The organism is Dactylosporangium sp. CA-139066, assembly GCF_050936175.1.
GTDB lineage: Bacteria > Actinomycetota > Actinomycetes > Mycobacteriales > Micromonosporaceae > Dactylosporangium.
Genome location: NZ_JBNJNH010000002.1, coordinates 2,497,999 through 2,713,505, shown reverse-complemented (window position 1 = coordinate 2,713,505; position 215,507 = coordinate 2,497,999). Strand labels below are relative to the sequence as shown.

257 protein-coding genes, 3 tRNA genes, 2 pseudogenes and 1 riboswitch (1 of these 263 running past the window's edge) are annotated in these 215,507 nt (G+C 71.3%); of the genes and pseudogenes, 116 read left to right on the top strand and 146 right to left on the bottom strand.

All coding sequences use genetic code 11. The features are described 5' to 3' along the window. Nucleotides 1–78: 78 nt before the first annotated feature. From ACQEVU_RS57550 to ACQEVU_RS57520, 7 genes are all read right to left on the bottom strand, one after another. Nucleotides 79–519 carry a hypothetical protein gene (locus ACQEVU_RS57550; protein WP_433339680.1) on the bottom strand — a complete coding sequence of 147 codons (441 nt, stop codon included), beginning with the start codon at nt 517–519 and terminating at the stop codon, nt 79–81. A gap of 12 nt (nt 520–531) precedes the next feature. Next, a complete protein-coding gene (locus tag ACQEVU_RS57545) occupies nt 532–849 on the bottom strand; it encodes a hypothetical protein (RefSeq protein WP_433339679.1) in 318 nt (105 codons plus the stop codon). A 122-nt stretch (nt 850–971) separates the two neighbouring features. Next, complete coding sequence (locus ACQEVU_RS57540) at nt 972–1,223, bottom strand: hypothetical protein (protein WP_433339678.1); 252 nt, start codon at nt 1,221–1,223, stop codon at nt 972–974. Next, on the bottom strand, nt 1,220–1,426 hold the full coding sequence (locus tag ACQEVU_RS57535) for a hypothetical protein (protein ID WP_433339677.1): 207 nt from the start codon (nt 1,424–1,426) through the stop codon (nt 1,220–1,222). The genes ACQEVU_RS57540 and ACQEVU_RS57535 overlap by 4 nt, the downstream gene beginning before the upstream one ends. Continuing rightward, nucleotides 1,423–2,754, bottom strand: a complete 1,332-nt coding sequence (locus tag ACQEVU_RS57530; protein ID WP_433339676.1) for a hypothetical protein — start codon at nt 2,752–2,754, stop codon at nt 1,423–1,425. The genes ACQEVU_RS57535 and ACQEVU_RS57530 overlap by 4 nt, the downstream gene beginning before the upstream one ends. 118 nt (nt 2,755–2,872) lie before the next feature. Continuing rightward, nucleotides 2,873–3,349 carry a hypothetical protein gene (locus ACQEVU_RS57525; protein WP_433339675.1) on the bottom strand — a complete coding sequence of 159 codons (477 nt, stop codon included), beginning with the start codon at nt 3,347–3,349 and terminating at the stop codon, nt 2,873–2,875. Beyond that, nucleotides 3,346–3,606 (bottom strand): hypothetical protein, encoded by a 261-nt coding sequence (locus tag ACQEVU_RS57520; protein WP_433339674.1) that lies wholly within the window; start codon nt 3,604–3,606, stop codon nt 3,346–3,348. Before ACQEVU_RS57520 ends, ACQEVU_RS57525 begins: the two co-directional genes overlap by 4 nt. A 178-nt stretch (nt 3,607–3,784) precedes the next feature. Here ACQEVU_RS57520 and ACQEVU_RS57515 point away from each other — a divergent pair, with 178 nt between their 5' ends. Genes ACQEVU_RS57515 through ACQEVU_RS57505 form a run of 3 tightly spaced genes read left to right on the top strand, consistent with a single transcriptional unit; the run spans nt 3,785 to nt 5,666 of the window. Beyond that, nucleotides 3,785–4,258, top strand: a complete 474-nt coding sequence (locus tag ACQEVU_RS57515) for a GntR family transcriptional regulator (RefSeq protein WP_433339673.1) — start codon at nt 3,785–3,787, stop codon at nt 4,256–4,258. Between the two features lie 23 nt (nt 4,259–4,281). Next, entirely contained in the window at nt 4,282–5,091 is an 810-nt protein-coding gene (locus ACQEVU_RS57510; RefSeq protein ID WP_433339672.1) for a DUF5919 domain-containing protein, read from the top strand. Beyond that, nucleotides 5,088–5,666, top strand: coding sequence for an NUDIX hydrolase (locus tag ACQEVU_RS57505; RefSeq protein WP_433339671.1), 579 nt, complete (start codon nt 5,088–5,090; stop codon nt 5,664–5,666). The genes ACQEVU_RS57510 and ACQEVU_RS57505 overlap by 4 nt, the downstream gene beginning before the upstream one ends. Nucleotides 5,667–5,736: 70 nt before the next feature. Here the strand turns inward: ACQEVU_RS57505 and ACQEVU_RS57500 are convergent, their stop codons facing one another. The 3 genes from ACQEVU_RS57500 to ACQEVU_RS57490 form a co-directional block, all read right to left on the bottom strand. Next, nucleotides 5,737–6,162: a hypothetical protein gene (locus tag ACQEVU_RS57500; RefSeq protein ID WP_433339670.1), complete on the bottom strand. Its 426-nt coding sequence runs from the start codon at nt 6,160–6,162 to the stop codon at nt 5,737–5,739. Between the two features lie 143 nt (nt 6,163–6,305). Next, on the bottom strand, nt 6,306–7,700 hold the full coding sequence (locus ACQEVU_RS57495; RefSeq protein ID WP_433339669.1) for a hypothetical protein: 1,395 nt from the start codon (nt 7,698–7,700) through the stop codon (nt 6,306–6,308). Between the two features lie 131 nt (nt 7,701–7,831). Continuing rightward, nucleotides 7,832–8,113: a hypothetical protein gene (locus tag ACQEVU_RS57490; protein ID WP_433339668.1), complete on the bottom strand. Its 282-nt coding sequence runs from the start codon at nt 8,111–8,113 to the stop codon at nt 7,832–7,834. A gap of 89 nt (nt 8,114–8,202) precedes the next feature. Here ACQEVU_RS57490 and ACQEVU_RS57485 point away from each other — a divergent pair, with 89 nt between their 5' ends. Further along, nucleotides 8,203–8,622: a helix-turn-helix domain-containing protein gene (locus tag ACQEVU_RS57485; protein ID WP_433339667.1), complete on the top strand. Its 420-nt coding sequence runs from the start codon at nt 8,203–8,205 to the stop codon at nt 8,620–8,622. Here the strand turns inward: ACQEVU_RS57485 and ACQEVU_RS57480 are convergent. Both ACQEVU_RS57480 and ACQEVU_RS57475 read right to left on the bottom strand, forming a co-directional pair. Next, nucleotides 8,619–8,897, bottom strand: a complete 279-nt coding sequence (locus tag ACQEVU_RS57480; protein ID WP_433339666.1) for a hypothetical protein — start codon at nt 8,895–8,897, stop codon at nt 8,619–8,621. The two genes, ACQEVU_RS57485 and ACQEVU_RS57480, sit on opposite strands and share 4 nt — an antisense overlap. 57 nt (nt 8,898–8,954) lie before the next feature. Further along, nucleotides 8,955–9,551: a hypothetical protein gene (locus tag ACQEVU_RS57475; protein ID WP_433339665.1), complete on the bottom strand. Its 597-nt coding sequence runs from the start codon at nt 9,549–9,551 to the stop codon at nt 8,955–8,957. A 205-nt stretch (nt 9,552–9,756) separates the two neighbouring features. Between ACQEVU_RS57475 and ACQEVU_RS57470 the strand changes: the two genes are divergently transcribed. The 3 genes from ACQEVU_RS57470 to ACQEVU_RS57460 are packed head-to-tail and all read left to right on the top strand — an operon-like array spanning nt 9,757 to nt 10,570. Continuing rightward, complete coding sequence (locus tag ACQEVU_RS57470; RefSeq protein WP_433339664.1) at nt 9,757–9,978, top strand: hypothetical protein; 222 nt, start codon at nt 9,757–9,759, stop codon at nt 9,976–9,978. Between the two features lie 32 nt (nt 9,979–10,010). Then, nucleotides 10,011–10,187: a hypothetical protein gene (locus tag ACQEVU_RS57465; RefSeq protein ID WP_433339663.1), complete on the top strand. Its 177-nt coding sequence runs from the start codon at nt 10,011–10,013 to the stop codon at nt 10,185–10,187. After that, a complete protein-coding gene (locus ACQEVU_RS57460) occupies nt 10,184–10,570 on the top strand; it encodes a hypothetical protein (protein WP_433339662.1) in 387 nt (128 codons plus the stop codon). The genes ACQEVU_RS57465 and ACQEVU_RS57460 overlap by 4 nt, the downstream gene beginning before the upstream one ends. Nucleotides 10,571–10,612: 42 nt before the next feature. Here the strand turns inward: ACQEVU_RS57460 and ACQEVU_RS57455 are convergent, their stop codons facing one another. The 31 genes from ACQEVU_RS57455 to ACQEVU_RS57305 all read right to left on the bottom strand — a co-directional run bounded on the left by ACQEVU_RS57455 (nt 10,613) and on the right by ACQEVU_RS57305 (nt 22,768). Further along, nucleotides 10,613–10,735, bottom strand: coding sequence for a hypothetical protein (locus tag ACQEVU_RS57455; RefSeq protein ID WP_433339661.1), 123 nt, complete (start codon nt 10,733–10,735; stop codon nt 10,613–10,615). Next, nucleotides 10,732–10,923 carry a hypothetical protein gene (locus ACQEVU_RS57450; protein WP_433339660.1) on the bottom strand — a complete coding sequence of 64 codons (192 nt, stop codon included), beginning with the start codon at nt 10,921–10,923 and terminating at the stop codon, nt 10,732–10,734. Before ACQEVU_RS57450 ends, ACQEVU_RS57455 begins: the two co-directional genes overlap by 4 nt. Then, nucleotides 10,920–11,111 carry a hypothetical protein gene (locus ACQEVU_RS57445; RefSeq protein ID WP_433339659.1) on the bottom strand — a complete coding sequence of 64 codons (192 nt, stop codon included), beginning with the start codon at nt 11,109–11,111 and terminating at the stop codon, nt 10,920–10,922. Before ACQEVU_RS57445 ends, ACQEVU_RS57450 begins: the two co-directional genes overlap by 4 nt. Nucleotides 11,112–11,128: 17 nt before the next feature. Continuing rightward, nucleotides 11,129–11,347, bottom strand: coding sequence for a hypothetical protein (locus ACQEVU_RS57440; RefSeq protein ID WP_433339658.1), 219 nt, complete (start codon nt 11,345–11,347; stop codon nt 11,129–11,131). Next, entirely contained in the window at nt 11,344–11,631 is a 288-nt protein-coding gene (locus ACQEVU_RS57435; RefSeq protein ID WP_433339657.1) for a hypothetical protein, read from the bottom strand. The genes ACQEVU_RS57440 and ACQEVU_RS57435 overlap by 4 nt, the downstream gene beginning before the upstream one ends. Next, nucleotides 11,628–12,041: a hypothetical protein gene (locus ACQEVU_RS57430; RefSeq protein WP_433339656.1), complete on the bottom strand. Its 414-nt coding sequence runs from the start codon at nt 12,039–12,041 to the stop codon at nt 11,628–11,630. Before ACQEVU_RS57430 ends, ACQEVU_RS57435 begins: the two co-directional genes overlap by 4 nt. After that, nucleotides 12,038–12,349 carry a hypothetical protein gene (locus tag ACQEVU_RS57425; RefSeq protein ID WP_433339655.1) on the bottom strand — a complete coding sequence of 104 codons (312 nt, stop codon included), beginning with the start codon at nt 12,347–12,349 and terminating at the stop codon, nt 12,038–12,040. Before ACQEVU_RS57425 ends, ACQEVU_RS57430 begins: the two co-directional genes overlap by 4 nt. Then, nucleotides 12,346–12,639, bottom strand: a complete 294-nt coding sequence (locus ACQEVU_RS57420) for a hypothetical protein (RefSeq protein WP_433339654.1) — start codon at nt 12,637–12,639, stop codon at nt 12,346–12,348. Before ACQEVU_RS57420 ends, ACQEVU_RS57425 begins: the two co-directional genes overlap by 4 nt. Continuing rightward, nucleotides 12,636–12,938: a hypothetical protein gene (locus ACQEVU_RS57415; protein WP_433339653.1), complete on the bottom strand. Its 303-nt coding sequence runs from the start codon at nt 12,936–12,938 to the stop codon at nt 12,636–12,638. The genes ACQEVU_RS57420 and ACQEVU_RS57415 overlap by 4 nt, the downstream gene beginning before the upstream one ends. Continuing rightward, the gene (locus tag ACQEVU_RS57410; RefSeq protein WP_433339652.1) at nt 12,935–13,390 is read right to left on the bottom strand and encodes a hypothetical protein; all 456 of its coding nucleotides are present in this window, start codon (nt 13,388–13,390) and stop codon (nt 12,935–12,937) included. The genes ACQEVU_RS57415 and ACQEVU_RS57410 overlap by 4 nt, the downstream gene beginning before the upstream one ends. Further along, nucleotides 13,387–13,668 (bottom strand): hypothetical protein, encoded by a 282-nt coding sequence (locus tag ACQEVU_RS57405; RefSeq protein ID WP_433339651.1) that lies wholly within the window; start codon nt 13,666–13,668, stop codon nt 13,387–13,389. The genes ACQEVU_RS57410 and ACQEVU_RS57405 overlap by 4 nt, the downstream gene beginning before the upstream one ends. After that, nucleotides 13,665–14,201: a hypothetical protein gene (locus tag ACQEVU_RS57400; protein ID WP_433339650.1), complete on the bottom strand. Its 537-nt coding sequence runs from the start codon at nt 14,199–14,201 to the stop codon at nt 13,665–13,667. Before ACQEVU_RS57400 ends, ACQEVU_RS57405 begins: the two co-directional genes overlap by 4 nt. Continuing rightward, a complete protein-coding gene (locus ACQEVU_RS57395) occupies nt 14,198–14,692 on the bottom strand; it encodes a hypothetical protein (RefSeq protein WP_433339649.1) in 495 nt (164 codons plus the stop codon). The genes ACQEVU_RS57400 and ACQEVU_RS57395 overlap by 4 nt, the downstream gene beginning before the upstream one ends. Continuing rightward, entirely contained in the window at nt 14,689–14,979 is a 291-nt protein-coding gene (locus ACQEVU_RS57390) for a hypothetical protein (protein ID WP_433339648.1), read from the bottom strand. Before ACQEVU_RS57390 ends, ACQEVU_RS57395 begins: the two co-directional genes overlap by 4 nt. Then, nucleotides 14,976–15,665: a hypothetical protein gene (locus ACQEVU_RS57385; protein WP_433339647.1), complete on the bottom strand. Its 690-nt coding sequence runs from the start codon at nt 15,663–15,665 to the stop codon at nt 14,976–14,978. The genes ACQEVU_RS57390 and ACQEVU_RS57385 overlap by 4 nt, the downstream gene beginning before the upstream one ends. Further along, entirely contained in the window at nt 15,662–16,003 is a 342-nt protein-coding gene (locus ACQEVU_RS57380) for a hypothetical protein (protein ID WP_433339646.1), read from the bottom strand. The genes ACQEVU_RS57385 and ACQEVU_RS57380 overlap by 4 nt, the downstream gene beginning before the upstream one ends. After that, entirely contained in the window at nt 16,000–16,290 is a 291-nt protein-coding gene (locus ACQEVU_RS57375) for a hypothetical protein (RefSeq protein WP_433339645.1), read from the bottom strand. The genes ACQEVU_RS57380 and ACQEVU_RS57375 overlap by 4 nt, the downstream gene beginning before the upstream one ends. Further along, nucleotides 16,287–16,469, bottom strand: a complete 183-nt coding sequence (locus ACQEVU_RS57370) for a hypothetical protein (protein ID WP_433339644.1) — start codon at nt 16,467–16,469, stop codon at nt 16,287–16,289. The genes ACQEVU_RS57375 and ACQEVU_RS57370 overlap by 4 nt, the downstream gene beginning before the upstream one ends. Further along, nucleotides 16,469–16,669: a hypothetical protein gene (locus ACQEVU_RS57365; protein ID WP_433339643.1), complete on the bottom strand. Its 201-nt coding sequence runs from the start codon at nt 16,667–16,669 to the stop codon at nt 16,469–16,471. The genes ACQEVU_RS57370 and ACQEVU_RS57365 overlap by 1 nt, the downstream gene beginning before the upstream one ends. After that, complete coding sequence (locus ACQEVU_RS57360; protein ID WP_433339642.1) at nt 16,669–17,184, bottom strand: hypothetical protein; 516 nt, start codon at nt 17,182–17,184, stop codon at nt 16,669–16,671. Before ACQEVU_RS57360 ends, ACQEVU_RS57365 begins: the two co-directional genes overlap by 1 nt. After that, nucleotides 17,181–17,525, bottom strand: coding sequence for a hypothetical protein (locus ACQEVU_RS57355; RefSeq protein WP_433339641.1), 345 nt, complete (start codon nt 17,523–17,525; stop codon nt 17,181–17,183). Before ACQEVU_RS57355 ends, ACQEVU_RS57360 begins: the two co-directional genes overlap by 4 nt. After that, nucleotides 17,522–17,818, bottom strand: coding sequence for a hypothetical protein (locus ACQEVU_RS57350; RefSeq protein ID WP_433339640.1), 297 nt, complete (start codon nt 17,816–17,818; stop codon nt 17,522–17,524). The genes ACQEVU_RS57355 and ACQEVU_RS57350 overlap by 4 nt, the downstream gene beginning before the upstream one ends. Continuing rightward, nucleotides 17,815–18,405 (bottom strand): hypothetical protein, encoded by a 591-nt coding sequence (locus ACQEVU_RS57345; protein ID WP_433339639.1) that lies wholly within the window; start codon nt 18,403–18,405, stop codon nt 17,815–17,817. The genes ACQEVU_RS57350 and ACQEVU_RS57345 overlap by 4 nt, the downstream gene beginning before the upstream one ends. Further along, nucleotides 18,402–19,037 carry a hypothetical protein gene (locus ACQEVU_RS57340; RefSeq protein WP_433339638.1) on the bottom strand — a complete coding sequence of 212 codons (636 nt, stop codon included), beginning with the start codon at nt 19,035–19,037 and terminating at the stop codon, nt 18,402–18,404. The genes ACQEVU_RS57345 and ACQEVU_RS57340 overlap by 4 nt, the downstream gene beginning before the upstream one ends. Next, on the bottom strand, nt 19,034–19,720 hold the full coding sequence (locus ACQEVU_RS57335; RefSeq protein WP_433339637.1) for a hypothetical protein: 687 nt from the start codon (nt 19,718–19,720) through the stop codon (nt 19,034–19,036). The genes ACQEVU_RS57340 and ACQEVU_RS57335 overlap by 4 nt, the downstream gene beginning before the upstream one ends. Continuing rightward, complete coding sequence (locus ACQEVU_RS57330; protein ID WP_433339636.1) at nt 19,717–20,079, bottom strand: hypothetical protein; 363 nt, start codon at nt 20,077–20,079, stop codon at nt 19,717–19,719. The genes ACQEVU_RS57335 and ACQEVU_RS57330 overlap by 4 nt, the downstream gene beginning before the upstream one ends. After that, entirely contained in the window at nt 20,076–20,330 is a 255-nt protein-coding gene (locus ACQEVU_RS57325) for a hypothetical protein (protein ID WP_433339635.1), read from the bottom strand. The genes ACQEVU_RS57330 and ACQEVU_RS57325 overlap by 4 nt, the downstream gene beginning before the upstream one ends. Next, complete coding sequence (locus ACQEVU_RS57320; protein ID WP_433339634.1) at nt 20,327–20,521, bottom strand: hypothetical protein; 195 nt, start codon at nt 20,519–20,521, stop codon at nt 20,327–20,329. The genes ACQEVU_RS57325 and ACQEVU_RS57320 overlap by 4 nt, the downstream gene beginning before the upstream one ends. A gap of 101 nt (nt 20,522–20,622) precedes the next feature. Beyond that, entirely contained in the window at nt 20,623–22,134 is a 1,512-nt protein-coding gene (locus tag ACQEVU_RS57315) for a hypothetical protein (RefSeq protein ID WP_433339633.1), read from the bottom strand. 73 nt (nt 22,135–22,207) lie between these two features. Next, on the bottom strand, nt 22,208–22,399 hold the full coding sequence (locus ACQEVU_RS57310; RefSeq protein WP_433339632.1) for a hypothetical protein: 192 nt from the start codon (nt 22,397–22,399) through the stop codon (nt 22,208–22,210). Nucleotides 22,400–22,471: 72 nt separating this feature from the next. Continuing rightward, complete coding sequence (locus ACQEVU_RS57305) at nt 22,472–22,768, bottom strand: hypothetical protein (protein WP_433339631.1); 297 nt, start codon at nt 22,766–22,768, stop codon at nt 22,472–22,474. A gap of 88 nt (nt 22,769–22,856) precedes the next feature. Between ACQEVU_RS57305 and ACQEVU_RS57300 the strand changes: the two genes are divergently transcribed. Continuing rightward, nucleotides 22,857–23,597, top strand: a complete 741-nt coding sequence (locus ACQEVU_RS57300) for a helix-turn-helix domain-containing protein (RefSeq protein WP_433339630.1) — start codon at nt 22,857–22,859, stop codon at nt 23,595–23,597. 314 nt (nt 23,598–23,911) lie between these two features. Then, complete coding sequence (locus ACQEVU_RS57295) at nt 23,912–25,549, top strand: TROVE domain-containing protein (protein ID WP_433339629.1); 1,638 nt, start codon at nt 23,912–23,914, stop codon at nt 25,547–25,549. Between the two features lie 228 nt (nt 25,550–25,777). On the opposite strand, the gene ACQEVU_RS57290 is transcribed toward ACQEVU_RS57295, so the two are convergent. Together ACQEVU_RS57290 and ACQEVU_RS57285 are read right to left on the bottom strand one after the other, a co-directional pair. Next, nucleotides 25,778–25,975 (bottom strand): hypothetical protein, encoded by a 198-nt coding sequence (locus tag ACQEVU_RS57290; protein ID WP_433339628.1) that lies wholly within the window; start codon nt 25,973–25,975, stop codon nt 25,778–25,780. 66 nt (nt 25,976–26,041) lie between these two features. Beyond that, nucleotides 26,042–26,227: a hypothetical protein gene (locus ACQEVU_RS57285; protein ID WP_433339627.1), complete on the bottom strand. Its 186-nt coding sequence runs from the start codon at nt 26,225–26,227 to the stop codon at nt 26,042–26,044. A 108-nt stretch (nt 26,228–26,335) separates the two neighbouring features. On the opposite strand from ACQEVU_RS57285, the gene ACQEVU_RS57280 reads away from it, so the two are divergent. The 24 genes from ACQEVU_RS57280 (at nt 26,336) to ACQEVU_RS57165 (ending at nt 33,560) form a co-directional block, all read left to right on the top strand. Next, nucleotides 26,336–26,572: a hypothetical protein gene (locus tag ACQEVU_RS57280; RefSeq protein WP_433339626.1), complete on the top strand. Its 237-nt coding sequence runs from the start codon at nt 26,336–26,338 to the stop codon at nt 26,570–26,572. After that, nucleotides 26,569–26,766 (top strand): hypothetical protein, encoded by a 198-nt coding sequence (locus ACQEVU_RS57275; protein WP_433339625.1) that lies wholly within the window; start codon nt 26,569–26,571, stop codon nt 26,764–26,766. The genes ACQEVU_RS57280 and ACQEVU_RS57275 overlap by 4 nt, the downstream gene beginning before the upstream one ends. Then, on the top strand, nt 26,763–26,978 hold the full coding sequence (locus ACQEVU_RS57270; protein WP_433339624.1) for a hypothetical protein: 216 nt from the start codon (nt 26,763–26,765) through the stop codon (nt 26,976–26,978). The genes ACQEVU_RS57275 and ACQEVU_RS57270 overlap by 4 nt, the downstream gene beginning before the upstream one ends. Then, entirely contained in the window at nt 26,975–27,331 is a 357-nt protein-coding gene (locus tag ACQEVU_RS57265; protein ID WP_433339623.1) for a hypothetical protein, read from the top strand. The genes ACQEVU_RS57270 and ACQEVU_RS57265 overlap by 4 nt, the downstream gene beginning before the upstream one ends. A gap of 2 nt (nt 27,332–27,333) precedes the next feature. Then, nucleotides 27,334–27,576: a hypothetical protein gene (locus tag ACQEVU_RS57260; protein WP_433339622.1), complete on the top strand. Its 243-nt coding sequence runs from the start codon at nt 27,334–27,336 to the stop codon at nt 27,574–27,576. 1 nt (nt 27,577) lies between these two features. Continuing rightward, a complete protein-coding gene (locus ACQEVU_RS57255) occupies nt 27,578–27,778 on the top strand; it encodes a hypothetical protein (RefSeq protein ID WP_433339621.1) in 201 nt (66 codons plus the stop codon). Next, nucleotides 27,778–28,077 carry a hypothetical protein gene (locus ACQEVU_RS57250; RefSeq protein WP_433339620.1) on the top strand — a complete coding sequence of 100 codons (300 nt, stop codon included), beginning with the start codon at nt 27,778–27,780 and terminating at the stop codon, nt 28,075–28,077. The genes ACQEVU_RS57255 and ACQEVU_RS57250 overlap by 1 nt, the downstream gene beginning before the upstream one ends. Beyond that, the gene (locus ACQEVU_RS57245; RefSeq protein WP_433339619.1) at nt 28,074–28,340 is read left to right on the top strand and encodes a hypothetical protein; all 267 of its coding nucleotides are present in this window, start codon (nt 28,074–28,076) and stop codon (nt 28,338–28,340) included. The genes ACQEVU_RS57250 and ACQEVU_RS57245 overlap by 4 nt, the downstream gene beginning before the upstream one ends. After that, a complete protein-coding gene (locus tag ACQEVU_RS57240) occupies nt 28,337–28,561 on the top strand; it encodes a hypothetical protein (protein ID WP_433339618.1) in 225 nt (74 codons plus the stop codon). The genes ACQEVU_RS57245 and ACQEVU_RS57240 overlap by 4 nt, the downstream gene beginning before the upstream one ends. Next, entirely contained in the window at nt 28,558–28,947 is a 390-nt protein-coding gene (locus tag ACQEVU_RS57235; RefSeq protein ID WP_433339617.1) for a hypothetical protein, read from the top strand. Before ACQEVU_RS57240 ends, ACQEVU_RS57235 begins: the two co-directional genes overlap by 4 nt. A gap of 64 nt (nt 28,948–29,011) precedes the next feature. Then, nucleotides 29,012–29,272 (top strand): hypothetical protein, encoded by a 261-nt coding sequence (locus ACQEVU_RS57230; RefSeq protein ID WP_433339616.1) that lies wholly within the window; start codon nt 29,012–29,014, stop codon nt 29,270–29,272. Continuing rightward, nucleotides 29,269–29,751: a hypothetical protein gene (locus tag ACQEVU_RS57225; protein ID WP_433339615.1), complete on the top strand. Its 483-nt coding sequence runs from the start codon at nt 29,269–29,271 to the stop codon at nt 29,749–29,751. Before ACQEVU_RS57230 ends, ACQEVU_RS57225 begins: the two co-directional genes overlap by 4 nt. Beyond that, on the top strand, nt 29,748–29,999 hold the full coding sequence (locus tag ACQEVU_RS57220) for a hypothetical protein (protein ID WP_433339614.1): 252 nt from the start codon (nt 29,748–29,750) through the stop codon (nt 29,997–29,999). The genes ACQEVU_RS57225 and ACQEVU_RS57220 overlap by 4 nt, the downstream gene beginning before the upstream one ends. Then, a complete protein-coding gene (locus tag ACQEVU_RS57215; RefSeq protein WP_433339613.1) occupies nt 29,996–30,211 on the top strand; it encodes a hypothetical protein in 216 nt (71 codons plus the stop codon). The genes ACQEVU_RS57220 and ACQEVU_RS57215 overlap by 4 nt, the downstream gene beginning before the upstream one ends. Before the next feature lie 47 nt (nt 30,212–30,258). Beyond that, nucleotides 30,259–30,408, top strand: coding sequence for a hypothetical protein (locus tag ACQEVU_RS57210; RefSeq protein ID WP_433339612.1), 150 nt, complete (start codon nt 30,259–30,261; stop codon nt 30,406–30,408). After that, nucleotides 30,405–30,995 (top strand): 3'-5' exonuclease, encoded by a 591-nt coding sequence (locus tag ACQEVU_RS57205; protein WP_433339611.1) that lies wholly within the window; start codon nt 30,405–30,407, stop codon nt 30,993–30,995. Before ACQEVU_RS57210 ends, ACQEVU_RS57205 begins: the two co-directional genes overlap by 4 nt. A gap of 220 nt (nt 30,996–31,215) precedes the next feature. Then, nucleotides 31,216–31,866, top strand: coding sequence for an HNH endonuclease signature motif containing protein (locus ACQEVU_RS57200; protein ID WP_433339789.1), 651 nt, complete (start codon nt 31,216–31,218; stop codon nt 31,864–31,866). Beyond that, the gene (locus ACQEVU_RS57195) at nt 31,856–31,990 is read left to right on the top strand and encodes a hypothetical protein (protein ID WP_433339610.1); all 135 of its coding nucleotides are present in this window, start codon (nt 31,856–31,858) and stop codon (nt 31,988–31,990) included. The genes ACQEVU_RS57200 and ACQEVU_RS57195 overlap by 11 nt, the downstream gene beginning before the upstream one ends. 53 nt (nt 31,991–32,043) lie before the next feature. Further along, nucleotides 32,044–32,247, top strand: a complete 204-nt coding sequence (locus ACQEVU_RS57190) for a hypothetical protein (RefSeq protein WP_433339609.1) — start codon at nt 32,044–32,046, stop codon at nt 32,245–32,247. Nucleotides 32,248–32,293: 46 nt separating this feature from the next. Then, on the top strand, nt 32,294–32,512 hold the full coding sequence (locus ACQEVU_RS57185; protein ID WP_433339608.1) for a hypothetical protein: 219 nt from the start codon (nt 32,294–32,296) through the stop codon (nt 32,510–32,512). After that, nucleotides 32,509–32,760 (top strand): hypothetical protein, encoded by a 252-nt coding sequence (locus tag ACQEVU_RS57180; RefSeq protein WP_433339607.1) that lies wholly within the window; start codon nt 32,509–32,511, stop codon nt 32,758–32,760. Before ACQEVU_RS57185 ends, ACQEVU_RS57180 begins: the two co-directional genes overlap by 4 nt. Then, nucleotides 32,753–32,950: a hypothetical protein gene (locus ACQEVU_RS57175; protein ID WP_433339606.1), complete on the top strand. Its 198-nt coding sequence runs from the start codon at nt 32,753–32,755 to the stop codon at nt 32,948–32,950. Before ACQEVU_RS57180 ends, ACQEVU_RS57175 begins: the two co-directional genes overlap by 8 nt. Further along, the gene (locus tag ACQEVU_RS57170; protein ID WP_433339605.1) at nt 32,947–33,378 is read left to right on the top strand and encodes a DUF6221 family protein; all 432 of its coding nucleotides are present in this window, start codon (nt 32,947–32,949) and stop codon (nt 33,376–33,378) included. Before ACQEVU_RS57175 ends, ACQEVU_RS57170 begins: the two co-directional genes overlap by 4 nt. Further along, on the top strand, nt 33,375–33,560 hold the full coding sequence (locus tag ACQEVU_RS57165) for a hypothetical protein (RefSeq protein ID WP_433339604.1): 186 nt from the start codon (nt 33,375–33,377) through the stop codon (nt 33,558–33,560). The genes ACQEVU_RS57170 and ACQEVU_RS57165 overlap by 4 nt, the downstream gene beginning before the upstream one ends. Here the strand turns inward: ACQEVU_RS57165 and ACQEVU_RS57160 are convergent. The 5 genes from ACQEVU_RS57160 to ACQEVU_RS57140 all read right to left on the bottom strand — a co-directional run bounded on the left by ACQEVU_RS57160 (nt 33,557) and on the right by ACQEVU_RS57140 (nt 35,274). Beyond that, nucleotides 33,557–33,865, bottom strand: a complete 309-nt coding sequence (locus ACQEVU_RS57160; protein ID WP_433339603.1) for a hypothetical protein — start codon at nt 33,863–33,865, stop codon at nt 33,557–33,559. The genes ACQEVU_RS57165 and ACQEVU_RS57160 overlap by 4 nt on opposite strands. Continuing rightward, the gene (locus ACQEVU_RS57155; RefSeq protein ID WP_433339602.1) at nt 33,862–34,212 is read right to left on the bottom strand and encodes a hypothetical protein; all 351 of its coding nucleotides are present in this window, start codon (nt 34,210–34,212) and stop codon (nt 33,862–33,864) included. The genes ACQEVU_RS57160 and ACQEVU_RS57155 overlap by 4 nt, the downstream gene beginning before the upstream one ends. Beyond that, nucleotides 34,209–34,526 (bottom strand): hypothetical protein, encoded by a 318-nt coding sequence (locus ACQEVU_RS57150; protein ID WP_433339601.1) that lies wholly within the window; start codon nt 34,524–34,526, stop codon nt 34,209–34,211. The genes ACQEVU_RS57155 and ACQEVU_RS57150 overlap by 4 nt, the downstream gene beginning before the upstream one ends. Then, nucleotides 34,526–34,897: a hypothetical protein gene (locus ACQEVU_RS57145; RefSeq protein ID WP_433339600.1), complete on the bottom strand. Its 372-nt coding sequence runs from the start codon at nt 34,895–34,897 to the stop codon at nt 34,526–34,528. Before ACQEVU_RS57145 ends, ACQEVU_RS57150 begins: the two co-directional genes overlap by 1 nt. Nucleotides 34,898–34,989: 92 nt before the next feature. After that, the gene (locus ACQEVU_RS57140) at nt 34,990–35,274 is read right to left on the bottom strand and encodes a hypothetical protein (protein ID WP_433339599.1); all 285 of its coding nucleotides are present in this window, start codon (nt 35,272–35,274) and stop codon (nt 34,990–34,992) included. Nucleotides 35,275–35,401: 127 nt separating this feature from the next. On the opposite strand from ACQEVU_RS57140, the gene ACQEVU_RS57135 reads away from it, so the two are divergent. The 8 genes from ACQEVU_RS57135 to ACQEVU_RS57100 all read left to right on the top strand — a co-directional run bounded on the left by ACQEVU_RS57135 (nt 35,402) and on the right by ACQEVU_RS57100 (nt 38,542). Then, a complete protein-coding gene (locus ACQEVU_RS57135) occupies nt 35,402–35,965 on the top strand; it encodes a hypothetical protein (protein ID WP_433339598.1) in 564 nt (187 codons plus the stop codon). 12 nt (nt 35,966–35,977) lie between these two features. Further along, entirely contained in the window at nt 35,978–36,445 is a 468-nt protein-coding gene (locus tag ACQEVU_RS57130) for a hypothetical protein (protein WP_433339597.1), read from the top strand. Nucleotides 36,446–36,456: 11 nt separating this feature from the next. Further along, entirely contained in the window at nt 36,457–36,642 is a 186-nt protein-coding gene (locus ACQEVU_RS57125) for a hypothetical protein (RefSeq protein ID WP_433339596.1), read from the top strand. Between the two features lie 10 nt (nt 36,643–36,652). Further along, nucleotides 36,653–37,030, top strand: a complete 378-nt coding sequence (locus tag ACQEVU_RS57120) for a hypothetical protein (RefSeq protein ID WP_433339595.1) — start codon at nt 36,653–36,655, stop codon at nt 37,028–37,030. Between the two features lie 11 nt (nt 37,031–37,041). After that, the gene (locus tag ACQEVU_RS57115; protein WP_433339594.1) at nt 37,042–37,221 is read left to right on the top strand and encodes a hypothetical protein; all 180 of its coding nucleotides are present in this window, start codon (nt 37,042–37,044) and stop codon (nt 37,219–37,221) included. A gap of 10 nt (nt 37,222–37,231) precedes the next feature. Continuing rightward, nucleotides 37,232–37,684 carry a hypothetical protein gene (locus ACQEVU_RS57110; protein ID WP_433339593.1) on the top strand — a complete coding sequence of 151 codons (453 nt, stop codon included), beginning with the start codon at nt 37,232–37,234 and terminating at the stop codon, nt 37,682–37,684. Nucleotides 37,685–37,760: 76 nt separating this feature from the next. Further along, nucleotides 37,761–37,961 (top strand): hypothetical protein, encoded by a 201-nt coding sequence (locus ACQEVU_RS57105; protein WP_433339592.1) that lies wholly within the window; start codon nt 37,761–37,763, stop codon nt 37,959–37,961. A 53-nt stretch (nt 37,962–38,014) separates the two neighbouring features. Next, a complete protein-coding gene (locus ACQEVU_RS57100; protein WP_433339591.1) occupies nt 38,015–38,542 on the top strand; it encodes a hypothetical protein in 528 nt (175 codons plus the stop codon). On the opposite strand, the gene ACQEVU_RS57095 is transcribed toward ACQEVU_RS57100, so the two are convergent. The 13 genes from ACQEVU_RS57095 to ACQEVU_RS57035 are packed head-to-tail and all read right to left on the bottom strand — an operon-like array spanning nt 38,532 to nt 41,852. Next, entirely contained in the window at nt 38,532–39,086 is a 555-nt protein-coding gene (locus ACQEVU_RS57095; RefSeq protein WP_433339590.1) for a hypothetical protein, read from the bottom strand. The two genes, ACQEVU_RS57100 and ACQEVU_RS57095, sit on opposite strands and share 11 nt — an antisense overlap. Continuing rightward, nucleotides 39,086–39,286 carry a hypothetical protein gene (locus ACQEVU_RS57090; protein ID WP_433339589.1) on the bottom strand — a complete coding sequence of 67 codons (201 nt, stop codon included), beginning with the start codon at nt 39,284–39,286 and terminating at the stop codon, nt 39,086–39,088. Before ACQEVU_RS57090 ends, ACQEVU_RS57095 begins: the two co-directional genes overlap by 1 nt. Then, nucleotides 39,283–39,447 carry a hypothetical protein gene (locus ACQEVU_RS57085; RefSeq protein WP_433339588.1) on the bottom strand — a complete coding sequence of 55 codons (165 nt, stop codon included), beginning with the start codon at nt 39,445–39,447 and terminating at the stop codon, nt 39,283–39,285. Before ACQEVU_RS57085 ends, ACQEVU_RS57090 begins: the two co-directional genes overlap by 4 nt. Continuing rightward, entirely contained in the window at nt 39,444–39,803 is a 360-nt protein-coding gene (locus ACQEVU_RS57080) for a hypothetical protein (RefSeq protein ID WP_433339587.1), read from the bottom strand. The genes ACQEVU_RS57085 and ACQEVU_RS57080 overlap by 4 nt, the downstream gene beginning before the upstream one ends. 10 nt (nt 39,804–39,813) lie before the next feature. Further along, nucleotides 39,814–40,020 (bottom strand): hypothetical protein, encoded by a 207-nt coding sequence (locus ACQEVU_RS57075; protein WP_433339586.1) that lies wholly within the window; start codon nt 40,018–40,020, stop codon nt 39,814–39,816. After that, on the bottom strand, nt 40,017–40,244 hold the full coding sequence (locus tag ACQEVU_RS57070) for a hypothetical protein (RefSeq protein WP_433339585.1): 228 nt from the start codon (nt 40,242–40,244) through the stop codon (nt 40,017–40,019). Before ACQEVU_RS57070 ends, ACQEVU_RS57075 begins: the two co-directional genes overlap by 4 nt. Further along, nucleotides 40,244–40,459: a hypothetical protein gene (locus ACQEVU_RS57065; RefSeq protein WP_433339584.1), complete on the bottom strand. Its 216-nt coding sequence runs from the start codon at nt 40,457–40,459 to the stop codon at nt 40,244–40,246. Before ACQEVU_RS57065 ends, ACQEVU_RS57070 begins: the two co-directional genes overlap by 1 nt. Further along, on the bottom strand, nt 40,456–40,626 hold the full coding sequence (locus ACQEVU_RS57060) for a hypothetical protein (RefSeq protein WP_433339583.1): 171 nt from the start codon (nt 40,624–40,626) through the stop codon (nt 40,456–40,458). The genes ACQEVU_RS57065 and ACQEVU_RS57060 overlap by 4 nt, the downstream gene beginning before the upstream one ends. Continuing rightward, entirely contained in the window at nt 40,626–40,826 is a 201-nt protein-coding gene (locus tag ACQEVU_RS57055; RefSeq protein ID WP_433339582.1) for a hypothetical protein, read from the bottom strand. The genes ACQEVU_RS57060 and ACQEVU_RS57055 overlap by 1 nt, the downstream gene beginning before the upstream one ends. Continuing rightward, entirely contained in the window at nt 40,823–41,176 is a 354-nt protein-coding gene (locus ACQEVU_RS57050; RefSeq protein WP_433339581.1) for a hypothetical protein, read from the bottom strand. Before ACQEVU_RS57050 ends, ACQEVU_RS57055 begins: the two co-directional genes overlap by 4 nt. 6 nt (nt 41,177–41,182) lie before the next feature. Further along, entirely contained in the window at nt 41,183–41,392 is a 210-nt protein-coding gene (locus ACQEVU_RS57045) for a hypothetical protein (protein WP_433339580.1), read from the bottom strand. After that, the gene (locus ACQEVU_RS57040) at nt 41,392–41,607 is read right to left on the bottom strand and encodes a hypothetical protein (RefSeq protein WP_433339579.1); all 216 of its coding nucleotides are present in this window, start codon (nt 41,605–41,607) and stop codon (nt 41,392–41,394) included. Before ACQEVU_RS57040 ends, ACQEVU_RS57045 begins: the two co-directional genes overlap by 1 nt. Next, the gene (locus ACQEVU_RS57035; protein WP_433339578.1) at nt 41,607–41,852 is read right to left on the bottom strand and encodes a hypothetical protein; all 246 of its coding nucleotides are present in this window, start codon (nt 41,850–41,852) and stop codon (nt 41,607–41,609) included. Before ACQEVU_RS57035 ends, ACQEVU_RS57040 begins: the two co-directional genes overlap by 1 nt. A 103-nt stretch (nt 41,853–41,955) precedes the next feature. Between ACQEVU_RS57035 and ACQEVU_RS57030 the strand changes: the two genes are divergently transcribed. After that, nucleotides 41,956–42,168: a hypothetical protein gene (locus ACQEVU_RS57030; protein ID WP_433339577.1), complete on the top strand. Its 213-nt coding sequence runs from the start codon at nt 41,956–41,958 to the stop codon at nt 42,166–42,168. 1 nt (nt 42,169) lies between these two features. Here ACQEVU_RS57030 and ACQEVU_RS57025 read toward each other — a convergent pair whose 3' ends face one another. Both ACQEVU_RS57025 and ACQEVU_RS57020 read right to left on the bottom strand, forming a co-directional pair. Beyond that, nucleotides 42,170–42,469 (bottom strand): hypothetical protein, encoded by a 300-nt coding sequence (locus tag ACQEVU_RS57025; protein ID WP_433339576.1) that lies wholly within the window; start codon nt 42,467–42,469, stop codon nt 42,170–42,172. After that, entirely contained in the window at nt 42,466–42,735 is a 270-nt protein-coding gene (locus tag ACQEVU_RS57020; protein ID WP_433339575.1) for a hypothetical protein, read from the bottom strand. The genes ACQEVU_RS57025 and ACQEVU_RS57020 overlap by 4 nt, the downstream gene beginning before the upstream one ends. Before the next feature lie 291 nt (nt 42,736–43,026). Here ACQEVU_RS57020 and ACQEVU_RS57015 point away from each other — a divergent pair, with 291 nt between their 5' ends. The 4 genes from ACQEVU_RS57015 (at nt 43,027) to ACQEVU_RS57000 (ending at nt 45,591) form a co-directional block, all read left to right on the top strand. Next, nucleotides 43,027–43,329, top strand: a complete 303-nt coding sequence (locus ACQEVU_RS57015) for a winged helix-turn-helix domain-containing protein (protein WP_433339574.1) — start codon at nt 43,027–43,029, stop codon at nt 43,327–43,329. A 315-nt stretch (nt 43,330–43,644) separates the two neighbouring features. Then, on the top strand, nt 43,645–44,475 hold the full coding sequence (locus tag ACQEVU_RS57010; protein WP_433339573.1) for a single-stranded DNA-binding protein: 831 nt from the start codon (nt 43,645–43,647) through the stop codon (nt 44,473–44,475). 411 nt (nt 44,476–44,886) lie between these two features. Continuing rightward, nucleotides 44,887–44,962, top strand: a tRNA-Arg gene (locus tag ACQEVU_RS57005). A 320-nt stretch (nt 44,963–45,282) separates the two neighbouring features. Then, nucleotides 45,283–45,591, top strand: a complete 309-nt coding sequence (locus ACQEVU_RS57000; RefSeq protein WP_433339572.1) for a hypothetical protein — start codon at nt 45,283–45,285, stop codon at nt 45,589–45,591. On the opposite strand, the gene ACQEVU_RS56995 is transcribed toward ACQEVU_RS57000, so the two are convergent. Beyond that, on the bottom strand, nt 45,572–46,387 hold the full coding sequence (locus tag ACQEVU_RS56995) for a DeoR/GlpR family DNA-binding transcription regulator (protein WP_433339571.1): 816 nt from the start codon (nt 46,385–46,387) through the stop codon (nt 45,572–45,574). The genes ACQEVU_RS57000 and ACQEVU_RS56995 overlap by 20 nt on opposite strands. Nucleotides 46,388–46,683: 296 nt before the next feature. Here ACQEVU_RS56995 and ACQEVU_RS56990 point away from each other — a divergent pair, with 296 nt between their 5' ends. The 6 genes from ACQEVU_RS56990 to ACQEVU_RS56965 are packed head-to-tail and all read left to right on the top strand — an operon-like array spanning nt 46,684 to nt 52,877. Further along, nucleotides 46,684–47,973 (top strand): ABC transporter substrate-binding protein, encoded by a 1,290-nt coding sequence (locus ACQEVU_RS56990; RefSeq protein WP_433339570.1) that lies wholly within the window; start codon nt 46,684–46,686, stop codon nt 47,971–47,973. A 55-nt stretch (nt 47,974–48,028) separates the two neighbouring features. Then, nucleotides 48,029–48,970, top strand: coding sequence for a carbohydrate ABC transporter permease (locus tag ACQEVU_RS56985; protein ID WP_433339569.1), 942 nt, complete (start codon nt 48,029–48,031; stop codon nt 48,968–48,970). Nucleotides 48,971–48,975: 5 nt separating this feature from the next. Beyond that, entirely contained in the window at nt 48,976–49,821 is an 846-nt protein-coding gene (locus ACQEVU_RS56980; RefSeq protein WP_433339568.1) for a carbohydrate ABC transporter permease, read from the top strand. A gap of 47 nt (nt 49,822–49,868) precedes the next feature. Then, nucleotides 49,869–50,732 (top strand): ketose-bisphosphate aldolase, encoded by an 864-nt coding sequence (locus tag ACQEVU_RS56975; RefSeq protein WP_433339567.1) that lies wholly within the window; start codon nt 49,869–49,871, stop codon nt 50,730–50,732. Between the two features lies 1 nt (nt 50,733). Beyond that, a complete protein-coding gene (locus ACQEVU_RS56970; protein WP_433339566.1) occupies nt 50,734–51,930 on the top strand; it encodes an ADP-dependent glucokinase/phosphofructokinase in 1,197 nt (398 codons plus the stop codon). Next, nucleotides 51,927–52,877 (top strand): class I mannose-6-phosphate isomerase, encoded by a 951-nt coding sequence (locus tag ACQEVU_RS56965; protein WP_433339565.1) that lies wholly within the window; start codon nt 51,927–51,929, stop codon nt 52,875–52,877. Before ACQEVU_RS56970 ends, ACQEVU_RS56965 begins: the two co-directional genes overlap by 4 nt. A 104-nt stretch (nt 52,878–52,981) precedes the next feature. On the opposite strand, the gene ACQEVU_RS56960 is transcribed toward ACQEVU_RS56965, so the two are convergent. Together ACQEVU_RS56960 and ACQEVU_RS56955 are read right to left on the bottom strand one after the other, a co-directional pair. Next, the gene (locus tag ACQEVU_RS56960) at nt 52,982–53,872 is read right to left on the bottom strand and encodes a hypothetical protein (RefSeq protein WP_433339564.1); all 891 of its coding nucleotides are present in this window, start codon (nt 53,870–53,872) and stop codon (nt 52,982–52,984) included. Further along, nucleotides 53,872–54,186, bottom strand: coding sequence for a PadR family transcriptional regulator (locus ACQEVU_RS56955; protein WP_433339563.1), 315 nt, complete (start codon nt 54,184–54,186; stop codon nt 53,872–53,874). Before ACQEVU_RS56955 ends, ACQEVU_RS56960 begins: the two co-directional genes overlap by 1 nt. A gap of 95 nt (nt 54,187–54,281) precedes the next feature. Between ACQEVU_RS56955 and ACQEVU_RS56950 the strand changes: the two genes are divergently transcribed. Beyond that, on the top strand, nt 54,282–55,133 hold the full coding sequence (locus ACQEVU_RS56950; protein ID WP_433339562.1) for an alpha/beta fold hydrolase: 852 nt from the start codon (nt 54,282–54,284) through the stop codon (nt 55,131–55,133). A gap of 10 nt (nt 55,134–55,143) precedes the next feature. Here the strand turns inward: ACQEVU_RS56950 and ACQEVU_RS56945 are convergent, their stop codons facing one another. Beyond that, on the bottom strand, nt 55,144–55,950 hold the full coding sequence (locus tag ACQEVU_RS56945; protein WP_433339561.1) for a hypothetical protein: 807 nt from the start codon (nt 55,948–55,950) through the stop codon (nt 55,144–55,146). A 123-nt stretch (nt 55,951–56,073) separates the two neighbouring features. On the opposite strand from ACQEVU_RS56945, the gene ACQEVU_RS56940 reads away from it, so the two are divergent. The 3 genes from ACQEVU_RS56940 (at nt 56,074) to ACQEVU_RS56930 (ending at nt 59,770) form a co-directional block, all read left to right on the top strand. After that, nucleotides 56,074–58,110 carry a cellulose binding domain-containing protein gene (locus ACQEVU_RS56940; RefSeq protein ID WP_433339560.1) on the top strand — a complete coding sequence of 679 codons (2,037 nt, stop codon included), beginning with the start codon at nt 56,074–56,076 and terminating at the stop codon, nt 58,108–58,110. A gap of 143 nt (nt 58,111–58,253) precedes the next feature. Next, a tRNA-Arg gene (locus tag ACQEVU_RS56935) sits at nt 58,254–58,326 on the top strand. 28 nt (nt 58,327–58,354) lie between these two features. Continuing rightward, on the top strand, nt 58,355–59,770 hold the full coding sequence (locus ACQEVU_RS56930) for a hypothetical protein (RefSeq protein WP_433339559.1): 1,416 nt from the start codon (nt 58,355–58,357) through the stop codon (nt 59,768–59,770). Between the two features lie 185 nt (nt 59,771–59,955). On the opposite strand, the gene ACQEVU_RS56925 is transcribed toward ACQEVU_RS56930, so the two are convergent. Both ACQEVU_RS56925 and ACQEVU_RS56920 read right to left on the bottom strand, forming a co-directional pair. After that, nucleotides 59,956–61,692, bottom strand: a complete 1,737-nt coding sequence (locus tag ACQEVU_RS56925; protein ID WP_433339558.1) for a UvrD-helicase domain-containing protein — start codon at nt 61,690–61,692, stop codon at nt 59,956–59,958. 6 nt (nt 61,693–61,698) lie between these two features. Continuing rightward, the gene (locus ACQEVU_RS56920; RefSeq protein ID WP_433339557.1) at nt 61,699–63,570 is read right to left on the bottom strand and encodes an ATP-dependent nuclease; all 1,872 of its coding nucleotides are present in this window, start codon (nt 63,568–63,570) and stop codon (nt 61,699–61,701) included. A gap of 890 nt (nt 63,571–64,460) precedes the next feature. On the opposite strand from ACQEVU_RS56920, the gene ACQEVU_RS56915 reads away from it, so the two are divergent. Together ACQEVU_RS56915 and ACQEVU_RS56910 are read left to right on the top strand one after the other, a co-directional pair. Continuing rightward, entirely contained in the window at nt 64,461–65,282 is an 822-nt protein-coding gene (locus tag ACQEVU_RS56915) for a helix-turn-helix domain-containing protein (protein ID WP_433339556.1), read from the top strand. A gap of 507 nt (nt 65,283–65,789) precedes the next feature. Next, nucleotides 65,790–65,862: transfer RNA gene (locus tag ACQEVU_RS56910), tRNA-Ala, on the top strand. A 150-nt stretch (nt 65,863–66,012) separates the two neighbouring features. Here the strand turns inward: ACQEVU_RS56910 and ACQEVU_RS56905 are convergent. Then, the gene (locus ACQEVU_RS56905) at nt 66,013–68,898 is read right to left on the bottom strand and encodes a GH92 family glycosyl hydrolase (RefSeq protein WP_433339555.1); all 2,886 of its coding nucleotides are present in this window, start codon (nt 68,896–68,898) and stop codon (nt 66,013–66,015) included. 20 nt (nt 68,899–68,918) lie between these two features. Here ACQEVU_RS56905 and ACQEVU_RS56900 point away from each other — a divergent pair, with 20 nt between their 5' ends. The 3 genes from ACQEVU_RS56900 to ACQEVU_RS56890 all read left to right on the top strand — a co-directional run bounded on the left by ACQEVU_RS56900 (nt 68,919) and on the right by ACQEVU_RS56890 (nt 75,204). After that, nucleotides 68,919–72,317 carry a ricin-type beta-trefoil lectin domain protein gene (locus ACQEVU_RS56900; RefSeq protein ID WP_433339554.1) on the top strand — a complete coding sequence of 1,133 codons (3,399 nt, stop codon included), beginning with the start codon at nt 68,919–68,921 and terminating at the stop codon, nt 72,315–72,317. A 158-nt stretch (nt 72,318–72,475) separates the two neighbouring features. After that, a complete protein-coding gene (locus tag ACQEVU_RS56895; protein WP_433339553.1) occupies nt 72,476–74,005 on the top strand; it encodes an alkaline phosphatase D family protein in 1,530 nt (509 codons plus the stop codon). An 8-nt stretch (nt 74,006–74,013) separates the two neighbouring features. Continuing rightward, nucleotides 74,014–75,204 carry a hypothetical protein gene (locus ACQEVU_RS56890; RefSeq protein WP_433339552.1) on the top strand — a complete coding sequence of 397 codons (1,191 nt, stop codon included), beginning with the start codon at nt 74,014–74,016 and terminating at the stop codon, nt 75,202–75,204. 1 nt (nt 75,205) lies between these two features. On the opposite strand, the gene ACQEVU_RS56885 is transcribed toward ACQEVU_RS56890, so the two are convergent. Beyond that, on the bottom strand, nt 75,206–76,603 hold the full coding sequence (locus tag ACQEVU_RS56885) for a DHA2 family efflux MFS transporter permease subunit (protein ID WP_433339551.1): 1,398 nt from the start codon (nt 76,601–76,603) through the stop codon (nt 75,206–75,208). An 89-nt stretch (nt 76,604–76,692) separates the two neighbouring features. Here ACQEVU_RS56885 and ACQEVU_RS56880 point away from each other — a divergent pair, with 89 nt between their 5' ends. From ACQEVU_RS56880 to ACQEVU_RS56870, 3 genes are all read left to right on the top strand, one after another. Beyond that, entirely contained in the window at nt 76,693–77,283 is a 591-nt protein-coding gene (locus ACQEVU_RS56880; RefSeq protein ID WP_433339550.1) for a TetR/AcrR family transcriptional regulator, read from the top strand. Between the two features lie 348 nt (nt 77,284–77,631). After that, on the top strand, nt 77,632–78,321 hold the full coding sequence (locus ACQEVU_RS56875) for a DsbA family oxidoreductase (RefSeq protein ID WP_433339549.1): 690 nt from the start codon (nt 77,632–77,634) through the stop codon (nt 78,319–78,321). A gap of 130 nt (nt 78,322–78,451) precedes the next feature. Then, on the top strand, nt 78,452–78,928 hold the full coding sequence (locus ACQEVU_RS56870; protein ID WP_433339548.1) for a GNAT family N-acetyltransferase: 477 nt from the start codon (nt 78,452–78,454) through the stop codon (nt 78,926–78,928). Nucleotides 78,929–79,045: 117 nt separating this feature from the next. On the opposite strand, the gene ACQEVU_RS56865 is transcribed toward ACQEVU_RS56870, so the two are convergent. Beyond that, nucleotides 79,046–79,582 carry a hypothetical protein gene (locus ACQEVU_RS56865; RefSeq protein ID WP_433339547.1) on the bottom strand — a complete coding sequence of 179 codons (537 nt, stop codon included), beginning with the start codon at nt 79,580–79,582 and terminating at the stop codon, nt 79,046–79,048. Nucleotides 79,583–79,754: 172 nt separating this feature from the next. Here ACQEVU_RS56865 and ACQEVU_RS56860 point away from each other — a divergent pair, with 172 nt between their 5' ends. The 3 genes from ACQEVU_RS56860 (at nt 79,755) to ACQEVU_RS56850 (ending at nt 83,627) form a co-directional block, all read left to right on the top strand. Next, nucleotides 79,755–81,134, top strand: coding sequence for a ferredoxin reductase family protein (locus ACQEVU_RS56860; RefSeq protein WP_433339546.1), 1,380 nt, complete (start codon nt 79,755–79,757; stop codon nt 81,132–81,134). 529 nt (nt 81,135–81,663) lie between these two features. Next, nucleotides 81,664–82,260 (top strand): FMN-binding protein, encoded by a 597-nt coding sequence (locus tag ACQEVU_RS56855; protein WP_433339545.1) that lies wholly within the window; start codon nt 81,664–81,666, stop codon nt 82,258–82,260. Between the two features lie 608 nt (nt 82,261–82,868). After that, nucleotides 82,869–83,627, top strand: coding sequence for an FAD:protein FMN transferase (locus tag ACQEVU_RS56850; RefSeq protein WP_433339544.1), 759 nt, complete (start codon nt 82,869–82,871; stop codon nt 83,625–83,627). A 135-nt stretch (nt 83,628–83,762) separates the two neighbouring features. Here the strand turns inward: ACQEVU_RS56850 and ACQEVU_RS56845 are convergent, their stop codons facing one another. The 3 genes from ACQEVU_RS56845 to ACQEVU_RS56835 form a co-directional block, all read right to left on the bottom strand. Further along, on the bottom strand, nt 83,763–84,122 hold the full coding sequence (locus ACQEVU_RS56845) for a DUF1801 domain-containing protein (RefSeq protein WP_433339543.1): 360 nt from the start codon (nt 84,120–84,122) through the stop codon (nt 83,763–83,765). 57 nt (nt 84,123–84,179) lie between these two features. Further along, nucleotides 84,180–85,754 carry a protein kinase domain-containing protein gene (locus tag ACQEVU_RS56840; RefSeq protein WP_433339542.1) on the bottom strand — a complete coding sequence of 525 codons (1,575 nt, stop codon included), beginning with the start codon at nt 85,752–85,754 and terminating at the stop codon, nt 84,180–84,182. A gap of 90 nt (nt 85,755–85,844) precedes the next feature. Next, on the bottom strand, nt 85,845–86,339 hold the full coding sequence (locus ACQEVU_RS56835) for an N-acetyltransferase family protein (protein ID WP_433339541.1): 495 nt from the start codon (nt 86,337–86,339) through the stop codon (nt 85,845–85,847). A gap of 12 nt (nt 86,340–86,351) precedes the next feature. Between ACQEVU_RS56835 and ACQEVU_RS56830 the strand changes: the two genes are divergently transcribed. Together ACQEVU_RS56830 and ACQEVU_RS56825 are read left to right on the top strand one after the other, a co-directional pair. Then, on the top strand, nt 86,352–87,086 hold the full coding sequence (locus ACQEVU_RS56830; RefSeq protein WP_433339540.1) for a M50 family metallopeptidase: 735 nt from the start codon (nt 86,352–86,354) through the stop codon (nt 87,084–87,086). A gap of 114 nt (nt 87,087–87,200) precedes the next feature. Next, complete coding sequence (locus ACQEVU_RS56825; RefSeq protein WP_433339539.1) at nt 87,201–87,836, top strand: hypothetical protein; 636 nt, start codon at nt 87,201–87,203, stop codon at nt 87,834–87,836. Between the two features lie 212 nt (nt 87,837–88,048). On the opposite strand, the gene ACQEVU_RS56820 is transcribed toward ACQEVU_RS56825, so the two are convergent. Beyond that, the gene (locus ACQEVU_RS56820; protein WP_433339538.1) at nt 88,049–90,733 is read right to left on the bottom strand and encodes an EAL domain-containing protein; all 2,685 of its coding nucleotides are present in this window, start codon (nt 90,731–90,733) and stop codon (nt 88,049–88,051) included. 479 nt (nt 90,734–91,212) lie between these two features. Here ACQEVU_RS56820 and ACQEVU_RS56815 point away from each other — a divergent pair, with 479 nt between their 5' ends. Beyond that, nucleotides 91,213–93,096: a hypothetical protein gene (locus ACQEVU_RS56815; protein WP_433339537.1), complete on the top strand. Its 1,884-nt coding sequence runs from the start codon at nt 91,213–91,215 to the stop codon at nt 93,094–93,096. A 108-nt stretch (nt 93,097–93,204) separates the two neighbouring features. Beyond that, nucleotides 93,205–94,032 carry a DUF5753 domain-containing protein gene (locus ACQEVU_RS56810; RefSeq protein ID WP_433339536.1) on the top strand — a complete coding sequence of 276 codons (828 nt, stop codon included), beginning with the start codon at nt 93,205–93,207 and terminating at the stop codon, nt 94,030–94,032. Between the two features lie 55 nt (nt 94,033–94,087). On the opposite strand, the gene ACQEVU_RS56805 is transcribed toward ACQEVU_RS56810, so the two are convergent. The 6 genes from ACQEVU_RS56805 to ACQEVU_RS56780 all read right to left on the bottom strand — a co-directional run bounded on the left by ACQEVU_RS56805 (nt 94,088) and on the right by ACQEVU_RS56780 (nt 100,060). Then, complete coding sequence (locus ACQEVU_RS56805; protein ID WP_433339535.1) at nt 94,088–95,386, bottom strand: ABC transporter substrate-binding protein; 1,299 nt, start codon at nt 95,384–95,386, stop codon at nt 94,088–94,090. An 11-nt stretch (nt 95,387–95,397) separates the two neighbouring features. Then, a complete protein-coding gene (locus ACQEVU_RS56800; protein ID WP_433339534.1) occupies nt 95,398–96,498 on the bottom strand; it encodes a branched-chain amino acid ABC transporter permease in 1,101 nt (366 codons plus the stop codon). Further along, nucleotides 96,495–97,382 carry a branched-chain amino acid ABC transporter permease gene (locus ACQEVU_RS56795; RefSeq protein ID WP_433339533.1) on the bottom strand — a complete coding sequence of 296 codons (888 nt, stop codon included), beginning with the start codon at nt 97,380–97,382 and terminating at the stop codon, nt 96,495–96,497. Before ACQEVU_RS56795 ends, ACQEVU_RS56800 begins: the two co-directional genes overlap by 4 nt. Then, nucleotides 97,379–98,464, bottom strand: coding sequence for an AMP-binding protein (locus ACQEVU_RS56790; RefSeq protein ID WP_433339532.1), 1,086 nt, complete (start codon nt 98,462–98,464; stop codon nt 97,379–97,381). Before ACQEVU_RS56790 ends, ACQEVU_RS56795 begins: the two co-directional genes overlap by 4 nt. Continuing rightward, nucleotides 98,461–99,249 carry an ABC transporter ATP-binding protein gene (locus ACQEVU_RS56785; RefSeq protein WP_433339531.1) on the bottom strand — a complete coding sequence of 263 codons (789 nt, stop codon included), beginning with the start codon at nt 99,247–99,249 and terminating at the stop codon, nt 98,461–98,463. Before ACQEVU_RS56785 ends, ACQEVU_RS56790 begins: the two co-directional genes overlap by 4 nt. A gap of 76 nt (nt 99,250–99,325) precedes the next feature. After that, a complete protein-coding gene (locus ACQEVU_RS56780) occupies nt 99,326–100,060 on the bottom strand; it encodes an ABC transporter ATP-binding protein (protein WP_433339788.1) in 735 nt (244 codons plus the stop codon). A 346-nt stretch (nt 100,061–100,406) separates the two neighbouring features. Beyond that, a riboswitch (cyclic di-AMP (ydaO/yuaA leader) is annotated at nt 100,407–100,546 on the top strand. Between the two features lie 10 nt (nt 100,547–100,556). Here ACQEVU_RS56780 and ACQEVU_RS56775 point away from each other — a divergent pair. Genes ACQEVU_RS56775 through ACQEVU_RS56765 form a run of 3 tightly spaced genes read left to right on the top strand, consistent with a single transcriptional unit; the run spans nt 100,557 to nt 102,844 of the window. Then, nucleotides 100,557–101,552, top strand: coding sequence for an NlpC/P60 family protein (locus tag ACQEVU_RS56775; RefSeq protein ID WP_433339530.1), 996 nt, complete (start codon nt 100,557–100,559; stop codon nt 101,550–101,552). Nucleotides 101,553–101,596: 44 nt separating this feature from the next. After that, a complete protein-coding gene (locus ACQEVU_RS56770; protein WP_433339529.1) occupies nt 101,597–102,379 on the top strand; it encodes a methyltransferase domain-containing protein in 783 nt (260 codons plus the stop codon). A 54-nt stretch (nt 102,380–102,433) separates the two neighbouring features. Next, nucleotides 102,434–102,844: an Rv0361 family membrane protein gene (locus ACQEVU_RS56765; RefSeq protein WP_433339528.1), complete on the top strand. Its 411-nt coding sequence runs from the start codon at nt 102,434–102,436 to the stop codon at nt 102,842–102,844. Nucleotides 102,845–102,922: 78 nt separating this feature from the next. On the opposite strand, the gene ACQEVU_RS56760 is transcribed toward ACQEVU_RS56765, so the two are convergent. The 3 genes from ACQEVU_RS56760 to ACQEVU_RS56750 form a co-directional block, all read right to left on the bottom strand. Further along, nucleotides 102,923–103,846 carry a sigma-70 family RNA polymerase sigma factor gene (locus ACQEVU_RS56760; protein WP_433339527.1) on the bottom strand — a complete coding sequence of 308 codons (924 nt, stop codon included), beginning with the start codon at nt 103,844–103,846 and terminating at the stop codon, nt 102,923–102,925. 344 nt (nt 103,847–104,190) lie between these two features. Further along, nucleotides 104,191–105,183, bottom strand: a complete 993-nt coding sequence (locus tag ACQEVU_RS56755; protein ID WP_433339526.1) for an NAD-dependent epimerase/dehydratase family protein — start codon at nt 105,181–105,183, stop codon at nt 104,191–104,193. A gap of 90 nt (nt 105,184–105,273) precedes the next feature. Then, the gene (locus ACQEVU_RS56750) at nt 105,274–106,194 is read right to left on the bottom strand and encodes a glycoside hydrolase family 16 protein (RefSeq protein ID WP_433339525.1); all 921 of its coding nucleotides are present in this window, start codon (nt 106,192–106,194) and stop codon (nt 105,274–105,276) included. Nucleotides 106,195–106,432: 238 nt separating this feature from the next. Between ACQEVU_RS56750 and ACQEVU_RS56745 the strand changes: the two genes are divergently transcribed. The 3 genes from ACQEVU_RS56745 to ACQEVU_RS56735 all read left to right on the top strand — a co-directional run bounded on the left by ACQEVU_RS56745 (nt 106,433) and on the right by ACQEVU_RS56735 (nt 111,319). Continuing rightward, on the top strand, nt 106,433–108,283 hold the full coding sequence (locus ACQEVU_RS56745) for a bifunctional metallophosphatase/5'-nucleotidase (RefSeq protein WP_433339524.1): 1,851 nt from the start codon (nt 106,433–106,435) through the stop codon (nt 108,281–108,283). Nucleotides 108,284–108,383: 100 nt separating this feature from the next. Continuing rightward, a complete protein-coding gene (locus ACQEVU_RS56740) occupies nt 108,384–109,193 on the top strand; it encodes an SAM-dependent methyltransferase (protein ID WP_433339523.1) in 810 nt (269 codons plus the stop codon). 11 nt (nt 109,194–109,204) lie between these two features. Further along, nucleotides 109,205–111,319 carry a putative bifunctional diguanylate cyclase/phosphodiesterase gene (locus tag ACQEVU_RS56735; RefSeq protein WP_433339522.1) on the top strand — a complete coding sequence of 705 codons (2,115 nt, stop codon included), beginning with the start codon at nt 109,205–109,207 and terminating at the stop codon, nt 111,317–111,319. Nucleotides 111,320–111,334: 15 nt separating this feature from the next. On the opposite strand, the gene ACQEVU_RS56730 is transcribed toward ACQEVU_RS56735, so the two are convergent. From ACQEVU_RS56730 to ACQEVU_RS56715, 4 genes are all read right to left on the bottom strand, one after another. Continuing rightward, nucleotides 111,335–111,706: a hypothetical protein gene (locus ACQEVU_RS56730; protein ID WP_433339521.1), complete on the bottom strand. Its 372-nt coding sequence runs from the start codon at nt 111,704–111,706 to the stop codon at nt 111,335–111,337. A gap of 120 nt (nt 111,707–111,826) precedes the next feature. Beyond that, nucleotides 111,827–112,903 (bottom strand): hypothetical protein, encoded by a 1,077-nt coding sequence (locus ACQEVU_RS56725; protein WP_433339520.1) that lies wholly within the window; start codon nt 112,901–112,903, stop codon nt 111,827–111,829. Between the two features lie 21 nt (nt 112,904–112,924). After that, nucleotides 112,925–113,140, bottom strand: coding sequence for a hypothetical protein (locus ACQEVU_RS56720; RefSeq protein ID WP_345132159.1), 216 nt, complete (start codon nt 113,138–113,140; stop codon nt 112,925–112,927). Between the two features lie 13 nt (nt 113,141–113,153). Beyond that, complete coding sequence (locus tag ACQEVU_RS56715) at nt 113,154–116,513, bottom strand: cyclic nucleotide-binding protein (protein ID WP_433339519.1); 3,360 nt, start codon at nt 116,511–116,513, stop codon at nt 113,154–113,156. A gap of 98 nt (nt 116,514–116,611) precedes the next feature. Here ACQEVU_RS56715 and glpK point away from each other — a divergent pair, with 98 nt between their 5' ends. Beyond that, nucleotides 116,612–118,096 carry a glycerol kinase GlpK gene (glpK, locus tag ACQEVU_RS56710; protein ID WP_433339518.1) on the top strand — a complete coding sequence of 495 codons (1,485 nt, stop codon included), beginning with the start codon at nt 116,612–116,614 and terminating at the stop codon, nt 118,094–118,096. A gap of 413 nt (nt 118,097–118,509) precedes the next feature. Here glpK and ACQEVU_RS56705 read toward each other — a convergent pair whose 3' ends face one another. From ACQEVU_RS56705 to ACQEVU_RS56685, 5 genes are all read right to left on the bottom strand, one after another. After that, complete coding sequence (locus ACQEVU_RS56705; RefSeq protein WP_433339517.1) at nt 118,510–118,689, bottom strand: DUF6104 family protein; 180 nt, start codon at nt 118,687–118,689, stop codon at nt 118,510–118,512. Nucleotides 118,690–118,766: 77 nt separating this feature from the next. Then, the gene (locus tag ACQEVU_RS56700; RefSeq protein ID WP_433339516.1) at nt 118,767–122,441 is read right to left on the bottom strand and encodes a multifunctional oxoglutarate decarboxylase/oxoglutarate dehydrogenase thiamine pyrophosphate-binding subunit/dihydrolipoyllysine-residue succinyltransferase subunit; all 3,675 of its coding nucleotides are present in this window, start codon (nt 122,439–122,441) and stop codon (nt 118,767–118,769) included. 214 nt (nt 122,442–122,655) lie between these two features. Beyond that, nucleotides 122,656–123,564, bottom strand: a complete 909-nt coding sequence (locus ACQEVU_RS56695; protein ID WP_433339515.1) for an ABC transporter permease — start codon at nt 123,562–123,564, stop codon at nt 122,656–122,658. Continuing rightward, nucleotides 123,561–124,490 carry an ABC transporter ATP-binding protein gene (locus tag ACQEVU_RS56690; protein WP_433339787.1) on the bottom strand — a complete coding sequence of 310 codons (930 nt, stop codon included), beginning with the start codon at nt 124,488–124,490 and terminating at the stop codon, nt 123,561–123,563. The genes ACQEVU_RS56695 and ACQEVU_RS56690 overlap by 4 nt, the downstream gene beginning before the upstream one ends. An 81-nt stretch (nt 124,491–124,571) precedes the next feature. After that, complete coding sequence (locus ACQEVU_RS56685; protein ID WP_433339514.1) at nt 124,572–124,982, bottom strand: DUF3052 domain-containing protein; 411 nt, start codon at nt 124,980–124,982, stop codon at nt 124,572–124,574. A gap of 92 nt (nt 124,983–125,074) precedes the next feature. Between ACQEVU_RS56685 and ACQEVU_RS56680 the strand changes: the two genes are divergently transcribed. From ACQEVU_RS56680 to ACQEVU_RS56640, 9 genes are all read left to right on the top strand, one after another. Next, the gene (locus tag ACQEVU_RS56680) at nt 125,075–125,836 is read left to right on the top strand and encodes a GNAT family N-acetyltransferase (protein WP_433339513.1); all 762 of its coding nucleotides are present in this window, start codon (nt 125,075–125,077) and stop codon (nt 125,834–125,836) included. A 5-nt stretch (nt 125,837–125,841) separates the two neighbouring features. Then, nucleotides 125,842–126,648, top strand: a complete 807-nt coding sequence (locus ACQEVU_RS56675) for a lysophospholipid acyltransferase family protein (RefSeq protein ID WP_433339512.1) — start codon at nt 125,842–125,844, stop codon at nt 126,646–126,648. Nucleotides 126,649–127,333: 685 nt separating this feature from the next. Continuing rightward, nucleotides 127,334–128,152, top strand: a complete 819-nt coding sequence (locus tag ACQEVU_RS56670; protein ID WP_433339511.1) for a DUF4097 family beta strand repeat-containing protein — start codon at nt 127,334–127,336, stop codon at nt 128,150–128,152. Next, on the top strand, nt 128,149–128,790 hold the full coding sequence (locus ACQEVU_RS56665; RefSeq protein WP_433339510.1) for a PadR family transcriptional regulator: 642 nt from the start codon (nt 128,149–128,151) through the stop codon (nt 128,788–128,790). Before ACQEVU_RS56670 ends, ACQEVU_RS56665 begins: the two co-directional genes overlap by 4 nt. A 138-nt stretch (nt 128,791–128,928) precedes the next feature. Next, nucleotides 128,929–129,618 (top strand): response regulator transcription factor, encoded by a 690-nt coding sequence (locus ACQEVU_RS56660; RefSeq protein ID WP_344613221.1) that lies wholly within the window; start codon nt 128,929–128,931, stop codon nt 129,616–129,618. A 12-nt stretch (nt 129,619–129,630) separates the two neighbouring features. Then, nucleotides 129,631–131,097, top strand: a complete 1,467-nt coding sequence (locus ACQEVU_RS56655; RefSeq protein ID WP_433339509.1) for an ATP-binding protein — start codon at nt 129,631–129,633, stop codon at nt 131,095–131,097. Next, nucleotides 131,094–132,032, top strand: a complete 939-nt coding sequence (locus tag ACQEVU_RS56650; protein ID WP_433339508.1) for a S1C family serine protease — start codon at nt 131,094–131,096, stop codon at nt 132,030–132,032. The genes ACQEVU_RS56655 and ACQEVU_RS56650 overlap by 4 nt, the downstream gene beginning before the upstream one ends. A gap of 485 nt (nt 132,033–132,517) precedes the next feature. After that, nucleotides 132,518–133,582, top strand: a complete 1,065-nt coding sequence (locus tag ACQEVU_RS56645; protein WP_433339507.1) for an alpha/beta hydrolase family protein — start codon at nt 132,518–132,520, stop codon at nt 133,580–133,582. Nucleotides 133,583–133,719: 137 nt separating this feature from the next. Next, nucleotides 133,720–135,252: an FAD-binding oxidoreductase gene (locus ACQEVU_RS56640; RefSeq protein ID WP_433339506.1), complete on the top strand. Its 1,533-nt coding sequence runs from the start codon at nt 133,720–133,722 to the stop codon at nt 135,250–135,252. On the opposite strand, the gene ACQEVU_RS56635 is transcribed toward ACQEVU_RS56640, so the two are convergent. Beyond that, nucleotides 135,211–135,840 (bottom strand): Pr6Pr family membrane protein, encoded by a 630-nt coding sequence (locus tag ACQEVU_RS56635; RefSeq protein ID WP_433339505.1) that lies wholly within the window; start codon nt 135,838–135,840, stop codon nt 135,211–135,213. The genes ACQEVU_RS56640 and ACQEVU_RS56635 overlap by 42 nt on opposite strands. Before the next feature lie 73 nt (nt 135,841–135,913). On the opposite strand from ACQEVU_RS56635, the gene ACQEVU_RS56630 reads away from it, so the two are divergent. Next, nucleotides 135,914–136,900, top strand: coding sequence for an alpha/beta hydrolase family protein (locus ACQEVU_RS56630; RefSeq protein ID WP_433339504.1), 987 nt, complete (start codon nt 135,914–135,916; stop codon nt 136,898–136,900). A 116-nt stretch (nt 136,901–137,016) separates the two neighbouring features. Here the strand turns inward: ACQEVU_RS56630 and ACQEVU_RS56625 are convergent, their stop codons facing one another. The 3 genes from ACQEVU_RS56625 to ACQEVU_RS56615 form a co-directional block, all read right to left on the bottom strand. Further along, nucleotides 137,017–137,961, bottom strand: a complete 945-nt coding sequence (locus ACQEVU_RS56625) for a zinc-binding dehydrogenase (protein WP_433339503.1) — start codon at nt 137,959–137,961, stop codon at nt 137,017–137,019. Between the two features lie 20 nt (nt 137,962–137,981). Then, nucleotides 137,982–139,094 (bottom strand): NAD(P)-dependent malic enzyme, encoded by a 1,113-nt coding sequence (locus tag ACQEVU_RS56620; protein WP_433339786.1) that lies wholly within the window; start codon nt 139,092–139,094, stop codon nt 137,982–137,984. Nucleotides 139,095–139,267: 173 nt separating this feature from the next. Then, on the bottom strand, nt 139,268–139,582 hold the full coding sequence (locus ACQEVU_RS56615) for a S24/S26 family peptidase (RefSeq protein WP_433339785.1): 315 nt from the start codon (nt 139,580–139,582) through the stop codon (nt 139,268–139,270). Nucleotides 139,583–139,651: 69 nt separating this feature from the next. Between ACQEVU_RS56615 and sodN the strand changes: the two genes are divergently transcribed. From sodN to ACQEVU_RS56600, 3 genes are all read left to right on the top strand, one after another. Continuing rightward, complete coding sequence (sodN, locus tag ACQEVU_RS56610) at nt 139,652–140,056, top strand: superoxide dismutase, Ni (RefSeq protein ID WP_433339502.1); 405 nt, start codon at nt 139,652–139,654, stop codon at nt 140,054–140,056. Nucleotides 140,057–140,134: 78 nt separating this feature from the next. Beyond that, nucleotides 140,135–140,623, top strand: a complete 489-nt coding sequence (locus tag ACQEVU_RS56605) for an N-acetyltransferase family protein (RefSeq protein WP_433339501.1) — start codon at nt 140,135–140,137, stop codon at nt 140,621–140,623. A 26-nt stretch (nt 140,624–140,649) separates the two neighbouring features. Then, a complete protein-coding gene (locus ACQEVU_RS56600; RefSeq protein WP_433339500.1) occupies nt 140,650–141,084 on the top strand; it encodes an ATP-binding protein in 435 nt (144 codons plus the stop codon). A gap of 184 nt (nt 141,085–141,268) precedes the next feature. On the opposite strand, the gene ACQEVU_RS56595 is transcribed toward ACQEVU_RS56600, so the two are convergent. After that, the gene (locus tag ACQEVU_RS56595; protein WP_433339499.1) at nt 141,269–141,946 is read right to left on the bottom strand and encodes a FadR/GntR family transcriptional regulator; all 678 of its coding nucleotides are present in this window, start codon (nt 141,944–141,946) and stop codon (nt 141,269–141,271) included. Between the two features lie 49 nt (nt 141,947–141,995). Continuing rightward, nucleotides 141,996–142,400: a hypothetical protein gene (locus tag ACQEVU_RS56590; RefSeq protein WP_433339498.1), complete on the bottom strand. Its 405-nt coding sequence runs from the start codon at nt 142,398–142,400 to the stop codon at nt 141,996–141,998. 58 nt (nt 142,401–142,458) lie between these two features. On the opposite strand from ACQEVU_RS56590, the gene ACQEVU_RS56585 reads away from it, so the two are divergent. Together ACQEVU_RS56585 and ACQEVU_RS56580 are read left to right on the top strand one after the other, a co-directional pair. Then, the gene (locus ACQEVU_RS56585; protein ID WP_433339497.1) at nt 142,459–143,397 is read left to right on the top strand and encodes a diacylglycerol/lipid kinase family protein; all 939 of its coding nucleotides are present in this window, start codon (nt 142,459–142,461) and stop codon (nt 143,395–143,397) included. A 381-nt stretch (nt 143,398–143,778) separates the two neighbouring features. Further along, nucleotides 143,779–144,036 (top strand): WhiB family transcriptional regulator, encoded by a 258-nt coding sequence (locus ACQEVU_RS56580; protein ID WP_190257048.1) that lies wholly within the window; start codon nt 143,779–143,781, stop codon nt 144,034–144,036. Between the two features lie 69 nt (nt 144,037–144,105). Here the strand turns inward: ACQEVU_RS56580 and ACQEVU_RS56575 are convergent, their stop codons facing one another. From ACQEVU_RS56575 to ACQEVU_RS56550, 6 genes are all read right to left on the bottom strand, one after another. Further along, nucleotides 144,106–144,399: a zf-TFIIB domain-containing protein gene (locus ACQEVU_RS56575; RefSeq protein WP_433339496.1), complete on the bottom strand. Its 294-nt coding sequence runs from the start codon at nt 144,397–144,399 to the stop codon at nt 144,106–144,108. 65 nt (nt 144,400–144,464) lie between these two features. Then, nucleotides 144,465–145,208 (bottom strand): sirohydrochlorin chelatase, encoded by a 744-nt coding sequence (locus ACQEVU_RS56570; RefSeq protein WP_433339495.1) that lies wholly within the window; start codon nt 145,206–145,208, stop codon nt 144,465–144,467. Further along, on the bottom strand, nt 145,205–145,921 hold the full coding sequence (locus ACQEVU_RS56565; RefSeq protein ID WP_433339494.1) for a phosphoadenylyl-sulfate reductase: 717 nt from the start codon (nt 145,919–145,921) through the stop codon (nt 145,205–145,207). The genes ACQEVU_RS56570 and ACQEVU_RS56565 overlap by 4 nt, the downstream gene beginning before the upstream one ends. Next, the gene (locus ACQEVU_RS56560) at nt 145,918–146,079 is read right to left on the bottom strand and encodes a hypothetical protein (RefSeq protein WP_433339493.1); all 162 of its coding nucleotides are present in this window, start codon (nt 146,077–146,079) and stop codon (nt 145,918–145,920) included. Before ACQEVU_RS56560 ends, ACQEVU_RS56565 begins: the two co-directional genes overlap by 4 nt. Next, nucleotides 146,076–147,764 carry a nitrite/sulfite reductase gene (locus tag ACQEVU_RS56555; RefSeq protein ID WP_433339492.1) on the bottom strand — a complete coding sequence of 563 codons (1,689 nt, stop codon included), beginning with the start codon at nt 147,762–147,764 and terminating at the stop codon, nt 146,076–146,078. The genes ACQEVU_RS56560 and ACQEVU_RS56555 overlap by 4 nt, the downstream gene beginning before the upstream one ends. Nucleotides 147,765–148,153: 389 nt before the next feature. Further along, entirely contained in the window at nt 148,154–149,650 is a 1,497-nt protein-coding gene (locus ACQEVU_RS56550; protein ID WP_433339491.1) for a sensor histidine kinase, read from the bottom strand. A 23-nt stretch (nt 149,651–149,673) separates the two neighbouring features. Here ACQEVU_RS56550 and ACQEVU_RS56545 point away from each other — a divergent pair, with 23 nt between their 5' ends. After that, nucleotides 149,674–150,147, top strand: coding sequence for a hypothetical protein (locus ACQEVU_RS56545; protein ID WP_433339490.1), 474 nt, complete (start codon nt 149,674–149,676; stop codon nt 150,145–150,147). A gap of 54 nt (nt 150,148–150,201) precedes the next feature. Here the strand turns inward: ACQEVU_RS56545 and ACQEVU_RS56540 are convergent, their stop codons facing one another. Next, complete coding sequence (locus ACQEVU_RS56540) at nt 150,202–151,230, bottom strand: SIS domain-containing protein (protein WP_433339784.1); 1,029 nt, start codon at nt 151,228–151,230, stop codon at nt 150,202–150,204. Nucleotides 151,231–151,382: 152 nt separating this feature from the next. Next, a complete protein-coding gene (locus ACQEVU_RS56535; protein WP_433339489.1) occupies nt 151,383–152,870 on the bottom strand; it encodes an MDR family MFS transporter in 1,488 nt (495 codons plus the stop codon). Nucleotides 152,871–153,213: 343 nt separating this feature from the next. Between ACQEVU_RS56535 and ACQEVU_RS56530 the strand changes: the two genes are divergently transcribed. Further along, a complete protein-coding gene (locus ACQEVU_RS56530; RefSeq protein ID WP_433339488.1) occupies nt 153,214–154,173 on the top strand; it encodes a TetR family transcriptional regulator in 960 nt (319 codons plus the stop codon). Here the strand turns inward: ACQEVU_RS56530 and ACQEVU_RS56525 are convergent. From ACQEVU_RS56525 to ACQEVU_RS56490, 8 genes and pseudogenes are all read right to left on the bottom strand, one after another. Then, nucleotides 154,111–154,623, bottom strand: coding sequence for a GNAT family N-acetyltransferase (locus ACQEVU_RS56525; RefSeq protein ID WP_433339487.1), 513 nt, complete (start codon nt 154,621–154,623; stop codon nt 154,111–154,113). The genes ACQEVU_RS56530 and ACQEVU_RS56525 overlap by 63 nt on opposite strands. After that, nucleotides 154,620–154,835 (bottom strand): biotin/lipoyl-binding carrier protein, encoded by a 216-nt coding sequence (locus tag ACQEVU_RS56520; RefSeq protein ID WP_433339486.1) that lies wholly within the window; start codon nt 154,833–154,835, stop codon nt 154,620–154,622. The genes ACQEVU_RS56525 and ACQEVU_RS56520 overlap by 4 nt, the downstream gene beginning before the upstream one ends. Before the next feature lie 268 nt (nt 154,836–155,103). Next, nucleotides 155,104–155,388: a mycothiol system anti-sigma-R factor gene (gene rsrA, locus ACQEVU_RS56515; RefSeq protein ID WP_433339485.1), complete on the bottom strand. Its 285-nt coding sequence runs from the start codon at nt 155,386–155,388 to the stop codon at nt 155,104–155,106. Between the two features lie 6 nt (nt 155,389–155,394). Continuing rightward, entirely contained in the window at nt 155,395–156,195 is an 801-nt protein-coding gene (locus ACQEVU_RS56510) for a sigma-70 family RNA polymerase sigma factor (RefSeq protein WP_433339484.1), read from the bottom strand. 365 nt (nt 156,196–156,560) lie between these two features. After that, entirely contained in the window at nt 156,561–157,178 is a 618-nt protein-coding gene (locus ACQEVU_RS56505) for an alpha/beta hydrolase family protein (protein ID WP_433339483.1), read from the bottom strand. A gap of 656 nt (nt 157,179–157,834) precedes the next feature. Then, complete coding sequence (locus tag ACQEVU_RS56500) at nt 157,835–158,008, bottom strand: hypothetical protein (protein ID WP_433339794.1); 174 nt, start codon at nt 158,006–158,008, stop codon at nt 157,835–157,837. Continuing rightward, nucleotides 157,987–158,296, bottom strand: a pseudogene (locus tag ACQEVU_RS56495) (WhiB family transcriptional regulator); the annotation flags it as partial. The pseudogene ACQEVU_RS56495 and the gene ACQEVU_RS56500, both read right to left, overlap by 22 nt. A gap of 168 nt (nt 158,297–158,464) precedes the next feature. Further along, nucleotides 158,465–159,184 carry an SOS response-associated peptidase gene (locus ACQEVU_RS56490; RefSeq protein ID WP_433339482.1) on the bottom strand — a complete coding sequence of 240 codons (720 nt, stop codon included), beginning with the start codon at nt 159,182–159,184 and terminating at the stop codon, nt 158,465–158,467. A 78-nt stretch (nt 159,185–159,262) separates the two neighbouring features. Here ACQEVU_RS56490 and aroA point away from each other — a divergent pair, with 78 nt between their 5' ends. Both aroA and rsgA read left to right on the top strand, forming a co-directional pair. Beyond that, nucleotides 159,263–160,597 carry a 3-phosphoshikimate 1-carboxyvinyltransferase gene (gene aroA, locus ACQEVU_RS56485; RefSeq protein WP_433339481.1) on the top strand — a complete coding sequence of 445 codons (1,335 nt, stop codon included), beginning with the start codon at nt 159,263–159,265 and terminating at the stop codon, nt 160,595–160,597. 7 nt (nt 160,598–160,604) lie between these two features. Next, nucleotides 160,605–161,588, top strand: a complete 984-nt coding sequence (gene rsgA, locus ACQEVU_RS56480) for a ribosome small subunit-dependent GTPase A (RefSeq protein ID WP_433339783.1) — start codon at nt 160,605–160,607, stop codon at nt 161,586–161,588. Here the strand turns inward: rsgA and ACQEVU_RS56475 are convergent. Beyond that, nucleotides 161,565–162,101, bottom strand: coding sequence for a DUF2087 domain-containing protein (locus tag ACQEVU_RS56475; RefSeq protein WP_433339480.1), 537 nt, complete (start codon nt 162,099–162,101; stop codon nt 161,565–161,567). The two genes, rsgA and ACQEVU_RS56475, sit on opposite strands and share 24 nt — an antisense overlap. Before the next feature lie 52 nt (nt 162,102–162,153). Here ACQEVU_RS56475 and hisN point away from each other — a divergent pair, with 52 nt between their 5' ends. The 6 genes from hisN to ACQEVU_RS56445 all read left to right on the top strand — a co-directional run bounded on the left by hisN (nt 162,154) and on the right by ACQEVU_RS56445 (nt 170,662). After that, nucleotides 162,154–162,972: a histidinol-phosphatase gene (gene hisN / locus ACQEVU_RS56470; RefSeq protein WP_433339479.1), complete on the top strand. Its 819-nt coding sequence runs from the start codon at nt 162,154–162,156 to the stop codon at nt 162,970–162,972. A gap of 82 nt (nt 162,973–163,054) precedes the next feature. After that, the gene (locus ACQEVU_RS56465; RefSeq protein ID WP_433339782.1) at nt 163,055–163,951 is read left to right on the top strand and encodes a hypothetical protein; all 897 of its coding nucleotides are present in this window, start codon (nt 163,055–163,057) and stop codon (nt 163,949–163,951) included. A gap of 742 nt (nt 163,952–164,693) precedes the next feature. Next, a complete protein-coding gene (locus ACQEVU_RS56460; protein WP_433339478.1) occupies nt 164,694–167,702 on the top strand; it encodes a putative bifunctional diguanylate cyclase/phosphodiesterase in 3,009 nt (1,002 codons plus the stop codon). A 40-nt stretch (nt 167,703–167,742) separates the two neighbouring features. Continuing rightward, nucleotides 167,743–169,002, top strand: coding sequence for an aminotransferase class I/II-fold pyridoxal phosphate-dependent enzyme (locus ACQEVU_RS56455; RefSeq protein ID WP_433339477.1), 1,260 nt, complete (start codon nt 167,743–167,745; stop codon nt 169,000–169,002). After that, nucleotides 168,999–170,279 carry an MFS transporter gene (locus tag ACQEVU_RS56450; protein ID WP_433339476.1) on the top strand — a complete coding sequence of 427 codons (1,281 nt, stop codon included), beginning with the start codon at nt 168,999–169,001 and terminating at the stop codon, nt 170,277–170,279. Before ACQEVU_RS56455 ends, ACQEVU_RS56450 begins: the two co-directional genes overlap by 4 nt. Beyond that, nucleotides 170,276–170,662, top strand: coding sequence for a YybH family protein (locus ACQEVU_RS56445; protein WP_433339475.1), 387 nt, complete (start codon nt 170,276–170,278; stop codon nt 170,660–170,662). Before ACQEVU_RS56450 ends, ACQEVU_RS56445 begins: the two co-directional genes overlap by 4 nt. Nucleotides 170,663–171,029: 367 nt before the next feature. Here ACQEVU_RS56445 and ACQEVU_RS56440 read toward each other — a convergent pair whose 3' ends face one another. Further along, nucleotides 171,030–171,866 (bottom strand): hypothetical protein, encoded by an 837-nt coding sequence (locus ACQEVU_RS56440; RefSeq protein ID WP_433339474.1) that lies wholly within the window; start codon nt 171,864–171,866, stop codon nt 171,030–171,032. Nucleotides 171,867–171,932: 66 nt separating this feature from the next. Here ACQEVU_RS56440 and ACQEVU_RS56435 point away from each other — a divergent pair, with 66 nt between their 5' ends. After that, nucleotides 171,933–173,093, top strand: a complete 1,161-nt coding sequence (locus ACQEVU_RS56435) for a thiolase family protein (protein ID WP_433339473.1) — start codon at nt 171,933–171,935, stop codon at nt 173,091–173,093. A gap of 5 nt (nt 173,094–173,098) precedes the next feature. Then, on the top strand, nt 173,099–173,797 hold the full coding sequence (locus ACQEVU_RS56430) for an SDR family oxidoreductase (RefSeq protein ID WP_433339472.1): 699 nt from the start codon (nt 173,099–173,101) through the stop codon (nt 173,795–173,797). A gap of 3 nt (nt 173,798–173,800) precedes the next feature. Here ACQEVU_RS56430 and ACQEVU_RS56425 read toward each other — a convergent pair whose 3' ends face one another. Together ACQEVU_RS56425 and ACQEVU_RS56420 are read right to left on the bottom strand one after the other, a co-directional pair. Beyond that, entirely contained in the window at nt 173,801–176,305 is a 2,505-nt protein-coding gene (locus tag ACQEVU_RS56425; RefSeq protein WP_433339471.1) for an Hsp70 family protein, read from the bottom strand. 22 nt (nt 176,306–176,327) lie between these two features. Then, complete coding sequence (locus ACQEVU_RS56420; protein WP_433339470.1) at nt 176,328–176,936, bottom strand: Dps family protein; 609 nt, start codon at nt 176,934–176,936, stop codon at nt 176,328–176,330. Nucleotides 176,937–177,114: 178 nt separating this feature from the next. Between ACQEVU_RS56420 and ACQEVU_RS56415 the strand changes: the two genes are divergently transcribed. Beyond that, a complete protein-coding gene (locus tag ACQEVU_RS56415; protein WP_433339469.1) occupies nt 177,115–178,332 on the top strand; it encodes a type VII secretion protein EccE in 1,218 nt (405 codons plus the stop codon). Then, on the top strand, nt 178,329–179,318 hold the full coding sequence (locus tag ACQEVU_RS56410; protein WP_433339468.1) for a hypothetical protein: 990 nt from the start codon (nt 178,329–178,331) through the stop codon (nt 179,316–179,318). The genes ACQEVU_RS56415 and ACQEVU_RS56410 overlap by 4 nt, the downstream gene beginning before the upstream one ends. Here the strand turns inward: ACQEVU_RS56410 and ACQEVU_RS56405 are convergent. After that, the gene (locus ACQEVU_RS56405) at nt 179,315–179,887 is read right to left on the bottom strand and encodes an HD domain-containing protein (protein ID WP_433339467.1); all 573 of its coding nucleotides are present in this window, start codon (nt 179,885–179,887) and stop codon (nt 179,315–179,317) included. The genes ACQEVU_RS56410 and ACQEVU_RS56405 overlap by 4 nt on opposite strands. Nucleotides 179,888–179,949: 62 nt before the next feature. On the opposite strand from ACQEVU_RS56405, the gene ACQEVU_RS56400 reads away from it, so the two are divergent. Both ACQEVU_RS56400 and ACQEVU_RS56395 read left to right on the top strand, forming a co-directional pair. Beyond that, complete coding sequence (locus ACQEVU_RS56400; RefSeq protein ID WP_433339466.1) at nt 179,950–181,164, top strand: S8 family serine peptidase; 1,215 nt, start codon at nt 179,950–179,952, stop codon at nt 181,162–181,164. A 171-nt stretch (nt 181,165–181,335) separates the two neighbouring features. After that, a complete protein-coding gene (locus ACQEVU_RS56395; protein WP_433339465.1) occupies nt 181,336–181,743 on the top strand; it encodes a hypothetical protein in 408 nt (135 codons plus the stop codon). Here ACQEVU_RS56395 and ACQEVU_RS56390 read toward each other — a convergent pair. Further along, entirely contained in the window at nt 181,740–182,552 is an 813-nt protein-coding gene (locus ACQEVU_RS56390; RefSeq protein WP_433339464.1) for a heavy metal-binding domain-containing protein, read from the bottom strand. The two genes, ACQEVU_RS56395 and ACQEVU_RS56390, sit on opposite strands and share 4 nt — an antisense overlap. Nucleotides 182,553–182,557: 5 nt before the next feature. Between ACQEVU_RS56390 and ACQEVU_RS56385 the strand changes: the two genes are divergently transcribed. Then, nucleotides 182,558–183,400, top strand: coding sequence for a TIGR02452 family protein (locus tag ACQEVU_RS56385; protein ID WP_433339463.1), 843 nt, complete (start codon nt 182,558–182,560; stop codon nt 183,398–183,400). A 1-nt stretch (nt 183,401) separates the two neighbouring features. On the opposite strand, the gene eccB is transcribed toward ACQEVU_RS56385, so the two are convergent. Both eccB and eccD read right to left on the bottom strand, forming a co-directional pair. Next, complete coding sequence (eccB, locus tag ACQEVU_RS56380; RefSeq protein ID WP_433339462.1) at nt 183,402–184,793, bottom strand: type VII secretion protein EccB; 1,392 nt, start codon at nt 184,791–184,793, stop codon at nt 183,402–183,404. Between the two features lie 52 nt (nt 184,794–184,845). Continuing rightward, nucleotides 184,846–186,231, bottom strand: coding sequence for a type VII secretion integral membrane protein EccD (eccD, locus tag ACQEVU_RS56375; protein ID WP_433339461.1), 1,386 nt, complete (start codon nt 186,229–186,231; stop codon nt 184,846–184,848). Nucleotides 186,232–186,299: 68 nt separating this feature from the next. On the opposite strand from eccD, the gene eccCb reads away from it, so the two are divergent. From eccCb to ACQEVU_RS56345, 6 genes are all read left to right on the top strand, one after another. Next, nucleotides 186,300–189,293, top strand: a complete 2,994-nt coding sequence (eccCb, locus tag ACQEVU_RS56370) for a type VII secretion protein EccCb (RefSeq protein ID WP_433339460.1) — start codon at nt 186,300–186,302, stop codon at nt 189,291–189,293. 19 nt (nt 189,294–189,312) lie between these two features. Beyond that, on the top strand, nt 189,313–189,507 hold the full coding sequence (locus ACQEVU_RS56365; protein WP_433339459.1) for a hypothetical protein: 195 nt from the start codon (nt 189,313–189,315) through the stop codon (nt 189,505–189,507). Between the two features lie 71 nt (nt 189,508–189,578). Then, nucleotides 189,579–190,307: an ABC transporter ATP-binding protein gene (locus ACQEVU_RS56360; RefSeq protein WP_433339458.1), complete on the top strand. Its 729-nt coding sequence runs from the start codon at nt 189,579–189,581 to the stop codon at nt 190,305–190,307. Next, entirely contained in the window at nt 190,304–192,730 is a 2,427-nt protein-coding gene (locus ACQEVU_RS56355; RefSeq protein ID WP_433339457.1) for an FtsX-like permease family protein, read from the top strand. Before ACQEVU_RS56360 ends, ACQEVU_RS56355 begins: the two co-directional genes overlap by 4 nt. After that, the gene (locus ACQEVU_RS56350; RefSeq protein WP_433339456.1) at nt 192,727–193,956 is read left to right on the top strand and encodes a sensor histidine kinase; all 1,230 of its coding nucleotides are present in this window, start codon (nt 192,727–192,729) and stop codon (nt 193,954–193,956) included. The genes ACQEVU_RS56355 and ACQEVU_RS56350 overlap by 4 nt, the downstream gene beginning before the upstream one ends. Beyond that, the gene (locus tag ACQEVU_RS56345; protein ID WP_433339455.1) at nt 193,944–194,597 is read left to right on the top strand and encodes a response regulator transcription factor; all 654 of its coding nucleotides are present in this window, start codon (nt 193,944–193,946) and stop codon (nt 194,595–194,597) included. Before ACQEVU_RS56350 ends, ACQEVU_RS56345 begins: the two co-directional genes overlap by 13 nt. 1 nt (nt 194,598) lies before the next feature. On the opposite strand, the gene ACQEVU_RS56340 is transcribed toward ACQEVU_RS56345, so the two are convergent. The 20 genes and pseudogenes from ACQEVU_RS56340 to ACQEVU_RS56245 form a co-directional block, all read right to left on the bottom strand. Then, nucleotides 194,599–194,916 (bottom strand): LPXTG cell wall anchor domain-containing protein, encoded by a 318-nt coding sequence (locus ACQEVU_RS56340; RefSeq protein WP_433339454.1) that lies wholly within the window; start codon nt 194,914–194,916, stop codon nt 194,599–194,601. A gap of 169 nt (nt 194,917–195,085) precedes the next feature. After that, nucleotides 195,086–195,577, bottom strand: a complete 492-nt coding sequence (locus ACQEVU_RS56335) for a hypothetical protein (protein WP_433339453.1) — start codon at nt 195,575–195,577, stop codon at nt 195,086–195,088. 426 nt (nt 195,578–196,003) lie between these two features. Further along, nucleotides 196,004–196,783, bottom strand: coding sequence for a hypothetical protein (locus ACQEVU_RS56330; RefSeq protein WP_433339452.1), 780 nt, complete (start codon nt 196,781–196,783; stop codon nt 196,004–196,006). Between the two features lie 35 nt (nt 196,784–196,818). Then, nucleotides 196,819–197,430, bottom strand: a complete 612-nt coding sequence (locus ACQEVU_RS56325) for a hypothetical protein (RefSeq protein WP_433339451.1) — start codon at nt 197,428–197,430, stop codon at nt 196,819–196,821. After that, on the bottom strand, nt 197,427–198,350 hold the full coding sequence (locus tag ACQEVU_RS56320) for a phosphate ABC transporter ATP-binding protein (protein WP_433339450.1): 924 nt from the start codon (nt 198,348–198,350) through the stop codon (nt 197,427–197,429). Before ACQEVU_RS56320 ends, ACQEVU_RS56325 begins: the two co-directional genes overlap by 4 nt. A 25-nt stretch (nt 198,351–198,375) precedes the next feature. Continuing rightward, a complete protein-coding gene (locus ACQEVU_RS56315; protein WP_433339449.1) occupies nt 198,376–199,335 on the bottom strand; it encodes a sortase domain-containing protein in 960 nt (319 codons plus the stop codon). A gap of 31 nt (nt 199,336–199,366) precedes the next feature. Beyond that, on the bottom strand, nt 199,367–200,548 hold the full coding sequence (locus ACQEVU_RS56310) for a WxL protein peptidoglycan domain-containing protein (RefSeq protein WP_433339448.1): 1,182 nt from the start codon (nt 200,546–200,548) through the stop codon (nt 199,367–199,369). A gap of 90 nt (nt 200,549–200,638) precedes the next feature. Further along, a complete protein-coding gene (locus ACQEVU_RS56305; RefSeq protein WP_433339447.1) occupies nt 200,639–201,937 on the bottom strand; it encodes an Ig-like domain repeat protein in 1,299 nt (432 codons plus the stop codon). A 189-nt stretch (nt 201,938–202,126) separates the two neighbouring features. Continuing rightward, complete coding sequence (locus ACQEVU_RS56300; RefSeq protein ID WP_433339446.1) at nt 202,127–203,356, bottom strand: hypothetical protein; 1,230 nt, start codon at nt 203,354–203,356, stop codon at nt 202,127–202,129. 231 nt (nt 203,357–203,587) lie between these two features. After that, complete coding sequence (locus tag ACQEVU_RS56295; protein WP_433339445.1) at nt 203,588–206,221, bottom strand: hypothetical protein; 2,634 nt, start codon at nt 206,219–206,221, stop codon at nt 203,588–203,590. Beyond that, on the bottom strand, nt 206,221–207,933 hold the full coding sequence (locus ACQEVU_RS56290) for a phosphate ABC transporter substrate-binding protein PstS (RefSeq protein WP_433339444.1): 1,713 nt from the start codon (nt 207,931–207,933) through the stop codon (nt 206,221–206,223). The genes ACQEVU_RS56295 and ACQEVU_RS56290 overlap by 1 nt, the downstream gene beginning before the upstream one ends. Then, a complete protein-coding gene (gene pstA / locus ACQEVU_RS56285; protein WP_433339443.1) occupies nt 207,930–209,231 on the bottom strand; it encodes a phosphate ABC transporter permease PstA in 1,302 nt (433 codons plus the stop codon). The genes ACQEVU_RS56290 and pstA overlap by 4 nt, the downstream gene beginning before the upstream one ends. Then, nucleotides 209,228–210,223: a phosphate ABC transporter permease subunit PstC gene (pstC, locus tag ACQEVU_RS56280; RefSeq protein WP_433339442.1), complete on the bottom strand. Its 996-nt coding sequence runs from the start codon at nt 210,221–210,223 to the stop codon at nt 209,228–209,230. Before pstC ends, pstA begins: the two co-directional genes overlap by 4 nt. Continuing rightward, entirely contained in the window at nt 210,220–210,723 is a 504-nt protein-coding gene (locus tag ACQEVU_RS56275; RefSeq protein ID WP_433339441.1) for a hypothetical protein, read from the bottom strand. The genes pstC and ACQEVU_RS56275 overlap by 4 nt, the downstream gene beginning before the upstream one ends. A gap of 593 nt (nt 210,724–211,316) precedes the next feature. Beyond that, complete coding sequence (locus ACQEVU_RS56270) at nt 211,317–211,457, bottom strand: hypothetical protein (protein ID WP_433339440.1); 141 nt, start codon at nt 211,455–211,457, stop codon at nt 211,317–211,319. A 61-nt stretch (nt 211,458–211,518) separates the two neighbouring features. Next, nucleotides 211,519–212,241, bottom strand: a complete 723-nt coding sequence (locus tag ACQEVU_RS56265; protein ID WP_433339439.1) for a DUF427 domain-containing protein — start codon at nt 212,239–212,241, stop codon at nt 211,519–211,521. A 10-nt stretch (nt 212,242–212,251) separates the two neighbouring features. Further along, nucleotides 212,252–213,115, bottom strand: coding sequence for an alpha/beta fold hydrolase (locus tag ACQEVU_RS56260; protein WP_433339438.1), 864 nt, complete (start codon nt 213,113–213,115; stop codon nt 212,252–212,254). A gap of 186 nt (nt 213,116–213,301) precedes the next feature. Then, nucleotides 213,302–214,360: an NADPH:quinone reductase gene (locus ACQEVU_RS56255; RefSeq protein WP_433339437.1), complete on the bottom strand. Its 1,059-nt coding sequence runs from the start codon at nt 214,358–214,360 to the stop codon at nt 213,302–213,304. Nucleotides 214,361–214,480: 120 nt separating this feature from the next. Then, nucleotides 214,481–214,597, bottom strand: a pseudogene (locus ACQEVU_RS56250) (SAM-dependent methyltransferase); the annotation flags it as partial. After that, on the bottom strand, nt 214,598–215,507 hold the 3' portion of the coding sequence (locus ACQEVU_RS56245) for a carbohydrate-binding protein (protein WP_433339436.1). The gene runs 41 nt beyond the window's last position; only the last 910 of its 951 coding nucleotides appear in the window; the start codon falls outside the window, past its right edge; its stop codon occupies nt 214,598–214,600.

Here is a 215,507-nt window from a genome sequence, read left to right as displayed (position 1 = left end):
TCGGTGCGGGCCGCCGCCCACAACTTCTGGATGATCAGCGCGTAGACGGCGGCGCCGATGAGCAGTTCCACCGCCGGCCTACCTGCCCTTGGTGACGACGCGGCGGGCCATCAGCAGCGACACGACCACGCACGTGATCGCCAGGCCGATCGCCGAGGAGGTGCCCAGCCACACGCCGAGCGCCCCGTTGACCGAGCCGAGCAGCTGCCGGGACAGGTCGGTGACGGTGTCGCCGAGCTTCCCCGGCACGGCCCGGGCCACGGACGGCAGCACCATGGCCGTGTAGAGGGCGACCTGGTTGGGGATGCCGTCGACGAACAGGTCGATGGCCATCGCGGTGAACGCGCCGGCGAGGATGACGATGCCGACCCAGTCGGGGAAGAAGCCGATCAGGCCGGACACCCAGTCGCCGAGGAACGTGCCGGCGACGGCGGCGCCGCCGGTCACGGCGAGGATGAACGAGATCCAGGCGAGGGCCTTGATGCCCTTGGCCTTGTTGAAACCGCCACCGGGTCCCATGGCGTGCCTCCTTTAGTTGGTTGCGATTGCGATGAGTGCGGTCGTGATGACCGCGGCGAGCAGGAGCCGGGCCGGGTGCCGGGCGATCCACAGCAGCGGGGTCAGGACACCGACGACGGCGAGGGCCGCGAGCGGCACCGCGAGGCCGACGGTGTGGTTGTAGGCGATCCAGCCGGCATACAGGGCGGTGTTGCCGCCGGGGACGCGGTCGCGGTCCGGCATCCGCTCCGCCCACGCGGTGCTGAAGGTGGGCAGAGCGGCGGGGGTCCACCACGCGTCGCGCAGGTCGGCCAGGGCCTGCCGGCCCCAGCCATCGAACGTGTTGACCATGACGGAGAGTGGCTGTACTCTCGCGCGCGGGCTCGGGCCCGCGCGCGCCTTCTCGACCGCCACGGCAGGGCTTCCGGATCGGCTTCCGGATCCGGTTTCCACCGCATACGCGTCACTGATAGTCACGGCCGCCTCCTGTTCTCCGCGACGTCGAACCGTTCGACAAGCTGCACGATGTGCAGGGCCAGCTCCCGCGCCGCCCCGTCGGTGAGCCCCTTCGACGCGGCTTTCGCCGCCTGCGTCGCGGCGATGACCTTCTCGTGGCCGGTCTGCGCGGCGATCCCCGCCTGGCGGTGGAACGCGATCTCGTTCGCGCGCCGCTGGTCGGCCTTCTGCTGACGCCGCTCCGCCGGGGTGCCCTTGAGCGCCATCACGCCCCCTGACCTGCGGCAATGCGCTGCTGACGGTCGTGGAGCGCGGCGTACCAGACGGCCGCGCCGAACGCGACGCCACCGAACGCGATGCCGGTGTAGCCCTGCACGGTGCAGCCGGCCCGGTCCGCGGCGAGCGCCACGACCGCGAACGAGCCGGCGACGATGCCGGCCACGTGGGCGGCGCGGCGGTAGTCGGGGGTCATGACGCGGCTCCGATCAGGGGGCGGTTGCCGTTGATCCGGGGTGCCGGAACACGGTCAGGGTCGTCGTCGCCGGTGCCGGCACCGTCCTGGGCGGGGGTGCCGCCGGGGGTGCCGGAACCGTCATCGGGGTCGGGGTTCTGGCGCAGCCCGAGGGTGTCGAGAAGCCGGATCGCCCGGGGGCGTCCGACACCCAGCACCCTGATCGCCCGCTTCGTCGGCACGGTGCCGTCGGGGTTCCGCGGCACCCTCGCCGGGTCCCGCAGCACCGCCAGCAGCTCGTCGTCGCCGGGGGTGCTGTCAGGGGTGCCGCCGCTGGTCACGGCGGGTGCCGGGGTGCCGGAACCGGTGCCGTTGGCCCGGGGTGCCGGGGTGCTCGCGGTAGGGGTGCCGGGGTGCAGGACGGGGGTTCCGGCACCCACCGACAGGGGTGCAGCACCCCCGGCGCTGGCACCGTTCAGGGGTGCCCCGGTAGGGGTGCTGCACCCCGGTGTCGGGGGTGCCGGAACCGGGCGTGCCGGCGCCTGCGCGGCAGGGGTGCCGGGGTGCTGCGGGTCGGCCGGAACCGGGGTGCCGGGGGTGCCGGAACCCTGGGGGTGCCGGTCCCGCTCCGCCGCGACGGCAGCCCACGGCGACGCCATCTTGATCTCCGCCAGGTCGGCGACGCTCCGCAGCACCGCCACCTGCTCGACGAGTCGGTCACGCTGCACCGGGTCGAGGGTGGCGCCCGACGCGCGGACGGCCTTCGCGAGACGCTGGGTGCGCCGCGGCACCCAGCCGGTCGCGGTCGCGAGCCGGGCTGCCTTGTCCCGGGCCCGGTCGCGGGTCCGCTCGGCGGCTTTCCGTTCGTCGTCGCCGAGGCCGAGCCGGGACAGGAACCGCTCCCGGAACTCGGCAACGATCCGCGCCCACGTGCCCGTCTTGACGCCGGAGTGGACCTTGACCTCGATGCCGAGCGCCAGGTGGAGAGTGATCAGGGCCAGGATCGGGCCGAAGAACGCCCGCAGCGCGCCGGCGACCGGGCCGTCCAGCGCGATCGCCATGAACGTCGCCGCCGAGCACATGGACAAGGCGACGAGCTGGGCCGCGCCGGGCTTGCCGTCGCGGCGGACGCTGTGCCGCATCGCGTAGCCGCAGGCGACCAGGGTCAGTTCGCCGACGCCGCAGATGGCGGCCAGTTCGGCGGAGATGCCGTGGATGGGCAGGCCGTTGATGCCCATGTGTCCGTGGAAGTAGCGGGCCGCGGTGTCCAGGGACAGGCCCGAGCACACGAGCGCGACGAGGTAGAACGGGCCGGTGCCCTTGGGGCGGTCAGTGCTTGGCGTGCTCATCGTGGTCACCTCCTCCACGGGTTAGGCCCGGCCGGGGGCGCGACGGGGGACGCTGCTCCCCGGCCGGACGTTGGAGCCCAGCCGCCGCCTTGTGACGGCGGCCGGGGGTCTGTGAGGGTCACGCCGTCGCTCCGGTGGAGGCCCGGCCGCCGCCCGACGGGGGACGGACGGCAGCCGGGGGCTTCTGGGCGAGGGTGATGGCAGCGCCGAGCCCGGCGAACAGGTCGCCGGCGGCGGCCGGGGTGAGCTGGGCGGCGACGTCGCCGACGAGGAGGGTGATTTCGACGTCGTAGACGCCGCTGTCGCGGTCCTCGTAGCCGGTGACGGTGACGGAGGCGGTGATGTCGCCGCCCTCGGCGTCCGTCCCGGTGACGTACTCGACGGTGCGGGTGTGGATGCGGTCGCTGATGATCTGGTGTCCGCCGGGCGCGATGTGGGTGTCGCCGCCGTGGCAGCCGGGCCCGCCGGGCTGCTCAGCGCACCACGGGAGCGGGCACGGGCCCCAGCCGGGCGTCGCGACGATGCGCGGCTCGGCCGGCTGGGGGACGGCGCGGCGGCGGGTGTGGAAGTCGACGGGGATCACGGCAGTGGTCATGCGGCGGCCTCCGTGGTCTGAGTGGTCTTCGGCTTGGGGCCGAGGAGCTTCGTCACGGCGGACGGCGATATGCCGAGCAGGCGAGCAATCCAGCTGCGCTGACGCCCTTCACTCCACCGGAGTGCGCGGACGGCGCTGCGGTACTTGCGCGACTCGTCAGGGCTCAGGGTCTGCCGCTGCTGGACTGCGGCGCGGAAGGCGAGGGCCACGTCAACGGGACTTGGCGTCTCGCCGGCGGTGTGGTCCAAAACCTCCACCACGCCTCCTTGATCTGGGTCTGGGTCGCCTGATCGACAACCGGTTCACTGCATACACTGTGACACAGTGCATGCAGTGCGGTCAACCACGACACGACGCCCGGACTTCTTCTGCGGCGCCAAACTGTGCTGAACTGTCACGACAGGGTGAACAGTGTTGGACAGGGTGGAGGGGTGGATGGCAGGGGAAAGCGTTGGCCCGGTCGGGTACCGGAGGATCTCCGACGACCTCAAGGACAAGATCGAACGCGAGGTCTACCCCGTCGGCGGAGCGCTCCCCTCCTACGACAGCCTCGCCGAAACCTACGGCGTGAAGGTCGGCGTCGCCCGCAACGCCGTGTACTCACTCCGCGACGAAGGCATCGTCAACGTCACCCCCGGCATCGGCACCGAAGTTCGCCGCAAGCCGAGCGACATCCCGCCCCCGCCGGACATCCCGGCCCGGCTCGACGAGGTCGCGGCCACCGTGCAGCGCATGTCCGACCAGATCGACGGGCAGATCACCCCCGACCTCGCCGACCTGCGCGAACAGCTCGGCGTCCTGCAAAGCCAGATCATGGACCTGTACGCCAAGCTCGGCCTCACCAACCCCCAGCAGCAGCCGGCCACCGCCCCCCGCCGGGCCGGAGGCAGAACCGCCCGATCGGCATGACCGCGCTCAGGACGGGACACCACATGCCCGACGCCACACCGAACAACGTCATCCAACTCCGCCGCCGCCACGACTTCGCCAGCTCGGCACGGAACACCATCACCGCCGTCCGGCGAGTGCTCGAGCAGACCGAAGGGCAGTTCGCCGCCACCCTCGCCGAACATCTCGGCTGGACCCCAACCTCGGCCGCGGTCCGCGGATGGGAAACCACCGGCGCGGTCCCGCCCGGCGACGTCCTGCTCGCGGCCCAACATCTCGCACGGGCCGCTGGCGCCGCCGAACTGCCGCAGGGACTCGGCGGCGACCCCGACGTGGTGTACGCGTGGGCCGCACGCCGCGACCTGGCCCGCCCGGAATGGCAAGACATGATCCGCGACTGCCAGGAGTACCTGTGGTTGTACGGGCTCTCCGAGCAGGGCTACGCCAATGACGCTGACGTGCCGCGCCTGCTCCGGGACGCCGCCGGCCGCGGCTGCGACATCCGCATCCTGCTTCTCAACCCCGACTACCCGGGCATCGCCGACATCGACGCCGCCGAGGGCAGCCCGCCGGGAACCCTCGCTGCGCGCATCCGAGGTGCCCTGCACCGCTTCCACCGCATGGCGGCACGCTGCGGCGGGCGGATGCACATCCGCACCTACGACGTGCCGCCGACCGCGTCGATCGTCCGCGGCGACAACCGGATGCTGACCACCCCGGCGTTGCGCTACCTCACCGGCGGCGACTCGCCGACATTCCTGCTCGAGTCCACACCTGCTGGGCAGATGTTCCGCACCTACGAGCAGCACTTCCACCAACTCTGGGACGACGCCAAGGAGCAGGCCGCAGCATGACGAACTGGACCGCGAAGATGCGCGACGCCGAGCTCATCGAGTCCGAGGTGATCCTCGAGACTCCGAAGCGGTGGGTGCGCGAGCAGCTGCGGATGCCCGACGGGGCGATCATCGATTGGTTCTACACGGACAATCCGTCGTCGGTCGTCGTCGTCCCGATCACTGCCGACGGCGGCGTGGTCCTGGTTCGGCAGTACCGGCACAACCTGAAGCGGGACACGCTCGAGCTGCCGGCCGGAATCGTGTCCAAGGGCGAGGATCTGGACAAGGCGGCGCTGCGCGAGCTTGTCGAGGAGACCGGCTACGATCTCGCCGACGCCGGCCACCTGCATCCGCTCGGCGCGTTCTACGCCCGCCCCTCAGAGACGGCCGGCTACTCGCACCTCTATCTGGCTTCACCGGTTTTCAAGTCTGGCGCCGCGCAGCTGGACACGGAGATTGAGCAGTACTTCGACATGTCGGTGGTGACGATGCCGCTGGGCGAGGCGATCGCGGAGATCGGGCGGTCGATCAATGGCCTGGAGACCCTCGGCGCGCTGCTGCTGGCCCAGCGGCAGCTGGCGACGTTACGCTGAGGCCCGCCAGGGCTTCGCCGCGAACCGCCCCGCGCTCTTCGGAGCCGGGGCGGTTTCGTCGTGACCTGCCTCAAGGGCGGCAGATCTCAGGGCTGGCCTGCGCTTCGGCGAGGCTGGCCAGCGCCTCCAGGGCAGTCTCCAGCGCGGTGCGCGCCTGCAGGTCCAGAGGTCCGCGGGGGTCGAGCAGGGCGGCGAGCCGGTCGAGGGCGTTGCCGGTGTTGACCCGTGGGCTAGGCGGCGGGCCGGACGGCGGTTCGGCGTCGCCAGCAACGATGCTGCGCGCGGTACCGAAGGGCCAGCGGAGCGCCTGCTCCAGGCGCGCGATCGTGGCTGGGTCGTAGTTGGAGCGCCTGGCCTTTTCGATCTCGGCCAGGACGCGCTCCGACATGAACGCCGCGGCGGCGAACGACTGCCGCGTCTTCATGCCCAGTTCGACGCGTCGCGCTACGACCGCCTGTCCGAGTCGCTGCCAGTCCTCGGTCTTCTCGAGAGTCATCGTTTCGTCCGTTCGTCAAGATGATCGGGGGCAATGTGGCGTGTATGTCGCGTGCCGGGAGGTTCGCGCGCGCTGATGCTCGCGGCTCCTCGGCGTCGTTACGGTCTGGCCCGGAGGTGGCCTGTGCGCTGCGGTCCGGGCCGTCATGCGGCTCTGCGTTCGCATCCTGGATGCGTTGTGGCGCCGAGGCGCGGGTCAAGGCTCTCGCCACAGATTGCGCACCCAACGTAGTCAAGTGGTCGCTCACTGCTGGCTGACGCCCTCGCGACGTGCCCAGAAATCCCCAACCTCGGGTTTTTGGGTTCAAGAAGAGACGGCTGCTGCGACGTCGCCAGTGCGTCAGATTGGGGATTTCTGGGCACGTCCGCCGGTGCACTTCTGGACCACACCCGCTCCAGCACCGGCACCTCGACCTCGCCGCTGATCACGTACCGCCACCCTTGACCGCCATCGGGGGCGTCGTCCTGGTGCAGCAGCCCGATCAGATGCAGCGCCTGAAGCTCCCGGTCGACCGTCGTCCGGGGCTTCTGGAGCCGCTTCGCGACCTGCGTGTAGGTGCTGCCCGGATGCTGGTAGACGTCCCAGAGCGCATCCAGCCGCAGCGGCGGCATTGAGTCGCCTGCGGCGTGCACAGCAATCGACACCGCGTACTCCTCGGTCATGCCCAGCGACAGCCCGCCCCGCACGATCTGCGCCAGCATCTTCGCGAAGCGGGTCGGCATCTCGGGCGCTTCGGCGCTGACGACGTCGCCTCGGTAGTCGCGCTGGACGGCGGTGCGGCCGAGCGTGATCAGGTTCGCGACCCGAAGCAGATCGTCCTGCACCTGTTCGCTGAGGACGGCGAGTTCGGGGTTGACGTGCTTGAGCACGTCGCCGACCGCCTCGGCAAGTTCTGCCCGCATCTGCAACTCGTCGCCGACGTTCAGCAGCGACTGGCGGCCGGCGGCGAGCCGGACCACCGTCGCCGAGGAGTTCATGCGGTACAGCACGAACCGGTCACCCATCGCTGCGATCACGCCGTGCGCCGAGTCGTACGCGGTGGTGCATGCGGCAACGACGACGATCCGGCCGTCCCAGGTGAGGATGACGCCGCCGTCGGCACCGACTTCGCGGTCCCAGTGTCCGTCGTAGACCTCGCGGAGTGCGCCGAGGACTTCGTTGCGGCGTTCACTGTTCATGCTGATGATGCTGGTGAAGTCCTTGAGGACGAGGATGCCGCGTTCGCCGATGCGCCGCAGCAGACCGCCGGTGGCTTTGGCGGAGCGTTCCTTCTTTGACGTACCGGACAGCAGGGCGGCTTCGCCGGTGACTTTCGAGCTCGTGAGTGCCCCTGCTCCGGTGAGTGCCATGACGGTTTCAGTCTTGGCATTGCCGGAGCCGGAGATGAGGATGAGCCAGCACGGGTCGCCGTCGAGTTGCTCCACTGCCGCTGTCGCGCAGGTGGCGTCGATGGCACCGAGGTCGTAGCTGTCGCCGAGCCAGCGGCGGAACCGCGTGTGGAGCGTTTGCAGGTGTTCGGGCTCCTCGGCGTTGCTCACGGGCACCGCCGCGGTGTCGCGGTCTTGGTTGTGTTCGTCGTATGCTCGGGGGCGAGCATGATGGTTGGACCTCCCTAGTCCAATCCGGGCCCGGCAATGCGGTGGTCAGACCGCGCCGGGCCTTCTGCTTGTCAGGACTCGGGACGGGCCGGCAGGCGGATCTCGAAGAGGTCCTCGAACTTGGGCGCCTTCGCGCGGCGTCGCCGGGCGATCGCAGCAGTGCCAGCCATGATCTCGACGATGGTGCGGTCGCCGACGCGGTTGTCGTGCTTGGCGCGGTGAAGGTTGAGCGGGCGCATCTCAAGCTGCCGCGCCTGCCCCTCGACGGACAGGAGGCTCAGCTCGCCCATGAATTCCTGGAGGCGGTCCCACCGGAGGTGGATTCCACTCTCGACGGTTGATCCTGCTTTCATGGAAGCGATCTTAGCATCATTCTGCGGAAGTCACTTCGCGCGGCGAGGGCTGCGCCATCTTCTGTGTGGGCGCGCGGCATACTGGCGGCATGGCGGACGGCGAGCGTGGACCCACGCAATTCGGGTTCTACCTGCTCAAGCGGATGACCGAGAAGGGCATGCATCGGCAGCTCGACCTGGTCAAGGCCACCGGCATCAGTGCCGCTACGGTCAGCCGTCTCACCTACAGCGACGAGTACACGCCGGACGTGCGCACGCTACAGCGACTCGGCGACGCCCTCGACGTGCCCGTCACCGATCTTGTGGCGCGCTGGACTGGCGGCGTGCGCCACGGCGGACGGGGGGCTATCCCCCCGACGTTGGTCGAGCTGGCCAGCCTGATCGAGGACGACTCACTGCTGACCGCCGAGGAGCGCGACCGCCTGGAGACGATCCTGCAGGCGCTCACGGACACCTACCGTGGCATCGTGGCGCCGCGCTGGGCGCAACGGGCGGCCGAGGCCGGTTAGCGGTCCCGTTCGTCTACCTCGGATACGTGCGCCACGAACGTCAGCTCGACGTGGCCGCTGCCGGCTTTCCGGAGCTGCAGGTCGTACTCGTGCAGGTTGCTGATCTTCCCGCCGCTACGTTTCACAGCGTCGGCGAGGAGTTTGACGAGGAGACTTTCGACGGTGGACAGCTGCGCGGGGTCGTCGAGGTCGACGGTGCGGCTGAACGGGTCAAGGCGCTCTTTGTGCTGGTTTCGGCGGAGCTGCATCTCGTAGCGCTGCAGAGTCACGGTCACCGTCCGGGTTGCGAGGGGCGCGCAAGGTGACCCTGAGGATAGCGGCTGGCCGGCGCGTCAGGCCGGTAGCCAGTCGCCGCAGCCCCGGGTCACCAGGGTCTCGTCGCCTTTCTGGACGGTAACCCGCGCCGACCTTGCCCCGGTGATGAAGTTGTTCGCCAGGATCTTCCCGCCCGCATTGCGCTCCCAATAACAATCTTGGACGCCGCCGAGTGTCTGATACGTGCCCGGTTGGACGTCCTCGGGAACGAGGTGGGTGCCGTCGGCGAATCCACGCTGCGCTTTTCGCCACGTCGGCAGATACTGCGGGCAGTCCTGCAGGTCGGCCTCCTCGACCTCACCCTTGTTCTCGATGAACACCTCGAGCAGCGCATCTCCGTGACTTTTCGAGGCTTGGCAGGCGTCAACAGCGAATGAGGTTTCGCAGGCGTCGCTGTTGGGTTGGAGGATCTGACTCTTCTGGGGGTCGCAGTTCCGCCAGGTGACCACCAGCTTCGATGGCGACACGGATGGGGTGTAGCTGGGTACAACGACGCCGGGTCCGGGGCTGTACACGCCGGGTGTGGGCGCTGCTGTAGCGGATGCCTCCGGGTTGCTGCTGTTGCCGCATGCGGTGAGCAGGGCTAGGGCGGCGAGTGGCAGCAGGCGGCGCACGGTGAACCTCCTCGGTTGCGGATCCCCGATCCTTCCGAGGCGGCGGACACCTGGCAACTGGACGGTTGGCCGCCTGAACGGTCCGAGGGGTGCGCGGCGGCTGGCCAGTCCGCTGACCGCTTCCGCGTCGGCGCTCCAGTGAATTCCAGCCTTGTAGTTCGCCTGGCACCCTTGACCTGCCAAAACGTCGAGCGATCATGGGCTGATGGTGGAGGCGGTGCTGCACGCGGACGGGTGGCGGGTCGAGGCGGTGTGGTGCGACCTCGACGACTCCGGCGACCGCATGTGGCATCGCGCCGTCGACCCGTGGGGTGCCAAGCACTGGTGTACGACCAGCCAGCTGCAGGAGTTGCTGCACCGGCACGGGCTCGACGTCGGCGACCTGACGCCGGTGGCAACCCGCCGCCGCGCCCACATGACCACGTGACCGGGTCGGGCCGACCCGGTATGGTCGAACGTATGGCCGACCAGCAGCCCGACACCCGAGGCGACTACTTGGACGAACGCGGCGTCCTGATCACCGCCGCCGGCCGGGCCCGGATGCGGGCCAAGCTCGACGAGCTCGCCACCCGGTGGACGCCGGAGCAGCGCGAAGAGCGCCGCCGGGCACTGCTGGCCCGCATCACCTCCCGGTGATCAACGCCCAGCTCACCCTCGACACCTCCACCGTGCTCGCCTACGTGGCGGGGTCCACGGGCCTCGGTGAACTCCTCGGCGAGGTCGCGGAGGAGAAAGCGGCTGTCGCCGTCCCCGCGATCTGCCTCATCGAAGCGGGCGTCCAGCTGGACGAGGCGGCATGGCCGATGCTGGACGTTCTCACCGGCCACCCGTCGGTTGTCGTTGTCGGGCTGGATGCGGATGAGTGGAAGGCGCACGCTTCGGCGGCGGCCCTGTTCGGCGGCCCCGGGTCGGGTGCGGCGGCACTTCTCGTCGCACGCGGCCAGGCGTGGTATGTGGCGACCCGAACCCCGGACGCGTACAGCGACGGTGTCGACACGGTGGTCATCGAGGATTTCTGAACTGCCAGTCTGGCGCCAGTTGCGTCCAGACTGGCAGCAGCGTCAGGCCGGCCCGTCGAGGCCGAGCCGGCCGGCCAGGCCCGGGTCGACGAGCAGGCCGGGATTGTCCTCGGCGAGGCGCAGCACGGCGGCCGAGGGCGCGCCGGCCGGCAGCGGCGTGCTCACCGCTTCTCCTTGATCTTCGGCCACAGCACGGCCGGGGTCTGATCCTGGTCGCCGTGCTCCCACCGGATGTGGCTGAGCAGGTCGCCGAACGCCGCGTCCGGGTCGGAGTCCTCGTCGACGTCCGGGTCGGTGAACGCGGTCGTGTGCGGGCAGAACGGGCACGCCAGGTGGCGCAGGGCGGCGGTCACCGAACGACCTCGATGCCGGCCAGGTCCTGCACATGGAACTGGCGCACGGTGTCGTCGACGGTCACGGTGAACACGCCCTGCTGGCCGGCGAGGAAGGCCTCGACGACGCTGCCGATCGTGCCGGACGCGCCAGCGTTGGAGACGGTGCAGGTGCGGCCGTCGGTGAGGTGGAGCTTCAGGTCAGCCATGAGCTTCTCCTTCAGGGTCAGGCGCCGGGCTCGTGTTGCATCCGCCGCGGCGCGGGCTCGTCCAGGTGCTGCATCACTTCGCCGAGCGTGACCAGCCGGGCGACCGCCGAGGCGTAGTTCACGGCCACGAAGCCTCGGCCCTCCTGCCGCCGAGAGTTCGCGGCCAACCGGGCGAGGCGGACGTCCTCCTGCGCCTTCGCGAACTCGGCCTCAAGCCAGCGGCGGAGGTCGCTCACCGGGTCGCCTCCCGGAATCGGGTCGTGCGCCGGCACCGCGGGCAGTTGACGTGCGACAGGTCCATCACCTGCCCGGCGAATCGGCTCCCGGCGCCGGCCTCGCCCCAGCCGCGCTCGCCGCACAGCGACGTCAGCTCCGGGTAGTGGTGGTCCCAGCCGCCGAAACTGTCGTGGTGGGCGATCGTGTCCTCGGCGGCGTGGACGGTCGTCGACCCACGCTCGCACGCGGCCCGGGACGGTAGCAGCGCGGCGAGGTCGCCGGTGCGTTCGTAGACCGCGGTCACCGCCCCACCCCCTCGCGCAGCACCTCGCGGGCCAGCCGGACGATCTCCATGAGGTCGGCGAGGTGCGCCAGGTGCGCCTCTGTCATCCGCATCTGGCGGTCTGTGTCGTCGAGGCTGTCCATCGCGGCGGCGGCCCTGTCGAATAGCGCGGCGAGGCCCTCGGGGACCGGCGGGTGCATGAGTTCGATCAGCCGGGCGTCGGCGTGCCGGGTCCGCGGGTCGCCGGCCAGGACGGCGATCGCCTGCCCGGTGCCGCGTTTCGCGACCGCGCCGACGAGGGCGATGCTGTTCTTGCGGTTCGTCTCGCCGACGGACATCCACGGGCCGGGGGTCACGTCGACCAGGTGCCCGCGAACGTGCCCGGCGGCCCGGCGTAGCAGGTCGGCGTGCTCCCTGAGCTTCGCGTTCACCACGCACCTCGCTGCCGCCGGACCGCGTCGGCCTCTGGCGTGTCGATCGGCTCGATCGCCACCCAGCTCGTGCCGGCGGGCGCCCCGGTCCACGCCTGTATGTACCAGGAGCCGTCACCTCGGACCTTCCAGCCCAGCCCGGCGAGCTCGGCGACGGCGCGGTCCCGCGGCGACTGGTCCTCGGCGAGATGCCGGCTGGTGAACAGCATGCGGTGGACCATCTGCCCGGTGCGGGCGTACAAGCTCCAGCCGTTCCGGCCGAGGTTGTCGAGGACCGCGTATCCGTACGTCGAGGGGACGGCGCTCACCGGGCCACCCCTTCGGCGTCGAGGAGCGCTTTCGCCTCAGCGTGCGGACATTGCTCGCCCGGCTCCAGCGACAGGTAGCCGTGGGCCTGGCAGCCGCCGTGATGGTCGAACCAGCAGTCGTCGGAGTCGAGCAGGTCCCGGATGAGCCGGAGCAGTCTGCTCCGGTCCTCGCGGATCGCATCGCAGGCCACCTCCCAGCGGTCCTGCGCGGACCGCGTCTGCTCGGTGTGCAGGGCAACGGAGGCGTCCTCGAAACGGGACAGGAGGCGGTTGAACTCCTCGGCGTTCACGCGGACACCTCCTCGTGCTCGTCGCGTTCGACGCAGCAACGCATGCAGCGGTCGTCGACGCCGTAGGGCCGGTCGACCGGCACGAACTCGTGCGGCTTCAGCCGGCACGGGCCGCACAGGTCTTGGCCGCCGACGGACACCGGGTCGCGGCCCGGGTCGTCGTCCCACTGCTCGTTGATCTCCTCGCGGGCCTCCTCGACCGAGTCGAAGTGCCTGATACCGCCGTCCATGTCGACGTCGATGTTCTTGCCGCAGCCGTCACAGACCAGCAGGTAGCACGTGATCGTCTTCGCGCTCATCGAACCTCCTCCATCGCGAACGCCGCCCCTACAGCGGCGCCGATCGTCTTCACCGGCCCGCACGGCCACGGCTGGCCGCAGCCGCCGCAGAACGGCGTCTCACACCCGCACTCGCCGCCGAACACGGGCCCGTTCTCGCCGAAGCCGTGGAACACCTCGCCGGTGCCGCCGCACGCCCCGCACGAACCGGTCGGTGACGGGACCGGGCCGGGCGCCTCATGCCGCCAGTGCTCGACCAGCAGCGCCTCGAACGCGGCGATCGAACGGCTCAGCCGGTCGTGGTGACCGGTCCAGGCCCGCGCCGGCGCCAACTCCTTGCGCCAACGATCGAGCCGCCGCGCGACCTCCCGGACCTCACCGCCGTGCGCCGGGCAGCCCTCGACGAACGTCGGCGGGTCCGCGGCGAACGGGTCGTCGCAGGTGCAGGAGTCTTCCCAGTTCAGGCCGGTCACCGGGCGACCTCCGGCGCCAGCTGGAATACGTGGGCGAACCCGTCGGCGTCCCACACGAACCAGCCGCCGGGCTGCTTCACAACCCAGTCGCCATGCACAGCACCGTCGAGGCCGAGATCCAGCACCGAGTAGATGCCGGTCTCCGGCGAGCCGTCCACGCGGATGTCGGCGCCGCACCAGTCGGCGACCGCACCCCAGTCGGTGTCGGTCTCGTGCAGCCGGACCGCCTCGACGACATACGACGGGTCGGCCTTCATGACATAGCGGGTGTAGCTCATCGCGTTACCTCCGTCTGATCGATAGCGGCGTAGCGGGCCAGCACCGGCCGCAGCTCGGCGTCGACGCCGGGCAGCAGCAGATCCGCGTCGGCAAGCAACGCCAGGACCGCCCGTGCCTGCCCGACACTCCTGGATACGACAAGGTCATCGACGATCCGCGCGGCCTCGGCGAGGAGCGGCGACCGGGCTTCCATCCGGCGCTGCCACGAGACGAGCAGATCCCGGTGTTCGCGGCCGATGTCGGCCTGGTCGTGGCCGGCGACCGGGCTGGCGTCGACCTCATCGGCGAGCGCGATCAGACCGTCGACGACCGGCGCGCACGGGAAGGTGCCCCAGTTGTCGCGGTGGTCGCCGCACTCGCGGATCGACTCGGCGATCGCCCGCAGGTGCGCGGTGGGAATCCAGTCGGCGTACTCGTATAGGCCGGTCAGCCGGTACGGCGAGGACAGGGTCCGGGTGCCGCCCTTGTCGGACATGACGGCACGGACGCGGCGGCCCGGCACAAGCCGGGTGATCGGGCTTGCGGCGGTCATCGGCCCACCTCCTCAACCCGTTCAGGCGGGGCGCACGACCGCGCGTGTCCACCCCGCTCGCCACACCGGTCACACGTCGGCGGCCCGACCTCGGTCGGCACGGGTACCAGCAGCCACAAGTCGTAGCGGTCCGGCCAGCCCTCGGCGAGGGCCCGCGCGCGACGCTCAGCGACCCGCTTGGATGCTGCGCCCTCGTCCGTGTAGATGATGTTGCCGAGGGTCCGCTCGACACCCTCGGCGTCGGTGTGAACGACCACGAACCGGGCGTTCACCGCCCCAGCTCCTCGTCCAGCCGCCTCGGGCGCGTCCCCGCCGATGGCCTCGATGTCGAACGACCGGACCGTGTCGAGCGGGATGTAGGTGCGGGGGAACTTCCCGACGACGAGGCACCGCGACGCGTTGTCGATCTTCCAGCCGCAGTCCGGGCCGACCGGGAAGTACATGTGCTGGTGGTCGTGGTACAGGACGACCAGCTGGGTGCGGGCGGTCATCGTGGACCCTCCTGATCGACGCTGATCGGCATGAACCGCAGCGAGAACACGGCGAACACCTCGGCCTTGCGCTTCGCAGCCAGCGCGTCCGCCTCGGCGCGGGTGTCGCAGTAGCTGTACCAGCGGTCGCCAGGGTCGTCGGGGTCGCCGCCGCGAACCTCCCAGCGGGACTCCAGGTCGCCGAGCGCGAGGACGGCGTCGGCCAGTGCGCCCGTTGCGGCGTTCGGCCCGCAGGACCGCAGCGCCTGGACCAAGCGGCGACGGAGGAGCTCCTCGGGGGCGGTCATCGGGCCACCTCTACGAGCTCGCCGAGCGGCTCAGCCTTCGCCGCGTCGTACCGTCCGACGCCCCACCGGATCGCGTGGCACGCCCACAGGTACGACCAGTGCCACTCGGCAAGGTCCCACTCCCACGCGTCCACGAAACGGAACTCCTGCTCAACGCCAGCCCGGTCGGCGTAGCGGTACCTGAACCGCTGGAGGAACTCCTGCGCGCCGTCGGCGTCCTCGTGGTTGAACTCGTCGGTCAACGCCGCCTCGACCGCGGCGGCCAGGCCCGGCTGGTCATCGTCGACCGGCGCCAGGTCCACGTCGGCCTCGACGGCGTCGGTGACGTGCTCGTCGACGAGCAACCGGAACAGGTCCATCGAGTACGTCTCCAGCGCCCGGCGGTCGCCGACGAGCTTCTCCGCCCAGTAGCCGGGGTTGATGTCGCCGGCGCCGCGGAAGAACGCGAACATGTCGTCGGCGCGGCGGAACGTCAGCGCCGACTCGACGTCACCGGTGATCGTCAGATGCCCCGGCCAGGTGATCAGGTCGAAGCGGTGGATGGCGCGGCCGGGGGTCGCGCAGCGGATGTGCCGGTACAGGCCGTCGTCGTGGAGGATCGTCAGCTCGTGGCTGGCGGTCTCGCGGGCGAAACGCTCCTTCGACTCGGCGAGGAGCAGGGCGTGGCGGGCGTAGGACGTGGTCATCGGGTCACCGCACCGAGCCGGGTCAGCACCTCGGACAGCCGTTCCGCGTCCAGCGCGTGGAAGCGCCGCAGGTCCTCGGCCTCGTCGAAGCCATGGCGCGCGCAGCTGTCGGCGCCGCACGGGCAGCCGGTCGGGCCGGGCAGGAGCACCACGTGCCCCTCGGCGCACGCCACCCGCCAGCCGGCACCGTCCGGGTGGGCCGGGTCCGGCATCCACGAGTCGTCGGCGACGGTCAGCAGGCCGCGGGACAGCCCGATCGACGCCGTCCAGTCCAGAAACAGGTCGGCGTCACAGTCGGGCATCGGGCACTTGATCGGGTCGTACTCGTCGCGGCTCATCGGGCTACCTCCTTGTCGATCCGGATCTCCTCGACCGCACCGCCGTTGATCTGCACGACCTTGGTCCGGTAGTGCGCCTTCTCGGCCTCGGTCAGTTCGCGGGTGGTGGCCTTCGGGAAGCGGACGTTGACGAGGCCGAACCCGGCGGCCCACTGCCCGATCCAGTCGGTGTCGGTTTCGCCGTAGATGACCGCGAGAGCGGGCTTGTCGCGGGAGATATCGCCAAGCTTGTGGTGGGCGACTGTCGCCATCATGTAGCGGTCCGTGGGGAACGGGTCGTTGCTCATTTCGTCTCCTCGGGGGTCTCGGCCCGGAACCTCGCCCGGGCCTCTTTCGTCATCTCGCGCAGTTCGTCGCGGTTGTCGTCGTGCAGGCCCCACGCGGCGATCCGCAGCAGCGTCTGGAACGCCCACTCGGACGGGCCCAGCTCGTCGAGCTCGGCGCGCAAGCCAAGGTTGTCGGCCATCAGGCACCCTCCCGGAGCTTCACGCCGACCTGGATGAGGTCGAGCAGTTCCTGCGCCCGGTGCGGGTCCTTCGTCGCCAGCAGCCGCAGCGCGTACACCACGCCGCGCATGTCGTGCCCGCCCAGCGCCTTGTGGAAGATCGCCTCGACGTCGGCGGCGGACAGGCGGGCCGCCCACTCCTGCGCGGTCTCGGTGGCCATCAGGCGCCACCCGCCGGCGTCGCAGCGGCACCGCGGGTCCGCCACACCTCGTCCGGGTCGTAGTCGAGCGCGTCGAGGTACGCGGGCCGGCTGAACCCAGCCCGGTTGAACGCCGCGTCGCACCGATCCCGCAGCAGCAGGAACCAGCACCACTTGCAGTCGTTGCAGCACGGGTCCGCACCGCACTCTGATTCGAAGCTGAGCGTCAGCCCGTCGAGAATGTTGCGGACCTCGGACAGGAACTGCGCATCGACGGCGCCGCCCGGTGTCAGGCTCGCCCGGAGCCGCTGCACCGAGTCGACCTCGCGGACGTACAGCCAGTCGTGGATGCCTTCGACGTGGTCGCGGTCGTAGTCCAGGCTCAGGTCCCGGTGGTAGTCGCGGAGCTCGTCGCCGAGCGGGCGCACCACCTCCGGCGCTGCGGCCGTGTCCATGTCGAGGACCCAGTCGATGTCGTCGAGCAGGGTCGGGTCGATCTGGACAGCGCCGCGGTGGTGGCGGGTCACGGGGCTCATCGGGTCACCTCGGCCGCGATCTCGCCGATCCGCTGCGGGTTGAACACGAGCCGGTCCCGGTCGACGCCGAGCCGCTCGCACAGCAGCAGGAACGCCAGGTTCGCGTTCGTCATGTGGGAGCCGTTGCGCAGCGCGTTGTCGATCGAGCCGAGCATGTCGAGCACGTCCTGGTCGGCGAGGCGCTCCAGCTCGCACAGCAGCGCCTGCACGTCGTGGCCGACGAGGTGCCGCAGGTCGGCCTCGGCCGCCTCGTGGTCAGCGTCCGGCTCGAGGTTGCCGGCCAGGAGTGCCTCGGCGTTGCACTGCCGGCGGGAGATCAGGTCCGGGTCCAGGTCCGTCATCGGGCGCTCGTCTCGGTCAGCCCGATCTGCTCGGCGATCTCGCCCAGGTCGTGCCCGAAGTGCGGGGTGCCGTCGACGTCGGGGCCGAAGTCGTCCATGCCCGAGCCGAACGCGACGATCCGGCCGTCGGTGACGGTGGCGATGTTGAGGTCGTCGTGGTCGAACTGGGCGCTGGCCCAGCGGAGCGCCGTCTCGCGGCGGGCGAACTCACTGCTGACGCAGCGGTACTCGACGCCGTGGCCGGACTCGTTCAGCCACGCGTGCTGGGTGACGATCAGGAAGTAGGTTCTCATCGGGTCGCCTCCAAGGCGGCGTCGGGGTCAGGCGTGTACCAGTCGGGCGGCCCATCGAGGCGCGTGTAGGCGTGGGCGAACTCGCGCCCACCCGCCTTGCCCCAGGCGCGGCTGCCGTCGCGGCGGTGCAGGACGAAGGTGACGATCTGGTCGCCGGGGCCGTCGAGGTAGTCGCCATCGACGTAGGCGGCGCCGTCCGGGGCCTCCCACCACGAGCCGACCGGGGCAGGGCGCTCCACCCAGCCGGAAGGACGGGGGCGCCAAGCCGGGTCGTCGGGCTCGAACACGCCCACACAGTCACCGAGGACGCGGAGGATGTCGGCACCGTGTCGCTGGACGAGTTCGACACCGACGAGGGCGCCGTCGGTGCTGTCGTGCTCGTCCGCACGGTACGAGATACAGCCGACGAGCGGGCCGCGAATCTTCCGCGGCACGTCGATCGTGCACTCGCCGCGCGTCCACGAGTGCACGTAGCAGCCGTCGTCGAACGGGGCGCCGTCCGCATCGCGGGGCGACTCCTCGTGCGTGATCCGGTACGACCAGCCGGCGGCGTGCAGGGCGCGGATGAGGGCGGGAATCGTGGTCATCGGGCATCCACCGCCGCTGCGACGTCGCTGGTCAGCGGACCGAGCGCGCCCGTGGGCTGATTGACCGTAGCGTCGAATGCCTCGTCGAGGGCGCGGTGCCGCTTCCGCTTCCGTCCGTACCGGATGCCGTCGATTTGAACGGCCTGTTCATACGTCAGCTCACCTCGGTCAATCCTTTCATTCAGTCCGTTGTCGAGCACGGTCTGCAGCAGGACGTCGCCAGTCTCGGCGTCCCGGGGCGCCCCGAGGTCGATGAAGCCGCCGACGTACTCCATAGCCTCGACGTGCGTGATGCCAAGCGCCTTGGCTATGAACCCGACAGTCCGTTCGGCCATCCGGCCCTGCTTTGCCCTAGCCTTCTCGGCCAGGGCTACCGCCTCGTCGCGCTGAGCGCGCATTCGCTCTATCTGGTCTCGCAATTGCTGAACGACAGGTGTCACCGCCTCGCTGGCCGCAGTGCGGAGCGCCGCGATCTCGCTCTCCATCGCCGCCTGCCGGCGAGCCCAGGCATCGCGGTCCGCGGTCAGTTGCGCCTGGAGCTTCATCGCGCGGTCCATCGCGCCGTCGCGGTCCCGCTCCAGGTCTAACCATTGCTGGCGGGTCTCGGCCGCGCGGCCATGCTTGCCCTTCACGCCGCAACTCCGGCGGCGGCACGGGCGACGTCGAGAGTCAGCGGTCCGAGATGGCGTGGGCCAGTCTCGCTGGAGCTGTCCGAGCGGGCGGCGGCAATGAACTGCCGTGCAAACTCTCGGTACTCATCCCTGACCCCGTCCTCACGCCAGCGAAGGTTCTTTTCGCCGTTACCCATCCCGACGCCGAGGCCGAGGCGGTAGGTCGGACCACTGCTGCGGACCCCTGCGTCGAAGTCGGAGATTGGCGACGTGAGACCGTCATCGAAGTTGACTGGGCCTAGCCGGTCGAGTTGCCGAGCCCGACACACGCCCGCGATAAACCCAAGTGCGGTAATCGAGGAGAGTCCATACTCGGCCATCAGTGCCCGCGCGATGTTGATTTCAAGCTGCGCCGTCTCAAGCTGGGAGGATCTGATCGCATCCTCCAATGCCTCGGCGTACCGCCGCGCGCGCTCCAGCTTGAGCCGAAGGTCTTCCGTCTCGGGCGAGGTCGCCTCCGTCGCAGCCTCGCGCAACATGCGAAGCTCACGACTCGCGGTCTCCGATTCCCTTTGCGCTCTTTCGCGCTGCTCCGCAAGCGCCGTCTCGGCTCGGACGGCCCGCGCCAAGGCACTGTCGCGCTCCGACTCGATCGCCGAAACGTCGCGACGAACCGCCGCCGCCTGTGAGTGCTTGCCTTTCACACTTGCCTCCCTGGCGCCGGAATGGGACGGAAACTACGGGTACCGCGGTGCTGGGCGCTGGCTGGCGCCGACTTCATCAGGGCCTCGATTCGCTGGAGTTCTTCGCGGCGAAGCTCGACGAGTTCGGCAGCGACGCGAGCCTCGTGCTCGCGCGCCGCTGCCTCCTTCTTCTTGGCAGCCCTTGCGGCGGTCTTGGCCTCGGCCCGTTCAAGCCGCTCCTCGGCCGAGCGAAGGCGGCGCTGGGCCCGCTCATAGTCGAGCATCAGCTTGTTCGTGGAACGGTCGACCTCCGCCTGGTACTCCGGCGTGATCGGATCGCTTCGGAACGCTCGTGCCGGCACGTTGTGCTTGAGCTTCATGCTGTAACACCCGCACGTCGAGCCTCGCTGAGCGCCGAGACGGCACGGTCTCGCTGCCCCTGAACGCGTCGCAGTTCGCGGCGCAGGGCTTCAACTCGGGGTGAGGTGCCTTCAGCGAGCTGGGCGCGCAGGATCTGCACCTCGTTGCCCCAGTTGGCAAGGGCTTGGTCGCGCTCATCGCGCGCCTCGTTCCGGTCTTTGGTGAGCTGGACGATCTGGCGGCGGTATGCCTGTTCAAGGTCTTCGTTCACAGGAAGTTCCGTTCGTTGTGGCGATCAGGGGTTGCGCTTGAGGCGGCGAGGAGTAGATGGCCGTTGTGGCTCCGGAAGGTGCCGTCAGCCGATGTGGAGAATGTGGAGATCTCCACATTCGGCGGGTCGCGGTGATCGAAAATCACGCAGATCGACGTACCGCGATCGATGGCACTGAGCTGTGAAAACACGTGTCCTTGTCGTAAACGGGGCGACTCGCGTAGCGCGCGCGGACATCCGGGAGATGTGGAGATCTCCACATCTCCACATTTCTCCACTCCGCGGACGGCGCTCATACCGGCCGCGCCGAACCCGGACGCAACGCCCTGTTGTCCAAGCTCACCCACTGCTGCGCAAGCGCATGCTCCAAGCCCACGTCGAAGAACGGGCGGTCCTCGGCGGACATGGCCCGCTTCGTCGCACCGTGCGTTGCCTCGCCCCGCTCGTGGATGCGCCGCCCAATCCAGCGGGCAATCCGCTCGGCGCGAGCATCAACGGTTCGGCGGGCAACGTGCGCCTTCTCCTCGCGGTCGACATGCGCCGCTGTTTGCTGCGCGGCAAGCATCTGCGCCTGCCGCCGGCCGAACTCGACCATCCGGTCGCGGGTCTCGCACGACGTCGTCCACAGCACCTCGGACAGCTGCCAGTCCTCGTCGCTGACCTCCATGCGCCCGTCGATGACGGCCAGCAGGGCGGCGAGCTTGCACCGCATCAGGTCAACGTGCGAGTCGAGCTCTTCAACGACCTGTTTCCCGCGCACGACGTCGACCCGGCGTGCCCAGAGCTGGTCGGCGATCCACTTCGGTCCGCCGATCGTCCCGGTGATCGCCTGGCCGCTGTCATCGTGCAGTGGCAGCCAGAACGGGCGCTGTGCGTCAGGGCGAGTTGACGGCAGCGACGGGTCGATCGCCGATGCCCACAGGAAACGCTGTGGTGTACCGGGCCCGCCGTCGCCGAGGAGATCCTGGACCGTCTTCGGCTGGTAGCCGATGACCATCCCGCACGAGTAACTGCGGCGAGGGATGAGCCGGGTCGTTTCGTCACGTGCGTTCTGCTGGCCGAGCGGGCCGCCGACCCATGCGGTGCGGAGCGCCTGGCCGATCGTTGCACCCTGCCGTTCCTTCATCATCTTCGTGAGGGTTTCGCCCTCGTCGAGGTAGTAGAAGACGTTGTGCCGGACCTGCGCGCGGACCTTCTCTGTCTTCGGGTCGCCCTTGTTCGCGTTGGCGCTGTTGCGGGTGTGAAGCTCGCCGGTCTCACGTTCGGCGGTGCCCATGTAGGCCTCTGCGAGTCCTTCGCCGGTGCCAAGGGGGATGCCGTCCTTGAACTTGTCGGGGTCGATGTTGCCGTCGGCGTCGACGAGGTAGGCCGGCGCGATGACGATCTCCTGGCCGACCTCGACGGCCTGGCTCTTGCCGCCGCCGGACGGGCCGACGGCACCGCCGAACAGGTTGAGGCTGCCCGGGCCGCGGCCGAGGTCGAAGATCAGCTTGGGGCTGACCATCGCCGAGGTGCGGCACATGACGGTGAGCATGGCTACGTCTCCACTGCATCCGTTGCGCCAAGCCGCTTGGCGGATGGCGCGGAATCTTTCGCGGGCTTCCCAGAACTCTTCGGGGAGGTTGGCGACGGCGTGCATCAGCTCGCGCTGCTCGGCCTCGCTCAGCGGCGTTTCGGGGGGAGCTGGTTCATCCGCCCGGTCGTCCGGTGGCTCCATGTCGACGCCCGCTTCGTAGGCGTCCCAGAGGTCGGGGTCCCATGGTGAGGCGCCATCGGGCTGGTTGACTTCGGGTGGTGCGGTCATGAAGTCCCCCGTGTGCCGCCCGCCCGCGGGCACGGGGTATCGCGGGCGGGCGGCACCTTGTGGTTGTGCACGGTCAGACCGCCGCCGGGCGCTTCACGCCGAGGAGCGCGCGGGCGTCGCGCAGCTGCTGGCGGAGATCGCGCAGATCGGAGCGGTTGAGCTGGTTGCGGCGGATGCGCCTGGCGCGGCGCCGGTCGCTGGCCGACTCGGCAGTGTCGGCGCTGGCGAGGTTTGTGCCGCGGTTGGTACCGTGATGGACAGACACGACGGAGGCTCCTTCCGTTGGGCCCGGCGCACAGGTGGTTGCACACCTGCCGGGCCAATGTCGTTTCTGGGGTCAGGCCGCGATCGCGGCTTCGATCTCCTCGTCCGCGTCGTCGATCTCGCGGATCTCCAGCACCTCGTCGAGGCTCAGCGGCTTGCACCTGTAGCGCTTCGCGAAGAGTTCGATGCCGGCCATGAGTTCGGTGATGGTTCGCACGCCGACGCGCCGCCCGCCGCTGGTCGCGTTCCAGAAGCTCTGGTACGGCACGTGCAGCAGTTCGCTCTGCTGGCGCCGGTTGAGCTTCTTCACGCCGACCGCCGCGGTCAGACGATCGATCGCTTCGGGGCGGAGGTAGATGCCTCGCGTCATGTGCTCAATCTAGCATTTCCGGATGTGGAAATTCCAGAGATGGGCGGGCCGGATTTCCAGATCTGCCCGAACGAGGGAAGATGGCCGCGTGGGGGACAAAAACGAGCCGAAGACGCCAGCCGGGCACTACCTGGAAGCCCGCATGAAGCAGGTCGGCCTACAGCGGAAACTCGACCTCGCTCTGGCTGCTGACGTGTCGCCGTCGACGATCACCCGGCTGTTCTCCGTCGCTACCTACCGGCCCGACGTCGGCAACGTGCGGAAGCTCGCGGCAGCCCTGCAGGTGAGCCCAGACGAGCTGATGGCAGGCATGGCTGGCGAGGCAGCCGCCGCACCGGAGCCGCCGGCCCTGCCCCCACTCGCCGCCGAGCTCGGCCGGATGCTCGCCGACGACTCGCCCCTGTCGGAGCGTTCACGGCAGGCGCTCGCCGCGCTCGTCGACCGCGTCATGGACGGCAGCCGGCGGGAGATGCGCGGCGGCCCCGAGGCGGACATCGCCGTGGTCCTCACCGAGGGCGAGACGGAGCGGCACATGCTCGTCCAGGTCAAGGACTCCCCGCAGCCCCCTGTGGCGCCGCCGTTCGCATCCCTCGCCTGGCTGGCCTCGGACGGCTCGCCGATGGAGGACGATGCCCGTCAGGCGCTGCGGCAGCTGCTGGCGTCGGCGTTGCGTCTCGGCCAGCAGGCGATGCTGTTGCACGACGAGCTGTACGGGCCGCTCGACGACGGGGACCTGCGGCGGGGCGGGCTGGCGGGGCGGGCACAGGTGCCGGCGCCGAAGCGGGACGCGACAGACGTGGTGAGCGGCCGACACGCCACCTCCGGTTGAATCGATGAGACAACATCGCGGCCTGCTGCTACCGTGACCTCTGCTGTTCCTATGTGAAGCCACACGGTTACTTCTCTGGCTGAAAACACCGTGCGGCGTCTTGTTCTCGGGACGGCCCACAACTTCACGAGCGGGGCCTGTGCGCAGATGAGGAGTTCTTCGCCTCTTAAGCGGGTTGTCGCGGGTTCGAGTCCCGCTGGTCAGGCGAAATCCTGGCTGTAGCTCAGTTGGCAGAGCACCTACGATCGCCTCACCGATTGGTTCTCGGCCCCGCTCAGAAGTGCGTGTGCCTCCCCATGCGAAGGGTTGAGGCAGTGTCGAAGTTCAACGTCAGGGACACCCGCGCGGCATCCGGGACCGGTCCGATCGTCTCTGAGCAGCGCCCGACGGGCGTGACCCACGAGGGCGGCGCCGGCTACGCCCGCGACGTCAGGTCGGGGCTGTTCCTGCTCGCCGTGGCCAACATGGTCGGCGAGGCCACGTTCTACGAGTCCGCCGGCGGACGCGACTCCCGGTACGTCCAGCTCGTCCACGAGGCCGCGGTAACCGACCCGGCATGGACGGCACAGTTCCTCGGCTGGCTCCGCGGCGCCGGCAACATGCGCACCGCGTCGATCGTCGGTGCCGCCGAGTACGTCCGCAGCCGCCTCACGCTCGGCGGCGGCGACCAGGCCCTGCCGGCCGAGGCCCGGAACCGTGCGGTCGTCGCGTCGGTGCTGCAGCGCGCCGACGAGCCCGGCGAGCTGCTCGCCTACTGGACGTCGCGGTACGGCCGGAAGATCCCGATGCCGGTCAAGAACGGTATCGGCGACGCGGTGCAGCGGCTGTACACGGAGCGGTCGCTGCTCAAGTACGACACGGCGTCGAGGGGCTGGCGGTTCGGTGACGTCATCGACATGACCCACCCGAAGCCGTCCGCGCCGTGGCAGGGCGACCTGTTCAAGGTGGCGCTCGACTGGCGGCACGGCCGCGACGACGTGAAGCTGCCCGGCAGCCTGTCGACGCTGGTCGCGAACCTGCAGCTGCGTCTCGACGCCGCCGCGGACCCGGTGGTGCTGCTCGACGCCGGACGGCTCGCCGAGGCGGGCTGGACGTGGGAGAACGCCCTGTCCCTCGCCGGGTCGAAGCTGGACAAGGCGAAGCTGTGGGAGGCGTTGATCCCGGCCATGGGGTACATGGCGCTGCTGCGGAACCTGCGCAACTTCGACGAGGCCGGCGTCTCCGACACGGTCGCCGACCAGGTCGCGGCACGACTCTCCGATCCGGAGCAGGTGGCGAAGTCGCGGCAGCTGCCGATGCGGTTCCTGTCCGCGTACCGGGCGGCGCCGTCGCTGCGCTGGTCGTACCCGCTCGAGCAGGCCCTCGGCCACTGCCTCGGGAACATTCCGCGGCTCGGCGGCCGGACTCTGGTCCTTGTCGACACGTCCAGCTCGATGAACGAGGCGTTCTCCAAGGACGGCACGCTGATGCGCTGGGACGCCGCGGTCGTGTTCGCGGTCGCCCTGGCCCAGCGGTGCGCGGCGGCGGATGTGGTGTCGTTCTCGTCGATGCAGCAGTACTGGGGCGATCCGGCAGGCGCGAAGACGAAGCCGTTCGACATGCGCGGCGGCGAGTCGCTGCTGCGGGCGATCGACCGGTGGAGGTCGGGCGGCTGGTTCCTCGGCGGCGGCACCGACACGGCGGGGGCGCTGCGGAAGCACTACGCCGGCCACGACCGTGTTGTGATCGTCACCGATGAGCAGGCGGGTGTGGACGGGTCGGAGGTGTCGCAGTCAATGCCGCAGGACCGGCCGCTGTACACGTGGAACCTCGCCGGGTATGAGCGCGGGCATGCCCCGTCGGGCCGGAACCGGTGGACGTTCGGCGGGCTCACGGATGCCGGCTTCTCGATGATCCCGCTGATCGAGAGCGGGCGCGAAGGCGCCTGGCCGTGGCAGGCGGCGGTGAGCTGACTCGCGATGCACGACGCCCCGGACCGCTCGTTACGCGGCCCGGGGCGAAGGCGGGCGGCTCCGGGGCGCCTCAACCGAACGGTGTCGGAAGGGTCCGACAGCGGACCTGGCGTGATCCCCGCGAGCTGCGGCGGGACGTCGGCCGGCTGTACCGCCGCGGCGGGTGACGCGGTTGCCCGCGCCAGACGGCCGTCCGTCCCGAGGCCAGACTACGCGTAGCCGGGCCGGTCAGCCGCCGGCAAGGCTATTCGGATCACGGAACTCGCTGCACTGCCGGTTCCGGCACTTCTCGTTCGGCCGCCACTGGTCGGTGTTGACGCTGTTGCTGACGTCGACCCAGCCGAGCTCGCGGCGGCTACCGCACTCAGGGCAGGGCGTCGGGCGGTACCGGTGTCGGTCGGCGGCCGTGTAGATGGGTTCGTCCATGGCGGCGACGCTACTCACGATTGAATGACGTGCGGACGGCCGAGTAGGGCTCCACCGCTCCGGTCGTTACGGCACCTGTTCAGGTGGCCGTTTCGGCATCTTGGCGCCGGGCTTGCGCAGCCACCAGTCGAGGAATTCGCGGACGAGTTCACCGACCGAGGTGCCTTCAGCCTTGGCGCGCCGGATTGCCGCGTACCAGGTGTCGTCAGGTACGCGCACCGAACGGTGCTGAGTTTTGGGCTGGTCAGGCACATCGCCGACTCTATCGGGTGTACGTACAGATCCACAACGAACAACTCTTTGGTGTACGTACCCGGAGAGGTATGGTGTACGTACACCTGCGAGCTTGGAGCTGCGAATATGACCAACCTGTCCCGCCACCTCGTCAGCCGCGACCGCGCCGGCCGCCACCTCTACCGCTTCCCGAACGGCCAGGAGGTGTCGGTCATCCCCGACCCGGGCACCCCGCTGCGCTGGGAGCTGCTCGCCTACGGCGGCAGCGGCAACCCCGAGGTGAACCTGACCTCCGAGCAGGCCGAGAAGCGGCTGGCCGAGATCGCGGCGGAGCCGATGCCCGAGTGGGACGGCAAGTCGTGACCGAGCTTCCCGAGACCGTCACGATCTCCACCGACGAGTACCTGGAGCTGGTCGAGTCCAGCCTGATGCTCGACGGCCTGCTCACCGCCGGCGTCGACAACTGGACCGGCTACGACCACATCGACCGGGCCGCGATCCGCACGGGCGTGGCCAACGCCGAGGCGGCCCTGATCGCGAAGGGGAACGACCGGTGACGATCGCCAACATCGAGGCTGAGATCGGCGTGCACCTCGCCGCCATCGCCGACCTGCGCGGACGGGGGGCCCGTGCGCTCGCCGACTACGGCGCGTCCGGCCGCGAGATCATGACGTGGCTGCGGGTCCGTGGGCTGTCCGACGCGGAGGCGAGCACGCTCTGCGTCGACATCATCCGGGAGCGCCGGGCCGCTGCGGGGCTGACCTCGTGACCTCCACGATTGACATCCCGGTCGCCGCCTGCGAGGTCCGCCCCGGTGACCGCCTGGTCCCCGCCCGCGGTAACGTCCGCCTCGTTCGCGAGGTCGAGCACCGCGACCGTTCCCTCATCACCTGGCCGGGCTTTGAGCGGATGGTCGTCGACGACCTCGACCCGCACGAGCCGGTCACCCTGCGCTGCCCCACCGAGCCGACCGACGGGTGGGACTACTACGCCGGACGGCAGCCGGGCACCGTCCTGCCCTGCTCCTGCATCTACCGCCGCGGCGCCGAACCCGGCAACTGGGTGCGGGCGATCACCGTGCCGGGCTGCGCCTGGTGCGACCCCAGCGACGAGGAGGACTGACCGTGGCCGAGTGGACGGTCGACGTGCCGGTGACCGGGTCGATGACCGTCACCGTCCATGCCGACACCGAGGACGAGGCACGCAACCTTCTCGCCAACGGCGAGTACACGCCGGACGGCACCCTGTGCATCCAGTGCTCCGGCTACACCACCGAGGCGAACAAGTTCCCCGTCCGGTTCAGCCTCGACCTCGACCCGATCGAGCCGCCCGACGAACTCGACCTGTACACCCGCGAGGAGGACTGACGTGGACGAGACGGTGAAGCTCGACATCCGCATCGAGATCAGCCAGCACGACCCGGAGTACGACACGGAACTGACCGTCGACCAGTGGAATGCGCTCACCGACGCCGAGCGCAGCGCGATCTACCAAAACGCTTGGAGTGCACTCGCGGAGCGCGACAACGGCGGTGTCCGTGTCGTCACCGAAGGCGCCGAGGGCCTCTGATGGGCACGCTCGCCGACATCCGCAAGGCCGCCGACGCCGACGTACACGTTGGGCCGTCGGACTGCCCTCCGGGGCACTTCATCGTCACGGCGAAGGTCCTGGGCGTCATCACCGACTACCTGTGCGCCGGCGGGCCCGGCGACGACACCGCGGCGATCGTTGGCCGGATCGAATACCCGCCGCCGGGCGGCGAGCGCCGGGCCGTCGCCTACCGGGGCGACGGCATCAAGGGCGGCCAGTGGCTGACCCGGCCGTGGGAGTACGCATCCGAAGCGTTCAAGGAGATGACCGCACCGTGACCTACGACATCTACGGCATGCGCCACCCCGACGTGGACCGTCTCGTCGCCGAGCAGATCCGCGACATGATGTTCCCGGTCCGCTGCACCTGCGGGCAGGTCTACGACCTCGGCAAGGTCGAGGTGACGGCCCGGTACACGGACTGCTCGATGTGGAAGGCGCCGTGCTGCGGCCGTCAGGCCGACGACCGGGGCGAGACCGGGTGGAAGTCGACACAGGACTACTACCGGCTTGACCGCGACGGGCGCGTGGTGCGGCGATGAAGGCCTGGTGGAACGGGCTCGACAACGACGTCAAGCAGATCATGTTCGTGGTCGGCACATTCCTGGCCAGCCTGTACCTGGCGACGATCGGGCTGTGGGTGGCGACCGGCTACCCGTGGGCGTTCGTGACCGTCGCGTGCGTGTCCGGTGCCCTGTTCAGTCTGTTCGGCCTGGTGAAGCTCGCGGAGGCAGTGTTCCCGACGAAGGAGACCAAGCGATGACCGACCAGTCCCCGCTCGCCAAGGCTGAAGAGGCGAAGCGCCGCCGCGACATCGGCGGTGAGATCGGCGCCCTCATGGCCGGCGCTGATGCGCTCGCCCGCCAGCCGTGGGCGCCGCTGCGCCCCGGCGACGTCGTGCTGCTGTACTCGCCCGCGGCCAACGGTGCGCCAGCGCTCGGACAGACGTACCTGGGCGTCGACGAGACCGACGTCGACGGGCACGCGATGATGCGCGAGGTGTCCCGCACCGTCGAGGAGTTCGCGGAGGATGGCCTGGCGTCGTTCTGCGAGCTTTGGTTCGAGGCCGGGCCGGGTGCGCTGACCGTCATCCGCGCCGGTGCCGTCGTGTACGGCACCCCGGCCCGCGACGTGAGGGCGGGGCGATGACCGACTACCTGTACGACCCGCCGGAGTTCGAGGCGGCGCTGCTGCGGTATGCGGAGGTGCGGTCGTGATCGACCCGGCCGCCCTCGTCGCCGCCCTGACCGCCGCCGGCTTCACGACCGTCGGCGGCCGGTCCGGCGCCTACACGCGCATGGGCTGGCCGCCGCACCTCGGCGAACGCGGCACCCTCGTCGTGTCGATTGACCCGACGGCACCCGAGCACGAGTCGATGACGGCATCGCTGCTGCTGCAGCTGCGGCGCTCCGCCGAGGCCGGCGCTGCGGCCGGGGCTGTGCTGGCGGCGCTCGGCGAGGAGGTGGCGGCGTGAGCGAGTCCGCGACCTACACCACCACCTGGTACGACCTGTATCACCACCTCGCGGCGACCGGCGGCACCATGACCGTCCGGGGCGTCCCGGAGCAGCTCGACTGCGAGCCGATCGAGTGGGTGGCGTCGGCACGAGGCCTGAACCGCTACGACGGTGACGGCGAGTCGACGGCCACCTGGTACCCGGACGCCGGCGATGTGCTGCTGGCTCCCGAGTCGATCCCGGTGCAGCCCCGGAAGCCGCGATGCGCGGACGGTGTCGCCGAGGCGGCTCGTCTGCTCCGTCAGGCCGCCGAGGGGCGCCTCGAATACCTGGCGTCGTGCCCCGACCAGCGTGCCCGTGACGTGCTGGAGACCGAGGCGAGCACGCTCCGGCACGCGGCCGACGTCGTCGAGGGTGACCTGACGCCGTTGTACGGCTGGCTGCCGTCGTGGCGGTGGACGGACGAGATGACCGCCGCGGCGCGGGAGCAGTCGTGACGACCCGGGACATGGACGCGCTCACCCCCTCGCAGCGGGACGTGCTCGGCGCAATCGCGATCGGCCTTGACAGCGGCCATCCGTACGAGGTGCTGGTGGCGCTCGCGGAGAAGGGGCTGATCGTCGGTCACCACGAGCGCGCGGCCGGCTGGCCGCCGGTGGTCGTGACCCGCTGGGAAGTGCCGCTCGACGTACACATCCGGTGGGCGGCGTGGTGTTCGGCGCAGCCCGACGAGGTCAACGAGTGATCGTCGACGGTGACGAGCCGATGACGGAGTACGCGGTCACCGTCGCCTACCCGCCCGGCCACGGTTCGCAGTGGGCTGGCGAGACGGTGCTGATGTCGACCGGCGGCGACCTGTCGATGGCGCTGCGCCGAGCGAACGTCCACGAGGAGAACGGCGCCGAAGTCCATGTGCTGAGGCGGTCGTGGCGCCCGGGGAAGTGGGAAGGGATCTGATGGCCGCGCCTCTCCTTGACCGCTGGGTCGCACGTCGCGCTGGGTTCGTGCTCGTGTGGCTCGGCCGGCGCGCCCACGCCCGCGGCGACCTGCACGAGTTCAACCACATGCGGGCCGCGATCGAGGCGGGCAACTCGGCGCCGTGCGACCGCGACGGGCGCTGCCATCTGCAACGCAACCTTGAGGAGAAAGAGTGAAGCTGATCTTTGCAGACTGCGAGACCACCGGCGTTCAGCCCGACCGGCACGGCCTGTGGGAGCTGGCGCTGATCGTCCGCGAGGACGGCAAGCCCGACGCCGAGTACGCGTGGCAGGTGCGGCCCGACCTGACGACCGCCGACCCGATGGCGCTGAAGATCGGGCGCTACTACGAGCGGGCATACCGCGTCAGTGATCTCCCGGTGGGAGGCGCCTTCGAACTCGCCCATCCCACCGGCGAGAGCCCGGTGCGCGTGCTCGTCGAGGACATCGCTCTGGACATCGCGGCGATGCTCGACGGCGCCACGCTCGCCGCCGCGAACGTGGCGTTCGACCGGGACTTCATCGCCGCGTTCCTCCGCGCCAACGGCCAGGCCCTCGCCTGCGACTACCACCTCCTCGAGATGGAGTCGTACGCTGCCGGCGCGTTCGGCTGGAAACCGCCGTGGAAGCTCGACCGACTGCTGGGCGCGTTCGGGGTAGTGCTGCCCGAAGCGGATCGCCACACTGCCCTGGGGGATGCCCGCGCGGTCCGGGACCTCTTCGACGCCGTGCTGGCGCTGCGCGGCCCGGCGGTGGCCGCATGATCCGCACCGTCGCCGACGCCCGCGAGCTCGCCTACGCCGCGCACGATGGCCAGGTCGACAAGGCCGGACGGCCGTACTTCGAGCACGTCGCCGAGGCGTCGTCGTGATGCCGCAGGCCACCAGACGCCTCGCAAGGAGGCGTGGCCTCGCTATCACACGGGATATCCGAACAGGCCTCTATTCCGTTTCCGCTCGGGTCGCTGCGGAGGCTGACTCGTTGGTGTTCTTCCAGGCCCAGATCCGCGATACGCGCTGGCATGGTCGAGAACTGCGAGAACTCACGATGGCTGACATCGTTGAGCTATTGAACGTTCCAACCGTCACGGTTGACGGAGTCAAGGACGAACGGCTTCCGGTCCCAACCACAGTCGGCCGACCCGCAACCCCGATTGCTGACAGGTTCTGGGCGCGTCTGGACGCAGACCTTGACCCCGTCCAGTGCTGGCACTGGACGGGCACGCTCAGTTACTACCGATACGGGACAATCACGACTCGCAAGAAGGTGCGGCAAGCGCACGTCGTGGCGTACGAGTCGGTTCACGGGCCCGTCCCGGACGGCTACCAGGTTGACCACACTTGTCACAATGCGGACCCAGACTGCCCCGGCAACCGCGACTGCCTCCATCGTCGGTGCGTCAATCCGGCGCATCTCGAGGCGGTGACGCCCGCCGAGAACAAGCGGCGCGCTCACGATCGAATTCGAAAGCCGGTATGTCCGCAGGGGCATCCGATGGACGGCGACAACCTCTACGTCAATCCGGTCTCCGGCCAGCGAGCCTGCAAGACCTGCAAGCGCGCAAAGGTTCGACGCTGGTACGAGAGCAACAAGGATGCGTACAACGCGAGTAGGAGGCGGACCCGTGCGGCCTGAGACCAACAGCGACGAGGAGCGGCTGGCGCTGCTCGACGACGCGACCGCCGCCCGGCTGCGGCAGAAGTACGCCCGCGCCCGTCAGGTGCTGCTGACGCCGGCAGGAGGCTGCGTGGACGAGTGACACTACATCGGTGCGTCGCCGACCGGGCCGTGCCCGACGTGCGGTGATGCGCCGTGAGGCTGCATGAGCGCACGATGCTCGTCCAGCAGGCCCGCGCCGAGTTCGGGATGCTGTGCGTCGAGTTCCTCCGCGGACACGACCTGACGTGGGGCGAGTGGACGTCCATCCTCGGCGGCGAGCTGGCGTCGCAGGCGAAGTACCAGATCCGTGACGAGCGGCACCCGGACGATGCCGACAAGGGAGGCGATGAGGCGTGAACGACGAGCGCTACGAGGACCGCTGGGCTGACGACGAGGAGTACCGGTGAGCGACGTGGCGAAGGTGAAGGTCGTCGAGGACACGGCACTGACGACGTACGTGACCGAGGTGACGGGCGCGGCCGAGGCGTATTGGGAGGTGCCGCGCGGGCTCCTGGAGGCGTACGAGACCCACGAGGCCGCCGCGCACGAGGCCCTGCAGGAGCTTCTGGAGTATCTGCGGACGGCGCCGGTTGTCAACCCGATGGACGAGTACGGGCGATGACCGACGACCAGCGGATCGTCGCCGCGCTGCTGCACTTCGAGGAGCGCGGCGCTTTCCGGCCTCTCCTCGTGGACCTGGTCGCGTTCGCCGACAACGAGCACGAGTACCGCGACGGCGGCTGTCACCCGCAGCCCGGCGTCGACTGCTACGACTGGTGCGAGGCGTGCAAGCTGCTTGCCCGGGTGCCGGCGGACGTGCTCGGCGAGGCGCGGCAGCAGTTGCGGGAACGGGGGTTGGACCGTGACTGAGCGTCTGTCGTGGGCCGAGCAGGAGGTGACCGGCGAGCTGGCCGGCGCCGCGACCGGGCTCGTCGGCCTGTGCCGCGTCCGCCCGGAGCGGGCCGACGTACTACGGCGCGCGGCGGTCGCGAAACTCGACGGGGACGAGCGGGCGCTGATCGTGGCGCTCGCCGCGCAGATCTCAGAGGAGACGACGTGATCAAGGAGATCGTGGCGTTCATCAAAGCGCGGCTCGCCGAGGACGAGGCGGTTGCGCGGACCGCCGCTCGACACGCCAACCTGCGAGGCGGCAGCCATCACAAGACCGCGCGCTGGACCACGTACCTCGAGGGCGGCGACGACGGCTACGCAATCGAGAGCGAGGACGCGCAGACGACGTTCATCGTCGGCCGCCAAGACGTTGCCGAGCACATCGCCCGCCACGACCCGGCCCGCGTGCTGCGCGACGTCGAGGCGAAGCAGCGAATTCTGGCGCGCTACCAGGACGCCATCGCGCGACAGAACGACCCGGCCTACTCGCGGCCAGCGGCCAGCATCCAGGTCGCCGAGTACGAGGACTGGGTGCTGCCGCTGCTGGCGCTCGCGTGGGACGCGCACCCGGCTTTCGATGAGGCGTGGCGCCCGTGAAGCCGTGGCCCGTGCACTGGTCGCTGTCCGGCCCCGGCCGTGCCCGTGACGCCCGCGAGTTGATGCGGTGGGTGGACGCCGCCGGCCGGCACATGGGCACCTTCCGGCGGCTATTCAGCTTCGGGCCGTGGGCGGTGTACGTGGGGCGGTATCGCCCCGGCCAGGTTGACGAAGAGCGCTAAGCCCTTGCCTGTCGCGAGATCAGGTGCGGCACGTGCGCGACGGTCAGGATGGCGAAGTGCCCGCCGTCAAAGTCGGGCTCCAGGACCATCTCGTACGTCTGCGAGCAGGCCCGGCACACCGCGACCGCGCTGACCGTGTCGCGGGTGGCGGTGACGTGCTGGCGTTCGTGGCAGGGCATCGGCACCCGGATGGCGGTCGGGGTGGTGTCGGTCCAGCGTTCGATGACCCGACCCGGCTTGAGGTCGGCCTTGGTGACCAGCTCGCCCGCCCCGATGGCACGCGGGGCGGGCGTTTCGTTGGTCATGTCGCGGCTCGCAACGCTGCCTCGATGATGTCGAGCCGCCGGCGCATGGTGTCGACGATGACCGGGCTGACGCTGCTCGGCAGCCGGTTGAACTGGAGGCGCAGCCGCTCGACTTCCTCGTGGGCCGGGTAAAGGTCGGCCGCGTCGATGAGGGCGTCGCCGTGAAGCCGGTCGAGGAAGTCGGCCCACGGGACGCCCGCAGCCTCGGCGCCAGCCGGCGTGACGTGGTAGCCGTCGAGGTACCCCGCCGCCTCCATCCGGTCGATGACGTCGGAGCGCTTCAGCCACAGTGACCCCTCGCCTGAGGCGTAGGCGTCGAGGATGACTTCGAGCTGGTGGGGCGTCATCGCGCGGCCCCCAATGCCGCCTCGATGCGGTCGAGGAGCGGACCCACCTCGTCGTTGTACGGCATGCGCGCGTCGAGTGCGGCGCGCAGCTTGGTCAGGTCTTCGAGCGCCCACGCGAAGACGACCGGCTCAACGGACGGAGTGCGCCGCGCCTCGTCGGCGTGCTGCCGGCCGATCTCGTCGAGCAGGTCCTGAGCCGTGTTGGCGTAGCTGAGGACCACGGCCTCGCTGGCGCCGGAGTGGAGGGCGCCGCCCTGGTCGTACTTTGCCTGACCGTAGGACTTGATCAGGTCGATGAGGCTACGCTCGGTCATCAGGCGTCCTCGTCCGTCTCATTGAGGATGAGCGTGAAGGTGCAGTGCTCGCCGTCGGGGTCGGCCTGGTGGACCTCGGGGTAGCCGTCGTCCTTCAGGTCGAAGCCGCAGACGGGGCAGGTGTCGACGATGGTCCGCGGGCGGGCCTCGTAGCTGCCGGTCGACGGGTTGCGCTCGAAGCCGGCGAGGACGCGCCGGTAGTTGGCGTCGGCGTCCTGCTGGATGGAGGCGTACCCGGCGTCGCGGCCGTCGCGGTAGATCTTCCAGGACTGGAACTTGGTGCGGCCCTTGCCGGAGTCGAAGCGGCGCAGTTCGACGTAGGCGCCGTCGGGGGCGGTTTCGGCCTTGATGGTCTTCCAGTTGCTCGCCATTGTGGCTCCTCAGTGGCTCAACTCGTGACACCACTGACAATAGGTCCCCCTATTGCTCAAGTCAAGCGCCCAAGGCAACAGGGGGACCTAGTTCACTCCTTCGGTTCTGCGCCCGCCTTGCGAGCCATCGTTACCAGCCGGTTGACCGTCGCCTCACTCACGCCGAGGGTCGCCGCGACCGTCGCCCACGACGCGCCCGGCGCCTTGGTCATCTCCTGAACGGCGCGGGCGCGGACAAGGCCGATCAGCTTGACGGATTGCGGCTCTACCAGCACTCTTGCCACTCGCTCGCGCTGAACTGCGGGCATAGCGTCGAGCCATGCGATGACGTCATCAATGGACGCGGGCGGGGGTAGTCGCGTTCTACTCGGTGTCATGCGACCACAGTAGTACCCCCTGTTGCTCCGTGTGAATGAGTAGCGAGGTAGCCGAACGGATGAACAATAGAGGGATCTAGTGCCTGAGCCTTGCGCTCAAACAACAGGGCCCCCTATTGTTTAGGGCATGACGCAGACGAGCACCGCCGCCCCGATCGCCACCATCCCGGCCGCCGGCCTGGTCCAGGTCGCGGGCGACGTCGAGATCCGCGCCTTCTACGTCAACGGCGCCGGCTACAAGGTCCAGGCCCGCCGCAACGGCCAGCTCATCGCCTCGCAGTTGCACACCTTCGAGACCCACGCGATCGCCGCGATCGAGGCCCTCATCGCCGAGCACACCGCGCCCGAGCCCACCCCGGCCGCACCCGCCATCCCGACCCAGCGCCTCGCCCCCGCCGCCAAGGGCACCCAGACGTTCATGAGCCCCGCCGAGGTCATCGTCATCGGCGAGGCGCTCGAGACCACCGGCCACATCCGCCGCGGCCGTGGCCACGCCGCCGCCGACCTGCGCTCCCTGCAGGCGATGGCCCGTCGCGGCTTCGTCACCCTCACCGGCCACCCGTTCCGGCCCGACGGCGCCGAGGTCAACGACTGGGGCCGGCGCGCGTACAAGGAGGCCGTCGCCGCCCAGCAGGAGCAGCACGACCGGGCCGAGCGCCTCGCCGCCATCGTCGCCATCACCGCAGCCTGAAGGAGCCAAGCCATGCGCCGCACCGTCACCAACACCGCCGACCGGCTCCGCACGTGCGACCTGCTCCAGCTCGACGACACCCTCCGCAACCACACCCGAGTCCAGCTGCCGGACGTCGTCCTCGTCGAGGACATCGCCGCCTGCATCACCCACGGCGGCTGCATCGCCGTCGCCGTTGCCAACCCCCACGGCGCGCTCGGCGAACCCGACGCGGTCCTGCACATCCTCGCCGGGCACATCCTCACCTGGACCGGCGACTACACCCACGTCAGCTGCACCGGCTTCCGGCCCGGCGGCGTCGACTTCACCCGGCCCGCGGCCCGCACCGAGCACGCGCCCGAAGTCGCGGTCGGCGCGACCGTCGCCCACCCGCGGACCGGCCGCCCGATCGCCGTGCACCGCGTCGACCGCACCCTGACCACGATCGGCGTCCGCTACGCCGACGACACCTACGCCATCTACCCGCGCACCTCCGCCTGAAGGAGAACGCCATGCGCCGCACCATCCTCGACCAGCCCCGCACCCGCGTCTTCCTGCCGACTACGTGGGGCTGGGGCTGGGCCTGGCGGTGCGACACCTGCCTGGAAGGCGTCGACCGCTACTCGCCCGCCCGCGCGTTCGGCCCCACCCGGGAGCTGGCCCAACAGGTGGCCGACATGCACCGCTGCGACCGCTGAGGAGAACGCCATGCAGCCGACCACCGCGCTCTGCGGCCACGACACCTGCGACCCGTACGTGCGCCGCAACTCGGTGCTCGACGAGCCCGGAGACGTCGTGCTCTACCACGCCTGCGACGGCGTCCGACACGTCTTCCGCGACGGCCACGACGACGGCCTCATCCTCACCGCGACCGCCGGCGGCTGGGCGCTGACCCGCGAACGGCACGTCGAGGTCGAGCCCGGCCGGTGGGCGCTGATCCCCGACGCAGAGCCGGTCTGCACCGGGCGCCCTGACGGCGACCACTGGATCGCCGTCCACCACACCGGCCGGACCATCGCCCGCACCGACACCCTCTACGGCTGCGTCGCCCGCGCCGCCCGCTTCTACCTCCGCACCAGCGGCTGAAGGAGGCCCAAGTGAACCTGCCCGAGCTCGACGAGATGACCGCCGACGAACGCGCCCGCGTGCTCGCCGCCGCCGAACAGGGCCGCCCCGTCCAGCTGGTCAGCCCCGCCGGCCGGACCGTCACCGTCTACGGCTGGCAGGTCGCCGAGCGCCTTGACGCCGGCTACACCATCGCCACCCCCGACGCCTGAGGAGACCCCCGTGCGCCCTACCGATAGCCGCATCCAGCCCGGCGCAGCCCTCTACTACGCGGCCGGCGACCCGTGGCGGGTCGTTCCGCCGAAGCGGGCGACCGTCATCGACGCCGGCCCGTACCGGATCGTCCGCCGCCGGCAGGGCGCCTTCTACGTCGTCTCGTGGCACCGCGACGACGCCGGCACCGCGGTCCTCGTCCACGTCGGCGGCGAGCCCGGGCCGCGGGCGGTACCGGCCCGGGACCTGCGCGGCCTGTGGCTGGAGACGCTCGCCGCCACTGGGCGCACCATCGCCGGCGTCAAGGCACACGAGGCGGCCGTGTCGGAACTTGCCACGTCCGGCCGCCCGATCACCGGCGACGGCCTGCTGCAGCTGGCGGCCCGGGACGATGGGCTCGGCGACGACACGTTCGCGATTCTCGCCCAGGCGGTGGAAGACCGGCTCGACGCCTGTGGATAACCCGTGTGGATAACTACACCGCTGTGATTCGCCCGTCGGCCTTACCGCAGGTCGGCGGGCGCTCTAGCGTCGGATCATGAGCGCGTGGGCGGGGTCGATGCAGACCAGCGACGGGACGTGGCGTGTCGACGTCGGTGGCGTCGGAGCGACGAAGTGGTACCGGCTCGTCGGGCCGGACTCCTGCCGGAACCTACCCAGCCTCACAGCGCTCACCGTCGCGGCGGACGCAGCCGGTGTCGACCTGGGCGACCTGCGCGAGGTCCCTGCGGCCGGCTGAACCGTCCGATCGGCTCAACCCATTCCGGAAGCCACCCGCAGTAACGTGCCCCGATGGACGACCAGCCGATCTACCTGAACCAGTTCGGCGGTGGTAAGCCCCGCCGAAACCGGACGCCCCTCGTCGCGGCGATCACCGTTGCGGTGCTGCTCGTCGCAGGCGCGGTCGGCATCGGCTTCGCGCTCCGCTCGGGCAACGGACCGGCGCAAGCCGGTCAGGCGGCGCCGTCTGCGGCCACCGCACCGGCTGCGGCTTCACCCGCGCCCACGTCACCGTCACCTTCGCCGAGCCCGTCGCTCGCTGGCGACGACATCACCCGCGAGGCGTGCGCGGAGGCTCAGGCGCTGTACAACCGGGCGGCCGAGTTCACCGAACAGGATGCGGTTCGGGCGATCGGGGTGAAGGCGCAGAAGTCGAGCATCCCCGAGGCGCAGGCCTTCGGCACGCAGATGGTCACGAAGGCCGACAACGCCATCAAGAACAAGGGTAAGGAGGCCGAGCTCACCACCACCCTTGAGGCGTCGACAGTGCTCACGCAGTTCGTCACCTGGTGCTTGAAGGGCGGCTACGTCAAGCCGTAGACCGCAGCCCCTCAATGCACGAGCAGCCCGGCCCGTGCACGACCTGGCGGGCCGGGTCCAGATGCACGACCGGCAGGCCACGCCTCGCCGCCTTCTTCACCGCCGAGAACGTGCCCCCGGACCGCTTGGCCGCGTTCCAGCAGGCCAGCAGCCCGTCCGCCTTGAGCAGCCCGTCGTTGCGGGCACGCAGCAGCGCGACAGCCTCACGCTTGAAGGCGGGATTGCGGCCGTACAGGTGCACCGACGCGGCCAGCGTGACCAGCCGGCTCCACTCCGCCTGATCCTCCGCCTCCCAGCGGTCCGGCTGCGACTGGTACGGCACGTGCGCCCGCAACGTCAGCCCCAGGTCGACAGCCGCCGCGGCGAGGATCAGGTCCCAGCCGAGCGCCATCCCCGACCACACCTCTTCGGTGCCGTGCTCGGCGGCCAGCCACTCCAGCCCGGCGCGGGCCTTCGCCTGCACCCACGGCAGCTGCGCCGGCGTCAGCCCGTCCGGGTCACGGCTGGTCGCCGGGCGGTGGCCGGTACCGGAGACGGTGTGCATCACGGCCACCACGCCACCGCGTCGTTCAGCGCTTCCTTCGCCGCAGCGATGTGCTGCCGGGCCCGGGCCAGCGCCTCGGCGCGGTGACCGGTCGGGTGGTCGCGGACGTCGCCGGCGCCGAAGCGCAGCACGTCCTGGGCATCGCCGAGCAGCTTGTACGCCTCGCTGCGGACCGTCTCGAACGGTGGCAGGTCGCTCACGGCGTCTCCTTCGGCCAGTCGCCGACACCATCGCAGTTGAGCCAGGTCTCGGCGCTGCGGTGGGCTCGGACCTTCCCGTCCTTGCGCAGGTTGAACTCCCGCCCGCAGACCCGGCAGGTGCCGCGACCCCACGGGCTCGTCGTCATGTCCTCGGGCTTCACGCCGACCATCCCAACCGCTCGATCTGCTCGTCGTGCAGACGCTTCCAGTCGGCAGGCTCCGGGAAGACCTCGGAACGGTCGTCGTAGTACAGGTTGTGGTCCTGGAACTCGATGCCGAGCCGTGCCGCGTCGGCGAGGAGCACGTCGATGGCGGCGGTGAGGGCGTCCGTCCGCTGGCCGTCCTTGACGCCGTAGCGGGTGTGCAGCCTCCCCTCGGTCGAGATTCGGCCCGAGTCGGTGTCGTCGTCGGCGAACCCGTCGTCGAGGAAGTCGAGTCCGGCGCCCCAGGTCTTGCGGTACGCGTCGTAGGTGACGCTGATTCCGGTCGCCCAGTAGCTTCCACTTTTACCGATCATGCTCGTCTCCTCAGGCCGCGACGCGGCGGTAGTCGTGGTGGTCGAGCACGGTGCAGCAGGTGCCGTCCGTGCAGTGGGCGTGCCGCATCCCATCACCGACGGTCCGCAGGTAGCGGTCCAGCCGGGCGATCGTGTGCTCCCCGGTCACAGCCAGAACGATCCGGTCGCCCTCGTGGAGGTCGGCGCCGGCAACGGTCTCGAGCGTCGGGGCGGTCACGACGGCACCTCGCCGTACAGGACGGTCGGCAGCCCGTGCTCGACGAAGAAGTCGTCGACGAGCTGCACGACGTCGTTGCTCGACGCGTCCTCGCGGATCGCCTCGGCGACCTGGCGGTGCAGGTCGAGCAGCTGCGCCGACGGCGGATCGGCCTCGGCCGGCTGCGGCGCGGGCCGGAACGGGGCCTCGAGGTACGGCGGGCGCTGGCCGGGTATCTTCGCCATCACAACTCCCCGGCGGCGACGAGCGCGTCGTGGCAGGCCTCAACCTGGCCGGCGGCGTGCGCGGCCAGCACGGCGTGGGAGGCGACGTTCGCCCACGCGGTCGGGTGCCGCTCGGCCTCTTCCATGGTGCGGCGGGCAGTGTCGGCGGCGGAACGAAACTCCCGGTCCGCGTTGGCGAGACTGGACCGGAGCAGGCGGATCGCGGCGTCATTCACGGCTGCTCCTCGCGGATGTTGACGACAATGCGGCGCCCGTCACGGGACCGCAGGGTCAGGTCGACGTCGAGGCCGCGGGTGTCGACGCGGGTCACCTGCACGTTGGCGTCCTCAGCGACAAGCGCCGCCAGGATCACCGTCACGACCGGGTGCGGGTGGCGGGCCATCAGTTGCCGTCCCCGACGCGCAGGATGGTGATGCCGCCCTGCCGCAGCATGTCGTCGATGTCCTGGTCGCTGTACTTGTCGACCCGGGTGATGTCGACGGTCCCGAACCACGGCTGGTCGCCGAACGGGTCGGAGCGCTTCAGGAAGACGCAGTCGATGCCGGCCGCTACGGAGCCGATCGGCAGGTCGGCGGCGTTCACGATCCGCCCCCGACGCGCAGGATGGTTGCCCGGTCGGTGCGGAGCAGGTCGTCGATCTCGGCGTCGGAGTGGTACTGCTCGGTGTGGGTCGACACCCACGGATTGTGGGACTGACCCGGCCGCGCCTCCTTGAACCAGGCGGCGTGCGCCGAGCCGACGATCGAATGCGCCGGCAGCGTCGCGGCAGGCGGCCGGTCGAGCGCCCAGTTGACGGCGTCGATGGCGTCGCGCAGCGGGCAGCCGGTCCGGTCGCGGACGATCTTCGTCGCACGGATGACTCGGCCCTGCCCCTCGTACTCGGCGGGCACCTCGGCAACGGCGGACAGGGCGGCGGTACGGATCTCGTCCATCAGGCGTCACCCGTGCCCGAGCGTCTTCAGGATGCAGACGAGCGCGTCGTCCCAGCCCTTCTCGTACAGGCCAGATTCCTGGTGGCCGCTGCGGTACTGGGCGATGTGCTCGCGGACTGCGGCGACCGCGACCTCGGCGAGCTGGCCGGCGCCCATGGTGTTGTTGCCGTCGGCGGCACGGATCGCGTTGGCGATGATGTCGATCGGGTTGGGCATCAGGACTCCTCGATGATCGGGGCGACGGCGTACAGCCGCCGCTTCGCGCTGTTGGCGTGGGTGCCGCAGGCGCGGCCGTTGACGTTGAACGGGCACGAGGCGTCGACGGTGAACTTCGGCGGCTTCCCGCACACCGACGGGCCCGACCCGGCGGTGCCGGTCATGTGGCCGCAGTCGGGCGAATTGCGCCAGCGGGCGTACTCGTCGTAGGGCATCAGCCGATCCCGTGCTCGCGGCACCACGCCCAGCCGGCGGCGGTGAGCTCGACCACGCTGACCCGTTCCTTTGTCGCGCGCTGCAGGCGGCCGTCGGCGAGCCAGCGGTCCCAGATCTGCCGTTCGCCCGTGAACAGCATCTGGGGCTTGTCGGTGCGCCAGCCGCCCAGGTCGACGAGGTGGCGGATGAAGTCGTCCTCGATGCGGGCGAGCTCGTCGGCGGTGTAGATCTCGGTGTCATTCATGGCACTCCTCATCGCTGCTCCTCGAGTTCAAGCGTTAACGGATACATGTAAACATTAATGCGCAGCCATTGAGTGTGTCAATGGGAACAGTTATGGTGGGATCATGGCGCGGCCCGCATTCACCCCGGACGACGACCAGCGCAAGACGCTGGCCGTCCTCGCGCGCATCGCTGCCGCCCGCGCCAAGCTCGACGTCGAAGCCGACGGCGCCATCAAGCGCGCCAAGGAGCAGGACATCCCGATCGCACACATCGCCGAAACCCTCGGCGTCGAACGCAAGACCGTCTACCGGCACCTCGGCCGTCCGATGAAGTAGCTCAGCCCGTCTGCTGCTCCGCCTTCGCCATCTCGGCCGCCCGCCGCAGCGCCTCCCCGAGGCGCTCGGCCACGTGCGGAGCCCACGACTGCGCCCGTGAAAACGCGGCCACCATCAGCCGGCCAGACGCCGCCTGCTGCAACACCACCGACGCCACCCGGCGCCCGTCATCGTCATGCACGGCGATCTCCCGGGACTGATGCCGGCCACCCACCGCCATCAGCTCGAGGGGGCAGTTCGCGGCGTCACACCAGCTGGGGTGCTCCAGCTCGGCCCGGCCCACCTCCCGCGGCGCCGTCACAGCCCAACCCCGGCCGCACGAAATAGGTCATCCGCCCCCGGCGACAGTGACTGCGCCTCGCCGATCGGCAGCACCAGCACCACATCGCCGCGGCGGACCTCCACCGACGGCACCCGCTCGTTTGGCGCCTGCCGCAGCCGAAGCTCCGTCAGGCCGACCCGCTGCGCGCTCGAGCGGTGCGCGCCGATCGGGTGGCCGTTGAACGTGGGGCGGTCCGCGGTGCAGGCGACATCGACACACCACAGCGGATGGTCCAGCTCGGCCACACGCGCCTCCGAAGAGTGAGGTGTGGCGGCGCCCAGCAGTCCGGGCCTGGGTGGAGGTGCTGGACGACCGCCACACGGTTCGGGCGGCAAGGCGCCGAAGCGCCCCGCCGCTGCCGCCCGCCGACCTGGTGTTGAGGCAGGGAGTGGCGGGTGCGCCCATCACCGTACCCGACCTGCTTCATCAGGTGCAGTACCTGCAGGTCATCAACCTGCCGCCGAAACGCACGACCTTCTTTGCGGACCGCCGCCGGGCATGGTCGGATGTGCCTGTTGAGGCAGGGAGTTCCATATATGCAAAGGAGTGCAGACGCGCCGTTCTGGCGCGTCTTCAACGGCGTGCTCAGCGACATCCGGACCGGCGTCTACCCTCCGGGCGGCAGGGTTCCGTCGGAGTCCGCGCTGGCCGAAATGTATGAGGTGTCACGGTCGACGGTGACGAGAGCCATGGAGCGGCTGCGCTGGATCGGGCTCGTATCCGGCCCGGCCGGCGGGATTGGGCGGGTTGCGCCGGAGCCGCGCCGGTCGCGGGCGTTGGAGCTGGTTTCGGAGGCCGACCGGTTGCGCGCCGAGGCGGACGGCGACAGTGGACGCTGACGGGCAGGTGCCGGAATCTGCCGACTTGTGGCGGACCGCTACCTGTCCGATCATCGTGGTGTATATCGATAGATCGGACAGAACTCGCCAAAGCGGCGCGCGGGCACCGTTGACCTGTTGAAGCAGGTACGGCTGAGGTCCACAATCGCGGACACGCCCCTGTGTGATTCATGTGCCGTCGAGCATCCGCGGGGGTGTGCGGCTCGGGTCCTTCCTCCGGGATCGATCTGAGGGGCGCCCCGCCGCAACACCTGGCTGACCCCCGGGGAGCGCGGTGGGGCGTTTCGCATTCTCGCCACGCTGACCTGCGGAAATATGCCGATGTCACGATGCGCTATTTGGTGTTTGCATCGCCGGACGATCGTCGGAAACGTGCTCAACGCGCCGGACTGCCGGCGAATCGTGGACAGCCAGGCGCTCGTGACGCACTTCAAGGTCGCCTCGACGTCGCGCCGCTTCGACCGGACGGGCGAGCGGTGGATCGACGGCGACAGCCTGCGGGTGCGGGTGAACTGCTGGCGCCAGCTCGCCGAGAACGTCGCCCGCAGCGTGCAGGTGGGCGACCCGGTGATCGTGACCGGCCGGCTGTACAGCCGCGACTGGGAGACCGAGGACCACGTGCGGCGGGTGAGCTACGAGCTCGACGCCCACTCGGTCGGCCACGACCTGTCGCGCGGCCGGGCCAAGTTCGCGCGCATCCGCCCGCACACCGCGACGAGCGCCATCGACGACGAGCTGGCCGAGGCCCGCATCGGCGAGGCCCCGACAACCCCCGCCGACGAGATCAACGGCCTGCCCCGCCGCCGGGCGTACGACGAGGACCTCGGCGGCTACGTCACGGTCATCGAGGACGACGACCCGTTCGCCGCCGAGGTGCTCGCGTCGCTGGACTCCGACGCCGAGACCGCCGACGACCCGTTCGAACGCCCCGAGGCGGACCTGGCCGCGGAGCTGTCGGCGCTGACCTCGCCGGACCCGCAGCCCGAGCCGGCATCGGACTCGGAGCCCGAGCCGGAGGAGGACGAGGACGAGGTCGAGCCGGAGGACCCCTCGGACGCCGCGGACGAGGCAGGCACCCGGACCGAGCCCGATGCGCCCCAGCGCGGACGCAGAAGACCGCGCGGACGCGTGCCCGCGGCCGTCTGAGCACCGGCGGCGGGCAGCGCGCAAGCATGCCCGCCGCCGTCTCAGCAACACCGTCGACCGGCGCAAACGCACACCCGCCGCCCGTCGAGAAACAGCGGCGGGCGGGGCGGGCGCGTTCCGCGGCCGTCCGGGAACGGCACCCGCCGCCGTCACAGCAACGGCGTTGAGCGGCGCGAAGGCGTGCCCGCCCGCCGCGCTGAGAACACGGCGGCGGGCGGGGCGGACGCGTTCCCGAGGCCCATCCGGGAACGGCGGCGAGCGGTGTGCGCACGGACTGTTCTCCGTTCGGCGCGCCGCCCGCCGCCAACCCGGTTGCCCGCCCCGCCCGCGGCGTGCTGTTCTTGAGAAGACGGCAATCCGGCTACCCTCAACCAATCCGAACCCGGATGACGGTAGCCTGTGCCACGACATGCGCTCGTAGCTCAGTGGATAGAGCAGGGGACTTCTAATCCCAAGGTCGTAGGTTCGAGTCCTACCGGGCGCACCACCAGCTAGCAGCGGAAACGTACCGCCCGTCATGGTCCGCAAGGCCGCAGCGGGCGGCTTGACAGCAACCGGGTCACTGCCGGTCGTCCTCGCCCGGGCCACCGAGCGCGTTCTCCATCCTTCCGGCCGCCTCCTGCTGCATGGCGGGAAGAACGTGCCCGTATGTGTTCGTCGTGATGGCGATTTGCGAGTGTCCGAGAATCCCCATCACTACGCGAGCGGCAAACCGCGGAACCGAAGCAGCGTCGCGCACGTGCGTCTGGGGTCGTGGAACCCAATGGACCAGACGTCGGTCCGCCCGTGCACCCCGTTGGGACACCGATGCCGCGGCTCGTCGGCTCCTGTTGCGAAGCCGGCAATTACACCACCGCCCGCAGCTCCTTCCAGACACGCGACGACGCGAACAGCACCAGCCTCGGACCCGAACACACGCATACGGTGAACGCCCGCGCCGACACGGTCGCAGGTTCGAGTCTTACCGATGGCACCGGCCGAAACCTGGCCCTGCGTCGGCTGTTCCCGTTGCTGGCGCGCGGCCCGGCCGAAGGGTCGTCGTGCCGCGGCGCCGAGCCGATCGACGATCGGATCGTCGCCGCAGGGGCGCTCGCGCCTACCTCGGAGTCGGGGTGAGCACCTCCACGCCGCTCGCCTTGAGGGCGTCGCGTAGGTCGGGGGGCGGCGCGGTGTCGGTGATCAGGTAGTCGGCGGCGGCGAGCTCCGACACCTGGGCGAACAGGCGGCGGCCGAACTTGGAGGAGTCGGCGAGGATCGCCACGCGGGCCGCGCGCGAGATCATCTCCTGCATCATCGCGGCCTCGGCGAGGTTGCTCGTCGTGTAGCCGGCGTCGGCGGCGACCGCGCCGACGCCGATCAGCGCCAGATCGCAGCTGATGTCCAGCTCGACGCCGGCGGTGGCGCGGAAGCTGACCGGGCCGATCGTGGCGAGGGTGAGCGCGCGCACCGCGCCGCCGAAGACGTAGATGTCGCGGATCGCCGTGGAGGGGAGCGCGCCCGGGACCAGCAGGTTGTTCGTCGCCACCGTCAGGTCGCGGTGCTGGACGAGGTTGCGGGCGAGGGCGAGCGTGGTCGTCCCGCCGTTGATCATGATGGTCGAGCCGTCCTGGACCAGCGCCGCGGCCAGGGCCGCGATCTTCTCCTTCTCCTGCTCCTGCACGGTGAGCCGCTGGTCGACGGTGCGGTCGGTGCGGGAGACCGTGGACAGGCTGACGGCGCCGCCGTACGTGCGCACGAGGATGCCCTCGGCGGCCAGCTGATCGAGGTCGCGCCGGACGGTGTCGATGGAGACACCGAAGCGCTCGGCCAGTTCGCCCACCGTGACCTGACCCGAGTCGGCCACGTACGCGGCCAGCTGAGCCTTGCGCCCCGCAGGTAGATGACGCTGCCGCTCGTCCCTGCCAACGCTCACTGTTCCCCCCTCGTCAGTGCGGCAGTATGCCACATCTGCGGGTCTTCTGAGGACATCCAAGCATGGAGCTGCGAAGACCGGCAAGGACGGGCATAGTCGGCCAAAACCCAGTGCTGGCTGGGCAAACTGCAGCTTGAAGCGGGGTTGCGGCGCGCCGGGTTCTGCCTCATGTCGCAACAGTTTGCCATAGTCCGCAGCTTTCTGCTGTTCTTCTCTTGTCCTGATCTGTAACACGCTGCTAACGTGACGCCAACGCGGCAGAGAACAGAAGGAACTCGATATAGGAGGAGCGTGCCATGGCGATACGCACATCCCGGCTGAAGCGAGCGTTAGGTGCGGTGACAGCGGCCGCGCTGGTGGCGTTCGTGGGGGCGTGCGGCTCGAGCAACTCGAGCGACACCGCCTCGGGCGGCGACGTGACGCTGGAGTTCGCCCAGTGGTGGGGGGCCGAGCTGCCGTCCGGGGAGTTCGACAAGATCATCAATGATTTCACCGCGCAGAACCCGAACATCCACATCAAGCTGCTGAGCGCGCCGTACGCCTCGACGAAGCAGCAGCTGATCACCGGCGCCGCGTCGAAGACGCTGCCCGACGTCGTGGGCCTCGACGGCGCCTGGGTCAACGACTTCGCCAAGCAGGGCGCGATCACCGACATGTCGAAGCTGATGTCGGACTCGAACTACGACGCCAGCCAGCTCGCCAGCCAGGTGCAGGTCAAGGGCAAGACCTACATGATCCCCGTGGTCAACTTCGTCTACCCGCTCTTCGTCAACAAGGACCTGCTGGCCAAGGCCGGCGTCGCCAACGTGCCCGCCACGCGCACCGAGTTCCTCGACGCCGCCAAGAAGATCAGCGCGACCGGCAGTGACGTGAAGGGTTGGGCGCTTCCGCTCGACACCGCCGTGCCCAACGGCATCCAGAACGACGTCATGTCCTGGCTCTGGGCCTCCGGCGGCAGCATGCTGAAGGACGGCAAGCCCGACCTGACCAGCGCGCAGGTCAAGAGCACGGTCAACTACGTGAAGAGCCTGAACGACGCGGGCGTCATCGCCCCGGGCTCGCTCACCATGAAAGAGCAGGACAAGGTCGAGAAGTTCACCAACGGCCAGGTCGGCATGATGATCGACTCGCTCGCGCACATCAACCTGATCAAGAAGAACAAGCCGGACCTGAAGTTCGAGGTGGCGGCCCTGCCGGCCGAGGACGGCTACACCGGCAAGCGCGGCATCCCGTACGCGTCGTGGGGCATCGGCATCTCCAACTCCACCAAGCACAAGGCCGAGGCGTTCAAGTTCGTCTCGTACCTGATGAGCCAGGAGACCAACGCGAAGCTCAGCACGATCGCGAACGGCTTCCCCGGCAACAAGAACGCCAAGCCCGACTTCAGCAACAGCGACCCGCTGTTCAAGACGGCCTTCGACATCTACCAGCAGGGCTACCCGGCCAACGAGTTCGTCGGCCTGCCCAAGTCCGAAGACCTGATGCGCAGCTTCGACGAGCAGCTCCAGCTCGTGCTGACCGGCAAGTCGACCGTCGACGAGGCTCTGACCAAGTCGCAGCAGTCCTGGTCCTCAGTGATCGAGTAGCCCGCCCGGGCGCCGCGCCGGTCCGCCGGCGCGGCGCCCGATCTAGGAGACAGCGATGACATCCATGACGGCACCGACAACTGCGGCGCCCAGCAAGGAGCAGGTCCCGCCCGGCCGGAAGCGCTCCAAGGTGGCCCGGGGCCTGATCCCGTACGGCTATCTGACCCCCACGGTGCTGCTGGTCGTGGTCCTGATGGTGGTCCCCATCGTCATGGTGATCAGCTACTCGTTCCGGGACAACGTGATCATCCAGGACAACTCGGTGTTCGCCGGGTTCGCCAACTACACCAAGGTGCTCACCGACCCGGACTTCCTGGCCGGGCTGAAGAACACCGCAATCTTCATCACCGTCAGCACCGCGGCCCACCTGGTCCTCGGCCTGGGCTTCGCGATGATGCTCAACACCCAGCTGCTGGGCGGCGTCGCCAAGGCCATCTTCCGGATCGTCTACATCCTGCCCTGGCTGTTCACGATCGCCGTCATCGCCGTCATCTGGCGGCTGCTGCTCGACCCGTCCGGCGTCGTCAACTACGTACTGCACACGCTGGGCGTCGTCCAGCACGGCGTCGACTGGCTCGGCGACCCGGGCAAGGCGCTCTGGGCGGTCACCTTCGTCAACGTCTGGTCCGGCTACCCGTTCTTCATGATCAGCCTGCTCGCCGGGCTGCAGGGTATCCCCGGCGACCTGTACGAGGCGGCCGCCGTCGACGGGACGAACTGGTGGCAGCGGTTCGTGCACGTGACGCTGCCCCAGCTGCGCCCGGTGATCATCAGCATGGCGGTGCTCGACCTGATCTGGACGTCCCAGCAGTTCGCCCTCATCTGGATGATGACCGGCGGCGGGCCGCTGAACTCGACCGAGATGCTCAGCACCTACACCTACAAGCAGGCCTTCAGCGAGTACGAGTTCGCGACCGCGTCCGCCGCCGCCGTGATCGTGCTGCTGCTGACGATGATCCTGGCCTTCTTCTACGTACGCCAGCAAAGGGAGCGGTGAGACGCATGGCCATGAACGTCAAGACCCGCCGCACCCTCGCCAAGGCCGGCGTCATCACCGGGCTCGTCCTCGGCGGCCTGTTCGCCGGCCTGCCCGTGCTGTGGATGCTGTCGACGTCGTTCAAGAGCAACGGGGACGTCTTCCACAACCCGCCGCAGCTGATCACCAAGAGCTTCTCGCTCGACGCCTACCGGGAGATCTTCGGTAACGGCGCGCAGCTGCGGTTCTTCCTCAACAGCTACATCGTCGCCTTCGCGGTGACCATCCTGACGCTGCTGGTGGCCGTCCTGGCCGGGTTCGCGTTCAGCCGCTACTCGTTCCCGCTCCAGAAGACCATCAACGCCGTGATCGTCAGCGTCCAGGCCGTGCCGCCGATCACGCTCGTCATTCCGTACTTCGGGCTCGTCGTCGGGCTCGGCCTGTACAACACCTATCCCGGCCTGATCCTCACGCACATGGTGTTCACGCTTCCCTACGCGATCATCATGGTCACCGCGTACTTCAACACCATGCCCCGGGCGCTGGACGAATCCGTCAAGGTCGACGGCGGCACCAGCTGGACCGCACTGTGGCGGATCCTGGTGCCCATCTCGGTGCCCGGCCTGATCGCGGTCGGGGTCTACACGTTCATGATCTCGTGGAACGAGTACCTGTTCGCGCTCACGCTGACCCGCACCGACGACATGCGCACGGTGCCGATCGGCATCCAGCTGCTCATGGGCCAGCACTCGTACGAGTGGAACCAGATGATGGCGATGAGCATCCTCGGGTCGATCCCGGTCCTCGTCCTCTTCCTGCTGTTCCAGCGGCGGTTCATCGGCGGGCTCACCGCCGGCGCCGTGAAGGCCTGACCCGCCATCGACATCACAAGGCAGTAACGCAAAAGGAGAAAGACAGCATGCTGACGACTGGCAAGGCGATTCTGGACGTCGCCAACGAGCACAGCTTCGCCGTGCCCGCCTTCAACATCAGCGACTGGGCGATGTTCAGGGGCATCGTGGAGATCAGCGAGGAGACCAACGCCCCCCTCATCGTCGGGATCCACCCGGACGAGGTCCGGCACATCGGCCGCGAGATGATCGCCGGCATCATCGAGCGGGCGCACAACTCGAGCGTCCCGATCGCGATCCACTGGGACCACGGCGCCACCTACGAGCAGATCCTCCAGGCGGTCCAGTACGGCTTCACCTCCGTGATGATCGACGGCTCGCTGAAGCCGTTCGAGGAGAACATCGCGATCACCAAGAAGGTCACCGACTCCGCGCACGTGCTCGGGGTGTCCGTGGAGGGCGAGCTCGGCACGATCGGCGGGAACGACACCTACGCCGAGGGCGGCGCCGCCGAGATCATCTACACCGTCCCCGACGACGCGGTCACCTTCGTCGAGCAGACCGGCGTGGACAGCCTCGCCGTGGCGATCGGCACGTTCCACGGCCTCTACCCGGCCCACCTCAAGCCGGAGCTGAAGCTCGACCTGCTCAAGGAGATCAAGAGCAAGGTCCAGATCCCCCTGGTACTGCACGGCGGCTCCGGCAACCCGGACGACGAGATCCGCGAGGCCGCGCGCATCGGCATCAACAAGATCAACATCTCCACCGACATCAAGGTCGCCTACCACGACAAGATGCGCGAGGTGCTCGGCAGCGACAAGAAGGTGCGCGAGCCGAACTCCATCCAGCCCGCCTGCATCGACGCCATGAAGGTCGTCGCCGCGCAGAAGATCGAGCTCTTCGGCGCCGCCGGCAAGGCCTCGCTCTACTGACATGGCCGACGCGTCCCGTGTAGTCCTGGGCCTCGGCGGTTGCGTCGACTACGAGTTGAAGCTGACCGCCGGCGTCCTGGAGCAGCTAGTCGCCGAGCACGGCCTCGTCGCCGCGGAGCTGACGTCGCCGGCCGCCGTGACCAGTGAGCGGGACCTCCTGGTATCCATCCTCGGATACGTGGCCCGGGGCGCGGGCGGCGAGCACTTCGTCGCCTCTGCCCCGGCGCTGTCGGCCTTCGTGAACCGGTTCCCCCACCGGGAGACCCTGGGCGGCACCTCGGTGCGGGCCGGGATCCTGATGAGCCGGCTCGGCGTGCCGTCGACGCTGCACCTGGTCACCGTCAACGACACCTTCCGCCGGCTGCTGCCGGCGGACAGCGAATACACCAACAGCGGCACCGGGGACACCTTCTACCCGCACCTGATCGTGCAGTACGCCAAGGGCCTGCGCGTCCGGGCGAACGACATCGACATCGTCGCGCCGTTCCCCAACCGCCTGATCTACGTCAACGACCCGGCGAACAGCACCATGCTGCTCACCGGCGACCTCGGCGACCGGCTGGGCCGGGCGGAGGTCTTCCTGATCTCCGGGTTCAACGCCATGCGCGACGAGGCGGAGCTCGACGAGCGGCTCGCCGCGCTGAAGGAGCACATGCGGCGGCTGCCGCCCGGCGCGGTCACCTACTTCGAGGACGCGGCGTACCACGAGCCCGCCTTCAGCCGCCGGGTCCGGGAGGCGCTGCTGCCCGAGATCGACGTGTACGGCATGAACGAGGACGAGCTGCAGTCGTACCTCGGGCGCCCGGTCGACCTGCTCGCCGCCGACGACGTCGCGGATGCGCTCACCGCCGTGCACCGGCTCATCCCGGTGCCTACGCTGGTACTGCACACGAAGTACTGGGCCCTGGCGCTCGGCCCCGGCGACTACGCCGGCGCCCTCGACAGCGGCACCGTCATGGCCGCCACCCGCTACTGCCACGGCGACGACTTCACCGACGAGGACGTCGAGCGCCTGCGCCGGTTGCCGCGGCGGCCCGAGTCCATCGCCTTCGCGGAGGCGCTGCGCGCACGCCTGGGCGAGGCCGTCGACTGCGTTCCCGGCTTCGAGCTCGACGTCCAGAACCCGACCACCGTCGGGCTCGGCGACACGTTCGTCGGCGGCTTCCTCGCCGAGCTGGCTCTGAAGGGACACCGATGACCGTCGAGACACTGTTCGCCAACCAGCCCGAGACGTTCTACCGCGGCGCCGGCCGCATCGCCGAGTTCCGCAACGTACCGGCGCTGCCCGACCGCCCCGAGGACTGGGTGGGCTCGGTGACCAGCCGGTTCGGGCTCGCCCCGTCCGGGCTCTCCACCCTCGCCGACGGCCGCGTCCTGGCCGAGGCGATCGCCGCGGACCCGCGCTGGTGGCTCGGCCCGCAGCGCGCCGACACCGGCGTGCTGGTGAAGCTGCTCGACGCCGGCCAGCGGCTGCCGCTGCACGTGCACCCCGACCGCCGCTTCGCCAACGCGCACCTCGCCACGCCCTACGGCAAGACCGAGGCCTGGGTGATCGTCTCCGCGCGCCCGGACGCCTACGTCCACCTGGGCTTCGCCCGCGACGTGGAGGCCGCCGAGCTGGCCGGCTGGGTGCAGGGGCAGCGGACCCAGGAGATGCTCGCCGCCACCAACAGGGTCCCCGTCGCGACCGGCGACGCGATCCTCTGCCCGGCCGGCCTGCCGCACGCGATCGGCGAAGGCATCCTGCTGGTCGAGGTCCAGGAGCCGACCGACTTCTCGGTGCTGCTGGAGTACGAGGGCTTCGGCATCGCCGACGGCCACCTCGGCCTCGGCTACGACCTGGCCCTGCAGTGCGTGGACCGCGGCGCCTGGACGCCCTCGCGCCTCGACGGCCTGCGCGGCACCGCGGCGCGGCTGCTGCCCGAGGCCGCGGACGAGTTCTTCGCCGCCCGCCGCCTGCGCGGCGGCGACCGCGTGGAGCAGGGCTTCAGCGTGCTGGTCGTGGTGGCCGGAGAGGGCAGGCTGACCGGCGAGCAGGACGACCTGGCGGTGCGGCGGGGCGACACGCTGCTGGTGCCGTACGCGGCCGGCCCGCTCCGGCTGGAGGGCCGGGTCGAGGCCGTCCGCCTCTCGGCGTCCGCCTGACTAGCGGCTGCTCAGCTGGAGGCCGGCGGCGAGCGCCGTCAGGACTGCGACGGCGAGGATCAGCAGGGTGAGGCGTACGGCTCGGCGGCGTGGCGCCATGGGTTTCACACCTCCTGCACCGGTGCGGGTGGGCGGCGTACCAGGTAGCCGGCGAGCGCGGCGGCGGCCCAGCCGACCATCGCGATGAGCAGCGGGCCGACCGCGAGGTCGACGATGTTGTTGCCGAGGCGGTCGATGACCGTGCCGCGGACGGTGAAGCCGCCGTCCTGGTCGGGTGGTCCGCCGCCGCCGAGGACGGCGACCGCGGTGGTGGCGTAGAGCAGTTGCAGCAGCCCGGCGCTGAGGGCGGCCAGCCGCGCGACACGGCGACCCGTGGCCGGGTCGCGCCGCCACAGGGTGCCGGCGGCGCCGATGGCGGCGGGCACCGCGATCACCTGCACCCACTGCTGCCAGGGGCGCGGAATGAAGGTGACCTGGTCGACCGCGGTGAACCCGGCCAGGACGAGCCCCACCGCGGTCGCGAACACGCCGCCCAGCAGGCCGGGCAGCGCGACTCCCGGGCGGCGCAGCAGCGCGCTGGCGCCGAGCACGTACGCGGCGCAGAGCAGGCCGACGACCGCGAGGGCGATCCAGCCGCCGGTGCCGAGCCGGTAGCCGACGGTCAGGCCGGCGTAGATGGCCGGGCTGGCCGCGGCGACTCCGATCGTCGCCCAGAGGCCGGCGGCGGCGCGGCCCCAGGGCGGCATGACCAGCGCGGCGCCGGTGCAGCCGAGCGCGAAGCGCACCCGCCGCCACCGGCCGTCGAGGTGGGCGAGCTCGCCGAGCATGGCCTGGCCCCACTCGGCCCGCTGCGGGGACAGCAGGCCGATCGCCCAGCGCAGCAGCCGCAGCGGCGCGTCCTCGGCCGGGCCGTCGAGGAACCGGCGCGGGTTGCGGCGGTACAGCGCGATCGCCACGCCGATCGGCGTCAGCAGGAACACCAGGAAGAACGGCATCACGCCTCACTCAAGCGGCGGCGGGGGTGCGCGGCGGCGCGGTCGCGGCCCGCGGCGGTCAGGGCGGCCACGAACTCGCGGCCGTCGCCGGTCAGGCGGTAGAGGTGCCGGGGCGGCCGGCTGCCGACGCCCGGCTCCCACGACGTCTCCAGCAGGCCGCGGTCGGCCAGCCGGACGAGGATCGGGTAGAGCGAGCCCGACTTGAGGTGCACCTCGGTGGCCAGGTCGTAGCCGTACCGCCACCGGGCCGGGTCGGCGGCCAGCGCCCGCAGGACGTTGACCGTCTGCGGCGACGGGGGGCGGTTACGCTGCACGGATGTTAACTCTACTCATGTAGTGGTTACCGTCAAGCGGCGGCGCGTCCGGTGTACTAGCGTCCTCGGAACGGGCGGCGAAACGGGGTGCGCAGATGATCGAGCTGGACGTGACGGCGGGCGACGGGCGCACGCTGCACGTGTACGACACCGCGCCCGACGGCGACGGGCGGCTGCCCGTGGTGTGGCATCACGGCACGCCCAACCTCGGGGCGCCGCCGGAGCCGCTGTTCGCCGCGGCCGAGCGGCTCGGGCTGCGGTGGGTGTCGTTCGACCGGCCCGGGTACGGCGGCTCGACCGTCGCGCCGGGGCGGACCGTCGCCTCGGTCGCCGGGGACGTGGCGGCGATCGCGGACGCGCTGGGGCTCGGGCGGTTCGCCGTCGTGGGGTACTCGGGCGGCGGGACCTACGCGCTGGGCACCGCCGCGGCGCTCGGCGACCGGGTCGCCGGGGTGGTGACGCTGGCGGCCATCGCGCCGTACGGCGCGGAGGGGCTCGACTGGTTCGCCGGGATGGTGCCGTCGGGGGTGGCCGCGCTCGGGACCGCGGCGGCGGGCCGGCCGGTGCGGGCGGCGCTGGAGGCTTCCGGGTTCGCGTACGACTCCCAGTTCACCGCGGCCGACCTGACCGTCTTCGAGGGGCCGTGGGGTTGGCTGGGCAAGGTCGCCGGGCCGGCGCTCGACGCCGGGCCCTTCGGGCAGATCGACGACGACGTCTCCTACACGCTGCCGTGGGGCTGCGACCCGGCGGCCATCGCCGCGCCGGTCCTGCTGCTGCACGGCACCGAGGACCGGATCATTCCGGCGAGCCATGGTTCCTGGCTGGCCGCCAACTGCCCGAATGCCGAGCTGCGCCGGTGTGCGGGCGACAGCCACTTCACGATCGTGACCCACGCCGAGCCGGGGTTGGAGTGGCTGCGGGAAACCGCGACCATGCGCGGACGGTGAGGCCCGGGAGTCACGGGCCGCAACCACGGCGGACGTCGCGGTAGCTCGGAAATTCGTCCTTCTCGGCCTCGAACAGCGCGGCCAGGCCGCCCGGGAAGCCGAGGCGGGCCAGGGCGGCGTCGAGCCAGGCGGGCTCGTCGCGGCACAGCCGGCACACCATCGCGAAGCCGGCCGGCTGCGCGCCCGGGCGATGCACGACGACGGACTCGCGCACGACGCCGCCCGGCAGCGTCCGCACGAAGCGCGCGCCGCGCCCGGACGGCTCGGTCGCCGTCGCCGCGGGGGCGGCGAGTGACCTGGTCAGTACGACGCCGAGCAGGTGCGGCCAGGCGTTGAAGACGCGCTCCAGGGGCTCGGCGGCGAAGTCGGCGCCGAGCGCGCCGCCGTCCTCGATCCACACCCACACCGCCGGGGCGGTGCGGGTCTGCTTGGCCTTGAGCTCGACCGCCCGCACGAACCGCCGCAGCGCGTCGGGGCCGCCCGGGTTGAGGCCACGCAGCTCCAGCAGCAGCGAGCCGATCAGCACGTCGCCGACCGGGGGCTCGAGGACCGGGCGCTCGCCGGCCAGCAGGCCCTGCGCGGCCAGGCGGGCCTGCAGGATGCCGTGGCGGAACTCGTCGGGCGACGGGTTGCGCGCGAGGTTGCCGCGCAGCTTCGCGATGCCCTGCACGTTGGCCTCCACGAGCAGCCGCAGCCGCGCCCAGAGCGCCACGAGCTCGAGGAAGGGCGCGGGGGCCGCCCACCCGGGGCCGAAGAACGCACCCAGGTCGGCGGCGGCCCGCGCGGCGACGGCGCGGCCCTCGGCGGTCAGCTGCACGCATCCATGAAACGTTCGCACCAACCATATCGACAAACTCCGACAAGCCGGGCGGGACCTTGCACCAAGACGGGCGTCGATCGAGCGTCGAAGCGATTCCCCACCCCGAGAGAGGTTTGCCCCATGCGGAAGGGTTCAGTGCGCGCCCTCGCACTGCTCGTCGCGATCGGCGGCGTCCCGCTGACCATGAGCAGCGCGTACGCCGATCCCGCCCCGACCAACGTCACCGTCAACGCCAACGCCGGCCGGGCCACCGTGGCCGACACCGCGCTCGGCGTCAACGACGCCATCTGGGACTCCCAGCTCGGCACGACCGCCGTGTCCGACCTGCTCGGGGCCGCCGGCGCCGGCATGCTGCGCTACCCCGGCGGCTCGTACGCCGACATCTACCACTGGAAGACCCACACCGCGCCCGGCGGGTACGTCGCCCCGGGCACCGACTTCGACACGTTCATGGCCTCGGCCCAGCGCATCGGCGCCCAGCCGATGATCATCGCGAACTACGGCACCGGCACGGCCGAGGAGGCCGCCGACTGGGTGCGCTACGCCAACGTCACCAAGGGCTACCACGCCAACTACTGGACCATCGGCAACGAGAACTACGGCAACGGCCACTACGGCACCGCGTGGGAGGCCGACGACCACGCCGACAAGAGCCCGGCCGCGTACGCGCAGGGCGTCGTCGACTTCGCCCGGGCGATGAAGGCCGTCGACCCGAACATCAAGGTCGGCGCCGTGCTCACCACCCCGGCCAACTGGCCCGACGGCCTGGTCGGGGCGGGCGACGCCGGCACCTGGAACCAGGTCGTGCTGTCGACCGCCGGCCCGTACATCGACTTCGTCGACCTGCACTGGTATCCGGGCGGCGGCTCCGAGGCCGACGCGCTTTCCAAGCCGGGGCAGATCGACGACATGATGTACATGGCGCGCGACCAGATCGCCCGCTACGCCGGCCCGAACGCGGCCCGCATCGGCATCAGCCTCACCGAGACCAACGTCGGCGTCGGCCAGAACACCCAGCCCGGCGCGCTGTTCCTCGCCCAGACGTACAGCGGCATGCTCGAGAACGGCGTGTTCACCGTCGACTGGTGGGACGTGCACAACGGCATCGGCACCGTCTCCACGGTCGGCGGCCAGACCGACTACGGCGACTTGGGCATGCTCTCCAGCGGCGGCTGCGACGCGAACAACGTCTGCGAGCCGCCGATGAACACCCCGTTCGCGCCGTACCACGCGCTGAAGCTCATGCACTCCTTCGCCCGCCCCGGCGACCAGCTCGTCCGGGCCGGCACCGACAACGCGCTGGTCGCCGCGCACGCCGCCCGCCGGCCCAACGGCGACCTCACGGTCCTGCTCGTGAACATGGACCCGGCCGCCGCCCACCCGGTGAAGATCAGCTACAGCGGCTACACGCCGTCCGCGGCCGCCCCGACCGTCGAGTCGTACCTCAACGGCGCCACGGGCATCACCTCCGCGCAGAGCGGCACGGCGGCGACGCAGAACCTGCCGCCGTACTCGCTGACCGTCCTCACCCTGCACCCGTCGTCACCGGCGGCCAACCTTCCGCAGGCCCCCGCCCGCCCGTCGCTGGCCTCGGTCACCGACCGCACCGCCACGCTCACCTGGCCGGCGACCCAGCCCGGCGTGAAGTACGAGGTGTACCGGCAGTACGGCGCCCGCAGCGAGCAGCTGGGCGAGACGACGTCGACGACGTTCACCGCCGCCAACCTGACGCCCGGCACGCGGTACACGGTGAACGTCCTGGCCCGCGACGGCGCCGGCCGCGTGAGCTGGTCCTCGCCGCCGCTGACGTTCCTGACCGGCACCCCGGCGACGAGCACCTGCAAGGTCCGCATCACCGACGGCAACGACTGGGGCAACGGCTTCGTCGGCACCATCGACATCACCAACACCGGCACGGCCGCGATCAACAACTGGACGCTGACGTTCACCTGGCCCACCAACTGGCAGAGCGTGAGCAGCGGCTGGAACGGCACCTGGACCCAGACCGGCACCACGGTCCGCGTCACCCCGGCCGACTTCAACACCAACCTGGCCCCGGGCGCCGCGACGAGCATCGGCTTCGTCGGCGCCTACAGTGGTCCGAACCTTTTGCCGTCGGCGTTCACGCTGAACGGCAACGTCTGTTCCGCCGGGTAACCGTTCTCGCGGACGTCGCGGTGGCTTTCAGAGCAGAGCTACCGCGACGTCCGTCGTGGTCGCGGCCCGTGACTCCCGGGCCAGGCCACGTCCGCGCCCAGTCGCGCTTCCATCACCGAGCCGTCGGTAGGGTGGTGCGCGACGGCGCCGTGGCGAAGAAGGAAATCGCACCAGCCTTCTAAGCTGGAGACGTCGGTTCGAGTCCGGCCGGCGCTGTCCTTCATCACCGAGGGGGAGCGCGCGAGTGCACGAGTGGCTGCCGCCGTCGATCTCGGCGTACATGGTCGCGGCGGCCACCCGCCTGCGCCTGGCCGGCGACTGGCGCGGCGCCTGCGCGGCCGCCAACGTCGTCGTCCACCCGAGCGCGGAGCCGGTCGAGGACCTGCGCCACCTGGCCCCCGACCTCCTGTGGTGGTACGCGTCGGACGGCGCCTACGCGCTGCTGCGCCACGACGGCACCACGGCCGTCGTGGCATCGGCAACGTCGTACGGCGGCCCGCGCCGGATCGAGCTGACCCTCCGGCCCGGCGGACGCCCCGGTCGCTCCCTGCTGCCGTACCAGTGGGACGCCCGCCACACCGCGGACCTCCGTGCCCGCTGCGGCGGCGCCGAGCGCATCCCCTTCTTCGACACCGCGGGCCGCCGCCTGCCCCCGGAGGAGCTCGGCGCGCCCGACCCGGCCGGCACCACCGAGCGCGCCCTCGCCCTGCACGAGTCGGGCCGCGCCGCCGCCGCGTGGGCCACGGCCGGCTTCGACCTGCAGTACGTGCAGCTCGAGCCGGAGCGGGTCACCGTCACCCCGGTCACCGACGACCTCGCCTGGATCGACAAGGTCCTGTCGGGCCTGCGCCGGCCGATCCACGCCGTCCTGGCGCCGCCGCGCCCCACCCCGATCAGACTGGAATGGCCCGGCTGGTGCCAGATCATCGACTGGCCCGCCGGCGCCCGCCCCCGCGCCCGCCTGCTGCGCACCCACGCGCGCACCCCGTCGCACCTGGAGCGGGAGGCCTTCGGCGCCCCGCGCACGTCGTTCCCCCTCATCGACGCGTCCGACTTCCGCTGCCCACCCGAGGTGGCCCGCCTCTTCTCCGGCAAGCTGACCCGCGCCGAGCTGCACCCGCTGCTGCAGGCCGCCCTCTTCCCCGCCGCCGCCCCGGTCCCGTTGCCGCCCCCGAAGCCACTGCGCGACCGCGTCCGCGTCCACTGCGCCGGCGCCATCCACGAGATCGTGATGCACGACGGCCGCCTGCGAATCCCTCACACGGACGCCGAGGTCCTCCGCGAACAGGCCCTGGCCACGCTGGGCGGCCGCCTGCAGGGCTGCTTCGCCGCCGCCGCCGGCTGGCCCGACCCGAAGATCCGCATGCCCCGGCAGATGCGCACCCTGCGCTCCGCCGCGCTGTCCCTGGTCCACCACGGCGACCCGGACGCCATGGCCGCGGCGTTGGACCGCGGCCTGGACCCGACCCTGCGCGACGATCAGGGCCGCACGCTGCTGCACCTGCTCCCGTACTTCCCCGGCACCGCACTGCTCCCTCGCCTGCTGGCCGCCGGCCTGGACCCGACGGCGAAGGACGGCCTGCTGCGCACCCCGCTGCAGCGCGCCGAGGCCGCCGGGCGCGAAGACCTGGCCCAGGCCTTCCGGGCACAACGTTTGTAAGCCCGGACGGGCGGGGCCGTAGCGCAGAGGTCGTCGCGCTGTCCTGCAACGATGGAAGACTCCGGCCGGCCCCGCCCCCACGGCAGTTCCCACGATCGCGCGAGGGCCTGCGTGGGAAGGCGTCGACGCCGCATCGACGCGTGCGTGGGGTGGAGCCGGGCGCCCCGCTGGACGCCCGGCTCTTTTCAGTTGGTCTCGAAGACCTCGAACGGCACGCCGTCACGCTGGAGGCAGGAGACGACGCGTTGCGTCTGGAAGGACTCCGTCACCAGGATCAGCAGACGTTCGGCGCGGGAGGCGCCAACATACAGCACGCGGCGGTGTTCGCCGGCATCCCCGGAGTTCCAGAGCCCAACGCCGTCCGTTGGGCTCGGCCATTTGGACGCTGGGATGGCTACCGCGGCGACCGGCGACTGTAGTCCCTTAAAGCCGTGGATGGTGGACCAGTCGAGCGCGTCGGGCTCATCGGTGAGGAGCACGGGCCACTGGCCACCAGGCGGGATACGCAAGCTACTGGTCTTGATCCAGCTGTTCCAGCCCAAGGCCTTGATCCCCTCACACATCTCGCCGCGGAAGGCGCTGGGGGTGCCGTCGAAGGGTGACGTCCTGCTGGCAAGCCGCAAGCAGCCGTCCCGAAAGGTGCGGGGCGTGAGCCCCACCGAGCCCAGGAACTCGGCGTCGGCAATGGCATGGTGCTCTTCGTCAGCGAGCTCTCGGAGGATGCCCTCGATCATCTGCATTGCCTGGGTGCGAGCGCGAGCGCTTGCGCGGAGGTCCTGGAGAGTCGCTGCCGCCTGGGCGAGCTGAACAAACTTGCCCCCCTTCTTGTCCCCCGGAGGCGACGCACCAGCACATGCCCGAGCGTTCTTCTCGGCGTAGGCCAAGACCTTGATCTCGCCGGCCGAGAAGCCCATAGACTCCGCGACCTTGATGATCCCCAGGCGGGCGTCCGTCAAGCCACCTACTGGCAGGACCATCACGGCGTGCGGTTCGTGCTGCCACTTCCCCAGCGGCTTATCGGTGCTAGTGCCCGCCCGCAGACTGTCGACAACCGAGCAGATCGCCGGGGCGCTCCTGTAGTTGCCGTCGAAGCGCATGCCCCCGGGGACCCGGGAGACCAACTTCTCCACCGCCTCGATGGAGGAGCCGCGAAAGTTGTAGATCGACTGGTCGAGGTCGCCCACCATGACGACCTCGATGCCGAAGTCGAGCAGGAAGTTGATGAGGAAGATGTCGCTGTCGCTACAGTCCTGCACCTCGTCGACGATGACTAGGCCGAAGCGGGCGGCCATCAACTCGCCGAGGCGGGCTCGGTTGGTCTCGTCGGAGAGATAGTGCTGCATCAGCACCCGAGTCGCCGCGCAGTCCATGACCCCGTTGTCGGTGAACCGGCGGACCCGCCGCGACGCGTATTCCGCGGCCGCCTTTCGCTGCTGCTCCGACATGCCTGCAACCATCCTGGACTGCATGTACGTCATCTGGTGTTCGATGAACGTTGCGTTGCTGCCGTCGTGGTCAAAGGCGAACCAGCTGAGCTGAAACTCGATCGTCGGCATGCCGGGCACCTTGAAGGCGGTGCCCTGAACGGTGCTCCACGAGTCCTTGAACGTAGGGGTCGTGCCCGTCAAGGCGACGTAGAGCGGGGTGACGATGTACCTGTTGATGAAGCTGTCGATGGTGCCGACGAAGTTCGGCGACGCGAGGAGGTCTAGCCGCCCCGCGCACCGATGGCGCGCCTCGTTGATCGCGGCGTTGGTGAACGACAGCAGCGCGACGCCCTGCCGGGGGCTGACTCCGGGCCGTTGGATGAAGCGCTCGACGATGCTTTGAGTCTTGCCGGCGCCCGGACAGGCCGGGATGAAGACGCTGCCCGAGTTCTCGATCAGGGCGCGCTGAGCGTCGGAAAAGTTGATCTCCTCCATGGCCGCCTACCGCATCGCCGACTGGATGGCCTGCTTCAGGTAGTCCGGACACTCGAACGTCCCACCGCCCTCGACCAAGTCCGCGATGTCGTGCGCGAACTCGCCCTTGCCGATGTACCGCTTCGTCTTCCGAAGCTTGCGGTAGAAGACCTCGGCCGGGCTGGTGCTCTCGACGAGGGTCTTCCAGAACTTGCTCGACCTCGGCTTCTGGCGCTTGAATGCCTTCTCCAGCAGCGGGCCATTCACCGAGAACGGCTCCATGAGGTCCGCCTCGAGCGTGTACTCGGCGGCGAACACGGTAAGCACCTGCTCGGCGCCCAACTGGATGGCGATGGCGTCGAGACGATCCTTTCGGCTGAGCGTGGCGGCCGGCTCCTCCGCCGGTGACTCCTCAGCCTCGTCGTCGAGATCGTCTTCCTCGGCTTCGTCCTCGACCTCCGGGTCTCCATCGGTAATAACCACCAAGCGGTCGACGAGGCGAACGCCGCCGACCTCCTGCACGAGCAGCTTGATGTAGGGCGCGAAGTCAACGCTGCCGATGTTGATAATCGACACGGCGCGGAACTCTCGGCACTTGACCTTGTAGTCGTCCTTCGAGTCGTCAAAGACGCACTTCCGCGCGAGCGGGGGCAGGATGACCGCCTCGGAGACGCCCTCCACGAGGATCGCGCGCCGAGTGAACAGCAACTCGGCGCGGCTTACGTCAAGGTACTGGTCGATCTTCCGGCGCTCCTCGTCAGTCAGGTCAATATCGCAGAGGGCGACGGCAGCAGTGCCCCGCTGGATGCCTGCCGCAGCCGCCTTGGTCTCCGCCAAGGGGTCGGTCGTCTCCTCGGAGACCGCTGACTCCTGAGTACGCAGCACCACGACGTTGCGGATGCCCACGGCGCTGGCCAGGTTAGGCGAGTGAGTCGTGGCGATCACCTGGATGCGGCCTGCCGGCCCATCGGTGTCGTCGCGGAGCGACTCGGCGGCCTGCTCTTGAAGGTAGTCGAGCAAGACGGCCTGGAGCTGCGGATGGAGATGGGCTTCCGGCTCCTCTACCAGGAAGAGCGTGAGCTCGGCGTCCTTGGCGTTGCGTAGCTCTATGATGACGGACGCCATGTAGAGCAAGTTGGCGTAGCCGAGGCCGGAGTCCTCGATGTCGGCGAGGTCGACGCCGTGCTCGGCCATCTTTAGGCGCAGGCCGCGGGCGAGCCTGTGGAGCTGGACATCCCGGAAGCTGAGCCCGATCACCTGCCCCCGGACAGGGTTGGTGAGGTCACTAACGTGCCCTTGCAGCCGCCCCTGGGTGTCGATAATGACGGCGTGCGCCTCAAGTTTGCGCATCCCGTCGTTCGCCTGCTCGAGGAAGTCCGTGCGGTCCGCCTCGCTCGTCAGATACCTGATAATGAGCGCCATGCGATTGCCAGTGGCGGAGTCTAACTCGCGCTTGGCATCGCGCAGCGGTGCCAAGTAAACGTGCCGGATCTGGTCACGCTTCTCGGGTTCGGCGTCAGGCCCAGCGGCCCGGCCGACCAAGTTCTCCACCTTGGAACGGCGGGGGACATCCTCGTCGGGACGGAACCGGGTCATGTAGTAGGCCTTGTTCGTCCCTACATCGAGCGCTCCGATGTACTGCCCCCGCTGGAACCGCGTCAAGCCGTCGAACTCGCCGACGATCTCAATCGCGCCAGTCTCGCCGAAGGAGACGTCGTCGGTTTCCATGTAGCGCTGCCGTCGACCACTGAGCGGCGTGGTCAGCAGACGCACCCCGTCGATCACGTTGGACTTGCCGGAGTTGTTGTCTCCGACGAGCAGCGTCAGACCCGGCTGGAGCTTGATCGTGAGGTCGCGGCACGAGCGGAAGCCGGTGAACTTGAGGCTGGCCAGATACATGCCGGACCCCGAAGTCGATGCACTAAGTGTCGATGTTGCCATGGACATGCTGGTGGGAACTCCCCGCCTGAAAATATGACACTGTTCTCATAAGTGCCATATCAAAAAAATTTGTTGAAAACATCAACAAATCGCCACTTCCTCGCGGTCGGGCCACTCCGCTGCGGGTGAGCGGAGCGAGCACGGATTCGCGAGACGGGCGCGCAGTTGGTATCCCCCGGTTGGAGGTACGTCGATCTGCGTGCCGTGCAACGTCGCGGGGACGGGGAAGGGCCCGACCCGCAGACGGTATTCAGACGCATGAAGCGCTCACGCCAGGGCCCGTATGCGCGCTCGGTGGGGGCACATGGGGCGGCCTACGACGCCGATGAGTCATCGCTGGCCAGCGGAGTGCGTCATGGTACTGACGGAAACCTCGCACGACGATGGCGCGAATGCGCCACTTCACCTAAGCTACGAGGAGCCCCGTCGGCCCGAGGTGTCGGAAGCATCTCGGTACTGCGGGGCTTTTCTCGTCAGAGGTGGCAGCGTCGCATCGCAGCCCCACGTCATTTGTTGACGAGCGGACGGGCGCCGGGCCCGCGCGGTTGCTACGTGGCGATCTCCATGGCAATCCCCCCAGTTTCTCCGGCTGACCCAGCCGGTGGGGCCGGTTGCCGCGCGAGCGCCGTCGTGACGCCCTGTGATCGAGGTTAAGCCTCGCCCCGGACGGACCGCAAGTCAAACCGCTGCGCGGCGAATTGGTCGAGACTGTGTCTCGCGACACTGTCACTGCATCACAGAGGCGTTGACAGCGCACAAGTGTGTGGCTACGACACACCGCCCTCCGTGACGACGCTCCAAGATCCCCGTTATGGTGGTCGTGTGCGGATCTGTGCAGCGCTGATGCGATGAGTGACACGGACAATCAGCCGAATGCCGCCGGGGAGACGTTGCCCCCGGAGGAGGAACAGAGCTGGCCAAAGAGTGTCACGAGGGTCGTCGCTACCCAGGTCAAGTTCTGGCGCGACCGACGCGAGCTCAGCGCCAATGAGTTGTCACGACGCACCGCGCAACTGGGGTCTGAGGTGCCGAGGTCAGTGATCGCCAACCTGGAGACCGGGCGACGTGAGTCGGTCAGCGTCGACGAGTTGCTGATACTCGGCGCGGCGCTCGATGTACCGCCATTACTCCTCCTAACCCCAGTCGGCCAGGTCAAGAACCTTCGCATCCTGCCGGAGGTCGAGTCGTCTCCATGGTTCAGCCGTGGTTGGATCATCGGGGCTCGACTCGTCGAGTACGCCGGGTCGAATGTCCAGAAGTGGCGTGACGGCCGGCGGGCCGTCGCCCTGTACGACGTCCATCGGACGCTCGTTCAGCAGTACGCTGAAATCCAATCACGTATCAGACGCGTAGCGGACCAGACGCAGCTAGCCTCTGCCACTGGCGTTGACCGGACTGGACAACAGCGCTTTTTGCAGGCACTAGTCAACGAACTCGCCCGTAGCCTCCACGCCCTGCGCACACATCGCCAGCTAATCGAGCGAGAAGGATTTCTCGTTCCCGAGGTCCCGCCGGGTTTGACGACTCTCTTAAGCGAGGTCGAGGTGCCAGACGAAGAGGACCCCGGCCGGGACGACTGGGGCACTTCGCTGGCCGACCAGTCTGCGGCCGAAGAACTACTTCTCTTGATGAGACAGGCACAGTCGGGCCGACCGACCGATGACTCGTGACCAGTGACTAAAGTGCTGTCGCTCGGAAGAGACAGCATCCAGCCTTAATCCGCTTCTAGATGCGAATCTCTGCCACCGCGCCTATGGACGCCAAGGCGGAGTGCTCGGAGCGAACCCATTGGGTGCGGTAGGACCGGTCGGCAGGTTCGGTGGATAGTTGTTCTGCTGGCCCTGGAAGTTGATCCAGGCTCTTTGCGCGCTTGCCGAATGCTCATCTGGGGCGGCGGCCGCATCGTCTGGACGATTGGCTCCAGGGTGTCGGACAGAACCCGGCGAGCCGCCTCCATCCCCCGGATCTGTTGAGTGACCTGGCCTGTGGGTAGACCCCTCGCGGAACCGTCAGGGCACCACAAAGCCCAGCGCCTGTCCCAGTTCCATGGGCAGGTCCGGAAGCGCCGATCTCCGGGGTGGGGCGTTGGCCGGCGACGGCTCGACCGTCTACTTAGGACCGCTACGTACGCTTCGAGATGTTGCGTGGGGCGCGGTGTTTGTAGACTCCGCACCGGCGGGGCCGTAGCGCAGGGGTCGTCGCGCCGTCTTCGCAGGACGAAGGACGCCGGTTCGACTCCGGCCGGTCCTGCCGCCGAATCGGGTGCGCGCCGCCAGGTGCGGGGTGACTGGGCGCGGGCCTGGCGTGGCCCGGGAGTCACGGGCCGCAACCACGGCGGACGTCGCGGTAGCTCGGAAACCGGCGCTCCCGACCCGCGGGGCGGAAGCGCCGGTCAGAACCTCAGCTGTACGCCTCGAACTCGTAGATCCGGGCGGCTCCGCCCGTTCCGGACTGTTCGGCGGCGATGACGTTCAGGCGCAGGTAGCGCGCCGTCGTCGTCACCGCGGTCGTGGTCACGGCCGTGGTGTTGCCGCGGACCTGCGCGATCGTCGTCCAGGTGGTGCCGTCGGGCGACGACTGGAGGTCGAAGTCGCGGGTGTTCCAGGACGCGGACTCGCCGCCGGCGGCGGCGTGGCGGATGGTGATGGTGCGGACCTGCTGCGACGAGCCGAGGTCGACCCGCCACCACTTGCTGGTGCCGGTCGAGCACCACTTGTCGCTCGTGCCGCCCGAGACGCTGCCGTTGACCGCCTTGGCGGGGACCTCGTTCGCGTTGCAGGAGGAGTCTGCGGTGGCCGGGTGGTTCAGCGCGAGGTTGGTCGCCGCGGGGGGCGAGTCGAAGGATGGCGGGGCGTCGGCGGCGGCGCTGCCCCACGAGGTGTTGGCCGTGGCGCCCAGGGTCAGGTTCAGGGTGCCGCCGGCCGACAGCAGCGACTCCGGCAGCCACGGGCGCGTGTAGGTGGCGCCGTTGAGCGTGGCGCTCTGGATGTACGGGCCGCTGCCCGTGCCGTTCAGCGTGATCGTGGGGCCCGTGGAGCGGTGGATCGCGACCTGCGAGAACAGCGGGCTGGCCAGCAGGAGCTCGCCGCGGCCGGGAGTGAGGGGGTAGATGCCCATCGCGGCGAAGACGTACCACGCGGACATCGCGCCGAGGTCGTCCTGGCCGGGGATGCCGCCCGGGGCGTTGGACCACAGCGTGTTGACCACCTGGCGGACCGTCTGCTGCGTCTTGTACGGCTGGCCCGCGAAATCGTAGAGCCACGGGGTGCCGATCGACGGCTCGTTCGCCAGGTCCGAGTGGGTGCCGCCGGCCTTCGACAACGCCCAGCTGCCGTCCGTGTTGTGGAAGAACGAGTCGAGCCGGGACGCGGCCGTGGCCGAGCCGCCCATCTTGGCGAACAGGCCGTTGACGTTGAAGGGGACCATCCAGGTGTACTGCGCCGCCGAGCCCTCCGCGAATCCGTCGGAGCTCGCCGGGTCGAAGGACTGCCAGGCGCCGGCGGAGTTGCGCTGCTGGATGTAGCCGGTGGCCGGGTTGAAGACGTTCTTCCAGTTCTGGGCGCGGGATGTGAACTGGGTGGCCGTCGCCGTGTCGCCCAGGCGGGCGGCCAGCTGGGCGATGCCGAAGTCGGCGGCCACGTCCTCCAGCGTCTCGCCGGCGCCGCCCCAGGCGTTGCCGTCCGACGGGACGTAGCCGAGCTGCAGGTACTTGTCCAGCGACGGGCGCTCGCCCACCACCATGACGTTCCAGCCCGTGCGGCTCAGGTCGGCGGCCGTCACCGTCGTCGCGGCGTGGACCATGGAGGTCAGCGCCGACTGGGCGTCGAAGGTCGTGCCGCCGAAGGCGTAGATGCTCGCCACGGCGGCGTGGCCGGGGTCGCCGGTCATCACGTGGGTGCCGCCCTGGTTGTGCGTCCAGCGGTCCCACACGCCGCCGTTCTGGGCGGCCTGGTTGAGCAGGGACTGGGCGATGTCGGCGCCGACGTCCGGGCGCAGCAGGGTGACGAGCTGGACCTGGTCGCGGTACACGTCCCAGCCCGAGAAGTTGGCGTACTGCGCGTGCTGCGCGCCCGAGACCGTGTGGGTCTGCTGGTCCATGCCCTTGTACTGCCCGTTGACGTCGCTGAAGACGTTCGGGTGCAGCAGGGAGTGGTACAGCGCCGTGTAGAACGTGGACTGCTGGGCGGCCGTGCCGCCGGTGATCGCCACCCGGCCGAGCTCGGTGTTCCAGGCGTCGTGGGCGCGCTGGCGCACCGTGTCGAAGCTCGTGCCGGCCGGGTTCTCAGCGTCGAGGTTGGCCTTGGCGTTGGCGGCGCTGACGTACGAGATGCCGACCCGGACGCCGACGGACTGGCCGCCGAACGTGACGTAGGCGCCGGAGCCCTTGCCGGCCGCCGGCCAGCCCGCGGTGCCGTAGGTCGTGCCGCCGCTCGACGACGTGCCGCCGGCCGACAGCGTGCCGTCCTGCCACGTGCCGGTCGAGGTGAACGGCTGGTCGAAGGCGGCGTAGAAGTACAGCGTGTAGTAGCTGCGCCGGTCCTCGGTGTTGATGTAGCCGCAGAAGTTGCCGCTCGTGACCGAGCCGGAGATGGCCCGGTTCGCGGTGTCGACCGTGGTCTGGGCGGCGCTGCTGCCGACCTCCGAGTTCGATGTGCGCACGAGCAGCGACGCGGTCCTGCCGGTCGGGTAGGTCAGGCGGGCGGCGCCGGTGCGGGTCGTCGCCGACAGCTCGACGTTGACGCCCGAGTCCAGGCCGACCCGGTAGTAGCCGGCCGTGCCGGCCTCGTTGGCGTGCGAGAACGTGCTGGCGTAGGTGGCGTCGGTGCTGTCCGACGACGGCGACGAGGTGACGTTGCCGGGGTACGGCAGGAACGGCACGTCGCCGGAGCCGCCCGCGCAGCCGGTGCCCGACATGTGGGTGAGGCTGAAGCCGCGGATCTTGGTGACGTTGTAGTCGTAGCCGCCGGGCTGCGGGGTGCGGGTCTGGTCGCCGCGGGTGTTCTCCGGGCTCCACTGGACCATGCCGAACGGCGTGTCGGCGCCCGGGAAGGTCTCACCGGAGTTGGCGGATCCGATGAGCGTGTCCACGGTGGCGGCGGGGTCGGCGACGGCGGCCGACGCGCCGGGCACATTGACGAGCTGAGCTGCGACGAGAGCGGCGAAAGCGCTCAGAACAACAACAGGGCGCACGGAGTCCTCCCGATGACATGGATCGGGCTCAATGGGAAGTTTTGTTAAAAGTTGCCAGTCATCGATGGTTCTGTCAACCCTTGACTGAAATGGCATCGAAGGCTTTCCATGAGAGCGTGTTCCGCCTCCTGCCTCACGCGTCCGCGGCCGCGCTCGTCGCCGGCTCCGTGATCGCGCTCGCGGCCCCCGCCAGTGCCGCGACCAATGTCGTCATCGACGGCAACGCACGCTTCGAGGTCCTGACCCCGACGCTGATCCGCCTGGAGTACGCGGGCGACGGCGCCTTCCAGGACGCGACCACGTTCAACGCGGTCAACCGCAACTTCCCGGTGCCCTCGTACACCACGGCCGCCACCGCCGACGGCTACCGCGAGATCCGCACGAGCGCGCTGACCCTGCGCTACAAGCAGAACAGCGGGGCGTTCACCGCGGCCAACGTCTCCGTCGCCCTGTCGACCGGCGTCACGGCGGCGCCGGCCTTCCCGTCGTACTGCGCCTTCGGCACCGCCTGCGAGGCCGAGAACGCGCTGCTGACCGGCAACGCCTCGCCCGCCTACGACCACACCGGCTACACCGGCTCGGCGTTCGTGGCCGGCTACGAGAAGACCGGCTCCTCGCTCGCCGTGGACGTCGGCGGCGTGCCGGCGGCCGGCAGCTACCGCCTCCAGGTGCGCTACGGCAACGCCCAGGGCGCCACCGGCTCGCTCTCCACCCGGGTCAACGGCGCCGCCGGCCCGGCGCTGAGCCTCCCGCAGACCGCCAACTGGGACACGTGGGGCACCACCTCGACCACGGTCAGCCTGCCGGCCGGCACCAGCACGATCACGCTGCTGCAGACCGCGTCCGACACGGGACGCGTCAACATCGACAGCATCGCGCTGACCCCGGCCTCGACGACCGCCTACCCGGCCGCCTCGACCGCGCTGCGGATGACCGGCTACGGCGCCGGGCCGGCGGACACGCTCGGCGGCTGGTCGCGCTCGCTGGACAACCCGCGGGGCCTGCCGGTGCCGGAGCACCCCGGCATCCTGGACCGCTCCGGGTGGTACCTGCTCGACGACAGCCGCACCGCGCTGCTGTCCGCCGCGCACGCGGTGACCGACCGCCCGTCGCACGGCACGCAGCCGTACCAGGACGGCTACTTCTTCGGCTACGGGCAGAACTACAAGCAGGGCCTGGCCGACCTCAACGCGCTCACCGGCGGCACGGCGCTGCTGCCCCAGTCGGCGTACGGCGTCTGGTACTCCCGCTACTACGCCTACAGCACCGCCGACTACCAGAACACGCTGCTGCCCACGTTCCGCAGCACGTTCACGCCGATCGACTGGCTCGTCATCGACACCGACTGGAAGTCGCCGAGCCAGTGGAACGGCTGGAACTGGAACGCGTCGCTGTTCCCCGACCCCGCCGGGTTCATGAACTGGACGAAGCAGCAGGGGCTCAACGTCTCGCTGAACATCCACACGAGCATCGCCGGCAACGACCCGCAGTTCGCGACCGCCAACAGCACCGCCGGCGGGCTCGCCTCCGACGGCGGCAACTACGTCTTCGACTGGTCGAAGTCGTCGAACATGACCGCGTACATGAACCTGCACAAGCCGTTCGAGCAGCAGGGCGTGCGCACGTGGTGGCTGGACTACTGCTCCGGCTGCGGCGCCTCGACCGCCTCCGACCCGCACGTCTCGCCCGACACGCTCATCAACCAGGCCTACGCCGACGCCGCGGCCGCGCGGGGCCTGCGCCCGTTCTCGTTCGGCCGCATCGGCGGCTCGGAGATGGGCGGCGACGACTCGAACTACGCGATCGGCCCGTGGCCCGAGCGGCGCGACACGATGCAGTTCACCGGCGACACCCCGGCGACCTGGGACATGCTGAACTTCGAGGCGCGCTTCGCCGGTGACGAGGCGGCGGCCGGGCTGTCCAACGTCAGCCACGACATCGGCAGCTTCCACGGCGGGCACCTGGCCGACGACCTGTACGTGCGGTGGGTGCAGCTGGGCACGTTCCAGCCGATCGACCGGCTGCACTCCGACCACGGCGACCGGCTGCCGTGGAACTACACGGGCGCGGCGGCGTCGAGCGCCGACGCGTTCCTGCGGCTGCGCGAGGCGCTGGTGCCCTACACATACACGCTCGCCGCGCAGGCCCGGGCGACCGGCGTGCCGATCGTGCGGCCGCTGTACCTCAACTACCCGGGCAACGCCGAGGCGTACACGAACCCGACCGAGTACCTTTACGGCGACAACGTCCTCGTCGCCCCCATCACCACCTCGAGCGGCTCCCGCACCCTGTGGGTCCCGCCCGGCACCTGGACGGACTACTTCACCGGCCAGGCGTACACCGGCCCGTCCGCGGCCACGATCAGCGACCCGCTGTCGCAGATGCCGGTGCTCATCAAGGCCGGCGGCATCATGCCCGAGCGCACCGACTACGTCGACTACGCCGCGCAGCGCCCGCTCACCCAGCTGACGCTCGACGTGACGGCCGGCGCGGACGGCTCGTTCGCGCTGTACTCCGACGCGGGCGAGGGCACGTCGACGGCGTCCACGACCGCCCCGTTCTCGTGGAGCGACGCGGCGCGCACGCTGACCATCGGCGCGCAGCCGACCACCCGCGCCTACACCCTGCGCCTGTCGAACTCCAGCGCGCCCACCGCGGTGAGCGTCGACGGCGTCCAGGTGCCCGAGACGGCGTGGTCGTGGAACGCCAACCGGCGCACCGTGACGGTCACGACGGCCGCGCTGGCGGGCAACGCCGCGCACACGGTCTCGCTGTCCGGCTCGGCCATGGCGAACCCCACGGCCGGCGAGGTCATCGGCGCCGGCGGGCTGTGCCTGGACGTCCGCGACGGCACCAACGTGCGCATCTACGGCTGCGACCACACCGCGGCGCAGACGGTGTCGTACAACTCCGACAACACCGTGCGCATCCAGAACAAGTGCCTGACCGCGGGCGCCGCCGTCACGATCGGCACCTGCTCGGGGGCCGCGACCCAGCAGTGGTCGCACCGCACCAACGGCGCCCTCGTCAACGCCGGCCAGTGCCTGGACGTCCCGAACGGCAACACCACGCCGGGGGCGGTGCAGCTGCAGATGTACGCCTGCAACGCCACCGCCGCGCAGACGTGGAAGCTGCCGCCGGGCGCGGTGACCGGGCCCGGCGGCCTGTGCGTGGACGTCGTGAACGCCTCGCCCGCCCCGGGCACCGGCGTGCAGCTGTGGGGCTGCAACGGCTCCGACGCCCAGCGCTGGTCGGCGCCCGGCGACCAGACCGCGCGCACGTTCGGCAAGTGCCTGGACGTCGTCAACGGCGGGACCGCCAACGGCACCGCGGTACAGCTGTGGGACTGCGACGGCACGGGCGCGCAGACGTGGGTGTCGCGCGACGACGGCACGCTCTACAACCCGCCGTCGGGCCGCTGCCTGGACGACCCGAACAACAACCAGAAGGCCGGCGACCAGCTGCGCATCTGGGACTGCAACACCACTACGGCACAGAAGTTCCGGCTGGGCTGAGCAGTCTTTCCGCCTCGGCCGTCATGTCGGCGATGACATCGGCGCACGCCCAACGCGCTGCGATTGCCGCAGAGCGGAAATTCATCCGGATACATCTGTAGGTATCTATACACGGCTCGGCCACACTGTGTTCATGAGCGAACCCGAGGGTATGCGCCATGAATAGGCTCAGCCGCCGCACGTTCGTCCTCGGTGGTCTCGCCACCGCCGGGGCCGTGGTCGCGCCTCTGCAGAGCGCCCAAGCCGCCGTTCCCTACCCGTTCCAGCTCGGCGTCGCCTCCGGCGAGCCGGACGACAACAGCGTCGTGCTGTGGACCCGCCTCGCCCCGTCGCCGCTGAACGCCGACGGACAGGGCGGGATGGCCAACGCCGACGTCGCCGTCGACTGGCAGGTCTCCACCACGAGTTCGTTCGCCACCCTCGTCGCCTCCGGCACGGTGACCGCCCACTACGCCCAGGCCCACTCCGTGCACGTCATCGCGGGCGGGCTGCAGCCGGACGCCGAGTACTACTACCGTTTCCGGGCGCAGGGCCACATCTCGCCGGTCGGGCGCACCCGCACCGCCCCGGCGATCGGCACCCTCGGGCGCGACTTCACGATGGCCTTCGCCTCGTGTGCGCACTACGAGTCGGGGTACTACAACGCGTACCGCGGCATGGCCGACGACCGGCCCGACCTCATCCTGCACCTCGGCGACTACATCTACGAGGGCGGCGCCACCGCCGGCGCGCTGCGCCAGCACGCCGGCGCGAGCGAGATCGTGTCGCTGGCCGACTACCGGCGCCGGTACGCGCAGTACAAGTCCGACCCGGACCTGCAGGCCGCGCACCAGATCGCGCCATGGCTCGTGGTCCCGGACGACCACGAGGTCGAGAACAACTACGCCAACATGACGCGGGCCGACAGCAGCCCGGCGCTGACCACCGCGCAGTGGACGGCCCGGCGCACGGCGGCCTACCAGGCGTACTACGAGAACATGCCGCTGCACCCGGCCAACGCCAACAACGGCAACAGCATCCCGCTGTACCGCCGGGTCCGCTGGGGCCAGCTCGCCACGTTCCACATGCTCGACACCCGCCAGTTCCGCAACGACCAGGCGTGCGGCGACGGCTGGAAGGTCTGCGCGGACGCCGACCTGGCCGGCCGCAGCCTGCCCGGCACGGCCCAGGAGGCGTGGCTGCTCGACGGTCTCGGCCAGCACCTCGGCACCTGGGACATCATCGGCCAGCAGGTGTTCTTCGCCCGCCAGTTCGACGCCAGCGGCGCCGGCAACATGGACGCCTGGGACGGCTACCGCGCCTCCCGGGCCCGCATCCAGCAGGGCTGGGTCGACCGCGGCGTGCGCAACCCGCTGGTGCTCACCGGCGACGTGCACGCCTCGTGGGGCAACAACCTCAAGGCCGACTACGCCGACACGAGCTCGGCGGTCATCGGCAGTGAGCTGGTCTGCACCTCGATCACGTCGGGCGGCAACGGTACGGCGGCCACCGCGATCCCCAACGGCGCCACCAACCCGCACATCAAGTTCTACTCGAACCGGCGCGGCTACGTGCGCACCCGGATCACCCCGAGCCAGGTGACCGCCGACTTCCGCGGCGTGACCTCGGTGACCGAGCACGGCGTCGCCGCCACCACCATCAAGTCGTTCGCCATCCTCGACGGCCGGCCCGGCCTTCAGGCCCTCTAGGAGACCGAGTGCAGCTCTTTGCCGCCGCGGCCCTCGCCGCGGCCTCGATGACGTGGACGACCGCCAACAGCGTGGCGACCGGGGACCAGGACACCCCGGCGATCGCCGCCAACCGCAACGGCCAGGTCGCCGTCGTGTGGGAGGACGACCGGGACACCACCGACCCCGCCGACAACAACCACTCCGACGTGTGGGTGCGCCTGTTCACCAACGGGACCGCGACCTACGAGCTGAAGCTGTCGGCGGGCGGCACCAGCGGTACCAACTGGAAGCACATCAGCCCGGACGTCGCGCTCGACGACAAGGGCAACGCGGTCGTGGTCTGGGCCGAGGACGCCGACGGCAACGGGGTCTTCAACATCTCCTACCGGGTGATCTCGCCGTCGGGCTCGGTCACCGCGTCCGGCCGCGCCAACGCCGACACCGCGGGCGACCAGATCGCGCCGAAGGTCGCCGTCGACCCCGACGGCGCCCCGAACGGCGGCGCGGTCGCGTTCACCGTCGTTTGGGAGGACGTGCAGGGCAGCACGTACACCGTGAAGGCGGCCGGGTACACCGGCCCGTCCACGAAGGCCTACGAGGTCTTCGCGTCGCAGCAGACGGGCCAGCACCACCGCCCGGACGTGGCGGTCTCCGCGTCCGGCGACGCGCTGGTCGTGTGGGACGAGGATGCCGACGCCAACGGCTACTACAACATCGGGCTGGTCGGGCTGGCCAAGGCCAACGGCGCGGTCAACCTGTCCCGGCGTACGGCGAACAGCCTCGGCGGCGGCCAGCAGCGCCACGCCGCGATCGCCGAGGACTTCAACGGCGACTTCGCGGTCGCGTGGGAGTCCGACCACACCGGCACCGCCGGCGTGTGGACGCGCTCCTTCGGCCCGGGCGCGGTCGCGCGCGGCACCGAGGTGCTCGTCGCCGACGGCGGCGCCAACCCGGTCATCGGCATCGACGGCCAGACCAACACGGTGGTCGGCTGGTCCGCCACCGAGCTCTACGCCCGCGGGTTCAACGCGGACGGCACGACGACCGGCCGCCTGCCCGCACAGGTGCTCACCCAGACCACGACCGGGCGGCAGGAGCAGATCGCCGTCGCGGTGTCCAACTGGGGCGAGTTCTCGGTGGCGTACACCGACGACAACGACGGCAACAACTTCGACCAGGTGATCCTCGGAACCGGCGGGGCCAACTCCGACTGGTGACTCAGGAACGGGCGGCGCCCACCGTGCTTCGCGCGCTCATGCGGAGCCGGCGGTGGGCCCCGTCCGGGAGGGCGACGGCGGGAATCACCGCGGCGGCGGCGATGCCGCTCGCCCACCAGAAGGCGCCCTGGAAGGCGCCGGCGGCGCCGTGGCCGAGGAGCGACTGCAGGGTGACGGCGACGATCGCGGTACCGAACGAGGCCCCCACCTGCTGGGCAATGCGGGTGTTCATGGTGGCGTGCGGGATACCCTCGGGCTGCACGTCCTGGTAGGCCACGGACATCGGCGGGATCAGCACCGCCCCGATTCCCAGGCCGCGGACCAGCAGCACCGCCCCCAGCCACCACTGGCTGGTGCCCGGCCCGGCCAGCGCGAACGGGACCGTCGCGACGGCGGTGAGCAGGAAGCTCCCGATCGTCACGGCGCGCGCCCCGAGCCGGTCGACCAGCCCGCCGACCACGAAGCGCGCGGCCAGCGCGCCCACGCCCTGCGGGATCAGCAGCAGCCCGGCGGCCAGCACGCTGTCGCCGCGCAGCTGCTGGTAGTACAGCGGCAGCAGGAACATGGCGGCGTACATCGCCGCGCCGGCGGCGAACAGGACCGCGGAGGCGCTGCCGAGCGAGCGCACCCGCAGCAGCCGGACGTCGACGATCGGCTCTCGCTCGCCGGGCCGCGCCGCCCAGGCGATGAAGGCCGTCAGCAGGACAACCCCGGCCAGCAGCGGCACCAGCACCGCGGCGCGGCCGATCCCGCCGTGCTCGGACAGCTGCGAGAGGCCGAGCAGGATCCCCGCCAGCGCCGGCGCGAGCAGCCCCAGGCCGATCCAGTCCAGTCGCCCGGCCGGGGCCTCCCGCCGATCGTCCGGCAGGAACCGCCACGCGAGCACCAGCCCAACGGCGATTACCGGCACGTTGATCAGGAACAGCCAGCGCCAGCTCAGCCAGTTGAGGATCACCCCCCCGATCACCGGCCCGAGGATCGGCCCGAGCGCGATCGGCAGGCTGACGGCCGCCATCAGCCGGCTGCTGACCCGCCCGCCCGCGGCCCTGACCGCGAGCGTCTGCATCAGCGGGAAGATCAGCCCCGCACCGAAGCCCTGCAGCACCCGGAAGGCGATCAGGCTGGCGTCGTTCCACGCCGCCCCGCACAGCACCGAGGCGAGCAGGAACAGCACGAGCGCCGCCATCCAGAGCCTCTTGCCACCGAGGCGCCGCTCCGCCCACCCGGTGACCGGGATCGCGACCGCCATCGCCAGCAGGAACCCGGTGGTCACCCACTGGATCGCGCCGGTGTTCGAGTCCAGCTTCACCACCAGCGTGCGAATCGCCAGCGTCACCATCGTCGAGTCGAGGATCGCCGCGATCCCGCCCACGATCAGCGCCAGCAGCGCCTTCTTCATCGCCCACCTCTTCGTTAAGAGTGCAATCCCTCTCTTATGAAGGTAGGGCTCTCCTCTAGGGAACGCAAACCTCTCTTATGCTTGTTCTCGTGACGACCCGCCAACGCCGCCGCGGCCCTTCGCTGGAGGCCGCATTGCTGGACGCCGCCTGGGAAGAGCTGGTCGAGCTCGGCTACGCGAAACTGACCATGGAGTCCGTCGCCGCCCGCGCCTCCACCGGCATCGCCGTGCTGTACCGCCGCTGGTCCAACAAGGACGAGCTCGTGCTCGCCGCGCTCGAGCACTACCGGAGCAGCCACCCGGTCGAAGTCCCCGACACCGGCACGCTGCGGGGCGACCTGCTCGCCGCGCTGACCGGCATGGGCGAGGCCCGCGCCGCCTTCTTCGCCGTCGCCGCGGCCGCCGCCTTCTCGGGCCTGCTGGCCGGCACCGGCCTCACCCCCGCCCAGGCCCGCGACCGCATCATTGGCGACCAGCGCCTGTCCCGCGTCCAGACCATGTACCAGCGCGCCCACGACCGCGGCGAGATCGACTTGGAGCGCACCCCCGCCGCGGTCCTCGCCATGCCGTTCGACCTGGTCCGCCACGACCTGTTCATGGACCTCAAACCACTGACCCCGGCCCGCATCGAGTCAATCGTCGACGACCTCTTCCTCCCCCTGACCCAAACCCCCGCGTGACCACCCACACCCCCAGCCACCGCGCGAAGCGCGACAAGAAACCGCCCGTGGACGCCAGGGGCGCGAAGCGCAACAAAAGTGGCCGCGCAGCGGCCATGGGGGGCGCGGGGTGGGAACCCCCCGCCCGCGCCCGAGCGAAGCGAGCGCCAGGCTAGTTTTCGGACAGCAAGGTAGCGCGCGAAGCGCAACAAAAAACCCCAACCACCGCGCGAAGCGCAACAGCAACCTCAACAACCGCGCGAGGCCACCACCCACGAACCACGCTATTGTTGAAGCGTCAACAGGCTGCCCAGCAGACCCTATGCCCCACAGAACAACCCATCCGATCATCACCACAAGGAGCGCCACATGATCCAGATCGAGGTCCGGTCCGACATCGTCTGCCCGTGGTGCTACATCGGCAAGCGGCGCCTCGAGCGGGCGCTCAAGACGTTCGACGGCGAGGTCTCCGTCGAATGGCGCAGCTTCCAGCTCGACCCCAGCACCCCGATCGGCGACCCCCGCCCGGTGGGCGAGTCCCTGGCCGCCCGCAAGGGCCTGTCGCCGTCCCAGATCCGCGGCATGTTCGCCCACGTGACGGCGATCGCCGCGGAGGAGGGCCTCAAGTACGACTTCGACCGCGCCCGCACCGCCAACACCCTCGACGCCCACCGCCTCCTGCACTTCGCGAAGGCCAACGGCCGCCAGGGCGAGCTGAAGGAACGCCTCATGCAGGCGTACTTCACCGAAGGCGCCGACGTGGCCGACCACGCCGTGCTGGCCGAGCTCGCGACCGAGGTGGGCCTGGACGCGGTGGCGGCGAAGCAGGCGCTGACGGACGGGGCCTATGCCGACGAGGTCGAGGAGGATATTGCGCAGGCGCGGGCGTACGGCATCAATGGGGTCCCGTTCTTCGTCTTTGACCAGCGCCTGGGCGTGTCCGGCGCGCAGCCGCTGGAGGTGTTCGAGCAGGCGCTGCGCCAGTCCTCGCTGACGATCCTCAAGGCCCCCGCGCTGGACTCGTCCGGCGAGTGCACGGACGACTCCTGCGCCGTGTAGCGCACGTGCATCTGCGGCGCGCAATCTTAGGCCGTGCAGGCGCACAGTCAAGCGCAGACGTCAGCGGCATGAACATGAGTGACTACTTTCCGGCAGGCACCGAAACCGCCGGCGGTTTTACTCTGCACTCATGACCGCTGATGTACTGCACAGCTACCGCATGCAGGTGGCCCGAGGCGTGCGCCGGCTGGCTCCGGACGACACCGAGCAGGTCGCCCGGCTGCTGGAGCGCGACGGTCATCCCCAGGCCGAGACCAACATCGCCGAGCGCCTTCAGCGCTGGTGCGAGCACCCCGACGGCGCCGCGTTCGTCTGGGACGAGCGCGGCCATCTGCTCGGCGTCATCGCCGCGCACGTCATCCCCTCGTTCGAGACCGACGGCGCGTGGCTGCGCATCGTCGCCCTGGCCGTCGCCGAGGCCGCCCGCGGTCGCGGCATCGGCACGAGCCTGGTCGCGGCGGCCGAGACGTTCGGCCTGATGCGCGGCTGCTCCAGCGTCGAGGCCACCAGCCTGCGCACGCGCGAGGGCGCCCACGCCTTCTACCGGGCGCTCGGCTACCAGGACCGCACGGACGCGGCGGGCCGGTTCCTGCGCCAGCTGCCCTGACCCAAACCCGCCGATTTCCGCACCCCTAAATGCCGATTTATCGGTACTTAGGGGTGCCGCCACATTCGCCAAAAGCCCCCTGTCCGATTTGTCAGTTAGCGCGGCTGGAGCGAATACTCACGCCGCCAAGCGGGCTCCCAGCGCCGTCGCGACCTTCACCAGACCGTCCTCGGCCGACCCCGGCAGGTCTCCCCCGCTCACGTTCACGACCGACAGCACCACGATCAGGTTGCTCACCCGCATGCTGATCACCTGCGGCGCCCCGATCGCCTGCGTACGCTGCCGCATCGCCTGATCGCCAACGCCCTTCAACGTCTCCGAGCCCGACCCGCCGGTCGCGTCCAGATAGCGCGACGCCAGTTCCGGGCCGCCGACGGTGCCGTGCTTGGCGACCACGGTGTACCCCACATTGATCTGCACCTTCCCGTCCGTGGCGGTGCAGTTGTCCTCGTCGGCCTCGACCTGGGGCACGGACCCGGCGTCCGCGAAGACCGGCGCGATCGTCGAGGCGTCGAGCACCGCGCACCCGGGCGCCGCCTTGAACCGGCCCGCCTCGGCGAACGCGCCCAGCGAGTAAGCGGTGCCCAGCGCGGTCGCCGCCGCCGCCGCGACCACGGCCGCCGAGATCAGGACAATCCGCCAGAGCCGCTGCATCGCTGCAGTCTAGGCGTCACCGAAAGTGTCGTACCCCCGTGCGAGCATGTCCCCGCACAGCCGCCCAGCTTGAGGGCAACCTGAAGTCCCGATTAAGCCCGTGGCCGTCGGCCTCGGGTCCCTGATATCACCGACGACAGTGGAACCACATGCACCGTATGCAGAGACGACGATGACTGTCCCGAGACAGCGCCCGGCGAGCCGGCTCGCGGCCCCCGCGGCGCGCCCCGTCGAGCACAACACCGCCGGACGGTTCCTCCTTCGCACCCTCTTCTGGGGCGGCCTGGCGCTTGCGCTGCTGCCCTGGTGGCTCGGCACGAAGACGGGCTCGATCGACACGAAGGCGCAGCTGTTCCAGTCCGCCGGCCGGGTGACCGGCCTGATCGCGGGCTATCTGCTGCTGGTGCAGGTCATCCTCATGAGCCGCCTGGGCCGCCTGGAGCGCTGGATCGGCGCCCGCCACCTGGGCCTGTGGCACCGCGAGCTCGGCGGCTCGGTGCTCATCACGATCCTCACGCACGCCGCCCTGATCACCGTCGGCTACGCCTACGCCGACCGCGTCGGCTTCACGTCCGAGGTCGGCACGCTGCTGACCGAATACGAGGACATGGTCACGGCGTTCATCGCCACCGGCATGCTCGTCATCATCGGCCTGCTGAGCATCCGCGCCCTGCGCCGCGCAATGCCCTACGAGGCCTGGTATTTCCTCCATCTGACGTCCTACCTGGCCCTGCTGCTCGGCTTCGCCCACCAGTTCTCCAACGGCCAGGAGCTGTTCCGCCCCGGCCTCGGCCGCACGGTCTGGATCGCTTTCTACGTCGCCACGATCGCCGCCGTCGCGCTGGGCCGGATCATCGGCCCGCTCACGCTGAACCTCCGCCACCGCCTGCGCGTGGCCGAGGTCGTCACCGAGTCCCCCGGCATGGTGTCGATCTACATCACCGGCGCCCGCCTGGACGCCCTGGACGCCCAGGCCGGCCAGTTCTTCCGCTGGCGCTTCCTGGCCGCCGGCCTGTGGTGGCAGGCCCACCCGTTCTCGCTCTCCGCCGCCCCCAACGGCCGCTGGCTCCGCCTGACGGTCAAGACGGTCGGCGACCACACGAAGCGCCTCCCCTCGATGCGCCCCGGCACCCGCATCTTCGTCGAGGGCCCGTGGGGCGACTTCACCGCCAGCCGCCGCGTCAAGCAGCGCGCCCTGCTCATCGCCGCCGGCAGCGGCATCGCCCCGATCCGCGCCCTCCTGGAGGAGCTCCCCCCGGGCGCCATCGTCATCTATCGCGCGAGCGCCATCCACGACCTCCACCTCCGCCACGAGTTGGAGGAACTTGCGGAGATGCGCCACGCCCAGCTGTGGTTCGTCGTCGGCGACCGCCGCGACCCCGGCCCGAGGCGCCTCTTCACCCCGGGCGGCATGCGAGACCTGGTCCCCGACATCACCGACCGCGACGTCTACCTGTGCGGCCCCGACGGCCTGGTCGAACAGTCCCTCCAGGTCCTGCGCCGCCTGCACGTCCCCCGCCGCCAAGTCCACCTGGACCCTTTCGAGTTCTGATGCCCACCACAACGCCGCCCACCCGCCCCACGGCCACCCCCGCCGCGGTTTCGCCCCACACCCGCAACGCCGCCGCGGCCGCTCGGCACTCTCCGGCCGCGACGCCGCCCCGCATCGGCAGCACCGCCGTGGCCGCACCACACACTCCGGGCGGACCGCACTCTCCGACCGTGCCGCCACTCCACATCTGTAGCGCCGCCGCGGCCCCACCGCATACTCCGGCCGCGGCCCCACCGCACACTCGCAGCACCGCCGCGGCCGCACCGCACACTGCGGTCGTGGCCCCACTCGACACCCCGACTGCGGCTGCACCCCACACCCGCACCGCGGTCACGCCCCAAACGCCCACCACGGCCGCGCCTCGAACGCCCTCCGCGGCCGCGCTCACCGTGCCCGTCCGCCCGATGCGAGCCACAGAGGCGCCTCGCCCGCCCACCGTGACCGTCCGGTCGGCGGCGGATTCGCGCTTCTGGAGCAGGGCGCCGCGAAGTGCGGGGCGCGCAAACGACGACAAAGGAGTTGGTACGGCGTGCGACGCGCTCTGATGGCCCTCATGGGCACGGCGGCGGGCACGGTCCTGCTCGTCGGCGCCAAGGCGGGATTCAGCAGCCCGTCGACCGACCAGGCGATGCAGCCCCAGGCCGGTCAAAGCCCCTTGCCCGGCTCCTCTCCGGCGCCGGCCGATGCCGTGCCGCCCGGCGGGGGCGCGGGGGCCAGTCCGCCGCCCGGGGCGACGACGACGGCCGCGGGCAACCCGAAGCCCACGGCGACGCAGCCCGGTTCGACGAAGACGACCGCGCCGGCGGCCAAGCCGACGACGACGGCGCCGCGGCGTACGACGATGAAGGACGGGACCTTCAACGGGAACCCGATCTACGTCGAGTACGGGAACGTGGAGCTCTCCATCGTCGTGTCCGGCGGCAAGATCACCGACGTCAAGGTCCTCGACTCGCCGAGCGATCACTCGCGGTCGGTGCAGATCAACAACAGTGCGCTGCCGAAGCTGCGGGCCGAGGCGCTCGCGGCGCAGAGCGCGAACATCGACACGGTGTCCGGGGCTACGTACACGAGTAACGGATACAGGCAGTCCCTCCAGTCCGCCATCGACCGCGCCTTCCAGGGCTGAGTTCCGCTCGCGATGAGTGCCGCACCGCCGCTCGCGTGTGAGGAGGGCGCGGCACCACGACCCGGGCGCTTTGACCACGAGGAAGCAACACCACGACGCGACCGCGCCCGCGGGCCTCGGCGACGCCGCACGACGACGCCCGTGCGCGCCCCCGCGCCAGGGCGACGCCGCACGACGACGCCCGTGCGCGCCCCCGGGTCAGGGCGACGCCGCACGACGACGCCCGTGCGCGCCCGCGGGTCAGGGCGACGCCACACGACGACGCCCGTGCGCGCCCCCGGGTCAGGGCGACGCCGCACGACGACGCCCGTGCGCGCCCGCGGGTCAGGGCGACGCCGCATGACGACGCCTTTGCGCGCCCGCGGGTTAGAGCAACGCCACGCGACAACGGCCGCGGGCCAGGGCGGCGCCGCACCACGGCGCGGATGCGAGCCTGCGGGCGAGAGCCAACGCCACGACGGCGCGAATGCGGGCGCGCGGGCCAGGACAACGCGGCGCGGCGGTGTGGGCGTTGTAGTGACGTGCAGGGGGCGGCGATCGCGGGCAGCGGAAGAGTTAGTGACCGGGCGACTCCCCAACGTGAAGGTTCCGGATGAGGGGGTGAAGGGGTGCACAGCCTCGTACGGGTCGAGCATGTGATGGGAATGGCGGTCAGCCTCGACCTCGATGACCAGCTGCCGATCGACGAGCTCGAGCGGCTCGCCGACGAGGTGTTCGACTGGCTGCGGGTCGTCGACGCGATCTTCTCCACCTACAAGGCGGACAGCGAGATCAGCCGGCTCGGGCGGGGGGAACTGCGACGGGAAGAGTGCTCCGGGCTCGTCGGCGAAGTGCTCGACCGCTGTGCGGAGCTCTGGGACGAGACCGGCGGCTACTTCGACATCAACGCCGGCGGGGTGCTCGACCCGTCCGGGTACGTCAAAGGGTGGGCCGTCCAGCGCGCCTGCGACCAGCTCCTCGAGCGCGGGTCGGCCAATCACTGCCTCAACGCCGGCGGGGACGTGTTTGTGCGGGGGGCGCCGCGCGGGCGGGAGCGGTGGCGGGTCGGGATCCGGCATCCGTGGGAGGCCATGGCCGTGGCCTGGGTGCTCGAGGTGTCCGATGCGGCCGTGGCGACCTCCGGGACGTACGAGCGCGGGCTCCACGTCGTCGACCCCTACCGCGGGGTGCCCGCGACCGATCTGCGCTCGGTGACCGTCGTCGGGCCCGATCTGGGGACGGCCGATGCGTATGCGACGGCGGCCCTCGCCATGGGGAACGCCGGCATCGACTGGCTGGCGACGCTGCCAGGGCACGAGTGCGCGGTGGTGACGTCGGACGGGCGCGCTCTGCGATCGGACGGGCTGCCGGTCGCGGCCGAGAGCTAGGCCACCACCAAGTCCAACGGGCGCGCACTGCGATCCGACGAGCCGCCGGTCGCGGCCCAGAGCGAGACGATCGGACAAACTGCCGGTCGCGGCCCAGAGCGAGACGATCGGACAAGCTGCCGGTTGCCGCCAGAGCTAGGCCATCGCCAGGTCCAGGTATTCGACCAGGTGCTCGTGCGTGGGTGCGCTCTCGTCGGGCTTGAACCGCAGGTAGCGCAGGCGTTTGCCGGTGCCCTCAAGAAGACCGTGCGGGTCGGGAAGGTCGGCGCCGTGCTCGAAGCCGACCGATACGCAGTCGGTGCCGGGAAAGACGGCGGCCACGTAACCCCGGGACGGGTGGTGGAAGCCGAGGCCGTGCCATCCGCGGTACACCCGCTCGGTCAGCTCCGGCCGGGCGCTCAGGATGACCTCGCGCAGATGGCGGGTCAGCGCGCTGATGTCGGCGCAGTGCTCTTCGAGTAGCTCGTCGAAGCCCGGTGGGGCATCACCCATCATGCGCACAGCTCACCACACAGGTACGACATTTTTCGGACCCATTTCCTGCCTGCTGGACTACCAGTCGAACTCCTGGCCGCGGACCTCGCCGCCCGGCAGGAGAGCCCGGCTGGTGTACACCCACTTCTCCACCACGACGTACCGGTGCCCGCGGGTCAGGTGAGCCTCGAACGGGCCGCAGTCGTGCTCCGGGGCGAAGTCGGTGAACATGAGGCCGTTGCAGGGATGCGGGCCGTCGGCGAGGTTGCCGGTGCCGACGTCGAGTACCGACATGGTGACGTCGGCCTGCACGCCGGGGATGCTCTGCATGTGGCCGACCAGGCGGATCCGGTCGGCCGCCAGCGCGTGGCACGGCTGCGCGAGCACGGGGTGACCAAGATCCCAGGTGTACTGGTCCCCGCACAACCAAGGGCCGAAGACGACGGAGGCCTCGACGTGGGGCTGCGTCGACGACGAGGTGCCGTCGGCGCGCGGGGAGCCGGGGCCGCGGCTCGCCGCGTTGTGCGGGGCCGCCGACGCGCCGGCGCCGGACGGCGGGGCGGCCGGCATCGGGGTGCTGCCGGGGCCGGAGACGGCGTCGGCGCTGTGCTCCCGGCTGGCGTAACGCCAGGCGGGTACGGCCAGCAGGGCCAGCACCAGCAGTACCATCGCGAAAACGACGCCCCGGGAACGTGCCGGCGACGTGCGGGGCTGCGGGACCGGCGGCTGCAGGGTGGTCAGGCGTTCGTGGACCGGCTGCGGAGGCAGGGCCGGGTCGTCCCGCGTGCGGCGGGCCACGGCGCGCAGGGTGATGGCCAGCTCGCGGGCCGACGGGCGGCGGCCGGGGCGCTTGTCCATGCACTGCTCGACGACCTGCCAGACGGCGTCCGGCATCCCCTCGACGCGGCGCGGGGACTCATCGACGTGGCGGCGCAGGATGGCCCAGGCGGGGCCGCCGGCGTACGTCGGGCGGCCCGTCGTCAGCTCGAAGAGCACGACGCCGAGGGCGTAGATGTCGGCGGGGGGCGCTGGGCGGCCGCCGTAGACGGCCTCGGGGGCCACGTAGTTCGCCGTACCGACGAGGGCGCCCGGCGTCGTCATGCTCGGGGTGTCGAGGACGCGGGCGATGCCGAAGTCCGTCAGCCTGCAGTGCAGGCGGCCGTCGACGCGGTCGAGGAGGATGTTGTCGGGTTTCAGGTCCCGGTGTACGACACCGCGGCGGTGCGCCGCCGAGAGGGCCTCGGCGACCTGTGCGAGCAGGGTCGCGGCCTCGGCGGGCGCCAGCGTGCCCTGTTCGACGAGGTAGTCGCGCAGGCTGCCGCCCTCGACGAGGTCCATGACCAGGCCGAGCGACGTGCCGACGGTGACCAGGTCGCGCACGCGCACGATGTGCGGGTGGCGCAGCATCAGCAGGATCGCGCGCTCCTGCACGAACCGGTTGACGGCCTTCGGCTCGGACATCAGGTCTTCGCGCAGCAGCTTGACCGCGACGTACCCGTCGGGGCTGTTGAGCGCGCGGGCGCGCCAGACGGTGCCGGTACCACCGCCGCCGATGGGCTCGACAAGCTCGTACGCGTCGCCGATGCGATAGCCGGTCAGGTCACCGCTCTGGTGACCATCCGTGTCGTAGCGCGCTTCGGGCGGAGTACGCATCGGGGTATTGGTACAGAATGCAAGATGAAGGTCACAAGCCGTACCAGGAAGTACGCCCCTTGAGGGGGAAACGCCGTGCGTTCAACACCTTCACAGGTACCGATGCATGATATGGAAGTCGACCATCCCGTGCTTCGTGCTGACGAAGCCGTCGGGGATGGTGCCGACGATGATGAAGCCGAGTGAGCGCCACAGCCGCACGGCCACCGTGTTGGTCGACACGACGGCGTTGAATTGCATCGCGCGGTAGCCCAGCTCGCGCGCCCGGTCGAGGCAGTGCTCGCCGAGGATGCGGCCGAGGCCCCTCCCCCGGGCCCGGGACGACACCATGAAGCTGGCGTTCGACACGTGGGCGCCGAGCTGGCCGCGGTTCGGACCGACCTTGTAAATCCCGAGCACCTCGCCCCCCTCGACGGCGACCCACTGCTCCCACGGCGCCGGGAGCAGCCAGTGCTCACGCGCGTCGGCCTCTGTCGAGTCCGGCGCGTTGTCGTAACTCTCGCCGGCCGCGACGACCTCGTGCCACACGTCCCACACGCCCGGCCAGTCCGTGTCCGCAAAGCGCCTGATCTCCACGCTGTTCATTCAACACGCAAGATGGCAGGCTCTGCATTCGTGTTCGACGTGTTGTATGACGCCCTCGGCCGCCAACCGTCCCCCGACCGCGCGGTCGTCATCGCGACCGCGGTCGCCGCACTGCTCGCGGTGCTGCTGCGCCCGGCGTGGAAGGTCATGCGCAACTTCGTGACGATCGCGCACGAGGGCGGGCACGCGCTCGCCGCGGTGCTCAGCGGGCGGCGCCTGTCGGGCATCCGCCTGCACTCGGACACCTCCGGGCTGACCCTGTCGAAGGGCCGCCCCCGGGGGCCGGGCATGGTGATCACGGGCCTGGCCGGCTACATCACGCCGTCGCTGCTCGGCCTGGCCGCCGCGGCGATCCTGGGCATCGGGCGGATCACGATCCTGCTCTGGGTGCTCCTGCTGATGCTCGTCCTGATGCTCATCATGATCCGCAACTTCTACGGCGTGATCTCGGTCGTCGCCGCCGGCGCGATCATCCTCGCCGTGTCGTGGTTCGCCGACCCGCAGGTCCAGGGCGCGTTCGCCTACGCCTTCGCGTGGTTCATGCTGCTGGGTGGCGTGCGGGCGGTGTTCGAGCTGCAGCAGTCCCGCTTCCGCCGGCAGGCGCCCAACTCCGACGCCGACCAGATCGGGCGCCTGACCAGGGTGCCGGCGATGGTGTACGTCGGGTTCTTCGTCATCGTCGTCCTGGCCTGCCTGGCCTTCGGGGTACGCCTGATGCTCGGCCCCGTCGGCGACCTCATCGGGTAGCTCACAGCACGTCGTCTCCTCCCTCACACACGGCAAGATCCGGGTGGGCAACCTTGCGCCCATCGATTAGAATGTGTGTACGAAAGACGCTCTTGACCTGGGAGGAGAGCGCCAGTGACCGCGCCCGTAACCACCACAGGATCCGTCCCCTACGCGACCCTGCTCAGCTTCACCCGCTATGTCGGCCGCACCGGCCCGCGCAAGGCGAGCTTCGTCGGCGGGCTGCGCCGCCAGCGCGAGTCGGGGCACGGGTTCAACCCCCACGGCCAGCTGGTGAAGGCCCTGAAGGCGGACATCCAGTTCCGCACCGGCGGCACCTACCTCAACGCCGTCGTGGACCAGGTCAACGCGCGGTGGAAGCCGCTCTACGAGTCGGTGGTGCCGGGCGCGCTGCGGTATTTGGAGACGCTGGAGACGCCGGTCGAGGTGACGCCCACGCGGGATGCGCTGTGCATGATCGGGACCTTGCCGGTGAAGATCAATCCGCACTTCGGGCTGCGGTATGCCGATGGGCGCGGGGAGGCCGTGCGGCTGCACTTCGACGAGGATCCGCCGTTGGATGAGGCGGCGGTGGCGACGCTGCATCTGATGGGTCGCCACATGGATCTGGTGCTGCCCAATGCGTCACCGGTGCTGGTGGATCTCCGGCGGGGGGAGGTGCTGCGGCCGGATGCCTCGGTCAAGGGGGACGAGGTTGAGCGGTGGCTGGCTGGGGAGGCGGCGGCGTTTGCTGCCATGTGGGCGGCGTAAGACCTAAAAGCTTTCTCTCCGGGGGCCCGGGGGGACGGCCGCGTCTCTTAACAACGGCGTCCGGGGAGTGGCTGAGCGGGGTGCCGAGGTTGCGGTTGGCGTTCGGCTAAGTAGTGGTTGAGCAGCTTGCCGATGCTGCGGTTAATTCCTAAAAGCTTTACTCATCCCCCCAAACGCGGAAGCGGGCGTGGCCATGCCAGCCCCCCGGTCGGTCACGTCCGCTTCCGCGGAGATGCCAACGCACGTGGCGCCCTGGTGCACATCGCCTCGATTTCTGCGGGGGGCTGTGGGCGGGAGAAGTGGAAGCCCTGGGCCAGGTGGTATCCGAGTTCCAGGAGGCGTTGTGCCTGCTGCTGGGTTTCCACGCCCTCGGCCACTGCTTCGAGGCGCAGCGCCTGGGCTATCTCGCTGATTGATGTCGCGATCGCTTCCTGTTCCACCGTGCCTGTTACGCCGTCTACGAACGACTTGTCCACCTTCAGGACGTCCACCGGGCAGGTGCGGAGCAGGCCGAGTGATGAATGGCCCGTGCCGAAGTCGTCGAGCGCGATTTTGACGCCCAGGGCGTGGAGTGCCCGCACGGTGTCCAGGGCGCGGCCGCCGCCGAAGACTGCGGTTTCCGTGATTTCGATCGTCAGGCGCGCGGGCGGGAGGTCCGACTCGGACAGGAGCGCGGCCACCGTGTCCACGAACGACGGTTCCAGGAGTTGGCGGGCCGACGCGTTCACGCTCATCTTCCAGGGGGCCGACTCGCCCAAGGTGGCCGTCCAGGCGGCGGCCTGGCGGCAGGACTCGCGCAGGACCCAGGCGCCGATCGGGACGATCAGGCCCGTGCGTTCCGCGACCGGGATGAAGACCGCCGGGGAGATCTGGCCCCGCGTGGGGTGGTGCCAGCGGACCAGGGCCTCCACGCCGCGGATTCCGCCGTCCGGGAGGGCCACGATCGGCTGGTAGACGACGCGCAGCTCGCCCCGTTCCAGGGCCTGGCTCAGCTCCGCGGCCAGCTGGGCGTGTTCGACGGCGTGGGCGTCCAGCTCCGGGCCGTACTCGACCCAGCGGCTCTTGCCGGACTCCTTGGCGGCGTACATCGCCATGTCGGCCCGGCGCAGCAGGTCGCTGGCGTCGCAGTCGGGGGTGTGCCGGGCCACGCCGATGCTGGCCTGGACCAGCAGCTCATAGCCGGCCGCCCGCACGGGCGCGGCCAGGGCGTCGATGAAGGCCTCGGCGAGGCTCGTGCTCTCGTCCCGCGTCGCCGACGGGAGCAGGACGGCGAACTCGTCGCCGCCCAGGCGGGCCACCGCGTCGCCGGGGCGGACGGTGGCGCGCAGGCGCTCCGCGACCTCGATCAGCAGGGCGTCGCCGACCGCGTGGCCCAGGCGGTCGTTGATCGCCTTGAAGTCGTCGAGGTCGATCAGGGCCAGCGCCAGGCCGCCGCCGAGCACGGCGCGGGTGCTGGCGACCGCTTCGGCGGTGCGCTCGGCGAACAGGGCGCGGTTGGCCAGGCCGGTCAGGCCGTCGTGCGAGGCCTGGTACGCGAGCTGGTCCTGGTAGCGGCGGGTCTCCGTGATGTCGCGGGCGTTGGCGACCACGCCGCGCACGCTCGGGTCGTGCAGCAGGTTGGTCGTGACGACCTCGAACCAGCGCCACGTGGCGTCCGGGTGGCGCAGGCGCAGCTGCAGCGTGGTGCTGGCGCCGGGCGTGGCGATCGTGGCGAAGGCCTGGCGGAGGCGGTCGGCGTCGCCGGGGTGGGTCAGGTCCCACAGCGACGTGCCGACGACCGACGAGAGCCCGGTGAGGCGCACGAGGCTGGGGCTGCCGTAGGTGAGGACGAAGCGCTCGTCGGAGATGGCCAGGATGTCCGCGGAGTGCTGGACCAGGGAGCGGAAGCGGCGCTCGTGGCGGCGCAGCTCTAGCATGCTCGCGTCGACCCGGGCCAGCAGGTGGGAGTTCTCGTAGAGGGAGATCAGCTGGCGGGCGGTGACCAGCAGGGTCAGGAGCACCGAGCCGCCGACCAGGATGCGGGTGTCGCGGGGGCTGTCGCCGACGCCGGCCAGGACGATCGCGTCCGCGGCGACGATGGCCACGTACGGCAGCAGGCTGAACGGGCGGGCCGGCTTGCGGGCCGTCGCCACGACCGCCTCGGCGAACGCCCGGCGCTGGCGCAGTGCGGCCAGCGCCACGCCCACGCAGCAGGGCGGGATCGAGATGTGGCAGTCGTTGAGGTACGGGCGGGACTCGAGCAGCGGCGCGGCCGAGCCGGCCACGGCGCCGACCAGCAGGGTGGCGCCCATCATCCACAGGGCGCGGCGGTCCAGGGCGCCCAGGCCGGCCAGGGCCACCTTCGCCAGGGCCAGCAGCCCGGCGAAGATCATGAGCAGGATGCCGAGCACGGTCCACTGCGAGCCGATCACCGCGGTCACCGGGACCGAGGCGCGGGCCGCGGCGAAGTAGGCGACCAGGCTCACGGCGGCCAGGACGATCGCGATGTCGAGGCCGAACGTGATCAGGTCGTTGCCGCTGCGCCGGCCCATCGGCAGGCGCAGCAGGGCGTACACCAGGACGACCACCGCCCCGACGTACAGCACCATCGTCAGCCCGCTCGAGCGCTGCGTGGGGGCGCCGGGGCCGAACAGGGAGTCGCGGGCGCTGCTCACGACGGCGCCGAGCAGCATGGTCAGGATGACCGCCAGGTGGTTCCAGAAGCGGCCGGCCCGCCGGTCGGGGGCGGCCCGCGCGGTGCGCACGCACACGACGATCGTGAGGATCGCGCACGCCGGCGTGGGCAGCCAGCCCAGCAGCGGGTGGATGATCGCGTGCGGCCACTGCGCCACCAACCAGGCGACGCTCAGGCCGGCGAGCCCGGCAATCCAGCGCACCAGGCGCGTGTCCAACGCCATCGTGCGCCGGCCCCTTCCTTGACCTATGTCGGTTCGACCGGGAGGGCGCACATCTGAGGGGTTGGAATGCGTGATTTGCCACAGTCTCCAGATGCTGCACGGCGAAGCATGATCACTACGTAGCCGGGCGGTCACCCATCGATGCTCTCCGGTGTTAGGTTGACCGCATCGCGCTTCCTCGAAGAGGTGATCCAGGAAAGGGCAGGGATGCCATGACGGAGGGCCGGCATCATCGGCGTCACGACGACGACCACACGGCCGACGGGATCTACGTCCCGCCCCCGCGTGAGGCACCGCGACCCCGATCGGAGCCGGCCGACCGGCCGCCACCCGCCCCACCCGACGCCGCTCCCTCCCCGTGGGCCCCGTCGGCGCCAGGCGGTCCCCCTCCGGCGCCACCGGAGCCAGGCGGGCGTCCCGTGCCGGGCCCCAGACCGCCCGCGAGATCGTCGCGCTGGTCGGAGCGCCCCTCCCCCTGGGTGCCCGACGAGCACGACGACGAGGAAGACCCGTACGCGCCGGTGGACGACGACCCCCCGGATCCGCCGGCGCGTACGGGCGCGGAGCAACCCGAGGGCTGGCTGCCCCCGCTGTATCCGCACGAGTGGCCGCCCGAGCCAACCCGCCGGGAGTGGACCGCGGCGCCGATCGAGGCGCCCGCCGTACCGCCGCCGGAAGATCCGCGGGAGCGCTCCTCGGCGACCGCGTGGTGGATCGCGGTCGGGGTGATCATCGTCGCGCTGGCCGTGGCCGCGGGCGTGCTCGTCGGGCTCAGCCTGGCCGCGCGCCACGGGGCGTCGCCGGCGGGCGGCGCGGCCGGCACGACGTGCGGCGGGCGGGAGGTGCTGCGCACCACCGTGGCGCCCGAGATCGCGCCGGCCGTCGAGCAGGCCGCCGCGGACATCGGGGCCAACTCGGCCGGCGGCTGCAAGCTCGTCGCGGTGACCGCCCAGCCCGGCTACGCCGGCGGCGAGGCGTGGATCCCGGCCACCGAGGCGTTCGCGACCATCGCGAAGTTCCAGCACGCGCCGGACCCCGTCTCCCTGGCCCGCACGCCGGTCGTCGTCGCCGCGCCGCGACCGTTCGCCGAGTCGCTGGGCTGGCCGGGCAGGCAGCCGACCTGGGCGGCGCTGGCCGCCGGGCTCAACGCCGGGCAGGTGCCGAAGCTCAGCATGGGCAACCCGCTCTCCGACCCCGCCGGGCTGCTCGGCGCCCTCGAGGTGCAGAGCGCGATGGCCGGGACCACGAACGACCCGGGCATCGCCCAGATGCGCGCCCTATCGGTGCGGGCGCGCCTGGCGGACGCGGAGGCGGTGCCGGCCCGGCTGCTGGAGCGCATGGGGCAGCAGGGCGACCCCGCGCGGGCGCTGCGCGACGTCGGGCTGTTCCCGGTCACCGAGCAGGACCTCTGGGGGTACGCCCGGACCCGCCACCCGGTCGCGCTGGCCGCCATCTACCCGGCCGACGCGCTGTTCGAGGCCGACTTCCCGCTGCTGCTCACGCCGGCGGCGGCCCGCGACGGCGAGCTGAAGTCGCTGGCCACCCGGCTGGCCGACCGGATGCGGGGCGAGCAGTTCGCGGCCGTGCTCACCGCGCGCGGGCTGCGACCGGCCACCGGCGGTGCGGCGCCGGCGGCCGACGGGCTGTCGGCGAAGTACCAGGCGCCGCGGGACCTGCCGCCCTCGACCGCCGAGTGGGCGGCGACGTGGGCGAAGTACAAGCGGCTGGCGTATCACACCCTGCTGCTCGTGGACGCCTCGGCGTCGATGAACGACCAGGTGCTCGACCGCACGGGCGCGGCCACGACGAAGGCCGGCCTGCTGCGCGCGGCCGGGGAGCAGGCCACCCAGCTCTTCGGGGAGGACACCAGCCTCGGCGTGTGGATGTTCGCCTCGCCGTCGGCGCAGGCGCCGCCGTTCACGGTCGCCCTGCCGTTCGGGCCGATGGACGGCAGCGTCGGCAACGTGCCGCGCCGAGAGGCGATGCGTCAGGTTGCGGCGGGCTATGCGGCGTATCCGAAGGCGGGCACCCCGCTGTTCGAGACCGTGCTGCGCGGCGTGGGCGACATGAAGGACCGGTTCGCGGCCGACGCGCTCAACCTGGTCGTGGTGCTCACCGACGGCCGCGACCAGGACTCCCGCTTCTCCATGCCGAAGGACCAGTTCATCGCCCGGCTGACGCAACTGCGCGACCCGGGCCGGCCCGTGCTGGTCTTCGCGATCGGCTACGGCGGCGACGCCGACATGGCGGTGCTGCGGGAGATGGCCCAACTGACCGGCGGCCAGGCGGTTGCCTCCAACGATCCGGGGGACCTGGCCAGCGCCATGGCAAGAATCTTTCTGGCGGCGCACGCCCCGCGCTGACTCGTCCAGGAAATCCGATCGCGCTAGGTGCATCTGCCGCAATTCGGGTAGAAACGCGGAGCCCTCGACCGGGGCGATGCCATGTGTACGCGATTGGGGTGATGGTCCATGAGCGGGCCTATCGTGGGCAAGCGCCGCCTCCGTGCCGAGCTGCGGCGGCTGCGGCGCGAGCGGGAGCTGACCCAGGACCTGGTGGCCGCCGAGATGGAGTGGTCGCTGTCCAAACTCATCCGCATCGAGAACGGCACCGTCGCCATCTCGGTGAGCGACCTGCGCAGCCTGCTGGCCTACTACCGGGTCCACGACCCGCGAACCGTCGACGAGCTGCTCGAGCTGGCGCGCGCCGCGAAGCGGCGGATGTGGTGGGACGAGTACCGCCCGCTGCTGGCCGCGCAGCTGATCACCTACGTCGGGTTCGAGGCCGAGGCGACCCGCATCGGCGAGTTCTCGCCGATCATGTTCCCGACACTGCTGCAGACGCGGCGGTACGCGCACGCCACCACCGACGCCGAGACGCCGGCGGCCGAGCGGCGCGTCGAGTACCACATGCGCCGGCAGGAGGAACTGTTCAACCGCGAGGAGCCGCCGCACGTGCAGGTGTTCCTGGACGAGTCGGTGCTGCGCCGCGCCCCGGTGCCGGGCGACGACGCGCTCCTGGTCGACCAGCTCGAGCACACGATCGAGTTTGCCCAGCGGCCGTACGCCGACGTGCGGGTCGTCCCGCTCAACTCGGGCTACCACCCCGGCTGGGAGGGCGACTTCACGCTGCTCGAGTTCGGCGCCGACGACGGCGTGCTCTACCGGCAGCAGCTGCTGTGGGAGGAGCCGGAGCTCATCGCGCAGTACCGCGGCAACCTCGAGAAGCTCGCGAGCCGCGCCCTGTCGCAGGAAGCCACCCTGGACCTCATGCGACAGGTGGCCGGCGAGCTCAAGTGAGCGGGGTGGGGGCGCGCGCCGCTGCGCGCCCCCGCGCCCATTCACCAGCCGGCACTCACAACTTCTCGTAGCAGGGCTTGTCGAGCTTGTAGTCCTTCGCCGTCGGCCCGACGAAGTAGTCCTTGACCAGCGGGACGTCGGTGGTGCCGTTGCCGGCCGCCGGGTTGTACACCAGCGACTCGCGCAACTGCGCGTCCGGACCGCCGGCGAAGTTGCCGGCCCCGTCCGGCAGCATGCCCTCATAGTCGACCTTGGTGAGCGACTTGGCCGCCTTCATCAGGCCGGCCCGGGTCAGGTCCTTGTTGGCCTCGGCCGCCTTGAGCGCGGCCAGCAGCGGATAGGACCAGACCCAGCCGGAGGTGTACCCGTCGTTGGGCGTGATCGACGAGCCGAGCGCCTCGCGCATGGCCTTGTGACCGGGCGAGTCGGTGCTGAACGTCTTCCACGGCGCCGTCTGCAGGTACAGGGCCTTCAGGGCCGGTGCGGCCGGGCTCTGCAGCAGGCCCGGGTTCCACGACGGGCTGGTGCCGATGAACTTGCCGGTGAAGCCGCGCTGGGCGGCGCCGCCGACGACCGCCGCCGTGTCGGCCGGGCCGGTGGTGATGATGACGAGGTCGGGCTTCTGGGTGACGATGGCGGTGACCGCGCCGGCCTGCTTGTCGGTGCCGGAGTCGGTCTTGACGTCGATGAACTTCAGGCCGAGCTTCTCGGCGGCGATCTTCGTGCCGGCCGCGGCGTCGTCGCCGTAGTCGCCGGCCAGGTGGACCGCCATGACGGTCTTGGGCTTGAAGGTGTCGTTGGCGTAGTCGACGGCGTTCATCGACTCGAAGCAGTAGTTGGCGCCCGACTCGAGGATGTTGTCCTCGAAGGCGTAGCCGGACGTCCAGGCGGCGGGGGCGGCCAGGATGTTGTTGGTCTTCATGTCCGGCAGGATCGCGGCCGTGGTCGGCGAGCCCAGCGACTGCGCGAGCGCCAGGACCTTGCCCTTGATCTCCTGGTACACCTCGTTGTGCGTCTGCGGGTTGTACTTGTTGTCGCGCACGTACGTCTCGGCGTCCACGTCGTAGCCGCCGATGCCGCCCTGCGCGTTGACCCGCCGCCAGAACGCCTTCTGCGCCTCGGTGATCGGCACGGCGAGGGCGTGGAACGGCCCGACGGTCAGGTCGGAGATGATGCCGAGGTAGATGCAGCCCCGGTCCTTGTGGTCGGACTTGGGGCAGGGTTCCTTGGTGATGCCGACGTCGGTCTTCATGCCGGTGGCGGACTGCTGATCGCTGTTGTCTTCGCCGCGGCAGGCCGAGAGCCCGGCCACGACGAGCACCGCGGCCAGGGTGAGGGCGCCCAACCTCTTCATTGAGGAGCTCCTTAGTACGAGAACGGCCAGGCCTTCCAGTAGTTGCGCAGCCGGATCCACACGCCGAACAGCCCGCGCGGCTCGAAGATCAGGAACACGATGATCAACACGCCGTAGAGGACGGTCTCGAGCTGGTAGGCGTTGGGCGACTCCGCCGGGGAGGTGCTGATGAACGGCAGGAACGACGGGACCTCCCGGGTCAGCCGCGGCAGCAGCGTGATCAGGAAGGCGCCGAGAACCGCGCCGCTGACGGTGCCGGCGCCGCCGATGAGGACCATGGCGATGTACTGCACCGACAGCAGCAGGTCGAACGACGTCGGGTCGAAGTAGCCCGCCCCGACGTAGAGCAGCGCACCGGCGCAGCCGGCGTAGAACGACGAGACCCCGAAGGCGACCGTCTTGTACCTGGCCAGGTTCACCCCGATGACGCCGGCCGCGATGTCGCGGTCGCGGATCGCGGTGAGGGCCCGGCCCACTCGCGAGCGCGCCAGGTTGCGCGCCGCGAGAGCCGCGAGGAGCAGCAGGACCAGCATCAGGAGGTACAACTTCTGGTCCCTGGTGAGGAAGGAGTCCGACGTGTTGAGGTCGTAGCCCAGCAGCGACGGCGCCGGGGGCTGGCGCCCGACGCCGGGCCCGCCGGTGAGCGCGGACCACTCGTTGATCACGTGGCCGCCGATGAAGACGAGCCCGAGCGTCACCACCGCCAGGTAGAGCCCGCGCAGCCGGGTGGCCAGGGGCGCGACGAGGACGCCGGCCAGCGCCGCGACGATGCCGGCCGCGGGCAGCCAGACGAGCACCTCGGTGACGCCGAAGCCGATCGTGCGCGCGTGCGGGTCGCCGGCGATCGCCGCGGCCGTGTAGGCGCCGATGGCCAGGAAGAACGCGTGGCCGAGCGACACCTGCCCGGCCAGGCCGGTGACGATGTTGAGCCCGAGCGCGCCGATCGCGGTGACGCAGGCCATCCCGAGCAGCTGCAGGACGTCGTCCTGGATGATCCAGGGCATGGCAAGCGCCAGTAAAAGCCCAAAAACCACGAAAAATCGCTGCGTTGTACTCCCGAACAGCGCGACGTCCTGGGAGTACGACGTGTGCAGCAGCGGACGGTTCCTCATACGCGCGTGACCTCCCGGGTCCCGAACAGGCCATAGGGGCGGACGAGCAGGACCAGCAGCATCACCACGTAGGGCGTGACGACCGAGACGTTGCCGCCGAGGAAGGCCAGGTGCCCCTGGTAGGTGGCGGTCACCTCCTGCACCACGCCGACGACCAGCCCGCCGATGACGGCGCCGGGCAACGAGTCGAGGCCGCCGAGGATGATCACCGGCAGCGCGGTCAGCGCGACCAGCCACAGCGACTCGCTCACGCTGCCGCCCACCGCGGCGAACGTGCCGGCCACCGCGGCCAGGGCCCCGGCCAGGGCCCACGACATCGCGAAGACCGCGCCGACGCTGACGCCCTGGGCCAGCGCGGCCTCCTGGTCGTAGGCGGCGGCGCGCATCGCGAGGCCGGTGCGGGTGTACCGGAAGAAGGCGAACAGCGCGGCGATGAGCACCGCGGTGGTCAGCGCCATCGCGACGTGCCGCTGCTCGACGACGATCCCGCCGGGCAGCGTGAACACCTTGAGCCCCCACGGGTCGCCGACGTGGCGCACGTCGAGGCCGATGAAGGCGTTGTCGACGACCCGCACCGCGATGTCGATGCCGAGCGTGATGATGGCGACCGTGAACACCGGCCGGCCGACCATCGGGCGCACCGCGAGCCGCTCGACGCCAAGGGCCAGCCCGCCGGTGAGCGCGGCCGCGGCGACGAGCGCCGGGAAGAAGCCGATCGGGCCGACCAGGTAGGTCACGATGACGGCGCCGGCCAGCATGAACGACGGCTGGGCGAAGGAGATCACCCGGGTCGCCTTGTAGATGATGACGAAGCCGAGGCCCAGCAGCGCGTAGACGCTGCCGGTGCCGAGGCCGCGCAGCACGCTCTCGAGCAGATCCTTCACGCGGCGCTCCGGTGCATCTCGTCGATGGCGGTGTCCTCGGTCGTGCCGGGCACCTGGTGCACCGGCACCCCGATGCCCGTGAAGAAGCGCAGCACCTCGGGCGCGACCGGCGCCGTGGGGCAGGCCGCGTAGCGCACCCGGCGCAGGCCGATGCGCTCCCGCAGCGCGCGGTAGCACAGCAGCCAGCCGGCCGCGTAGCGCAGCCGGCCGGCGGCGGTGTGCCGCCCGCCGCCGGCCGCGAGCGTGGCGCCGATGCCGTCGGCGACCCGCAGCCACAGCCGCGCGTTGGCCCGCTTGAGCCGCGAGGCGCCGGCCACCCGCGCGGTGACGCCGGCGAGCATCTCTTCCCACATCCGCGGGTCGCCGAGGATGATCGTCGGCTGTACCTCCCGCAGCTCCGGCGGCACGGTCGCGATCGCCTCGCCGAAGTGCACGACCACTCCGGCGGCGGCGTTGAGCCCGGTGGTGAAGGCGCGCTCGGTGGCGTGACTCAATGGCCGGCTGGACAGCAGCAGGTCGCGCGGGCCGGGCGGCGGATCGGCGAGCACGCCCTCGCCGAGCAGCGCGGCGAGGTCCTCGGGCGCGGCGTCCAGCTCCGGCTCCGGGCCCGGCCCGCCCTGCAGCAGGTCGTCCCAGGAGGTCAGGACCTGGTGGCGGTACCGGTGCCGGATGCCCCTCGGGTCGAGGTACACGATGCGCCGCAGGTCCGGGCAGTCGTCCAGCACCGCGAGGGCCTTGTCGACCTGCTCCTGGTCCTCGGCGATGAGCACCTTCGCGCCGCAGCCGGCCAGCCGGTGGCCGATGGCGCCGGCCGGGTCGGCCGGGTGGAGCCCGACGGCCGCGGCCCGCAGCGCGACCGTGGCGACGTCGGCGAAGAGCCACTCGGGCCGGCTCTCGGACAGGATCGCGACCCGGTCGCCGGGGCCGACGCCCAGGCCGCGCAGGGCGTTCGCGGCGGCGCGGGCGGTGTCCCAGTACTGCCGCCAGGTGATCTCCCGCCAGATGCCGCGGTGCTTCTGGCGCATCGCGACCGCGTCCGGGGCGTTGCGCGCCCGGTCGCGCACGAGCGTGGCGACGCTCATCGCGCCTCCCCCAGGTTTGGCCGGGCCTCGCCGAGATATGCACGGATGACGTCGGGGTTCTGCTGGACCTCCGCGGGGGCGCCGCACGCGACCGGCACGCCGAAGTCGAGCACCAGCACCCGGTCGGCCAGGTCCATGACCAGGCCCATGTCGTGCTCGACGAGGATCATCGGGATGCTCAGCTCGTCGCGGATGTCGAGGATGTAGCGGGCCATGTCCTCGGTCTCCTCCAGGTTCATCCCGGCGACCGGCTCGTCGAGCAGGAGCAGCCTCGGCTCCATCGCCAGGGCCCGGCCGAGCTCGACCCGCTTCTGCACGCCGTAGGGCAGCAGCCCGACCGGCAGCCGGCGCCACTGGGCGAGCTCGAGGAAGTCGACGATCTCCTCGACGCGGGCCCGGTTGGCCAGCTCCTCGCGCCGGGCCCGGCCGGCCCACGCGATGGCCGCGAGGGTGCCGTAGCGGATGTGGTGGTGCCGCCCGAGCATGAGGTTCTCCACGACCGTGAGCTGCCGGAACAGCTCCACGTTCTGGAAGGTGCGGGCGACGCCGAGGCGGGCCACCCGGTCGGGCCGCGCGCCGGTGATGTCGACGTCGCCGAGCAGCACGCGGCCGTGCTGCGGGCGGTACACCCCGGAGATCACGTTGAAGATGGACGTCTTGCCGGCGCCGTTGGGGCCGATGATGGCGAACAGCTCATCGGCCCCGACCTCGAAGTCGACCCCGTCGATCGCCCTCACCCCGGCGAAGCTCAACCGGACGTCGCGGAACTGCAGCACGTCGCTCACGCCGTCGCCTCCGCTTCGCTCCGGCGCCGCCGCGAGCACAGAGCTGTGCAGGCCCCTCCGCTCCGCTCCGGACCGCTCATGCCATCCACCGCTTCCGGCGCTTGTAGTGCTTCACGTCGCGGAAGGAGTGCGCCGCGTGCGAGCCCAGGTAGAACTCGCGGATGTCGTCGTCGGCGAGCAGTTCGGCGGCCGGCTTGTCCAGCACGACCTTGCCGTTCTCCAGCACGTAGCCGTGCTCGGCCACCGACAGCGCCATGGTCGCGTTCTGCTCGACGAGCAGCACGGCCGTGCCGGCCCGGTTGATCTCGGCGATGAGGTCGCGGACCTGCTCGACCATGCGCGGGGCGAGGCCCAGGCTGGGCTCGTCCAGCAGCAGGTACTTCGGGTCGGACATCAGCGCCCGCCCCATCGCGAGCATCTGCTGCTCGCCGCCGGAGAGGTAGCCGGCGACCGCGCCGCGGCGCTGCTTGAGCACGGGGAACAGCCCGTACATACGCTCCATGGCCTCGGCCGCGCCCCGGCGGCGTGTGTGCGCGCCGAGGCGCAGGTTCTCCTCCACGGTGAGCTCGGCGAACGTGCGCCGGCCCTCCATGACCTGGCTGATGCCGCGGCGGACGATCGCGGCCGGGCGCAGGCGGTGGATCGGGCGGTCGTCGAGGGTCACGGCGCCGCGGGCGACGGCCCCGTCGTGCACGTCGAGCAGGCCGGAGACGGCCCGGAGCAGGGTGGTCTTGCCGGCGCCGTTCGCGCCGAGCAGGGCGACGATCTTGCCGTCGGGGACCGCGACGCTCACGCCCCGCAGCACCAGCATCACATCGTCGTAGACGACCTCGAGGTTCTGGACCCGTAGCACTGTCGGACCCCCGAACTATTTGCATCCTCGGTGTATGAAGTTACACGTATTTAACCCGCTCTCTGGAAAGAAGCAAGCCTCAAATATGTAACCGCGACATGATCGCAAGCGTCGATGTCACGGTCCGATGACGACAGCCAACCGGCAGTAATTCGGACTTTTCCCCGCGTTATATGTCGAGCAGGACAGGCGTCTTTCGCCCGGCGGATGATCACGTTAAGTTAGGCTCTGGCCTGCTCGGAAGTCCGTCATCCACCCCGGATGGCGCCGGGCAAGCGCCGCCGAATCGAACTCCTCGCGCCGCCCGATCCCCTCGTCGCGGCGCGCATCGAACCGGGGACCCAGCGTTGTTTCGTGGGGTGAATCCGCAGAGCTGCGGTAGGGCGCCTTCCTCTTCCCGCCCGAACCCGTCAGCTAACCCGGTAGGCGGTAACCAGGTGAAGAAGGGTCAGCCTTGTCCACTGGACACCGCGCCAGGCGCTCGGTGCTGCGAACCCTGCTGATCGGGTTCGTGTCACTGACCGTGCTGGCGCCGGCCACGGTCGCACACGCCGATCCCTCGCTCTCCGAGATCGAGGCCCAGCTCGAGAAGTCCAGTCAGGCGCTCGAGGCGACCGTCGAATCGTGGAACCACGTGAACGACGAGCTCACGGCGACCCAGGCCAAGGTCGCCGAGCTGCAGAGCAAGCTCAAGCCCCTCGAGGACGGGGTGGCGACGACCGGCGCCAACGTCGAGCAGTTCGCGATCGCGCAGTTCAAGACGGCCGGCAACATGCGCGGCCTGTCGATGATGCTCAACGCCTCGTCGTCGGGCGACCTGGTCGACCAGCTGTCGATGCTCCAGCAGATCACGCACAGCCAGAACGCCGAGATCGCCGGCTACAAGGCCGCCAGGAGCAAGTACGACGACGAGAAGAAGTCGCTCGACGAGGCCCTGGCCGCCGTGACCTCCCAGAAGACGCAGCTCGAGGCGCAGCGTCAGAAGATCGAGGGCGACATCAAGAAGCTGCAGGACCTCAAGAACCGGGCGACCGCCGCCGGCTCGACGAAGGTCAACGGCTCCGGCGTCACCAACGCCAAGGCGCCCGTCATCGACGACGCGACCCGGCAGAAGGTGGTCAGCTTCGCCTACGCCCAGCTGGGTAAGAAGTACGTCTGGGGTGCGGCCGGCCCGAACTCCTACGACTGCTCCGGCCTCACGATGACGGCCTGGAAACAGGTGGGCGTGAACCTTCCGCACAACGCCGCCGACCAGTACCGGACGATGGTCCACATCAGCGCCTCCCAGCTGATGCCCGGCGACCTGATCTTCTTCTACTCGCCCATCTCACACGTCGGGATGTACACCAAGCCCGGCAAGATGGTCGACGCGCCGACCACCGGCAAATTCGTGGAAGAAGTGTCGTACGCCGGCCGCCAGATCACCGGTTACGCCCGGCCCAAGTATTAGCCCCCACAGCGATCTCCTGACGCCATGCCCCGCAGAATGGGGGCATGGCGTCTTGGGATCCAGGGCAGTACAACCGGTTCGCCGAGGAGCGGGCGCGGCCGTTCCGGGAGCTCGTCGGGCGCATCCCGACCGGTGACGCGGTCGCCGTGGTCGACCTCGGGTGCGGGCCCGGGACGATGACCGCCACGCTCGCCGAGCGGTGGCCCGACGCGGCGATCCTCGGCATCGACTCCTCGCCCGACATGATCGCGGCCGCCGAGCCGCTGCAGACGCCGCAACTGCGCTTCCAGCTCGGCGACGCCGGTGCGTGGCGGCCGCCGCGGGCATCGGTCGACGTGATCGTCGCGAACGCCTCGCTGCAGTGGGTCGACGACCACGAGACGCTGCTGCCGGCCTGGGCCGCCGGGCTCGACGACGGCGGCACGCTGGCCTTCCAGGTGCCGGTCGCGGCGTACGATCCCGGGTTCGGGCGCGTCGCCGCCCGGCCGCAGTGGGCGCCGCTGCTCGGTGGCGCGCTCACCGCCACCGGGCCGCGCTCGGCGACGCCGGTGCTCGACGCCGAGGAGTACGTGCGGCTGCTCAGCGCCGCCGGGCTCACCGTCGACGCCTGGCAGACGACGTACTACCACGTGCTCCCGGGCGACGACCCGGTCTTCGAGTGGTTCAAGGGCACCGGCCTGCGGCCCTACCTCGACGCGCTCGAGCCCGAGGACGCCGAGGCGTTCGCCGCGGAGGTCCGGGCCGAGCTGCGCATCCTGTACCCGCGCGAGCCGTTCGGCACGATCCTGCCCTTCCCGCGCCTCTTCGTGGTCGCGCATCGGGCTTGATCGGCGTCGGCTGGTTTACATCACGGGTCGCCCCCGGTCTCTAGCGTGGCCAGGGTGAGTAAAACTGCCAAGGTCATTATCTTCAGCCTGATCGGCGCCTTCGTGCTGTGCTGCGGCGGCGGCGGGGCCGGGCTGTTCTTCTTTGTCGACTCGAAAACCAAGGCGGCCAAGACCGCGACCGGCGACTTCCTCGCCGCGCTCGAGGCCGGCGACAACCAGGCCGCCTACGAGCTGCTGTGCGCCCCGACGCAGGTGCTGTACGGCCCGGAGGCCTTCGACGCGTACGTCAAGAAGAACCCGCCGACCTCGCACGACATGGGCTGGGGCGGCTCCTACAGCAACGACAACGGTCACGAGACCGCGACGATCACCGCCACCGTCACCTTCAAGTCGGGCTCGGAGTCGCACGAGTTCGAGCTGATGAAGCAGGAGGGCACCTGGAAGGTCTGCGGCAACCCGTACTGAAAACCGTCCGTCAGGAACACAGCGAAAAGCCCCGGGTCCCTCGCCCCGGGGCTCTTCGCTCTGCTGCGTTGTTGCCGGCTACGCCGCCTGCAGGCCTTCCGCGCGGGCCAGCTCGCGCAGCCGGCCGAGCGCCTGGATCTCCAGCTGGCGGATCCGCTCGCGGGACAGCGAGAACCGCGTCGCCACCTCGGTCAGCGAGTGCTCGCGGCCGTCCTCGAGGCCGTAGCGGGCCCGCATGATGCCGGCCGAACGGTCGTCGAGGTGGTTGAGCAGGCCCTCGATCCGCTGCCGCTCCAGTGCGGCCAGGACGACGTCCTCCGGCGACGGGGCGTCGGAGTCGGCGACCAGGTCACCCAGGTTGGTGTCGCCGTCGTCACCCACGGGGGTGTCGAGCGACACGGTGTCCTGCGACCAGCGCATGAGCTCGTGCACCCGCTCGACCGGCACGCCGAGCGCGGTGGCCAGCTGCTCCGGCTCCGGCTCGTTGCCCAGCTCGCGGGTGAGTTGACGCGCGACGTTGCGCATCCGGTTGACGTCCTCGACGAGGTGCACCGGGAGCCGGACCGTGCGCTCCTGCTGCGCGATCGCCCGGCTGATCGCCTGGCGGATCCACCACGTCGCATATGTCGAGAACTTGTATCCGCGCACGTAGTCGAACTTTTCGACGGCGCGCACCAGGCCGGTGTTGCCCTCCTGGATGAGGTCGAGCATCGGCATGCCGGACCGCACGTAACGGCGCGCGATCGACACGACGAGGCGCAGGTTGGCCCGGATGAACCGGTCCTTCGCCCGCTCGCCCTCGGCCACCAGGCGGTGCAGCTCGGCGGCGGTCACGCCGTCCGGGATCTCCTCCGAGTCGAGCAGGTGCTCCGCGTAGAGCCCGGCCTCGACCGCCTTGGACAGCTCGACCTCAGAAGCGGCGTCGAGCAGCGGCGTGCGGGAGATCTCATGCAAGTACACGCCGACCAGGTCGCGCTCCTCGGCACCTGTGTCGGTTCGCATCTCCACTTTCACGTTCTCCACTTCGGGCCCCTCCCCGCTCCATCCTTCGCCTTCCCCGTTTCACCCTGCTAAAACGGGTGCCCCCCGGGTATGCCCCCTACACAACAGTCAAAGCGCCTTCCGAATTCCGCCCGCAGGGGCGATTCGGTGACGACCCCTGAGAGTTGCACCACTTACCTAGACGCTCTGGAGGCTGCTCCGGTTCGCTTCGGTTGCAACAAGTGATACGTGGTGTTCCTGCCCGTCAGACGCCTGAATTCGCTGTGAGTTCCCTGGGAACGCCGCCGTGGGACCCTCTTACGTCGGCAGCTGTCGGCGGTATGACAGCTTTTTGGCTGAACGAACTACCCCGCGTGCCATTCCCGCAACAGCTCGATCTCCTCGTCGATACCCAGTCCGTGTTTCGCATCGATGTGTGTTGCGTCACGAAATGCCGCGAAGGTGTCCCGGACCGTGTCGGCGAGGGGGCGTATGCGCAGGCCGGCCTCGATCGAAGGGGTGACGTCGCGGCTCATGAACCCGGCGTACTGCGGCAGGGGCAGCCAGAACGGCAGCGACCGCGGGGCGGCCCACGGCGCGACCTCGTGTGCGGTGAGGAACTCCTGGTCGACCCAGGTGAGGGACTGGGTGACGCCGACGCCCGCGCCGAGGCCGTCGTGGAACTCCTGGCGGGTCATCGGCGCCCCGATGCCGTCGAACGGGCCGGCCAGCCCGTCCGCGGCCGCCCGGATGATCCAGTCGGCGAGGTCGCGCACGTCGACGAGCTGCACCGCCTCCCCCGGGCCGCCCGGGGCGAGCACCTCACCGCCGCGGGCCGAGCGGCGCACCCAGTAGTCGAAGCGGCCGGTCGGGTCCTCGGGGCCGACGATCATGCCGGCGCGCAGCAGGAACGTCCGGCCGGCGCCGAAGCCCTCGGCGGCGAGCCGCTCGCAGGCGACCTTGGCGCGGCCGTACGACTCGGCATCGGCCCGGGGGTCGTCGTCGTAGCCGGGCGGCAGCAGCGGGGCGCCGGCGGCGCGCTGGCCGGGGGTGGCGACGTCGGCGTACGCCGATCCGCTGGACACGAGCGTGTAGTGCCCGGCCCGGCCGGCCAGCGCGGCGACGGCGTGCCGGACGTGGTGCGGGTGCCGGGCGACGTCGACGACCGCGTCGAAGGCGCCGTCGAGGGCCGCCAGGCCGCCCGGATCGTCGCGGTCGACGCGGATGAACCGGGCGCCGTCCACCGGCTCGCCGGACTCGCCGCGGGCGGCGCAGACGACGTCATGGCCGGCGGCGAGGGCCTGCCGGGCGACGGCACGGCCGAGGAACACGGTGCCACCAAGAACGAGGATCTTCATCGACCGAGCATTGCCGTACCGAAGCGGAAACATCGGCGCCGTTCGCGCCCGGCGGATCCGCTGTGAACGAACAGCCGCTTTCGACGAAGATCACGCCCGATGCGAGGACGGCGGGCGGTGCGGGCGCGTTTTGTGGATCACGAAGGCGAACAGCGCCAGGGCCGAGGCGATTACGGCGATCGCGGCCAGCCACAGCGACCAATGGCGCGAAACCGGCGGTTCGGCGCCCGGCGCGGCTTCCACTGTGGATGGTCCGGCGGGAGCCGCCGACGCGTTCGGCTCGAACGCCCAGATCCTCAGGTAGTCGATCTGGAACTCGGCCGGCAGGGTCGTCGAGGAGCCCGGCGTGCCGGCCCGGTCGCCGGTCGTGACGGCGAAGCCGAACCAGCGCGGCTCGGTGGACACGGCCGGGTCGAGCCAGCGGCGCTTCGAGTCGACGTAGACGCAGAAGCCCGACGGCGCCCACTCGATCACGTAGGTGTGCCAGTCGCTGAACGGGCCGGGCAGGACCTTCGTGGTGGTCGCGCTGCCGTCGCCGTTGCTGACCACGGCCTGCTCGGCGCCCGGCTTCGCCATGATCTCCAGCTGCGAGCCGTGCCGGGCGGCGATCCCGGCGTCGGCCACGGAGACCGGACGCAGCAGCGCCACCGACTCGATCCCGGCGCCGACCGGCACCCGGGCCCGGAACTCGTAGCGGCCGTACTGCTGGGCCGCGCCCGCGCAGCGCAGCTCGCCAGTGACGAACGGCCTGCCGCCGTAGGTGCGCCGGTGCAGCGCCAGGCGCAGGTGCCCGTCGGAGACCGTGACCGCCTCGGGCCGGAAATAGCTGGCCTGGGCGCCCTCGGGCGCGCCGTCGTAGGCCGAGCAGCCCGGCGGCAGCGCGCCGGGATCGTCGAAGGAGTTGGAGAACACCGGCCGCCAGCCGACGGTATCGCCCGCATTCACCCGATCGGGAAAGGTCAACACGGTCGACGCGACGACGACCAGCACGGCCGTGACTCGCCTGAACATGGTGACCGCCTCCGCACACGCGGTGTACCTTCCCGGGCAACGTACCCGATACCTACGGGTAGCGCATCGTCGCAGAGCGTTCATATCCGTTCGTGCGGCGGATTCCGATACCTGGATGAGCAACCCTCTCCTTTACCCGCAGGACACCAATCCGACGACCAGTCGTGCTCGCGCCCGATCGACGTCTTCGGAAGGATGCAGGTCGACGCATGTGTGTCCAACCACCAGGGAGAGAAATATGGCCCAGCCCCGCGCCCGCGGCTGGCGGATCGCGCAGCACCTCGCGGTGCCCGCGCTCGCCGTCGCGGTGGTCGCCTTGCTGCCATTAGCCAAGAGCGGCTCCGCTCCGGACGCCGGCCGGTGGACGCCGCTGACTCCGGCCAAGGTCGCCTTCACGCAGAAGGCGGGCCCGACGGTCACCGCGCAGCTGCTCGGCTTCAACGACTTCCACGGCAACATCGACCCGCCGACCGGCAGCGGCGGGCTCATCAACGGCGTTCCCGCCGGCGGCTCGGAGTACCTCAGCACGTACCTCACCAAGCTGCGCGACGCCGCCAAGAAGGACGGCGTCAAGAACAGCGACACGGTCGTGGCGGGCGACAACATCGGCGCCTCGCCGCTGGTCAGCGCCGCGTTCCACGACGAGCCGGCGATCGAGGTCCTCAACGCCATGGGCGTCGACCTCGCCTCGGTCGGCAACCACGAGTTCGACGAGGGCGTCACGGAGCTCTACCGGATGCAGTTCGGCGGCTGCCACCCGACCGACGGCTGCCAGGACGGCGACGGGTTCGCGGGCGCGAAGTTCCCGTACCTCGCCGCCAACGTGACGAACAAGTCCAACGGCCTGCCGATCCTGCTGCCGTTCACGATCCGGCTCTACGAAGGCGTCCCGGTCGCCTACGTCGGCATGACGCTCGAGGCCACCCCGGGCATCGTCAACCCGGCCGGTATCAAGAACGTCGACTTCCACGACGAGGTCGAGACGGCCAACAAGTACGCGACGATCCTCGGCTGGCTCGGCATCAAGTCCATGGTGCTCGTGGTCCACGAGGGCGGCATGCAGAGCAGCCCGCCCGCGCCGCTGGACCCGTCGGGCTGCGCCAACTTCGCCGGCCCGATCACCGACATCACCAAGGGCCTCAACCCGGCGTACGGCGTGGTCGTCTCCGGCCACACCCACCGCTTCTACACCTGCGAGCTGCCCAACTCCTCGGGCGCCAACTCGCTGGTCACGAGCGCGGGCACGGCCGGCACGCTGGTCAGCGACATCCGGATCACGCTGGACAAGAAGACCCGCAAGTTCGTCGACGCGTCGGCCACCAACGTGATCGTCGACAACGGCGTGAAGAACCCCGACGGGACCTACCAGAAGGACGCGACCGGCACCCCGGTGCGCAACACCGCCCTGGTCGACCCGAAGATCAAGACGATCGCCGACAAGTACCGCGTCGCGGTGGCCCCGCTGGCCAACAAGGTCATCGGCAGCATCACCGCCGACATCACCACCACACAGGCGGCCTCGGGCGAGACTCCGCTCGGTGACGTGATCGCCGACGCCCAGCTCGCCTACACCAAGGCCTCCGCGGGCGCCCAGATCGCGTTCATGAACCCGGGCGGCATCCGGGCGTCGCTGATCTACGGCAACAGCCCCGGCGGCGAGGCCCCCGGCCAGGTGACCTACGGCGAGGCCTTCACGGTCCAGCCGTTCAACAACCTGGTCGTGACGCAGTCGTTCACCGGTGCGCAGATCAAGGACGTCCTCGAGCAGCAGTTCGTGGGCTTCCAGGGCCAGACGGTCCAGCGCATGCTGCAGGTGTCGGACGGCTTCACCTACACGATCACGCGCTCGGCCCCGGCCGGGTCGAAGATCAGCAACATCCAGCTCAACGGCGTCGCCCTCGACCCGGCGGCCACCTACAAGGTGACCACGAACGACTTCCTGGCCAACGGCGGCGACGGCTTCCTGAACCTCGCGAAGGGCACCGGCCGGGTCACCGCGCCGGGCTTCGACGTCGACGCCCTCACCTCCTACCTGGCCACCGGCCCCATCGCGCCGGGCCCGGCCAACCGGTACACGCTGGTCGCCTGACATTTCAGGCGTCCCGGGCGGGCGGCTGGGTTTCCCCGCCGCCCGCCCGCACGTATGCTCGCAGGCGCCGCCAGCCGACAAGGTCGAGGAGTGTTGATCTGTGGACCGTCCCAGCTGGGCTCCTGCGGACGTCGACCTCGACCGGCCGAGCGTGGCCCGGGTCTATGACTACTACCTCGGCGGATCGCACAACTTCGCCGCCGACCGCGCCTTCGGCGAGCAGGTCCTGCGCGTGATGCCGGCCGTGGCCGGGCTCGCCCGCAGCAACCGGGCGTTCCTGCGCCGGGCCGTGCACGGACTGGCCGCAACGGGCATCCGGCAGTACCTCGACCTCGGCTCGGGCATCCCGACCGTCGGCAACGTCCACGACGTCATCGCCGACGCCGGTGTCACCGACGCCCGCGTCGTCTACGTCGACCACGACCCGGTGGCGGTCGCGCACAGCCGGGCCATCCTCGCCGACGTGCCCGGCACGGCCGTCGTCGCCGGCGACCTGCGCAACCCCGCCGAGGTGCTCGCCCAGCCGGAGGTGCGGGGCCTGCTCGACTTCAGCGAGCCGATCGCGTTCCTGCTCGTCGCGGTGCTGCACTTCGTCCTCGACGAGGAGGACCCGGCCGGCATCGTCGCCCGCTACGCCGAGGCCGGGGTGCGCGGCAGCCACGTCGTCCTCTCGCACATCGGCTACGACCGGGCCCTCAACCCGGCCGAGGAGGACGCCTACCGGATGTACCGCAACTCGCCGACCCCGCTGATCCTGCGCTCGAAGGACGAGATCGCCAAGCTGCTCGGCGGCCTGTCGCTGCTCGAGCCCGGCGTCGTGGCCACCCAGCAGTGGCGCCCGGACGGCGAGGAAGCGGCGCTGAATGTGGGCGGCGCGATCAACTGCGCCGCCGTCGCCCGCAAGGACTAGCCCGATCGATCATGACCGCCATCAGCCCTACGCCTACGTCGTGGGACCGCCCGCATCGCGCCGCCGAACGGATGGCGCGCGCCTGGTCGCTGGCCATCGCCGGCACCAGCTACGTGTCGATGAACGGCCTGGAGGTCCAGGACTTCCTGACCAGCCTGGCCACCCGGATCATCCACGCGCTGACCACCGAGGTCTTCGACCCGGCCGACGTGCGCGAGGTCGGCTCGACGCTGGTCGCCGCGCACTTCACCGAGCCGACCACGCTCGAGCGCACCCTGGCCGTGCTCGCCGAGCAGTTCGGCAACGCGCCGGTGAAACGGGTCGCGCAGGTGCAGGGGGCGCTCGCCTCCGGCTACGCGCTCGCGCTGCGTGACCGGGTCCTCGACGAGCAGGAGGAGATCCGCACCGCCGCGCTGTGGGCCCGCGCCCGGGCCGAGGAGGGCCGGCGGGTCAGCGAGGCCCGCTTCCAGGCGATCTTCGCCGGCGCCGCGATCGGCATGAGCGTGAGCACGGTCGACGGGCAGGTGATCGAGGTCAACCAGGCGCTGTGCGACATGCTCGGGTACAGCGCCGACGAGCTGCGCGCGATGTCCTTCGAGGACTTCGTGCTGCCCGAGGACCCGCCCACGGCCGGCGCGATGTTCGAGGAGATGCTCTCCGGCGGCAGCGACCAGTTCCGCATCGAGAAGCCCTACGTGCACCGGGACGGCCACCGGGTCTGGACCGACCTGGTCGCCTCGGTCATCCGCGACGAGGACGGCCGCCCGCGCTGGCTGGTCGCCATGTTCGAGGACATCACCGAGCGGCACCTGCTGCAGGTGCGCCTGCGCCACCAGGCCCTGCACGACCCGCTGACCCAGCTGCCCAACCGCACGCTGTTCTTCGAGCGGCTCACGACCCTGCTCGAGGACGCCGCGGACGACGATGCCCGGGTCGGCGTCTGCTACCTCGACGTCGACGGCTTCAAGGTCATCAACGACACGCTCGGCCACGACATCGGCGACCAGCTGCTGCAGACCGTGGCCCGGCGCCTGTCCCGCTCCATCAGCGGCGACCGGCAGCTGGTCGCGCGGATGGGCGGCGACGAGTTCGTGGTGCTCGTCGAGGGCTGCCGGGGCATCGCCGACGTGGTCGCGGTCGCCCAGAAGGCCCTGGACACGGTGCGCGCCCCGGTCCACGTCGGCGGCCACGAGATCAGCATCTCGGCCAGCATCGGCGTGGTCGAGCAGCCGCTGCGCGGGATGAGCACCGGCGAGCTGATGAAGGCCGCCGACACCACGCTGTACTGGGCCAAGGCCGACGGGCGCAACCGCTTCGCGCTCTTCGACGCCGAGCGGCACGCGAAGGAGGTGACCCGCTACGAGCTGTCGGCGAGCATGCCGGCGGCGCTCGAGCGGCGGGAGTTCTTCGTGGAGTACCAGCCGCTGGTCCGCCTCAGCGACGGCGTCACGATCGGCGTGGAGGCGCTGGTGCGGTGGCGGCACCCGCGCTTCGGGGTGCTCGGCCCCGACGCGTTCATCGGCATGGCCGAGGAGACCGGGCTCATCGTGCCGCTGGGCCGCTGGGTGCTGCACGAGGCCTGCCGGCAGGCGGCGGAGTGGCGCCGGGCGGTCGGCGATCGGGCGCCCGTCATGAGCGTCAACCTCGCCGTGCGCCAGATGCGCGACCGCACGATCGTTCGCGACGTGCGGGCCATCCTCGACCAGACCGGCCTGCCGCCCGAGGGCCTGCAGCTGGAGCTCACCGAGAGCGCGGTCATGAGCACCGGCGGCGACCCGATCGAGGCGCTCAACGCCCTGGCCGCCCTCGGGCCGCGGATCGCGATCGACGACTTCGGGACGGGGTACTCGAACTTCGCGTACCTGCGCAACCTGCCCGTCCACAGCCTCAAGCTGGCCGGCTCGTTCGTCGCCGGCCTGCGCCCGCCGGAGCGCCCGGACCCGGTCGACCAGGAGATCGTCGCGGCCGTCATCGGCCTGGCCCACACGCTCAAGCTGAGCGTGACCGCCGAGGGCGTGGAGACCGCCGAGCAGGCGGCGCGGCTGCAGGAGCTGGGCTGCGACACCGCGCAGGGCTGGTACTACGCCGCGGCCGGCCCCGCGTCCGCCATCAACCTGGCGAACTGAGGCCGGCCGCTCCTGCTAGTTGGCCGCGTACGGATTGACCTCTTCGTGCATGTCCGTCATGAACTGCGACCACATGTCGTGCTCGTGCGGGTCGGCCCCGACCAGGTCGTAGTGGCCGTCCAGGAAATCGGTGTCAAGCTGCCACTGCGGGAGGTCGAGGTCCGGCTCGTCGAGCCCGAGCGGCTCGTCGTGCTGGTGCTCGCCGGTCTCCCCCAGGTCGGTGTCGTGCAGGTCATCGTGGTGGATATCGTGCGAATCGGCATCTTCAAGCTGGAGGTCGTGCTGGTGGTCGTACCCGTGGTCTCCCGCCAGGACATGGTCGACTCCGCCGTCATGGTCGACGTGGAGATCGTGCTCCATGCCCCAGTCGAGGTCAAAGTCGCTCATAACCTGCTCCCGGTCTTTTCAGTCCCTCTGGTGAGGTACCTCTAGAACGGTAGGTTCCGATCTCCCGCGCCTGCTCCCGGAAACGTGCCACGCTGTGCCCCGGCCCGCCGGGCCGGTGCTCTAGCGGGTGCGGCGGTCCAGCCAGCCGTCGCCGTTGGTGTCCTCGTAGCGGGCGTCCATGACCCCGTCGTGGTTGGTGTCGATCTCGGAGGAGTCGATCAGCCCGTCGCGGTTGGTGTCGTGGCCGATGAACTCCGCGCGGCCGTCGCCGTCCGTGTCGACGACGATGTCCACGCCGCCGTCGGCGCGGTTGACGTAGGTGTGCTGGTCCCAGCGGCCGTCGCCGTCCCAGTCCACGCGCGTGTGGTAGCCGTCGGTCGGGGCCTGGCCGGGCACCTGGCCGTGGCCGACGTGCTGCGCAAGGCCCTCCAGGCCGCCGCCGATGCCGCCACCGTGGTGCTGGCCGGCGTGCTGGGCCAGATCGCCCAGGCCGGCGCCGATGCCGCCGCCGGACGTCCCCACCCCGCTGTAGCCGGCCAGGCCGCTCGCCACGCCCTGCGCGCCGCCCCCGGGCAGCGCGGCCCCGACGTCCTGGCCACCGCCGCCCGACAGCGCGCTCCCGACACTCTCGGCGCCGGTCGGGGCCTCGTGCGGGACGCCGCCGCCGGTGTACCCGCTCGAGCGGTACACGGTGCCGGACTCGCGGTGGGACTCGTGGTGGTACTCCGTGTGCGACGACTCGGTGTGCACCTCTTCGATGCCGGCGTGCCGGCCGCCCTGGGGGATGTCGTCCATGTGGCCGCCGAAGAGGCCGCCGTGCCCGCCGGCGCCGGTGGGCTCGGGGGCGGTGTGCCGTCCGCCGTACTGCTCGACGACGTCGTGCATCCCCCGCCCGGCCTCGGCGCCGCCGGAGCTGACGCCGTGGCCGACGGCGAACCCGTGGCCGTGACCACCGCCGTGCAGCACGTCGTCGAGGCCGGAGCCGATCGCCGAGAACACCCCGAACATGCTGGCCTTGCTGGTGCGCTGCTCGACGTGGGCCTGCCCGCCGGCCTCGCCGATCTGGGACTGCAGGATGTCCAGCTCGTCGGGGGTCAGCTGATACCCGGCCAGCGCGCCCTGCGGGTCGGCCGCCAGCCGCGCCTTGAAGGCCGGGTCGCCGAGCAGGCGCTCGAGCACCTCGTCGAAGTCGGACATGACTATCCCCCAGTTATGCGATCAGTCGAGTTCGGGCATGGGAATCGGCTGCGGCCGCGGACGGCAGGTCCCGCACTGCACCGCGTCCTCCACGACGAGGCCCTCGGCCCGGCCGCGGCGCTGCGAGCGGTGCACCTCCAGCAGGTAGGGGCCGAACTTGGCATGGTCCTCGCACAGCCCACGCCCGCAGAACCGGCACGACCCCCGCGCCGCCTTGGCACAGAACCAACAAAGCACGTGCGCTCCCTTTTCAGCCGATGATGACGCAGGAGTAGATGGTCACGGTAGCGCTCGCAGCCTTGGACACGTTGCCCGCGGCATCGGCGATCACCGCGGTGATCGTGATGGTGTCGTCCGATCCCTGGCCCGGGAACGGCCCGAGCGTGGCCGACCACTTCCCGCTGCCGCCGGAGTACTTCAACGACTGCGTCTTGCCCTCGAACGTGTAGGTCAGCGTGCGGATTGTGAGCCCCGCCGCGCCGTTGTTGTCCGAACCGGCGACGGTCACCGACGACGTCGTCGGCGTCGACGGCGGCTGCGCGCCGTTCCAGCAGGGATTGCCGCCGTAGGTGTGGTAGATGCCGCTCGGCGCGGCCCGGACGACGACCGTGGGCGGCGTGGTGTCCGCTGGGGGCGCGGTCGTCGTGGTGGGCGGGGCGCCGGTCGTCGGGCCGGCCGTGGTGCGGGTCGGGGTGGGCGTGCGGCTGCGGGTCGGCGTCGCGGACGGCGACGTCGAGGCCGACGGCGACTCCGACGGGGAGTCGCTCGGCGACGGCAGGTCCGACGGGCTGTCGGTCGGCGACGGGTACACCGTCGGGGTGCCGCCGGGCTTCGGCAGCGCCACGCCGTCGCCGCAGGTCAGGTCGGCCTGGTTGTAGGGCTCGACGACCTCGCCGTTGAGCTTCACGATGCCGCGGCCGACCTCCGGGTCGTTGCCGGCCGAGAGCGCGAAGCGGGCCGCGCCCTCGTTCTTGACGTCGCCGACGGTGAGGTTCAGCGGCTTGAACGCGGTCGTGGTGCTCGTGGTGTCGACCAGCAGGCGGCCGCCGGTCAGGGTCAGGGCGGCGCTCGGCTCGATCGGCGTCTGCTGGCCGCTGACCAGGTCGCCGATGCCGACGTCGACGCCGGCGCACAGGACCGTGGCGCTGCCGCCGCGGAACGTCAGGGTCGCCGTGGACTTGGCGTTGACGCGCACGGAGTCGCCGTGCTGGACGTACAGCTTGCCGTTGCGGCTCAGCGGGCGGTCCTCGCCGTTGACGCGGACGGTGGCGCCGCCCCGCGTGACGGTGACGAGGGCGCTGTCGGTCGGCATCTCGGCCCACACCGGGCCGGTGAACAGGTTGGCGCCGGTCAGGAACAGCGCGAAGAGCAGCAGCAGGATGAGCAGCCACCACAGTTTGCGCTCGAAGCGGCGGTCGACGGTGTCGTCGGCGGGGGCCGGCGGGCCGGGCGGAGCGGCGAGCGGCGGGTAGATCGACGGCGGGTGCGCGCCGGCCACGGGGCGGCGGCCGCCGGCCGGGATCGTGTCCGCCTGACGGCCGAGCAGCAGCGGCAGGCCGGCGACCGCGGGCAGCAGCCACGCGCGGGCCGGCGTGCGGGCGGTGGCGACCTGGCCGGGCGAGCCGTCGCCGTACGGGCCGATCATGGAACCGCGGTGCAGCTCCGCGCCCTCGGGCAGCTGCAGCGAGCCGGACTCGACCACGAGCGCGTCGTTGCCGGTGCGCAGCACGACCGGCTCGCCGGGGCCGAGGTGCATCGGGCGGGCCCGGGTGAGCAGGCCCAGGCGGTCCTCGGGGCCGAGGTTCTGCAGCGCCGGCGTCTCGCCGACCAGCGTCTCCAGCTCGGCCCACTCGACCGGCGGCGGGCCGGGCAGCGGGCCGACGGCCGAGGCGACCGCCGTGGACGGGATCGAGAGCAGCGTGGTGCCCGCGGTCGTCCAGCCGAGCGCGGCCGGGGCGCCGGTCAGCGCGTTGGCCAGGCCCACGACGCCGCCGCGGCCGACCCGCTCGCGCACGGTCCCGGTCGGGTCGCCGGGGCGGCGGGCCTCCAGGGCGCCGTCGACCACCACGTACACCATGGACTGCGCGGCGCCGGCGAACACGAGCTGCTCGCCGGTGCGCGGGTGCACCCAGCGGGCGTGCTCGGAGAGCTTCGCCAGGGCCTCCGGCGGCAGGCTCGACAGCGCGGAGCCGCTCAGCGCCGCGAAGCGCCGCGGCTCGTCGCGCACCAGTTTGCGCTCCCCCAGCCGGTCGCGCAGTCGCCGTCCGCGGCGGCGCAGCCAGCCCATGAAGAGGTACACCAGGGGCGACAACAGTCCGGCGCAGACCACGACCAGCAGGGCACGCCCGAGCCAGCCCGCGTTCCACAGGCCCGTCACGACGCCGGCGACGCGGTCGGTGTACACCCGATAGATGAGGTTGACCGCGATCGCGATCCAGATGACGGCGAGCATGCCGTACAGCGCGACGAGGCGCCCCTCGCGGTCGAGCTCGGAGAAGCGCGGCGGGCGCCGGCGCAGCCGCGCGATCACCCAGGCCAGGCCGCGGGCCCGCAGGTTGGGCACCTCCAGCCAGTCCATGAGCAGGTAGTACCCGTCGAGCGCCATGAACGGGTTCAGGTTGAACAGCGCGTTGAGGTACCACGCGAAGGCCAGCTTGAACGTCCACGGCTCCAGCTCGGGGAAGAACACGCCCACGATCTGGCAGGTGCCGGCGAGGATCAGGCCGGTCGCCGGGCCGGCCACGGTGGTCACGATGCGGGCCCGCCGGCCGGCCATCCACACGTCCGTGGTGTCCACGAAGACGGAGGGGATCCCGAAGTACACCAGGAAGCCCGCCACCGGCACGCGCCGCCCGGCATGCTTGGCGCCCAGCGCGTGCCCGAGCTCGTGGCAGGCCAGCGCCAGCACGTTGAGGCCGAGCAGGACGAGGGCGCCGGCGAAGTACGAGTCGTTGGTGAGGAACACGGACTGGTCGGCGCGGAACCAGTTCCACACGAACACGCCCAGCCCCGCCACGGCCACGAGCCCGGCCAGCACCGCGAAGACGCGGGTGAAGAACAGCCGCCCGCCGGCCTTGTACAGCAGCGTCACGAACGGGTCGACCTTGGCCAGCACGACCCGGCGCCCCTGCGCGGTGGCCAGCAGCGCCTTGCCGAGCCGGATGGGCCACGGCCGGCGGTGCACCTTCTGCATCCCGTGGAAGGCGTCGACCGGCAGCTCGGCGAGCATGCGGTTGCCGGCGAGATCGGCGACGACCCGGGTCACCTGGTCCGGGGCGAGCCGGCCGGAGATGCGCGCGAACTCGGCCACGAGCCGGGCCACGGTCCGGCTGCCGTCCATGAGCTGCGCGAGCTTGAACTCGTCCGGCGCGAGCCGCAGGTAGCTCGACTCGCCGCTGTCCGGCGAGCGGAGCATCACGTACTCGACGCCGCGGGCCGACGTCAGCGTGACCGCCTCGACGCCGTCGCGCAGCAGCGGGCGGGCGCGGGCGGGGTTGAGCCGGTCGGACACCGCGTGCCACAGTCCGACGTCGGAAGGGCCGGACGGTACACCGGGGGCACGCCCCGCGAGGGCCTCCCAGACACTGATGCGCGTCTCGATGACGGCCACTGTCGCTCCTGTTCAGGCACGGTTCCGGCCACGGACTCTAGGCGGGTTTCCGCCGCGCCGGAAGGTTGCGTCCCGAACGTGACAATGCTTCGGCGAAGATGACAGGCGTGTACATCCTCGCCATCGACCAGGGCACGACCTCCACCCGTGCGATCGTGTTCGACGCCGACGGCGCCATCGTGGCGCTTGACCAGCGCGAACACCACCAGAGCTTCCCCCGCCCCGGCTGGGTAGAACACGACCCGGTCGAGATCTGGCACAACGTCCAGGCGGTGTCGACCCGCGCGCTGGACCAGGCCGGCCTCTCCCGCGCGGACGTCGCCGCGATCGGCATCACCAACCAGCGTGAAACGACCATCCTGTGGGACGCCCGCACCGGCGAGCCGGTGCACCCCGCCATCGTCTGGCAGGACACGCGCACCGACGCCGTCATCCGCTCCCTGGCCGGCGACGCCGGCCCCGACCGCTTCCGCGACCGCTGCGGCCTGCCCCTCGCGACCTACTTCGCCGCCCCGAAGGCGGTCTGGCTGCTGGACAACGTCCCCGGCCTGCGCGAGCGCGCCGAGGCCGGCGAGATCCACTTCGGCACCGTGGACACCTGGCTCATCGAGAAGCTCACCGGCCGGCACGTCACCGACGTGACCAACGCCAGCCGCACCATGCTCATGAACCTCACCACGCTGGACTGGGACGACGAGCTGCTCGCGGCCTTCGGCATCCCCCGCGTCATGCTGCCGGAGATCGGCTCCTCGTCCTTCGTCTACGGCGAGGCGCGGACCATGCTGCATGGCGTGCCCGTCGCCTCCGCGCTCGGCGACCAGCAGGCCGCTCTCTTCGGCCAGACGTGCTTCGCGCCGGGCGAGGCCAAGTGCACGTACGGCACCGGCTCGTTCCTCCTGCTCAACACCGGCACCCGCCCCGTGGCCAGCGAGCGCGGCCTGCTCACCACGGTCGGCTACCGCATCGGCTCGGCCGATCCCGTGTACGCCCTCGAGGGCTCCATCGCGATCACCGGCTCGCTCGTGCAGTGGCTGCGCGACAACCTCGGCATGATCTCCTCGGCCCCGCAGATCAACGACCTCGCCGCGACGGTCTCCGACAACGGCGGCTGCTACATCGTCCCGGCGTTCGCCGGCCTCTTCGCCCCGCACTGGCGCCCGGACGCCCGCGGCGTCATCACCGGCCTCACGGGTTACGTCACCAAGGGCCATCTCGCCCGCGCTGCCCTCGAGGCGACGGCCTGGCAGGTGAAGGACGTGGTCGACGCGATGATGGCCGAGTCCGCGGTACCCCTGGAGACCCTCAAGGTCGACGGCGGCATGACCGCGAGCGACCTCCTGATGGGTTTCCAGGCCGACGTGCTGGACGTGCCGGTGGTGCGCCCGACGGTGGCGGAGACAACCGCGCTGGGCGCCGCCTACGCCGCCGGCCTGGCCGTCGGCTTCTGGCCGTCGACGGACGCCCTTCGCGAGAAGTGGCACGTGGACCGCCGCTGGGAACCGTCGATGTCCGCGGAGGCCCGCGACCGCGGCCACGCTTTGTGGCTGCGGGCAGTGGAGCGCTCCTTCGGCTGGGCCGACTGACCGGCTCACTACGGCTCGGGCCCCTGGAGCGCTGCGCAATTTCTCTCCACGATCATGCGATTTCGCCATGATCGTGGAGAGTCAATGCACTCAGGACGACGTTTTCTCTCCACGATCATGGCTGCGTTTGATTTGTCCGCGCGCTTTTTCGTGATCGTGGAGCGGAAATGCGTCTTTGCCCCCTTGGGGTGCGGGAATCGCGCCGCTCGGGTGCGCGCCGCCTTTGGGGTGCGACACCGCTGAGGCCGGCGAACGACACGCACCAGCAGCGTCCGCGAACGACATGTCGGGCGCTCCGCGCCGCGACCTGTCGGATTTATGCCCCGACAGGCGAAAAATGCGATAAGTCGTGGCGCGCCAGCGCCCGACTTATCGGGAAACGCGGCTCGAGCAGGTAAAACGCGGAACGGGGATCAGTCCTCGTCCTCGTCGTCGAGGCGGGCCAGGTAGACCGCCAGGCGCTCGATCGGGGTTTCGAACTCCGGGTTGAGGTCGACGAAGTCGCGCAGGCGCTCGGCCAGCCACTCGAGGGTGACCTCGTCCTCGCCGCGGCGCTGGGCCAGCTCCTCGATGCCGCGATCCGTGAAGTACATGAGGCGAACGGGCCTTTCGGGAAAAGGGGCGGGGCACGGCGGCCGGCGCCGTGCCCCGGGTGGTACCGGATGAATCGTCAGCGCTTCGGCAGCGCGGCCTCGATCAGGGCCTGCTGCTCAGCGTCGTGCAGCTTGGTCGAGCCGACCGCCGGGGCGGCGGCCGCGGGGCGCGAGATGCGGCGCAGGCCCACGCCCTGCAGCTGCTCGAGCAGGTTCAGCGCGATGAACGACCAGGCGCCCTGGTTGGCCGGCTCCTCCTGGACCCAGGCGAAGTCCTCGGCGTTCGGGTACTGCTCCAGCGCCGCCCGCAGCTCCTCGATCGGCATCGGGTAGAGCTGCTCGACGCGGATGATCGCCGTGTCGGTGATGTCGCGGTCGGTGCGGGCCTGCAGCAGGTCGTAGAAGACCTTGCCGGAGCAGAGCAGCACGCGCTTCACGGCGGCCGGGTCCAGCGCCGTGCCCTTGATGCCGGGGTCGGCCAGGACGGTCTGGAACGTGCCGGTGGTGAAGTCCTCCACGCCCGAGACGCACAGGCGGTGGCGCAGCAGGGACTTCGGGGTGAAGACGACCAGCGGCTTCTTCTTCGGCGACAGCGCCTGGCGGCGCAGCAGGTGGAAGTGGTTGGCCGGGGTGGTCGGCACCGCGACGCGCATGTTGTCCTCGGCGCACAGCTGGAGGTACCGCTCCAGGCGCCCCGACGTGTGGTCCGGGCCCTGGCCCTCGTGCGAGTGCGGCAGCAGCAGCGTGACGGAGGCCAGCTGGCCCCACTTGACCTCGCCCGACGAGATGAACTCGTCGACGATCGACTGGGCGCCGTTGACGAAGTCGCCGAACTGGGCCTCCCACATGACCAGGGCGTCCGGGTTCTCCACGGAGTACCCGTACTCGAAGCCCATCGCCGCGAACTCCGACAGCAGCGAGTCGTAGATGAAGAGCTTCGCGTTGTCCTTGATCAGCGTGGACATCGGCAGGAAGTCGGCGCCGGTCTCGGCGTCCACGATCGACGCGTGGCGCTGCACGAACGTGCCGCGGCGCGAGTCCTGGCCGGAGAGGCGGACGGTGACGCCGTCGTTGACCAGCGAGCCGAACGCGATGATCTCGCCGAAGCCCCAGTCGATGTCGCCCTCGGCGGCCATCTTGGCCCGCCGGTCCAGCAGCTGCTGGACGCGCTTGTGCGGGGTGAAGCCGTCGGGGAGCTTGACGTGGGCCTCGCCGATCGCCCGCAGTACCGACTCATCGATCTTGGTCTCGACCACCGGCTCGGGCTCCGGCTCCCGCAGGCGGGTCAGGCGCGCGGCCGGCGACGACGAGGCGTCGCGGGTGGCCTTGAAGACCGTCTCGAGCTGCTCGTGGTAGTCCTTGAGCAGGGCCTCGGCCTCGGTGATCGGGATGTCGCCGCGGCCGATGAGCTCCTCGGTGTAGATCTTGCGGACCGATCGCTTCTGGTCGATGATCGCGTACATCAGCGGGTTGGTCATCGACGGGTCGTCGCCCTCGTTGTGGCCGCGCCGGCGGTAGCAGACGAGGTCGATGACGACGTCCTTGTTGAACGCCTGGCGGTACTCGAACGCCAGGCGCGCCACCCGGACGACGGCCTCGGGGTCGTCGCCGTTGACGTGGAAGATCGGCGCCTGGATCATCCGGGCCACGTCGGTCGAGTACAGCGACGAGCGCGAGTACTCCGGCGCGGTGGTGAAGCCGACCTGGTTGTTGACCACGACGTGGACCGTGCCGCCGGTGCGGTACCCGCGCAGCTGCGACAGGTTGAGCGTCTCGGCGACCACGCCCTGCCCGGCGAACGCGGCGTCGCCGTGGATGAGCAGCGGCAGCACCGTGTAGCCCTCGAGCTTGAGGTCGATCTTGTCCTGCTTGGCCCGCACGATGCCCTCGAGGACCGGGTTGACGGCCTCCAGGTGCGACGGGTTGGCCACGACCGAGACGGTGGTGGCGTGCTCGCCGTCGGGGTGCGTGAACTTGCCGGTCATGCCCAGGTGGTACTTCACGTCGCCGGACCCGTGCGCGGACTTCAGGTCCAGGTGGCCCTCGAACTCGGAGAAGATCTTCTCGTAGGGCTTGCCGACGATGTTGGCCAGCACGTTGAGCCGGCCGCGGTGGGCCATGCCGATGACGACCTCGTCGAGGCCGCCCTCGGCCGAGTTCTGCAGGATCTCGTCGAGCAGCGGAATCAGCGACTCGCCGCCCTCCAGCGAGAAGCGGCGCTGGCCGACGTACTTCGTCTGCAGGAACGTCTCGAACGCCTCGGCCGCATTGAGCCGGTTCAGGATGTGCTTCTGCTCTTCGGTGGTGGGCTTCTCGTAGGGCTTCTCGACCCGGTCGGCGATCCAGCGCCGCTCCTCCGGGTCCATGATGTGCATGTACTCCACGCCGACCCGCCGGCAGTAGGAGTCGCGCAGCACACCGAGGACGGCCCGCAGCTTCATCTTCTGCTTGCCGGCGAACCCGCCGACCGGGAAGACGCGGTCAAGGTCCCACAGCGTCAGGCCGTGCTCGAGCACGTCGAGGTCCGGGTGGCGGCGGATGCGGAACTCGAGCGGGTCGGTGTCGGCCATGAGGTGGCCGCGCACCCGGTAGGCGTGGATGAGCTCCACGACCCGGGCCGCCTTGTCGATCTGCCCCTCGGACGTGCGGGCGACGTCGCGCACCCAGCGGACCGGCTCGTACGGGATGCGCAGCGCGGTGAAGATCTGGTCGTAGAACCCGTGCTCGCCGAGCAGCAGCTCGTGCATGACCTTCAGGAACTCGCCGGACTGCGCGCCCTGGATGATGCGGTGGTCGTACGTGCTGGTCAGCGTGATGATCCGGCTGATGCCGAGGTCGGCGAGGGTCTCGTCGGACATGCCGGCGTAGGGCGCCGGGTACTCCATCGCGCCGACGCCGATGATCGTGCCCTGACCGGCCATGAGGCGCGGCATCGAGTGCACGGTGCCGATGCCGCCCGGGTTGGTCAGCGAGAGCGTGGTGCCGGCGTAGTCGTCCATGGTCAGCTCGTTGCGCCGGGCCCGGCGGACGATGTCCTCGTACGTCGACCAGAACTGGCGGAAGTCCATCGTCTCGGCGGCCTTGATGCTCGGCACGACCAGCGTGCGCGAGCCGTCCGGCTTGGCCAGGTCGATCGCGATGCCGAGGTTGACGTGCTCGGGCTGCACGAGGACCGGCTTGCCGTCGACCTCGGCGAAGCTGTTGTTCATCTCCGGGTGCGCGGCCAGCGCCCGGACCAGCGCAAATCCGATCAGGTGCGTGAAGCTCACCTTCCCGCCGCGTCCGCGGGCGAGGTGGTTGTTGATCACGATCCGGTTGTCGGACAGCAGCTTGGCCGGCACGGCGCGCACGCTCGTGGCGGTCGGCACCTCCAGGGAGGCGTCCATGTTCTGCACGATGCGGGCGGCCACGCCGCGCAGCGGGATCTGCTTCGCGCCGCCGGCCGGCGCGGGCGCCACCTTCTTCGGCGCGGGCTTCTCGGCCACGGCGGGGGCGGCCTTCTTCGCGACCTTCGGTTCCGGCCGGGCGGCGGGCGCCTCAACGGGCTTGGTGACCGTCGGCGCGGGCGCAGGGGCGGCCTCGGCGGCGACCGCGTCCGGGCTGGGCTTGTAGTCGGCGAAGAAGTCGTGCCACGCGGAGTCCACGCTGGCCGGGTCGGCGAGGTACCGCTGGTACATGTCCTCGACGATCCACTCGTTCGGGCCAAATCCCGCCAGCGGGTTCTCCTGCGAGTTGGTCGCTTGGGTCGACACGGCTCTTGATCGCCTCTTCCAAACGCGAGTACTAGGGGTTCAGATGTCCGGGTCCAGGCTACGCGCTGCCTAACGTTCGTTCGTCGCCGACAGGGCCGGGAGTGACCATCTTGACGACCTCATGTCGTCCCCTCTTACAACTGTGGCCGCCATATGGCGGCCACAACTGTCCTAGATCTTGCACCGGCATCTTGCCGAACTCTTGAGTCGAGTGTTACGCGATGTCCCGCTTGCGCGTAATGAGCGTGCCGATGCCGCCCAGGACGATGGCGTACGCCACCAGGACCACCACGCCGACCCAGCGCGCGGGCAGATCGACCCCGCCCAGTTGGCCGGAGAGCCCGCCGACCACGTGCTCGGAGGCCAGCGGCGGCACGTACACCGCGGCCTGCATCACCCAGTCCTTCTTGATGAGGAACTCGTGGATGAGCGCCAGGGCGGCCAGGGACGCATAGGTGCCCACGGTGTACAGCACGGCGGCGGTGATCGTGGCGCCGAGCTGGCTGCGCAGAAGCACGCCGATGCCGATGCCGAAGATCGCCCACAGCGCGTACACCAGCAGGTTCAACAGCATCGCCTGCTGAGCCGTCCAGTTGCCGAGGCTGTTGCTCACGTCCTCGCTCGCGAAGAAGACCGAGCCGGCGATCACGTCGATCACGGTGGCGACCAGCCAGAAGGCCAGCGCCATCGCGGCGCCGGTGATCAGCTTGGCCACGATGACCTTGGTCCGCTTCGGCGTCGCCAGGAACGTCGCCGTCGCGGTCTGGTGGTAGAACTCGTTGGTGATCAGCAGGATCGCCAGCAGCATCACCATCATCAGGCCGAAGAACTGACCCGACGTGTAGATGCTGGCCGCGTGCTGGGCCAGCCCGGCTGCGGTGCGCGCCTGCGCCACCCGGTCCCGCTCGGCCTGCTGGTCCTGCAGGAACTGGGCCCGCTGTTCGTCGTTCATGCCCGGGCCCGGCGGTTCGGTGGCCCAGCTCTGCACGTGCAGCTCCTGGTGCGCCTGCGCGATGTTGACCAGCAGCGCGAGGCCGATGAAGACCAGCGAGCACAGCATGAAGATCCACCACATGTTCGTGGTACGCAGCTTGATCAGCTCGCTGCGGATGAGCCGGATCATCGGATGCCCGCCCCTTCTTTCGTCAGCTCCAGGAAGACGTGCTCGAGGTCGGGGCGCTCGGCGACGAGCTCGTGCAGCTCGACCCCGGCCTGCAGCGAGATCCGCCCGACGGCCGGCGCGTCCAGCCCGGTGATCAGGTGCGCGCCGTTGCCGTTGGGGTTGATCACCCCGCCGGCGGCGCGGACCGCGGTCACCAGCTGCTCGATGTTGGGGGTGCGCACGCGCACCGAGGCCTGGACGGTGTTCTGCCCGACGATCTGGTCGACCGGGCCCTGCGTGACGAGCTTGCCCGCGGCGATGATCACGACGTCGTCGGCGAGGATCTCCATCTCCGACAGCAGGTGGCTGGAGACCAGCACGGTGCGCCCCTGCTGGGCCAGGCCCTGCAGCAGGCCGCGCATCCAGCGGATGCCCTCGGGGTCCAGGCCGTTGGCCGGCTCGTCGAGGATCAGCACCTGCGGGTCGCCCAGCAGCGCCTGCGCGATGCCGAGACGCTGCTTCATGCCCAGCGAGTAGCCCTTGAACTTGCGCTTGGCGGCCGGGGTCAGGCCGACCTGCTCGAGCACCTCGTCGACGCGCGATGCCGGGAGCCCGGCGGCGGCCGCGACCCAGCGCAGGTGGTTGCGGGCCGAGCGGCCCTTGTGCGCGGCGGACGCCTCGAGGATCGCGCCGACCAGGCGCAGCGGCTCGGCCACGTCGGCGTACCGGTGCCCGCCGATCGTCGCGGTCCCGGCCGTCGGCGTGACCAGGTTGAGCACCATGCGCAGCGTGGTCGTCTTGCCCGCGCCGTTCGGGCCGAGGAAGCCGGTCACGCGCCCCGGCTCGACCACGAACGACAAGTTGTCGACGGCTCTGACGTTGCGGTAGTGCTTCGTCAGGCCGGAGACGACGATCTGTCCGTTGGACAACGCGCCGCTCCCTCCAATAGGTGAAGCCGTCAATATGGCATGTCCGGACAAGTCCGTCCGCCCCCGGCACGCAGGTCTCAGGGGAAGATCCGGGTTTCGCTATGTTGCCGGACGCTCCGCCACCCGTATCACGTGCTTGAGCCCTGACCAGGTGTCATCGATCGCGCACACTTTGACGTCGACCCGGCCGTTGGCGAGGGCATATTCGCGTACACCGTTCTCGTCGAGGTCGGTCGCCAGCCCGGAGGACCGCTTGGGCCACGCCACCCAGAGCGCACCGGCGGGCGGGGTCAGCCGGTGCAGGACCGGCCACCGGCGGCGCAGCCGGGACGAGTTGGGACAGAAGAGCACGATGATGTCGTACAACCCGGGGGCGGACCGCCGGTGCAGCAGTACGTCAACCGGCAGGTCGGTCAGCTCGAACCCGGCCGGGGCGCCGTCGAGCAGAACGCGATGTCCCGCGTGGACACCGAGCTTCTTGGGTAATGGTGTGCCTGAATATCCCGCCATGGCTGACCACGGTAACCACAGTTCACCCGCGCGCCATCAGGGAAACCTGTGAGTGTCAGCCATCCGCAGGGGTCGACGCTTACACCGAACGCATGACGATTCTCGCCGTCGCCGCCGGCCCGCAAGACCTGGGCGACTTGCAGCGCTACACCCTGCTGGTGGCCACCGACGGCGCCCAGGTCCGGGCCGCACAACGGCTCCGCCACGAGGTCTTCGCCGGTGAGCTGGGCGCCACCCTGCACAGCGCCGAACCGGACCTCGACGTCGACGCCTTCGACGAGTACTGCGACCACCTGATCATCCGTGAGGAGCTCACGGGTCAGGTCGTCGGGACGTACCGGATGCTCCCGCCGGACCGCGCGACCGCCGCCGGCGGCCTCTACGCGGAGACGGAGTTCGACCTGACCGGCCTCAACCAGCTGCGCGGCGGCCTGGTGGAGACCGGCCGCTCCTGCGTCCACCCGGACCACCGCAGCGGCGCCGTGATCAACCTGATGTGGGCCGGCATCGCCCGCTACATGCACCTGCACGGCCACCGCTGGCTCGGCGGCTGCGCCTCGGTGCCCCTGGCCGACGGCGGCACGACCGCCGCGGGCGTGTGGGACCTGGCCCAGCGCAAGCACCTGGTGCCCTCGGCGTGGCGCGTGCGCCCCCGCACCCCCTGGATCTCCGACGTCGAGCCGCCCGCCAAGGTCGACGTCCCGGCGCTGCTCAAGGGCTACCTGCGCCTCGGCGCGTGGGTGGGCGGCGCGCCGGCCCACGACCCCGACTTCGACTGCGCCGACTTCTACGTGCTGCTGTCGCTGGACCGGGTCAACCCGCGGTACATGCGTCACTTCCTCGGACAGGAGTGAGCTCCATGGCTGTCATGGACAGCCTCTGGCTGCCCCGCTCGACCTGCGGCACCGACTGCCTCCCGGAGCCGACCACCCGCGTCGTCTCGCGCCTCGTCGTGCTCAAGCGCATCGTGTTCACCGGCGCGGTACTGCTCCTCGCGGGCCTCTCCGTGCCGATCCTCGCCCTGCTGCCGCAGCGCCAGCTGGTCCGCGCCCAGCGCGGCCTGGCCCGCGCGGTCCTGGCCGGCCTCGGCATCAAGCACTCCGCCTCGGGCCGGATCCCGCAGAGCGGCGCCCTGCTCGTGGCCAACCACGTCTCGTGGCTCGACGTGATCGTGATCCTGGCCCACGCCCCCGCCCGCCTGCTGGCCAAGCACGAGGTGCGGTCCTGGCCGCTCATCGGCCGCCTGGCCGCCACGCTGGGCACGGTGTTCGTGGACCGCTCCCGCCCGAAGAGCCTGCCGGCCACGGTGGCCGAGGTGAGCCGCAACATCGCCGCCGGCGGCGTCGTGGCAGTATTCCCGGAGGGCACGACCTGGTGCGGCCGCATGGGCGGCACCTTCCGCCCGGCAATGTTCCAGGCGGCGGTCGACGCGGGCGTACCCGTGGTGCCGGTCCGCCTCACCTTCGCCCAGGCCGGCGTGGTGTCGACGGTGGCCGCGTTCATCGGCGACGAAACGCTGCTGCAGTCGCTGAAGCGCGTGCTGGGGGCGCGCGACCTGTCGATCAGCCTGCGCGCACACCCGAAGCTGCACCCGGCCCCGTGCGAGCGCACCACGCACCCACGCCGCATCCTGGCTCGCGCCGCGACGGCGGTTGTGGCGGCCTGACCGCTGCCGCCGCCGTCGCCCGCTCCGCTGGTCTGCCTGGTGTGCTTCCGATAAGTCCGGCGCTGGCGCGCCTGACTTATCGGATTTATACGGCGTCAGGCGAAAAGTCCGAAAAGTCGTGGCACGGAGTGCCCGACTTTTCGTTTTGGGGCTGATTGTCCGGACAGTTCGCGCTCATCACCAGGCGGCAAGGCCCTGCACCGTCGCGAGTCCACGGGCCGAGTCGTGCGCCGATGGCGATCACCCGCCACGCGCCTCGCCTAACCACGCGCCTTCCCCGCCACGCAGCTCAGTCCACCACGCAGCCCGCCACGCGACGCAGCCTGTGCAGCCCGCCACGCGACGCAGCCTGTACAGCCCGCCACGCGACGCAACCTGTACAGCCCGCCACGCGACACAGCTCGGCCCGCGACGCAGCCCGGCCCACCGCACAGTTCGGCCCGCGTCGCCCCACCGCGCGCGGGCGCCGCGCAATCCGCCCTCGCCGCACACCCCCGAGGAGCCGTTCGGCACGCGTCGGACGAGCCCTATCGCGTTTCCCGTCGCATTGTTGCGGTCGTGGCCGTCCGATTTGTCCCGAAAAGAAGCGTGGGCAAGGGCAGACGCGAGTGTGTCGCGAGGTACAGTCGCGATGTATCGCGTTTTGCGATACGCTCTCAGCACGGAAGTGAGTGAGAGGTGCGCGATGACCGCGTGGAAGATCACCGAGCCGGAGCGGCTCACGCTTGAAGAAGACGTCAACGACCTCAGTGTGTCGCTGGTGTCCGGGCGGCTCAACGTCGTCGGGGGTGACGGGCCGGCGCGGATCGAGGTGACGCACATCGGGGATCGACCCGTCGACGTCTCGCTCGAAAACGGGCGGCTCACGATCGCGCACGAGTTCCCCAAGGGGTGGCCCGGGTTCCTGTGGTGGCTGGTCGGCTCGCGGTTCAAGGTGGACGTCTCCGTCGTCGTGCCCGAACACGCGGCCGTAAGGCTCAGCGTCACGTCCGGGTCCGTGATCGCGTCCTCGCTGCGCAACGGCGCGACCGTCGACGTCACCAGCGGGCGGATCACGCTGCTGGGCATCGACGGGCGGGTCGCCGGCAAGGTCGTGTCCGGCTCGATCGAGGCGCTCACGCTCGGCGGGCAGGTCGACCTCGAGACGGTGTCCGGGGAGATCGTGGTCGCGGACTCGACGGCGGCGGTCGTGACGGCGCGTACTATTTCCGGCTCCCTGACCTGCGACCTCGACAACCCGCCGGCCGGCACCGAGGTCCGGCTCGACACCGTGTCGGGCGAGATCACGGCCCGGGTGCGCGAGGACAGCGACCTGCGGGTCAGCCTCAACGCGATCTCCGGCCACGTCGTGAACGCGTTCCCCGAGCTCGACCAGCACAGCCGGAAAACGGTGATGGGGCGCCTCGGCACCGGCACCGGCGGGCATCTGGCCGCGAACGCGACGTCTGGCACGATCTCGTTGTTGCGCCGGCCCGTCGACGACGAGGAAGCAGTGGACGAATGAGCGCGGTTTTTTCCCATGGGCGCCTGAGGTTGTACCTCCTGAAGCTGCTCAACGAAGGCCCGCGCCACGGCTACGAGCTGATCCGCCTGCTGGAGAACCGGTTCCACGGCCTCTACCAGCCCTCGGCCGGCACGATCTACCCGCGGCTGCAGCGCATGGAGGCCGACGGCCTCATCACGCACACGGCCGAGGGCGGGCGCAAGGTCTACGAGATCACCCCGGCCGGGTTCGACGAGCTGCAGCGGCGCGCGGTCGAGCTCGAGGCGCTCGAGAGCGACATCAACGCCTCCCTCGCCGACCTCTCGACGCTGGCCGACGAGGTCGAGCAGGGCGTGCGCGGCTCGGTGCGCGACCTCAAGCGCGAGCTCAAGGAGGCCAGCCGCCAGGTGCGCAACAACAGCGCGCCGGCGGGGCCGGGGTCGTTCGGGTGGGGGTACCCGACACGGCCGGGCGCGGCCGGCACCCGCCCGGCGCCGGCGCCCTCCGACGCCGTGCGCGAGCTGGAGGACAAGGCCGCTCAGCTGCTGGCCGAGGTGCGCCGGCTGGCTCGCGCGGGGCGGGCGAGCCAGGAGACGATGCGCGCGACGCTCGTGGTGTTGGACGGTGCGATCGACCAGGTGAGACGCTTGCTGCGGTAGGGCGCGCCCGGCGAGGCAGGCGGGTTGCCCAGGAACTTCCCAGGCAACCACCAGCCCTACACCAGCGGAGGGCGGAAAGATATGCGCATGGGGGTACGAGGCGGCGTAGCACAATCCGGGGGTGCATCGTCGCCAGGCGTGGCGCAGGCTGAGGCGAGGCTGCTCGTGGTCGAGGACGACCCGAATATCCGCGAGCTCCTCTCCGCCAGCCTGCGCTTTGCCGGTTTTGCGGTTGACGCGGTGACCACCGGTAGTGAGGCGGTCACCGCGGCCCGCGAAAGCAAGCCCGACCTCGTGGTCCTCGACGTGATGCTGCCCGACCTCGACGGGTTCGAGGTGATCCGGCGGCTGCGCGAGGGCGGCGTCCGGCTTCCCGTGGTGTTCCTGACCGCCCGCGACGGCACCGAGGACAAGGTCCGCGGCCTCACGCTCGGCGGCGACGACTACGTCACCAAGCCGTTCAGCCTCGAGGAGCTCACCGCCCGCATCCGGGCCGTGCTGCGGCGCACCGCGGGCGACCCCGGGCCCAACCGGCTCGTCTTCCACGACCTGGAGCTGGACGAGGAGACGCACGAGGTGAGCCGGGCCGGGCAGACGATTGCGCTGTCGCCGACCGAGTTCAAGCTCCTGCGGTACCTCATGCTCAACGCCGGCCGCGTCCTGTCCAAGGCGCAGATCCTGGACTTCGTCTGGAACTACGACTTCCGCGGCGACGACAGCATCGTGGAGTCCTACATCTCCTACCTCCGGCGCAAGGTCGACATCGCCGAGCCGCGGCTGATCCACACGCTGCGCGGCGTGGGCTACGTCCTGCGCCTGCCCGTCTGACGCGAGGCCGTCGTGCGGTTCATCGCCGACGTACCGCTGCGAGTCAAGCTCATCGCGGCCGTCCTGTCGCTCGTCACCCTGGCCCTGCTGGTCATCGGCATCGCGAGCGCGCTCGTCATGCGCAGCTCGATGATCGACAAGGTCGACAACCAGCTGCGCGCGCTCGCCGGCACGCTCACCACGGACCGGCTGTCCAGGATGAGCCCGCAGACGGACACGTCGATGCCCAGCAACTACTTCTACTTCGTCTACACCCCGATCGACGACGACAACGCGCGCCTCACCGTCATCGGCGTCTCCCAGCAGAACGCGCCGCCGCTGCCCACCAACGGCGACGAGCTGGCGAGCCACCTCGACGAGCCGTACACGGTCCGCGCCGCCGCCACGCACGAGCGCTGGCGGATCTTCGTGACCCAGCGCCCCGGCGGCGCCGTCGGCGTCGCCGAGAACCTCTCGATGGTCGACAGCGCGGTCGACGAGCTCGTCGCCGCGGAGCTGTTCATCGGCGCGGGCGTGCTCGTCGTCATCGCCGCCGTCGGCGTCACGATCGTGCGGACCAGCCTGCAGCCGCTGCGCGAGATCGAGCGGACCGCCGCCGCCATCGCGGCCGGCGACCTGAGCCGGCGCGTGCCGGAGAGCCCGCCCGAGACCGAGATGGGCCACCTGGCCGCCGCGCTGAACACCATGCTCGGCCAGATCGAGGGCGCGTTCCGGGTGCGCGAGGCCTCCGAGGACCGGATGCGCCAGTTCATCGCCGACGCCTCGCACGAGCTGCGCACGCCGCTCACCACGATCCGGGGCTTCGCCGAGCTGTACCGCCAGGGCGCCGCCCGCGACCCCGAGGACACGGCCGGCCTCCTGCGCCGCATCGAGGACGAGGCCTCCCGGATGGGCCTGCTCGTCGAGGACCTGCTGCTGCTCGCCCGGCTGGACCAGGAGCGCCCGCTCAGCCTCGCCGACATGGACCTGCGCGTGATCGCCGGCGACGCCGCGTCGGCGGCCCGCGCCGTCGCCCCCGACCGGCAGATCGACCTGGAGCTCGAGCGCGACGAGCCGATCGAGGTCAACGGCGACGAGGCCCGGCTGCGCCAGGTGGTCGGCAACCTGGTGACCAACGCGCTCACCCACACCCCCGCCGGTACTCCGATAGAGCTTCGGCTGCGTCGTGACGGTACCGACGCGCTCATCGAGGTGGTGGACCACGGACCCGGCCTGACGGACGAGCAGGCCGCGCGGGTGTTCGAACGGTTCTACCGGGTAGACAAGGCGCGCACCCGGCGGCAGGCCGGCGGCGCCCACAGCGGCAGCGGGCTGGGCCTCGCCATCGTCGCCGCGCTCGTCGCGGTGCACGGCGGCACGGTGTCGGTGTTCGTCACGCCGGGTGGTGGGGCCACCTTCCAGGTTCGCCTTCCCCTCACAGCCGCTTCCCAGGCTGCTCCCGGTGGTCCGCAAGCTGCCGTCGGCAAGCTCAAATCATGAGCGAAGAGCAGGGATGGGTTCCGGAGCCGGCCACGGAACAGCAGCAGCACATGCCTTCCAACCACGTACCGCCGCACGTGCCGCACATGCAGCACCCGCCGCAGTGGTACCCGCCGTCGTCACCGTACGTGACGCCGGTCACCGCCGTCCCGGCCCCGCTGCAGCGCCGCCGCCTCGGCAGGGGCGTCGCCGCCGTGGTCGCCGCCGTCGCGCTGTCGATCGGCTCGGCGGTCGGCGGCGGGTACGCGGCCCTGGAGCTCCGCCCGGCCGCCACCGCCAGCAACACGGTGATCAGCGCGCAGAACTCCAGCTCGCAGTCCGGCACGGCCAACCTGGCCAACGTCGCCGCGGCGGTCCTGCCGAGCGTCGTGTCGATCAACACCGGCACCGCCGTCGGCTCCGGCGTGATCATCACCCAGGACGGCGCCATCCTCACGAACAACCACGTCGTCGCCACCGCCCGCGGCACCACGGTCCAGATCACCTTCTCCGACGGCAAGACCGCCCAGGCCCAGATCGTCGGCGCCGACGACTCCAGCGACCTGGCCGTGGTCAAGATCGTCGGCGGCGGCAGCTACACCCCGCTCGCGTTCGCGGACAGCTCGTCCGTCCACGTCGGCGACACGGTCCTCGCGGTCGGCAGCCCGCTCGGCCTGGAGTCCTCGGTGACCTCGGGCATCGTCAGCGCCCTGAACCGCACGATCGACGAGGGCGAGGACAACCGCTCCGCCGCCACCAAGATCCCCGGCGCGATCCAGACCGACGCCGCGATCAACCCCGGCAACTCGGGCGGCGCGCTGGTCAACACCTCGGGCCAGCTCATCGGCATCAACACGGCGATCGCGACCTCGGGCTCCACGGCCGGCAACATCGGCGTCGGGTTCGCGATCTCGAGCAACACCGCGAAGTCCGTGGCGCAGCAACTCCTGGGCTGATCGCGTCATCCAAGGCTGGTTTCCCCTCCCCGAAGAGAGGCGGCGCACCTGGCGGGGTGCGCCGCCTTTCCTTGCCCGACCCCCTCTTACTTCGCGCGCACCCAGAATGGCGCATAACCGAAATGTCGGATATGTCCGTCGCGGAGCGGCGGACATATCCGGTTCACCCACCGCAAGGCATCCAGTCACGAAGCTCGAAGCGACCCACGTCACTTCACCAACGAGCGACCGATCGCGCCCGCCGCCGGCCACCATGGGCCACGCCGGCGAACGTAAGCGGGTGGCGCGAATCGCGGGATATGTCCGGATAAATCGGATATTTCGCCTGTTCAATGTGAATATCAGGTGGCCAGGCGATCCGTACGAGGGTAGTTGTGTCCGCCAAATGGGTCATCCGCTGACAACCTGGTGTAGTCCGGCAAGCTAATCGATTGTCCCCAGTCGGGCGATAACGGCCTACCACAGGCCCCACTTACATTCTTCACGTGCCCCCGCGTCGCACCCGAACTGCTACCGTCTCGCTCCTGACCGCTGCCCTCCTCATCGTGGGCGGCGCCGCAGCAGCGTCCGGGTCCGATGACGGCGGCACGCCATTCACGACGCCCGCCGGGGCGACCGCCGTCGCGAGCGCGGCCAATGTGCCGCACGCCGTCGGCGTCCGGCACTTCGCGTTCGCCCGGGGCAAGGATCGACCGCTGCCGACCACCGTGTGGTATCCCGTGCGCGGCTCCGCCCGGCAGACGCACGGGCACACCCAGGTCGACGCCACGCCGCTGCCCGGCGAGTTCCCCCTGCTGCTGTGGAGCCACGGCTTCTACAGCAACCCGCAGATGCAGGAGGGCATGACCAAGTTCCTGGCCGAGTCGGGCTATGTGGTGGCCGCGCCGGCGTACCCGTTCACGAAGAAGGACGGGCCCAGGTTCGACAAGACCGACGTGCCCAACCAGGCCACGGACGCGTCGTTCGTGATCTCGCAGCTGCTCCGGGCCGACAACCCGCTCGCCGCGAGCATCGACCCGGACCGGCTCGGGGCCGTCGGGCACTCCGGCGGCGGCACGACCACCGACTGGCTCTTCACGGGGCGCCGCGACCCGCGGCTCAAGGTGGGCGTGATCTTCGCGGGGCGGCCGACCACGGCATACAAGGGCAGCCCGGTCCCGATCCTGTTCATCCACGGTGACAAGGACCCGGTGGTGGCCTACAGCCAGGGGCGGGAGTCGTACGGCAAGGACCCGTGGCCCAAGGCGTTCCTCACGATCGAGGGCGGCGAGCACGGCGCCGGCACCAACGACCCGGAGCGCGGCCACGTGCAGGCGATGGCCACGCTGCTGGACTTTCTCGACTGGGCGCTCAACGACGACGACGAGGCCCGGCTGCGGCTGGCGAACGACGCCACGCTGCCCGGTTTCACGCACTTCGAATCGTCGGGGATCTACGCCCCGTCTGGGATCTACCCCAGCGCGACGAACAGCACGAGCGCGACCACGACGACGGCCACGCCGACGCCGACCCAGAGCAACGTCCGCGACTTGGCGGGCTCGGCCGGCTGATTCTGGTCCACCCAGGCCTGGAATGCCTGGGTGTTCTGACTAGGGTCAATGCGGTCATCGGGCATGGCCGACAGAATACCGAGACCGCCACTGCCCACAGTGGCCGAACAGTGTCGGATTGTGGCACTCTCCCCCGCGTGGGGTACCGCGAGCGATCCTGGTGGGGCTGGGGCCATGCCGATGAGGCCCTCGACGACGCGGCCTGCCGCCGCCTCGCGGAGCGGGCGCTGCGCCCCTGGATGCCGATCGACGGTTCGGTACTCCCGCTGCCCTTCGACCCGCTCCTCGGCCCGCCGCGGCTCATCCCTCCGTCCATCATGGAGGAAGCGTTCCTCGCCGACTCGATGAGCCGCGCCTCGCACGCGTACGGCAAGGCGTTTCGCGACGTCGTGCGCGCCCTGCACGGCGACCTGCCCAACCCGCCCGACCTCGTGTGCCTGCCCCGCACGGTGCACGACATCGTCGCCGCGCTCGACTGGGCGGAGGCCGCCGGCGCCGCGGTCGTGCCCTACGGGGGCGGGACGTCGGTGGTCGGCGGGGTGGAGTACCGCGGCGAAAGGCCCTGGGTTTCCCTGGACCTGAGCCGGCTCAACCGGATCGCGGAGATCGACGACGTCAACCGCGCCGTGCGCGTGCAGGCCGGCGTGTTCGGGCCGGCGCTCGAGGAGGCGCTGCGCCCGCACGATCTGACGCTGCGGCACCTCCCGCAGAGCTTCGAGTTCTCCACCGTCGGCGGCTGGCTGGCCACGCGCTCCGGCGGCCACTATGCGACCGGCCCGACGCGCATCGACGCATTTGTGGAGGCGCTGCGCATCGTCACGCCGCAGGGGCCGGTCGAGTCGCCGCGCGTGCCCTCCAGCGGCGCCGGGCCGGACGCCAACGCGCTGTTCCTGGGCTCGGAGGGCGCGCTCGGGGTCATCGTCGAGGCGTGGCTGCGGGTGCAGAAGCGACCGGCCGAGCGGGCATCGGCGGCGGTGAGCTTCCCGGTGTACCTCGACGCGGTGGCCGCCACCAAGGAGATCGTGCAGGCCGGGCTGCGCCCCGCGAACTGCCGGCTGCTCGATCCCGTCGAGGCGATGCTGAACGCCGGCGCCCAGGACGGGCAGGTCCGCCTCATGCTGGGCTTCGAGGGGCCCGACGCACCCCTGCTGGCGGGCGCGCTGGAGATCTGCCGGGCACATGGGGGTACCGAATCCGAAAAATCGGAATCGAGGGGCTTTCGCGAGGCGTTTCTCAAGGCCCCGTACACCCGTGATGCGCTGATCCGGCTCGGGCTGGTCGTCGAGACCGTCGAGACCGCGTGCACCTGGGGCCGGTTCGAGGCGCTGCACGCCGCGGTCCTGGCCGCCGCGCGGGAGGCCGCACCGACCGGCGTGGCGGTCGTGACGTGCCGGTTCACGCATGTGTACCCCGACGGGCCCGCCCCCTACTTCACGATCATCACCCCGGGCCGCCGCGGCGCCGAGGTCGCGATCTGGGACGAGATCAAGGCGGCGGTCAGCGACGCGATCGCCCGCAACGGCGGGACGATCACGCACCATCACGCGGTGGGCCGCGACCACCGCCCGTGGTACGACGACGAGCGCTCCCCGCTGTTCCACGAGGCCCTGCGCGCCGCCAAGCGGACGCTAGACCCGCGCGGGATCCTCAACCCGGGCGTCCTCGTCTGACCGCCCGCCCGGCAGCACCCCGCGCAGGAGCGCCCCGATCCCGATGAGCAGCAGCCCGAGCAGGAAGAACGCGATCGTGAACCCGATCGAGTTGACCGTGACCCCGCCGGCGTGCTGCTTGTTGAGGTCGATGAACGGGTACGGGTACTCGTGCACGAACGCGCCCCGGATCAGGGCGAACACCAGGTACGCCAGCGGGTAGGCCAGCCAGACGGCGGCGAGCCACCACTTGACCCGCTCCCGCTCGATCACCAGCCAGGTCACCGCGGCGAGGATCGGGGTGGCGGTGTGCAGCAGGAGGTTGTGCACCGTGTGCGCGCCCGAGTCCTCCTGGTAGAACGGGCTGGACGGGTTGGCCAGCAGGGCGTGGTACACCGTCCCGGTGATCACGCTGTACAGGGTCGCCGCCCCGCGGACGGAGGCCGGCACCGCGCGAAACACGGCCACCGCCGACACGACGGCGATGACGACGCTGCTCTGCACCGTGAAGTACACGAACGCGCCCAGGTCGCCGTGGTTCCACACCAGCAGGAACACGATCCCGGCGACGGCGCACGCGGCGGTGAGCGCCCGGAACACGACAGTCATGCCGCGGAACGTAGCGGGATTTCGCCCTCCGGGGAAGCGGTCGCGGTGGTGCCCCGCTCGTACCGTTGTCAGCATGCGCCCGCGCCTTGCGATCGCCGCCCTGGCCGCGTCCGCCGCCCGCGCCGTGCGGACGTCCCCTCGTCACCCCTCAACCCCGCACGGGCGCCTGCGCGTTGCGGTCGCGGGGCTCGCGGCGGTCGCCGCGCTGGTGGGCGGCTGCTCGACTCACACGGAGCCCGCGCAGTCGGCCACCCCAACGTCCTCCCCCGCCTCGACCGCCCTGCCGAAGCTCGCCGCCGTCCAGCTCCCGCCGCCCCTGGCCCTGCCGCCGTCGGGGTTGTCGGTGTCGTCGCAGCAGATGACGTACACCCGGGAGGGGCGCGCGCTGCGGACGGTCATCTGGACCCCCGACCGCCCCGGCCGCTACCCCGCCGTGATCTTCAGCCACGGCCTGAACGGCGCGCCCGAGGAGTTTGCGCCGCTGCTCAAGACCTGGGCGCAGGCCGGCTTCGTGGTGATCGCGCCGGCCTACCCGAACACGACCCGCGGCGCCCCCAGTTTTGACCTGTACGACGTGCTGAACCAGCCCGCCGACGCGAGCTTCGTGCTCGGGCAGGTGCTCGGCGGGCCGGTCGGGCAGCACATCGACGCCCACCGGCTGGCCGCCGCGGGGCACTCGGCGGGGGCCATCACCACCGTCGGGTTGTTCACCGCCGCGCGCGATCCGCGGCTGCGGGCCGGGGTCATTCTCGCCGGGAGCGGGCTCGGGGTGGGGACGGACTTCACCGGTTCGCCCGCGGCGCTGTTCTTCGTGCACGGCGACGCGGATCCGATGGTGTCGTACGAGAGCGGGAAGGCCACCTACGACCTGGTGCCCTGGGCGAAGGCGATGCTCACCATACCCGGGGGCAACCACAACGATCCGTACCTGCAGCCGGGATCGGCGGCGTACCAGACGGTTGCCACGAGCACGCTGGAGTTTCTGCGGCTTGAGCTCTACGGCGACCAGGACGCGCGCGCGTCCCTGGCACCCTCGACCGACCTCGACTCACACCTGTAAGCGCTTGGTCGCGGCGGCCATCGCTCAACACAGGCCCGGCGGTGGCGTTCCGTATATCCACCGTAACACATACCCACAAATCCCGATCGAATCCGGCTACGCAGCGCAAGAATCCGTCACGCGGTGTGGTCGAGCACCACCTTGCCGAAGACGTCGCCCGAGTGGAGGAGCTCGAACGCCTTGCGGGCCTCCGAGAACGGGATCACCGAGTCGATGACCGGGCGGATGCCGGTGCGGGCCAGCAGGGCCATCAGGTCGGCCAGCTCGTCGGGGGTGCCCATGCTCGTGCCGAGGATCTCCAGCTGCAGGGCGAACATCCGGCGCAGATTGACCTTCGGAAGGTGACCGCTGGTCGCGCCCGACACGACGATCCGGCCGCCCTGCTTCGCGCACTTCATCGAGTGCTCGAACGTGGCCTCGCCGACCGTCTCGACGACCACGTCGACGCGCTCGGGCAGGCGCCCGCCGGGCTCGGCGGCGATCGCGCCGAGGGCCGCGATCCGTTCGCGTTTGGCGGCGTCGCGGCTGGTGGCGTACACCCGGGCGCCCAACGCCGTCCCGATGAGCACGGCGGCGGTGGCGACCCCGCCCCCGGCGCCCTGGACGAGCACGGCACCGTCCTTCTCCAGGCGGCCCCTGGTGGTGAGCATGCGATAGGCCGTCAGCCACGCCGTGGGCAGGCAGGCCGCCTCGGCGAAGGTGAGCTCCGCGGGCTTGGGCACGAGGTTGTACGCCGGGACGCTCACCCGCTCGGCGACGGTGCCCGGGTAGTACTCCGACAGGATCGAGGTGTCGCCCTTCTCGGTGGGGACGACCGGGTACACGACGACCTCGGCGCCGTCGGGGCCGAGGCCCGCGGCGTCGCAGCCGAGGATCATCGGCAGCTGCTCCTCGCGGAGGCCGACGCCCCGCAGCGACCACAGGTCGTGGTGGTTGAGCGCGCTGGCGCGCACCTCCACCTCGACCCAGCCGTCGCGGGGCGCCGGGTTGTCGGTCTCGCCGATCTCGAGCACGGAGAGCGGGTCGGCATCGTTGAACGCGGTTGCAAATGCGGCACGCATATCCGTGACCTTAATCCTCGTTAACGCGTCACGCCGTCGCGCAGCGCGGCCTCGGCGACCGCGGCCGCCACGGCCGGGGCCACGCGCGGGTCGAGGGCGCTCGGCACGATGCAGTCCGCGGCCAGCTCGCCGGCGCCGAGCACGCCGGCGATCGCCGACGCCGCGGCGACCTTCATGCCGTCGCTGATGCGGGTCGCGCCGGACTCGAGCGCGCCGCGGAAGATGCCGGGAAAGGCGAGCACGTTGTTGATCTGGTTGGCGAAATCGCTGCGGCCGGTGGCGACGACGGTGGCGTACCGCGCGGCGATCTCGGGGTGCACCTCGGGCGTCGGGTTGGCCAGCGCGAAGATCGCGCCGTCCGGCGCCATGCCGGCGAGCGCGTCCTCGCCGATCGTGCCGCCCGAGACGCCGATGAGCACGTCGGCGCCGCGCAGCGCGGAGACGATGTCGCCGGTCACGCCGCCGGCGTTGGTCTCGGCGGCCAGCGCCGCCTTGGCCGGGTTGAGGTCGGTGCGGCCGGTGTGCAGGCAGCCGCGCGAGTCCAGCACGATGATCTCGCCGCCGTCGGCGCCGCCGTTCATGAGCATCCGGGTCACCGCGACGCCCGCCGCGCCGGCGCCGCTGACCACGATCCGCAGGTCTGCGAGGCCGCGCCCGAGCACGGCGGCGGCGTTGCGCAGCGCCGCGAGCACCACGATCGCGGTGCCGTGCTGGTCGTCGTGGAACACCGGGATCGGCAGCGTCTCCTCGAGCCGCCGTTCGATGTCGAAGCAGCGCGGCGCGGAGATGTCCTCGAGGTTGATCCCGCCGAAGGACGGCGCCAGCGCGGTCACGATCCGCACGATCTCGTCCGGGTCCTGAGTGTCCAGGCAGATCGGCACCGCGTCCACGCCGCCGAACTGCTTGAAGAGCACGGCCTTGCCCTCCATCACCGGCATCGCCGCGCGGGGGCCGATGTTGCCCAGCCCGAGGACGGCGGAGCCGTCGGTCACCACGGCGACGGCCTTGCCGACCCAGGTGAGCTGGTGGACGAGCGACTCGTCGGCGGCGATCGCCTCGCAGACACGGGCCACGCCGGGCGTGTAGGCCATGGAGAGGTCCTCGCGAGTGGACAGCGGGACCGTGGACTGCATCGACAGCTTGCCGCCGCTATGCAGATCAAAGACCGGGTCAGAGACAGTGTTGGACACGGATGTAAGCACGAGGGCTCCTTTGCCACGGCTTGTAATACGGAGGGACGCGCGGCGCGGGTGAAAGCGCGAAAGAAGCTGCGAATGCGGCGGGGGTCTCCCGTATCCGCATCACCTTAGCGTGGTAGCCGCCGGAAGCGCATCGGTTGTGGCCACCAGCGAAATGTCACACGGCCGATGACGTCGGCCCGACCGTACCGCAAAGAATCATCACTGCCGAACGGGTTGTCGCCGACGATCCACCATCCGTCGCCGTCGGCCCGTTCCACGCGCTTGACCACGAGAAGATCGGGCCGGCTGCGAAACGCGGCGACGACAACGTCCCCCACTCGGGCGGATCCCGTGCGCCGCACCAGGATCCGGTCCCCGGCGCGCAGCGTCGGCGCCATGGAAGGGCCCGACACGAGTGCCGCAAACCACGGCAGGCGCATGAAATCCCCGAACTTGGATAGGAGTACGGTGAGCACTGAGGATCATCGCAAATCACCCTGGAGGGTTCGATGCGACTGTCGCGGCTTTTCACCCCGCGGACCGTGGTGAGCGCCCACTGCGACCTGCCGTGTGGTGTCTACGACCCGGCGCAGGCCCGAATCGAGGCCGAGTCCGTCAAGGCAATCTGTGAGAAGTACCAGGCCAACGACAACCCCGAGTTCCGCACTCGCGCCCTCCTGATCAAGGAGCAGCGCAGCGAGCTCGTGAAGCACCACCTTTGGGTGCTGTGGACCGATTACTTCAAGCCGCCGCACTTCGAGAAGTACCCGCAGCTGCACGGCCTGTTCAACGAGGCCACGAAGCTCGCGGGTGCCTCGGGCGCAAAGGGCTCGGCCGACCCGGCGGTCGCCGAGCAGCTCCTGGCGAAGATCGACGAGATCGCGAAGATCTTCTGGGAGACGAAGCAGGCCTGATCCGGCCCCTGTACCGTGGGCCCCCACCCCGCCACCGCGCGGGGTGGGGGTCCGTTTTTTCCGCGAAGGGTTCCTGCGTTGCACATCCGCCTCGCCCGCCCCACCGACGTGCCCGCGCTCGTCGCGATGGTCTACGAGCTCGCCGAGTTCGAGCGCGCCCGCGACGAGTGCCACCTCGACGAGGAGCAGCTCACCGCGGCCCTCTTCGGGCCCTCCCCCGCCGTCTTCTGTCACGTCGCGGTCGAGGACGACGCGCCGATCGGGATGGCGCTGTGGTTTCTCACGTACTCCACCTGGGAGGGCGTGCACGGCATCTACCTCGAGGACCTCTACGTGCGCCCGCCCGCGCGCGGCACCGGCGCCGGCAAGGCCCTGGTCGCGACGCTGGCCGCGGTGTGCGTCGAGCGCGGGTACAAACGGCTCGAGTGGGCCGTGCTGGACTGGAACCCGGCCCGGGCGTTCTACGACGCGCTGGGCGCCGGGCCCAAGAGCGACTGGGTGCCCTACCGCCTCTCCGGCGCGCCCCTGGCCGCACTCGCCGCGTCATCGCGAGCGCTGACGTCGTAGAGTCGCCTTCGAGGGGGTTCATTCGCGTGACTCAGGTCGTATCGAAGAGGTCCGGCGCCGACGGCGACGACGTGGTGCTGCTGGCCGTGCCGGCATCGCCCGCGTACCTTGGCGTGCTGCGCACGGCCACGGCCGGCCTGGCCGCGCGCCTGCAGTTCACGCTGGACGAGATCGAGGACCTGCGCATCGCGGTCGACGAGGCCTGCGCGATGCTGCTCGCGATCGCCGCCGACACCCCCCAGCTGGGCGACACGGTCGAGCTCTCGTGCCGCTTCACCGTTACGAGTGACGCGCTGACCGTCTACACGACCGTCCCGCTCGGCTCCCCCGACGAGCGCCTGCCGGGCGGCGAGTCGTTCGCCTGGCAGGTGCTGAGCGCCCTGGCCGACGAGGTCTCGGCGACGGTCGACGGGCACCAGGCGGGCATCCGCCTGACCAAGCGCCGTCCGTCACCGAGCTAGCGCCTGTTTCATTACTGGGGTGGGAGCGAGGCCGAGTCCAGATTTCGTCTGGCGGTGGCCCGCGGAAGCCTGGCTACCGGTGTTGTAACCCGGCTTTCGCGGGACGCCGCCAGGCGGAATCTGGGCCGGCCGCAGCCCCGCCTCAGTGATGAAACAGGCGCTAGCGCCGGTAACCCGGCTTTCGCTAGGAGACGGGGCGCACGTTGTCGATGTGGGCGCGGGCCAGCCCCATCGAACGGGAGACGTCGCCCTCGCGGATCGCCGCCAGCAGCGCGCGATGGTCGCGGTCGACCGCATGCCAGAACGGCGGCGGCGCGACGCGCTCCACGGCGCGGCGGTCCGGCATGCTGTACAGCGGCCACACGACCAGACCGAGCAGCGAGTTGCCCGTCGCGGCGGCCACGGCCAGGTGAAACGCGGCGTGGGCCTCGATGCGCCGCTCAAGGTCGTCGCGGTCCGGGTCGAACATCGCGCGCTCGAGCTCGGCCAGGTGGTGGGGCAGGCGGCGCGACGCCGCGAGGCCGGCCGCCGGCACCTCGAGCATCCGGCGCACCTCAAGAAAGTCGTCGCTGGTCACGGCGCCGCTGGTGAGCAGGCGGCCGACGCCGTCGGCGAGGGTCTCGCCCAGCTGGTGCGGGTCGGGCTCGGCGACGAAGCTGCCGCCGTTGACGCCGCGGGTCGTGACGATCAGGTGCTGGCTGCTCAGCAGGCGCAGCGCCTCGCGGACCGTGGAGCGGCTCAGGCCCGACTGCTCGCACAGCTGCGGCTCGGTCGGCAGGCGCTCGCCGGGGCGCAGCTGGCCGGAGATGATGTCGACGCGGATGCGGTCGGCGAGGACCTGATACGCGGGAGCGACCGTCACGACACCAGAGCGTAGAGCAACCGGAGCCGTCTGGGACCTGTCTATGCGCTCAGCGCACTCCGAGCGCGATCCGGGTCGACGGCGCGAAGAGCAGCACGGCGCCGGCGAGGCCGAGCAGGAAGAGCGGGGCGCCGATGTACGGCTGGTGGCCCTGCGTCAGCATCGTCCACCCGATCGGCATCTGCAGCATCTGGACCACGATGCCGGGGCCGCGGGCCCAGCGGCGGCGGCGGTGCAGCGCGTAGCCGATGCCGAGGAAGAGCACGGTCATGAGGGCCAGATATGCGGTCACGCCGAGCGCGGCGCGGCGGTCCTGGGGGTCGGCGGTGACGTCGAGGTACACCAACCAGAGCGTCACCAGGGCCAGGCCCGCCCCTTCGAAGAGGAGCAGCCGGACCGCCCAACGGAGGGTCGCCGGAGCGCTCACCTGCGTGTCCTTCCTGCTCACGAACATCTCACGGGGATATGCGGCTACAACCTTATCGCGCCTTGGAGCGGGTACAGTGCCGCCCATGCGAGCGCTCTTGGTGGTCAACCCCAACGCGACGACCACCACCGAACGCGGCCGGGACATCCTGGTTCGGGCCCTGCGCAGCCAGGTCGACCTGGACGTGGCCTACACGCAGCGCCGGGGGCACGCCGCCGATCTCGCTCGCGACGCCGCCCGGGAGGGCATGGACCTCGTCGTGACATTGGGCGGCGACGGTACCGTGAACGAGGCCATCAACGGCCTCATGACCTTCGACGCCGGGCCGGCCGCCGACCGCCACCAGGAGCGCCCCGCCCTCGCCGTCGTCCCCGGCGGCTCCACCAACGTCTTCGCCCGGGCGCTCGGGCTGCCCAGCGACTGGGCCGAGGGCACCGGCGCGATCCTGGAGGCGCTGCGCGACCGCCGCGAGCGGATCATCGGGCTCGGCCGCGCCGACGACCGGTACTTCACGTTCTGCGCCGGCCTGGGCCTGGACGCCGAGGTCGTCCGGCGGGTCGACCAGGCGCGGCACAAGGGCTCGACGTCGACGCCGTGGCTGTATTTCCGCTCCACGATGACCCAGCTGGCGGTCACGAACCGCCGCGTGCCGCTGCTCACGATCGAGATGCCGGGCGAAACGGCGCAGACCGGGCTAGCTTGGATGTTGGTGCAGAACACCGCACCGTGGACATACATCGGCGAGAAGCCGGTGAACCCCAACCCGCGCGCGTCGTTCGACACCGGGCTGGACGTGCTCGGCCTGCGGGAGCTGCAGGTCGGCGACACGGCCCGGACCATGGTCCAGCTCGTGACCAGCCGGCACAGCCCGCGGGGCAAACGGGTCGTGCGCCTGCACGATCTGCCAGGGTTCACGGTGACCGCCGCCAAACCGATCGCTTTCCAGGTCGACGGGGAGTACCTCGGGGAGGTCGACAAGTTGGATTTTGCGTCCGTACCGGGGGCATTACGCGTAGTGTGTTGAGCCACTCCGGGCGGTCGAACACCGAAGGGGGAGAAAGTTGCAGAGCGTGGCCGAAGAGACACCGCGGCCGCATCTCCGAAAGCCCTCCGGTCGTTGACCGAACCGTACTACATTGGTCACTGACTGTTGCGATCCAGGGTCACCAGCTACCATAAAATCGGACAAACAGTGCGTGAGCTTGCTCACCGACTTGGATTTTTTTGGTTTGGACCCCTTGACATCGCGGTAGTTCGTGAAAGCATTCACAAGCGAAACGACCACTGAGCGTTGCCCGCACGCATGTTACGGATCTTCAGGCTCCGCCTAGCCGAACCGTCGCATGAGATGCATATAGGGAATCACCAACAACGATCCGCGAAAAAAACAAGGAGTGTTGCCGCCATGTCGGACTGGCGCCACCATGCCCTCTGCCGCGACGAGGACCCGGAGCTGTTCTTCCCGATTGGGACCTCCGGACCGGCGTTGCTGCAGGTTGAGCAGGCGAAGGCGGTCTGCCAGCGCTGCTCCGTGACCAGCGAGTGCCTGCAGTGGGCGCTCGACTCCGGTCAGGACGCAGGCGTCTGGGGCGGAATGAGCGAAGACGAGCGTCGCCTGATGAAGCGTCGCGGTGGCCTGCGGGTCCGCGCTCACTCTGCCTGAGCCTTACTACTACGCACGAGTCGCCGAACGCCCCGGCCATTTCCGGCCGGGGCGTTGTTGCGTCCCGGACTAATCGAACAGCTCGCCGAAGAAACTCTCGCGGTGATGGCGGCGGTGCTTCTTGTGATGGCCGTAGTGCCCATAGCCACCGTGCTGAGCGGGATACGGTTGTTGATACGGCTGTTGATACGGCGCCTGGTGCTGCTGCTGGCGAGCACCCTGCCACGCCTGCTCCGCGTCCATGAGGCGCTCGAGCTCGCCCCGGTCGAGAAAGATTCCGCGGCATTCCAGGCACTGGTCGACGGTGACGCCGCTGCGTTCGTACTGACGCATCTCCCCGCGGCATTTCGGGCATGTCATCATCCGTCAACGGTAACCGGCACGTGCCACGTGATGGTTCACCGGCCCGGGAGCGGCCGCAAACGGCCTCAGGCGGCCCGCAGGAGCCCGAACGCCCCGATCCGGGACATCACCAGGCGGGCGACGTCGAGGTTGGCCTCCAGCGGCGGCGCCACCGGCGACAGCGCGCCGGCCGACAGCGCCGAGTCCACGGCCAGGTCGTGCAGCTTGCCCGGCGCCAGGAAGTACGACGACACGGCGATCCGGGAGCAGCCGCGGTCCCGCAGCGCCGCCACGGCCACGGCCCCGGTGACCGGGGAGCCCGACGCGTACGCCGCCAGGCACGGCACGCCCAGCGCCGCGCCCAGGGCGCCCGCCGCCACATCGACGGAGTGCCGGGCCAGGTCGTCGCGGGTGCCGGCGGCGACGAGCACGACGCCGTCGTACGACACCGGGGGCAGCAGCCGGCGAAGCGCCGACAGCAGCAGGACCGGCGCGCCCGCGCCGAGCACGTCGGTCGTCGTCACGTCCATGCGCAGGCCGTCGGCCCGCGCCTGCTCCAGCACGGCCGGCAGGTCGAAGCGGCCGTGGAAGGCGTTGGTGAGCAGCAGCGGCACGACCATCGCCGCGCGGTGGCCGAGCCGCTCGAAGGCGAACAGCTGCTCGCCGGGGCGCGGCCCGGCGTGGTCGAGGAACGCGCAGCGCACGTCGAGGCCGGGCCGCTGGGCCGCGACCGCCCGCGTCAGCGCGCGGGTGGCCGCGGCGGCCCGTGGGTCCGAGGACCCGTGGGCCACCAGAAGAACGGCACCGGGCCCGAGGCGATGGCCGGTCATCCCGACGTGTGCAGCCCGCACTCGGTCTTGTCGAACGCCGCCCAGCGGCCGCTGCGCGGGTCGCCGCCCGGGGGCGTGCGCCGCGTGCACGGCCAGCAGCCGACCGAGGCGTACCCCTGACGCATGAGCGCGTTCACCGGCACGTTGTACCGGGAGATGTACGCGTCCACGTCCGCCTGCGTCCACAGCGCCAGCGGGGAGACCTTGAACTTGCCGCGGGCCCGCTCGAAGCTCACGATCGGCGTGTTGGCGCGGCTCGGCGACTCGTCGCGGCGCAGGCCCGCGGCCCACGCGTCGTAGTCCTCGAGGGCCCGCTCCAGCGGCTCGACCTTGCGCAGGAAGCAGCACTCGTCGGGGTCGCGGGCGTAGAGCCGCGGCCCGAACTCGGCGTCCTGCTCGGCGACCGTCTGGCGGGGACGGATCGAGCGGACGGTCACCGGCAGGGTGCGCTGGACGATCTCGCGCACCCGCAGCGTCTCGGCGAAGTGCAGGCCGGTGTCGAGGAACACGACGTGCACGCCGGGCACGACCTTCGACACCACGTGGGCGAGGACGGCGTCGGCGAAGGAACTGGTCACGCAGAAGCGCTCGCCGAACTCGCCGGCGGCCCACTCCACGATCTTCTCGGCGCTCTGGCCTTCCAGGCGCGCCGAGGCGGCGTTCGCCAGCTCGATGGATTCTTGTGCGGTTCGGGCAACGGTCGTGCTGCTCATCGCTTCGCCTCCAAAGCGTTCGCCGCCAGTCCCAGGAATTTCAGCGAGAAGACCCGGGCGCAGCTGCGGCATTCCCATGCGCCGTGCGAGTCCTCGTGTGGCCGGAGGTCCTCCTCGCCGCAGTACGGGCAGTACAGCGGCGCCATCCGCTCGTTCATCGCAGCTCCTCTTCGGGAGCGCGCATGACCCAGCGGGCGAAGGACTCGCCGGGCTCGCGCCCGGCCAGGTAGTGGTTGGCCACCCGCTCGACGTAGGCGGGCAGGTCGGCCGCGGTGGTCTTGAGGCCGCGCAGCTTCCGGCCGAAACCGGCGGTCTGCCCCTCGGCCATGCCCAGGCCGCCGCCGAGGTGAATCTGGAAGCCCTCGACCATCTCGCCGGCCTCGTCGCGCACCAGCATGCCCTTGAGCCCGATGTCGGCGACCTGCGTGCGGGCGCAGGCGTTGGGGCAGCCGTTGAGGTGGATGGAGATGTCGGCGTCGAGGTCGGCGACCCGCTTCTCGAGGTGCTCGATGAGCTCCGCGGCGCGGGCCTTGGTCTCGACGATGGCGAGCTTGCAGAACTCGATGCCGGTGCACGCCATGGTGCTGCGCCGCCACTTCGACGGCCGGGCCTCCAGGCCGATCCCGGCCAGGCCCCGCACCAGCGCCTCGGTGTCACCCTCGGCGATGTCGAGGACCAGGATTTTCTGGTACGGCGTGAGCCGCACCCGGTCGGAGCCGAAGCGCTCGGCCAGGTCCCCGACGGCGGCGAGTTGCGTGCCCGAGCTGCGCCCGGCGATCGGGGCCGCGCCGACGAAGTACTTGCCGTCCCACTGCTTGTACACGCCGACGTGGTCGATCGGCTTCTCCGGCAGCTCCGGCGCCGGACCGTCGATCAGGCGGCGGCCGAGGAACTCGTTCTCGAGGATCTGGCGGAACTGGTCGGCGCCCCAGTCGGCGACCAGGAACTTCAGCCGCGCGCGGCTGCGCAGCCGGCGGTAGCCGTAGTCGCGGAAGACCTTGACCACGCCGTGCCAGACCTCGGGCACCTCGTGCAGCGGCACCCACACCCCGAGCCGCTGGGCGAGCATCGGGTTGGTGGACAGGCCGCCGCCGACCCACAGGTCGAAGCCGGGGCCGTGCTCGGGGTGGATGACGCCGACGAACGAGACGTCGTTGGCCTCGTACGGGGTGTCGGGCAGCCAGGAGATCGACGTCTTGAACTTCCGCGGCAGGTTCGACAGCTCCGGGTCGCCGATGAAGCGCTGGTTGATCTCGGTGATCGCCTCGGTCGGGTCGAGCACCTCGCTCTCCGCGACGCCGGCGATCGGGCTGCCGAGGATGACGCGCGGCGTGTCGCCGCAGGCCTCGGTCGTGGACAGGCCGACCGCCTCGAGCTCCTTCCAGATGGTCGGCACGTTCTCGATCTCGATCCAGTGCAGCTGGATGTTCTGCCGGTCGGTGATGTCGGCGGTGTCGCGGCCGAATCGCTGCGAGATCGAGGCGATCGCGCGCAGCTGGGCCAGCGAGAGCTGTCCGCCGTCGCTGCGGATGCGCAGCATGAAGTAGCGGTCGTCGAGCTCCTCCGGCTCGAGCACGGCGGTGCGGCCGCCGTCGATGCCGGGGCGGCGCTGGGTGTACAGCCCGTACCACCGGAAACGCCCGCGCAGGTCGGCGGGGTCGATCGAGTCGAAGCCCCGGTGCGCGTAGATGTTCTCGATGCGGGCCCGCACGTTCAGCGGGTTGTCGTCCTTCTTGCTGCGCTCGTTCGGGTTGAGCGGCTCGCGGTGGCCGAGGGCCCACTGGCCTTCACCACGAGGGCGCCCACCGGCCGCACCACGTCCGCGGACCGTGTTCACCGACATGTCGGCGTCCTCTCAGGATTGAGAGCACGCGACCAAGCGCCGGCCGTCTTCGGAAGCTACCGAGAACGGATGACGTCGATGTCATAAAAAATTCCGGCGCAAAGTCGCGCGCCCGGGAAAAATCAACGGGCGGCGTTCAGCAAGCCGGACACATGGCGCTGCGCACGCGACCGTAGTCGACGTGTCGGCGGCTGACGAGCCGCAGAGAAGCAGCGTGCATAGGTTGCAGTCTTCCATGGGACCGGTCCTTACGCCACGCCCGCGTGAGGGTTCTCTCAGCGCGATTTGACAGACCGGTAACGCAAATAAGACTCAGCCGATAGGAAAAACAGGCCCAGTTTGGGCAGGTGACGTGCCCTTTCCCGACACTGTCCCACACTCCGGTCGATTCACCGTTTGGCCAGCGGTACCACCATGACCGCCTCGGTGCCGCCCTCCGCCCGCCCCCGCAGCTCGATCGTGCCGCGCAGCTCGCCGGTGGCCAGCGTGCGCACGATCTGCAGGCCCAGGCGCTCGCTCGCGTCCAGGTCGAAGCCCTCGGGCAGGCCGCAGCCGTTGTCGGCGACGGTCACGTGCAGCTGCTTGCGGAAGCGGTGCACGGACACGACGACCTCGGGCGACTCCGGCGCCTTGGGCTCGAACGCGTGCTCGACGGCGTTCTGCAACAGCTCGTTGAGGACCATCACCAGCGGCGTGGCGATCTCGGCCGGCAGCACCCCGAAGTCGCCCTCGCGGCGCACCGCCACGTGGAAGCCGGTCGCGCCGACCTCGACGGCGGCCGCGGCGACCCGGTCGACGATGCCGTCGAACTCCACGGCCTCGTCCGAGGACTCGGGCGACATGGACAGCGTCTCGTGGACGAGGGCGATGGAGGCGACCCGGCGTACCGACTCCTCCAGCGCGTGCCGGGCCGCCGGGACGCCCACCCGGCGGGCCTGCAGGCGCAGCAGCGCGGCGACGGTCTGCAGGTTGTTCTTGACCCGGTGGTGGATCTCGCGGATCGTCGCGTCCTTGGTCATCAGCTGCCGGTCCCGCCGGCGTACCTCGGTGATGTCCCGCACCAGCACCAGCGCCCCGATCGGCACGCCGGCCGGCATGAGCGGCAGCGCGCGCATGAGCACGGTCGCGCCGCGGGCCTCGAGCTCCTTGCGGGCCGGGGCCTCGCCGTGCAGGGCCAGGCTGATGCGCTCGGTCGCGTCGGCGCCCTCGAGCGGATCGTCGACGAGCCGGCCGGTGATCTCGGCGAGGCTCTCGCCGACCAGGTGGGCCGCCAGACCCAGCCGCCGGTACGCCGACTGCGCGTTCGGGCTGGCGTAGGTGACCTTGCCGGTGGCGTCCAGCCGGACCAGCCCGTCGCCGATGCGCGGCGCGCTGGTGGTCTCCCCCGGGTGCCGCGGCGGCGGCCAGCTGCCGTCGGCGATCATCTGCGCGAGGTCGTCGGCGGTGGTCAGGTAGTTGAGCTCCAGCTGGGCCGGGGTGCGCGCGGTGCTCAGGTTGGTGTCGCGCCCGAGCACGGCGATGACCTTCTGCTCGCCGCGGCGGCGCACGGGGATCGCCTCGTGGCGGGCGGGCATGTCGCCGTACCAGACCGGGTCCCCCTCCCGCCAGATCCGGCCCTGCTGGCGCACGATCTGCAGGTGCGCGACCTCGGGGCCGCCGGCGACCCGCCCGACCTGGTCGTCCTGGTAGGCGGTCGGGGCGGTGGTCGGGCGCACCTGGGCGACGCAGACGAACTCGCCGCGCGCCTCGATGGGCACCCACATCAGCAGGTCGGCGAAGCTCAGGTCCGACACGATCTGCCAGTCGCCGGCGAGGCGGTGCAGGTGCTCGATGTCGTCGGGCTCGAGGGAGGTGTGCTCCTCGACGAGGTCACGCAGGGTCGACACGAGAACAAGACTAAGGTTGCCCGGTGCGGCCCTTGCATCTGATCCGGCTCTGCCTGCTTCCCCTCCTGCTGGTGCTCTCGCTGGGCGGTTGCGGTTGGGCCGGGCGCCATGACGAGAAGTCCAAACCGGACGGCATCCTGATCCACGGCTACGTCAGCGTCGCCGGCGCGGCGGCCGGCGTGCCCGGCACGCCCTGCCTCGCGCCCTCGTCCGTGCCGGACATCGTGGAGGGCGGCACGGTCAAGGCCGCCGACGAGGGCGGGCGGCCGATCGCCGCGACCACACTCGCCGGCGGGGTGCTGGCGCAGAACGGCTCGGGGTACAACTGCAACTTCGCCTTCGAGCTGCGCAACCTCCCGGGCGCTCGCCCGACCTACCTGATCCTGGTCGGGACCCAGCCGGCGACCCCCTTCGACACGAAGGAACTGCGGGAGGGCCGCCCGGCCGTGATCAACGTTTCCGCGGCGCCCGCTACAGCGTCGTCGAAACCTTCTTGAGCCCGGGCGGGGCTGTCCGCGTTCTCGCCGCGCGCAGCGTTTCCGCGGCGCCCGCTACAGGGTGGTGGTCACCTTCTTGAGCCCGCGCGGGGCGTCCGGGTTCTCGCCGCGCAGCAGTGCCAGCGACAGGGCCAGGCGCTGCAGCGGCAGGATGTCCAGCAGCGGGCCGTAGCGCTCGTCCACGTCCGGCGTGCGCACCCAGCCCTTGGCGCCCTCAACCGCGCTCGGGCCGAAGACGACCGTGTCGGCGCGGCGCTCGCCGAGGCGGGCCACGACGTCGCGCATCGACGCGCCGGCCGGGCCGTTGCCGACGACGGCGAGCACCGGCACGTCCGGGTCGGCCATCGCGAGCGGGCCGTGCAGCAGGTCGGCGCCGGAGAAGGCGAGGCCGGCCAGGTAGCAGGTCTCCATGAGCTTGAGCGCCGTCTCGCGGGCGGTCGGGTAGGCGTAGCCGCGGCCGGTGGTGACCAGGCGGGCGGCGAAGCGGTAGCGGGCGGCGAGGTCGACCACGGCGTCGTCGGCCAGCAGCGCCTCGGCGTGCCCCGGCAGCGCGCGCAGGGCGGCAAGCTCGTCGGCGGGCAGCGCGCCGCCGCCACGGACGCTCTCCACGAGCATGAGGAGGGCGAGGAGCTCGGCCGTGTAGGTCTTCGTGGCGGCGACGGCCACCTCGTGCCCGGCGACGACGTCGATGTGCAGCTCGGCGACCTGCGCCAGCGGCGACTCGGCGTTGTTGGTCACGGCGAGGGTGTGCGCGCCCTGCTCGCGCGCGACCCGCAGCACCTCGTGCAGGTCGGGCGAGCCGCCGCTCTGGCTGACCCCGACGACGAGCGTGTCGCGCAGGTCGGGGCGGGCGCCGTACACCGTCATGGCGGACGGGCTGGCGAGCCCCGCCGGGATGCCCAGGCGGATCTCGGTGAGGTACGCGGCGTAGAGGGCCGCGTGATCGGAGGTGCCGCGCGCGGTGAAGACCACGCTGCGCGGGCGCCACTGCGCGATCTTCGCGGCGACCTCGCCGATCGCGCCGGCCTGCTGGTCGAGCAGGCGGGCGAACACCTCCGGCTGTTCGGCGATGTCGGCCTTCATCCCGGCGCCGGGCTGCTCGGTCACGTTGATCTTCCCCTTGTCGGTCCCACGCGCAATCGGTGCGCGATCCTGCTCGTAGTTTGACAGTTTCGCGCACCGATTGCTAGTTCAAGGGGTCTTTCCGAGCAAATTCGCGCACGCCTTGCGCGAAACTAGCCTTCCTGCGCAACCAGTGTGCGCTCGGCCGACTCGGTCGGGCCGCCGCGCAGGGCGACCTCACGGATGAAGAAGGCGAGCAGCGGGATCGCCACGGCCGCCGCCGTCGACCACAGGAACACGCTCGAGGTGGCCCCGGCGATCGCGTCCACGACCGCGGTGCGCACCGGTGCGGGCAGCTGGGCCAGGGTCGACGGGTCGATCCGGGCACCCCCGCCGCCGGCCGCCATCTTGTCGGCCGCCGCGGTGCCGAGCCGCTCGCCGAGCAGCGCGTGCAGCTTGTGGTTGAAGATCGCGCCGAAGACCGACACGCCGAACGCGCCGCCGATCGACCGGGCGAACGTCGCCGTGCTGCTGGCCACGCCGATGTCCTTGAGCTCGACGCTGTTCTGCGCGATCAGCATCGTCGTCTGCATCAGGAAGCCCATGCCGAGGCCGAGGACGGCCATGTACGCCCCCGACTCGAGCTTCGACGTGTGCGCGTCGAGCTGGGCCAGCAGCAGCATCGCGCCGATCATGACCACGCCGCCGATGACCGGGAAGACGCGGTACCGCCCGGTCTTGGTGATGATCCGGCCGACCGCCAGCGACGTGACCAGCAGGCCGCCCATCATCGGCAGCAGGAGCAGCCCGGAGTTGGTCGCCGACGCACCCTGGACGATCTGCTGGTACAACGGCAGGAACGTGATCGCGCCGAACATCGCGAAGCCGACGAGGAAGCCGACCAGGGCGACCAGCGTGAAGTTGCGGTTGGCGAAGACGCCCAGCGGCACGATCGGCTCCGGGTGCCGGCGCTCGACCAGCACGAAGAAGACGAGCGACACGACCGCGACGATGCCCAGGCCGCGGATCTCGGCGGAGCCCCACGCGTACTGGTTGCCGCCCCAGGTCGTGATCAGCACGAGCGCGGTGACGCCGATGGACAGCAGCAGCGCACCCAGCCAGTCGATGCGGTGCTCGGTGCGCCGCTTCGGCAGGTGCAGCCGCAGCGCGAGCAGCACCAGCGCGGCGCCGCCCAGCGGCAGGTTGACGAAGAACGCCCAGCGCCAGTCGGCGTGGTCGGTGATGAAGCCGCCGACGAGCGGGCCGCCGACCATCGCGATCGCCATGACGGCGGCGAACTGGCCCTGGTACTTCCCGCGCTCCCGCGGCGGCACCAGGTCGCCGATGACCGACATCGCGCCGACCATGAGACCGCCGGCGCCGAGCCCCTGGAACGCGCGGAAGCCGATCAGCTCGGGCATGCTCTGGGCCACGCCGCACAGCATCGAGCCGACCAGGAACAGCACGATCGAGGTCATGAAGACGGTCTTGCGGCCGTAGAGGTCGCCGAGCTTGCCCCACAGCGGGGTGGAGACGGTCGTGCCGAGCACGTAGGCGGTGACCACCCAGGACAGGTGGTCGACGCCGCCGAGGTCGCCGACGATGCGCGGCATCGCGGTGCCGACGATGACGTTGTCGAGCATCGCCAGCAGCATCGCCATGAGCAGGCCGGGCAGGACGGCGTTGACTTTCGACTTCTCTGACGCTGCCGCTTGCTGCGGCCCTCCCGCTTGCTGCGTCCCAGCCGCTTGTTGCGTCCCTCCCGCTTGTTGCGGCGCTGCCGCTTGTTGCGTCCCTCCCGCTTGTTGCGGCGCTGCCGCTTGTGCGGACGTTGCCGCTTGTGCGGACGTTGCCGCTTGTGCGGACGTTGCCGCTTGTGCGGACGTTGCTGCCTTTTCGGACATTTCGCCCTCGCCCCCGGAACTTACCTGTCGACCGGCTAGTTAACTTACTAGCCGCACGGTAAGCTGGTTACTAGCCGGGCGTCAAGTAGGATGTGGGGCGATGTCAGAGAACGAGCCGAGCAGTGCGCGCGTGATCCGCGGGCGGAACCGGATCCGCACCGGGGAGTCCGAGGGCGCCGACGTGCGTGCCCACATCCAGCGGGTGGCGCTCGATCTGTTCATCGAGGAGGGCTACGACAAGACGTCGCTGCGCGAGATCGCCGAGAAGCTGGGCGTGACGAAGGCGGCGCTGTATTACCACTTCCCGACCAAGGACGACATCGTCGCCAGCCTGATCGAGGAGCGCATCGCCGCCGTCGACGCCCTGCTGGACTGGGCCGCGTCGCGGCCGCGCGACTCGGCGACGCGGCTGGAGTTCATCCGGCGCTACGCGAGCCTGCACAGCCAGTTCGCGCACGAGAACGTGATCCGGTTCTTCGAGCGCAACCAGACGGTGATCAACACGCTGCCGGCGGGCAAGCGCCTGCGCGAGCAGATGAACCGGGTGATGGAGCTGCTCGCCGACCCGTCGGAGTCGCTGAGCCAGCAACTGCGGCGGATGATGGCGCTGTTCTCGGTCCACGCCAGCTGGTTCATGCTGCGGGAGCGACCCGGCACGCCGGAGGAGCGGCGGGCGGCGGCGCTGGAGGTGGCGTCGGAGCTGATGGCCGCGGCCGACCGGCACGGCTGCTGCGACCCCGACCGAGAGCCCGGCCCTGAGGACTCGGACCGGTTGCCCGGCCCCGAGGACCCGGACCGGGAGCCCAGCGCCGAGGATCCGGACCGGGAGCCCAGCGCCGAGGACCCGGACCGGGAGCCCAGCGCCGAGGACCCGGACCGGTTGCCCGGCCCCAAGGACCCGGACCGGGAGCCCGGCCCCGAGGACTCGGACCGGGAGCCCGACCCCGACGTGGTCTCCGACCTGGCCGGCGATCTGGCCGATCAGGTCGAGGCGGCGTTATCTCGCGAGGACGGGCAGGGGCAGTCGCATGCCGAGCAGGTTGACGCCCGCGACCGGTGACCAGTCGAGGCTCGGGTCGCGCTCGAAGCCGAAGCCGCCGTAGAGCCGGTGGGCCGCCGCGTTGTCGTCGCGGACGCAGATGACGAGCGCCGCGCATCCGAGATCACCCGCCCGTTCGATGCAGGCCCGCACGAGCGCCCGGGCCACACCGCGGCGCTGGGCCGCCGGATCGACGGCAAGCGTGCGAAACTCGGCCTCGCCGGGCTTGGAGACCTCCGCGTACGCCCCGCCGGGCAGCGTGAACGTGACCGCGCCGAGCACCCGCTCGCCGTCCACGGCCACGAGAATGTCCGCGGCCGCGGCGCGGCCGTCGACGTCGGCCAGCACCTCGCCGTATTCGGGCGAGGCCTCGAGCTGGCCGTCCTCGCGGTATGCGGCGACCGTCAGCCGCCCGACCTCGGCGTGGTCGCCCGGCTCGATGAGGCGGACGACGACCGCGGAACCGCTCACCCGATCACGGCGATCAGGTCGCCCTCCTGCACCACGTCGCCCTCGTGCACGGCGATCTGGCTGACCGTGCCGTCGGTCTCGGCGACGACCGGGATCTCCATCTTCATGGACTCGAGGATCACGAGCGTGTCGCCCTCGGCGACCTCGGCCCCGACCTCGGTGGTGATCTTCCAGACGTTCGCCACCATCTCGGCGCGGACTTCGTCGGACATCCCGGGCTCCTTCGCGGCTCTGCGTGCGCTCGCAGCATATCGGCAAGCGGCCCGGGCACCCTCGCTTGACGGGGTGTCCGGGCCGCTTCGCTCGTGAGTCCGGGTGGTCGCTCCCTGGTCCGGCCGCAGCTCGCGAGCGGTCGCGGCCCGTCCCGGCCGCAGCTCGCGGGAGGTGGCGCCCTGTCCCGGCCGCAGCTCGCCGTTGGCCGCGCTCCAGCTCGTGGACGATCGCGGCCCGTCCCGGCCGCAGCTCGCGGGCGGTCGCGCCCTAGTCCGGCCGCAGTTCGCGGGAGTCGGAGTTGAGGACCAGCTCCGAGAGCTTCGCCCGGAGGCGGGCCTTGAGCTCGAGCGGGGCAAGCTCCGAGCCGCAGCAGCGGGCGACGAGGGCCTTGACCTCCTGCTCGATCCCATACTCCCGCAGGCACGGCGAGCACTCGTCGAGGTGCTCCCGGATCAGCGCGCGCCGGTCGTCGGCGCACTCCAGGTCGAGGTAGAGATAGACCTCGGCGAGGACGTCGCTGCAGTCGGTTTCGTGCGGGTCTCCACAGCTCATCGGATCTCAGACCTCGCTCGGCTCAGCGGACGGGTTGCGGGTGAACCCTCGGTCGGCAGCATAAGCCTCGAGCTGCCGGCGCAGGTTGCGCCGTCCGCGGTGCAGGCGGGACATGACGGTGCCGATCGGCGTGTTCATGATGTCGGCGATCTCCTTGTAGGAGAAGCCCTCGACATCGGCCAGGTACACCGCGAGGCGGAACTCCTCGGGCAGCGACTGCAGCGCATCCTTGACGTCGGAGTCGGGCAGCCGATCCAGGGCCTCGGTCTCGGCCGAGCGCAGACCGCTGGAGGTGTGCGACTCCGCCTCGGCCAGCTGCCAGTCGGTGATCTCCTCCGTCGGCGCCTGGACGGGCTGGCGCTGCCGGCGCCGGTAGGAGTTGATGTAGGTGTTGGTCAGGATGCGATACAGCCAGGCCTTGAGGTTGGTGCCGGTCTCGAACTGGTGGAAGGCGGCGAACGCCTTCAGGAACGTCTCCTGCACCAGGTCCTCGGCGTCCGACGGGTTGCGCGTCATGCGCAAAGCGGCCGCGTAGAGCTGATCGATGAAGGGCAACGCGTCATGCTCGAACCGGACACGCTGCTGTTCCGCGCTCTCGCTGCTGACCACTCGTGCGACTCCCACCCTCGACCGTCCCGCCGAGGATACGCCGAGTTGCTGTGCGAGATCTGAGTTTGTGGCGCCGGTCAAGCGCTCCCGGGCGATCGGCTGCCAGGACGGGTCGGGCTCCGCGTCGGTGGCGGCCGGCCAGGCCGGGCTGAACAGCAGCTCACGGATCCGCAGATCGTCACGCTCAAGTGTTGCCACGCTGGGTTTCCCTCCGCTGGCGGCGCCGTCGGCAGCGCCACACAGGGGATGTAACAACCGGTCCCACGCGACCATTCCGCGTGACGGACCTAACGGACGTAACGCCGCTCACCACCGCCGGTTTCACCCGGCAAACCACCCGGCCTGCCCCGGTGGCCGGCCGCACTGATTGGGACCGGGCCGGCCACCGGAACAGGATGGGCCTGGGAGGTTGTGGAGCGTGTCCGGTTTGCGCCGGTCACGTGAGGATCAACGAGCCACGTCGGCCCTGGTGACGGGCCGCCGGTTCCCGCCGCGCCCGCTGGACCGCCCGCCCGCCCGCGGCACCGCCCGCCCGCCCGCGGCACCGGCTCAGGCTGCCCGGTTCAGCCGCCCACGACGAACTCGATCGCCGCGGCGGCGACGGCCCCGGTGTTCTTCGACAGCCCGTGCGTCTCGCCGGGCAGCACGTGCACGGTGACGCCCGGCCGTTCCTCCGGCACCCCGAACGAGTCCCGGTCCCCGTTGATGACAAGGGTGGGCACCCCGGAGTCGAGCTCCTCGGACCGCGACTTCTCGGGCTTGCCGGGCGGATGCAGCGGAAACGCGAGCGCGAGGATGCGCGCCGCCATGGCCTCGCGCGCCGTACGGCAGGCAACCCGCGCGCCGCTGGACCGCCCGCCGACCACGAGCGTGTCGAACGTCAGGTTGGCGCGCAGGTCGTCGATGACGGCCAGCCAGGCGGCATCGAGCTGGTGGGCCGGCGCCGGCGCGCGGCGCCCCGCGACCCGGTACGGCTGCGTCACCAGCGCGACGGCGACCCCGCGGGCCAGCGCCGCGGCGTGCACGGCCACGAGGTCGGCCGCGTCGACGTCGCCGCCGGCGCCGTGGCCGAGGACGAGCAGCACGCCGCCGTGCGGATCGGGGACGTCCAGCCGGTACCGAGCCACCCCGAACGGGGTGTCGACCTCCCGCACCGCTCCCCCGCCGCGAACAGAGCTCACGGCCCCGGTCCCGGCGGCCTTCCTGGTCGCGGCGGCCTTCTTCGCAGCCGGCGCAGCCTTCGCAGCCTGCTTCCCCGGTGCGGTCTTCTTCGCAGCCGGCGCGGCCTTCGCAGCCTGCTTCCCCGGTGCGGCCTTCGTCGCAGCCTTGCTCGGCACCGCAGCGGCCTTCGCAGCCGACGCGGCCTTCGTCGCAGTCCTGCTCGGCACCGCAGCGGCCTTCGCAGCCGACGCGGCCTTCGTCGCAGTCCTGCTCGGCACCGCAGCGGCCTTCGCAGCCTTCGTCCCCGGCGCAGCCTTCGTCGCAGCCTTGCTCGGCGCGGCAGCCTTCGCGCCCTTCCTGCCGGCCGCCGCCTTGCCGGCGGCCGCCTTGGACGCGGCGGCCAGCCCGCCGACGGACGCGGCGGAACCACCTGCGACGGAATCGTCCGCCGCGGGTGGTTTCCGCGAAGACCGTGCCGGTTGCGGACCCGGCCGATGCGCCGCCGCCTCGTTGCGGCCACGCGTGCCGGCCGGGGCCAGGCTCCCGACACCACCGCGACCGCCCAGGCGGCGGCCGTCAACGGCTCCGGGGGCCGCCGGAGCGCCGGGAACGACGCTGCCGGAGCCCTCGTCGCCGGGTGCGGTGGCGCCCGCGGACGCGGTCGATCGAGCGGTCGCTACGTCGCGGCCGCGCCGACCGGGTCGGGGGTGTCCTGGCGGTCCGGCGAGCGCGGCGCCCGCTGGATCGGCATGATCGGCAGGCACGCCATCGCGCCCAGCCTTGGTTCGGTCGCTCCGGCCGCGGTGGGCATCACCTGGCCCGGCACCTCGCTGCGCCATGCGACGAGCATCGCACGACGTTCGCGTGGTGTGGTGGCTCCCCAGACACCATGGCAGTCGCCGACGTCCAGGGCCCACGCCAGGCAGGCCCCTTGAACGTCACACGTGCGGCACAGCGCCACGGCCGCATCGGCCGGCTCCGTCGGAGCCGGGAAGAATGTTTCTGGGTCCACCGTCTGGCATGCGCCTCGGATGCGCCAGGCTCCGTCGCCTTGCTGCTCCTTGACTGCCCGCAGCAATCGCGGGTCTCGCCGCGCGGCTGCAACTTCGTGAGGGCGTGGCATCCTCGCCCGGGTCATTACACCCACCTCCCCCGTGGGTCAAACGAACGCAGGGTGGGTAAATGTCGGGATGCCCCCATCCGACATAGACCCACCGGCGCTGTGTTGTATCGCACATTCGCCGGCAAATACAAGAGTTTTCCGGCTGATTCTCTGAACCGGTTGAATTTTATCTGGACTTAGGGCCTAAAAAAGGGTCAGATCGATCGGCTCGACGTCGCTCGATCGCAGTGGCGGGGCGGGAACTTTCGCGACCAAGTCAGGACCGTCGTTGCGCACGTCGCCGACGCGCGACCCTACGGGGCGTAGTTCCAGGCGTGCGACGTGCGACGACGGGGTCGGGGCGAGCAGGCCGGGATCCGCGTCCGCGCCGAGCCACGCGTCCCATCGGTCGCGGGGCAACAGTAACGGCATGCGGTCGTGGATGAGCGCCAGGTCATCGACGGCCGGCGTGGTGATGATGGTGCACGTGAGAAGCCGACCCTCGTCTTTGCCCCACACCGTCCACAGCCCGGCGAATACGCACGGCTCGCCATCACCGAGCGTCATGAAGTAGGGCTGTTTCGCCGATTTTTCGCCGCGGACCCACTCGTACCAACCGTCGGCCGGAACCAGGCAGCGGCGCCGCGTGAACGACTGCGCGAACGCGTTGGACGTCGTGACGGTCTCCACGCGGGCGTTGATCATCCGGGCGCCGACCTTCGGATCCTTGGCCCAGGCGGGGACCAGGCCCCAGCGGGCGCTGTTGAGCACCCGGCCGCCGCCCGACTGCGACACCCGCACGATCGGCACCGAATCGGTCGGGGCGACGTTGTAGTCGGGCTCGAGGCCGCCGGTGTCGTCGGTGGCCTCGAACAGCTGGCTCAGGTCGACGTTGCTGCGCGAGGTCGCATACCTGCCACACATGCCGCCACGGTACCGAGGGGGTACGACGAAAATGCCCACGTGCTCGCTACATATCGAAACTGCTTGCACACTGAGCGCGTGGATACCGCGTTACCGTGGCACGCCCCGACCGCGCCCGGCCCCCTCGACGCCTCCCTGCGGCTACCCGGATCGAAGTCCATGACCGCCCGCGCCCTCGTGCTGGGCGCCAACTCCCTCGGCTCGAGCACGCTGCGCGGGCCGCTGCGGGCGCGTGACACCGAGCTGATGGCGGCCGGGCTGCGCGCGATGGGCTGCCACGTGTCGACCGCCGACGACAACCTGTGGCTGCTTCGGCCCCGCCCCCTCGCCGGGCCGGCCCGGGTCGACGTCGGGCTGGCCGGCACCGTGATGCGCTTCCTGCCGCCGGTCGCCGGCCTGGCCGACGGCGCCGTCGCGTTCGACGGCCACCCGCGCGCCCGGGACCGCCCGATGGCGCCGCTGCTCGGCGCGCTGCGCTCGCTCGGGGCGCGCATCGACGCGGGGGCGCCCGCCGGCTCCCGCGACGGCCTGCCGTTCACCGTGCACGGCGCCGGCCGGATCGCCGGGGGGTCGGTGACCATGGACGCCTCCGCGTCCAGCCAGCTCGTCTCCGGCCTGCTGCTGTCGGCGCCCGGGTTCGAGCGGGGCGTGGTCGTACGCCATGTCGGCGCCCCCGTGCCGCGGATCCACCTGGACCTGACCGTGCACATGCTGCGCTCCGCCGGCGCCGGCGTGGACGACACCCGCCCCGACGTGTGGACGGTCGAGCCGGGCCGGCTGCACGGCCGGGCCTGGGACATCGAGCCCGACCTCGGCAGCGCCGCGCCGTTCCTGGCCGCCGCGCTCGTCACCGGCGGCACGGTGACGGTGCAGGGCTGGCCGCCGGCGACCAGCCAGCCCGCCCGCCGGCTGCTGGAGCTGCTGCGCGCGATGGGCGGCGAGCCGGCGCTCACGCCCCGCGGGCTCGTGATGCGCGGTACCGGCGCCATCCACGGCGTGCGCGCGGACCTCGCGGGCATCTCCGACATCGCCCCGGTCGTGGCCGCGCTCGCGACGGTGGCGGACGGGCCGTCGCACCTGTTCGGCATCGGGCACCTGCGCCGCGACGAGAGCGCCGACGGGCTCGGGCGGCTCGCCGCGGAGCTCGCCGGCCTCGGCGCCGAGATCGTCCAGGAGCCCGACGGCCTGTACATCCGGCCGCGGCCGCTACGCGGCGGCACGCTGCGCACGCACGGGGACCGCCGCCTCGCGTACGCCGGCGCCGTCCTCGGCCTCGCCGTCGCCGGGGTGAGCCTCGACGACGTGGCATGCACCGCGAAGGCGCTGCCGGAGTTCCCCCGGCTATGGTCGACCATGGTGCTCGGATACGAGGGAGGGTCGCCTGAGGCGGAAGCGCGAGTACGACGAGGATGACGTGCGGGTGCGCCCCAGCCGGTCCTCGCGACCCCGCACGCGCCAGCGCCCCAAGCACAGCGACGCCGTCGAGGGCTTCATCGTGGCGGTCGACCGCGGGCGGTACACCTGCCACATCGCCGACACGGGCGCCACCGTGACCGCCATGCGCGCGCGGGAGCTGGGCCGCCACGGCGTGGTGGTCGGCGACCACGTGCAGATCGTCGGCGACGTCAGCGGCCGGCCGGACACGCTCGCGCGCATCGTGCGCATCGACGAGCGGGCGTCGGTCCTCATGCGCACCGCCGACGACGAGGAGGGCGGCACCGAGGGGCGCTTCGAGCGCGTCGTGGTCGCCAACGCCGAGCAGCTCGTGATCGTCAACTCGCTGCAGGACCCGCCGCCGCGGACCGGGTTCATCGACCGGTGCCTGGTCGCCGCGTACGACGCGGAGATCGACCCGCTGCTCTGCCTGACCAAGGGCGACCTCGCCGGCCCCGAGGCGGTGCTGGACTACTACGCCGAGCTCGACCTGCCGTACGTGCTGTGCCGCCCCGACGAGCCCCTCGACGCGCTCGTCGCCGAGCTGCGCGGGCGGGTCTCGGTGCTCATCGGCCACTCCGGCGTGGGCAAGTCCACGCTCGTGAACCGGCTCGTCCCCGGGACCGACCGGGCGGTCGGCCGGGTCAGCGCGGTCGGCAAGGGCCGGCACACCTCGACCAGCGCGCTCGCCCTGCGGCTGCCCGACGACGCCGGCTGGATCATCGACACGCCCGGCATCCGCTCGTTCGGGCTGGCCCACGTCTCCGCCGACAGCGTGCTGCACGGCTTCCCCGACCTGGTCGAGGCCTCCACGCGCTGCCCGCCCAACTGCGACCACACCGGCGCCGGCGGCGACTGCGGCCTCGACAAGCTCATCGCCGAGGGCGGGGCCGACCCGCGCCGGCTGGAGTCGTTCCGTCGCCTGCTCGCCTCCAAGGAGGGCATCTCAGACGACGACGGGACCGCCTGAGCGCCAGTACACGTTGTTGTCCCGGGACAGCAGGTCGGCGTCGACGAGATATCGGCGAAGGGCCGCGTGGTCCTCGTGCCAGGCGCGCAGGATCGCGTCGACCTCGCGTTCGGCGTACCGGATCCCGGGCTCGAAAGAAGAGGCGATGTGCTCCAGCACGACCATGCGCTTGCCCTGGGCGGCCGGAATCTGGGTCAGCCGTCCGTCGCTGATGAAGGTGCGCAGGATGAGGTCGCGCTGGCGGTCCGGGTCCATCGAGGGCTGCGGGGCGGCGGGGGCGGAGGTTTGGCGTACCGCATCCTTGAACGCCTCCTCGGCCGCGGTGAGCGCGCCGTCCGCCACGACCAGCAGCCCGCCCTGCTGAAGCCGGCGGATGGCCGGCTCGACCAGCCGGGCCGGCAGGCCGGTGGCGGACTCGACCTCGCTGGGCGTGCGCGCGCCGAGCACCACGGCGGCAAACACGCGCAGGCGGTCGGATTCGGCGAGCAGCCCGCACAGGGCAGTGGGAGTCACAAACGGCGACAGTACTGCCAGAAGGTGGCGATCGTCGGCTAAGTTTCCGCGCATGGCGCGCTACGCGGACGATCTGGCCCTCGCTCATCTTCTAGCCGACACCGCGGACGCGATCGCCGTCCCGCGCTTCCGCGCACAGGACCTGCACGTCACCGAGAAGCCCGACCTGACGCCGGTCACCGACGCGGACACCGCGGTCGAAAAGGCGCTGCGGGCCACGCTGGGCCGCGCCCGCCCGCGCGACGGCGTGCTCGGCGAGGAGTTCGGCGCGACCGAGGCCGCCGCGGGCCCCGGCAGCCGCCAGTGGGTCATCGACCCGATCGACGGCACCAAGAACTTCGTGCGCGGCGTGCCGATCTGGGCCACCCTCATCGCGCTGATGGAGGGCAACCAGCCGGTCGTCGGCCTGGTGTCGGCCCCCGCGCTCGGCCGGCGCTGGTGGGGCGCGATCGGCCACGGGGCGTACGCCGGACGCCACACCGCCGCGGCGAACCCGATCCGCGTGTCGGACATCAGCCGCCTCGCCGACGCGTCGTTCTGCTACTCGGATCTCGGCGGCTGGGAGGAGGCCGGCCGGCTGGGCGCCATCCTGGACATCAGCCGCCGGACGTGGCGGCAGCGGGCGTACGGGGACTTCTACGGGTACATGCTGCTGGCCGAGGGCGCGGTGGACATCATGGTGGAGCCCGAGCTGTCACTGTGGGACCTGGCCGCGCTGGTGCCGATCGTGACGGAGGCCGGCGGCACGTTCACCGACCTGCAGGGCGAGACCGGACCGGGCGGCGGCAGCGCCGTGGCCACGAATGGCCACCTGCACGAGGACGTGCTCACCCGTTTGAGCCATACCAGATTGTCCGGATTGTCCGGGTGAACCGATAGGTCCGTATGCCGGGCTAGCCCGGGGGGTCTATCCTGCCCGGGTGGCATCTTGGAGTTGGCTGTTCCTCGGCGCGATGATCGCCGCCTATGGCGTCGCCAACCTGCTGCAATCCATGGCCGCCGCCCGCACCGACCTGCACCATGGCTTCCAGCCGATGCTGCTGCTGCGCCTGGGCCGCCACAAGTCGTACCTCGTGGGCGTCGCCTGCCAGTGCGCCGGTTTCGCCCTGGCGTTCTTCGCCCGCCGCGACCTGCCTCTGTTTCTCGTGCAGTCGGCCATGGCCGCCGGCCTCGGCGTCACCACGATCCTGGGCGTACTCATCCTGAAGTGGAAGCTGCCGCGCACGGAGATCGCGCTGCTGCTGGCCCTGACCGTGGGCATCGCCGCGCTGGTCCTGGCCGCGAAGCCGGCCCCGTCCCGCCAGCTCGGCACCGGCGGCGTGGTGGCCCTCATCGGCGTCCTCGTGGGCCTCGCGGTCCTGGGCTTCTTCGCGGGCCGCCTGCACGGCGCCCCCGGCTCGGTCGTGCTCGGCTCGCTGTCCGGCGTGGCCTTCGGCGCCGCCGCCGTGGCGTCGCGCCCGCTGGCCTCCGCCGACTCGTTCGGCCAGTTCGTGACGGACCCGCTGTCGTACCTCCTCATCGCCAACTCGCTCGTCGGCCAGCTGCTGCTGGGCCTGGCCATGCAGCGCGGCTCGACAACGGCGGCGGTGGCGGCGATGGACGCCGCGGGCGCGGTGCCGGCCGCCCTGGTCGGCCTCCTCTTCCTGGGCGACGGCGTGTGGCCCCATCGCGAGTGGCTGGTGGCGGTCGGCTTCGTCGTAACGCTGGCGGGTGTGATCGGGCTGAGCTTCTACGCCGAGCCGCAGCACCACCACAAGGTCGCTCCGGAGCCTCCCCACGTGCCGCACGGGCTGGCCTTCAGCGGCGGCTCCCACACGGCGACCGCCGCCCGCCGCGCTCCGGGTCGCTGACGGTTGCGACATGTCGGGCGCTGGCGCGCCACGACATGTCGGATTTATACCCCGCCAGGGGATTAATCGTCATTTCGGCGGTTCTTTGCTCGGGTCCGCGCCACCTGCGGACCGTTTCTCCCGAGCCACCGGTCGACGCTGGCGCGTCTCCCTGCCACCTCCGTGCCGCCAAGGGCGCCCCGAGGCCGGCGTGGACGTCTCGTCGGCGGCCGGCATAACGCGAAGCACGGCTGATCGGCGCCCAGCTCCTGACTCACGGCGCGTTCGACGCGAAGCACGGCCGATCGGCGCCCAGCTCCTGACCCACGGCGCGCACGCGCGAAGCGCATGGCTCATCACCAGGGCGCGATGAACGGCTCGCCGCAAAAGCGCGACCGAGCCGGCCAGACCCAGGCATCGGCCCGCTCAACATCAGGGCGCGAAATTCCTGCCCACGGGGCGATCGACGCACAGAGAGATGATTTATCGCCCGACGAGGTATAAATCCGACAAGTCGTGGCGCGGAGCGCCCGACTTGTCGAACAAAGCCCCCGAAGCGCCCCGAACAGGCACGACTGGCCGTCGCCGACAACGGGTTGATTACGTTTAGTGTTCAAGCAAACACCGCTCGTCGTCCAAATGGAGGAACCTTCCAGCAACAAGGACGACCCTTCCCGCACCCCGGTTCTCGTTCAGACTCCCCTCGGCCGACCGATCAGGGAGTTCGCGACAAGCCGATCGTGAACGGGAGGGAGGCTCGGCTGTGCTGGACAAGAGCAGGCTCAGCGCCTGGTTCGCGATCTGGATGGCGCTGCTGACGGTGGCCTTCTACCGCTGGCCCGAGATGCACATGATCTGGTGGGGCGCGATCGGCCTGTCGAGCACGATCGGCGTGGTCGTGGGCGTGGTCGTGCACAAGCCCAACCGCCGCTGGCCGTGGTTCCTGCTGGCCGCCGCGCTCGCCTGCTTCGGGCTCGGGGACTTCGGCTACAACCTGCTGACCGACGTGTTCGGGCTGGAGAACCCATTCCCGTCGTTCAACGACGTGCTGTACCTGGCGATGTACCCCCTCGTCGCCGGCGGCCTGCTCGGCTTCATCCGGTCGCGTACCGGGCGGAACAACCGCGACAGCCTGCTCGACGCGGCCACGCTCACCATCGGCCTCGCGCTGCTGTCCTGGATCTTTCTCATCGACCCGTACGTGCGCAGCACCGAGCTGACGGTGGTGCAGAAGCTCGTGTCGGTCGCGTACCCGCTCGGCGACGTGCTGACCCTCGCCGTCTTCGCGCGGCTGCTGACGGGCGGGGTCCGGCGCAACGGCTCGATCAACCTGCTCGGCCTCGGCACCGCCGGCCTGCTCATCGCCGACGTGGTGTACGGCCTCCTCCAGCTCAACGGCAACTGGCACGTCGGCGGGCCCACGGACCTCGGCTGGGTCGTGTGTTACGCCGGCTGGGCGGCGGCCGCGCTGCACCCGTCCATGGTCCAGATGACCGAGCCGACCCGCTCGGCCGCCGCCGACCTCGGCGTGCGCCGCATCGCGCTGCTCGGCGCCGCGTCGCTGATCGCGCCGGCCGTCCTGCTGGTCGAGGCGAGCCTCGGCACCGTGCGCGACGCCGCCGTCATCGCCACCAGCTCCGGCGTCATGTTCGTGCTCGTGCTCACCCGCCTCGCCGGCGTCATGGGCAACCACCGCCAGTCGCTCACCCGCGAGCGGGAGCTGCGCGAGGCGACCACCACGCTCGTGTCGGCGGCCGACGCCGCCGAGGCGCTGTCCGCGGTACAGACGGCGCTCGACCGGCTGCTTCCGGCCGACACCCCGCACATCATCTCGCTCGTCCACCTCGACCCGGAGGCGGAACTGCCGCCGCCCGGCCTGGTCCGCGTGTCCGGGCTGGCCCCGGACGTGCGGTCGCAGCTGCGCGAGTTCAGCTCCGCGCTGCGCCACCCGCTCGGCGTCACCAGCGACGCGCTGTACCTCGCCGCGCCCACCCGCGCCCTACAGGCCCTGCAGCCGACGTTCGAGGTACTGGCCTCCCAGGCCGCCATGGCGCTGGAGCGCATCACGCTCTCGGCCGAGGTCAGCCGGCGCAACAGCGAGGCGTACTTCCGCACGCTGATCCACAACACGTCCGACGTGATCCTCATCGTCGACGACAACGACGTCATCCAGTACGCCAGCCCGTCCGCCGGCACCGTCTTCGGCGACGAGCGCATCGCCGGGTACGAGCTGTGGGAGTTCGTGGCCCGCGACGAGCGCGCCCGCCTCGCCGAGCTGCTCGGCCAGGTCCGCGCCGGCCTGCACGGCCACGACATGATCGACGTGTGCGCCGTTCGCGTGGACGGCTCCGATCTGCGGGTCGAGGTCGACTGCCGCGACCTGCGCGCCGACACCACCGTCGGCGGCCTGGTGCTGACCGTGCGCGACGTGACCGAGCGGCGGCGCATGGAGGAGCAGCTCATCCGCCAGGCGTTCCACGACTCGCTGACCGGCCTGGCCAACCGCGTGCTGTTCCAGGACCGCGTCGAGCAGGCCGTGTTCCGCGGCCAGCACAGCGGCAGCCTGGTCGGCGTCCTCTTCATCGACCTGGACGACTTCAAGATCGTCAACGACACGCTGGGGCACGCCGTCGGCGACGAGCTGCTGCAGGCGGTCGGCCGCCGCATCACCGGCGAGCTGCGCCCGACCGACACCGTCGCCCGCCTCGGCGGCGACGAGTTCGCGGCGCTCATCGAGGCCGACTCGATCAACGACCTGGAGCTCGCCGCCGAGCGGATCGTCGTCGCGCTCGCCGAGCCGTTCGGGGTCGCCGGCGAGACGGTCAACGGCATCAGCAGCGTCGGGCTGTCCACCACGACCGACGCGCGCTCGGGCGAGGAGCTCATGCGCCAGGCCGACCTCGCGCTGTACGTGGCCAAGGGCGCCGGCAAGGGCCAGTGGCGGCGGTACCAGTCCGACCTGCACACCGCCGTGCTGGAGCGGCTGGAGCTGCGCGCCGCGCTCGACCAGGCGGTCAAGGAGCACCAGTTCGTCCTGCACTACCAGCCGATCGTGGACCTCGAGACTGGGGTGCCGCTGGGCTTCGAGGCGCTGGTGCGCTGGAACCACCCGACCCGGGGCATGATCGCGCCCGGCCACTTCATCGAGGTGGCCGAGGAGAGCGGGCTCATCGTGCCCATGGGCCGCATGGTGCTGCAGCAGGCGCTGAACACCGCCGGGCGCTGGCAGCGCTCGACGGCGCCCGGCGCGCTGCGGTACATGAGCGTCAACGTCTCGGCGCGGCAGTTCCGCACGCCCGGCTTCGTCGAGGAGGTGCGCCAGATGCTGCGCGCCTCGGGCGTGGAGCCCGGCACGCTGCTGCTGGAGATCACCGAGAGCCTCCTGCTGCGCAACGACGACCAGGTCCGCGCCGACCTCGACGCGCTGCGGGCGATGGGCATCCGGCTCGCCATCGACGACTTCGGCACCGGCTACTCGTCGCTGTCCTACCTGCAGCACATGCCGATCGACGTACTCAAGATCGACAAGTCGTTCATCGACGACATGCTGTCCTCGGCCCAGCAGCGCGCGGTCGTCACCGCGATCGTGCAGCTGGCCCAGACCTTCAACCTTTCGGTGGTCGCCGAGGGCGTCGAGGAGCCCGGCCAGCGCGACGCGCTGCGCGAGGTCGGCTGCCCTTACGGCCAGGGCTACCTGTTCGCCCGGCCGCTGTCCGAGCCCGACGCGTTCGCGCTCATCCCGAAGACGGCGCCATTCGCCGCAATGGCGTAGCGCGCAAGGAAATGACACTCACCAAGGAAGGTAGTACCGCATGACGGTCCACCCGCTGCACAGCACCAAGGGCGCCTACGTTCGTCGCGACGGGCGCTGGGACGACCTCGAGCGTCTGCGCACGACGAGCCCGATGTACGACGCCGTCATCGAGGAGATCGACGGACGTCGCATCCGGGTGGGCAGTCACTGGCTGACCGACTGGGCCTCCTGCAACTACCTCGGCTTCGACCTGGAGCCGGAGATCATGGACGCCGTCGAGCCGTACATCCGCACGTGGGGCACCCACCCCAGCTGGTCGCGCCTGCTGGGCAACTCCAAGCCGTACATCGAGATCGAGGAGCGCCTGACCGAGCTGCTCGGAGCGCCGGACACCCTGCTGCTGCCGACGATCACGCACATCCACATGTCGGTGATCCCGATCCTGGCCGGCGACGGCATGATCTTCCTCGACTCGCAGTCGCACAAGACCATCTACGACGGCTGCATGTACGCCAAGGGCCTCGGCGCCACGGTCCAGCGCTTCAAGGCCGGCGACCCGGAGCACCTGGCCCAGCTGCTCGCCGCCGCCCCGGCCGGCGTGGCCAAGCTCGTGGCCATGGACGGCGTGAACAGCATGACCGGCCTCGCGCCCGATCTGGCCCGCTTCGCCGCCGTCTGCCGCCAGTACGACGCCCTGCTGTACGTCGACGAGGCCCACGGCTTCGGCGTCATCGGCGAGCGCCGGCCGGACGAGACGTCGCCGTACGGTTCGCGGGGCAACGCCATCGTGAAGTACGCGGGCGAGACGTACGACAACATCGTGCTTGTCGGCGGCTTCTCGAAGTCCTACTCGTCCCTGATGGCGTTCCTGGCCCTGCCGACCTGGCTCAAGAACCACCTCAAGGTCGCCGCCCCGCCGTACCTCTACTCGGGCCCGTCCCCGACGGCCTCCCTGGCCACGGTCATGGCCGGCCTGGAGGTCAACGAGAAGCGCGGCGACGAGATCCGCGCCGACCTGTACCGCAAGACGATGCGGGTGCTGGACCACGTGCGCTCGCTCGGCCTGTACACGCCGAACACCGGCACCACGCCGATCATCGAGCTGCCGCTGGCCCCCGGGCAGGACATCGCCCAGGTCGGGCAGTTCCTGTGGGACCGCGAGACCTACGTGACGCTGGCCGCCTACCCGCTGGTCCCGCGCGACCAGGTCGGCTTCCGCATCCAGGTGACCGCGGCCAACACCGACGAGGAGATCGACCAGCTCAACGCCGTGCTGTCGGACCTGGCCGGCGCGGACCGCCTCCGGGACGCGGCTTGAGGCACGGCTTCGTAGCCCGGCACCGCGCCCGGCGCGCGCTCCCGGGGCTGCTCATCCCCCTCCGCGGCCGGGACTTCCGCCTGCTGTGGACGGGGATGAGCACCTCGCTGATCGGCGACGGGATCCTTCTCGTCGCCCTGGCCTGGCAGGTGTACGCGCTGTCGGGCGCCCCGGCGGCGATGTCCGTCGTCGGGTTCGCCCTCTCGCTGCCCCAGGTCGCCACGCTGCTCTTCGGCGGGGTGATCAGCGACCGGTTCGACCGGCGGAAGATCATGCTCGGCACCGACCTGGTGCGGGGCGCGGTGCTGACGGCGCTCGCGGTACTCAGCCTCACCGGCGCGGTGCAGGTGTGGCACATCGTGGCGCTGGTCGCGGTCTACGGGGCGGCGTCGGGCTTCTTCGGCCCGGCGTTCGACTCCCTCGTGCCGACGCTCGTGGACGACGAGGAACTGGTCCAGGCCAACGCCCTGGACCAGTTCGTCCGGCCGGCCGCCCTGCAGATGGCCGGCCCGTCGCTGGGCGGCGTGCTCATCGCGGTCGGCGGCGCCGGGCTCGCCTTCGCCCTGGACGCGGCCACGTTCGCCGTCTCGGCGACGTGCCTGCTGCTGATGCGCTCCCGGGCGGCCACCCCCGCCGAAACGGACATTTCCGAAACGTCGGTTTGGGTGGAGTTCAAGGAGGGCATGAACTACGTGCGCGGCAACGTGTGGCTATGGGGCACGTTCGTCGCCGCCACGTTCGCATACCTGCTGTTCATCGGGCCGACCGAGGTGCTCTTGCCGTTCGTGGTCAAGAACGAGCTGCACGGTACCGCCGGCGACCTGGGCCTGGTCCTCGCCAGCGGCGGCATCGGTGCGATCGCCGCGGCGCTGATCGTGGGCCAGCGCGGGGTACCGCGGGAGTACATGCGCTTCATCTACGTCACCTGGACGCTCGCCACGCTCGCCGTGGCGGGGTACGGCATGGCCACCGCATCGTGGCACCTGGCCATCTCGTGCGCCCTGGTGAACGGCCTGGAGGCGGCCGGGACCATCGCGTGGGCGACCGCGAAGCAGCGGCTCGTCCCCGAGGAGCTGATGGGCCGCGTCTCGTCGGTCGACTGGTTCATCTCGATCGCCCTGGTCCCGCTGAGCTACGCCCTGGCGGCCCCGGTCGCGAACGCGATCGGCGTGCAGAACACGCTCATCGGCGCCGGCGTCCTCGGCGCCGCGGTGACCTTCGCGTTCCTGTACCTGCCGGGCATGCGCTCGCCGAAGCAGCTGGTGGTGACGACGTGAGTGACGCACTGGAGATGGTGGACCGGCTGGGGCGGGCGTTTCTGGCCCGGGACGTGGAGGCCGCGCTCGCCTGCTTCGTGCCGGACGACGACATCACGTACGTCGGCTCCGAGGCCGGCGAGTCGGCCACCGGCCGGGAGGAGGTGCGGGCATTACTGGCCGGTCTGTTCGCGCGCGACGAGGCGTACACCTGGCAGGCCACGTCGGCCACCGTCCACTCGCTGCCGGGCGCCGCGTTCGTCATCGCCGAGGCGGACGGCGCCGAGCACGCGCCCGGCGGGGCGGTGGAGCCGTTCCCGTACCGCGTCACGGGCCTGCTCTCGCGCCGCTCCTCGGGCGCCTGGCTGTGGCGCGCGGTCCAGGGCTCAGAACCTGTGTCATAGCGCGCTTCCTGCGGCGTCGTGCTCGACCACCGGCATGCACCCGCTGAACGGCACACGATATGTCGGGCGCTCCGCGCCACGACATATCGGATTTATACCCCGACAGGCGAAAAGTCCGAAAAGTCGTGGCACGGAGTGCCCGACTTTTCGCAAACCTCGCAAAGCCGCGTAAGTCAACGCACGTTCGCAGAGCCACGATCCGCACAAACGCCGGCCAGATGATCGGCGCCGGCCCGCTCACGCCGCCGGCTTTGTGCGGAGCCACGATCCGCACAAAAGACGCACTGCCCGACATACGTCACGTGACTACGAAATTGGCGAAAAGTCCGGCGCCGCCAGGCGCCGGACTTTTCGGATCCCCAACGGATCAGCGCGCCAGGTCGGCGCACGACGTCTCGTCCGGCAGCAGCAGGCGGAACTGCACCGACCAGCGCGCATCGCCCGAAAGCCAAGGCGTCCGAGCGTTCGCCTGCCGAGCCGCCGCCAGCACCCCCGGCGCGTCCACGACCAGGCAGTTCACGCCCGGCCGGTTCGGCACGGCCGGGCCGGGCAGGTCGGCGCTGCCCGGCCACGGGAGCGCCGGCGGGTCCGACGGCTGGCCCGTGTCCGACGGCTGCCACTCGCCGGCCACCGCGGCCAGCCGCGCCGGCTCGTAGGGCGCGGGCTCGTCGATGTGGTCCTTCCCGAGCGTCTTGCGCAGGTCCCGCAGGTCGGCAACCAGGTCCTGCATCCGCTTGCGCACCGCCCGCTGGTCCCGGCTCAGCGTTGCGTCCTCCAGGCCCAGCGCCATCACGTCCGTCGAGACGAGGCCCGCGTCCGTGCGCACCGTGATGCGGGTCGCGGGGGCGTCGGCCACGCTCGGGGTGCCGGCGTCCTCGCCGTTGCCGACGCCCGCGTCGAGGGCCCGGCGGGTCAGGGCCGAGACGTCCGCCTGGGCGATCCGGGTCACCTGGACGTTGGGCAGCGCCGGGCCGGGGTAGATGGCCGGCGTCGGGCCGTTGGTGATGACGCGGCCGTCGCCGTACACGCTGATCTCCGGCATCTGCGTCACCGTTACCGAGACGGGCACGAAGCCGCCGAAAATGCGCACCTGCAGGACCAGGTCGGCGGGGGCGTACGTCGTCGCGGGCGGCCCGGCGACCGTCGGCGACGCGCAGCCGGCCAGCAGGGCGCCGGCCACCACAACAAGGCACGAGAGCTTCATGGGCGATGAGACGCTGTGGCGCATTGGACGGTTCCATCGCCTACTAACAGTGTTAGTTTCGTGGGCATGCGAACCGTGTACTTTGCCGCCGCGCGGCGCACGCCGATCGGGAAGCTGCGTGGGGCGCTGTCCCACGTGCGGCCCGACGACCTCGCGGCGGCCGTGGTCAGTGAGCTGGTGGCCGGGATCGACCCGGCGCGCGTCGACGAGGTGTACTGGGGCGCGGCCAACCAGGCCGGCGAGGACAACCGCAACGTGGCGCGGATGGCGGTGCTGCTCGCCGGGCTGCCCGACAGCGTGCCGGGGGCGACCGTCAACCGGCTCTGCGCGTCGGGGATGGAGGCGGTCACCATCGCCGCGCGCACCATCGCCGCGGGCGAGGCCGACGTCGTGATCGCCGGCGGGTCGGAGTCGATGAGCCGGGCGCCGTTCGTGCTCCCCCGGCCCGACGACGCGCTGCCCAACGCGATGTCGATCGCCGACACGCGCCTCGGGTGGCGGCTGGTCAACCCGCGCATGAGCGAGCGGCACGGGCTGCTGAGCATGGGCCAGACGGCCGAGGAGGTCGCCGCCCGCCACGGCGTGAGCCGCGAACGGCAGGACGCGTTCGCGCTGCGCAGCCACGTCAACGCCGACCGAGCCACGAAGGCGGACCACTTCGCCGCCGAGATCCTGCCGGTCGACGGGGTGAGCGCCGACGAGGGCATCCGGGCCGACACCAGCCTCGAGAAGCTCGCCAAGCTCAAGCCGGTGTTCCGCGACGGCGGCACGGTGACCGCCGGCAACTCCTCGCCGCTCAACGACGGCGCCGCCGGGCTGCTGCTCGTGAGCGAGGACGCGCTGCGGGAGTTCGGGCTGGAGCCTCTCGGGCGGTACGTCACCGGCGCCTCGGCCGGCGTGCACCCCGACGTCATGGGTCTGGGCCCCGTGCCGGCGACCCGCAAGGCGCTGCAGCGGGCCGGGTGGAAGGTCGGCGACGTGCAGCAGGCCGAGCTCAACGAGGCGTTCGCCGCGCAGGTCCTGGCCTGCGCCGACCAGCTCGGGCTCGACCCGGAGATGATCAACCCGGACGGCGGGGCCATCGCGATCGGGCACCCGCTGGGCTGCTCGGGCGCGCGGATCCTGACCACGCTGCTGCACCGGATGCAGCGGACCGGCGACACGCGCGGCCTCGCGACCATGTGCGTCGGGGTCGGTCAGGGCTCTGCGGTACTGGTGGAAAGGTGAGCCGTATGCGGTTCGAGGGCCGGACGGCCGTGGTGACGGGGGCGGCGCAGGGCATCGGCGCGGCGACCGCGGCGCTGCTGCGCGAGCAGGGCGCCAACGTGATCAGGCTGGACCTGAAGGGCGACGACGACGTCATCGCGTGCGACGTGACCGACAAGGCGCAGGTCGACGACGTGTTCGCCGGAATCGGCCGGATCGACATCCTCGTCAACAACGCCGGCATCACGCGGGACAACCTGCTGTTCAAGATGCCGTACGACGAGTGGCAGGCGGTCCTCACCACCAACCTGACGAGCATGTTCCTGTGCTGCCAGGCGGCCCAGCGGGTCATGGTGCCGGCCCGCTACGGCCGCATCGTCAACCTCAGCAGCCGCTCGGCGCTGGGCAACCGCGGCCAGGCCAACTACGCCGCCGCGAAGGCCGGCGTGCAGGGGCTGACGGCGACCCTGGCGATCGAGCTCGGGCCGTTCGACATCACGGTCAACGCGGTCGCGCCCGGGTACATCGCCACCCCCATGACGGCCGCCACCGCCGAGCGCGTGGGCAGTACCGCCGAGGAGCACCAGGCGCAGGTCGCCGAGCGCACGCCGCTGCGCCGGGTCGGCCGGCCCGAGGAGGTCGCCGCCGTCATCGCCTTCCTGGCCAGCGACGAGGCCTCTTACGTGTCCGGCCAGACCCTGTACGTCAACGGCGGCGCCCGCTAGCCATTATTTGAGAGCCAGGTCGACCTCGGCGACATCGCCCGCCTGGCGGTCCTTGTGGTCGCCGAGGTCGACCAGGCGCAGCTTGTACGTGCCGACCAGGTCGATCTTCACCTGGAACGCGAGGTCCGTGCCGACCGCGACCTGTCCGCCGGAGAGCGCCTCGTTCGGCGCCGTGAGCGGGCCGATCTCGGTGCCGTCGGGCTGGCCGAGGCGGAAGTGCTCCTCGCCGACGTACTTGCTGGACTTCCCCGTGTACTGGATGTCGACCTTGCACATGACCACGCGGTAGCCCTTCTTCGCCTGGCTGTTGTAGTCGAAGAAGCCGCCGCGCAGGTCGCAGGTGGTGAAGGTGGCCGTGACGTCGTGCACGGTGACCTTCTTGTCCTTGACGAGGTTGCTCGGCTCGTACGCCACCACCGGCCCGCCGCCGAGCGGGATCTTCGGCTGCTCGCGGTCGCCGTCGCCGAAGATGAATTCGCCGGTGGCAATGCTCGCCTTCAGCGGGTCGTAGACCGAGAAGTCGATGTTGTAGTTGCTCTTCTGGCCGGCCGAGACCTGGGTGCTCTCCCGGAACGAGCCGGTGTACTGCTGCCCGCCGACCGAAAACACGGTGGTGACGTACGGCGAGGCGTTGTTGGAGCCGAGGTTCTCCACGACGACCTCGGCCGAGAGCTGGTCCGAGGTGGCCTTGGCGTCGTAGGTCAGCTTGTTCACGGTGATCTTGAACTGGGCGTACCAGACCGACTTGTTCACGGCGACCGTTTGCTGGTCGGCGCCGGGCTTGGCGTTCGCGGTGCTCACCGCCTGGCCGCCGCTGCCCGCGTCGCCGGTCGAGCCGCCGTTGCCGCCGCCGTTGTTGCCGTTGCCGTTGCCGCCGTTGTTGCGGTTGGCGCTGTTGCCGTTGTCGGTCGACTTGTCGTCGCTGACCGCGCGCCAGGCGACGACGCCGCCCACGCCGAGCAGCAGCACGAGCACCACGACGGCGGCGGCCACCAGCGCGAGCGGCCGGCCGGACCCGCCCCGGCGCGGCGGCGGGCCCGCGCCGTACGGCGGCGGGATGACCGGCGTCACCGGGGCCGGCGGCGCCGCACCGAACACGGCCGTGCTGTTGGGCGGGGCGCTCGTCGGCGGCGACTGCGGCGAGGCCGCAGACTGGAACCCGGCCGGCGAGCCCGGCGACTGGAACGCGGCCGGCGAGACCTGCCCGGCGACGGGCGCCGACACCGGCGCCACCGGCGGCTGGCCGCCGGAGACCGGCACGCTGGACACCGGCATCGCGGTGGGCGCCGACACCGGCGCGTTCGGCGGCTGGCCGCCCATCGGCGGCGGGATCGGCAGCCCGACGCCCGGCCCCATCATCGGTGGCCGCGGCCCGGCCGGCGTCGGCGGGACCGGCCGGCCCGGGCCCGGGAACGGCGCCGGCCGCGGCGGCATCGCGGCCAGCACGCTGCCGAGCGCGACCACGAGCTCCGGCTGCTCGATCAGCGTCGGCGCGACGCCGAGCCGCTGGTGCAGCAGCGTGCTGACCAACGGGATCCGGCTCGAGCCGCCGACCAGGAACAGCCCGCCGATCTGGTCGTGGCGCACGCCGGCGCGCTGCAGCGTCGAGGCGGTCAGGTCGACCGTGCGCTCCAGGTAGGAGCGGGACAGCTGCTCGAACTCCGAGCGCGTCACGTGGATGTCGGTCTCGAACAGCGGCAGGTGCACGCTCGCGGTGGAGCTGCGCGAGAGCTGCTCCTTCGCCGAGCGCACGTCCTCGCGCAGCAGGTGGTTGCGGCGCCGGCCGGCGTCGTCGGACGGCGCGACGAGCTGCTGCCAGCGCTCCCCGTCGACCGTCGTCATCGTCTGGCCGAGGTGCCCGATGATCGCCGCGTCCAGGTCGACGCCGCCGACGTCGGGCAGGCCGTCGCTGGCCAGCACGTCCCAGCCCTGGTCCGGGCGCCGCCGCAGGATCGTCGTGTCGAACGTGCCACCGCCGAAGTCGTACACCACGAGCACGCCGCCGGGCGCGATGTTGCGCCCGAGGATGCTGGTGAAGTACGCGGCGGCCGCGATCGGCTCCGGCACCAGGATCGGCGACGGCATCCCGGCTCGGGCCGCCGCGTCGGCGAGCACGGAGCGGCGGTGCGTGGCCCAGTTGGCCGGGTAGGTCAGGACGGTGCGCACCGGCATGATCCCCAGGACCCGCGACGCCTCGTCGGCCGTGCGCCGCAGCAGCGCCGAGAGCAGCTCGGACACCGCGTACTCGCGCTGACCGAGCAGCACGGTGCCGTCGTCGACCCGGCGCTTCGGGTTGGGCTCGAATCGGGCCGGGTCGAGTCGCGCACTGCGCTCCGCGTCCCTGCCGACGAGCAGGTGCCCGTCGACCTCGGCGTAGACCGAAGACGGCAGCAGGAAGCTGGCGTCGAACAGCAGCGGCTGGCTGCGACCGTCGGCGGCGGTCAGCGCGGCGACCGTGTGGGTGGTGCCAAGGTCGACGCCCAGCTGCGACTCGATATGCCTCGTCACGCCGACACGGTAGCGCCTCGCATCAACGCCGTCCGTTCGCGGCCGCCTTCACCTCCTCTTCCGTGCGCACGAGCGGGGTGTCGACGAGGTGCTCGGCGAGGAACCAGGCCTCGAGCTCGCCGGTGCGGATGACCTCGGACACGAGCAGGTCGTTGGTGCCGTCGTCGCCCTGCTCCATGACCTTCGCGGCGGCGTCGTGGCACTCGATCAGGATCATCTCGTGCGCCTCGAGCAGCCGCGAAAGCATTGCCGGTACCTCTTCCGCCCCGTCCGGCGGCCGCGGCACCCGGGTCAGCTCGGCGACGTGGCGCGGGTCCCCGACCGCGATGCCGCCGAGCGTCTGCACCCGCTCGGCGAGCGCGTCGACCAGCTCGAGCTGCTCACCGGCGTGCTTGTCCAGCAGCAGGTGTAGCTGGTAAAAGGTCGGACCGCGCATCAGCCAGTGATGCTTCTTGTACAGGGCATAGAGAATCTGGGTGTCGGCGAGGACCTGATTGAGCCGCTCGCAGGAGTACATGCGGGCATCGTGGGACAGCGCGACCGGGAACTGCCGGATCTGCCCGAAACGCTGGATCTCACGGCCCTGCTGATGCAGCCATGGCTGGCTGCCCTTCTTCTTCGTCGCTGGCATGCGCGCCCATTGCCCACGGGGTCCGCCTCGACCCTCACCCCGCACGGTGACTCGCGGCCGCCGGTCGGGTTTCCGACAGACCGCCGCCGGGGCTTCTGTACCTCCGCGGCCAGCCGGGCCCGCCGGGCGGTCGCCGCCCCGCGGCATCGGCCACGGGGAATGGGTAAGCTGCGGTCCCATGACGCAAGCCCCCGCGCCCGCGCAGCCGCCGCGGCTGCGGCGCCGGCCGGGGATCCTCGGCGCCGTCCCGCTCGGGCGGATGGTGCTCGTCGAGGCCGTCCTGATCGCCATCGCCGCGGTCCTGCCGCACGGCCCGCTCGTCGCCGGCATCACCGCCTTCGCCGGCGTCCTCGTCATCGTCGTCGCCCTGCTGCGCACCCGCGGCCGCTGGTGGCTCGAGCGGCGCGCGATGGCCCGCGAGCACGGCCGCCGCCGCAAGGCCGGCCCGGACCTCCCGGCGGCCGACGGGCTGCCGCTGGCGATGCTGCGCACGCTCGCGCCCGGCCTGACCGTGCGCGACGCCGCCGGGGACACCCCGGACGGCCCGCCCGCCGGGATCGGGTGCGACGCGGCCGGTTGGTTCGCCGCGATCCAGCTCGGCGGCGAGGGGTCCATGAGCGGCGAGGGTTCCGCGGGTGTACCGCTGGATCTCCTCGCCAGGGTCCTGCACAGCGCCGACCATGCCGGCGCGGTGGTGCAGCTGTGCACGGTGAGCGTCCCGGCGCCGTGGCAGCAGATCGACAACGCCCAGTTCGCCGCGCGCTCCTACCACGAGCTGCAGCAGCTCGGCCAGGGCGCCCCGCCGGTGCCGGCCGACCGGGTCACCTGGGTGGCGGTGCGCCTGGACGCGCGCACCCGCGCCGAGGCCGGCCTGGGCGGCGCCGACGACGCCGAGCGCGCGCCCGCCCTCGTCGCCTCGCTCGCCCGCAAGGCCGGCCGGGTGCTGCGCGCGGCGGGCCTCGAGCACCGCCTCCTGAGCGCCCCGGAGCTCGTCGCCGCCCTGGCCCGCGCCTGTGAGGTCGACTCGGCGACCCCGCCCGCCGGCGACGCCTGGCGCCCGCGCGAGGAGTGGACGGCGTGGCGCAGCGGCGAGCTGTCGCACAACGGCCTGTGGCTCAAGACCTGGCCGCGCCTGCCCGACACGACCGCGCTGCTGGAGCGGCTCCTCGCGATGCCGTCCACCTCGTCGGCCGCCTCGCTGACCCTGACGCGCGAGGGCGACGGCCTGGCCGCGCGCTGCGTGCTGCGGGTCGCGGCGACCGCGAGCGCCCTGGAGCCGTCGGTGCGCGCCATCGAGGAGGCGGCCGCCGCCGCGAACGCCGAGCTCGTGCGCCTCGACGGGGAGCACGGCCCGGCGGTGTACGCCTGCGCCCCGACCGGAGGCGGTGCCAAGTGAGCCAGCCGGTGTACCCCTTCCAGCCCCAGGAACCGCACGTCACCGCCGAGGTGCGCCCGGCGGTGGCGCCGCCGCAGTTCGACCTGGAGAACTCGCTGTCGCGCGCCGCGGCCCCGCAGCTGCCCTGGCAGCAGGCCGCTCCCCCGGTCTCCGCGCCACCGGTGTCCGGACCTCCGGTGTCCGCGCCACCCGTTTCCGCGCCGCCGGTCTCCGCACCGCCAGTGTCCGGGCCTCCGGTGTCCGCGCCACCCGTTTCCGTGCCGCCGGTCCTCGCGCCGCCGCCGATGCCGGCCCGGCCGAACGGGCCCGGGCCGCTGTCGGCCACGCTGCCGGCGCTGCACGTCGGGTGGCACGACATCGGCGCCGAGACCCTCGGTGCGGTGCGCGGCGGTATGGGGCCGGCCGGCCTCATCGTCGGCGTGGACTACCAGCGCCGTCCGGTGCCGATCCGCCTGTTCCGCCCGGCCCCGACCCGCGTCACGCTCGTCGGCGGCCTGTGGGTCCAGCGGATCCTGGTGTTCCGCGCCCTCGCGCTGGGCGCCCGCGTCATCGTCATGACCGCCGACCCGCGCCCGTGGCAGGGCCTGGGCGAGTGGGCGACGGGCTCCAACGACCGCCTGGTGCTGTGGAACGACCCGCGCCCGCCGGCCGCGCCGGCGAGCGCGCGCCAGCCGCTGCTCATCGTGGCCGCCGCCGGCACCCCGACCCGGCTCGGAGCGTGGCAGACCCAGTTGGCCGTGGTACCGCACCTGGCCCCCGAGCACACCCACGCCCTGCAGGGCGGCGACCTGGTGATGCTGCAGCAGCTGAGCCCGCCCGAGGCCGCCGTGGCGGCCGCGGCGCTGAACCTGCCGGAGAACGGCGCCGGCCCGCTGCAGGAGATGACGCCGGACATGCTGGCGCTCATGGGCGGCGGCGCGAACCGATACGTGTGGGTGGCGCCGACGGGCATCGAGCGGCAGTACCACGGCCAGCCGGCCCGCTAACCGTCCAGGTCGGCGTGGTCGGCGCGCCACTGGGAGTACCACTGCTGGAACCAGGGCCGTCCCTCGGACAGCGGGACGATGGTCGCCACCGTCTCCCGGTAGTAGGACGCGCGCTTCTCGGCGCGCGGGTGCGTCCGCAGGCGCTGCACGTTGCTGAGCCGGTCGGCCAGCTTGACCGCGATGGCCGCCTCGGGCGCGTCGCGCAGCCGGGCCAGATACTGCGCGCGGTCGCCGCTCTTCGTCACCCACCCGACGAGCTCCGCGACCCGCTCCCCGAACCGCTCCCGCACCTCCTCGAGCGTCGTCGGCGTGTCCTCGACGACGTCGTGCAGCACGGCGGCGCGCAGCGTGTCCGGGTCGCGCTCCCCCACCGCGTCGACGAGCACCTCGAGCGCCTCGAGCAGATGCTCCACGTAGGGCTCGCCGGCCGGGCGCCGCTGCTCACCGTGCCGCTCGACGGCGAACGCGACGGCGTCGTCGAGCGCCGCGAGCGTCCCCGCGCCGAGCCGATCGGCGAACCGTGAGCGCAGTGCCGCCCACCCGACCGATCCGTCGAAGGTGCGCACCATACGCCGTACCATAACGTGGTCCGTGCGATAGAGGGGGCCGTGACGTGCGCTGGTGGGCCGCCTTGGCCGCATTGTCGGCCGCCGCCGTGGTGCTCCTCCCCGGCGCCCCCGCAAGCGCCGCCCCGCCACCGCCCGGCGTCTGCGACACCCCCGCGGCCCCCGGCTCGGTGATCACCGACCTCCCGTGGCCCCAGCGCCTCTTCGACGCCCCGCGCATCTGGCCGGTCACGACGGGCGCCGGCATCACGGTCGCGGTCCTGGACTCGGGCGTGGACGGCACCCACCCGCAGCTGGCGGCCCAGGTCTGGCCCGGCTTCGACTTCGTGCGCAACGTCGCCGGCGCCGATTTCGACTGCACTTCGCACGGTACGGCGACCGCGAGCCTCATCGCCGCCAAGCACGCCGACGGCGTCCCGTTCGAGGGCCTGGCCCCCGGCGCGAAGATCCTCCCCCTGCGCGTCAACGACTCCCCCGACGTCCTGGCCCAGGCGATCCGCTACGCCGCCGACCAGAACGCGAAGATCATCAACGTCTCGATCGCCATCGACAAGGACACCCCGGCGCTCGCCCAGGCGGTCGACTATGCGATCACGACGAAGGGCTGCCTGGTCGTGGCGACGGTCGGCACCCGCCACACGACGGCGGACGCCTCCCTGCCGCCGATCGGCTCCAACCGCAACCCCGTCCCGAACGACCCGCCGTCGTACCCCGCGTCGTACGACAACGTGCTGGGCGTGGCCGCCGTCGACGAGCACCAGGACCGCCTCCCGGAGTCCCCGGTCGGCAACTACGTCGACCTGTCGGCCCCCGGCGACCGCCTCGTGACGGCGACGAGGGCGAGCGGCCACCAGTACGCGAAGGACCCCACCCTGGCCCCCGCCTACGTGAGCGCGACGGCGGCGCTGCTGTGGTCCTCCCAGCCGTACCTGAAGAACTCCGACGTCTCCTGGCGCCTGCGAATCACATCGGACCGCATCGCCGGCGGGTCGCGCAGCAACGAGTTCGGCTACGGGATGGTCGACCCGTACCGCGCGGTCACGGAGGCCCCGCCGCGCGACGACCCGGGCAGCGGCCAGCCCATCCCGCCGGCCGCCGCGCCGGCGGCCGCTCCGCACCGCTCAGCGACGGCCCGGACCGCGGCGTGGATCGGCCTGGCGGTCCTGCTGGCCACCGGGCTGCTGTTCGCCGCCCGCGCCGCGTACCGCCTGGGCCGCGCCCGCGGCTGGCGCCCCGCCGAGCCCTCGCCGCCCCCGAGCCCGGCCGAGCGTCCATTCTGACCGGGCTCCCTTCCACGACCTCGACGTCGAGCAGGCATCGGCACCGCCTTGGGGCTAGGTCGGCGCGCGGCCGGCGACGGTGATCCGGCACGAGTCGCGCGGGGTGGTGCGTCTGCGCTAAGAATCGATTGAGATACGCATCCGGCCACAATGCGTCCGTAGGATGTGGGCGTGGAGCCCGAGTCGCACCTGGAGCTTGAGGTCCTGGCGGCGCAGCTGCGGCGGTGTGCCGACGACCTCTCGCTGCACGGCGGGATGCTGCTGGCCGTGCTGTCGGCGGCGCTGCCCGCGCAGCTCGTCGAGGTGCGGCGGGAAGGGCGGCTCAAGGCGCGGCTCAACGGGCGGGAGCCGGCCGTGCTCGGGGTGAGCGTGACCGTCGGCGGACGGCGGTTCGAGATCGATCGGGACGGCGTCGGCGCGCGGCCGGCGACGGTGATCCGGCACGAGTCGCGCGGGGTGGTGCTGTCCTCCGAGACGGTGAGCGCGGACCAGTGGTGCCGTGCGCTCACCGCCGCGCTCGTCGAGGTCGCGGGGAACGACGACGCGGCGGTCGAGGCGCTGCGGAGGCTGACCTCCTAGGTCAGGGGCATGACCATCGTCGGGTGCTCGGGCTGGGCGTCCGGGTGCAGGCGGGCGACCGCCGTACCCATGGCGAAGAACTCGATCGCGTGCTGGCCCCACTCCCAGGCCGACTCGTCGACCGTGACGCCGACGATGCCGTCCGCATCCAGCAGCTGGCCCTCGTACTGCATCCGGTCCATCGCGATCTCGCGGGCGTCGTACGCCGCCTGGGAGAAGTTTGTGAGCTCGACGTTCTGGCCGACGTTGGACAGCATCTGGCGGAACGTCATGTGCGCGATGTGGTACACGCACGTGCCCAGGACCAGCCCGCGCGGGAGCCAGCCGTGGCGGTGCAGCGTCCAGAAGTCCTGGCCGCTCAGGTGGGAGGTGAACGGGCGGCCCTTCGGGGTGCGGTACGACTGGCCGTTGGTGGACTTCACCGCCGTACCGACGGCGACGAACTCCAGCACGTCGGAGGCGAACTGGTAGTTCAGCGAGCGGATGCGCACGCCGATGACGCCGTCGGCGCCGAGGGTGTCCGCCTCGCTTTCCATGCGGGCCATCGCCAGTTCGCGGCACTGGTACATCGCCTGGCTGAGCACCTGCAGCTCCTGGCTGACGCTCCAGCGGGACTGCTGGACGCCGACGTGGTAGATGCACGTGCCCATCACGAGGCCGAGCGGCTCGAAGCCGGTCTGCGTGGTCAGCACGAACTCGTTGACCGACAGGTCGGAGGTGAAGAACGGCTTGCCCTGGCGGGCGCGGTTGAGCCGCGCCCGCGCGCTTTCGGGCAGCGGCTGCGGCCGCTGGGAGACCGGTTCGCTCATGAAAAATGACGCTACGCCGTGCCGGCAACGCTGCTACGTTGGCGCGCGTGAGCGGCCGTTTGCGTGAGATTGCGCGTCAGACGGTGGCGATCGCCGAGCGCGGCGAATACGTCAATTCGAGCGGCGCGACGGTCTCGATCGCCGCCGCGGTTTCGGCTTCCCTGGCCGGGACGCTTTTATACGAGCCGGATGTTGTACTGCCGGAAGCCCGTTCGGCCAGCGGGCCCCCGGTCATCGAAGTGACACGGGAGTCGACCCTGGAGGCCGCCCGGCGCGCGGGCGACGGGGCGGCGACGCTCGTGTTCGCCTCGGCGAAGAACCCGGGCGGCGGCTTCCTCGGCGGCGCGGTCGCACAGGAGGAGAGCCTGGCGCGCGCCTCCGCCCTGTACGCCGGCCAGCGCACCGCACCGGCCTTCTACGACTTCCACCGCCACCAGCAGGACCTGCGCTACAGCGACCGGGTCATCTACTCGCCGGGCGTGCCGGTGTTCCGCGACGACAAGGGCCGGCTGCTCGACTCGCCGTACACCACCGCGTTCCTGACCGCCGCCGCCCCCAACCTGGGCGCGATCCTGCGCAACCAGCCCGGCGACGCCGCCGACGTCCCGGCGGTGCTGCGCCGCCGCGCGACCCGCGTGCTGGCCGTCGCCGCCGCGCACGGCCACCGCACGCTGGTCCTCGGCGCGTGGGGCTGCGGCGTGTTCCGCAACGTCCCGGCCGAGGTCGCCGCCGCCTTCGCCACGGCGCTGCGCGACGTCCCGTGCTTCGAGCGCGTCATCTTCGCCATCTACGACCGCCTGCGCAACACCCCCGTTCACGCCGCCTTCGACGCGGCCTTCGCCGGCTGACTCAGCCGGTCAGGGGGCGGCGGGCGGCTCGGGGGTCGAGGGCGGGGCCGGCCGGGATGCGGGCCACGACGTACGCCGGCAGCTCGATCGGCTTCACCGAGCCGTAGCCCAGCCAGGCCGGCGTGTCCGCGCCCGCGAGCGCGAAACGGCGGCCCTGGTCCGTCACCAGGAACAGCGTGCCCGAGCCGGCCTCCGAGGACTGCGCCGAGCGCACCAGGACGCCCGCGGCCGGCGGGACCACGACGCGGTCGGCGACGAGGTCGGTGGCGCTGCCGTTGGTCGCGATGCCGGTCTCCAGGCGCGGGTCGGCGTTGATGACGAACTTCGGGGTGGCCTGGCCGTCGGCGAAGGTCGTGCAGATCATGCGGGCCGCGTCGGCGTTGGCCATGGCCGGGGGCTGGGCCGGCGGGTCGAGGTCGGAGGCGGGCGGGCGGGTGGCCCTGGTGACGTTGGCGATGTCGGCGGCCTGGACCGTCTTGGCCGCCGGGGTCGCGTTCGGGTACGCCGACGCCGTGTTCGGGTCGGCCAGGATCATCGCCTGCTCCACCGGCGTGAGCGGCAGCAGGTCGGCCTGGCGGACGAGGTAGCCGCTGCCGCCGGCCGTGATGACCTGGCCGACGAGGAGGTTGGGCAGCGGGGTGGACGCCTTGCCGCGGCCCTCGACCGGCGGCTGGGCCACCTGCAGGCCGACCGGGACCGTGTTGAGCCAGGCGTCGGCGACCGGGATGCGCGGCTGGGCGTCGACGTTCAGCGCGGTCAGCGCCTGCTTGCTGTTGATCGCGAACCGGCGGCCGTGCCACACGAGGTACACCTTCTGGCTGCTGTTCTCCCGCACGAGAAGTCCGGCCTCGCCCAGGTCGGTGCCGCCCGCGGGGGCACGGGCGACGAGCAGCTCGCTCGTCACCGTGGTCGCGCCGCCGGAGTCGCGCCCGCTCGTCACGCACATCGACCAGGCGTCGCGCAGCAGGCGGTCCGCGGCCGGGAGCGCGTCCGGGGCGCCGGCGATGCCGATGAGCGGGCCGCGAGCCGTGCCGGCCAGCGACGCGCGCGACACGATGACGGGCTCGGTGGCGCGGCCGACGGCGAGCACGGCCGAGGAGAAGTTCGCGACCGGATAGAGGGTGCCGCCGCGGTACACGAACCGGGTCCCCGTCTCGCGCTCGATGACGACGGCGTCCTCGCGCTTCCAGCCGCTGTTGCCGCCGGGGCGCAGCAGCCCGTACACGCCGGCGCCGGCCAGCACCACCGCCGCCACCAGCAGGCCGGCGAGCGCGGCCGTGCCGAGGCGGCGGTCCGGCTCGGCGGCGGGCTCGGCCTCGCCGGAGACGAACGCGCCGACCACGCGCTGCATCGCGTACTGGTGCGACTGGATCTGCTCCCGCCGGGACGGCATCGGCGTTGTCCCTTCTCCGGGGATGTCCCTGTCGTCGGCCGCCATGTCTTTATCAGCCGCCGAGGCCGCGCGCCCAGGCGTAGGCGCCGAGGATCTGGCCGGCCAGCGGGATGAGCGCGAGCACGAGCACGATGTCGAGCACGTCGGCGGCCCGGGCCAGGTACACCGACGGCGGCCGCGCGGCGAACCGGATCCCGGCCGCGACCGCGGCGATCGCGAGCAGCAGCAGCCCGGCGCCCACGCCGGCCTGGACCGGCCGGTCGGCGCCGGGCAGCCGGGTGATGAGCAGCGCCGCCCCGGCCACGCCGGTGAGCAGCAGCGGCAGGCGGTGCCGCACGGCGGCGAACGTCCGGGCCCGCACCGCGTTGGCCGCCGCGACCACGCCGACGAGGACGCCGGCCACGACGCCGCCCTGGCGCTCGACGAGCCAGCTCGCCACGACGTTGAGGATCGCGAACGCGAACAGCAGGCCGGTGAGGATCTCGTCGGCGCGCGCGACGCGGGCGTAGGTGGCCGCGGCCGGCGGCACCGGGTCGGGGCGCAGCAGGTCGTCGGTCGGGCGCGGCAGCTGCGGCACCGGCACCCGGCCGAGGCGGATGGACGCCTGCGGCACGGCGGGTGCCAGCAGGACCAGGACGCCGAGCAGCGCCGCGGCGCACTCGGCCGCGCCGAGGCCGGTCAGGCCGAGCAGGCCCGCCCCGACACCGAGGCCGCCCGCGGCGATGCCGGCCACGAACAGGCGCAGGCGGGCCGCGATCCCGGCGTACCCGATGACGGAGCCCACCAGCAGCGCGCCCGCGCCGACCAGCAGCTGCGGCGCGCCCAGGCCCGACAGCGGCTCGTCGCCGCCGAGGACGAGCAGGCCGCCCACGAAGGCGTACGCCAGCCCGGCCGCCCCCAGCGCCGCGCCCGCGGTCGCCTCGGACAGCGCGCGGGACAGCACGACGCCGCCGGCGAGCAGGCCCGCGGCCAGGGCGAGCGCGACGATCGCCGGGATCAGCCAGGACGGCCCGGCGGCGAGCAGCAGCCCGAGCCCGGCGACCAGCACGAGCACGCCGGCCGCGATGCCGGTGCCGCGCGTCCACGCGGGCGTCCAGGCCGCGCCGTGGCGGCGGGCGCCGGCCGCGACCGCGTCGACGACGTCGTCGTAGTCGGCCTCCGGCCACTGCGCATAGCGGGGGGTGAGATGCAGGATGTCGCCGTCGCGCACGCCCTGCGCCGCGAGGGTGCCGCCCAGGTCGAGGCGGCGGCCGTCGGTGTGGCACAGCACCCAGCCGCCGTGCTCGAGGCCCTCGTCGGCGAGCGCCTCGCCCGCGCGCGGCAGCACGCCGGGCAGCAGCATCGCCAGCGGGATCTGCTCGGGAAGCACGAGGTCGAGGCGCCGCTTGGGCGCGGCGAGCACCACCCGGGCCAGTCCGGCACCAACGTTCTCGGCCATCGCCGCGCGCTCCCTAGCCTCCGCGTCCATCGAGAGTGCCCAACGTAGCAGCGTTAGCATGTGTCCCCGTGAGCACGGTCATACGCACCCGGGCATCGCGGCGGGCCGAGCCCGAGTACCCGGCGGGAGAGCTGGTGCTCGATGCGCCCCCCGTCCTGCCCGCCTCGCCGGCGCGCAGTTGGCCGCTGCTGCTCACCGTCGTCCCGCTGCTCGTCGGGGCGGGGTCGATGGCGCTGTTGTTCGCCGGGCAGCCGATCGGGCCGCTGGTGTACCTGACGGGCGGGCTCTTCCTGCTGTCGGTCGTCGGCGTCCTCGCCGTCATGTTCGGGCGCGGCACCGGGCCCGGCCGCCGGGAACGGCTGCTCGCCCGCCAGGCCTACCTGCGCCACCTCGGCCAGCGCCGCCGGCAGGCCCGCCGGAGCGCGCAAATGCAAAGGGCGACGCTGCTGTACCGCCACCCGGACCCGGACGCGCTGTGGTCCATCCCGCCGAGCCGGCGCCTGTGGGAGCGCCGCCCCGGCGACACCGACTTCGCCGTGGTGCGGGTCGCGCTCGGCCCGCAGGCGCTCGCCACCCCGATCGTGGCGCCGCCGGCCCGCCCGCTGGACGACCCGGACCCGATGAGCGCGCTGGCGCTGCGGCGGTTCATGGCGTCGTACGCCGCCGTCGACAACCTGCCCGTCGCGATCCCGCTCGGCGACCACGCCCGCCTGCACGTCCAGGGCAGCCCGGAGCAGGCCCGGGCGCTGGCCCGCGCGATCGTCGCCCAGGCCGCCGCGTTCCACTCCCCGGACGATCTCATCGTCGCCGTGTGCGCCGGCCCGGGCGCGGCCGCGCAGTGGGAGTGGGCCAAGTGGCTGCCGCACGCCCAGCACCCGAAGCTGCGCGACGCCCTCGGCCCGGCCCGCCTGGTCGCGCCGTCCGTGGTGGCGCTCGAGACGCTGCTCGACCCGATCACCGGAAACCGCCCCCGCTTCGAGCCCGGCTTCGTCGCCCCGCACGTCCTGCTGGTCCTCGACGGCGGCGACGAGCTGCAGTCCGCGCACCTGCTTCGCCCGGGCGGCGTCGCCGGCGTGACCGTGCTGGACCTCTCGCCCCGCCCTTCGCCGCTCGACGGTGCCGCCACCGTCTCCATCGACGGCTACGGGACGCTGCTGCGCGCCACCGCCGAGGGCTGGACCCCGGCCGGCCGCGCCGACGCCCTGAGCCTTGCGGAGGCGGAGGCCCTCGCGCTGCAGCTCGCGCCCCTGCGCCCCGACTCGCCGGACGCCTCGGAGACGACCGGCGACCTCGCCCTGCTCGGCCTCGACGCGGTAGACGACTTCGACCCGGCCGCCCGCTGGTCCGCCGCCGGTGAGGGCCTGCGCGTGCGGCTCGGCTGGTCGCCCGACGGCGCCCCGGTCGAGCTCGACCTCGACCGCGACGGCCCGCACGGCCTCGTCATCGCCGCCGACGACGCCGGCCGCGCCGAGCTGCTGCGCGCGATCGTGGCCGGCCTCGCCGTCGCGTACGGCCCGGAGCGGATCAACTTCCTGCTCGTCGACGCGCACGGCGCCGGCACGTTCGCGGGCCTCGACGCGCTGCCGCACACCGGCGCGCTCATCGCCGGCCTCGCCACGCAGCCGCCGCTGGTCGACCGCCTGGCCCAGACCATCGAGGGCGAGCTGCGCCGCCGCCGGTCGGCCCGCCCCGACGCGTCGCTGGTCATCGTCGGCGACGGCCTGGGCGACGTGCCGGGGCTCGCCGCCGCGCTCGAGGAGGCCGGGCGGGCCAGGGGCCCGCTCGGGGTACACCTGCTGCTGGCTTCCCGGCGGCTGGACGAGGGCCGGTCGCGCGCCCTGGACGCGCACCTGACGTACCGCATCGGCCTCGGCCCGGCGCCGGCCGGGGACCCCGACGTGCCCGGGCGGGGCCACCTCAGCGTCGGCAGCGAGCCGCCGCGGCCGTTCCGCCCGGCGAGCGTCTCCGGCCTGTACGGCCGGTCCGCCCCGGCCGCGCCGGTCATCCACGACTACGTGGCCGCGTACGTCCCGTCGGCGACCCCCGCCGACGCCCCGCCGGTCGCCTCCGCCGGCGCCGCCGCGCTGGACGTGCTCGTCGCCCGCATGCGGGGCCAGGGCGTGCCCGCGCACCCGCTGTGGCTGCCCCCGCTGGCCGAGTCGCCCACGCTGGGCGCCCTCCTGCCCGCACCGGTCGCCGACCCGCAGCGCGGCCTGACGGTTCCCGCTCCCGAGCTGCAGGGCGGCCTGTACGCCGCGATCGGCGTCGTGGACCGCCCGCTGGAGCAGCGCCGCGACCCGCTGTGGTGGGAGCTCGCCGGCCCGGCCGGCCACGCGATCGTCGTCGGCGGCCCGGCCAGCGGCAAGAGCACCGTGCTGCGCACCCTGATCCTGGGCCTGGCGCTGTCCCACACGCCGGCCGAGGCGACGTTCCACTGCCTGGACTTCGGCGGCGGCGGCCTGCAGGCCCTGCGCGACCTCCCGCACGTGGCGGGCGTCCTCGCCCTCCACGACCAGGACGCCGTGCGCCGCACGGTGGCCGGCCTGCAGTCGCTGCGCGCCGCCCGCCAGCGCCGCTTCGCCGCGTCGTCGGTCGATTCGATGGCGACGTACCGCCGCCTGCGCCGCGCCGGCCAGCACGCCGACGACCCGTTCGGCGACGTGTTCCTGGTGATCGACGGCTGGTCGGCGCTGCGCGACTTCCCGGACCTCGCGGAGGCCCTCGACGACCTGACGAGCCGGGGCCTGACCTACGGCGTGCACGTCGTGGCCACCGCGACCCGCTGGCCGGACGTGCCGGCGCCCGTTCGCGAGCGCTTCGGCAGCCGCGTCGAGCTCCGGCTGACGGAGCCCACCGACTCCCAGATCGACCGCCGGGCCGCCGCGAACGTCCCCGACCGGGCGCCGGGCCGCGGCCTGATCCCGGGCGGCCTGCAGTTCCTGGGCGCGCTGCCGCGCCTTGACGGCCGCCCGACGACGGAGGACCTGGCGGAGGGCGTCGCGAGCCTGGTCACCCAGATCCGCGAGGCCACCCCGAAGCGCGACGCCCAGCAGCCCGCCTGACCCACACGGATCGAGGGGCGTGGAAGGCTCGCCGCGGCGGCCGGGCGTCATCGCCGGGCTCGGCGGGCTCGTCGCCGTCCTGATCGCGGCGCGGCCGGGGCTGGGGCGGTTCGAGCCCACGCTGGACCGGCTCGGCGTGGCCGCGCTCATCCTGGCGCTGGGCACCGCCGCGCTGGCGGCGGCGCACGCGGTGCACCTCGCCCGGGCACGGTAGGGCTGGCCATACCCCGAAGATCCAAGGGCGCCATGTGTCGGCGCGGCGCGGAATTTTCGAGGCTGTACGGCATGGACAACACGGCGGTCGTCGAGGTGCACGACCTGATCAAGACCTACCCGGGGGCGGGCGTCCGGGCGCTGGACGGGGTCTCGGCCCGCATCGAGCGCGGGACCTTCTGCGCCGTCATGGGGCCCTCCGGCTCGGGCAAGTCGACGCTGCTGCACTGCGCGGCGGGGCTCGACACGGCTGACTCCGGGCGGGTCACGCTGGCCGGGGAGGACATCGGGCGGCTGCGGGAGCCGCGGCTGACCGAGGTGCGGCGCCGTCGCGTGGGGTTCGTCTTCCAGGCGTACAACCTGCTCGACTCGCTCTCCGTCTGGCACAACGTGCTGCTGCCGCAGCGGCTGGCCGGAGTACGGGCGGACAAGGCCTGGGCGCGCGAGGTGATCCGGCGGGTCGGGCTCGACGGCCGGGAGGACGACCGGCCGGCGCGGCTGTCGGGCGGGCAGCGGCAGCGCGTGGCGCTGGCGCGGGCGCTCGCGGCGCGGCCCGAGGTCATCTTCGCCGACGAGCCGACCGGGGCGCTGGACCTCGCGACCGGGCGGGAGGTGCTGGGGCTGCTGCGCGAGGCCGTCGACCGCCTGGGTACGGCGATCGTCATGGTCACGCACGACCCGGCCGCGGCGGCCTGGGCCGACCGGGCGGTGTTCCTGGCCGACGGGCGCGTCGTCGACGAGCTGGACAGGCCGACCGCGCAGGGCGTCGCCCTTCGCATGAGCCAGGTGAGCGCGCGATGATGCGGCTCGCTCTCGGCACGCTGCGCCGCCACCGCGGCGCCTACGCCGGCACGTTCCTGGCCGCGCTCCTCGCGGTCGCGCTGCTCGCGGCCGGCGGGCTGCTGCTGTTCTCCGTGCTGACCGCCCGGCCGCCGGCGGACCGGTTCGCCGGCGCCGATGCGGTGGTGTCCGGCCCGCGCGAGGTGAGCGCGACGACCGTCACGCACAAGAAGCAGGACAAGACCAAGACGAAGACCAAGACCGAGCGGCTCACCGGGGCCGGGACGCTGCCGCCGGAGCTCACGTCGCGGCTGGCGGCGCTGCCGGGCGTGACCGGCGCCGTGGCCGACTACGCGTTCCCGGTGCAGCTCGGCGCCGGCGGGCCGCCGGTGGTCGGGCACGGGTGGAGCTCGGCGGCGCTGACGCCGTTCACGCTGCGGACGGGGGCCGCGCCGAAGGCCGGCGAGGTGGTCGTCGACGCCGAGCTGGCCGCGCGGATCCACGGCTCGACCGTCGAGGTGACGACGCGCACCGGGGTGTGGCCGCTGCGGATCTCCGGGATCGCCGCGCCCCCGCACGGCGACGGGCTGCCGGCGCAGGGTGCGCTGTTCGTCGCCGACGGGGACGTGGCGGCGCTGTCCGGGCTCGCCGGGCCGACCGCCATTGCCGTGCGTACCGGCGACACGACCGCCTTCGCGGCGGCGGCCCGGACGGTGACCGACGCGCCGGTGCTGACCGGCGACGACCGCGTCCGCGCGGACCTGCCGGGGGCCCTGCCGGACTACGTCGCGCCGATCTCGATCTTCGGGTTCGTCATCGCGATCACCGCGTTCGCCGCCGTGTTCGTGCTGGTCGGCACCGTGGCGCTGGGGGTTCGGCAGCGGCTGCGCGAGCTGGCGCTGCTGCGCACGATCGGGGCGACGCCGCGGGCGCTGCGGCGGCTGCTCGGCGTGGAGGCGGCCGCGCTCGGGCTCGTCGCGGCCGTACCGGCGGCGCCGCTGGGCATCGCGATCGCCGGGATGATCGCGGGGCGCTTCCGCGGCCTCGGCGTGGTGCCGGCCCAGTTCGCGGTCCGGGTCAACGTCGGCGTGCTCGTCGCCGCCGCGGCCGCCGGGGTGCTGCTCACGGTGCTGTCGGCGCGGGTCGCGGCCCGGCGGGCGGTGCGGATCGCCCCGACGCAGGCGCTGGCCGAGACGGCGGTCGCGCCCCGCGGCGCCGGCGCGCTGCGCGCCGTGCTGTCGGTGGTGGCGGCCGCCGGTGCCGTCACCGTCCTTTCCGTGGTACCCCTGGACGGCCCGCTCGGCATGGGCATGAGCTTCGTGTCGTGCGCGCTGCTGCTGTGTGCGGTGGCGGCGAGCGGTCCCCTGCTGGTGCGCGGGCTGACCGCGGTCGTGGGCCGGCTGGCGCCGGGGCGCGCGGGGCGGCTGGCGGGGCTGATCGCCCGGGCCGAGCACCGGCGCGTGGCCGCGGTCGCGGTGCCGCTCGTGCTGATGTTCGCCGTCAACGCGACGATGCTGCTGAACAGCTCGCTGCTTTCGAGGCTCGCCGCGGACGAGCAGGCGGCCCGCGGTGCGCCGGCCGACGTGCGGGTCGACACGCGGGCCGGGATGCCGCTCGCGGCCGCCGAGGCGCTCATCCACGACGCGGGGGCCACCGGCGCGGCGGCGACGATCCCGACCCGGGCGATCCTGGTGCGCGGGGGCAAGCCCGAGGACTACGCGGCGCAGGGGCTGCTGGCCACCGGCGCGCCCGCGCTGGACCTCGGCGTGCGCGACGGCGCGCTGCAAGCCGGCGGGCTGGCCATGAGTGCCTTCCTGGCCCGGCAGGAGGGGCTGCGGGTCGGCGACCGGGTGCCGGTGTGGCTGGCCGACGGTTACCGCACCGAGCTGCCGCTGACCGCTGTGTACGAGCGCTCGCACGGGTTCGGCGACCTGGTGCTGCCGGCCGCCCTCGTCGCCGCGCACGACCCGCGCGGGCTGGTCACCGGCCTGTCGCTGCGCGGGGCCGCGAAGGGCGCGGCGGTGCGCGAGGCCGCGCCGGTGGCGGGCGACGCGCCGCCGCAGCAGGGGGCGTGGGAGCTCATGGTGGCGGTGTCGCTCGGGTTCACCGCGATCGCCGTGGTCAACACGTTCGCCATCGCCACGGCCGCGCGCCGGCGGGAGTACGCCGACCTGCGGCTGGCCGGCGCGACCGGCACCCAGGTACGCCGGCTCGTCACCGCCGAGGCCGGGATCGCGGTCGCGGTGGGGGCGCTGCTCGGCGCCGCGGTCAGCGCGATCGTCGTCGGCGCGTTCAGCCTCGCCCAGGACGGGACGCTGCGAGTGTTCGTCGACCCGCCGGTGTACGCGGCGCTGCTCGGCGGCACCGCCCTGCTCGGCCTGCTGGCCGGCGCTGTGCCCGTGCGCTTCGTGGTCCGCCGGCGATGCGTACCCTGGTCCGAGTGAGGCGTACGGCGGCGGCACTGGCCTACCTGGCCGGCGGCGTGCTGGCCGGGCCGGTCGGGCTGCTGTGGAGCGTCGCCTCGACGGTCGCCGTCGCGGTGCTCGCCGTCACGCAGCTCGGCGGCCCGGCCTTCCTGGGCGCCGCCTGGGTCACCCGCCGCCTCGCCACGGCCGAGCGCCACCGCGCCGGCTGGGTGCTGGGCCGCCCGATCGCCGCGCCCTACGCGCCCACCGCGGGCGACACCCTGCGCCGGCGGGTCGCCGCCGTCGGCGCCCAGCCCGCCACCTGGCGCGACCTGGCCTGGCTGGTACTGCTGTTCCCGCTCGGCCTCGGGCTCGGCATCGCCGGGATCGTCACCGCCGCTGTCTCCTTCGGCGTGCTCACCGCGCCGGCGTGGGCCTGGGCGGTGCCCAACCCGCGGGCCCCGTTCCCCGTGAAACCATTGATGACCACGACTGCCGGGCGGTTCGGGCTGACGCTGCTGGGCCTGGCCCTGGTGCCGCTCGCGGTGTGGATCGTGCGCCGGCTGGCCGCGCTGGAGGCGGGGGTCGCGCGGGCGCTGCTCTCCCCCGGCGAGCACCTGCGCCTGGTCGAGGAGGCCGAGCGCCTCGCCCGGACGCGGGCCCGGGTCGTGGACGCGCAGGCGGCCGAGCTGCGCCGCATCGAGCGGGACCTGCACGACGGGGCGCAGGCGCGGATCGTGGCGGCCGGGATGACCCTGGCGCTGGCGGCGCGCAAGCTGCGGGCGGTCGGCGACGCCGCGCCGGGGGCCGCCGACGTCGACACCGCGCGGCGGCAGCTGGACGAGGCCCTCGCCGAGCTGCGGCGGCTGGTGCGCGGCATCCACCCGCCGATCCTGACCGACCGGGGCCTGCACGCGGCGCTGGCCGCCCTCGCCGCCGACAGCCCCCTGGCGGTCGAGGTGCGGGGCGACCCGCAGCTGCGGTTCCCCGCCGCGGTGGAGTCGGCCGCGTACTTCGTGGCCGCCGAGGGGCTCGCCAACGCGGCCAAGCACTCGGGGGCCGGCGCGTGCGTGATCGGGCTTCGCCGTACCGCCGACGGGGTCTCGATCGGAGTCGAGGACGACGGCCGCGGCGGCGCCGACCCCGCGGGCGCGGGCCTGGACGGCCTGCGGCGGCGGGTCGAGGCCCTGGACGGCACCCTGACCGTGGACAGCCCGCCGGGCGGACCCACACTGCTGCGAGCGGAGTTCCCATGCGCATCGTGATCGCCGAGGACCTGCTCCTGCTGCGCGACGGCCTCACGCGGCTGCTGACCGACACCGGGCACACCGTGGTCGCCGCGGTCGGATCGGCACCGGAGCTGCTCTCGGCGGTCGCGGCCGAGGAGCCGGATCTGTCCATTGTGGATGTACGCCTGCCGCCGGGCTTCCGCGACGAGGGGCTGCGGGCCGCGCTGGAGATCCGGGCCGCCGACCCGGCCGCGCGGGTGCTCATCCTGTCGCAGTACGTCGAGCGGGCCTACGCCGCCGACCTGCTGGCCGACGGGCGGGGCGGGGTCGGGTACCTGCTCAAGGACCGGGTGACCGCGCTGGACGAGTTCCTTGACGCGATCGAGCGCGTCGCGGCCGGCGGCACGGCGATGGACCCGGAGGTGGTCCGCCAGCTGTTCACCCGCAACGACCGCAACGCCGGCGTGGGCGCGCTGACGCCGCGGGAGCGCGAGGTGCTGGCGCTGATGGCGCAGGGGCTGTCCAACTCGGCGATCTGCGCGGCGCTGGTGCTCGCGCCGGTCTCGGTCGAGAAGCACATCACCAACATCTTCGCCAAGCTGGCGCTGCCGCCCGCGGACGACGCGCACCGCCGGGTGCGCGCCGTCCTGGCGTACCTGGGCGCGCAGGCGCGGTAGGTCAGCGGGCGGCGCCGGCGACCCGCCGCCGGCGGGCGGCCACGAGCACGGCCGCGCCGATGGCCACCAGGCCCACGCCGACCCCGGTGATGAGCACGATGTTGAGGCCGGTCCTGGGCAGGTCGCCGCCGCCACCACCCCCGCCGCCACCGGGCGTCGGGCTCGTCGTCTCCGGCGTGCCGCTCACCACGACCACGATCGGCATCCCGTCGTCCTGCGGCTGCGCCGACGCGGGCGCGCCGGCCAGGAGAAACGCGACGACCGCGGCCGATACCACGGCGAGGCGAAGGTACGGCGGGTTCGATCGGGCGACATTCATGCTTGATCCGTTCCGGCGCAACGTCTTGAGCATCCAGGCATCCTGCCCCCGGCGGGTGTCGTTCATCGACACACCGTCCGGCAATTCGGTGAACAACCCCGAACCGGCCTTTTCGGCGCAAGCAGGAGCGGCTCTGATCGGCAATATTCGAATGAATTCACAAATGCCATCACGCGGTCCTGATGGCTCTCCAGGCCGTCGTCTCGCCGTGGGCCCGGCGCTGTACCGCCGGACTTTCCACGACGCCCCGGGTCAGCCGCTCGACCGCCCGCGGCGCCTCCCGCAGCAGCCGCCGGCCCTCGGTCAGCAGGCCCGCGGGCAGGGCGGCCAGGAACCGGCCGACGTTGTACTGACACTCGCGCGCCCGCAGGTAGGAGCGGTGCGAGACGGCGACCGGCACGCCGTCGAGCTCGACCCGCCACACCCAGTGCCCGCTGGTGCCCAGCGCGGTCGAGACGGGGTTGAGCCGGTCGGCCGCGCCCACGAGGTCCAGGACGGCCCGGCGGCACTGCGCCTCGGTGTCGAAGGGGCGTTCACCCCGGCCGAGGATCCGGTTGTTGGGCGAGCACAGCATCCAGGCGGTCCGTTGTTGCCGGTCTGCAACAGAGTCGTCATCGTCGGGTGTGACGATCGCCAGGAAAATGAACCGCGGCGGCAGCATGTGGACATTCCTCCCCGAATGTTCGTTGCCGGCGCACCGGTCGGCTCGTAGCCGTCCGGCGCGCAGGCCACCGTGCTGACCCTCGATATCGGCGATGACGCGGCACGCGTACCTGACCGCACGCCGGACATGCACGAGATGAACATCAAGAAACGTTGAGTAATCCATTCAGCAGGAATGGCTGACCGAACAGGCGATAGCCAGAAGCGGCCCTATCGCGCGTGATACCGGGCGGGCGTCGGAATTGATCCTGAATGCCCGCTGTGAGCGGGCATCGGGCCGGCTCACGCCGCCGGGACATCGACCCGGACGACTCAGAAATGGACCACCGCGGCCGTACCAATCGGGCCCCAGAACGCCGCAAGGCCGGGGTGACGGGCCACTGGGGCCGATCACCCCGGCCTCGGCGGGCCGGGTGGGCGTCGATCAGGCGCCGGACGCCCGGCGACGGCGTGCCGCGTACACCAGCGTGACACCGGCGGCGATCATCGCGAGCGCGACGGCGACCAGCGAGTACACGTCGACGCCGGTCACCGGCAGGTTGCCGCCGGCCGGCGTGGTCGACGTGGACGCCGTGGGCGTCGGCGTGGGCGCCTCGGTCGTGGTGGACGTCGTCGCCGACGGGCTGGGCGAGACCGAAGGCGACGACGGGGGCTTCGACGTCGTGGGCGATGCCGACGGGGACTTCGAGGCGCTGGCCGACGGGCTCGGCGACGTCGGCGTCTCGCCGTGCACCAGCCAGCTGCCGTCGGTCTTGTAGTCCACCTGCACGGCGTCGGTGTAGGTGCCGTGCCCGGCGCCCGTGCGGCAGTCGATCATGAACAGGAACGACTCGTCCGTGCCGGGCGTGCCGGCCAGCCCCTGCACCGTGGCCATGTCGATGATGAACTTGCCGCCCCACTTCGGGGTCATCGTCACCGGGCCGAGCACGTTGCCGGAGAGCGTCTGCTCGGTGTTGCTGGTGTCGATCGTGTTGACGTTGCCCAGGCCGGTGCCCGCCGCGCAGGCGGAGTCGGCGACGAAGCTCGGCGTCTCGCTGCCGTCTCCGTTGTTCGGGGTCAGGTGGAGGCCCCCCATGTTGAGGCCCGCGGGGATCGGGTCCGGCATGGCGGACAAGGCGACCGCGGGAATGAGCATGCTCACCCCGATCGCGCCGAGCATCGCGGCGACCGCGAGGCCCAGCCGTTTCGAGAGATTCGTCTTCATGGAGAAGTACGCTGACCTTTCTGGTTTCGGATCGATCAGACGGTGGACTTCGTGCGGCGGCGGCCCATGAGGTACCAGAGACCGGCCCCGGCGCCGATCAGGGCAACCACGATGCCGACCAGGACGAACACCGTGAGGCCGCCGTCGCTCGACCCGGCGGCCGACGACGCCGGCTGCGAGCCGCTCACCCGCCAGCCGCCGCCCGCGTCGAAGTCGACGACCGCGGCGTCGGTGTAGGTGCCGTGGCCGGGTCCGGTCCGGCAGTCGACCATGAACAGGAACGACTCGGCCGTCCCGGGCGTGCCGGCGGCGGCCTGGACCGTGTTCATGTCGGCGATGAACGCGGCGCCGAAGCCCTTGGCCCGCGTCGCGTCGCCGATCACGTTCTTGGAGATGGTCTGCTCGACGCTCGCCATGTCGATCGTGTTGACGTTCGCCACGGTCGTGCCCGCCCGGCACGCGTGGTCGGCCGTGAACGCGGGCGTGTCGGTGCCGGCGCCCGAGCTCGGTGTGATGTGCAGGCCGCCGTAGGTGATCCCGGCGGGAACCGTCTTCGGCATCGCGGCCAGGGCGGCCGACGGCGAGAGCACGGCCACGGCCGCCACGAGGAGCGCGACCGCGAGCCGCGGCAGGAGCGGGGTCCTCATCCGAACCGGCCGTTGACGTAGTCGGCGGTGCGCGGGTCCTGCGGCGCGCCGAACATCGCGTCGGTCGGGCCGTGCTCCACGATGTACCCCGGCGTCCCCTGCTCGGCCAGGAAGAACGCGCAGTGGTCGCTGATCCGCTGGGCCTGCTGCATGTTGTGCGTGACGATCACGATCGTCACCTCGGCCACGAGCTCCTTGATGGTCTCCTCGATGACCCGGGTCGAGGTCGGGTCCAGCGCCGAGCAGGGCTCGTCCATCAGCAGCACCCGCGGGCGTACGGCGAGCGACCGGGCGATGCACAGCCGCTGCTGCTGGCCGCCGGAGAGCGCGCCGCCGGGCTGGCGCAGCCGGTCGCGCACCTCGCGCCAGAGCCCGGCCTTGATGAGCGACTGCTCGACGAGGTCGTCCTTCTCGGCCCGGCCGGCCCGCTGGCCGGTGAGCTTCAGGCCGGCGACCACGTTGTCGTAGATGGACATCGCCGGGAACGGGTTCGGCTTCTGGAACACCATGCCGATCTGCCGGCGGGCGTCGGTCAGGCGCCGGGACGCGTCGTAGATGTCCTCGCCGTCCAGCAGCACCTCGCCGGCCAGCGCCGCCCCCTGCACCAGCTCGTGCATCCGGTTGAGGATGCGCAGGAAGGTCGACTTGCCGCAGCCGGACGGGCCGATCAGCGCGGTCACCTCGCCCGCCGCCATGGACAGCGACACCCGGTCCAGCACCTGATGGTTGCCGAACCAGGCGCTGATGTCGCGGGCGTCGAGCCCGGCCAGCGGGCGCGGCTCGCGGTGCGCGCCGAGGTACTCGTCGTACGCGGCCAGCGCCTCGTGCGAGCTGACCCAGCCGGCTTCGGGCAGGGTCGCGTCACCGAGGTCCAGTGCGGCCGTTGGCAGGGCCGCGGTCCTTTCGTTGCCTTGGTTCACCGTGCGACTTCCCTCGTCCGTCGGGTCATATCAGGTTCGGTAGCAGCCGGGAGACCTGGTCCGCGGTCGCGAGGCCCAGGAAGCCGACCACCGGCACGGCCACGATCCACGTCTGCCAGGTGCCCCAGTACACCCGCGCGGCGGAGAGCAGGCCGACGGCGAGCAGCAGCGCCTCGCCGATGAAGACCAGCGGGAACCACACGCCGCGGTCGATCGCCATCACCTGCTCGGACGGCATGAGCTGGGAGGCCTTGAACACCTGCCGCGGTGCCGGCTTCACCTCCGAGATCAGGTCGGCGTCGACCCGCAGCGCGTCGGTGGGCGCGAACATCCCGCCGTACGCCGTGGTGAGCACGAGCCGCCCGGTGCCCGCCGCCGGCGGTGGCGGCTGCGGCATGCCGCCGTGGCGCACGTCGAGGACCTTGAAGCGGTGCTCGCCCTGGCCGGTGGTGACGGTGAACTCGTCGCCGGGCACCAGCGCCGAGAGGTCCTTGAACGGCCCGCCGTAGGTGGTCGCCTTGCCCATGATCACGCTGGCCCCGGGCTGCCCGGGCAGCGGCGTGTCCCGCCGGTGGCCCGGTCCCTTCTCCATCACCTCGCCGGTCGTCCCCTCGAAGACGACCTCCTTGCGGTGCAGCTGCGGGATGTCGAGCACCGCGACCGGCGTGCCGAGCTCGAGCAGCTTCGACGGGTCCTCGGGCTGCGTCTGCCCGGTCGGCGCGGTCCCCTGCGCGAGGTCCTTGCGGAAGTTGGCGTACGAGACGAACTGGGCCCGGTCGTGGTGCAGCCGCGACACGAAGGCCATGTAGGCGCCGAACCCGAGCAGCGTGACGGACAGGATCGTGATCGCCGTGGTGAAGACCTGCACGCCCGGCGGCACGACGCGCGGGCCGCGCCTCGGCGGCTCGGCCGGCCCCGACGCCAGGACGTCCACGCGCGGCGGTGCTGCCGGCCCATCGGCCGGCAGCACTACGGGCGCGCTCATCGCCGCCCCGCCAGGACAGCTTCGATCCGGGTCATCCGGAGGCCCCGGAGTCGCCATCGGCGGCCTTCGCCGCCAGGGCCTTCTTCTTCAGCTCCTCGACCGTGTCCTTGCGCGCCTTCGCCACCGCGGCGGCGACGACCCGGTCCTGGCGGCCGCGCCGCGTGCGCCGCAGCCACCGGACGCCGAAGTACCCGCCGACGAGCAGGACGATGAGCAGCAGCAGCGGCCACGGCGTGGCCCACAGGAAGGCCTCGGTCTCGACGGCCTTCGGTTCGGTCTCGGCCAGCGGCAGCCCGAGCGCGGTGATCTGGCTCGGCACCGCCTTAACCCGCACGGTCATCGGGCCGAGCGGGAAGACGCCGTCCAGGTGCACGGTGATCTGCGTCGACGAGCCGGGCAGCAGGTTGGGGAAGGCGGTCGGGTGGGCGCCGGCGACCTTCAGCCAGTACAGGCCCTTCACGACGACCTCGGGGCTCACGTTGAGCCGGACGTTGCCGGTGTTGTGCACGGTCAGCGTCACGTCGGTGCTGCCGCCGCTGAACGGGTTGGGGCTGCCGTGGTAGCTGGCGCTCACCGACTCGACGGCGATGCCCGGGCTCAGCGGGCCCGCGACGCGCAGGTACAGCGGCACGCCCAGGCGGCGGTCCACCTTGACGGGGCCGTTGGCGCTGTTCTCCTCGACGCCGATCGAGGCGAGGATGCCGCCGGTGTGGTCCCCGGGCGTGGCGGTGTCCGGGATCGTCAGGGTGATCGGCTCGTTGGCGCGCTCGTTCGGCTTCAGGGTGACGCTGGTCTTCATGATCTGGACCCAGGCGCCGACGTCCTTCGGCTTCTCGGCGGCCGGCTGCAGCTGCAGCGCGCCGTTGTTGCCGTTCAGGGCGTCGGTCGCGTAGAGCTGGAACGTCACCGGCATTGCGCTGAAGTTGGTCACGGCGACGTAGTCGTGCACGACCGTGCCGGGCTTGATGTCGCGGTACGAGAACTCCTTGCGACCGTCCGGGCCCTGCGCGCCGGCCGGCTGGACCGACCACCGGATGGAGCCCGGCGGTGCGGGGTCGACGCCGCCGGCGGTGCTGGTGGGGGCCGACGGCGTGGGCGTCGGCGTGGGCGCCGCGCCGGCCGGGCCGCCCGTCAGCGTGATCGCGGCGGCGACCAGCAGGGAAACCACGACGCTGGTCGCGCTCGCTCGGCGCAGGTGGCGCGGAGTGGTCATCTCAGCACGTCCGTTCAGTTCGGTGGAGCTCTACGGCCGGATCGGGGAGGAGCCCGCGGCCGTGCCGCGCGCCCCTCCCCTTTTCAGGACCTAGGCGAGCGGGGTGCCGCCGAGGCCGGTGATCGTGATCGTCGCGGCGTACGTACCCGGCGTGGTGCCCCGCGGGAAGTCCAGGGACAGGGCCGCACCGAGCTTGCTGTCACCGAGACCCTTGCCCGCCTGCGCGCCGCCCAGGATGCTGGCGGAGGTCAGGCCGGGGGTCGTCCCGGTGGTCACGGTGGTACCGGCGGAGACGTTCGCCGCCGGGTTCTGCGCCACCACGGACGGCGCCCAGCCCAGGCTGGAACCCGGGAAGTGCTTGGTGGCGTCGGTGGTGTTGGTGAACTGGCCGACCTGGCCGGTGACGGACCAGCCGGGAACCGTCTGGTCACGGCCGTCGGAGACGTTCACGTTCTTGAGGTTGCCCTCGGCGTGGAAGTGGCGGGCGTCGCCCGTGCCCGTGAGGTGGGCGGTGCCCATGTCGACGATGCCCGGGTCCACCGTCATGGTGAACACGCCCTGCTCCTGCGGAACGCCGACCTGGATGTTCTCCGTGGCGGTCGCCGTGTCGCTGGCGACCTGAACGGTGGCCGAGGAGGTCGAGTTCGAGTCCGAGAACGCGGCGGCGTTGGCCGAGTGGAACGTCGCGGTGATGGTGTGCGAGCCCAGGGTCAGGCTCGTGGACGAGAAGGTGAAGGTGCCGCTGCCCGACGGGGTCGTGAACAGCGTGGTGGCGCCTTCCTTGAACTCAACGGTGCCCGTCGCGGCCGCGGGGCTCACGGTGGCCGTGACCGTCACGTTGGTGCCCGGCGCCACGGTCTGCGAGGCGGGGGTCAGCGTGGTGGTCGTCGGCTGGACAACCGGGCCCGACCCGTGAACCTGCCAGGAGCCGTCGGCGGCGAAGTCCACCTGCACGGCGTCCGTGTAGGTGCCGTGACCGGCACCCGTGCGGCAGTCGATCAGGAACAGGAACGACTCGGCGGTACCCGGGGTACCACCCAGCGCCTGAACCGTGGCGAGGTCGGTGCTGAACGTGCCGCCGAAGCCGGCGTTCACCGCGACCGGGCCGAGCACGTTGTTGGAGATCGTCTGCTCGGTGCCGCCCAGGTCGATCGTGTTCACGTTCGCCAGGTTGGTGCCCGCCGCGCAGGCGTGGTCGGCAACGAAGCTCGGGAGCTCACTGCCGTTGCCGGAACTCGGGGTCAGGTGAAGGCCACCGAGGCTGATGCCCGCGGGGAACGGGTTGGGCAGCTCGGCGTTGGCGATCGAGGGAACGAGCAGGCTCGCACCCATGGCACCGAGGACCACCCCGGCCGCCAGGGCCTGGCGCTTCAGGGAACTGGTCTTCATCAGGGGCTACACTGACCTTTCTGGTAGAGGGCAATGCCCGCTGCACGGCCCCGGATCACCCTGGGGATTGCGCCCCCAGGGAGTCTGTTGGGGTGTTCGGCGGATTGATCCACGGGCGTGCAATGGCGTTGCCGAGGGTCGGTGCCCGGCCGGCCTGGCCGGCCAGGCACCGACCTGATTTCAGAGATCTCAGTCGTTGGCGTAGGCGCGCAGATTGTCAGCGATCGCGCCGCAGGTGTGGCCGAGCGGCGAGGACGAGAGCAGGGCGAAGCCGTAGCTCAGGATGACCGCCGACTTGCCGCAGAGACCCTGCTGCGGGCCGAAGACCGAGTAGAGCGTCGCGTCGAACTTCGGGTCGCCCTGCTTGACCTTCGCGTACTCCACGACGTTGTAGACCTCACGCCGGACGATGAAGGTGGACTGGAGGTTGCCCGTCTCCACCGTCGGGAAGGCGCCGGTGAGCGGGTTGGAGACCGCGCTCGTCGTGACGTTCACCAGGCTGTGCAGGTGGGCGCCGTGACGACGGTCGCCGTGACCGTTGCGCTGCGCGACCCACTGCGCGACCGAGAACGGGGCGAGGCCCAGCGCGTCGTTCTGCAGGACCGTGCCGTCGTGCTCCTCGACGAGCGCGCCGGTGTAGTCGGTGCCGTTCCAGGCGTGGTCGTGCACCCAGCCGCCGACCGTGCCGATGCCCATCTTGCTCAGCCAGAAGCTGCGGGTGCCCGAGCCGTTCTGCGGGATGTACAGGTGGATCGGGGTCGCACCGCCGGCGCAGGGGGCGACGTTGCACTGCGGGTCGTAGGTGGTGCCGTTGACCGTCACGGCCGCGCCGTCACGGTACAGCTTCTGCAGCGTGCCCTGGCCCGTGGTGGCGTTGAGCGGGTCGATGCTGAGCGCGTTGTAGTTGGTCGCGGTGGCGTCGCCGAAGTGCTGGCTGGCGATGGAGACCGCGTCCAGCGCGAAGGGGATGTACACCCACCGGCCGGAGTTCGACTGGTTGGTGCCCGGGTCGCCGGACGAACGGGCGAAGTCGACGCAGCCGGCCTCCGGCTGGTCCACCTCGTCGGCGAACGGGGCGTTGATCGCGGCCGTCACGCCGCCCGACTGACGAATCGCGGTGACGCCCTGACCCGAGCCGTTCGGGCGGTTGAAGGTGCAGTCGCGCTTCGGGCTGATCACCAGGTGCTGCGCCTTGGAGATCGGGTCGATGGCGTCCCAGGAACCGACGACACCGAGGCCGATGGCGTCGGCGGCACCGTTCATGACGTCCTGGGTGGTGTCGGAGCCGACACCGGCCAGGCTGCCCACCGGGTCGGCGGAGGCGGGCCCGGCCACGCCGACGACGAGGCCCGCGGCAACGGTGGCCGTGGCGATACCGCCGACGAACAACCTCCGCACGAGCCGCTTCGTGTTGATCATGTGCGTCCTTTCCTGCGATGGGGGCCGCAATGCCCGCCCCGGCTCGGAGCGAGCGACATCATCTTGTGGAAACCAACAGCCGGGCCGATACCGGTTGTGCATGGAGGCTCGCGATACTTGCGGGCACGCCGTTCTTAAGGACGGGTTAAGCAGTTCTGTACGGCCGTTCCAGTGACCGTCGTCTGTTGTTCACGACGACGGTCACTGCGAGACGGGATCGCGGGCCTGGCGTCACGGCGGGAGCCGGCGGCTGAGACCCAGCCGGAGCAGCGGCCCGCCGACGGCCCCGACCAGGCCGGCGGTGAGCACGACCACCAGCGCCCACCGGACCAGGCCCACCGCCGTGTGCGGGGTGGACAGTGCCGCGGGCACCGCGCTGGCCGACGTCGTCGTGAACGCGCCCGCCGACGAGCTGGACGCCACCGGTCGCGCGCCCGGATTGGGCACGGTGCCGGTGTTGCCGCCGCCCCCGCCGCTGCCGCCGCCTCCGCCGCCGTTGCCGTTGCCCGACCCCCCGTTGTCCGGCGTGGTCGCCGTCGGCGAGGGCAGGTTGGCCAGGAGGTCGGCGATCTGCGTGGAGGCCTCGCGCAGGGGCTGGGGCAGCGGGAGGTATCCGTGCGGCAGCTGACCGGGGTCGACGCCGGGCGTCTGGCCCTCGTTCACCGCGAACTTGATGAACGCGGCGTAGTCGGCGAGCGCGTCCCGCTCCTGGTTCAGCCGGACGGCGGCGTACGTGATCGAGGTCAGCGGGTACGCGCCCGCCATCACCTTCGCCGGGTCCACCTGCGGCACCTGGTCGGGCGCGATCACGATGCCGGAGAAGGCGGCGGTCACCGACGCCACCGTGGGCGACACGCATCCGGTACCGTCGCCCTTGCACAGCTGGGCCGGCACGACGCCGTAGTTGGCCAGGCTCGCGGAGTCCATGACTCCCCACATGAAGATCGAGCCCGGGAACTGGACCGGCTGGTCGACGACCCACCAGCCAGGCGTGCCGCTGGGCGAGCGCGCATTGGGGTTCCAGCTGACCCCGTCGGGGTTCGCCGCGCCCCGCACCCGGCTCGCGCTTTCGTCGAAGTTCTCCATGTAGGGGATCTGGTCCAGCGTGCACTTGCCGCGCTCCGGCTCCTCGGACTGCGGCGTCCGGTAGCACTGGTTGACGCGCGGGAACGAGTCGATCGGGCCGGCTCCGGCGAGGTTCAGATCCTTGTAGGCGGGGTTGACGACCATGCCGTTCTCGTCCGCGGTGCCGGTCAGCCAGGCGCGCGCCGACTCGTCGGTCAGGATCCACGCCCAGACCTGCCGGAGGATGCCGGAGTGCTCCGCCGTCAGCTGCGGGGTCATGAGCTCGGCCCCGCCCCGCTGGCCGACGTCGGGATTGACCTTGATGAACTCGGGGTCCTGGGTCATCAGGCGCGGGTTCTTCCGGGCCCACTCCGGGCCGGCGCCGCCGTTGCTGTCGACGTCGACGAGGTCGTTGCGGTAGGACTGCGTCAGCGCCTTGGCCAGCAGGCGCGGCGTCATCTTGACCGGCGCGGTCCGATAGCCCCCGGGCGCGAGGTTGACGTGGAAGCCGAACGTGAGCGCCGACACGGCGACCGGTGCGTACACGATCGGCGGCAGGGCGGGCGGGGTCGAGCCCGAGCGGGTGGCCTCGCTGCCGATGTTGACGGTGGTGAAGGCGAGCCCGGTCTCGGAGAACGAGTTCGTCAGCTCGGCCGTGTTCGAGGCCTCGGGGGTCGAGGCGAACCCGTAGAGCTTGCTGCAGTTCGCCGCGGTGTTCAGCGCGAGCTGCCACGAGTAGACCGCGCGGGAGACGACCTCGGTGCCCTGGGTCTGGCGCTCCTTGGCCGACCCGATGGGGCAGTTGGGCTCGACGGGGCTGTAGCCGAGGTGGATCTGGATGCGCTGGGCCCACGACCCGGCCCCGAGCGGCGAGCCCTGCATGACGTAGCCCTGGTCGTCGGTGCCCAGCTTCCAACCATTGGCCATGTACTCCCCGCGCGGCACGATGACGAGCCAGCACCCCCGGGGCTTGCCGTTCGTGAGCACCTCGCCGCAGCCGAGCCCGGACGCCTCGCGGCGGGTCAGCGTGTTGAAGAACACCTCGCCGGTCCCGTCGGCCCGGGTCTCGGCCAGCTGGATCTCGTTGGAGTTGAACTTGTTGTACGGCCAGTCGATCGGCTTGAACAGCGGGTCGGTCGTCTTGACCGGGATGAAGGGCACGAAGAAGGAGTTCTCGGCGCCGGGGTCCTGATGGCTGTAGCCGGGCGCGCCCTTGTCCTCGCCCGGGTCGCAGCCGTTGGCGGGCGAGGAGCCGTCCGCCAGCGTCAGGGGCTTGTCGGCGCTGGGCGTGCCGCCGGAGCAGACCTGGCCGCCCCGGGACACCGCGCTCTGGCTTCCGGCGTTGGTGGCCCGCAGGCCGTCGCTGCCGAACTGGCAGTTCTCCGGATTGGGCCCGGCGTCCGTGTCGCCGTAGCACTCCATGATCTGCAGGTAGTTCGAGAGGAACGCGCCGCCGGCGCCGGTCGCCTTGCCGCCCTTCCAGCTCACCCGGACGGCCTGGTGGACCAGGTTCTCGGTCTGCCCGACGGACACCTCGAGGTTCTTGAAGTCGTCGTACATGAACTTGTAGGCGCTGTCCGGGTCCCGCGGCTTCACGACCGTCTTGTTGTCCGGGCCGAGCAGGCCCTTGTCCCACCGGACGGTGACCTTGGAGTCGGTCTCCCCGTTGCCGGTGATCTGGTCGACGGTGTCCGCGCCCCGCGCCGGGCCGACCGGCCCGAGCGCGACCAGCCCGAGCGCGGCGACCGCGGCGACGAGGCCGCTCGCCAGCCGCCGGCGCAGGGTCAGATTGACCATCATCACAGGCCCCCGGATCCGTCGCGCCGGGCGCGGCGGTTCGCACCGGCCTGGGCGACCAGCGGCGGGATCAGGCCCAGGCCCAGCAGCAGCGCCGCCGCGACCACCATGAGGGCGATCTCGAAGCCGTTGCCGAGGTCGGCGGCGGTGTCCACCGCCGCCGCGTCGACCTGGTTCGGGCCGTTTTCCGAGCCCGAACCGCCGCCGCTGCCTCCGCCCCCGCCGCCGCTGCAGATGCCGGTGTCGGCGTCGCAGGTCTGGCCGGAGCCGGGTCCGGCGCTCTCGTTGCCGCCGGTGCCGCCGCCGTTGGTGCCGCCGGTGCCGGTCCCGCCGCCACCGTTGTTGTTCCCGCCGCCGTTGTTGTTGCCGCTACCGCCACCGTTGTTGCCGCCGCCACCGCCGTTGTTGGGGTTGGCGCCGCCGGTGCCGGTCGTGCACTGGGACGGTCCCTGCTTGTCGCAGTCCGGCGGCATCGGGTCGTTGGTGGCGAGGGTGTTGGTGCCGTCGGTCGAGAACGTCGGGTTGTTGCAGGAGCGCAGGTCGGACGGGGGCGGCACGCTGGCGCCCGGTATCAGGGCCAGCTGTTCGAAGCCCGCCTTCACCAGGTTGATCGGCAGTGCCGAGTAGCCCAGCGCGTTGACCTGGCTCTGCCCCTGGCACAAGAGATATTTGCCGAAGTCGCCGAGGGTCTTGCCCTTGGCATTGCTGAAGCCGAACTGGTTCGTGGTCGGCATGACCATGTACGAGTACGAGGACAGCACATACGTGCGTTTGTCCATGTTGGTGTACACCTTGCCGAGCTTCTGCGTCAGATAGCTGGCCTTGTCGTTCTTGTCCATGTTGATCTCGGCGGCGAGCAGCGACACGGCCACGTGCCCGGCGGTGGGCTCGGTGTAGTAGCCCGCCGGGTTGAGCACCTTCGCCACCGGGAAGCCGGCCTGGATCGCGTACGAGTACTCGACGTAGCCGATCGACCCGACCGCGCCCTCCTGGCTGACGTAGCCGGAGACGCCGAGGTCGCCGGGCTGCCCGATCATCGCGGAGCCGCTGAGGACCGGGTAGGCGGACGTCTGCGTGCAGGGGTTGCGGCCGACCTTGGCGCAGTAGTCCGTCCAGTACCGCCCCTGTGTGGCGATCATCCACTGGCTGAACTGGGCGCTGGAGCCGGAGCCGTCCGAGCGGACCACCGGGACGATCGTGATGGCCGGCAGGCTCAGGCCGGGGTTGTCGGCCTTGATCGCCGGGTCGTTCCACTTGGTCAGCACGCCCGTGAAGATCTTGGCGATGTTCTCGCCGGACAGCCGCAGGTTGGTGACCCGCTTGGTGCCGATCTTCAGGTTGTACATGAACGTCGTGCCGCCGGCGGTGTCCGGCATGTAGACGTACCCGCGGTCCGGCGGGTCGTCGCGGCTGTTGCCGTCCGTGACGCCGTAGGGGATGTCGGTCGCGGCCCAGTCGAGGGTGCCCTCGCGGAACTTGGACCGGCCGGTGGTCGAGCCGCTGCGCTCGTAGTCGACGCGCATGCCGTACTGGGCCACGTTGCCGATCCACGCGTGGAACGCGTTGTACGACCAGGTGGAGCCGCCGCCGGAGATGGGCACGTAGTCGGCCGCGACCGCGGGTCGCGCGGGACCGACGAGACTCACCATCGCGCCCAGGAGCGCCGTGATGAGCGCCGCCGATCGGCGACGCCATCGGAAACGCCGATTGTTCATGGTCGAGCCTCTTCCTGCCTCTCAACAGCGGGTGCATTGACGGGGCCGGCAATGCCGAAGGATTCCGGTCGTCGCCCGGCGATGCGCCGGGCGTCACGTTGCGAAGCGGCCGCGCGGCGCCGGCGGCCGCCCGCGGAGAGCTCGCCGGGGGCTCGGCCGCCGATCGCGCGGGTGGCGAGGAACAGCACGACGACGATGAACAGCAGGACCAGCGCCGTGCCGAAGCCGCGGGCGATCTCGTTCTTCTCCGGCGCCTGCACCTGGGTGTACGCCAGCAGCGGCAGCGACATCATCGAGCCGCTCATCGGGTTGAGGTTCATGTAGCCGGTCGCCCCGGCGGTCAGCAGGACCGGGCTGGTCTCGCCGATCGCGCGGGCGGCGCCGAGGATCACGGCCGTCGCCAGGCCCGATCGGGCGGTCGGCAGCAGCACGTGCCACGTGGTCCGCCAGCGGCTGGCGCCCAGCGCCAGCGAGGCCTCCTTGAGCGAGCCGGGCACCAGCCGGAACACCACGTCGGCGGCTCGAATGATGATCGGCAGGATCGAGACGGCGAGCGCGGCGGCGGCCGCGAAGCCCGACGGCCCGAGGTGGAAGATCAGGATCAGGGTCGCGTAGATGAACAGGCCGGCGATGATGTCCGGCAGCGCGGTCATCGCCTCGACGACGGTGCGGATGAAGCGGGAGAACCGCCCGGGGACCTCGTGCAGGTACACCGCGGCGAGCAGACCCAGCGGCACCGCGATGCCCAGCGCGATGCTGAGCTCGATGAGCGTGCCGGCGATCGCGTGGGCCACGCCGCCCTTGGTGAGCGGGTCCGCGGCCAGGCTGCGGCTCGCATCCTCGGTGTAGAAGTTCAGGTGCACCACCGCGCGCCAGCCGCGCCACACCGCGTACCCGATGACGAAGACGAGCACGACGGCCAGCACCGCGGCCAGCGAGTGCACGACGAACCCGCTGATGCGGCCGCGCACCACCGCGCGGTTCTCGTCGAAGGAGACCAGCGCCGCGTAGCAGATGACGGTCACCAGCCAGGTCACGACGACGTACCCGAGGAAGCCCGTGAACGGGCCGAGCTGGGTGAACAGCACACCGGTCGTGGCGCACCCGGCCGAGACCGCGCCGAGGATCGCCAGCACGTCGCTGCGCCGCACGCCGCTGATGCGGCGCGGGCGCTGGGCGGTGGACCCCGCGGGGCGGCCCGGCACGCTGGTGGCGCCGCGCACCGGGACCTCGGTCCGCGCGCCGCCGATGTTCTCGGTCGGGCCGGCCGATGACTGAGCCTGCAGCACGGTCGTCACACCTCGCTCATCGCGCCGGACCGGGACCGCGAGACGACCCAGGCCGCGCCGAAGTTGACGAGCAGCGTCAGCACGAACAGTGCCACGCCGGCCGCCATGAGGGCCGAGATGCCGAACGGGCTCGCCTCGCCGTAGCGCAGGGCGATCAGCGCCGAGACCGTGCCGGTGCCGTGCTCCAGCACGTGCGGCTGGATCTCGAAGCGCGGCGAGATGATCATGACGACGGCGATCGTCTCGCCCAGCGCCCGGCCCAGCCCCAGCATGGTGCCGCCGATGGCGGCGCCGCGGCCGAAGGGCAGCACGACGCTGCGGATCATGCCCCACTTGGTGGCGCCCAGCGCGAAGGCGCCCTCGCGCTCGCCGACCGGTGCCAGGCCGAACGCCTCCCGCATCACCGAGCAGGCGATCGGCGCCACCATGAACGCCACGACCACGCCGGCGATGAACGCCGAGGAGGTGTACGCCGTCGGCGTGGCCAGCGGGTCGTGCCGCTCGACGCCATCGACCTTGAAGATCGGGATCCAGCCGAACCAGTCGGAGATCCACCGCGACAGGTCGACGATCCACCACTGCAGGAAGAAGGCGCCCCACAGGCCGAACACCACGCTCGGCACGGCGGCCATGAGGTCCACGCCCATGATCGCCCAGCGCTTCAGCCACCGCGGCGCGTACTCGGAGATGTAGAGCGCGGTGCCCATGGCCAGCGGCACCGCGACCAGGATCGCGATGATCGCGATCAGCACGGTGCCGACGATCACCGCGGCGATGCCGAAGCCGCCGCCGTCCGGGTTCCACGTCTCGGTGGTGATGAAGCTGAACCCGCTCCGGCTCAGCGCCTCCCAGGCCCGGTAGACCAGGAACGTGCCGACCAGCACCATGAGCACCAGCACGAGGCTGCCGCCGCTGCGGGCCACGCCCCGGAAGATCCGGTCGGTCGGGCCCGGGTTCTCGACGAGCTTGCGCCGCGTCGGCCGGACCGTCGTGGCGCTCATTGCCCGCCCCGGACGGCCTGGCTCAGCAGGCCCACCGGCCGCCGGTCCGCCATGGTCACCACGGTGTCGGCGAGCTCCGCGTCGGCGGACAGCTCGAGGAACTTGGCCGCGCCGAGGCGGCTGTCCTGGTCCCGCTTGTACCAGCGACCGCTGATCGCGACGGCCGCGCCGTCGAGCTCGAGCCGCCATCCCCAGCGGCCGGTCGGCCGGTCGCGGACCGCCTGCGGGACGAGCCGGTCAAGGCCCTCGGTCAGCTCGGCGAACGCGTCGAGCGCGAGCCGGTAGCTCGGGAAGCTGAGCGCGCTGCGCCCCAGCTCGTGGTTGTTGGTGCCGATCAGCCGCCACGCGTACCACTCGCCGCGCCAGATCGCCCGCGCCGCGGAGTCGGCCGAGCCGGCCGCGGACAGCGCCTCGACCGGCACCGTCGCCAGCGACCAACCCATCCGGTGCGGGTGCACCGAAGCCGGTCCACACAGGACCTGGATACGTACGTGGGGCATCAATCAGCTCCAGCCTCGCGCTTCGCACTCCCGTACGATCCCGCCCGGGTGCAGTGCTGAACCTTGCAAGGCCGTGCCACGCCCCGACGGGCAAATAGTTAACGCCGAACGAACCGTGCGTCGCCGAACGTGGATCGTGACCGATTCGGGGTTTAAACACAGAATGAGATCTTCAGCGCTGTAACCGTTCAGCCGATACGATTCGAGTTGGTCGGCGTGTTGACGGCTTCGCGAAATGCAAATAGCGGAATATTCGTTATTTCGACAGGGATGGATAGTCTGCCTCGCACGGCGGTCCGGTGCGGGTTGCGATTCGCCCGCTATGCCCCGCACGTCGTGGCCGGTCGCCGGCACGGACGCGGCGGGGCGCTAGGCGCGGCGAAGGCGCGGCGGGGCGCGAAGGCGCGGGCGCAGGACGCGGTTGCGGGGAACGCCGGCACCGACGCGGAGCGCGGACGCCGGCGCGGGGCGCGGACGCCGGGGAGCGGGCGCGGAGAAGCAGGCGCGGGCGCGGAGGCGTGGGCGCGGAGACGCGGGCGCGGAGACGCGGGCGCGGAGGCGTGGGCGCGGAGGCGCGGGCGCGGAGGCGTGGGTCAGGGAGAGTGGCCGAGGCCGGCGTCGCGGGCGCGGACGATCGCCTCCGCGCGGTCGGCGACCTGAAGCTCCGCGAAGTTTGCGGTGATGTGGTTGCTCAGCAGCTGCGCGGGCGAGGCGCCGGCCAACTCGAGCGGCACCGTCGCCCTGGCCGCCGACGGGGCGCCGAACGCGAGTTCGACCTGCCGCCGCTGCCGCGCCTCAGTCCGGCGCGACGGTGATGTCGGCCTTCTCGTTGTAGAAGCAGAGCAGGCCGGCGATCGCCCGGCTCTCGGGCAGCGGGGTGCGGTACGACCACACGATGTCCGCGTGCAGCGTGTCGCCGATGCGCACCGACCAGTACTGCGCCGTGCCCTTGTAGGGGCAGGTCGTCACCGTGTCGGTGGGCTCGAGCAGGTCCATGCGCACGTGGGGCTTCGGCAGGTAGTACCGCACCGGCAGGCCGGTCTCGAAGAGCATCCGCGGCGAGGTGGACTCGGCCACGGTGACCCCGCCGACCGCCACCCGCACGAGCCGCGAGCTCGTCAGGATGTCGACGCGGGTGTACGGGTCGCGCGGGTGGGTGAACACCTCCTCGTCCTCCTCGAACCACGCGTCCAGCGCGTTCCAGTCGAAGCGGTAGTGCCCGCGGATCTCCTCGATCGGCGAGTCGTCGTAGTACAGCGCGGCGCCGGCCGCCGTCCGCCCACCGGCGGAGATCGTGCCGCGCCGCGCGTCGCCCCGGCTCGGTGAGTGGGCGCGCTCGCCGTCCGGGGTGATCAGGTCCTCGCGCACGTCGGCGGCCGGCAGGTAGTACGCCGGGTAGTGCGGGCCCTCCCACACCAGCAGCGGCCGCACGGTGTCGGCGACCGGCACTCCGCCCAGGTAGGCCCGAACCCGCTTGGCGCCGGGCTCCACCCTGATCCGTCCTCGGTTGGTCTCCATGTCCCGATTCTCACCCGGTCCGGGCCAGGAAATCGGCGAGGATCGGGGTCGCCTCGTCGAGGTGGGACTCGAGCAGGAAGTGCCCGCCGTCGAGCAGCCGGACCTCGGCGCCGGGCAGGTCGCGGTGGAACGCCTCGGCGCCGGCCGGGCCGAAGATCCGGTCGTTGCGGCCCCACATCGCCAGCAGCGGCACCTGCGTGGACCGGAAGTAGTCGTGCACGGCCGGGTACATCGCGACGTTGCTGGGATAGTCGGCGAAGAGCGCCAGCTGCACCTCGTGGTTGCCGGGCCGGCTGACCTGCGCGAAGTCGTGCCGCCACGAGTCCGGATCGACGAGGTCCGGGTCCGGTACGCCATGCAGGTACTGCCACCGGATACCGGCCTCGCTCAGCGCCTGGAGCAGGGGCTCGGCGTCCCGCGGGGCGCGGGTGTCGGCGTACTGCCACAGCGGGTCCCAGAACGTGTCGACGAAGCCCTCCTCGTAGGCGTTGCCGTTCTGCGAGACGATCGCCCGGACGTGCTCGGGGTGGCGCAGCGCCAGCCGCCAGCCGATCGGGGCACCGTAGTCCTGGACGTAGACGGAGTAGCGGTCGATGCCCTGCTGGTCCAGAAACGCCTCGACGAAGTCGGCGAGGCGGTCGAAGCTGTAGTCGAACTCGGTCACCGGGGGCGTGCTGCCCAGGCCGAAGCCGATGAGGTCGGGCGCGACGACGTGGTAGTCCCCCGCCAGCCGCGGGATGAGCTCGCGGAACATGTGCGAGCTGGCCGGCGCGCCGTGCAGCAGCACGACGTGCGGCGCGGCCGGATCGCCGGCCTCGCGGTAGAAGACGGTCTGGCCGTCCACGTGCGCGGTGCGGTGATGAACGTGAGCCACGACAAAGAACGTGCCCCGCCACCACGGGCGAACCGGGGTGACGGGGCGGCAGACCGGGTGAGCGTTCATCTGGCGCGCGCTTCGCGCGGGCGCGGCGGGGGGTTCCCACCCCGCACCCCCCATGGCCGCTGCGCGACCACCAAAACTCAACCCGGCGCGCGCTTCGCGAGCGCGAGCATCAAGAGCTCAATCTCCCGCCGAGGGATCGACCTGGATGAGGACCTTGCCGACGGCGCCGGACTCGACGGCGGCGTGGGCGGCGGCGGTGTCGCTGAGCGGGTAGATGTGCAGCGGCACGCCCGCGTCTGCGCCGAAGCGCAGGCCGCCGTCGGCGAGGGCGGCGTTGACGGCGGCGACGCCGTTGGCGAGGGCCTCCTTCGTCACGGTGTACAGCAGGATGAACTGCCACCGCGAGTTGAGCACCATGTTGCGGCGCACGTCCATGGCGAGCGGGCCGCCGCCGGAGTCGTTGGCGTAGACGGCGATCACGCCGCCGGTGCGCAGCACGGCGAAGTCCAGCTCGGCGTTGTGCGCGGCGGCCACCTCGACGATGACGTCGGCGCCGGCCGGGAACGCGTCGCGGATCTGCTCGGCCGCGTCCGCGTCGTGGTAGTTGACCACGCGGGCGGCCCCGGCGGCCCGCGCGAGGGCGGCCTTCTCCGGCCCGCTGACGGTCGCCACGACCGACGCGCCGGCCCACGTGGCGAGCTGGATCGCGGCGTTGCCCACCGCGCCGGCCCCGCCGGCGACGAGGACGTTGACGCCGTCGAGCGCGCCCGGGGCGAGCCGGTCCGGTGCGCCTTCGTGGACGGTGAGCGCCCGGTGCGCGGTCAGCGCGGGCACGCCGACGCACGCGCCCGCGGCGAAGCCGACCCCGTCGGGCAGCCGCGCGGCCCGCTCGGCCGGCACGACCGTGTACTCCTGCGCCGTACCGCTGCCGGGGCGTTGATAGGCCGACAGCAGCAGCCACACCCGGTCTCCGGGCGCGAACCCGGCCACGCCCGGGCCGACGGCGTCGATCACGCCGGCGCCGTCCTGGTTGGGCACGGCGCCCCCGGCCGGGATGTCCGACGTCGCCGTGGCCCCGCTGCGGGTCTTCCAGTCCGTCGGGTTGACCCCGGACACGACGACCCGCACCCGTACCTCGCCCGGCCCGGGGTCGGTGAGCTCGCGCTCGACCTGCCGCAGTACCGCCGCCCCACCGAACTTGTCGTACACGATCGCCCTGTACGTCGTCTTTCTCATCAACCAACCCTACGACCGCGGACGCCCTCTCAGCAGCCGCATCGAGCTGTGGAACGCCGGCTGGGTGCGCAGGTGGCCGTGCCGCTCGTCCCGGGCGCCGGAGGCGAGGTCGGCCCGCACCCGCGGGGCCGGCTCGTAGGAGCCGGCCCCCGCCCCGACGTTGAGCACGGTGCGCGCGTCGCTGAGCGCGTCGAGGATCATGGCCGCGATGCGCGGATCCGGGCGGCGCACGTGCGGTCAGGTCACCTCCAGGCGGTCGATGTTCGCGCCGCTCGAACCGGTGGCCGTGGCCCGGATGGTGTAGGTGCCGGCGTTGAGGGTGACGGTGCGGGTGACGGTCGACCACGTGCTCCAGTCGGCCGTGGCCGGGAAGGACAGGTTCGCCGCCGAGCCGCCGTTGATCGTGATGCTCAGCGGGCGGTCGGCGCCGCCGCCGTTGGCGTAGCGGAAGGCGAGCGTGTGGCTGCCGGAGGCGCCGACGGTGACCGTCCACTCGGTGTAGTCGGCGCTCGCGTGCTGGTAGTCGGCGTAGCCCGTGCCGGTGAAGCCGGGCCACTCCTGCGATGCCACCGGGCCGGACAGGGTCGCGCGCTCCGCCTCGTACCAGGTGGCCGGGCTCGCGGCGGCGGAAAGGTTCACCACCGCGGTACCGTCGGCGGATGCGTTGACGACGACCGAGAACTGGCGGGTGGCCGCGTCGTAGAACACGGCGCCGGCGGTGCCCCTGCTCATCGTCAGGCGCGGGGCGCTCGGCGCGTAGCCGTGCAGGGTCACGCCGCCCTCACCCGAGGCGAAGTTGACGGTGGCGTGCAGCGTGCCGTCGTCGGTGACGGCGCCGATGCGCTTCTTGCCCAGCGACGCGATCTTGCCCGCGTCGCCGAGGAACCCGATGTTGGAGCCGCCGACGGGGACCGCGATGTAGGAGCCGCGCCCGGCCGCGCCGATGTTCTCGGTGAACGCGGCGCCGGCGTCCATGAGGGTGCCCGCGCCGGTGCCGGTGTTGTACACGTAGACGCGCCCCGAGAGCCCCAGCCTCGCCGGCGTGAAGGACGTCGTGACGTTGGTGCCGTTCTGGTTGTACGCGAACACGTAGTGCGCCTTGAACGCGCCGAAGTCGGAGTACGTGTGCCCGACCACGGGCAGGTCG

What these genes read in the sequence shown, in the direction of transcription:
- ACQEVU_RS56920 (WP_433339557.1), bottom strand. Translation starts at nt 63,570, where the DNA reads ATGTATCTGGCCAGCCTCAAGTTCACCGGCTTCCGCTCGTGCCGCGAC.
- ACQEVU_RS56420 (WP_433339470.1), bottom strand. Translation starts at nt 176,936, where the DNA reads ATGCCAGCGACGAAGAAGAAGGGCAGCCAGCCATGGCTGCATCAGCAG.
- ACQEVU_RS56870 (WP_433339548.1), top strand. Translation starts at nt 78,452, where the DNA reads ATGACCGCTGATGTACTGCACAGCTACCGCATGCAGGTGGCCCGAGGC.
- ACQEVU_RS56300 (WP_433339446.1), bottom strand. Translation starts at nt 203,356, where the DNA reads ATGATCAACACGAAGCGGCTCGTGCGGAGGTTGTTCGTCGGCGGTATC.
- ACQEVU_RS57510 (WP_433339672.1), top strand. Translation starts at nt 4,282, where the DNA reads ATGCCCGACGCCACACCGAACAACGTCATCCAACTCCGCCGCCGCCAC.
- ACQEVU_RS57125 (WP_433339596.1), top strand. Translation starts at nt 36,457, where the DNA reads ATGCGCCGCACCATCCTCGACCAGCCCCGCACCCGCGTCTTCCTGCCG.
- ACQEVU_RS56745 (WP_433339524.1), top strand. Translation starts at nt 106,433, where the DNA reads ATGGCCCAGCCCCGCGCCCGCGGCTGGCGGATCGCGCAGCACCTCGCG.
- ACQEVU_RS57375 (WP_433339645.1), bottom strand. Translation starts at nt 16,290, where the DNA reads ATGAGCAACGACCCGTTCCCCACGGACCGCTACATGATGGCGACAGTC.
- ACQEVU_RS56675 (WP_433339512.1), top strand. Translation starts at nt 125,842, where the DNA reads ATGGCTGTCATGGACAGCCTCTGGCTGCCCCGCTCGACCTGCGGCACC.
- ACQEVU_RS56560 (WP_433339493.1), bottom strand. Translation starts at nt 146,079, where the DNA reads ATGAACGAGCGGATGGCGCCGCTGTACTGCCCGTACTGCGGCGAGGAG.
- ACQEVU_RS56325 (WP_433339451.1), bottom strand. Translation starts at nt 197,430, where the DNA reads ATGAGGACCCCGCTCCTGCCGCGGCTCGCGGTCGCGCTCCTCGTGGCG.
- ACQEVU_RS56925 (WP_433339558.1), bottom strand. Translation starts at nt 61,692, where the DNA reads ATGGAGGAGATCAACTTTTCCGACGCTCAGCGCGCCCTGATCGAGAAC.
- ACQEVU_RS57070 (WP_433339585.1), bottom strand. Translation starts at nt 40,244, where the DNA reads ATGGCGAAGATACCCGGCCAGCGCCCGCCGTACCTCGAGGCCCCGTTC.
- ACQEVU_RS56630 (WP_433339504.1), top strand. Translation starts at nt 135,914, where the DNA reads ATGCGCCCGCGCCTTGCGATCGCCGCCCTGGCCGCGTCCGCCGCCCGC.
- ACQEVU_RS57395 (WP_433339649.1), bottom strand. Translation starts at nt 14,692, where the DNA reads ATGACCGCCCGCACCCAGCTGGTCGTCCTGTACCACGACCACCAGCAC.
- ACQEVU_RS56590 (WP_433339498.1), bottom strand. Translation starts at nt 142,400, where the DNA reads ATGTTCGTGAGCAGGAAGGACACGCAGGTGAGCGCTCCGGCGACCCTC.
- ACQEVU_RS57350 (WP_433339640.1), bottom strand. Translation starts at nt 17,818, where the DNA reads ATGAGAACCTACTTCCTGATCGTCACCCAGCACGCGTGGCTGAACGAG.
- ACQEVU_RS57415 (WP_433339653.1), bottom strand. Translation starts at nt 12,938, where the DNA reads ATGAGCGCGAAGACGATCACGTGCTACCTGCTGGTCTGTGACGGCTGC.
- ACQEVU_RS56810 (WP_433339536.1), top strand. Translation starts at nt 93,205, where the DNA reads ATGAGCGGGCCTATCGTGGGCAAGCGCCGCCTCCGTGCCGAGCTGCGG.
- ACQEVU_RS56345 (WP_433339455.1), top strand. Translation starts at nt 193,944, where the DNA reads ATGCGCATCGTGATCGCCGAGGACCTGCTCCTGCTGCGCGACGGCCTC.
- ACQEVU_RS57140 (WP_433339599.1), bottom strand. Translation starts at nt 35,274, where the DNA reads ATGACACCGAGTAGAACGCGACTACCCCCGCCCGCGTCCATTGATGAC.
- ACQEVU_RS56975 (WP_433339567.1), top strand. Translation starts at nt 49,869, where the DNA reads ATGCTGACGACTGGCAAGGCGATTCTGGACGTCGCCAACGAGCACAGC.
- ACQEVU_RS56490 (WP_433339482.1), bottom strand. Translation starts at nt 159,184, where the DNA reads ATGTGTGGCAGGTATGCGACCTCGCGCAGCAACGTCGACCTGAGCCAG.
- ACQEVU_RS56820 (WP_433339538.1), bottom strand. Translation starts at nt 90,733, where the DNA reads ATGGCGTTGGACACGCGCCTGGTGCGCTGGATTGCCGGGCTCGCCGGC.
- ACQEVU_RS56895 (WP_433339553.1), top strand. Translation starts at nt 72,476, where the DNA reads ATGAATAGGCTCAGCCGCCGCACGTTCGTCCTCGGTGGTCTCGCCACC.
- ACQEVU_RS56575 (WP_433339496.1), bottom strand. Translation starts at nt 144,399, where the DNA reads ATGATGACATGCCCGAAATGCCGCGGGGAGATGCGTCAGTACGAACGC.
- ACQEVU_RS56650 (WP_433339508.1), top strand. Translation starts at nt 131,094, where the DNA reads ATGAGCGAAGAGCAGGGATGGGTTCCGGAGCCGGCCACGGAACAGCAG.
- ACQEVU_RS56750 (WP_433339525.1), bottom strand. Translation starts at nt 106,194, where the DNA reads ATGTTCAGGCGAGTCACGGCCGTGCTGGTCGTCGTCGCGTCGACCGTG.
- ACQEVU_RS57010 (WP_433339573.1), top strand. Translation starts at nt 43,645, where the DNA reads ATGCCGATGTCACGATGCGCTATTTGGTGTTTGCATCGCCGGACGATC.
- ACQEVU_RS56805 (WP_433339535.1), bottom strand. Translation starts at nt 95,386, where the DNA reads ATGAAGAGGTTGGGCGCCCTCACCCTGGCCGCGGTGCTCGTCGTGGCC.
- ACQEVU_RS56255 (WP_433339437.1), bottom strand. Translation starts at nt 214,360, where the DNA reads ATGAGAAAGACGACGTACAGGGCGATCGTGTACGACAAGTTCGGTGGG.
- ACQEVU_RS56415 (WP_433339469.1), top strand. Translation starts at nt 177,115, where the DNA reads ATGACGCAAGCCCCCGCGCCCGCGCAGCCGCCGCGGCTGCGGCGCCGG.
- ACQEVU_RS56265 (WP_433339439.1), bottom strand. Translation starts at nt 212,241, where the DNA reads ATGGAGACCAACCGAGGACGGATCAGGGTGGAGCCCGGCGCCAAGCGG.
- ACQEVU_RS56455 (WP_433339477.1), top strand. Translation starts at nt 167,743, where the DNA reads ATGACGGTCCACCCGCTGCACAGCACCAAGGGCGCCTACGTTCGTCGC.
- ACQEVU_RS56830 (WP_433339540.1), top strand. Translation starts at nt 86,352, where the DNA reads ATGGCAGGCTCTGCATTCGTGTTCGACGTGTTGTATGACGCCCTCGGC.
- ACQEVU_RS57465 (WP_433339663.1), top strand. Translation starts at nt 10,011, where the DNA reads ATGGCCGACCAGCAGCCCGACACCCGAGGCGACTACTTGGACGAACGC.
- ACQEVU_RS56755 (WP_433339526.1), bottom strand. Translation starts at nt 105,183, where the DNA reads ATGAAGATCCTCGTTCTTGGTGGCACCGTGTTCCTCGGCCGTGCCGTC.
- ACQEVU_RS56615 (WP_433339785.1), bottom strand. Translation starts at nt 139,582, where the DNA reads ATGCGCCTGCCGTGGTTTGCGGCACTCGTGTCGGGCCCTTCCATGGCG.
- ACQEVU_RS56885 (WP_433339551.1), bottom strand. Translation starts at nt 76,603, where the DNA reads ATGAAGAAGGCGCTGCTGGCGCTGATCGTGGGCGGGATCGCGGCGATC.
- ACQEVU_RS56580 (WP_190257048.1), top strand. Translation starts at nt 143,779, where the DNA reads ATGTCGGACTGGCGCCACCATGCCCTCTGCCGCGACGAGGACCCGGAG.
- ACQEVU_RS56440 (WP_433339474.1), bottom strand. Translation starts at nt 171,866, where the DNA reads ATGAAGCTCTCGTGCCTTGTTGTGGTGGCCGGCGCCCTGCTGGCCGGC.
- ACQEVU_RS57550 (WP_433339680.1), bottom strand. Translation starts at nt 519, where the DNA reads ATGGGACCCGGTGGCGGTTTCAACAAGGCCAAGGGCATCAAGGCCCTC.
- ACQEVU_RS57240 (WP_433339618.1), top strand. Translation starts at nt 28,337, where the DNA reads ATGAAGGCCTGGTGGAACGGGCTCGACAACGACGTCAAGCAGATCATG.
- ACQEVU_RS57135 (WP_433339598.1), top strand. Translation starts at nt 35,402, where the DNA reads ATGACGCAGACGAGCACCGCCGCCCCGATCGCCACCATCCCGGCCGCC.
- ACQEVU_RS57400 (WP_433339650.1), bottom strand. Translation starts at nt 14,201, where the DNA reads ATGACCGCCGCAAGCCCGATCACCCGGCTTGTGCCGGGCCGCCGCGTC.
- ACQEVU_RS56435 (WP_433339473.1), top strand. Translation starts at nt 171,933, where the DNA reads ATGCGAACCGTGTACTTTGCCGCCGCGCGGCGCACGCCGATCGGGAAG.
- ACQEVU_RS56430 (WP_433339472.1), top strand. Translation starts at nt 173,099, where the DNA reads ATGCGGTTCGAGGGCCGGACGGCCGTGGTGACGGGGGCGGCGCAGGGC.
- ACQEVU_RS57405 (WP_433339651.1), bottom strand. Translation starts at nt 13,668, where the DNA reads ATGAGCTACACCCGCTATGTCATGAAGGCCGACCCGTCGTATGTCGTC.
- ACQEVU_RS56315 (WP_433339449.1), bottom strand. Translation starts at nt 199,335, where the DNA reads ATGAGCGCGCCCGTAGTGCTGCCGGCCGATGGGCCGGCAGCACCGCCG.
- ACQEVU_RS56970 (WP_433339566.1), top strand. Translation starts at nt 50,734, where the DNA reads ATGGCCGACGCGTCCCGTGTAGTCCTGGGCCTCGGCGGTTGCGTCGAC.
- ACQEVU_RS57330 (WP_433339636.1), bottom strand. Translation starts at nt 20,079, where the DNA reads ATGAAGCTCAAGCACAACGTGCCGGCACGAGCGTTCCGAAGCGATCCG.
- ACQEVU_RS56340 (WP_433339454.1), bottom strand. Translation starts at nt 194,916, where the DNA reads ATGAATGTCGCCCGATCGAACCCGCCGTACCTTCGCCTCGCCGTGGTA.
- ACQEVU_RS57500 (WP_433339670.1), bottom strand. Translation starts at nt 6,162, where the DNA reads ATGACTCTCGAGAAGACCGAGGACTGGCAGCGACTCGGACAGGCGGTC.
- ACQEVU_RS56330 (WP_433339452.1), bottom strand. Translation starts at nt 196,783, where the DNA reads ATGAAGACGAATCTCTCGAAACGGCTGGGCCTCGCGGTCGCCGCGATG.
- ACQEVU_RS56990 (WP_433339570.1), top strand. Translation starts at nt 46,684, where the DNA reads ATGGCGATACGCACATCCCGGCTGAAGCGAGCGTTAGGTGCGGTGACA.
- ACQEVU_RS57040 (WP_433339579.1), bottom strand. Translation starts at nt 41,607, where the DNA reads ATGCCCTACGACGAGTACGCCCGCTGGCGCAATTCGCCCGACTGCGGC.
- ACQEVU_RS56585 (WP_433339497.1), top strand. Translation starts at nt 142,459, where the DNA reads ATGCGAGCGCTCTTGGTGGTCAACCCCAACGCGACGACCACCACCGAA.
- ACQEVU_RS57545 (WP_433339679.1), bottom strand. Translation starts at nt 849, where the DNA reads ATGGTCAACACGTTCGATGGCTGGGGCCGGCAGGCCCTGGCCGACCTG.
- ACQEVU_RS57470 (WP_433339664.1), top strand. Translation starts at nt 9,757, where the DNA reads ATGGTGGAGGCGGTGCTGCACGCGGACGGGTGGCGGGTCGAGGCGGTG.
- ACQEVU_RS56625 (WP_433339503.1), bottom strand. Translation starts at nt 137,961, where the DNA reads ATGCGTGCCGCATTTGCAACCGCGTTCAACGATGCCGACCCGCTCTCC.
- ACQEVU_RS57445 (WP_433339659.1), bottom strand. Translation starts at nt 11,111, where the DNA reads ATGGCTGACCTGAAGCTCCACCTCACCGACGGCCGCACCTGCACCGTC.
- ACQEVU_RS56360 (WP_433339458.1), top strand. Translation starts at nt 189,579, where the DNA reads ATGGACAACACGGCGGTCGTCGAGGTGCACGACCTGATCAAGACCTAC.
- ACQEVU_RS56465 (WP_433339782.1), top strand. Translation starts at nt 163,055, where the DNA reads ATGATCGCCGCCTATGGCGTCGCCAACCTGCTGCAATCCATGGCCGCC.
- ACQEVU_RS57315 (WP_433339633.1), bottom strand. Translation starts at nt 22,134, where the DNA reads ATGACCGCACCACCCGAAGTCAACCAGCCCGATGGCGCCTCACCATGG.
- ACQEVU_RS57280 (WP_433339626.1), top strand. Translation starts at nt 26,336, where the DNA reads ATGACCAACCTGTCCCGCCACCTCGTCAGCCGCGACCGCGCCGGCCGC.
- ACQEVU_RS56385 (WP_433339463.1), top strand. Translation starts at nt 182,558, where the DNA reads ATGACGCTACGCCGTGCCGGCAACGCTGCTACGTTGGCGCGCGTGAGC.
- ACQEVU_RS57360 (WP_433339642.1), bottom strand. Translation starts at nt 17,184, where the DNA reads ATGAGCCCCGTGACCCGCCACCACCGCGGCGCTGTCCAGATCGACCCG.
- ACQEVU_RS56865 (WP_433339547.1), bottom strand. Translation starts at nt 79,582, where the DNA reads ATGCAGCGGCTCTGGCGGATTGTCCTGATCTCGGCGGCCGTGGTCGCG.
- ACQEVU_RS56520 (WP_433339486.1), bottom strand. Translation starts at nt 154,835, where the DNA reads ATGTCCGACGAAGTCCGCGCCGAGATGGTGGCGAACGTCTGGAAGATC.
- ACQEVU_RS57155 (WP_433339602.1), bottom strand. Translation starts at nt 34,212, where the DNA reads ATGACGCCCCACCAGCTCGAAGTCATCCTCGACGCCTACGCCTCAGGC.
- ACQEVU_RS56565 (WP_433339494.1), bottom strand. Translation starts at nt 145,921, where the DNA reads ATGAGCAGCACGACCGTTGCCCGAACCGCACAAGAATCCATCGAGCTG.
- ACQEVU_RS57180 (WP_433339607.1), top strand. Translation starts at nt 32,509, where the DNA reads ATGACCGACGACCAGCGGATCGTCGCCGCGCTGCTGCACTTCGAGGAG.
- ACQEVU_RS57160 (WP_433339603.1), bottom strand. Translation starts at nt 33,865, where the DNA reads ATGACCAACGAAACGCCCGCCCCGCGTGCCATCGGGGCGGGCGAGCTG.
- sodN (WP_433339502.1), top strand. Translation starts at nt 139,652, where the DNA reads ATGCGACTGTCGCGGCTTTTCACCCCGCGGACCGTGGTGAGCGCCCAC.
- ACQEVU_RS56635 (WP_433339505.1), bottom strand. Translation starts at nt 135,840, where the DNA reads ATGACTGTCGTGTTCCGGGCGCTCACCGCCGCGTGCGCCGTCGCCGGG.
- ACQEVU_RS56735 (WP_433339522.1), top strand. Translation starts at nt 109,205, where the DNA reads ATGACCGCCATCAGCCCTACGCCTACGTCGTGGGACCGCCCGCATCGC.
- ACQEVU_RS56295 (WP_433339445.1), bottom strand. Translation starts at nt 206,221, where the DNA reads ATGATGGTCAATCTGACCCTGCGCCGGCGGCTGGCGAGCGGCCTCGTC.
- ACQEVU_RS57515 (WP_433339673.1), top strand. Translation starts at nt 3,785, where the DNA reads ATGGCAGGGGAAAGCGTTGGCCCGGTCGGGTACCGGAGGATCTCCGAC.
- ACQEVU_RS56875 (WP_433339549.1), top strand. Translation starts at nt 77,632, where the DNA reads ATGATCCAGATCGAGGTCCGGTCCGACATCGTCTGCCCGTGGTGCTAC.
- ACQEVU_RS56960 (WP_433339564.1), bottom strand. Translation starts at nt 53,872, where the DNA reads ATGCCGTTCTTCCTGGTGTTCCTGCTGACGCCGATCGGCGTGGCGATC.
- ACQEVU_RS56835 (WP_433339541.1), bottom strand. Translation starts at nt 86,339, where the DNA reads ATGAACAGCGTGGAGATCAGGCGCTTTGCGGACACGGACTGGCCGGGC.
- ACQEVU_RS56540 (WP_433339784.1), bottom strand. Translation starts at nt 151,230, where the DNA reads ATGAAGGCCGACATCGCCGAACAGCCGGAGGTGTTCGCCCGCCTGCTC.
- ACQEVU_RS57035 (WP_433339578.1), bottom strand. Translation starts at nt 41,852, where the DNA reads ATGAATGACACCGAGATCTACACCGCCGACGAGCTCGCCCGCATCGAG.
- ACQEVU_RS56535 (WP_433339489.1), bottom strand. Translation starts at nt 152,870, where the DNA reads ATGGCGATGCTGCTGGCGATGCTCGACAACGTCATCGTCGGCACCGCG.
- ACQEVU_RS56905 (WP_433339555.1), bottom strand. Translation starts at nt 68,898, where the DNA reads ATGCCATTTCAGTCAAGGGTTGACAGAACCATCGATGACTGGCAACTT.
- ACQEVU_RS56730 (WP_433339521.1), bottom strand. Translation starts at nt 111,706, where the DNA reads ATGAGCGACTTTGACCTCGACTGGGGCATGGAGCACGATCTCCACGTC.
- ACQEVU_RS56985 (WP_433339569.1), top strand. Translation starts at nt 48,029, where the DNA reads ATGACATCCATGACGGCACCGACAACTGCGGCGCCCAGCAAGGAGCAG.
- ACQEVU_RS57290 (WP_433339628.1), bottom strand. Translation starts at nt 25,975, where the DNA reads ATGGACGAACCCATCTACACGGCCGCCGACCGACACCGGTACCGCCCG.
- ACQEVU_RS57105 (WP_433339592.1), top strand. Translation starts at nt 37,761, where the DNA reads ATGAGCGCGTGGGCGGGGTCGATGCAGACCAGCGACGGGACGTGGCGT.
- ACQEVU_RS56305 (WP_433339447.1), bottom strand. Translation starts at nt 201,937, where the DNA reads ATGAAGACCAGTTCCCTGAAGCGCCAGGCCCTGGCGGCCGGGGTGGTC.
- ACQEVU_RS56790 (WP_433339532.1), bottom strand. Translation starts at nt 98,464, where the DNA reads ATGAGCGTCGCCACGCTCGTGCGCGACCGGGCGCGCAACGCCCCGGAC.
- ACQEVU_RS57530 (WP_433339676.1), bottom strand. Translation starts at nt 2,754, where the DNA reads ATGAGCACGCCAAGCACTGACCGCCCCAAGGGCACCGGCCCGTTCTAC.
- ACQEVU_RS56915 (WP_433339556.1), top strand. Translation starts at nt 64,461, where the DNA reads ATGAGTGACACGGACAATCAGCCGAATGCCGCCGGGGAGACGTTGCCC.
- ACQEVU_RS56950 (WP_433339562.1), top strand. Translation starts at nt 54,282, where the DNA reads ATGATCGAGCTGGACGTGACGGCGGGCGACGGGCGCACGCTGCACGTG.
- ACQEVU_RS57045 (WP_433339580.1), bottom strand. Translation starts at nt 41,392, where the DNA reads ATGCCCAACCCGATCGACATCATCGCCAACGCGATCCGTGCCGCCGAC.
- eccD (WP_433339461.1), bottom strand. Translation starts at nt 186,231, where the DNA reads ATGGCCGAGAACGTTGGTGCCGGACTGGCCCGGGTGGTGCTCGCCGCG.
- rsrA (WP_433339485.1), bottom strand. Translation starts at nt 155,388, where the DNA reads ATGAGCTGTGGAGACCCGCACGAAACCGACTGCAGCGACGTCCTCGCC.
- ACQEVU_RS56290 (WP_433339444.1), bottom strand. Translation starts at nt 207,933, where the DNA reads ATGAACAATCGGCGTTTCCGATGGCGTCGCCGATCGGCGGCGCTCATC.
- ACQEVU_RS57505 (WP_433339671.1), top strand. Translation starts at nt 5,088, where the DNA reads ATGACGAACTGGACCGCGAAGATGCGCGACGCCGAGCTCATCGAGTCC.
- ACQEVU_RS56695 (WP_433339515.1), bottom strand. Translation starts at nt 123,564, where the DNA reads ATGATCCGGCTCATCCGCAGCGAGCTGATCAAGCTGCGTACCACGAAC.
- ACQEVU_RS56310 (WP_433339448.1), bottom strand. Translation starts at nt 200,548, where the DNA reads ATGACCACTCCGCGCCACCTGCGCCGAGCGAGCGCGACCAGCGTCGTG.
- pstC (WP_433339442.1), bottom strand. Translation starts at nt 210,223, where the DNA reads ATGAGCGCCACGACGGTCCGGCCGACGCGGCGCAAGCTCGTCGAGAAC.
- ACQEVU_RS56685 (WP_433339514.1), bottom strand. Translation starts at nt 124,982, where the DNA reads ATGGCGGGATATTCAGGCACACCATTACCCAAGAAGCTCGGTGTCCAC.
- ACQEVU_RS57080 (WP_433339587.1), bottom strand. Translation starts at nt 39,803, where the DNA reads ATGATCGGTAAAAGTGGAAGCTACTGGGCGACCGGAATCAGCGTCACC.
- ACQEVU_RS56840 (WP_433339542.1), bottom strand. Translation starts at nt 85,754, where the DNA reads ATGCGTACTCCGCCCGAAGCGCGCTACGACACGGATGGTCACCAGAGC.
- ACQEVU_RS56760 (WP_433339527.1), bottom strand. Translation starts at nt 103,846, where the DNA reads ATGCGAACCGACACAGGTGCCGAGGAGCGCGACCTGGTCGGCGTGTAC.
- ACQEVU_RS56780 (WP_433339788.1), bottom strand. Translation starts at nt 100,060, where the DNA reads ATGCTGGTGCTGCGGGGCGTGAGCGTCGCGGTCCCCGACGGCAAGATC.
- ACQEVU_RS57145 (WP_433339600.1), bottom strand. Translation starts at nt 34,897, where the DNA reads ATGGCGAGCAACTGGAAGACCATCAAGGCCGAAACCGCCCCCGACGGC.
- ACQEVU_RS56390 (WP_433339464.1), bottom strand. Translation starts at nt 182,552, where the DNA reads ATGAGCGAACCGGTCTCCCAGCGGCCGCAGCCGCTGCCCGAAAGCGCG.
- ACQEVU_RS56665 (WP_433339510.1), top strand. Translation starts at nt 128,149, where the DNA reads ATGAGCGCGGTTTTTTCCCATGGGCGCCTGAGGTTGTACCTCCTGAAG.
- ACQEVU_RS57095 (WP_433339590.1), bottom strand. Translation starts at nt 39,086, where the DNA reads ATGCACACCGTCTCCGGTACCGGCCACCGCCCGGCGACCAGCCGTGAC.
- ACQEVU_RS57060 (WP_433339583.1), bottom strand. Translation starts at nt 40,626, where the DNA reads ATGGCCCGCCACCCGCACCCGGTCGTGACGGTGATCCTGGCGGCGCTT.
- ACQEVU_RS56980 (WP_433339568.1), top strand. Translation starts at nt 48,976, where the DNA reads ATGGCCATGAACGTCAAGACCCGCCGCACCCTCGCCAAGGCCGGCGTC.
- ACQEVU_RS57370 (WP_433339644.1), bottom strand. Translation starts at nt 16,469, where the DNA reads ATGGCCGACAACCTTGGCTTGCGCGCCGAGCTCGACGAGCTGGGCCCG.
- ACQEVU_RS57235 (WP_433339617.1), top strand. Translation starts at nt 28,558, where the DNA reads ATGACCGACCAGTCCCCGCTCGCCAAGGCTGAAGAGGCGAAGCGCCGC.
- ACQEVU_RS56670 (WP_433339511.1), top strand. Translation starts at nt 127,334, where the DNA reads ATGACCGCGTGGAAGATCACCGAGCCGGAGCGGCTCACGCTTGAAGAA.
- ACQEVU_RS56405 (WP_433339467.1), bottom strand. Translation starts at nt 179,887, where the DNA reads ATGGTGCGCACCTTCGACGGATCGGTCGGGTGGGCGGCACTGCGCTCA.
- ACQEVU_RS57390 (WP_433339648.1), bottom strand. Translation starts at nt 14,979, where the DNA reads ATGACCGCCCCCGAGGAGCTCCTCCGTCGCCGCTTGGTCCAGGCGCTG.
- ACQEVU_RS56355 (WP_433339457.1), top strand. Translation starts at nt 190,304, where the DNA reads ATGATGCGGCTCGCTCTCGGCACGCTGCGCCGCCACCGCGGCGCCTAC.
- ACQEVU_RS57120 (WP_433339595.1), top strand. Translation starts at nt 36,653, where the DNA reads ATGCAGCCGACCACCGCGCTCTGCGGCCACGACACCTGCGACCCGTAC.
- ACQEVU_RS57380 (WP_433339646.1), bottom strand. Translation starts at nt 16,003, where the DNA reads ATGAGCCGCGACGAGTACGACCCGATCAAGTGCCCGATGCCCGACTGT.
- ACQEVU_RS57355 (WP_433339641.1), bottom strand. Translation starts at nt 17,525, where the DNA reads ATGACGGACCTGGACCCGGACCTGATCTCCCGCCGGCAGTGCAACGCC.
- ACQEVU_RS57015 (WP_433339574.1), top strand. Translation starts at nt 43,027, where the DNA reads ATGCAAAGGAGTGCAGACGCGCCGTTCTGGCGCGTCTTCAACGGCGTG.
- ACQEVU_RS56725 (WP_433339520.1), bottom strand. Translation starts at nt 112,903, where the DNA reads ATGTCCGACTTCGACGAGGTGCTCGAGCGCCTGCTCGGCGACCCGGCC.
- ACQEVU_RS57490 (WP_433339668.1), bottom strand. Translation starts at nt 8,113, where the DNA reads ATGAAAGCAGGATCAACCGTCGAGAGTGGAATCCACCTCCGGTGGGAC.
- ACQEVU_RS57385 (WP_433339647.1), bottom strand. Translation starts at nt 15,665, where the DNA reads ATGACCACGTCCTACGCCCGCCACGCCCTGCTCCTCGCCGAGTCGAAG.
- ACQEVU_RS57100 (WP_433339591.1), top strand. Translation starts at nt 38,015, where the DNA reads ATGGACGACCAGCCGATCTACCTGAACCAGTTCGGCGGTGGTAAGCCC.
- ACQEVU_RS56570 (WP_433339495.1), bottom strand. Translation starts at nt 145,208, where the DNA reads ATGACCGGCCATCGCCTCGGGCCCGGTGCCGTTCTTCTGGTGGCCCAC.
- eccB (WP_433339462.1), bottom strand. Translation starts at nt 184,793, where the DNA reads ATGCCGTCCCGGCGGGAGCAGATCCAGTCGCACCAGTACGCGATGCAG.
- ACQEVU_RS56800 (WP_433339534.1), bottom strand. Translation starts at nt 96,498, where the DNA reads ATGAGGAACCGTCCGCTGCTGCACACGTCGTACTCCCAGGACGTCGCG.
- ACQEVU_RS56275 (WP_433339441.1), bottom strand. Translation starts at nt 210,723, where the DNA reads ATGCCCCACGTACGTATCCAGGTCCTGTGTGGACCGGCTTCGGTGCAC.
- ACQEVU_RS57000 (WP_433339572.1), top strand. Translation starts at nt 45,283, where the DNA reads ATGCCGCGGCTCGTCGGCTCCTGTTGCGAAGCCGGCAATTACACCACC.
- hisN (WP_433339479.1), top strand. Translation starts at nt 162,154, where the DNA reads ATGGCGCGCTACGCGGACGATCTGGCCCTCGCTCATCTTCTAGCCGAC.
- ACQEVU_RS57250 (WP_433339620.1), top strand. Translation starts at nt 27,778, where the DNA reads ATGGGCACGCTCGCCGACATCCGCAAGGCCGCCGACGCCGACGTACAC.
- ACQEVU_RS56620 (WP_433339786.1), bottom strand. Translation starts at nt 139,094, where the DNA reads ATGCAGTCCACGGTCCCGCTGTCCACTCGCGAGGACCTCTCCATGGCC.
- ACQEVU_RS57365 (WP_433339643.1), bottom strand. Translation starts at nt 16,669, where the DNA reads ATGGCCACCGAGACCGCGCAGGAGTGGGCGGCCCGCCTGTCCGCCGCC.
- ACQEVU_RS57150 (WP_433339601.1), bottom strand. Translation starts at nt 34,526, where the DNA reads ATGACCGAGCGTAGCCTCATCGACCTGATCAAGTCCTACGGTCAGGCA.
- glpK (WP_433339518.1), top strand. Translation starts at nt 116,612, where the DNA reads ATGACAGGCGTGTACATCCTCGCCATCGACCAGGGCACGACCTCCACC.
- ACQEVU_RS56770 (WP_433339529.1), top strand. Translation starts at nt 101,597, where the DNA reads ATGGCGTCTTGGGATCCAGGGCAGTACAACCGGTTCGCCGAGGAGCGG.
- ACQEVU_RS57130 (WP_433339597.1), top strand. Translation starts at nt 35,978, where the DNA reads ATGCGCCGCACCGTCACCAACACCGCCGACCGGCTCCGCACGTGCGAC.
- ACQEVU_RS56530 (WP_433339488.1), top strand. Translation starts at nt 153,214, where the DNA reads ATGTCAGAGAACGAGCCGAGCAGTGCGCGCGTGATCCGCGGGCGGAAC.
- ACQEVU_RS56680 (WP_433339513.1), top strand. Translation starts at nt 125,075, where the DNA reads ATGACGATTCTCGCCGTCGCCGCCGGCCCGCAAGACCTGGGCGACTTG.
- ACQEVU_RS56335 (WP_433339453.1), bottom strand. Translation starts at nt 195,577, where the DNA reads ATGCTGCCGCCGCGGTTCATTTTCCTGGCGATCGTCACACCCGACGAT.
- ACQEVU_RS57525 (WP_433339675.1), bottom strand. Translation starts at nt 3,349, where the DNA reads ATGACCACTGCCGTGATCCCCGTCGACTTCCACACCCGCCGCCGCGCC.
- ACQEVU_RS57030 (WP_433339577.1), top strand. Translation starts at nt 41,956, where the DNA reads ATGGCGCGGCCCGCATTCACCCCGGACGACGACCAGCGCAAGACGCTG.
- ACQEVU_RS57485 (WP_433339667.1), top strand. Translation starts at nt 8,203, where the DNA reads ATGGCGGACGGCGAGCGTGGACCCACGCAATTCGGGTTCTACCTGCTC.
- ACQEVU_RS56705 (WP_433339517.1), bottom strand. Translation starts at nt 118,689, where the DNA reads ATGTACTTCACGGATCGCGGCATCGAGGAGCTGGCCCAGCGCCGCGGC.
- ACQEVU_RS57345 (WP_433339639.1), bottom strand. Translation starts at nt 18,405, where the DNA reads ATGACCACGATTCCCGCCCTCATCCGCGCCCTGCACGCCGCCGGCTGG.
- ACQEVU_RS56940 (WP_433339560.1), top strand. Translation starts at nt 56,074, where the DNA reads ATGCGGAAGGGTTCAGTGCGCGCCCTCGCACTGCTCGTCGCGATCGGC.
- ACQEVU_RS56555 (WP_433339492.1), bottom strand. Translation starts at nt 147,764, where the DNA reads ATGTCGGTGAACACGGTCCGCGGACGTGGTGCGGCCGGTGGGCGCCCT.
- ACQEVU_RS57305 (WP_433339631.1), bottom strand. Translation starts at nt 22,768, where the DNA reads ATGACGCGAGGCATCTACCTCCGCCCCGAAGCGATCGATCGTCTGACC.
- ACQEVU_RS57050 (WP_433339581.1), bottom strand. Translation starts at nt 41,176, where the DNA reads ATGGACGAGATCCGTACCGCCGCCCTGTCCGCCGTTGCCGAGGTGCCC.
- ACQEVU_RS56860 (WP_433339546.1), top strand. Translation starts at nt 79,755, where the DNA reads ATGACTGTCCCGAGACAGCGCCCGGCGAGCCGGCTCGCGGCCCCCGCG.
- ACQEVU_RS56965 (WP_433339565.1), top strand. Translation starts at nt 51,927, where the DNA reads ATGACCGTCGAGACACTGTTCGCCAACCAGCCCGAGACGTTCTACCGC.
- ACQEVU_RS56500 (WP_433339794.1), bottom strand. Translation starts at nt 158,008, where the DNA reads ATGCTCGTCGCATGGCGCAGCGAGGTGCCGGGCCAGGTGATGCCCACC.
- ACQEVU_RS57535 (WP_433339677.1), bottom strand. Translation starts at nt 1,426, where the DNA reads ATGACCCCCGACTACCGCCGCGCCGCCCACGTGGCCGGCATCGTCGCC.
- ACQEVU_RS56845 (WP_433339543.1), bottom strand. Translation starts at nt 84,122, where the DNA reads ATGATGGGTGATGCCCCACCGGGCTTCGACGAGCTACTCGAAGAGCAC.